Genomic DNA, 230,686 nt, shown 5'->3' on the forward strand with positions numbered 1-230,686 from the left:
TCGGCGACCGAGAGCTGGGCGAACGTCGCGAAGCCGTCGGTCAAGGGCGGCACCGCCTCGGCGAACCTGCCGGCCCGGTCCATCACGACGTACGTCCTCGACCAGAAGGGCCAGGGCACGTCGGCGGTCACGGGCGCGCTCCAGGGCAAGCAGTCCGGCAAGTGCCTGACCGCGAACGCCTCGGGCGCGGCGATCAGCAGCTGCACGGGCGGACCCGAGCAGGTGTGGTCGTACGACGCGAAGGGCCGTCTGAAGGGCGTGAACGGCTATCTGACGGCGGGGAGTTCGGGGCTCACGACGAGCCCGGAGACGACCCGTGACGGCAGCCAGCAATGGCTGCTGAACTCCAACGGCCAAGTCGTCAGCGAGGCGTCGGGCACCTGCCTGGACGTCGGCGGACAGGCGACGGCCGAGGGCAGCAAGGTCGGCCTGTGGACCTGCAACGGCGGGACCAACCAGACCTGGTTCAAGCAGTAACACCTCACCTCTGCAAGGGGGTTGCGGGCCGCTGGTGCGGCGGCCCGCAACCCCTGGGCGTCCGATATCCCGAACGCCGCACAACGCTTCGTGCAGACTTCGTCCAACCCCTTGCCGAAGGCTTAGCCGAAGGTTAACGTCCCGCACCGCAGGTCCATTTGAGCCACCTGGCACTGAGCCGCAGAGCCATGGCACAGAGCCGTAGCCGTATTCGAGACAAGGACGTCAGCATGTCGGCATTGAGCAACAGCAACTGGGACCGTCGAAACGTTCTGCGGGCCGCGATGGGCCTGGCCGCCGCCGGCGGGCTGGCCGCGTGCGGCGGGAACACCGGGCGGAGCAGCGGAGGATCGAGCGACGCGCTCGTCCAGTTCTTCCACGCCTACGGCGAGGCAGGCACCGAGCAGGCGATCAAGCGGTACGCGAAGGCGTACAAGGACGCCAACGTGACCACCAACTGGATCACGGGCAACAACTTCGAGGCGAAGCTCTTCGCGTCCCTGCTCACCAAGAACGCGCCCGACGTCTTCGAGTTCCACCCGCAGATCCAGATGGTCAAGAGCGGCCAGGTGGCGGACCTGAGCGACATCATCAACCCGGTCAAGGACGACTTCAACCCGGCCGACATCAAGTCGCACACGGTGGACGGGAAGATATACGGCGTCCGCATGATCGACGACCCGCAGTTCTTCTTCTACCGCAAGTCGATGCTGGAGAAGGCCAAGGTCGACGTGCCGACCACCCTCGACGAGCTGCTCGAGGCGGCGGAGAAGCTCACCACCAACAAGGTCAAGGGCGTCTTCCTCGGCAACGACCTCACCCCGGCCATCAACCCGCTCCTCTGGTCGGCCGGTGCCGACACCCTCACCGCCGACAACAAGCCCGCCTTCCACACGGACGCGGTCGTCGCCGGCATGAAGCAGCTGCGCCAGCTGTTCACCAGCGGCAACCTGCTCCTCGACGCCCCGGCCGACTACTGGGACCCGTCCGCGATCAACCAGGGCCTGTGCGCCATCCAGTTCTGCGGCATGTGGGCGATGCCCGCCATGCAAAAGGCCCTCGGCGACGACCTCGGCGTCTTCCCCTTCCCCAAGGTCGGCGACAACGGCAAGCAGTCGGTCTACAACGGCGGCTGGTCGATGTTCGTCAACGCCAAGGGCAAGAACGTCGACGCGGCCAAGGAATACGTCAAGTGGCTGTGGATCGACCAGAAGGAGTACCAGGAGGACTGGGCCACCTCGTACGGCTTCCACATCCCGCCGCGCACCTCCATCGCCCAGTCCGCCACCAAGCTCAAGTCGGGTCTGCCGGCCGAGGGCGTCAAGCTCTTCAACGAGTTCGGGCACTTCGACAACATCGGCTGGACCCAGGCGATGATCACCGCTCTCACCGACGCGTTCGCCAACAGCGTCCGTAAGAACGGCGACCCGAACGCCGCCCTCGCCGACGCGGAGAAGAAGGTCAACGCCGAGCTCAAGAAGCTCTTCGGATAGGTCGACGGAGAAACCACGACATGTCGACCACCACCACGCGCGGGGTCGCCCAGCCCGCCCCGGCCAAGGCCTCACCGGCCCGGCCGCGGCGGGGCCTACGGGGCAACCCGACCTTCAACTTCTGGCTCTTCACCGGGCCGTTCCTCATCGGCCTGGTGATCTTCGTCTTCGTGCCGATCGTCTGGAGCATCTGGCTCAGCTTCTTCGACGCGCGCTTCACCGTCACGCCGAGCAAGTTCATCGGCTTCGACAACTACAAGAGCATGCTGACGAACTCCAACTTCACCGGTTCCCTGGTGACGTTCACGGTGTTCGCCGCGCTCATCGTGCCGCTCACCTGGGCCCTGTCCCTGGGCCTGGCGATGCTGGTGCACCGGCTGCGGTTCATGCGGGCGTTCTTCCGGTCGGTGTTCTTCCTTCCGACCGCCGTGTCCTATGTCGCCGCCGCGCTGATCTGGAAGATGTCCATCTTCACCGGTGTCCGCTTCGGCCTCATGAACACGGTGCTCGGCTGGTTCGGCGTCGACAACATCGCCTACCTGTCCGACCCGAACCCGCCCTGGTACTGGCTGGTCATCGTGACCGTACGCCTGTGGCTGCAGGCCGGCTTCTACATGATCCTGTTCCTGGCCGCGCTGCAGAACATCCCGGCGGAGCTGTACGAGGCCGCCGCGATCGACGGCGCAAAGCCCGGCTGGCAGACCTTCCGGTACATCACGCTGCCCCAGCTGCGCGCCACCTCCACTGCGGTGATCCTGCTGCTGCTCGTCGCCGCCTACCAGGCGTTCGACGAGTTCTTCAACATCATCACGACCAAGGCGACCTGGGGTCAGACACCGCTCATGGTCCTGTACAAGACCGCCCTCGGCGAGAACCAGGACTACGGCGCCGGCAGCGCGGGCGCCGTCATCCTCACCCTGCTGATCTGCGCCGTCACGCTCCTCCAGGGCAAGTTCATGGGCTTCGGAAGGGGGGAGGACTCCAAGTGACCACCACCGCACCTCAGGTGGGCAAGGAGCGCCGCAAGAAGCGCGGAGGCGTCCTCGGCAACACGGGCCTGTACTTCGCCGTCGGTGTCGCCGCCCTGCTCTTCCTGCTCCCCTTCTACCTGATCCTCCGCAACTCCCTCTCCACGGACCCGGAGATCACCGGCGAGAACTGGAAGCTGCTCCCCTCCTTCCAGTGGGGCAACATCAGCGAGCTGTTCGACGACCCGACGGTCGACTTCGCCCGGTCCATGTGGAACTCGACGGTGATCGCCGTCTCCATGACCGTCGGCACCCTGCTGATCTGCTCCCTGGCCGGATACGGCCTCGCCCGTATCCCCTACAAGCACGCCAACAAGGTCTTCTACGTCGTCCTCGCGACCCTGATGGTCCCCACCGCCGTGACGTTCGTGCCGAGCTTCGTGCTGGTCTCGTCCCTCGGCTGGATCGACACCTACCGCGGTCTGATCATCCCGGGCCTGTTCAGTGGTTTCACCTGCTTCCTGTTCCGGCAGTACTTCCTCGGGTTCCCGAAGGAGCTGGAGGAGGCGGCACGCGTGGACGGGCTCGGTTACTGGGGCGCATACTGGCGCATTGTCGTACCCAACTCGCTGAACTTCTTCGCGGCGATGGCCACGATCACGTTCATCAGCGGCTGGAACGCCTTCCTGTGGCCGTTGGTCATCGGCCAGGACCCGAGCTCCTGGACCGTCCAGGTCGCCCTGTCCTCCTTCATGACCAACCAGACCGTCAACTTCCACCTGATCTTCATGGCCACCGCCATTTCCATCCTGCCCCTGGTGTTCGTGTTCCTCTTCCTCCAGCGCTGGCTGGTCCAGGGGATCGCGCAGACCGGCATCAAGGGCTGACGCCTCTCTCTCAGTACCTGGAGACCGATGTCTTTCCGCACCACCAGCGCTTTCGACTACGTCGAGGACGTCTCACCCGGCAGCGGGGCCCTCCCGCCCCGCGCCTGGTACGCCTCCTCCGACGCGAAGGCCCTGCCCCTCGACGGCGCCTGGCGCTTCCGGCTGTCGGCGACCGCCGACGCCGAGGACGACTCCTTCGCCGAGGAGGGATACGACGCCGACGGCTGGGCCGAGGTCACGGTCCCCGGGCACTGGGTCCTCCAGGGAGACGGGGCCTTCGGGCTGCCCATCTACACCAACCACCTCTACCCCTTCCCGGTGGACCCGCCGCACGTTCCGACGGAGAACCCGACCGGTGACCACCTGCGCGTCTTCGACCTCCCCGAGGACTGGCCCTCGGACGGTGGCGCCGTCATCCGGTTCGACGGTGTCGAGTCCTGCGCCCGGGTCTGGCTCAACGGCACGGACATCGGCGAGTTCAAGGGCTCCCGCCTCGCGCACGAGTTCGCCGTCGGCCAGCTGCTGAAGCCGAAGGGCAACGTCCTCGCGGTCCGCGTGCACCAGTGGTCGGCCGGGTCCTACCTGGAGGACCAGGACCAGTGGTGGCTGCCGGGCATCTTCCGCGAGGTGACCCTGCTGCACCGCCCGGCGGGCGCCGTCCTGGACTTCTTCGTGCACGCCTCCTACGACCACCTCACGGGCGAGGGCACCCTGCGTGTCGACTCCGACGTCGACGGGCGGGTGCTCGTGCCCGCCCTCGACATCGATGTCGCCACCGGTGAGGCGGCCACCACCCTGGTGGCACCGTGGAGCGCCGAGAGCCCCCGGCTCTACGACGGCGAGCTGGTCACCGAGGGCGAGCGGGTCCCTCTGCGCATCGGCTTCCGTACGGTCGTCCTCGAGGACGGTCTGATCAAGGTCAACGGCAGGGCGGTCCTGTTCAAGGGCGTCAACCGGCACGAGTGGCACCCCGAGAAGGGCCGCACCCTCGACCTGGAGACCATGCGCGAGGACGTGCTGCTGATGAAGCGGCACAACATCAACGCCGTGCGCACCTCGCACTACCCGCCGCACCCGGCCTTCCTGGACCTGTGCGACGAGTACGGCCTGTGGGTCATCGACGAGTGCGACCTGGAGACCCACGGTTTCACCGAGCAGGAGTGGCGGGACAACCCCGTCGACGACGACCGCTGGACCCCGGCCCTCCTGGACCGCGCGGCCCGCATGGTCGAGCGCGACAAGAACCACCCCTCGATCGTCTTCTGGTCGCTGGGCAACGAGGCCGGCACCGGCCGCGGCCTGACCGCGATGGCCGAGTGGATCCACGGCCGTGACTCCTCGCGCCTGGTGCACTACGAGGGCGACTGGAACTGCCGGGACACCGACGTCTATTCGCGGATGTACGCGAACCACGCCGAGGTCGAGCAGATCGGCAAGGAGCTCGACGGCGGCACCCACCAGCGCCGCGCACTCCCCTTCATCCAGTGCGAGTACGGCCACGCCATGGGCAACGGCCCCGGCGGCCTCGCCGACTACCAGGAGCTCTTCGAGAAGTACGAGCGTCTCCAGGGCGGCTTCATCTGGGAGTGGATCGACCACGGCGTCAAGCACGCCGAGCTCGGTTACGCCTACGGCGGCGACTTCGGCGAGGAGCTGCACGACGGCAACTTCGTCTGCGACGGCCTGATCTTCCCGGACCGCACGCCCTCCCCCGGTCTGATCGAGTACAAGAAGGTCATCGAGCCGGTCCGCATCGACGGCGCCGACGGCACCGTACGCATCACGAACACGTACGACTTCGCCGACCTGTCCGGGCTCGCCTTCGAGTGGTCGTACCAGGTGGACGGCGAGACGGTCGAGGCCGGCACGCTCTCGGTGCCGGCGCTGGCACCCGGCGAGTCGGCGGACCTGAAGCTGCCGGAGCCTCCCGCGCACGAGGCCGCGGAGGCGCAGTGGACAGTGCGGGCGCTGCTGGCGTCCGACACGGCCTGGGCGCCGAAGGACCACGTCGTCGCATGGGGCCAGTTCCCGGCGACCGCGCCCGTACGGCCCTCCGTCGCGCCCACCGACCGGCCGGTGCGCGGCGAGAAGCTGATCACCCTGGGTCCGGCGTCCTTCGACGGCCGTACCGGTGCGCTCAAGGCCATCGGTGACGTCACTGTAGAGGCCCCGCGGCTGGACGTGTGGCGGGCGACGACCGACAACGACGAGGGCACGGAGTGGGACTCCGGCATCCGCTACAGCACGCTGTGGCGGACCCTGGGCCTGCACCGGATGCGGCACCGGCTGGACGCGGTGGAGCTGGGCGAGGACGCGCTGACGGTCCGGACCCGGGTGGCGCCCGCGGCCCGCGAGGTGGGGCTCGCCGTCGCGTACCGCTGGACCTCGGACGGCTCGCGGCTTCGCCTGACGGTGTCCGTGGGCCCCGAGGGCGAGTGGACCCAGCCGCTGCCCCGGCTCGGCGTCCGGCTCGGACTCCCCGAGGCCGACCAGGTGAAGTGGTTCGGCGGCGGCCCCGGCGAGGCCTACCCGGACACCCGCAAGGCGTCCATGGTCGGGCGCTGGCAGGCGAGCGTGGACGAGCTGCAGACGCCGTATCTGCGCCCGCAGGAGAACGGCGCCCGCGCCGACGTCCGCTGGGTGGAGCTCGGCGGGCTGCGGATCGAGGGCGACCCGGAGTTCGCCTTCACGGCCCGGCGCTGGACGACCGAGCAGCTGGACGCGGCGGCGCATCTGACGGATCTGAAGGCCGGTGACACGGTGTGGGTGAACCTCGACCACGGCCATCACGGCATCGGGACGGCGTCCTGCGGTCCGGGCCCGCTGCCGCAGTACCACCTGCGGGCCGAGCCGGCGGAGTTCTCGTTCGTCTTCTCCGTGCTTTCCCGGTGACCTCCCGGTGATGGATTAGTCCAATTCACCAGTGGATTAATCCATTGCCAATGTGATCGAGATTCTGCGACGGTCATGGGGTACCCGCGGCCGGTCGGCCTTCCAAGCCGACCGGCCGTAACTCTTGTTCGCAACAAGGGAGTTCACAGCGTGCCCGGAAACATCGAGGTTCGCGGCCTGTCCCGCACCTTCCACACCACCGTCCGTCGCCCCGGCCTCGCCGGCACCCTTCGCTCCCTGGTCAACCCGGAGCGGGTCGCCAAGCACGCCGTCTCGGACATCACCTTCGACGTGGCGCCCGGCGAACTCCTCGCCCTGCTCGGCCCGAACGGCGCCGGCAAGTCCACCACCATCAAAGTGCTCACCGGCATCCTCACGCCCACCTCCGGCGAGGCCCGGGTGGCGGGCGTGGTGCCGTACCAGGATCGCGAACGCAACGCCCGTAACATCGGCGCGGTGTTCGGGCAGCGCACCCAGCTGTGGTGGGACCTGCCGGTGCGCGAGTCGTTCTCGATCCTCAGGGACATCTACGAGGTGCCGAAGGCGGAACACGCCGCGCGCCTCAAGGAGTTCGACGACATCCTGGAACTGTCCACGTTCTGGGACACCCGGGTCCGCCATCTCTCCCTCGGCCAACGCGTGCGCTGTGACCTCGCGGCCGCGCTGCTGCACGATCCGCCGGTCGTCTTCCTCGACGAGCCGACCATCGGCATGGACGTGGTGGTCAAGGAACAGGTGCGGGAGTTCCTGCGCCACCAGGTGGAGGAGCGCGGCCGTACGGTCCTGCTGACCACCCACGACATGACCGAGGTCGAGCGGCTCGCCGAGCGGGTCGTCCTGATCAACCACGGCAGGCTCGTCCTCGACGGCTCCCTCGACGAAATCCGCCGAAAGTTCGGCTCCACCTGGCAGGTCCGCGCGACCCTGGCCGACGCCCACACGGACGTCGTCCCGCTGCCGGGGATCGCGGTGCTGCGCAAGGAGGGCCCGCAGGTCGTGTTCGGCCCCGAGAGCCCCGACGGACCGGACTCCCCCACCGTGCACCAGGCCCTGAAGGCGGTCATCGAGCGGTACGAGGTGACGGGCGTCGCCATCGACGAGGCCGACCTCGAAGACGTGATGCGGGCGGCCTACGTCCACGCGGAACCCGCGACCGAGGCGGTCTGACATGGCCGTCCTGCACGCCTGGCGCGCCGCCCGCGTCACCCCGCTCGGCGAGCTGCACGCGCCGCCCCGGATGACGGCCGTCCTGATCCGCCTGGCCGTCCAGGTGGTCCTGGTGGCCTCCCTGTGGCACGGCCTGTACGCACACACCGGCACCACCGCGGGCCTCACCGAGGGCCAGGCCGTCACATACGCCGTGCTGGCCGTACTCGCCTCCCGCCTCAGGGAGTTGGACCAGTACGCGGGCCGGGACACCGTGCTCCAGCACATGCACTTCGGCACGATCGTCTACTGGTATCTGCGCCCCCTGCCGCCCCAGCGCTACCACGCCCTGCGTGCCCTCGGCGAGCAGGTGTACGGCTTCGCGTGGGCGCTCGGCGGCTATCTGGTCTGCCTGGCGGCCGGGGTGGTGGACCCGCCCAGGTCGGCAGCCGTGGCAGGGGTGTTCGCGCTGAGCCTGCTCCTGGGCCAGTGCGTCCTGTACTTCGTGCTGCTCACCCTGGACCAGCTGTGCTTCTGGACGGTCCGCAACAACGCGGCGATGCTGATCCTGATCTTCGCGCAGAACCTGCTGTCCGGTGTGTACGCGCCGCTGTGGTTCTTCCCGGACTGGTTCATCACGCTGAGCGGATTCCTGCCGTTCCAGGCGACGTTGAGCGTGCCGTTGTCGATCTACATCGGCCGCATCCCCCTGTCGGATGCCTTCGAGCAGCTGGCGATCCAGGCGTTCTGGGTCGTGGCGCTCTTCCTGTTCACCCGTTTCCTGTGGCGGCGGGCCGCCCGCCGCGTCATCTCCCAAGGAGGCTGAGGCCAGTGAACGGCATGCGGATCGCGTGGCGCGTCACGCGTCTCAACTTCCGTGCCCAGCTGGAGTACCGCACCGAGTTCCTGCTGATGATCGCGATCGGCGCGATCTGGCAGGTGTCGGTGATCGTGTTCGCCACGGTGCTGCTGACCCGGTTCACCGGGATGGGCGGCTGGGACAGCTCGGAGGTCCTTCTGATCCCGGCGACGAGGATGCTCGCGCACGGACTGTTCGTCCTGTTGCTGGGCCGGGTGCACGGCGCGGGCCGGCAGATCCAGGAGGGCAGGATCGACATCTACCTGACCCGCCCGATGCCGGTGTACCGCCAACTCCAGCTGGCCTTCTTCCCCACCAACGCGATCGGCGACCTGACGGTCGCGGTGGGCCTGATGGTCGGTGCTCTGAGCCGCAGCCAACTGGACTGGACACCGGGCCGCATCTCGTACCTGATCGCCGCCATCATCGGCGGCATGTTCCTGGAGGCGGCCCTCTTCACGGCGATCACCTGCGCGGCGCTGCGCTTCCCGGCCGCCGACTACTGGAGCCGCTGGCTGGAGGAACTCCTCGGCACCTTCGGCAGCTACCCCCTCAACGTCCTCCCGAAGGCCGTCGGCGGCCTCCTCACCTACGGCCTCCCCCTCGCCTTCGTCGCCTACTTCCCGGCAGCGGTCCTGACCGGCCACGGCCACGACACCGGCGTCCCGTACTGGCTGGCGGCGGTGTCGCCGTTGCTGGGCGTGGTGGCGTACCTGGGCTCGCGGGTGCTGTGGCGGTGGAGCCTTCGGCACTATGCGGGGGTCAACGGATGATGTCGGCCCCCGCCCGGCCGACGCGGTCTCAGGCCCGCCGGACGGGGGTGAACAGCGCCGTGACCGCGATGAGTACGCAGCACGCGCCGGCGGCCACGCCGACCGGGGCCGTGCCCTGGTGTTCTGCGGCCCAGGTGAGGACGGCCGCGCCGATCGGGGCCGCCGAGTAGTGCAGGGTCCAGAAGGCGGCGGTGACCCGGCCCAGGAGCGGTTCCGGGGTGACCTCCTGGCGCAGCGACATGGAGCAGGTGCCCGCCACGGCGACGCAGGCCAGGAAGGCGGCGCTCAGGGCCGCGACGACGGGCACGTCCCGCGCCCAGCCCATGCCGGCGAAGGCGAGCCCGCACACCGCGACCGCGGCCGTCCAGGTCACGCCGAAGCCGAGCCGGCGGCGGGCCCGGGCCACCAGCAGGGCGCCGGTGATCGTGCCGAGCGCGCCGACGGCCATGACGGTGCCGACCGTGTCGTCGCCGTGGCCCAGGTCGTGCTTGAGGTGGTAGATGATCAGGTCGTTCAGGCCGAACGTGAGGAAGCTGAAGACGAACAGCAGCGCGGTGAGCGTACGCAGGACGGGATGGCCGCGCAGGAAGGCCGCTCCGGTGCGCAAGTCCCGCCACAGGCCGCTGCGCTCGCCGTCCGCTCCGGCGGGCCGAGCCCGGAACCGCACGAAAACCGTGCACAGCGCCGACACCCCGAAGCTCGCGGCGTTCACCCCGACGGCGGCGGCCGGTCCGGTCCAGGCGGCCACCATGCCCGCGCACAGCGGGCCCAGTACCCCGGCCGCCGCCGCGGTCGCGTTCAACCGCCCGTTGGCCTCGGTCAGTTGCCCGGTCCCGACGAGACTCCGTACGACGGTGACATAGCCGACGGCGAACAGCGTGCCGACGGCCTCGCACAGCGGCAGGACCACGTACAGCAGCCAGACCTGCGGCCCGAACAGCCACACCACCGGGATCACGCCGTACAGCACCAGGCGCACCAGGTCACAGGCGATGAGCAGTCGGCGCCGGTCGACCCGATCCACCACGACCCCCGCGAACACCGCCGCCACGACCGCGGCCGCCCCGCCCACCGCCGTCAGCAGCCCCATCCGCGCGAGGGAGCCCGTGGCCTCCAGTACCAGCAGGGGCAGGGCGATCAGGGCGAAGGAGTCACCGAGAACGGAGAGGGTCTGGGCGGCCCAGAAGACGGCGAAGTCCCGTTGCCGCCACAGCGGGCGCGACTTGTCGTCGGACGACGGGGACGCCGTACGGCCATCGGACTCCCCGTCACGCCGCGCCTCGTACGCCATGCCCCTCCCCAGGTCCCGGACAACCTGGGCAACCTTAGAGCCGCCGACACCGGCACGGAAACGACTTTCGGCGCCCGCGTGCCGCGGCCCGGGAATCGCGGGAAGTGGTGCGACGGGAGTACCCCTGGTTGTGCCATCTCATGACATTGGTTCCCCGCGGTCAGGCTTGGCGGGCGTAGGACGCAAGGCGATCGGCGAGCGCGGTGACGAGGTCGCGCAGTTCATCGGGGCGCTCGATGACGAACGGCCGGTCGAGTGAGGCGAGTACTGGAGGCAACCAGTCGAGCCGCTCCGCCCGCAGCTCGACGCGCAGCCAGCGCTCGGTCGCCCGGTCCTGGCCTGCCGCGGGCTCGTGCTCCTCCAGGCTCGCGACGCCGGCGGGAAGGTGGGCGCGGATCTGCTCAACTGTCCCGTGGATCCGCAAGGTCACCTCATGCCGGTACTCGGCCGTGGCGAACGCTGACAACACGCGCTGTGCCGGACCGGGACCCACGGGTGCTTCGAACGAGCCGGGCAGGGTCCGCGCGTCTGCGATGCGATCGAGCCGGAAGGTTCGGTCCTCGCCGATCCGGGCGTCCTTGCCCGTGACGTACCACCGGCCCGCATGGGCGACGATCCCGTACGCGTGCAGCGTGCGTTCGCTGCGCCGTCCCTCGCGGTCGGTGTAGCGGATCGAGACCGGTCGGCGGTGGCGCACCGCATCGGCGATGGTGAGCAGGACCCCGGCGTCCGGGGTGTCGAACTCGCCGGGCTGTTCCGTGAAGGCGAGGGATTCCAGGAGTGTGTCGAGCCGACGGGCGATGTGCTTGGGCAGCACCCGCCGGATCTTCGCCGATGCCGTCTCGCTTGCCGTGTGCTCCGTCGTCGTCAGCCCTGCTCGGCGGCCGGCGACCAGGCCGAGCAGCACGGCCAGCGCCTCGTCGTCGCTGAGCATGAGCGGAGGCAAGCGGTACCCGGGAGCGAGCCGGTACCCGCCGTAGCGGCCGCGCACCGATTCCACAGGCACATCCAGGTCGATCAGCTGGTCCACATACCGCCGCACGGTGCGCCCTTCGACGCCGAGCCGGTCGGCCAGTTCGGCCACCGTTCGGGTGCCGCCCGACTGCAGCAGCTCCAGGAGTGTCAGCACGCGGGCAGTGGGTCGGGGCATGTGCACAACCTAGTGCGAATACAGGACCGATTCTGTCCACTATTTCTCCTAGCCTGCGCAGTGCACGCCTCCAGCACAGCCAAGGAGATCCCCATGGACTTCGTCTCGATCCGCATCATCACCAGCGACGTGGCACGCCTCGTCGAGTTCTATGAGCGAGCCACAGGGGCGCGGGCGACGTGGGCCACCGAAGACTTCGCCGAACTCAACACCGCGGGCGCCACCCTCGCGATCGCCGGCACCCGCACCGTCCCGCTGTTCGCCCCGGGCTCTGCCCGCCCGGCGGACAACCACAGCGTGATCACCGAGTTCCTCGTCGACGACGTGGACCGCGTTCACCAGAACCTGACCGGCTTCGTCACCGACTTCGTCAACGGGCCCACCACGATGCCCTGGGGCAACCGGTCGCTGCTGTTCCGTGACCCCGACGGCAACCTCGTCAACTTCTTCACCCCCGTCACCTCAGCGGCCATCGAAAAGTTCGCACGCTGACGCCACGCAAAGCCGCTCACGCGGGAGCCCTGAGATCCCAGGGCTCCCGATGAACGCGGCCGCCGAGTCCAGGAGCGCCACCAGCAGGGGACACCGGAACGCACCGCTGACCCCCGAAGGACGCCTGCGCCTGTGTCTGCGTGATCGACGCCGGACGTCCGATCGCGCACGTGGCCGCGGAAGCCGGAATCTCCCGCCGCTGCCTGGCCAAGTGGCACGCCCGCCGGCGCGCGCACGGCGAGAACGGACTACTCGACCACCTCTCCCGCCCCGCCCCGCACCCCCGATGACATCGCCGACCTGGTGGAGGCGCTGCGGCGGCAGACCAAGCACGGGCCGGCCCGGCTCGCCGCCGACCTACAGCGGCTGCACGACGTCACACTCGCGCCCGCGACCGTCCACCGCATCCTGGTGAGGCGAGGACGTGGGCCGGCTCCGGGACCTCGACCCTCGCGCTCGACGGCCGACCGCCCATCAGCCGGACCGCCGGGAGCAACTACCGAATCGTCTTCGACCAGCCGCCCGAACCACTCGCGGACATCCCGCAGCAGCTCACCTTCGAGGACTTCGCGTGACCAAGGTCCCGGGACACCACACCTAGTCCGTCCGGGCGGGGTGACCGGGCGAGCCAGACTCCCGTGTGGGAGAGGGCGGTTCGGGGGCTCCGTGCCACGGACCGGTCTCCAGGGACCGTATTCGGGGTATCGGGGACGGCAGCAGCCACAGCACGGACAGCACCCCTCCGACGGCGACCGTCACGAGGGTCGCCCGGAGGCCGAAGGCCGTGGCCAGTGCGCCTCCGGCGAGGGCGCCGAGGGGACGGATGCCGTAGTTGACGGTGCTGTAGGCGCCCACCACACGGCTGCGCAGGGCGTCCGGAGTCACCACCGCCTGCAGCGAGTTGAGGTTGACGTCGAACCACATGACGCCCAGGCCGACCAGGAAGTAGGCGGCACCCAGGAGCCCGGCGGCCGCCCAGTCAGGCCCACCGGCGATCGCGGCGAGGGCGAAGGGCGCCGGGAACAGTACGGCCCCGACGGTGATGGACCGCCCCACCCCGATCCGCCGCGACACCCGCGGAGCGGTCAGCGCTCCGACGAGGGAGCCGCCCGCCCCGATGCCGAGGGTCAGCCCGATGGCGCCCGGGGACAGCCCGAGCTCGCGGTCGGCGAAGAGCACGACCATGCCGGTGCCCGCGAGGAATGTGAAGAAGTTGACGGTCGTGGAACACCCGAGGCCCGCCCGCAGTACCGGCTGCCGTACGACGAAGGCCAGGCCCTCGCGGGCGTCACGCAGCAACGCGGGCAAGGCGGCGCCGGTACGGGCGGCGGGTGCGGGCTCGTCGACCGTGATCCGGTTCAGCAGCAGCGCGGAGACCAGGAAGGACACGGCGTCCGCGATCACGGCGACCGGCGCGCCCAGTGCCTGGACGAGCCCGCCGCCCGCCGCGGGACCGGCGATGAAGGAGGCCGAACGGGCCGCGCTGAACTTGCTGTTGGCGTTGACGTAGGACGAACTCGGCACCAGCCGTGCGAACAGTGGCATCCACGCGCACCCGGCCACCACGCCGGCGAACCCGGTCAGCAGCGCCACCGCGTACAGCTGACCGAGGGTGAGGGCGCCCCACAGATACGCGAGGGGCAGAGACAGCAGTACGACCGCCCGTACCAGGTCGGTGACGACGAGTAGCCGCCGCTTGTGTGTCCGGCCGTCGACCCACGCCCCCAGCACCAGGGCGAGCAGGTACGGCGCCCAGGCAAGTGCGGTGAGCCAGGCCACCTGCGCGGCCGAGGCGTCCAGCACCCCGACTGCGATCAGCGGCACCGCGACCTCTGAGACCCGGTCGCCGAACTGTGAGACGGCGCTGCTCGCCCAGCACCGGACGAAGCGCCGGTCACGCCACAAGGAGTCCTGCCCTGCTTCGCGTGTCATGAGGTCGTAGCGGCGTCACCGGTACCGTCGGCCGCCTCCGGCAAGGCGTACAGGAGCACCCGCACGCCCCTGCTCTCTTGCGGCCGCCGAGCGGGATCACGGGTGACGTAGGGCGCGAGGAGTTCCTCCATCGCGTCCTTGAGAGCGGCCAGTTCATCGGCGGTGACCACGATCCGGGTGTTGTTCGCGACAACCTTGCCGACCCACTCCTGTTCCAATGCGGGTCCGGTCTCGGTGAGCCAGCGCATCGGAAGGTCGGCGGTACGGGCGAACATCTCCCCGGCGAGCAGCTGGGCCGCGGCCCGCCCGTCCTCGTCCTCGGGCGTCTCGAACCGGAACCCGCGCGCCACTGCCTCCCAGCGTCGCTCCCGCCGGTCCGCCCCGCCGTCGACGGCGTCCCGGACCAGCCCGAAGCCCGCGAGATGCCGTAGATGCCAACTCGCCACCGATGGTGTCGCCCCGACGTGCGGAGACAACTGAGTAGCGGTGGCCGGACCATGCCGCTGGAGGCGTTCCAGGATGGCGAGCCGTACGGGGTGTGCGAGCGCCCGCATGGCCTTCGGATCAGTGATCTCCATGTCGCCGAAGCGATTGTCGGACTGCATATTATGAGAGTGTCCTCTCACATATTGTGAGAGTCAACTCTCAGATTCCACAGGGGTGTTCAACGCCCGGTACGCGGCGGCCGCACACGGCCCGCCACCCTGCGGCCCCAGGCCTGGCTCGGCGCTTCGACCCAACGGTGGGTCAGCAGGCAGATGGGCAACAGCGCCGCAAAGAAGGCCACTTCGAGCACGAGACTGTCCTGCCGTCGCCGCCCGACCGTGCCGTCGATCACCGCCAGCAGGACCGGATGCACCAGGTAGAGCGAGTAGCTGATCGTTCCCAGTCCGGTCAGCATCGGCGGTACGCGTCGACCGCGCGACGCCAGTCCGACGGCGAAGGTGAGCACAGCCAGCAGGAACGAGACGATCCAGCCGCGCCGTGCGAAGTGGTCGTCGGGGCCGGACCAGTACGCGCTCCCCACGGCACAGACGACGACCAGGACAGCGGCGCCGGCCGTCCGGCGCCAGGTGCCCTGACCGTTCTCGGCACGGTGAACGGCGGTGCCGAGGAACATCACGGCGAGGATCACCAGGCCCTCCCACAGCGGGACCGTGCCGTTGAACGGGACCAGGAGAAGCGCCAGCACCCCGCCCAGCACACCCCCGAACACCCGGAGCACAGGTGAGCCGGCACTCGCACAGCAGATGGCGAGCCCCATGGCGATCGAAGCGCACACGATCAGCGGGCCGGTGCCGACCAGGCCCGACAGGGCGGAGGCGGGCAGTGCGGCGCCCGCCGTCACGCTCGCGGCGGAGAGCACCGCCAGGGTGACCGCGATCGCCGCGGACTGCCGGTGCAGGCGAACCGTGAACAGGGCGACGACCAGCAGGTAGAAGGACATCTCGTAGGAGAGCGTCCACAGGACCAGCAGGACATTGGGCGTTCCCAGTAATTCCTGCAGCATCGTGGCGTGGGCGACCACCACGGTGACAGCGCTCTGCCCGCCGAAGTCGTGCAGCTCCGCGACACCCAGGAGGTGGACGGCGACGAACACCACGACGACCACCGCCCACAGCGGGTACACACGGAAGATCCGCCCGATCCAGAACGTCCGGACGCAGCCCCGGCGCTCCAGCGACGCGGGGATGATGTAGCCGCTCACCAGAAAGAACACCATGATGCCGTAGCGGCTGGTGTTGAACTGCGGCATCAACTCCCGCCGGAAGTCCGCCATGAAGGTGTACGAGGAGTGGTCGAACACCACGACGAGTGCGGCGATACCGCGCAACGCGTCCAGCCACCCCAGCTTCGCTGAGGGGAGGACGAGGGGTGGGGATTCCATGCGTGAGCGGAGTCCTCTTCGATCAGGCAGACCCCGGTCGGGGTGCGCTGATCACCGAGTTCACCGGCCGGCGCATTGTTCGGCAGTACCGTTCTGGCGGCCGAACATTGAACGGGGTGAAGGTGTGGCGGGGCGTCGTGAGGTGCCGTTGGATCCGGCGGCAGGACCGGTACAGCGGTTCGCGTTCGAGTTACGCAAGCTGCGGCTGGAGGCGGGCGGGATCACCTACCGGTCGCTGGCGCGGCGGGCGGGCTATTCGGTGACCACGCTGTCGCAGGCCGCGGCGGGTGAGCAGTTGCCGACGCTCCCGGTGGTGCTGGCCTATGCGGGGGCGTGCGGTGCGGACCCGGCGGAATGGGAGGCCCGCTGGAAGGCAGCGGTGGAGGAGTCCTCCGATGACGGCTCCCGCAACGACAACGGAGCACACGCGCCGTATCGGGGTCTCGCACGGTTCGAGACCGGGGACAGCGACCTGTTCTTCGGCAGGGAACAGCTCACCGCTGACCTGGTCGACCTGTTGCGCCGCCGACGGTTCGCCGCGGTCTTCGGACCCTCCGGCAGCGGCAAGTCCTCCCTGCTGCGGGCCGGCCTGATACCCGTCCTCCGGCGCGCTCAGGAGCCGGGCCCGCGCCCGGCCGCGATCCGGATCCTGACACCGGGCGAACGCCCCTCCCGCAGCCACGCACCGCTTCTCACACCCGCGATTCCCCGCGACGAGAGCGACGGCAACGCCGGGGCGGACACGGTCGTGATCGTCGACCAGTTCGAGGAAGTCTTCACCCTCTGCCACGACGCGGCGGAACGCGCTCGCTTCATCGATCTGCTGCTGACGGCCCGGCAGCCCGAGAGCCATCTGCGAGTGCTGCTGGCGGTGCGCGGCGACTTCTACGGCCGCTGCGCCGAGCACCGTGAGCTGGCCGACGCCCTGCGCGACGCCAACCTCCTGACCGGAGCGATGAGCCGGACGGAACTGCGCGACGCCGTGGTCAAGCCGGCCACGGCCGCCGGACTGACCGTGGAACGCGCCCTCACCACCCGGCTGGTCGACGAGGTCGCCGACGCGCCGGGCGGGCTGCCGCTGCTGTCCCACGCGCTGCTGGAGACCTGGCGCCGCCGCCGCGGCAAGACACTGACATTGGCGGGGTACGAGGCGGCGGGATGCCTGGACGGCGCGATCGCCAAGACCGCCGAGAAGATCTACGGACGGTTCACCGAGGACCAGGCGGCCGCCGCCCGCCGGGTGTTGTTGCGCATGGTCGCCCCCGGGGACGGCACGCCCGACACCCGCCGTCCCGTCGAGCGCGAGGAACTTGGCGACACCGACCGGGTGGTGGAGGCGCTCGCCGGGGCGCGGCTGCTCACCCTGGACGGGGACACGGTCGAGATCACCCACGAGGCACTGCTGACGGCCTGGCCCCGGCTGCGCGGGTGGATCGAGGAGGACCGCGAACGCCTGCGTGTGCACCGGAACCTGACCGAAGCGGCCCACGCCTGGAAGGAACTCGGCCGTGAGGAGGGCGCGTTGTACCGGGGAAGCCGGCTCGCCGCCGCCCGGGAACACTTCGGCGGCACACCGCGCGAGGACCTGACCGACCTGGAGCACGCCTACCTCGACGCCAGCCGCGACCACGAGCACAAGGGCCGTCGCCGGTCCCGGCTGGTGCTCACCGCGGTCACGGCCGCCCTGTGCCTCGCCCTCGTCGCCGCCGGCCTCGCCGTGGGGCAGTGGCAGAGCGCGGTCACCGCCCAGCATCTGGCCCAGTCCCGGCAACTGGCCGCCGAGTCGGGCGCGTTGATGGACTCCGACCCCGACCTCGCCGCACTGCTGGCCGTGCACGCCTACCGGACCAGCCCGACCCGGGAGGCCGCCGCCGCCCTGTATGCCGCCGCGGCGCTGCCGCTGCGTGAGCGCCTGGTCGGCGGCACCGAACCGGTGGATTCCGTCGCCCTCAGCCCGGACGGGCACACCGTCGCCGACCAAACCAGGGACGGAAAAGTAAGGATCTGGGATTTGCCAGGAGGCCAGCTCCGACAGACGTTCACCGGCCCGGACGAAAGCGGCCAAGTCGCGGCGTTCAGTCCCGACGGACGCACCCTCGCCGTAGCCACCGGCGGCGTCATCCGCAGGTGGGATCCGCTCGCAGGCAGGCAACTCGGAACCCTCACCCTCCCCGGCGGTTCGATACGCGGGATCGCCTTCAGCCCTGACGGTCGTACCGTGGCCGCCGCCTCAGCGACGACCGTACGGGTGTGGGACGTGGCCACCGGCCGCAAGCGGCGCGGCTTCACCGGGCACCCCGACCCGGAGGCGGTCACCTTCGGCCCTGACGGACGGACCGTCGCCGCGGTGGGCCTCGACGGACTCGTGCGGGTGTGGGACGTGGCCACCGGCCGTACTCGGACCGTCGGCGGCGGCCGAATCGACGGCAGGGCGGTGGTTTTCAGCCCTGACGGACGGACGTACGCGGTGGCCCGCGGCGACGGTTCGGTGCAACTGCTGGAAGCGGCCACCGGCATCGTGCGGCACACCTTCAAGGACGTGCCCGTCGGGTTGAGCCAGATGGCCTTTTCCCCCGACGGGCGGACAATCGCCATCCCCAGCGTCGACGACACGGTGCGACTGTGGGACACCGTCTCCGGCACGGCACGGGCCACCATGACCGCCGGGCACCACAGACGAGGAACCATGAAAGTGGCCCTCGGTACGGACGGCCGAACCCTGGTCACCAGCAACAACGGGGACCCCGACGTCCGTGTCCACCGCCTGCCCGCCGATCTCCCGCAGACCACTCTGCCCGGCTCCGCCGGCACCTCCATCGACGACATCGTCTTCAGCCCGGACGGACACGCGGTGGCCACGGTCCGCCAAGGGCCGGTCGGCCGTGGGGAAGTGCAACTCTGGGATGCCGGGACCGGCGACCGCGAAGCCTCACTGCCGCTCGACAAGGACTCGGCTCCCGGAAGAAAGCAGCCGCGCTTCCCGGTTAGCCGCCTCGCGGCCGTGGCGTTCGACCCGACTGGCCGTGCCCTGGCTGCCAGGTCCGTCAAGAAGGGGGCGATCGAGGTCCGGGATGTCGCCACGGGCCGACTTCGCCTGAGCCGTGCCCTGGGCGCCGGCGGCACGGCGGTCTTCAGCCTCGACGGGACATGGCTCGCCGTCGTCGGCCGGTTGGGGGCGGTACACCTCTTGAACCTCTCCACCGGAGTACGGCACACCACGGCTCAGCCCGGCAGCCAGAGAATGGTGTTCACCCCGGACGGACGCAGACTCGCCGCAGTGGGCACCGAGGCCGACGGTGACCAAGTCAGGCTGCTCGACACCGCGACGGGACGCACCCGGCGCACCATCAAGCAGGGCACCCAGACCCTGTCGTCCTTGGCGTTCAGCCCGGACGGCCGCACCCTGGCCACCGTGAGCGGCACTCGCGGATCGGTGACGATGTGGGACGCGCGCACCGGCCGACTCCAGGACAGCTTCTCTGTCGGCGGTGCAGTGGCATCGCTGGCTTTCAGCCCCGATGCACGCACCCTGGCCGCGAGCAGCACAAGAGGCGTCCAGTTGTGGGACCTCGCCACCGGCCAGACCAGACTCACCCTTCCGACGCACTCACCCGAAGCGGTGGCGTTCAGCCCCGACGGACGCACGCTGGCCATCGGCACTGACGGCTCCGTCGAGCTGTGGAACGTCGACCTGCCCGACCCGGCCCGCGCGATCCACGACATCTGCGCGGCCGTCGACACCGACCTCACCCCTCTGGAGCAGTCCCGCTACCTGCACGACCGGTCCACGGAAACCGGCTGTCGGCGGGCCGCGCCGTAGGAGGAGACAGTCGTACGCGGAACCCGCGCCCGCTCACCCGGCCGTGCCGTAAGGCGTTCGCTCTCAGCGTCGACCACAAGGGCGCGCCACACCTCTGTGACCTCCGGACCGACGGCCGCGTGTCTCACGTCATGCCGGGGCGTCGGGATCAGTGGTCGGCGCAGCACGGTGTCGGGTCCTGCACCTCGAAGGGGACGAGGGTGCCGTACGCGGCGGGCATCGCCGTCAGCACCAGGGCGCCGTCCTGCCATTGGGGCCGTACGTGACTCCTCGTCATCATCCGGGTGGTGGGGACCGGTTGGCCGGTGCCGCCCAGGACCGCCACACGGTCGATCGCCGAGCGGGCGAGCAGTTCCGCGATCGTCAGTGTGCCGGTGAGGGACTCGACACCGGGGTAGATCACCGCGCGGCCGATCGCGTCCGGGGCGCCGTCGGACACCTCGTGCCCTCGTGCCGTCAGCCGCTCCCGGGCGGTGCGCAGGAGCGGCGACGACGGCAGGGCGAGGGAGACGGCCACCCGCGGACGGTCGCCGCGCACGAGGTGCGTGCAGCCGAACGCGCCCTTGGGGAGGGCGAGTTCGGCAGCCAGCTCGTGGAGCAGGTGATCGGCCGCGCGCAGGTCGCGGATGCCCGCGTCCACGGTGAGGACGTACGGAGTCACGAGGGCAGGACCCACACCGGGTTGGAGTAGAACCACAGATCGCGCCACGGGTCGGCATCGCCGACGACGTCGATGGCCGGGCCCGCCGGGTCGACCGCCGCGCCCATCGCACCGACGCCGGACCGGTTGCCGTCGCTGCCGCGCAGACGGACGTACAACGGGCGGTCCACACGGCCGAGTTCGTATGTCAGGCGTACCGTGCCGGTCGTCTTGTCGATGTCGTACGACTTCACGACCTTCGCCGTCGGAGCGGTGAACGTGTCCTGGTCGGAGACCGGGCCGGTCACCTCGCCCCGGATGACGTCCACGCGGGCCAACCTGGGGGTGAACCCCGCCCAGTTGGGGCCGCCGGCGAGGGCCACGTCGACACTGAGCGTGACAGCCGCTCCCTTCTTGACGTGCAGCGCGCCGCCGAGCGTGGCCCAGCGGCCGCCGCCCGCGACGCGTGCGTCGAGGCCACTGATCAGCTGACCGTGGTCGACCCAGACACGGCCGGCGCGCATGCCGTCCATGACGGCGGCGTACGAGAAGCCGTCCGCGCCGACGTGTGTACGGCTGTACTGGCCGGGCCAGTAGTCGCCCTGGGTGATGTCGATCCGCCCGCCGTAGACCGGGTCCTGGTAGCGGCCGTCGGTGGTGAAGTCGCCGCCGGGACCGCGTACCGCGGTGTCCGCATACACCTGGTGCGAGTCGGAGTTGGCGGTGATCCACCAGGGCTTGCCCTCGGCGAGAAGGCTGTCCCACAGGCCGCCGACCGTGGCGGTCATCCAGTCGAAGCCGCCCCAGGTGCGGTAGCTCTCCAGCGGGTAGCCCGCGAAGGAGTTGGCGCCGGGACTGTTGTCGTAGATGCCGCGGGCACGGGCCATGCCGAGCGGGGCGGGCAGGCCGGCGGCCTGGTGCCCGGGGGCGCCCTCGAAGCCGACGGCGATCTGCCGCGACGGGCTCGCGTCGCGCCAGGCGCGGATCTCGTGCGGGGAGTCGACACCGCGCCGCGCCGGGTGGTTGGCCAGCATCAGCGCGTCCTTGACCTTGCGGCGGCGGACCTGCTCGCCGAGGAAGGCCAGGCCCGCTACGGCGAGGGCCTCGTTGGCGGGGGTCGAGTCGGAGGCTCCCTTCACGCTGCCGTCGTAGTCGGTCTCGAACTGCTTGAGGACGGACACCTCGTTCCTGCCGGGGTGCACGAAGACGGTGCCGTGCTCGGCACCCGGGATGTTCCACTCCAGGCCCTGGAAGACGAGGGTGTCCTCGTACGCGTCCCGGGCCGCCCTGATGTCCGGGTTCACCTTGTCCACACCGATCTTGGCGTGCGTCGTGCTCCCGTGGTCGGTGATGACCAGCCAGTCCATGCCGTGTCGGGCGCCCTGGCGGACCTGGTCGACGACGCGGTACTTTCCGTCGCTGCTGTACTGCGTGTGGATGTGATGGTCACCGGCAAGCCAGAGGAAGCCGCCCGTGCGGCGGCCGTTGGTGGCCGCGTAGGCGGGCGTGGCCGCGGTCGCGCCGAGGACGCTCCCGGCGGTCAGTCCCGCACCGAGCAGTCCGGCGCGGCGCAACAGCGTGCGGCGCGACTGCTGTTCCGGGTTGAGCGCCTCGTCGGGAACGGAGGGGTCGAAGGCGGCGGGCAGGGGTGCGGTGGGCGTGTGCCCGTGGTCGTGCTCGTGGTCGTGTCTGTGGTGGTGATGCCCGTGCCCCATGAACGCCTCCTGGATGCCACTGCCTTCCGCGGCACCTCTGCGCCGCCTGTGGAGGATCGAGGCGAAACATGAACTCGGAACGACCTGAAGGTGATCGGAGCCCGACCCGGGCACGGCGGCTCACCTCGCGAGGGATCCGCGACCGCCTTACGGCACGTCCCGGTCCCGTCAACCCGCCGTCACATTGCTCGTGATCAACCGCAGCAGCTGCTTCACCACGGCATCCTGATCCGGCGTCAGCCCCATGGCGTCCCCCATCGCGGACGGCACCGCCCGAGCCCGCTCCCGCAGTGCCGCCCCCTCCTCGGTGAGCCGGATGGCCACCGAACGCTCGTCGTCCGGCCGGCGTTCGCGGCGCAGCAGTCCGGCCGCCTCCAGCCGCTTCAGCAGCGGTGAGAGCGTGCTGGACTCCAGCTGGAGGGCCGTGCCCAGATCGCGTACAGAGATGGAGTCCTGTTCCCAGAGCACCAGCATGACCAGGTACTGCGGGTAGGTCAGCCCGAGTTCGTCGAGGAGCGGGCGATAGCGCGCGGTGACGGCTCTCGACGCGGCGTAGAGAGCGAAGCAGACCTGGTCGTCCAGGAGCTGGGAGTGCTCGACCTGCCTGTCTGCGGACGTACTCACGGAACCGCTCCCTTCGATGGGCCCTCACCATACGTGTTCGAGTCCCCTCGATTCTATCGACCCCTAATAAGTTGTGCACGACTGAATAGCGCGCTACCGTTCTCGACATGCCGCCACTCGGCCGAACCCGCAGACTGAGCGCGTCCCCGGCACCCGATCCGAGGAGATCGTCATGACCGACAACACCCCCCGCCCCGTGCTCGAACCCGCCGCCCAGGCCTTCGCAGAGGCCACCGCGAACCCGCCGTACCTCTTCGACCTGGGCCCCGTCGAGGGCCGCAAGACGGTCGACGAGGTGCAGTCGGGTGAGATCGCCAAGCCCGCCGTCGACGAGGAGTGGGTGACCGTCCAGGGCGGCCCGACCGGCAGCGTCCGGACGCGGATCGTGAAGCCCGCGGGCGCCACCGGCACCCTCCCCGTGGTGATCTACCTCCATGGCGCGGGCTGGGTCTTCGGCAACGCCCACACCCACGACCGGCTGGTCAGGGAACTCGCCGTCGGCACCGGCGCCGCGGTCGTCTTCCCGGAGTACGACCTCTCCCCCGAGGCGCGCTACCCGGTCGCCGTCGAGCAGAACTACGCGGTCGCCCGGTGGGTCGTGGAGCAGGGCGCGGCCAAGGGTCTGGACGCCACGCGCATCGCCGTGGCCGGGGACTCCATCGGCGGCAACATGGCCGCCGCGCTGACCCTGATGGCCAAGGACCGCGGGGACGTCCCGCTCGTCCAGCAGGTCCTCTTCTACCCGGTCACCGACGCGGGCTTCGACACCGGCTCCTACCACCAGTTCGCCGAGGGGTACTTCCTGCGCCGCGATGCCATGCGGTGGTTCTGGGACCAGTACACGACCGACGAGAAGCAGCGCGCCGAGATCACCGCGAGCCCCCTGCGCGCCTCCGTCGACCAGCTGCGCGACCTGCCCCCGGCCCTGGTGATCACCGCCGAGGCCGACGTCCTGCGCGACGAGGGCGAGGCGTACGCGAACAAGCTGCGCGAGGCCGGAGTCCCGGTCACCGCGGTCCGTTACCAGGGCATCATCCACGACTTCGTGATGCTCAACGCCCTGCGCGAGACGCACGCCGCCGAGGCCGCCATCGCCCAGGCGGTCCGCACGCTCCGCACGGCGCTCGCGACCGCCTGACCCTACGGCTCACCTCCTCAAGGCCCCGGACTGGAAAATCCGGGGCCTTTTCCTGTGCCTTCACGTATCTTCCTAGGAACCCTAGGTTTACGGAGCACGCATGGTCCCCCGCGCAGGCCTCACCGCCGACCGCCTCACCGAGGCCGCCGCCGACCTCGCCGACGAGGTCGGCTTCGAGAACCTCACCCTGGCCGCCCTGGCAAAGCGCTTCGGCGTGAAGGACGCGAGCCTGTACGCGCATGTCAGGAGCCTGCAGGATCTGCGCACCCGGCTCGCCCTGCTGGCCGGCGGCGAGTTGATCGACCGGATCGCCGCCGCGGTGGCGGGGCGGGCCGGGAAGGGCGCGCTGACCGCCTTCGCCGGCGCCTACCGGGCGTACGCGCTGGAGCGGCCGGGTCGGTACGCGGCCACGCAGATCCGGATCGACCAGTCGCTGATCGCCGGCACCCCCGCGCTCCGCCGTACCGCCGAGATCACCTACGGCATGGTCCGGACCTACGGCCTTACCGAACCCGATCTCACCGACGCGGTACGCCTGTTGCGCGCCACCTTCCACGGTTACTGCGCCCTGGAATCGGCGGGCGGCTTCGGCGCCCCCCGCGACGTACAGAAGTCCTGGGACAGGGTGGTCGACGCCCTGCACGTGGCACTCGAGAACTGGCCCCAAAAGGAGAACACCGATGACTGACCCGCACTACGACATCACCGGCCACAGCCCCTTACTGCTGCTGCTCCCCGGCGGTGCCGGACACCCGATGGGCCTCGGTCCGATGACCGAATCGCTCGCCGGGCACTTCACCGTCGTCACCTACGACCACCTCGGTCTCGCCCACGGCCGCCTCGGCGAACCCGTCGAGGACCAGCGGGTCCAGGACTGGAGCGACGGGGCGCGGCGGGTGCTCGACGAGACGCTCCCGGAGGGCGGGGCGGCGTACGTCCTCGGCACCAGCGCCGGGGCCATCGCCGCGCTCGATCTGCTCGCCCGGCACCCGGACCGGCTGCGGCACGTCGTCGCGCACGAGCCGCCGTGTGTGGGGGTACTTCCGGACGGGGCGCGGCATCAGGCCGCGTTCCGGGAGATCTGCGAGGTCTACCGGGCCAAGGGACTCGCGGCGGCGGGCGCCCTGATGACCGCCGTACTGGAGGAGCAGGCCGCGGGGGAGCTTCCCGAGGGCCAACCCCTGAGTCGTGAGGAGGAGTTGGTGAATCCGATGGCGCTCTCCCTCGCACATGTCCTCGGGCCCTTCACGGCGTACGTCCCCGAGGCGGGCCCCTCGCAGGCCCGCCTCACCGTCGCCGCGGGGACCGACTCCCGCGGTCAACTCCTGTACCGAACCGCCGAGTTCCTCGCGAAGGCGCAACAGGCCGACTTCGTCGAGTTTCCCGGCGGTCATCTCGGCATCCTCCAGCACCCGGAGGACTTCGCCCACCGGCTCACACGGACGCTGCTCGGGACCGGGGCACGCTAGACGTGTGTTGTGTCGGTGCCGGCCGAAGCGTGCTCCCCCCGAGGGGCCGGGCGTGGCTCAGTATTCGCGTTCCGCCGCACTCCGCTCCACGCAGAACTCGTTGCCCTCCGGGTCGGCCAGGACCACCCAGCCCATGCCGTCGCCCGTGCGCTGGTCGTCGATGAGCGTGGCGCCCAGGGTGAGGAGGCGGGACACCTCCTCGTCGCGGGTGCGGTCCTGGGGCTGGAGGTCGAAGTGGAGCCGGTTCTTGACGGTCTTGGTCTCCGGGACGGTCACGAAGAGCAGGCCCGCGTCCTCGATCAGCGCCTCCTCGTCGCCCGGCCGGTCCTCCTCCTGCAGCGGCCGGCCGAGGACCTGGGACCAGAAGTGAGCGACCGCGTAGGCGTCGGCGCAGTCGATGGTCACATGGCGGATGGTGGAGGTCATGCGGGGATTGTCGGGGGTCCGGTCGACCACCGCAAGATCGGCGGCGACGTTCGCACCCTCTGCGGCGACATGGGGGGTTGACTTCCGCAGGACGCTCATCGCGCGACGCCGACACCCCCGGGGCACCGTTCGCGGCACGGCTCGCGACACCCCTCGCGTCGGCCACCGCCGGGTCCGCGCCGCCGGAAGCCCGTCATCCGAGCCGCTCGACCATGCGCCGCATGACCTCCACCGGCAGGGCCGGGTTCCGGGCGGCGGTCTCCGCGGAGCCGGTTCCCTGCCGCAGCAGCCGGACCAGGATGCGGGCCGGCAGGTGGGGGTGGCGAGCGGCCGCACTGCGGATGTGTTCGTGCGGGTCCTCCAGCAGTCGTGCCGCGGCCGCCGGAGAGAGCCGCGGGTCGGTGACGGCCCGGCGGCGGACCTCTTCGCTCCTGTCCCGGCTGAGCCGTTCGACCAGCGCGGGCGTGGACTCCGGGTCGTCGAGGGCCAGTCGGCGCATACGCGGGTTCGGGTCGTCGGCGTAGCGCAGGAGGTCGTGGCGGGGGAAGTTGGGGTGGCCGAGCGGCCGGTCGGGGCTGGTGAGGCTGCCGTCCCACCACTGCCACACCCGCAGGAGCATGTCGGCGGGCGCGTCGTCGCAGGACTCGGCGAGGAAGAGCTGGACGACGCGGTCCTCGTCGTCGGCGAGAAGGGCCACGGCTTCCGGCGGGAGGTGCCGTGCGCGGGCGACGCTTCTGCGGACCAGGGGGTGGGAGGAGGCCGCAAGGCGGCGCATGGCGGCCGGGTCGTCGTGCAGGGCGACGACCCAGTCGAGCGGGAAGTAGTGACCGCCCGGGTCGAAGTCGTAAAGGATTCCGGCGCGTTGTTCCTCGGTGAGGTCGGCCCGCGTCGAGATCTCGAACCGTACGCCGGCGTCGGGATCCTCGCCGAGGAGAGCGATCAGGTCGTGCGCGAGTCCCGGGTTGCGGGCCAGGGAGCGGCGCTCCGCCGACTCACCGTGCCGTGCCACGTGCTCGGCGAGTTCGCGCTCCAGAAGGCAGGTCTCCAGGGCGTCCGTCTTGACGTCCAGTGTTTCGAACACCGGCAAGGGCATCGGGTGCTCCCGGTGGTGCAACAGCAGCGCCCGCGCCCGCACCAGGTCGTGGGAGTCGGTCAGGAGCGCGTCTCGCGCCGGGGCGTCGAGGTGCGGCCAGGCCGCCGTGCAGGCCGCGTACCGCACACCGCCGTCGGGGTCGGCGGCCAGGGCGACCGACAGGGAGGCGGGTAGGCCCTTGAGGCGGGCCGTCTCGGAGCGGACGCGCGGGGACGGGTTGGCAGCGAGTCCCCGGCAGGCGTCCTCGGGAAGTTCTGCCCAGCGGTCGGCGGCCAGCATGGTGAGGATCCACCGCTGTCGCTCATCCTGCTCCGCGAGGATCGCGCGGCCCCACTGCTCGGGCGTGATGTTCGGCTGAAGCTCGAGCGCCCGCATCCGCAGCTTCCGGTCCGGGTGGGCCAGGAGGGCGTCCACGACATCCGTCGGCAGCGCACGGTACAGCGCGTACGACGACCGTTCGACGAGGAGCGGCCACAGATCCCTCGGGGTTTCGGGGTTGAGCGAGAGTCCGTCCGCCCACGCGTCCAACAGCTTCCCGAGGGGCTTCGGCCCTTCGAACAAGGACACCCACGCGGCCGCCCGCTCCTCCGGTGTCTCGGCTCCGGCCGCCCGTGCGGCCTCCTCATGCCGCTCCCCGAGCCGGTCGACGGCGACGAGCCAGACCGCGTACTCCTCGGTCGTGGCGCCCACCATCGCGTCCCCGTCCAGGGACAGCGTGAGGAACTCCGGCTGCCCGGGTCGCGGCCCCAGGACTCCCGCGAGATCCCAGCCGTCGGTGAGCCGGACCCGCACCCAACTCCGGTCCTGGTTACCGGAGAAGTCGATGAGGAAAACCCCGTCGTCGCCGAGGATCCCCGCGTCGGAGGCCAATCGGTGCCACTGAGCGTTGAGTTCGCCGACCGGATCCGGCCGGTCGTCCGCGACCGCCACGGTCGGCTCGGTCTGCCACCCGATGACATGCCGCCACACGACCGGAGGCGGCAGCACCTCCTCGACCCGCCGCTCCCCCACGACCTCCAGCCCGGCCCGGCCCAGCAGTTCGACCAGTTCGCCTCCGCCACTCATGATCCTCATCCTGCCCGAGGCGGCTCAGTCCCCGGCGGTGATTTCCACCCCGGAGCCGTGCAGACGAACCCGCACCTCCGGGCCCCCGCTCCACGCCACCGTCAACTCCCCCGCTCCTACGGCCCGTACGATCACCGTCTCCCTCAACGGCACGGCATCCGCGTCACCGGTGAGCCGGGCCAGCGCGACGAACAGCGTGTCCCCCTCCCCCGTCACCCCGCTCAACTCGTCGTCGAGGCCCACGGCGGGCAGCAGTTCGGCCCCCACACCATCCCGCACACCCTCCCGCGGGGACCACCCGGTCACCCGCACCGACGTCCCGGGCTCGGCCTCGGCCACGAGGAAGGCGCGTACCTCGACGGCTCCCTGCGCGAGCACGACACTGGTGACCCGCGTGCCCCCGGCCGCCGTGTGCCGCGAGGCCGCCCAGCCCTCCCCCACCCCCAACGGCACGATCTCGGTACGGCTCGGATCGCCGTCCACGATCACGCTGTTGTCGTACGACGTCGAGGGCTCGGTCGCCGTGGAGTAGGCGAGGCGGGTGTAGTACGGGTCGTAGCGGACGTCCTCGCTGCCGTGGTTGTGGAGGCGGACGAGACCGTCGGAACGCGTGGACTGCAGGAGCCAGTTGGGGGCGGTGATCGGGGTGAGCGCGTCGACGCGCTCCGTCGGGCCCGGCTCCTCCACCGCCGTCCACACCTCGTGGTCGGCCGGGAGGAGCAGGCCGAGGAAGCCCTTGCTCGCCCAGTACGGGGACGCCGGTCCCGAATAGCCCTGCAGGACAGCGGAGTCGGGGCCGTGCCAGCCGAGGGTGAGCAGGCCGCGGGAGTCCACCGCGCCCCGGTCCAGGAAGTACTTGAGGGCTCCGGAGGCCAGCCGCCGGGTCTCGCCCGGGGGAAGCGGGGTGTGGCCCGTCAGCGCGCCCAGCCACAGCGGAGCCGTCGTCGCGAAGCGGTACGTCAGGGAGCGGCCCTGGTGCATCGGGGCGCCGTCCGCGTCGAACAGGCGGGCGTAGTCCTCGAGATGGCGGGAGAGGCGGCCGCCGTACAGGTCCAGCAATGGGTCGTCCTGGGCCAGCCAGGCGTGCAGCACCGGGTAGAGGTGCATGGCCCAGCCGTTGTAGTAGTCGAACTTGCGGCCGTCGCCGTCCGTGTACCAGCCCTCGCCGACGTACCACTGCTCGATGCGCTCCAGGCCGCGGTCGATCGCCTTGCGGGAGGCGTCCGGCTCATACCCGGCCGACGCCAGGAAGCCGGCGACCGTGACCGGGAAGAGCTCCCAGTTGCAGGGCCAGGCCTCGGCGGTGAGCGCGTCGCCGAGCCAGGCCGCGGTGCGCTGCCGTACGGCGTCGTCCAGCCGGTCCCAGAGCAGCGGCTTCGTGATCCGCAGGGCGAACGCGATCGACGCCGCCTCCACCAACGGCTGGCCGCGGTCCTCGATACGGGGCCAGACCCCCGAGACTCCGGCGGCGAGCCCGTCCGCGTACCGCTCCAGCGCGGTCCCGTCCTGACGGAGGGCCGCCAGCAGGAGCGTACGGGCGTAGCCCTCCAGTCCGTCGGAGAGACGGCCGGACCAGCTCTGCCGGTCGCCGGGGAGGTGGTAGAGGGCGCGGTCCTCGGTGGCGTACGGCTCCACGGCGGCGAGCAGGGAGTCGGCCGCGGCCTCCCAATGGGCGCGCGTGTAGCCGGTGTACGGGCTGAGGGTGCGGTCCTCGGGGGGCAACTGCATCGGTTCTCTTTCTTCGACTCGCAGGCTCGCAGACCCGCAGGCGGGAAGGCTCGCGGCTCACATCACAGACCTGGGGCGCCCCGGTTCCGGTCGGGACGCCCCAGGCGTCTATCCCACCCGCACCAGCCCTGCGGGCACCAGCCCCTGTGCGACCAGTTCGTCGCGGACCAGGCCCGCGTACACGGTGGCGCCGTGTACGGAGGTGTGGGTGTTGTCCCTTTTCTCGTTGTAGAGGTAGATCGCCTTCGAGCCCTCCACTCCCAAGGACTCCACCAGCGTCTTCGTCTTCGCCGTCAGGTCGATCAGCGGGACGTCCTCTGCTGCGGCCACCGAGCGGATCACCGCGGGATGGTCCACCCCGAGGCCGTTGACCAGCAGGGCCGTCCCGTTGTTCAGTGTGCCGTCCGAGTTGAACCAGCGTCGCACGATGGGCGTCACGAGGACAGGGTTCCCGCCTTTCTCCCTCACACCCGCGACCAGAGTCTCCAGGTTCGCCCGGTACGTCGCCTCGTCGGTCGTCTTGTCGTTGTGGGCGAGCTGGACGAGGACGAGGTCGCCGGGACGGATCAGCGGCTGGACCGTGGCCCACAGGCGCGGCTCGGACAGATAGGTCACCGTGCTCTCGCCGGAGTCGGCGTAGTTGGCCACGGACACGCCCTTGCGCAGGTACTGAGGCAGTTGCTGGCCCCAGCCGGAGTAGGGGTCGCCGGGCTGGTCGCAGACCGTGGAGTCGCCGACCAGGAGGATCTGGTGGGTGTGCCGGGCGGGGATGACCTTGATGCCGGCGAGCGCGGGGGCCGAGCCGCCCAGCGCGAGGTCCAGGCCGGGCGTGCCGTCGGGGCCGGTGGGCTCGCCCTCGGGGGTGCGGACGTTCACGGTGAAACTGCGGGAGGCCCGTTCGCCGGGTGCGACCGCCGTCTCCGGCAGCAGGGAACGCCGGGTCTCGCCGCTGATCGCGGTGTGCGACTCCGCGTCACCACCGAGAAGGACCTTCACGTCGTACGTGCCCGGCGGGACGTCGAAGTGGCAGCCGCTCGCGGTGCAGTTCTCGAGGCCCGGCGGACGTCCGGTGTGCGCCTGCGCCGGTACGGCCGCCAGGCCCAACGTCAGCGCCATCGCCGCCGGTACGGCGAGGTTGAAACGTCTCATTCGTGGTTCCTCCGTCAGGGGGACAACACCTGGCGCCGGACCGTACCGCTATCCGCAAGCGCTTTCTAGACTCTGGACCGATTTCACAAGATTGCCAACCTCCAGCGAGCGAAAGCCCTTTCGCGAAATCGATTCAACTGTCACTCTCCAAAGCACCCGCACCACCCCCACACCTCCCGGAGGAGGCACCCCCACATGTCCGAATCCACCGTGCACAGACCGGTCGGCCGCCGTACCTTCGTCCTCGGCACCGCTGCCGCCGCAGGGACGGCCGCGCTCGCCGGACCGCTCGCCGAGACCGCGTCCGCCGCGACCTTCGGCTGGAGCGACGACGGCTCCAACTACGTCGTCGACACCGGCGCGAGCCTCGTCTTCAAGGTCAGCAAGACCAACGGCGACCTGACCTCGCTGGTCTACAAGGGCACCCAGTACCAGGGCTACGGCGGCAAGAACTCGCACATCGAGTCCGGGCTCGGCACGTCCACCGTGAGCATCAAGCAGTCCGGTACGACGATCCTGATCTCGGTCGCGTACGGCACGCTGAAGCACTACTACGCGGCCCGCAGCGGCGAGAACAACGTCTATCTGTGGACCAACAAGGCCGACGACTCGGTCTCGGCGACCCGCTACATCCTGCGCGTCAACGCGGGCAAGTTCCTCAACGACGAGCCCGACTCGTACACCTACGCGCCCACCACCATCGAGGCCTCCGACGTCTTCGAGAAGTCCGACGGCCAGACCCGCTCCAAGCACTACGCGAAGGCGCGGGTCATCGACTACAACTACGTCGGCTGGACCACCGGCAGCGTCGGCCTGTACATCGTGCGCTCCAACCACGAGAAGGCATCCGGCGGCCCGTTCTACCGCTCCCTCCTGCGCCACCAGAGCGCGGACGGCGGCGGCCTGTACGAGATCCTGTACTACGGCGAGAACCAGACGGAGGCCCAGCGCTTCGGCCTCCAGGGCCCCTACGTCATCGCCTTCACCGACGGCGGCGCCCCCTCCTCCTCGCTGTACCCGGGAACCCTCACCACCTCGTGGGCGGACTCGCTCGGCATCTCCGGCTACGTCCCCGCGAGCGGCCGGGGCAAGGTCGCGGGGGTCGGCATCACCGGGCGGAACACGTCGTACGCCTACACGGTCGGGCTCGCCAACTCCGCCGCCCAGTACTGGGGTTCGGCGCGGTCGTCGGACGGCTACTTCTCCATCGGGGGTGTGCTGCCGGGGACGTACACGCTGACCGTCTTCAAGGGTGAACTCGCCGTCCACACCGGGTCGGTGAGCGTCAGCGCGGGCGGCACGACCACCCTCAACAGCATCGCGATCCCGTCCTCGAACGATCCGGGCAACGCGAGCGCGATCTGGCGCATCAACAACTGGGACGGCACACCCGGCGGCTTCAAGAACGCCGACCTGATGACGTACGCCCACCCGTCCGACACCCGGGCCGCGTCCTGGACCGGCAACGTCGTCATCGGCAGCGGCACCGAGACCTCGGCCTTCCCCTGCTACCTGTGGAAGGACGTCAACAGCGGGATCATCGTCTACTTCAAGCTGACGGCCGCCCAGGCCGCCGCCGCGCACACCTTGCGCATCGGGGTGACGACGGCCTACGCCAACGGCCGCCCGCAGGTCGTCGTCAACGACACCTGGACCTCCGCCGTCCCCTCCCCGCCCACCCAGCCGAGCACCCGGTCGCTGACCGTGGGCTCGTACCGGGGCAACAACTACACGTTCACCTACAGCGTGCCGGCGTCCGCCTGGCTGACGGACACCAGCGCCTACAACACGCTGAAGATCTACGTGGCGAGCGGTTCGGGGTCGACGTCCTTCCTCAGTGCGGGCACCTCGATCGACGCGATCGACCTGCTGGCCTGACGTCAGGTACCGCGCGTCCACTGCTGGTTAGTTGCTCCGTTGCACGCGTACGTGATGATCGCGGCGGAGTTGGCGGTGGACGCGCCGTTCACGTCCAGGCACTCCCCGGAGGCCCTGGCCTTGATGTTCACGTACGAGCCCGACGTGACCACCGACCACTGCTGGCTGGTCGCGCTGCCGCAGTTCTCCTGGGTGACGTTGGTGGCGTTCTCCTGGAGGCACAGGGAGCTGCCGCGGCCGACCAACTGGTAGTAGCCGGTGCCGAGGTCCTTGAACCACCACTTCTGGTTGGCACCGCTGTTGCAGGTGTACTGGCTGATCGCGACGCCCTGCCACAGCGACTGACTGGCCACGTCCGCGCACTTGCCGCTGTTGCGGGAGACCAGCGTGTTGTACGTGGCACTGGTGCCGCTGATCGTCCCGGCCGCCGCGTCGATCGTGATCTGGGGGGACCAGGACATGGACATCGTGGTGGAGGAGGGGAAGGTCAACGGCAGCCACACGTACCGCGAGTCGTTGACGGTCCCGCCGAAGGAGTTGCCCCAGCGGTCGCCCATGTAGAGGTACGAGGTGCCCGAAGTCCCCTGCACCGGAAGGACGTAGGCGGTCTGCGAGTTGTAGGTCGTGGAGTCACCGACGTTCGCCATCGAGGTCCACGGTCCGGCGAGGGAGGTGGCGGTGGCGTACTGCTGCTGGTTGGCGCTCCAGCCGGTGGCGCCCGAAGTGAGCATGAAGTAGACGCTGCCCCGCTTGAACAGGGCCGGGGCCTCGCGGTGTCCGCCGACCCACGGGTTGGCGACCAGGCTCGCGATGCCGGTGTAGTCGGCGGTGAGCTTGTAGATGTGCAGGTCGTAGTTCTCGTTGGCCGCCGAGACCATGTAGCCGGTGCCGTCGGTGTCGACGAACGTCGTGATGTCGCGGGACATGTTGTCGCCCAGCGGGCGGAAGCTGCCCTGGTAGGTGTAGCTCCCGTCGACCGTGGAGGAGACGGCGACCGCCGCGCGGGCCTCGCTGTAGTCGGTGCCGTTCTCCTTGTGCATCCACATCACGAACTTGCCGGTGGACGCGTTGTAGATGACCTTGGGCCGCTCGATGTAGGCGGTGGCGAGCTCCGAGGCGCTGGACTGGGTCAGGACGTGGTTCCTGAACTCCCAGTTCTTCAGGTCGGTGGAGCGGTAGGCGTCCACGTACCGGAAGGTGTTGTCGGCGTTGCGGTCCTCGCCGAACCAGTAGTAGTAGGAGCCGACCTTGATGACCCCGCCGCCGTGGGCGTGCAGGGCGTTGCCCGAGGTGTCCGTGAACTGGACGCCGTTGGGGATGGTCAGCGGGGCGGCCTGGGCCGGTCCGGCGGTCACCAGGGCGGCGGCCAGGGCCAGACACAGGGCGAGCAGTACGGCGTATGCACGTCTCATGACGCGACCTCCGTGTCCGTGGCGGTGTCCGCCACCGGTATGCCGAAGTTCGGGGTGCCGTCCGCGTGCCAGCCGAGCTTCTGGACGCGGGTGTGGCGGTTGGGGTCGTTCAGCGGGTCGCCGACGATCTCCTTGTACTGGCGGGCGTGGTAGACGAGGACGTCACTGCGACCGTCCTCGGCGACGGTGAAGCAGTTGTGGCCGGGGCCGTACTGCCTGGTGGTGTCGTTGCTCGTGAAGACGGGGGTCGGTGACTTTGACCAGCTCGCCGGGTTCATGAGGTCGGCGTCCGCGTCGACCGTGAGCAGGCCCATGCAGTAGTGCCAGTCGGTCGCGCTGGCCGAGTAGGACATGAAGAGCCGGCCGTTGCGGGCGATGACCGAGGGGCCCTCGTTGACCTTGTAGCCGATGCACTCCCAGTCGTACTCCGGGGTGGAGAGCCGGATCTGAGGGCCTGTCAGGGTCCAGGGGTTCGCCATCCTGGACAGGAAGATGCCGGTGTTGTTGTCCAGGCCGGGCTCGTGCTGGGCCCAGGCGAGGTAGCGGCTGCCGCGGTGGGTGAAGGTGGTGGCGTCCAGGGAGAAGGTCTCCCAGGCGGTTTTCACCTGGCCCTTCTCCACCCAAGTCCCCTTGAACGGATTGGGGTTGGCGTTCTCCAGGACCCAGATACGGATGTCCCACACGCTCTCGGCGGGCGCGGAGGCGAAGTAGATGTACCACTTGCCGCCGATGCGGTGGATCTCGGGCGCCCAGATGTGGGCGCCCATGACACCGGTCGGGTGCTTGCGCCAGATGACGGACTCGTCAGCGGTCGCGAGGCCGTTGATGGTGCGGGAGCGGCGCAGGATGATGCGGTCGTACTCGGGGGCGGTGGCCGTGAAGTAGTAGTAGCCGTCGGAGTGACGGTGGATGTACGGGTCCGCGCGGTTGCGGACGAGCGGGTTCACGAAGGGGGCGGCCTTCTTCGGTCGCGGTGCGGCTTGGGCGACTGTGGGGGTCGCGGCCAGGGCGCCCGCGGCCAGGGCACCTTTCAGCAGCAGTCGTCGGTGGGGGACGTCGGGGGCGCGGCTCATACGGACTGCCTCTCGGAGGGGGGTGTCCTGAGAGAGATGTTCGATATTGAGAACATCTGTTGTTATTGCGAACAGCCGAAAGGTAAGGCTGGGGAACCGGGAGGTCAACGGGTCCGACGGGATCAGAAGAAGGCGCTTTCTGTTTTCGGTTTTCTGTTATCGGCCCGCGCCTCGCCCGTCTCCGGTCATGTGCGCAGCCATTTCCACAAGACAGCAGCCGCGGCCGGAGCCCTGGCGGCGGCCGCCCTCCTGGTCACCGCTCCCCCGGCGGCGGCCGCCGGTTCCCGTGACGTCACGGCCGACGTCCTCGCGGACCGGGACGTCACCCTGACCGGCGACACCGTCGTCACCGTGCCCGCGGGGACGACGACGTACGACGGGGTGTTCCGCGGCGAGGGCACGCTCACCGTGCGCGGCAGCGGGACGCTGATCCTGACCAGGGACAGCGACTTCACGCTGCCCGGGTCCCGGCAACGGCAGTCCGTGCGGACACTGGGCGGCAACCACCCGTACGTCACCACGACCCGCCCGGACCCGCCCGCGGTCACGGTCGAGCGCGGGGCGACCCTCCAGTACGGCAACGGCGGCACGACGGGCCTGATCGGCCACTTCCCGTACAACACCCCGGCGTTCCGGCTGAACCAGGACAACATCCGGGTCGACGGCACCCTGCGGCTGTCCCTGAAGAGCGCCTACAACCTGGGCACCGTCAGCGGCTCCGGCCTGATCACCCAGCCACGCTTCCTCTGGGGCACCTGGGACCTGACGTCAGGACCGTTCTCCGGGGTCATCGACAACGGCACGCAGGCCAACGCCGGGCGGCCCGAGTACGCGACCTCGCTGCCGAGCGTACGCAAGGTGCTCAACCAGGGCACCTGGACCGTGGACACCCCGCTGGGCCAGACCGTCACCCAGCGGATGGACTTCTACCAGCGCGAGTACGGCAGCGACATCAACGTCCAGTCCCGGCCGGGCGGCAAGGTGGTCCTCACCGGCCAGTACAGCTGGTCCGACCAGGGCGGCGACACCAGTCCCTCGCTGAGCGATCCCGCCCTGAACTGGACGCCGGCCACCAAGAACGTCAACAAGCGCGGCACCAACATCAAGGGTGCGAACGTCCAGTGGGGAGACGGGACGACCAGCAGGATCTTCATGCCGGGCACGGCGAAGACGGTGTACATCAACCTGCTGGCGGCGCGCTCCCGTTCCCTGCTGACCTTCGACTACAAGGGGCCGGTCACCCTGGGCGCCCCCATCGGCGGTGGCCGCTTCCACGACACCCTGTCCGCGCCCGGCGCGGGTGACATCGTCATCAAGGGGACGAAGGGCAACGACGTCACCTTCGCGGCCGTCCAGTACTACGACGGCTCCACGACCGTCGAGAAGGGCGCCGTGCTCCGCCTCGGCAGCGGCAGACCGGGGGGCGACGGCGGGCTCTACACCGGGGGCGATCTCTACAAGGTCGTGAACAACGGCTCGCTGATCCTCGACAACACGGCCAAGTCCCTGACTCTGCCCCGGATCAGCGGCAGCGGCTCCCTCACCCAGGCGGGCCGGGCGACGACGACACTCACCGGAACCGCGGTGACGTACACGGGGACGACGACGGTCCGCAAGGGCACGCTCGCCCTGCGGGGCGGAGCAACTCTCGCCCGCAGCAAGGGGATCCGGCTCACCTCGACGGCCGCACGGCTGGACGCGGGCACGGCCGGCCTGCGTGTGGTCTCCTCGCTGTCCGGCAAGGGCGCGGTGAAGGGCACGGTCACCAACGAGGGTGTGGTCACGGGCGGACTCACCGTCTCCGGCGGCTACACGCAGACCGCGAAGGGCGAACTGGTCCTGAGAAACGGCCCGTTGACGGTGACGGGCCCGGTACGGCTGGCCGGTGAGCTCGACTTCTCGGCAGTCGGCACCCACCCCGCCCGCCGGATCACCGTGCTGGACAACAAGGGCACCTCGAAGACCACGGGCGCCTTCAAGGGCCTGAAAGAGGGCACACGGCTCAAGCTCGCCGACACGACGTACCGGATCACCTATCGGGGCGGCGACGGCAACGACGTCACTCTGACCGCGGCCACGGCGAGCGCCTCACCGAGCGTCCGTGCCGACACCGCGTCGAAGGCAGCGGCATCGGCACCTCGCACGACGGCAGCGGAGACGGAGGGGCTGGGCTGGTGGCCGTACATTCTGGCGCTGGGCCTGCTGGGCGGGTTGGTGGTCCCACCGACCGTACGCAGGCGCGGCAAGCGGCGTGCGGGCGGACGGCACGCGGCCCACTGAGCGGCGCCGGGGCATTGCGGCGCCCTTCAGTAGGCCCCACATGCCGGCCCCGGTGTTCGCGTACCGGACGGCTGCGGCCCTCACCCGTCCCTTCGGCTAGCGTCGAGGCATGACCAGCGACACCCCCGAAGTCCCCGACGCCCTCTCCCGCCCCCTCGCCGACACCCTCGCGGCGGGCCCTGTCGTCCTCGACGGCGGGATGTCCAACCAGCTGGAATCCGCCGGGCACGATCTGAGCGACGAGCTGTGGTCGGCGCGGCTGCTCGCGGAGCGGCCCGAGGCGATCACCGAGGCGCATCTCGCCTACTACGAGGCGGGCGCGGACGTGGCGATCACGTCCAGCTACCAGGCCACCTTCGAGGGGTTCGCCAAGCGCGGGATCGCGCGCGAGCGGGCGGCGGAACTGCTCGCCCTGAGCGTCGGGCTGGCGCGCGAGGCGGCGCGGCAAGCGTGGACGAAGGGCGTCCGACGGCCGCTGTACGTGGCGGCCTCGGTCGGGCCGTACGGCGCGATGCTCGCGGACGGTTCGGAGTACCGGGGCCGGTACGGCCTCAGCGTGGCCGAGCTGGAGGCCTTCCACCGGCCCCGCCTCGAGGTGCTCGCGGTGGCCGAGCCCGACGTCCTGGCCCTGGAGACGATCCCCGACAGCGACGAGGCACAGGCGCTGCTGCGCGCGATCCGTGGTCTCGGTGTCCCGGCCTGGCTCTCCTACTCCGTCGCCGGCGACCGCACCCGGGCCGGCCAGCCCCTGGACGAGGCGTTCGCGCTGGCCGCCGACGTGGAGGAGGTCATCGCGGTCGGCGTCAACTGCTGTGTCCCGGAGGACGTGGACGCAGCGATCGAGGTCGCCGCGCGGGTCACCGGCAAGCCGGTCGTGGTCTATCCCAACAGTGGCGAGTCCTGGAATGCGGGCACGCGGGCGTGGGAGGGCAGCTCGTCGTTCGCGCCGGAGGAGGTGCGCGGTTGGCAGGCGGCCGGGGCACGGCTGGTCGGAGGGTGTTGCCGGGTGGGGCCGGGGGCGATCTCTGGGATCGCGGAGGCTCTGCGTTAGCGGGAGCGGTGCGCCTGCTCGCCGTGGGGCTTCTGTAGTGTCGCGGCTGCCGCGTTCGCTGTGGTTGCTCGCGCAGTTCCCCGCGCCCCTTGAGGGCGCTTCGCGCCCGACCCTTAACCCCGTCCCTCTCCCCCTGCTAGCCTCCGCTCGGGAACCGGTTTCCGTCGGTGTTGCCGCTGTTCCCAGGGGGCGAGGCAGGGATGACCAGGAAGAGTGAGGACGCGAGCCGGAGCACGATCCGGGATGTCGCCGCGCGGGCCGGGGTGTCCGCGTCGACCGTGTCACGGGTGCTCGGCGGGGAGTATCCGGTGAGCGCGGCGACACGCACGCGTGTGATGCGGGCCGTGCGCGAGATGGACTACGTCGCCGACGCGCGCGCGAAGGCCATCGCGGGCGTCGGCACTCCCACGCTCGCGTTCGTGCTCGAGGACATCACCGGCCCGTCGTTCGCCCTGATGGCCCACGGCGTGGAACGCGAGGCGAACCGGCTGGGCCATCTGTGTCTGGTGTGCAGCACGGAGGGCGACGTCGAGCACGAACTGGAGTTCGTGGAGATGATGCGGGCCCAGCGCGCCGCCGCCGTGATCCTGGTGGGCGGCGCCGCCGACACCGTCGAGTACCGCGAGCGCACCCGCCGGATGGCCGACTCCCTGGCGTCGGCGGGCTCCCGGCTCGTGCTGTGCGGCCGGCCGCCGCTCGGCCCCGGGGCCCCGGTCACGGTCATCGAGTACGACAACGAGGGCGGCGCCTACGCGCTCGTCGCCCACGTCCTGTCCCAGGGCCACCGACGGGTCCTGTTCCTCGGCGGCAAGGCGGACCACACCACCGCGCAGGGCCGTGAGCGCGGCTATCTCGCCGCCCACCGCGCGCGCGGCATGGATCCCGATCCCGCGCTGGTCCTGAACGGCGACTTCACCCGCGACTCCGGTCACCGTCTGATGCGCCGGGCCCTGAAGGAGGGCCTGGAGTTCACGGCCGTGGTCGCGGCGACGGACATGGTCGCGGCGGGCGCCCTGACCGCCCTGCACGAGGCCGGCCTCGACGTCCCCGGTGACGTCTCCCTGGCCGGCTACGACGACATCCCCTTCGCCCGGGACCTCCACCCGGCGCTCACCACCGTCCATGTCCCCTACGAGGAACTGGGCCGACTCGCCGTACGCACCGCGCTCGGCCGTACGGCGGAGGACCCGGCCGAGCACCTCCTGCTGGGCACCCACGTGGTGGTCCGGGACTCGGTCACGGCGACCGGCACCTGAGAGACCGGGGCCCGCGCGCTCAGTGCCGCCGCGCCAGTCCGGTGCGTCGCAGCCGCCGTACGACCGACCGGAGCTCCGCGGTCCGGGCGGGCCAGCCCTCCGCCGGTTCCTTCACGGGCGCCGTCTCCGGAGTGGTCGTGTCCGCCGTCCACACCGCGAAATCCTGGTCCCGAGGGCCGGACTCCACGTACGGATCGCCCTTGCCGAAGATCTGGACGGGGTGGGTGGCGTCCCAGGGCCGCCAGCCGGGGTCGCCGTCGGCGGCGAAGCGCACCCACGCCCCGTGCATGGCGTCGGCGAGCTCGGTCGGGGCGCCCTCGCCTGCGAGCTTGGCGGACTCGGGGGTGTCGCCGGTGTCGAAGACGAAGCCCAGTTCCAGGGCGTGGCAGGCACCGAGGTCCGGGCGGTAGGAGGGCCAGGCGAACTCGTAGACGTACGACGACCCGGGGCGGGACTCGGCGAGGCGGTGCAGGGGAATGCGCAGCAGGTGGTCGGTGACCATCTGGCCGACGATGTCGGCGGTACCGGCGTCGGGATGCAGCGCGCGGTAGCCGCGGACCACCTCGGAGCCGCAGTGGCAGCGGGCCATGGCACCGGCGAGGGCGACCGGACCGAGCCGGTCGACGCGCTCCAGGAGGCCGCCGGGGACGAGCCAGAGGCGGTACTCGTCGCTGGTCCAGCCCAGCATCAGCTCGACCCCGCGGGCCGCCGAGCCCTCGACGAGCGCCTCCAGCGGGTCACGGGGCACGAGGTCGCCGTCGACCACGATCCCGAAGGCGGGGCCGCCCAGGACCGGGCTGCTCAGGCGGCCCACCTCGGCCTGGGTGCGCAGCAGCAGCTCGCGGTCGACCTCGGCGAAGGCCGCGGCGGTGGCGGGGATCTTCAGCCGGGTGGCCATCCGGCGCACCATCCGCCGTACCTTGTCGCGGTCGCTCGCCTCGGGCGGCCCGCTCTGCAGGACCGCGCGCCGGAACAGGCCCTGGGCCTGCGGGGCGGCGAGGAGCGCGCCGATGCTGATGGCGCCGGCCGACTGGCCCGCCACGGTGACACGGTCGGGGTCGCCGCCGAAGGCCCCGATCGACTCGTGCACCCACTGCAGGGCGGCGAGCTGGTCGCGCAGGCCGGGGTTGGCGGGGGCGTCCGGGAAGAGGCCGTAGCCCTCGACGCCGAGCCGGTAGTTGACCGAGACGAACACGACGCCGTCCCGGGCGAAGGCGTGCCCGTCATACACGGGCACCGCGGAAGATCCCCTGGTCAGGGCTCCGCCGTGCAGCCACACCAGGACCGGGAGCCGGGCTCCCTGGCCGGGCTCCGGTGTCCACACGTTGAGGTTGAGGCAGTCGTCGCCGGGCACGAACGGGTCGGACAGGTACTGCGCGAAGGCGTCGGAGTACGGCGGTTTCGGTGCCGTCGGCCCGAAGTCGGCCGCCTCGCGCACACCGTCCCAGGGCTCGGGCGGCACGGGTGGCCGGAAGCGGCGGGGGCCGAAGGGCGGGGCCGCGTAGGGGATGCCCCGAAAGACCGCGACCCCGCGGTCGTACCGCCCCCGTACGGCTCCGTACGGCGTGCTGACCACGGGGTCTGTCCGGACTGCTGTCATATGTCCACCAGCCTCCTCACCGCGCTACTGCACCGTGAACAACAGAGCACCACATTTCCGCTCCGTATTCCGGTGCAGAGCGCGATGGGGCCGCTACTTGGCGTACATCAGCGTGCCGAAGCCCAGCTGGTCGAAGCCGCCGCTGGTGGTGCCGTAGTCGCCGCCTCCCCCCTCGGGGGCGACGAGGTCGTAGTACATCTGCGAGATGTACTTGTCGTCGAGGCCCAGGCGCCGGTTGTAGTGGAAGTGGAGCATCGCCCAGACGGGGCGGATCTGGCCCCGGGAGGCGGAGGAGATCACGGTCTGGGACGAGGCGGCGCAGTTCTGCCCGGTGCCCCAGTTGTAGGTGGTGTAGGGGACGTCCTGGCCGAGGTTGTACTTCGCGACGTACTGGGCCGCCTTCATGAAGCGGCGGCTGTCGTACGAGTAGAGGTCGTCGCCCTGGTTCCAGGCCATCTCGCAGACGGCGCCCATCTGGCCCATGCCCATGACGGTGTGCCCCTGGTCGCGGCCTGACTCCTGCCACTGGCCCAGCGCGTAGCCGGCCGAGTCGGTGTACAGGTACGGCACCGCGTGGGCGATCGAGCCGTTGCCCGCGCCGGACTTGAAGTAGGCGATCGCCTGGTCGTACTTGGCGCCGTCCTCGTTGAGAATTCCGATGGCCAGGATCGAGGCCATGTTGCACAGGTCCCAGTTGGCCCAGTAGTTGGTGATGCAGGCGTCGTTGTGGTTGGTCAGGAAGCTGTTGTTGAGCGGGTAGAAGACCTTGGCGAGCATGTTCTGGGCGGCGGCGAGGTCGAAGCCGCTGTAGCCGCGCATGAGTTCGCAGGCGTTGGCGAACTGCCAGCCGTAGATGCCGGCCGCGAGGAACCGGTCCGCGTTGCCGGTGACCGACGTGAGCGTCCTGGACCAGGCGTTGAGGATGTTCGCGGCACAGGCGGCGTTGGCCTCGGTGCCGCCGACCTGCCAGCGCAGGGCGTTCTGGTAGGCGGCCGCGATGTCGTTGAAGAGCAGGGAGTAGTTCTCCCCTGTGCCGCCGCGGATGATGGTCGCGGTGGCCCGGTTGGTCCAGGTGGACTGGGAGTGGGAGTTGGCGACCAGCTTGTTCCAGCCGGACAGCCAGGGGTCGGTGCCCGCGGCGACCCTGACCTTGGCCCGGTTGATGTCGCCGGCGTTGTGCAGCATGCCGGGGTGGGTCCAGGTCGAGGGTGCCGCGTCGGCCGTGGTGGCCATGCCGGTGGCGAGGGCGCCGCCGCCCAGGGCGAGGGCGGCGCCGAGACCGCCCGCGGTCCTCAACAGACCGCGGCGGCTCAACTCGGTGTGCGGGAGGTGCTGGTGGGGGGAAGTGCGGCTCATGCGGTGCATCTCCGTTCCGTGGGGGGAATCAGATGGGGATGATGCTCACCTCGTCGAACTCGGAGGTGACGAGGGCCAGCGGACTGCGGGAGCAGGCCACCAGGCCGACGTGGAAGGGGGCGTCGCCGAAGCCGGGGATCTCGCCGGAGGCGAGGTCGGTCCAGGTGGCGCCGTCGTCGGTGGACATGGACGCGGTGAAGGCGGTCCCGGTGCGCTTCAGCCGCAGCAGTGTGGGGAGTCGGACGGCGCCGCTGCCGGAGAAGGCGGAGGCGCCGGCGACGGTTTTGCGCAGCATCAGCTGAGCGGTGGTGCCGCCGGTGACGATCACCCCGGCCGCCTGGTCGAACGGTGACAAGGACTTCGCCATCAGCAGCCCGACGCGGTCGGCGGTGACTCCGGTGCGGGAGACCAGCCGGGCGGTGACCAGGCAGTCACCGGTGACGGGCCGCCGTACGAACTGCGCTGTCATTCCCTGGTTGTTGACGGTCAGATCCACACCCGCGCCCCGCACCACGAAGGTCCCGTCCTCGTGGGAGGTGCTGCCGGGGGTGAGGATCGCGGCCACGCCCAGCGTCCCGAAGGCGCGGTCGTCGAAGACCACGTCGCCGAGGTCGCCGTACGTCCAGGGGGCCGGCGGGGGTGTGCCGACCGTGAGGGTGAGGGTTCCGGTGCCGTCGCCCGCCGCGTTCCCTGCGGTGGTGGTGACGGTGAACTCGCCGGTCTCGCGCGGGGTTCCGTGGATCACGCCGGTGCGCCTGTCGACGCGGAGGCCGTCGGGCAGACCGGTGGCGGTGAACCGTACGGGCTCGTGGGAGGCCCGCAGAACGTGTCGGAAAGGGACTCCTTTGTTCGTGAACGCCTTGGGCGGGGAGGTGAGTTCGGGCCGGGAGGGGGTCGGCATCACCGCGGAGGAGGGTTCCGAGAGCGGGCCGCGCCCGGCCGTGTTCGTCTTCGCGACGGCGTAGTGGTACGCCGTCCCCGGTGTGCCGGTGGCGTCCGCGTACTGGATGCGGGTGCCGGAGCCGACCGGGCCGACGCCGGTCGCGAGGGTGACGTACGGGCCGTCGGGGTCCGTGGCGCGCAGGACCTTGTAGCGGGCGGAGAGGTCCGGGTCGGTCCAGGCCAGTTCGACGGCGTCGGCGCCGGTCGTCGCCCTCAGGTCCCCTGCCGTGCGGGCGGGCTTGGGGACGGTCCAGACCTCGCCGGCGGAGGCGGAGACCACGGTGACGTTGTCGAAGGCGCCGGTGCCGGTCTCGGCGTAGTCCGCGTCGACGCCGAGGCAGGAGGTGAGAAGGAGGCCCGCGTACGCGGTGCGGCCCAACTCGACCTCGGTGGAGCCGACTTCGGTCCAGCGGATGCCGTCCGGGGAGATCGCCCCGGTGCAGCGGCGGCCCTTGCGGGTCACCCGCACCCAGTAGGGCATGCGCAGCCGGTAGCCGTCGCCCGCGCCCTCGACGTACGGAGCCTCCAGCGGGGTCGCGGACTCGGGCAGGGTGCCGAGACCGGAGATCGGGAAGGAGGCGCTCGTGGTGATCGCCGTCTGCTGCGAGGGCGGGACCGGTGTGCTTCCGGTCGCGGAGACCTCCGCTCCCCGGGCGGGCCGTACGGTCCACACGCCGCTCCAGGTGTGCAGCGGCAGCCCCTGGATCACCATGGCCGCGTGGGCCGCGTCCGCGTCGAGGGAGTCCCGGAGGCTGACGCCGATCTTGGAGTACTGCGAGCTCAGCGGCCACACGATCCGCGCGGTGACCGAGCCGTCGCCGCGCAGCGGCAGATGGACGAGCCGGTGCGTGTCGGCGGTACCGCTCGCCTCGAGTACGAACCGCTCGCCATCGAAGACGGCCGAACCGGGGATCCTGACCTCCCCGATGTCCTGGGTCGACCAGGGCTCGGGAAGACCGGCGGTGGCGGAGGCGGGGGCCGAATCACCGCTGCTGCCCAGGGAGTTGGTGGCGCTGACGGTGTAGTGGTACGTCCGTCCCGCGCGCACCCGGTCGTCGGTGTACGTCGGCTTGTCGATGCCGGTGGCGAGCGTCTGGTACGGCCCTTCGGGGCGTGTGGCGCGCAGGACGGTGTAGCCGGTCGCCCAGGTGGACGGCAGCCAGTTCACGGTGACGTGGGTGCGGTCGCCCGCCGCCGTGACCCCCGCGGGTGCGGCCGGCACGGTCCCCGAGGGTGCCGTGGCTCCCGCGTAGGCGAAGGTCCCCCAGCTCGGCAGGTCGTCGTTGCTGCCCTCGACGACCCGGGCGCCGCCGGTACCGCGGAAGACGGCCGCCTTGGTGTACGGGGTGTCGAGGCCGCGGACACCGGCGTAGTGGGCGTAGGCCATCTCGTAGACCGGCGGGAGGGTGCCGCGGCCGATCGCGGAGACGGTCGTCTTGATGTACTTGCCGGTGCGGTCGAGGTCGGGGGCGAAGGGGACGTCGCCCCCGAGGTTGTAGCGCGCCGCGTACTCGAAGTTCGCGAGGATCCGGTTGTCGTCGTGGCCCCACAGGTCGACGCCCTGGTTCCAGGCGACCTGGGCGATGTCCCCGGTCAGGCCGACCGCGAGCTGTTCGTGGCCCTGGTCGCGGCCGGCCTCCTGGCCCTGGCCGGCGTCGGTGACGATGCGGTGGGCGAGGGAGCCGTTGCCGGCGCCGGCCGCGGCGAAGCGCAGGGCGTCCTCGAAGAGAGTGGGCTCCTCGCAGAACACGCCTATGGCCAGGATCGTCTGAAGGGCCGTCAGGTCCCAGTTGCCGTTGGCGTAGAGCATGTAGCCGGAGACGGCCGGATACCAGACGTCCAGGAAGGACCGCTCGCAGCGGGCGATGTCCGTCTCCGCCCAGCCGTCGTAGCCGGTGTGGCGCAGCAGTTCGGCCGCGTTGACGAACTTGAAGGCCTGGAGCCCGGCACCGAGCGGGCCGTCGGCGCCCGTGATCATGGCGAGCGAGGCCGACCAGGCGTTGAGGAGGTCGCGGGCCTTGTCGGCGTTGGCGCGGTTGCCCGTGACCGCCCACATGAGGGCGTTCTGGTAGGCGGCGGCCGAGTCGGCGACGGCCTGGTTCTGGAAGTTGGTGGGGCCGCGGCCCCAGGAGGTGATCTGCCCGGTGTTCTGGATGGTGTACGTCGACTGGGAGCGCGCGTGGGCGGCGAACGCGAGGTAACCGTCGTAGACCGGGGACTGCTTGGCGGCGACCGCGGCCTTCATACGGGCGAGGTCGTCGGCGGTGTGCAGGAGGCCGGGGTGTGTGAAGGCGCGGGAGCCAGTGGTGCGCGTGGCGGCCCGGGCGGTGCCGGGTGCGAGCAGTCCGCCCGCGCCCGCCACCAGCAGCAGGGCGGCCGTGCCGCCGAGGAAGCCCCGGCGGCTCGGAGCGAGGTCGGTTCTCAGGGGGCTGGCGCTCATGACGCGGCGGCCGCCTCGGCCTCGGCGGTGGTGATGAACTTGAGGTTGGTCACGTGCTCGTTGGAGAACCACTGGATCGTGTCCGTGGTGTAGTACCAGCTCGGCTTCTTCATCGAGTCGGCGACGACGAGTCCGTTGATCACCAGGTTCTCGAAGGTGACGTCCTTGATGGCGTGGTGGGCGTCGTAGCCGAGGAAGAGCGACGGCTTGGCGTTGGTGCCCGTGTAGCTGAGGTTCTTGACGTAGACGTTCTCGATGCCGCGGCCGACCGAGGTGTTGTACTTCGTGTTGTACATGACCTTCATGTAGATGACCTGGCCCCAGCGGAAGTCCTCGATCCGCACGTCCTCGATGCGGACGTTCTTGATCAGGTTGGAGTCGCCGGGGTTGAGGGCGATGCAGCCCTGGTAGTTCATCTGCGGTTCGCGGTGGTCGAGGATGTCGAGGTTCTTGAAGCGCAGGTTCTTCAGTGCCTCGGGGTTGTCGGTGTTGCCGTGGGTGCCGACGTTGATGGGGTGGGCGACGTCCGCCCAGAGCGTGGAGTTGCGGACGGTGACGTCGGTGGTGTCGCCGTAGTAGTCCCAGCGGTGGGTGTAGATGGCGATGCAGTCGTCGGAGTTGCGCATGAAGACGCCGTCGACGACGACGTTGCTGGAGCAGAACACGTCGATGCCGTCGCCCCAGCCCTTGGAGCTGAAGGAGCCGAGACCCTTGATGGTGACGCCGGTGGCCTCGCCCAGCTGGACGGCGTAGCCGTTCGGGTTGAGGACGGTGACGGCACCGATGGAGATGTTCCGCGAACTCTCCACGAGGGCCCCGCCGCCCGCGGTCCCGGCGAGCACGCCACGGCCGGCGATCCCGGCGTGCTCCACGCCACGGAAGATCACGGTCGCCTTGAGGACGGCGCCGCCGTCGAGGTACACGGTCTTGCCGGACGGGACGAGCAGGGTGCCGTCGGCGGTGGTGTGGACGCCGGGGCCGTAGTAGAGGACGTCCGGGTCGTCCTGCGCGGGCTTGTTCTTCTCGATCGCGCGGGCGAACAGGTGGAGACAGTCGAAGATGTCGTCGTTGATCTGGACGACGAGGTTGCGCGGCTGGTCGAGTGTGAAGCGCAGGGTGTCACCGAGCACCTCGGGCTTGATGCCGTAGGAGTCCGGCCGCACCCGGACCTTGGTGGTGCCGCCCTTGAGGTAGGTGACCTCGACCTCGACGGACCCCTGGAAGTCGAAGTACGCCAGCGAGGAGTTGTAGGTCTTGCTCGACCCGGTGGTGGGGTTGATCTCGCCCAGCTGGGGCCGCCAGATGTCGAGGGTCTGCCACTCGCCGTCGGGGGCGGTACGGACCCGCACCTTGAAGCTGGTGTTGGTCGGCATGGCGGACGGGCGGGGGTAGGTGACCAGCTTCGGGGTGACGGGGGCGGTGTCGTCGGCCCGGGCCGCGGTGGCCGTGAGGTGGGTGAGGCCGGCGGCGAGCGCGGTGGCGCCGGCCGCCTGGAGAGCCGTACGGCGGGACAACGGCGTGTTCATTCGGAACTCCTTGCGAACAGGGGTACGAACAGGGGTGCTGGGACGGCTACTTGAGGCCGGTCGTCGACATACCGGCGACGAAACCGCGCTGGGCGACGAGGAAGATCAGCAGGATCGGCACGACGTACATCACCGAGGCCGCGGCCTGGAGGTTGGTGACCGGGGTGCCGGCCGAGGTGACGTAGGTGGACATGACGGCGACCGCGAGGGTGGTGCGGTCCGTGGACAGCAGGAGCTGGGGGGCGATGTAGTCGCCCCAGGTCCAGGTGAAGGCGATCACGAAGCTCGCGGAGAGGACCGGCCAGGACTGCGGGAGGAAGATCCGCCAGAAGATGGCCGAGTAGCCGCAGCCGTCGACGATCGCGGCCTCCTCCAGTTCCCGGGGCAGCCCCGCGAAGAACTGCCGGAAGAGGAAGACCAGATAGGGGGCGGAGGACAGGCCCCACAGCACCCACGGCCAGTACGTGTCGACCATGCCGAGCTTGGCGAAGATCAGGTAGGTCGGCAGCAAGGTGATCATCTGAGGCAGCATCATCGAGCCGAGCAGAATGCCGAACAGCGTCTTCTTGCCGGGGGCTTCGAGGCGGGCGAAGCCGAAGCCGACCCAGGCGGAGCTGAGGGTGACGAGGGTGGCGTAGATGAGCGCGATGATCAGGGAGTTGCGGGCGTAGCCGAGGAAGTCGATGAGATTGAAGGCATCGGCGATGTTGTGCCACTGGACGTGGTCCGGCAGCCAGTGCACGGGCGAGGCCGCCAGCTCGGCCGGGGTCTTCAGGCCGGAGATGACCAGCCAGCCGAAGGGGCCCAGGAACAGGCCGGTGATCGCGACGAGAACCGTGTACAGGACGAGGCGGTTGACGCGCAGGCGCGGGCCGCGCTTCGGGGTGAGGCTGGTGGCGGTCACTTCTTCGCCTCCGGGTCGACGTTGTAGAACACCACGCCGGACGTGGCCTTGAAGATCAGTCCGGTCGCGACGAGGATCAGGACGAAGAGCACCCACAGCAGCGCGGAGGCGTAGCCGTAGCGGCCGAACGCGAAGTACTCCGCGAACACGTGCATCATGTAGAGGTAGGTGGACTGCGGGAGCGCGGTGATGCCGGCCGGGGTCGGGTCGGGGGCCAGCAGCAGCGGCATGATGGTCTGCACCGAGGCGATGACCCCGGTCACGGTCTGGAAGAGCAGCACCGGCGACAGCAGCGGCACCGTGATGCTGCGGAAGCTCCGCCAGGCGCTCGCGCCGTCGATACGGGCCGCTTCGAGGAGCTCGCGGGGGATGTCCTGGAGCCCGGCCAGCGAGATGATCATGATGTTTCCGGCGGTCCAGAGCACCGTCATGATCAGTACGTAGCGGGCGTAGGGGTCGGCGAGCCAGCCGAGGGCGTCGATACCGAAGAGGTTCAACACCCCGTTGGCGGCACCGGAGTTCTGATCGAAGAGCTGCTTGAACGCGATGCCCGCGCCCACCGGAGGCACCACCGCCGGCAGATAGAGCAGGGTGCGGAACAGCCCACGTGCCTTGAGCGGCCGGTTCACCAGTACGGCGAGCCCGAGTCCGGCGATGATCGACAGGGGCACCGAGGTGATCGCGAACAGGCCCGTGCGGCCCAGCGACTTCCAGGTCTGCGCGTCGGAGAACAGCTCGCGGTAGTTGCCGAATCCGACGTAGCGCCAGTGCGGCGAGATGCCGTCGAAGGTGGTGAAGCTCAGCCACAGCGCGTACACCATCGGGGCGATGGTCAGCAGCGCGAAGCCGATGATCCAGGGCGAGGCGAACAGGTAGAACGCCCGGTGCCTGCGGGTGGCGATGGAGGTGCGCGGCCGGGTGGTGACCGGGCCCGCCACCGGGGCGGAACCGCGCCGGTCAGTGACCGACGTAATCTGATCAACCGTCATCCCACCTGCTCCTTACCGCGTTTGAGCTGCTCGTTCATGGCCGAGTTCAGGCGTCCGGCGAGGGTGTCGACGGAGATGCCGCCGTTCATGGCGGCCGGGGCGATCTGGTTGAAGAGGGCGAGGAGCGAGTCCGCGGTGGCGTACGGCGTGAAGGCGATCACCGAGTAGTGCTTCAGCTCGGCCTCCTGCACCGCCAAAACCCGCTTCTGGTAGTCCTCCTGAGCGGGCATCAGCGGCCGGAGCGACTTCAGGGTCGGGATGCCCCAGCCGCCGGAGGCGCGCGCCTTGGCCGGTCCCTCGCCGAAGAACCACTCGAACACCCGCCAGGCGGCGTCCTTGTGGCGGGACTTGCTCGGGATCCAGAAGCCGGTGCCGGCCTGGCAGGGACTGACCCGTCGGCCGCCCTCGAAGTACGGCGCGGGAGCGAGCCGGGAGAGCGGCGCGAGCTTCTTGTCCGCGTTGATCAGACCGCCGAGCCAGTAGCCCGAGTTCGACATGGCGAGCCGGTTCGCCTGGAAGGTGGGCCCGTCCCAGGAGTTGGGGTCCGGCTGGATGATGCTGGGCCCGACCTTCGTCCGGCAGTAGTCGATGTACCAGCCGAGCGCCTTGCGGGCCTCGGGGGTGGTGAAGTCGACCCGGGAGTAGTCGTCGGTGAAGAGGTTCCCGCCCGCGGCCACGGTGAGACTCGCCAGAAGGTTGGGGGTGAGCACGCCGTTGTAGCTGCCGCCGAACACGGTGGTCTGGCCGTTCTTGCGGCGGGTCAGCCGCTTGGCCTTGTCCAGCCACTCCTCGTACGTGACCGGGTCCAGCTCGGGCGGGTAGTCGACGTCCGCCTGGTCGAACAGGGCGGTGTTGTACCAGAACATCGAGTCCTGGGAGAAGTCCTTCGCCATGCCGTAACGCGGGCCCTTGCCCTGGGTACGGCCGTCGTAGCGCCACAGGTCGTTGACCGGGTCCAGGTCGGCCGGCCTGAGGACGCCGCTCTTCGCGAAGTACGGGTCCAGGTCCTCCATCACGCCACGGGCCGCGTAGTACGGGGCGTCCACGGCGCCGACACCGCGTACCAGGTCCGGCGGGTTGCCGTTGGTCATCATCGCGATCAGCTTGCTGGTGCTGTACAGCACCGTGTTGATCCTGACGCCGATGTCCTTCTGGGCCTGCTGGAGCAGCTCCGGCGAGATGTCGTCGGGCTTGGCCATGATCGTGACGGTCTCGCCGGAGCCCCCGACGGCGCTCGACACCCGCATCGCACAGCCGCTCAGCGCTGCCGCCCCCACCACGGCACCGCCTGCGGAAAGGGAGAGAAAACGGCGGCGGCTCACCGCGGCACCGGCATGTGGGCGCACGGCGCACCACCTCCTGATCTGTCCGTTCATGGGAGTCATGGGGTCCGTTCATGGGACGCGGCCGTCCGTGGACAACCGGTTGCTGCGCTGGGGCAGAGCTTCAGCCCTGGCTGGAAACGGCGTCAAGAGGCTTGACGGACTTTCGAAAAGACTGCGTAACCTCGTCGACATGGCTATGGCGCAAGAAACCGGTTGTCATCCAGGCCACTTCAGTGATTGACCACCCCTGGAAGCCAGACCTACGGTAGATCTGCTGTAGAAGGCGTTTTCAGAAACTGTTTCCGCTCAGTGCGTCAGGAGTGACATGCCCAGCCCGCAGCCACCCAGGGCCGTGTTCGCGATGGATCCCGTGCACCTCCCCCTTCTCTTCCCCCCACCCCTGATGACCCGGCTGAGCGAGGCCGCCGGCCTCGACCCCGCGCTCGTCGTCCGGGACTTCACCGACCCGGTCGCGGCGGACGCCCTGGCCCGGGCCGATGTGCTGATCACCGGCTGGGGCTGCCCCCACCTCGACGCCGGCGTCCTCACCGCCGCGCCCCGGCTGCGGACCGTCCTGCACGCCGCGGGCTCCGTCCGCTCCCTCGTCGGCGACGCCGTGTGGGAACGCGGGATCACCGTCTCCAGCGCGGTCACCGGCAACGCGCTGCCGGTCGCGGAGTACACGCTCGCGATGATCCTGCTGTGCGGGAAGGAGGCCTTCGAACACCGGGAGCGATTCCGGGCCACCCATGCGTATCCGGCGCCCGTAGAGACCGCGGGCGTGGGGAACGTGGGGCGGCGGGTGGGGGTCATCGGGGCGTCCCGGGTGGGGCGGCGGTTGCTGGAGCTGCTGCGGCCGTTCGACTTCACGGTCCTGTTGCACGACCCGTACGTGAGTCCCGCCGAGGCCGCCGCGCTGGGGGCCGAACTCCTTTCGTTGGACGACCTGTTGAGGCACAGCGACATCGTCTCGTTGCATGCGCCCGACATTCCGGAGACCTATCGGATGCTCGACAGAGCCCGGCTCGGGTTGATCCGGGACGGGGGTGTGCTCATCAACACCTCCCGGGGAGCGCTGGTCGATCCCGACGCGCTGACCGACGAACTGGTCTCCGGGCGGCTGCGTGCGGTGCTCGACGTCACCGAGCCCGAGCCGCTGCCCGCGGGGTCGCCGCTGTACCGGCTGCCCAACGTGTTTCTCACACCGCACATCGCCGGGTCGCTCGGGAACGAGCTGGAGCGGCTGGGGCGGATCGTGGTGGAGGAGCTGGAACGGGTGGTGGCGGGGGTGGGGTTGGAGCATGAGGTGCGGTATGCGGATATGGGTCGGGTGGCTTGAGGTGGGGGTGGGGCGGTGTGGTCAGCCCGGCATTGTCACCTGCCCCCGGGTCGCTGCAGGCACCCCGGCTTTATCACCTGCCCCCGGGGCACTGCAGGCACCCCGGCTTTATCACCTGCCCCCGGGTCGCTGCACTTGCCCGCACCACCTTGGTTCGGTCGCCTCCGGGGGCGCCTCAGTCGGTGTCGAGCGACCGATCGTGCTCGGCGCTGCGCGCCTCCGCGCTCCCCCACTCTCGACTTCGCTCGAGCGGGAGGTGCCCCCATGGCCTCTCGACACCGACGCGCCCCCTCCGGCTCCCTCACGGCCGGTGTCCGGGGTGCAGTGCGCGTTGGTGGGCACTTGCCGCCCGTTGGTACCTACGCCGCCGGAATCGTGCCGGAGTAACAATGGGATACGGTTTCCGGGCCCTGGGTCCGGGCCACTACCGTTAAGGGAGCCGCAAGGGTGAGTCAGCGCAAGGCGTCCGGGGACGTCGGACGGGCCACCATCCGGGACGTGGCCGAGCGGGCCGGGGTGTCCGTGGCCAGTGTGTCGCGCGTGTTGTCCGGGAACTATCCGGTCTCCGAGGACCTGCGCCGCAAGGTGATGAAGGTCGTGCGCGACCTGGACTACGTCACCAACGCGCACGCCCGGTCGCTCGCCGGGGGCGGCACACCCACCGTCGCGATCCTCATCAACAACATCACCGGTGCCGCGTTCGCCCACGTGGCCAAGGGAGTCGAGGGCGCCGCCACGCTGCGCGGCTGGCTCTCCCTGGTGGGGACCACCGGGGACGATCCCGAGCGGGAGCTCGCCCTCGTCAACCTCATGCGCCAGCAGGGGGTCGCGGCGGTGGTGCTGCTCGGCGGCGCCTACGACTACGACGAGTACCAGCTGCGCATGGCCCGGTTCGCCCGTTCCCTGGACGCCGCCGGGTCGCATCTCGTGCTGGTGGGACGGCCTCCGCTGGAAGGTGCCGTGCCGGCCACGACCGTCGACTACGACAACGAGGGCGGCGCCTACGCCATGGCCAGCCATCTGCTGTCGGCCGGGCACCGGAAGGTGCTCGTACTGCCGGGGCATGCCGAACTCACCACCGCTCAGGGGCGGTTGAACGGGGCCCGGCGCGCCTTCGAGGCGTACGGCGTGCCGTTCGAGGCCGGCATGGTGCGGCACGGACCCTACGACTACGAGCACGGGTACGCGGCCGTCGAGGAATGCCTGCGCGACGGACTCGACTTCACCGCCGTCCTCGCCGGGACCGATGTCGTCGCCGCCGGTGCCATGCAGGCCTTGCGCGCGGCCGGGCTGCGGGTGCCCGAGGACGTGTCGATCGTCGGGTACGACGACATCCCGCTCGCCTCCCAGCTCACCCCGCAACTCACCACCGTCCACGTGCCCTACGAGGAGATGGGACGGGTCGCCCTGCGGGCCGTCGCCGATCGGCGTGAGGGGGGCGGAGCGCGACGCAAGGGGGCCGACGGGGACCATCTGGTGCTGGGCACCCATGTCGTCGTACGGCACTCCGTACGACCGCCCGCACAACCCCGCCAGCAACAGAAGAAAGAGATCGTTTCGTAAACGGTTTCCACAGATCATCAGGGCCTGGCCAGGCTGCCGCGTCGGGCCGCCGGGTCTCGCGTTCGTCGCGTCCATAGGCCTCTGAACTGGCGGTATGGCAGGTGCAGTGCGGACGCGGAATGCGCACACGGGCCTAACCCCACGGACAAACCGGCGTAACAAATTGCCGTCTGCCTCTTGCTAACCACCGGGCCGTCGGCCTACCGTCCCAGCAACCGGTTACTACAGCTTCTGCTGGGCCGACCCCCCGCAACCGCGAGCCGATGGAACTTCCGGCCGCCGTTTCCGGCCGACACCGAGCCGCCGATCCCCTCTCTCCTCTCCGAGACGCCCTACTTCCCGAAGGAACACGGTCAGATGAACTTCAGCAGCCCCCGGAGAAGGTTCGCCCGCGTCGCCGTTGCGGGACTCGCGTTGTCAGGTCTGCTCACCGCGTGCGGCGGGTCGGACGATTCCGGCGACTCGCAGTCGTCGGGGCCTGTCACCCTCCCCTTCTGGGGCTGGGCCAACGGCCAGGACGCCGTCGTCAAGGCGTTCAACGCCTCGCACAAGGACATCCAGCTGAAGTACACGAAGGTCACCGACCAGCTGACCATGCAGAAGCAGCTGACCAACGCGGTGAAGGCGGGCAACGCGCCTTGTCTCGTGCAGAACACCGCCGAGTACGTCACCAGTTGGGTCGCGCAGGGCGCGCTCGCCGACATCACCCAGTACGTCGAGGGCGAGAAGGGCAAGTTCAACACCGGATCGTGGGCGAGTGCCCAGGTGCAGGGGAAGTCGTACGGCGTGCCGACCAGTTCGTCGCCGAACTTCACCATCTACCGCACCGACATCTTCAAGAAGTACGGCATCAAGGCCCCGACGACCTGGGACGAGTTCATCGCCGCGGGCAAGGAGCTGAAGAAGCACGGCATCAAGATCACCAACTACGCCGGTGAGGACCCGAGCACGCTCGAGGTGCTGGCCATGCAGGCCGGGGCGCACTGGTACTCCATCGACGGCAATTCCTGGAAGGTGGACTTCCAGGACGCGGGCACGCTGAAGGCCGCCAAGGTGATCCAGGAGATCATCGACAACGACCTCAACAGCAAGTTGTCGTTCGCCGACTACGCGGCCGTGCAGCGCAACTACGACAACGGCGGGACCGCCACCCGGCAGATCTCCACCTGGCAGATGGCCGGCATGGTGCAGAACTTCACCAAGTCCTTCGGGGACTGGGGGCTGTCGCCCTGGCCGGCGTTCACCGGTGAGGCCGCCAAGACCCCGGCGGGCACCAACCTGACCGGCAGTGTGACGCTGGTGACCAAGGGGTGCAAGAACCAGAAGCAGGCCGCCGAGGCCGCGCTGTGGATGTCCACGAACACCGGCGCGGTCAAGACGATGGCGAACCCCGAGACGGGCAACGGCGTGATGCCGGCGCTGGCCGACAGTGACGCGTACGTGCCCGAGGCGGTCTCCCAGAAGCTGCTCGGCTCCCATTACCAGGCGGGTCAGCAGGTCGTGAAGGACAGCCTGAAGACCGTCACCACCGACTGGACCTTCGGGCCGAACTGGACCGCGATGTTCACCGAGATGCAGGCCGGCTGGGCCAAGGTGGTCAGCAAGGAGCAGACGGTGACCCAGCTCCTCGCCCACATGCAGGAGTGGACGGTCAACGACCTGAAGTCCCGCGGCATCAGCGTCAAGGGCTAGAGGCTGAGGGCTGCTACTGATGATTCGCTCTCTGCGCTGGAAGGGTGCCGCCTTCACGGTGCCCTTCCAGCTCGGCTTCGTCTTCCTGTACCTGCTGCCGATCGGGTACGCCGTCTACCAGTCGCTGTACCGGTCGCAGTCCTCCGGGCTGGGGCTCGGTGGCACGACCGACGAGTTCTCCGGTCTGGACAACTACCAACAAGGGCTGACCGACTCGGCGTTCATGGGCTCCGTGCTGCGGGTGGTCCTCTTCGCCTGCGTGCAGATCCCGATCATGCTGCTGGTCAGCCTGGTGCTGGCGCTGTTCCTGGACGCGCTCAGCTCCAGGATGGCCGGGCGGTTCCGGATCCTGCTGCTGGTGCCGTACATGATCCCCGGTGTGGTCGCCGCGATCGTGTGGCTGAACCTCTACAGCCCGGACGTGGGCCCGCTCACCCCGCTCGGCGAGATCTTCGGGTTCTCCTGGAACTTCTTCGCGCCCTCGATGGTGTGGCCGTCCATCGGCAACCTGCTGACCTGGCACGGCATCGGCTACAACATGGTCATCATCTACTCGGCGCTCCAAGGCGTGCCCCGCGACCTGTTCGAGGCGGCGCGGCTCGACGGGGCCTCCGAGCTGCGGATCGCCCGCAGCATCAAGATCCCGTTCGTGCGGGGGGCGTTGGTGCTGACGGGGATGCTCTCCATCATCCAGATGCTCCAGATCTTCAACGAGCCCGCGCTCTTCCGGAACGTCACCCCGCAGACGGTCAGCGACTCCTTCACCCCGATCATGATCATCTACAACCAGGCGTTCAACGCCGGCAACTACCACTACGCGGCGGCCCTTTCGGTGCTGCTCGCCCTGATCCTCGGCGTCGCCTCCTTCCTGTTCTACCGGTTCACCTCGAAGGAGGCCGACTGATGACCCTCATCGAGGAACCCACGAAGACCACGCCCGTCCGGCGGCTCAACGAGCCTGATCCTGCGGGCCGTTCGCGGGGCGGGCAACGGTTCCTGCTCGTCGGACTGTCCCTCGCGAGCGTCTACAGCCTCTTTCCGGTGTGGTGGCTGGTCGTCGCCGCCACCAAGGACCGCACCGGGCTCTACCAGACCAACGGACTGTGGTTCTCCGGCTGGCACCTGTGGGACAACCTGCGTCAGCTGTTCACCTACGAGCACGGCATCTTCCTGCGCTGGACGGCGAATTCCTTTCTCTACGCCGGTGTCGGCTCGCTGGGTGGCACGTTGCTGGCGCTGGCAACCGGTTACGGCCTCGCCCGCTTCGACTTCCCGGGCCGCAACCTCGTCTTCGCGTGCGTGGTCGGTTCCTTCCTGATCCCGATCGCGCTGCTGACGCTGCCGCTGTATCTGCTGTTCTCGGAGATCGGCATGGTGGACACGCCCTGGGCGATGCTGATCCCCTGTCTGATCAACCCGTTCAGCGTGTACCTCGCCAAGGTGTACACCGAGGCCACGATCCCCTTCGAGCTCCTGGAGGCGGCTCGTATCGACGGTGCCGGAGAGCTCAGGATCTTCTTCAGCATCGTGCTGCGGATGATGACCACCGGGGGCGCGACGGTGTTCCTGCTGGCCTTCGTGAACACCTGGAACGCCTTCTTCCTGCCGCTGACCGTGCTGCGCGGCGAGAACAACTGGACGCTCAACATCGGTCTCTACAACTGGTCCGGCAAGCGCCTGGAGTCCGGCGTCGACCTCACCAGTCTGGTCCTCACCGGCGCCCTGCTGTCCATCGTCCCGATGGCGATCATGATGGTCGCGATGCGCCGCTACTGGCGTTCCGGAGTCACCCTCGGAGCCCTCAAGTGACCCTGCTGCGCAACCCGGTGATCCGCGGCTTCGCCCCCGACCCGTCGATGGTGCGCGTCGGCGACCGGTACTACGTGGCGACCAGCTCCTTCGAGTGGTTCCCGACGATCCCGCTGCACCGCTCGCGCGACCTCGCGCACTGGGAGTACGCGGGCCATGTCGAGGGTGCCGTCCCGGGCAACTCGCTTGCGGGCGTCCCCGATTCGGGCGGCATCTGGGCACCCTCGCTGAGCTGGGACGGCGAGCGGTTCTGGGTGGTCTACTCGATCGTCCGCTCGGTCGGAACGCCGTACTTCGACACGGACACGTACGTCTCTACGGCGGCTTTCTCTACGGCGACGGAGGCGACCGGCGCGTGGACGGCTCCGCGGCGGATCGCGAGCCATGGCTTCGACCCCGCGCTCTTCCACGACGGGGGCCGGCTGTGGCTGCTCAACCTCCAGAACGACCACCGCCCCGGCGGACGGCGTTTCGCGGGGATCGTGCTGACCGAGCTGGACCGGGAGACGCTGGCGCCCGTCGGCGGAACCCACCTGCTGCTCCAGCACGAACGGCTCGTCGAAGGACCGAAGTTGGTCCACAAGGACGGCTGGTACTACCTCGTCGTCGCCGAGGGCGGCACCGGTTTCGAGCACGGGGTACTGGTGGCCCGCAGCCGGGAGATCACCGGCCCGTACGAACTGGACGACCGACCGCTGCTGACGTCCCGGGACGACCCTTCGCTGCCCTTGCAGAAGGCCGGCCATGGCGAACTGGTCCAACTCCCCGACGGAAGCTGGGTGCTGAGTCACCTGGCGGCCCGCCCCCTTCACACGCCGGACGGCCCGCGCTGCCCACTCGGCCGTGAGACGGCGATCCAGGCCGTGACGTGGGACGCGGAGGGCTGGCCGAGGCTGCGGCACGGGGGTCCGCACCCTGCGCTCGATATCGAGGTATCGACCCACCCGCGACGGGAAGACGGCGGGGCCGCTGCCCCGAGGCCTTCCGGGCCAGAGGCCCAGACCGGCACCCCGCCCCAACCGCACCCGGCGGTCCAGACCGCCGTATCCACGCACCCGCAGCCGTCGGAGCAACCCGCACTCTCGGACGATCCGTTGGGCTGGCCCTGGAGCACTCTCCGGGCCGCGCCCGAGCCCTCCTGGGCGGACGTCGCCGCGCGGCCTGGCTGGATTCGGCTGCGTGGGCGGCACGGGCCCGAGTCGTGGTGGGCGCACAGTCTGCTGGCCCAGCGGATCACCGAGCACCGGGCGGAGGCCCAGGTCACCGTGGAGGCCCGGCCGACGACGTTCACCCAGGCCGCCGGTCTGGTGCTCTGGTACAACACCGAGTCCTATCTGGCCCTCGACCTGACCTGGGCGGAGCCCGAGGGCGAGGAGCAGCGCGGCCAGCAGTGGCGGAGCGGCGGCGGACGGACCGTGCTCAGCCTGATCGAGCGGGACGAGGGCAGCACCCGGCAGGTGGCCGTGGTCGACGTTCACACGGAAAGCGCCTTCACGCTCGGGGTCACTGTGGAGGACGGGCTGGCTCGCTTCTGGTCCATGGGCGCCGACGGCACACGGACACCCGTCGGCCCGGAACTGGACTTCACCCGCCTCTCCGACGACCACGGGTCCAAGCTCCGGTTCACGGGCGCGATGGCCGGAATCCACGCCGTGGACCTGGTCGGCGCGGCCTTCACGGCCGACTTCACCGGGTTCCGCCTGAGCTGCGGGTAGCGTTCGACGTTTCGAAAGCCAGGGGAACACCAAGACCCGCGAAGCCCGACCTCTTCCCGACTTCATCGGGCGAACCTAGGGTAGGAAGCGCTTACTGTTTCCGCGCTGGTCGAAAACTTTCATGGCCCTCGGGCGGGCCGGAGAGGTGGTTCCCGATGGTCCGCACGGGGAGTGCGAGCGTGGCGGCCGGTCCCACGCTGGCGGTCGTGGCCCGGGAGGCGGGCGTGTCGGTACCGACCGCCTCCAAGGTGGTCAACGGGCGGGAGGACGTGGCCCCCGAGACCCGCCGCCGGGTCACCGAGGCGCTGGACCGGCTCGGCTACGTCCGCAGACCGAGGTTCGACGCGGCGAAGGCGTCGGGTCTTGTCGACCTGGTCGTGCACTCGCTGGAGACCTCCTGGTCGGGAGCGGTGCTGCACGGCGTGGAGGCGGCCGCCCACGACGCGGGTCTCGAGGTGGTCGTCTCGGCCGGGCCGAACCGCACCCGGGCCGGGCGCCCGGAGCGCGGCTGGCTGGACAAGCTCACCGCGCGCGGCTCCTCCGGGGTGCTGTTCAACCTGACCGAGCTGACGTCGTCCCAGTACGGCTGGCTGGACCAGCACCGCATCCCGTACGTCCTGATCGACCCGGTCCTGGACCCGCCGCCGGGCGTCGTCTCGGTGGGCGCGGCGAACTGGCAGGGCGGAGTGACGGCGACCGAGCACCTGCTGGCGCTGGGGCACGAACGCATCGCGGTCGTCGCCGGCCACCAGCGCAAGATGTGCAGCAGCGCGCGCGTGGCGGGCTACCGCTCCGCGCTCGCGGCGGCGGGGATACGGCAGCGGCCCGAGTACGTCCGCCACGCCGGCTTCGACGAGAGCGCGGCCCACCGCCGCACGCGGGAACTCCTGGACCTGCCCGAACCGCCCACCGCGGTCTTCGCCTGCTCCGACCGCATGGCCCTCGGCGTGTACGAGGCCCTGGCCGAACGGGGCCTGCGCGTCCCGGACGACATCAGCGTCGTGGGCTTCGACGACCTGCCCGAGGCCCGCTGGACCACCCCGGCCCTCACCACGGTCCGCCAGCCCCTGTCGGAGATGGCGGCGACGGCCCTGCGCCTGCTGGTCCGCATGATGGAGGGCGACCGCCCGGAGAGCACCCGGACCGAGCTGTCGACGCGGTTGGTGGAGCGGGCGAGCACGGCCCCACCGGCCGGCTGAATCGCGTCGACGCGTCCCGTGCCCCGGCGTACGCCTCCCCCGGTCGGCCCCTACCTCCTCGTATCGGCTGCATGTGCCACTGACCACCGGTTTCGTTCATCTTCGGTCATCTGTGGGCGGCGGGAACTGGCCGGGGCGGACGGGCGTCGAACGATGCGGCGGGGAGGGGGGCCGCTGCCCCTGCCGGGGCCGCGGCGAGCACTTGGGGGACAACCATGACGCGCTGGCGGCCGCTGCCGGACTCGCTTCCGAGGGAGGCGCGGCATCTCGTCGAGCAACTGCGGCACCTCAAGGACCGTACGGATCTGAGCCTCGCCGAGCTGGCCCGGCGCACCGCGTACAGCAAGTCGTCCTGGCAGCGGTATCTCAGCGGGGCCAAGCAGCCGCCGCGCGGGGCGGTGGAGGCGCTGTGCCGGGTGGCGGGCGCGGATCAGGCGCGGCTGCTGGCGCTGTGGGACCTGGCCTCCCCGGTCTGGCCGTACGGCACGGTGGTGGCCGCGGTGGCGCCGGAGGTGGTGCCCGAGGGGGCGGTGCCGGCGGGTCCCGGTCTCGAGTACCGGCGATGGCGTACGGCGGCGCTGGCCGCGTTCGCCGTCATCGTGCTGCTGGTGGCGGGGGTGCTGTGGGCGTGGCCGTCGAGGGGCGGGTGACCGCAGGGCCGCCCGCTCCCCCGTCGGCGGACGTCAGCCGACCTGGTCGTAGTACGCGATCCGCCAGGGGCCGGTGCCCTTGAGCTTCACCCGGTACTTGCCGCTGACCCGCTTGTAGTCGACGTCCCGCTTGTCGCCGTCGTAGCGGACACCGCCGCCCGGGACGGGGCCGTGGAGCCACTGCTGGGCGAACTCCCAGCTCTGGTCGGTGACCACGCCGTCGTTGTCGGTGAGGCCGTAGTGCTCCTGCCACCACTGCGTGGCCGACTCGGTCTCCGGGCCGAACGAGCCGTCGATCTGGCTCTTGGAGTAGTTGTGCCAGTCCCCGTCCTCGTCCTGCCACTTGGCACCGTCCGCGTACAGGACGGATTGCCACAGGGCTGTGGCGTTGCTGTCGGCGTGGTCGTCGACGCCCAGGTTCTCCTCGTCCTGCCAGTCGTCGCTGACCACACCGTTGCCGTCGATGCCGTGGTACGAGGCCGCACTGGCCGTCGGCGCCACGGCGAGGCCGAGGGTGCCGGCGCCCAGCAACGCTGCCGTCACCATCGCGACGGCCCGTTTGCGCATGATCATGGAAGTCTCCTTTTCCGAACCGCCGTGGTTCCCCCCGTGGTTCCCCCTGGGGCGGCTCGTTTCGCTTGGCACGGCACAGCCTCACAGCCTGAGGTGCGCACGGCGAGACCTGCCGAAGTCCCCGGACCGGCGGGGGACGGCCCGTCCCGCGTACGGCGGTGTGGTCCGGGAGCGCGGGTCGTACGGGGACCTGCTGGGACGGAACGGGACGGGCGACGGGGCCTGTTCAGAAGTCGCCGTACAGGTGTTCCATCGGGCGCGTCGCTGTGCGTAGCCTCGGGGCGGTGAACGTGATTCCCGCACGGCTGGACCATCTCGTCCTCGCGACCCCGGACCTGGCGGCGACGGTCGCCGACTTCACCCGGCGCACCGGCGTGACCCCCGCGCCCGGCGGTGTGCACGTCGGCCTCGGCACCCGCAACCACCTCGTGTCGCTCGGCGGTACCGCCTATCTGGAGATCATCGGCCCGGACCCGGAGCAGCCGGAGCCGACGGGGCCACGCCCCTTCGCCGTCGACACGCTCGCCACCGCCCGCACGGTGACCTGGGCGATCGGCCCGCCCGACCTGGACGCGGCGGTCGCGACCGCCCGGGTCCGCGGTTACGACCCCGGTGAGATCCGCCCGATGAGCCGCCGCACACCCGACGGAACCCTGCTGACATGGCGCCTCACGGACGGTGACACCCAACATCCCTCCGGCCTGGTCCCCTTCCTCATCGACTGGGGCCGCTCCCCCCATCCGACCGCTTCGGGCCTTCCCGCCACTCCCCTGCTGTCCCTGACCGCGACCGCCCCGGTCCCGGGCGAGATCCGGCCCCTCCTCACCGCCCTCGACGCCGACCTCCCCCTCACCGAGGGCCCGGTGGGTCTCTCCTTCACGCTGGACACTCCGCGGGGGCCGGTGGTCTTCGGCTGACGTGTCCGATTCCTTCAAGACCGGGCGTCCGGGCGCTGCCTACGGTGGCGGCATGACTCCACGATTCGATGCCATCGGGTTGGTGGCCTCCGACATGGCCGCCTCCGTCGCCTTCTACCGGCGGCTCGGATTCCCGTTCCCCGAAGGGGCCGAGACGCAGCCGCACGCGGAGACCGAACTGCCGGGCGGTGTGCGGCTGATGCTCGACACCGAGGAGACGATCCGCTCCTTCCACCCCGGATGGCGGGCACCGGCGGGCGGCAGTCGCACCGGGCTCGCGCTGCGGTGCGACAGCCCGGCCGAGGTCGACGCGGTGTACGAGGAGCTGGTGGGCGAGGGGTTCCACGGTGAGCTCAAGCCGTGGAACGCCCAGTGGGGGCAGCGGTACGCCTCGCTGCACGACCCCGACGGCAACGGCGTCGACCTGTACGCCCCGCTAGCCGGCGGCGAGTAGCCGCCCGAGCGGGACGCCCGCCAACTCCTTCACGTCCCGCGCGAGATGGGCCTGGTCCGCGAACCCGCTCCGCACCGCCGTCTCCGCGAACGGCACCCCGGCCCCGGCCAGCGCGAGAGCCCGCCCCAGCCGCAGGATCCGGGCCAGTGTCTTGGGCCCGTACCCGAAGGCCGCGAGCGACCTTCGGTGCAACTGCCGTGCTCCCAGACCAAGTTCATCGGCGGTTACGGCGACGGGGCGGCCCGCGTCGAGGGCGGTCACGAGGGCGTGCAGGGCGGGGTCAGTAGGGGCGGCACGCTCCAGGGCGATCTCTTCGAGTGCCGTGGCGGGGTCGGGGGCCTTCTCGACACGGCTGCGCAGCCGCCGTACCTCTGGAGCCGGCCAGAGATCGGCCAACTCGACGCGGCGGTCCCGCAGTGCATGGGCGGGCACACCCAGGAAGGCGGGCGCTGTCCCCGGGTAGAAGCGCACGCCTGCCCAGGCGCTCGGGGCGCCGCCGGTGATGTACGCACGCGTGTCGGGCCCGGCGACGAGCAGCCGCCCTTCGTTCCAGAGCAGATCCATGCACCCGTCGGGCAGCACACGTCCGGTGCCGTCACCGGTCCAGATGACGGCACCGGCAAGCCGGGACGCCCGTTCCGTGTACACAACCCCAGGCTACGATCAGCCGCCGCCGACCCGCATCCGAAACTCCTGCGGGCTGACCCCGTACCCCCTCTTGAACGCACTGGACAGCGCGAACGCGCTTCCGTACCCCACCTGTCGGGCGATCGCCTCGAGCGTCGAAGGACTCCCCCGCAGCAGATCCGCCGCCAGCGCCAGCCGCCATCCGGTCAGATACGTCATCACCGGCTCCCCCACCAGATCGGTGAACCGCCGAGCGAGCGCGGCCCGCGAGACGCCGGCCTTGGCCGCCAGGGACGCCACCGTCCACGGATGCGCGGGATCGTCCTGCACCAGCCGCAGCACCCGCCCCACGACAGGATCCGCCAGCGCCGCGTACCAGGCGGGCGCCTCCGCCTCGGGCCGGGAGAACCAAGCCCGGAGCGCCGCGATGACCAGCAGGTCCAGCATCCGGTCCAGGACGACCTCCTGCCCCGGCTCGTCGCGCACGATCTCCTCCATGAGGAGTGGGGTCAGCGGGCACTCCCACACGTCGGTTGTGAGCGACAGCAGCGGTGGCAGCGCGTCCAGGAGCCGGTTGCTGATCTCGCCGTCCATCAGATACGTCCCGATGAGGATCACCGTCTCGCCGTCGAGCCGGTCGCCCCAGGTGCGCACCCCGAGGTCCATGGAACCGTTCAGGGCCCGCCCGTCGGGGTAGCTGCACTCCGCGCCGGGCAGGATCAGTGCCTGCGGGGCCGTTCCGGGGTCGTCGGCGCAGGTGTAGGGGTCGGGGCCGCGGGCGATGGCGAGGTCGCCGGGGTGCAGCCGGATCCGCTCGCCCGAGTCGGGCACGATCCAGGCGTCACCCCGGACCATCAGCATGACCGTCAACGGCGCCCGGTCCTCCACCCGCACCGCCCACGGCGGGTCGAAACACGCACGGATCATGAAGGCGCCACGCGCCCGCGGTCCTTCCAGCAGGCCTGCCAGAGCGTCCATGCGGCCAGCGTAGACGCGCGCGCATGGGAATGAGCCGTTCAGCGATGGTCCCTTGCGGCGGACGGCAGTTGACTCGACGGCATGACACAGAACGCGCGGAACATGACGGTGGTGGTGACCGGTGCCTCGGGTCGTACGGGCAGCCGGGTGGCGCGGTCCGCGGAGGCGGCGGGGCTGACGGTCCGGGCGGCGTCGCGGGCGCAGGGGTTCGACTGGCAGGACCGGTCGACGTGGGCGCGGGTGTTGCGGGGCGCGGACGCGGCGTACCTCGTGTACCCGTCGGACATCGGCGCTCCGGGCGCCGCCGAGGTGATCGGGGCGGTCGCGCGGGAGGCGGTGGGGATCGGCGTACGGCGGCTGGTGCTGCTGTCGTCGCGGGGGCAGGAGCGGGCGCGGGACGCGGAGGAGGCGCTGCACGCGTCGGGGGCCGACTGGACGGTCGTACGGGCCGCGTGGTTCGCGCAGAACTTCAGCGAGGGGCCGTTGGTGGAGGGGCTTCGGCTGAGCGGGGAGTTGGTGTTTCCGGCGGGTGAGGTGCGGGAGCCGTTCGTGGATGTGCGGGACATCGGGGACGTGGTGGCGGCCGTGCTGGTGGCGCCGGACCGCTATGTCGGAGAGACGGTCACCGTCTCGGGAGCCCGGCTGCTGACCTTCGGCGAGGCGGTCGCGGAGATCGCGAAGGCGACGGGGCGGGAACTGACGTACCGGGCGGTGTCGCCGCAGCAGTACGGCGAGAACCTGGTCGGGTTCGGGGTGCCGGCCAAGGAGGCGGAGGCGCTGGTGGAGGCGTTCGCGCAGCTGCTGGACGGGCGCAACGCGTATCTGTCGGACGGGGTGCGGGAGGTTCTCGGCCGTGCGCCGCGGGACTTCGCCGACTTCGCGAGGGAGGCGGCGGCTGCGGGGACCTGGAAGGTCTGACCCCGGCCCCGGTCAGTGGAACCGCCCCCCTCAGGAGTCCTCCGGCTTCTGCGGGGGGTGCGTCGTCTTCGCGTGCGTCCGCAGCCGCGAGGTCACGTCCTCCGGCGGCAGGAAGCGGGACCACCTCTCGGGGAACTCCGAGGGCATGTCGGGGTCCTCGGGGTCGGTGTCGGTGTCGTGGTGTGCGGCCGCCCGGGCGACGTACTGCGCGACCTGCGCCTCCCGCATCCGCTCGTTCGCCGCGCGCGCCGCCGCCGTCGACGCGGCAGGCCACACGCGGTCGATCGCGGCGTTCACCGCGGCGCCCACCAGGACCGCGAAGGCCGACACCCCGATCCACAGGAGCACCGCCACGGCCGCGGCCAGCGAGCCGTAGATCGTCGCGCCCTCGATCGTGCTCTGGAGGTAGATCCTCAGCAGGAAGCTGCCCAGCACCCACATGGCCAGCGCCACCAGCGCGCCGGGGACGTCCTCGATCCACGGTGAGCGCACCGGTACCGACAGGTGGTACAGCGTGGTCAGGAAGGCGATGGACAGGATGATCACCACGGGCCAGTACAGGACCTGCACCACCGTCGCCGACCAGGGCACGATCCGTACCACCGCGTCCGGCCCCGCCACCATCAGGGGCAGTGCCACCGAGCCGATCAGCAGGGCGGCGATGAACAGCGCGAACGCCACGAGCCGGGTCTTGACGATGCCGCGGACCCCGTCGAGGCCGTACATGACGGTGATGGTGTCGATGAAGACGTTCACCGCGCGGGACCCGGACCACAGGGCGAACAGGAAGCCGACGGAGATGACGTCGGGCCTGCCGCCCTTCATCACGTCGTCGAGGATCGGCTGCGCGATCTGCCGTACGCCCTTGTCGGACAGGACCGTGCGCGCGGCGTCCAGGATGTTGGCCTCGAGGCTGCTGATGCTGTCGGTGCCGGTCCAGTCGTCGACGTAGCCGAGCAGTCCGATGAGGCTGAGCAGCAGCGGCGGCACGGACAGCAGCGAGAAGAACGCGGCCTCGGCGGCGAGCCCCAGGATGCGGTACTCGATGCACGAGTTGACGGTGTCCTTGAGCAGCAGCCAGGCGGTCCTGCGCTTCGAGACGTTCCGGTAGAGGGCACGGGCCCGGTGGAGCCGGCCGGAGGGCCGCTGAGGGGATTCGCTTGCTGCCTGCACGACCTAAAGGTATCCGCCAGGGCAGCGTGCACTCATCCCCCGGTCGGGGTCCGGGGCACGTCCGTGCGGGGAACGCCCGCTCGTGTTCGGTTCCGTCATACCTCGGAAAACGCCGGGCAACCCCGAGGAAATCGTCAAGGAAATCGAACTCCTTTTCTGTCATGAACCCGTTGGCCGGATTTCGAGGCCTGGAAAACGGAATGCCGGACGGCATATGCACCGCTCATCGGGTGAGTTCCCCGGTGACGCCACCGGACGACATGAACAGGGCATACCGCCGACGAACGGTCGACCAGCAAGAAACCGCCATTGACCGAAACGCGCTTGACCCGTTCATGAGCCCGTCGAAACAATTCGGATTGCATTCTCAGGGCCCTGACCAAGGCTCGAGCAGGCCACCCCGTCCCCGCCGTGTGGCCACTTCAGGCACATACCGAACCGCTCCTTCTCTTATTTCATTCCGTGCCTCGCGGCACTTCTCTTTCTTCCGGCACACCGGAACCACGGGGGTTATTCTTCATGATTTTCCGCTGTGTGGTGAACAGCGGGCGATATTCCGCCGTATCCCTCTCTGGAGAATTTCCATGCCTGTTCCGTACGCACCGAAGCGTGCCGTGCCGCGCATCGTGGGGGTCGATGTGGCACGGGGTCTCGCCCTGCTCGGTATGTTCTCCGTTCACGTGTTCGGCGCGTTCGACGCGGCCGGCTCGGTCACACCCGCCTGGATGTTCGCGGGCGGCCGTTCCTCGGCGACGTTCGCCGTGACGGCCGGGATCGGCCTGGCCTTCACGACCGGCGGACGACGGCCGGCGACCGGGCGGCCCGCGGCCGCCGCGGTGGCGGCCCGGGCCGGCGTCATCGCGCTGATCGGGCTGCTGCTCGGCTACGCCTCGCGCGCGGCGGACCTGGACGTGGACGTGATCCTGGCGTTCTACGCCCTGCTGTTCCTGATCGCGATTCCGCTGCTGGGCCTCGGTCCGCGCACTCTGGCGTGCCTGTCCCTGGCCCTGGCCCTGGGCGCCCCGTTCGCCGTGCACGCGCTGCGGGGCGTGCTGCCGGCGCCCGCCTTCGACGGCGACCCGACCCTCCAGGACGTGGTCACCGACCCGCTCGGCCTGGTGTCGGACCTGCTGGTCCACGGCGACTACCCGGTGCTCGCCTGGACCGCCTATCTGTGCGCCGGACTCGCCCTCGGCCGGATGGACCTGACGTCACGCACGGCCGCACCCCGGCTCTTCGGCGGCGGTCTCGCGCTGGTGGCGGGTGTCTGGCTGGTGTCGTCCCTGGTGCTGTTCCGGTACGACGGGCTCCGGCACCTGTGGCGAGCGGAGTTCCCGGGCGCCTCCCGCACCGAGGCCCTGTGGGACAGCCCCGACAGCGCGACCTGGTGGGCGTTGCTCTCCCGCGCGCCGCACGCGACCACGCCCTTCGACATGCTCCTCACCCTGGGCTCGGCGACGGCGATCCTCGGCGGCGCCCTGCTGCTGACCAGGAGCGCCCTCCTCACCCGGGCGCTCACGCCGCTCGCGGCGGCGGGCAGCATGCCGCTGACCCTCTACGTCGCTCACGTGCTCCTTCTCGCCACCGGCGCACTCTCCGGCTCCCCCGGGCTCCTCTACGCCGTCATGACGACCGGAGCGCTCCTCTTCGCCCTCTCGTGGCGGCACGTCGGGCGTGGCCCGCTGGAAACGGTCGTCGCAGGCGCGGCCCGGCGGTGTCGCGAGGCCGTAACACCGGCGCCGTCCCAGGAACCGGTGGAGAGCCCGGTCCGACTTAGCAAGCACATCGAATAGCCCAAAAGACCAAAAGTAATGATCTAGGAGCTCAAGTGGTGGTAAATCCTGGCGAGATCACGACAGTCGCCCCGGTGGACGGCACCGCCCAGGTCTTCGCCGAGGTGCTGGCCGGGGTCGTGAAGACGGATCAAGTGCCCCTCGACAGCCATTTCTTCGACGATCTGGGCGCCAACTCGCTGGTCATGGCGCAGTTCTGTGCCCGGGTCAGGAAGCGGGACGATCTGCCGCCGGTGTCGATGCGGGACATCTACGGCCACCCGACGATCCGCAGTCTCGCCACGGCTCTCGCCGAGGTCCCGGACGCCGGACCGGCTCCCGCACGGACGGCCGAACCGCCTCCGCCGCCGGGTAGCACCGCCCGCTATGTCCTGTGCGGGGTCCTGCAGTTCCTCGTCTTTGCCGGGTACTGCCTCGCCGCGGGCCTCGCCACCGCCCAGGGGTACTCCTGGATATCCGGCGGCGACGGTGTGCTCTCCGTCTACCTGCGCTCGCTGGTCTTCGGCGGCGCGCTGTTCCTGGCCGTCTGCACCCTGCCCGTGGTGGCGAAGTGGGTGCTGGTGGGCCGGTGGAAGGAGACGGAGTTCCCGGTGTGGGGCCTTACCTACGTCCGCTTCTGGACCGTCAGGGCACTGCTGCACGCCAACCCGATGATCCTGTTCACCGGCAACCCGCTGTACGTCCTCTACCTGCGGGCCCTCGGCGCCCGTATCGGCCCGGGCGTCACGATCCTGTCCCACTCGGTGCCGGTCTGCACCGACCTGCTGACGGTCGGCGCCGGCACGGTGATCCGCAAGGACGCCCTGTTCCTCGGCTACCGGGCGCACGCGGGCCGGATCCGCACCGGCCCTGTCACCCTGGGCCGGGACGTCTTCGTCGGCGAGAAGACGGTCCTCGACATCGGCACGTCCATCGGCGACGGCGGCCAGCTGGGCCACTCCTCCGCGCTGTACGACGGCGCGGCCGTCCCCGCCGGGCAGCGCTGGCACGGCTCCCCGGGCCGCCCCACCGACGTCGACCACGTCCGTGTCCCGGCCACCCGCTGCGGCACCGCGCGCCGGGCCGGCTACGCCGTCGCGACCCTGCTCCAGACACTGCTGGTGTACGTCCCGCTCGGCCTCGGCGGCGCCTTCCTGGTGATGGACCTCGTGCCGGCCCTGGACCCGCTGCTCGAACCGAACGCGAAGGACCTGGCGTCGGCGGCCTTCTACGCCGAGGCGCTGGCCCTGTCCGTCGCCCTCTTCGCCGGTTTCGTGGTCCTCGGCCTCGTCACCGTGACGGTGCTGCCGCGGCTGCTGAACCTGACCCTGAGGGCGGACCGGGTCTATCCGCTGTACGGCTTCCACTACTCGGTGCAGCGCGCGATCGCGCGCATGACCAACATCAAGTTCTTCAAGTGGCTGTGCGGCGACAGCTCGTACATCGTCCCCTACCTGCGGTCCATCGGCTACGACCTCTCGCACGTCGAGCAGACCGGCTCGAACTTCGGCACCGAGGTCTCGCACGAGACGCCGTACCTGGCCACCGTCGGCAGCGGCACGATGGTCGCCGACGGGCTCTCGATCCTCAACGCCGAGTACTCCAGCACGTCGTTCCGCCTCTCGCGGGTGGCGATCGGGCCGCGCAACTTCCTCGGCAACCACATCGCCTACCCGGTCGGCGGCCGTACCGGCGACAACTGCCTGCTCGCCACCAAGGTCCTGGTCCCGCTCGACGGTGAACTGCGCGAGGGCGTGGGCCTGCTGGGCTCACCGCCGTTCGAGATCCCGCGCACGGTGGAGCGCGACACCCGCTTCGACCACTTCCGCGAGGGCGACGAACTGCGCCGCCGGCTGTCCGGCAAGAACCGCTTCAACGCCCGCTCGATGGCCCTGTTCCTGTTCCTGCGCTGGCTGCACTGGTTCCTGCTGACACTGCTCGGCTTCGCGGCCGTCGATCTCTACGGCGGTCACAGCGCCCGCGGCGGCCTGCTCATCGGCGGCTACCTGATGGCCGGCCTCGCGGTGACCGTCGGCTACTGGGCGCTGGTGGAGCGCGTGATCACCCGGTTCCGGCCGCTGAAGCCGCGGCTGTGCTCCATCTACGACCCGTACTTCTGGTGGCACGAGCGGCTGTGGAAGGTGCCGGACGAGCATCTCGCCGTGTTCAACGGCACCCCGTTCAAGAGCCTGATCTGGCGGCTGCTGGGCGTGCGGATCGGCCGGCGCGTCTTCGACGACGGCTGCTACATCACCGAGCGGACGCTGGTCGCGATCGGCACCGACACCACGCTCGGCCACCACTCCAAGGTGCAGGCCCACTCCCAGGAGGACGGCACCTTCAAGTCCGACCACATCGTCATCGGCGACGGCTGCACCCTCGGGGCGGGCGCACTGGTCCACTACGGCGTCGCGATGGGCGAGGGCGCCGTGCTCGGCGCCGACGCCTTCCTGATGAAGGGCGAGGAGATGCCGGCGGGGGCGCACTGGGGCGGGAATCCGGCGGTGGCGCTGCGCCGCACCTGAACCGCCCGCACGAAGCAAACAGGGGGAAGAAAGTCATGGAAACAGTTCCGCACCCGACGCCCGGTCCGATACCGGACGTCACCGAGTACGCGGTCCCGCTGCCCGAGGGCACGCCGACCGATCCGGCCGCGCTGCTGACGGCCCACGCCAGGGTGCTGGCCGCCCTCTCGGGCGAGACGGAGGGCACTCCCGGCGACGAGCTGCGGGTCACCGTCACCGACGGCACGCTGCGGCTGAGCTACCGCACCGGCGCCTTCGACGCCGACGCGGCCGCCCGCATCGCCGGCTACCACCTCACCGCGCTCGCCGACCCGGACCGCGGGAGCCTGCTGTCCGAGGAGGAACTCCGCTTCCAGCTCGAGGAGTTGGCGGGCCCGGTCCGTGAACTCCCGGACCGGCGGGTGCACGAGCTCTTCGAGGAGCGGGCCCGCAAGCACCCGGACGCCGTGGCCGCCGTAATGGGCGAGCGGCAGTGGACGTACGCCGAGCTCAACTCCCGGGCCAACCAGGTCGGCCGGGCACTGCTGGCCCGCGGTCTTGAGGCCGAGGGGGTCGTCGCCGTCGTCATGGAGCGCGACCTGGACTGGATGGCGGCCGTGCTCGGCGTGCTCAAGGCCGGCGGGGTGTACCTGCCCGTCGAACCGCACTTCCCGGCCGAGCGGGTGTCCAGGACACTCTCCCGGGCGGGCTGCGAACTCGTCGTCACCGAGCGGGGCAGCACCGGCTCGCTCTCCGGGACGACGGCCACGACCCTGTTCGTGGACACCTCGTACGCCGAGGGCCACGCGGACGACGATCTCGGGATCCCGGTCGCGGCGGACCAGCTGGCCTACATCTACTTCACGTCCGGCTCCACAGGTGAGCCCAAGGGCGCGATGTGCGAGCACGCCGGCTTCGTCAACCACGTGCTCGCCAAGGTCGAGGACCTCGGGATCGGCGAGGACGACGTGGTCGCGCAGACCGCGCCGCAGTGCTTCGACATCTCCCTGTGGCAGCTGCTCGCCGGGCCGGTCGTCGGCGGGCGGACGCTGGTCGTCGACCAGGAGACCGTCCTGGACGTGCCGCGGTTCGTGGACACGGTGGTCCGGGAGCGGGTCAACGTGCTCCAGGTCGTGCCGTCGTATCTGGAGGCGGTGCTCGCGGAGTTGGGGCGGCGGCCGCGCGAACTGGCCGACCTGCGCTGTGTGTCGGTGACCGGCGAGGCGGTGAAGCGGGAGCTGGTGCAGCGCTGGTTCGCCACCGCGCCCGGCATCCGCCTCGCCAACGCCTACGGGCTCACCGAGACCTCCGACGACACCAACCACGAGGTCATGGACCGGGTGCCGGACGGCGACCGGGTCCCGCTCGGGCGGCCGCTGCGCAATGTGCGCGTGTACGTCGTCGACGAGGACCTGGTGCCCGTGCCGCTGGGCGCGCCGGGCGAGATCGTCTTCTCCGGGGTGTGCGTGGGGCGCGGGTACGTCAACGACCCCGAGCGCACCGCGGCCGCCTTCATGGAGGACCCGTACCGGCCCGGTGAGCGGCTCTACCGCAGCGGTGACGTGGGGCGCTGGCGGTCCGACGGCCGGCTTGAGTTCCTCGGCCGCCGGGACACCCAGATCAAGATCCGCGGGTTCCGCGTGGAGATCGGCGAGATCGAGAACGCGCTGCTGCGGGTGGCCGGGGTGCGTGACGGGGCCGTCGTGGTGGTACGGGGGACGCAGCTCGCCGCGTTCTGCGCCGGGCCCGAGCCGGTGGGCGCGGACGCGGTGCGGGAACGGCTGGCCGCGTCGCTGCCGTCGTACATGGTCCCGGCCGTCGTGCACTGGCGTCCTCGGTTGCCACTGACGGCCAACGGCAAGACCGACCGCCGGACGCTCACCGCGCTCGCCGAGGACCTCGACGCCGCGGCGGCGGGCGAGCCGGTGACGGCCGGCGAGCGGCGGCTCGCGGATGCCTGGGCCGAGGTGCTCGGTGTCCCCGCCGACCGGATCGGCCGCCTCGACCACTTCTTCGACCGCGGCGGCACCTCGCTGTCCGCCGTGCGTCTCGCGATCGCCCTGGACCGGGCGATCACCCTCAAGGACGTCGTCCGCCACCCGGTCCTCGCGGACCTGGCGGGCCTGCTCGACCGGCAGCACTGAAAGGAACCCCGAGATGTCATCCATGAATCTCCTCCCGAACCTGGACCTGGCACCGGACAGTCCGCCGATCCTGCACGCCAAGCCCGGCGACGACCCGGCGAGTTGGGCCGCCGAGCACCACGACCCGCTGCGTGCCCTCGTCCTCGAACACGGCTGTGTCCTGGTGCGCGGACTGGGCCTTTCGGACCCCGCGACCACCGAGGCCGTCTTCCGGCGGCTGACCAGCGGTCTGATGCCCGACCGCGAGCCCTTCGCGCCGCGGCGCAGCTACGGGGACGGCGTGTACTCGACGACCAAGTGGCCGCCGAACCAGCAGATGTGCATGCACCACGAGGTCAGCTACGGCCTGGAGTTCCCGGGTCTGCTCCTGTTCGCCTGTCTGGAGGCGCCCGCGGCCGGGGGCGCGACCGCGCTCGCCGACGCGTCGGCGGTGCTGCGGGACCTGCCCCGCGAGCTGGTCTCCCGCTTCGAGCGCGAGGGCTGGCTGCTGACCCGCTCGTACCACGAGGAGATCGGCGCGTCGGTCGAGGAGGCGTTCGGCACGGACGACCGCGCCGCCGTCGAGCGCTACTGCCGCCGTAACGCCATCGAGTTCGCCTGGCAGAGCGACGGCTCCCTGCACACCCGCCAGCGGCGCGGCTCGGTGCTCCGGCACCCGGACTCCGGTCTGCCCTGCTGGTTCAACCAGATCGCGTTCCTCAACGAGTGGACCATGGAGCCGGAAGTGCACGAATACCTGGTGGACATGTACGGCGCCAACGGGCTGCCCTTCAACACCCGTTTCGGCGACGGCGGTCCGATCGACGCGGACGTCGTGCGGACGATCAACGAGGTGTACGACGCCCACACCGTGCGCGAGCCGTGGCAGGACGGCGATCTGCTGCTCGTCGACAACATCCGTACGGCACACAGCCGTGAGCCCTTCGAGGGACCGCGCGAGGTGCTGGCCGCGCTCGGCAACCCGGTGGCGCGCACCGACGGCGAGGTGAGCGGCGTATGAGCACCGTCGGCGCACCGACCTTCGCCCTCGTCACCGGCGCACAGGTCCAACAGGCCCTGCACGGAAAGGAGCCTGAGATCGCGGACCTCGTCGAGGCCGTCTACCGGCTGCACGGCGCGGGCGACTCGGTGAACCCTCCGTCGTACTTCCTGCGGTTCCCGGACCGCCCGTCGTCCCGGATCATCGCACTGCCCGCCTCACTGGGCGGACCGCTGCGGGTGGACGGCCTGAAGTGGGTCTCCAGTTTCCCGGAGAACATCAAGTCCGGGCTGCCGCGCGCGTCGGCCGTGCTGATCCTCAACGACCCGGAGACCGGTTACCCGTTCGCCTGCCTGGAGAGCTCGGTGATCAGCGCCACGCGCACCGCGTCGTCGGCGGCGCTGGCGGCCGGGAAGCTCAGCGCGGGCCGGAGCCGCCCCACCCGGGTCGGCTTCATCGGCACCGGGCTGATCGCCCGCTACATCCACACCCATCTCACCGCCACCGGCTGGGAGTTCGAGGAGACGGGCGTGCACGACCTGTCCGCCGAGAGCGCCGCCGGGTTCCGCGGCTATCTGGAGCGGTCCGGCGCACCGGGCAAGGCCGTCGTGCACGACACGGCCGAATCCCTCATCCGCTCCAGCGACCTGGTCGTGTTCGCCACCGTCGCCGGCACACCGCACGTCCACGACCCGTCGTGGTTCGGCCATCACCCCCTGGTCCTGCATGTCTCCCTGCGCGATCTCGACCCGGAGATCCTGCTCGCGTCCGCCAACTTCGTCGACGACGTCGAGCACTGCCTCAAGGCCGAGACCTCCCCGCATCTGGCCGAACGGCTCACGGGGAGCAGGGACTTCATCGACGGCACGCTCGACGACGTGCTGACCGGACGGGTGACCGTCCCGACGGACCGGACGGTGGTGTTCTCCCCCTTCGGCCTGGGGGTGCTCGACCTCGCCGTCGGCCGGTACGTCCACGACGAACTGGCCCGGCGCGGCGAACTGCACGTCGTCGACGGGTTCTTCAACGAGCTGCGCCGGTACGGCTGAACGAGCTGCGCGCATGAGGAGGGGGGCGTCATGCCCGTCATATCCGATCCTTCGGAGTACAACGAGTCCGACCTCTACGTCGACCTGCGGGCGGCGCTGGAGCTGCCGCTGTTCCTGAAGTGCGAGGGGTTCAACTTCGCCGGGTCCATCAAGCTGAAGGCGGCCCGCGAGATGGTGAACGCCGCCGAGCGCGACGGCACCCTGCGGCCCGGGTCGATCCTGGTCGAGTCGTCGTCGGGGAACCTGGGGGTGGCCCTGAGCGTGATCGCGGCGAGCCGGGGCTACCGGTTCCTGTGCGTGACCGACTCACGGTGCAACCTGGTGACGATCCGGCTGATGGAGGCGCTCGGCACCCGGGTGCACGTGGTCAGGGAGCCGGACCTGCACGACGGTTATCTGGGCGCCCGGCTCGCCTACGTGCGGGCGCTGTGCGCCTCGGACGAGCGATACGTGTGGCTCAACCAGTACAGCAACGAGGGGAACTGGCGGGCGCACTACCGCACCACCGCGCCGGACATCGCGCGCCGCTTCCCCGACCTGGACGTCCTGTTCGTCGGGGCCGGCACCACCGGGACCCTGATGGGCTGCGCCCGCTGGTTCTGGCAGTGGCGGCGCCCGGTGCGGATCGTCGCCGTCGACAGTGTCGGCTCGATCACCTTCGGCGGGCCGCCCGGCGTGCGGATGATCCCGGGGCTCGGCACCAGTGTGCCGCCGCAGCTGCTCGACAAGTCGTACATCGACGACGTGGTGCTCGTCGAGGAACCGGACACCCTCCAGGTCTGCCGCCGGCTGGCCGCCCGGGGTTTCCTGTTCGGCGGCTCCACCGGCACGGTCGTCGCCGGCGCCGACCAGTGGCTGTCCGCGCACGGCCGCCGCGGCCTCACCGCGGTGGCGATCGCCCCGGACCTCGGCGAACGCTACCTGGACACGGTGTACCGCCCCGGCTGGCCGCACGGCCTGCCCGAGGCGGACCCGGTCCACCACACGGCGGAGGCGATGGCCCACCTGGCCTGACCGCCTCTCCCCCCCACGGCACCCGGCCCGCATACCTGCGGCGACCGGGTGCCGAGCCGATCCCACGAGCGGCCGGCACGTGCCGTATCGACGAGGTGCCCGTACGCCCCGCCGCAGCGACCAGAGGCCCTTCCCGCAAGGCGCCCGCAGCGCCCCGGCTGCGTGACCGTGAGGCGCCGGCACCCAGCAGCGACCCGCTGCCGTACCGGCGAGATCCCGCCACACACGCCCACCCCGCACGGTCCCGCAACACGCCCGCACCGACCCGGCGACCCGTCCACGACGGCCGCCCCGCGGAGCGCCCGGCACTCCCGGTCCCCGTGCTGTGTCCGTGAGGTGACCGGTGCCGTACCCCGGGGTACGTTCGCATAATGGCAGGCAGTACGCACACCGTGACCAACCAGCCCCCACCGCTGATCGGCTACGACGCCTACAGCGCCGACCGGGCCCTGCGCGCGGCCGTGGAACGGCATCTCGACCCGGCCCTGCTCGACGAGGTGCACGGTGAGCTGGCCGCGCTCGGCCGGGCCTGCGGCTCGGCGCAGGTGCAGGAGTGGGGCCTGCAGGCCAACGAGAACCCGCCCCGGCTGCGCACCCACGACCGGCACGGCCACCGCATCGACGAGGTGGAGTTCCATCCGGCCTGGCACCGGGTGCTCGGCAAGGGCGTCTCAGCGGGCCTGACGGCCGCCTGGGCCCGCCCCGGTGGCCATGTACGGCGAGCAGCCGCCTTCCTCCTGTGGACGCAGGTCGACGCGGGCAACTGCTGTCCGCTGTCGATGACCCACGCGGCGGTCCCCGCCCTGCGCACCGACCCGGACCTGGCCGCCGAGTGGGAGCCCCGCCTCACGTCCATGGTCTACGACCGCGAGCTGCGGCCCGCCCACCTCAAGGCGGGGGCGCTGTTCGGGATGGGCATGACGGAGAAGCAGGGCGGCAGCGACGTGCGGGCGAACACCACGTCCGCACGGCCCCTGCCCGACGGCGGGACGTACGAGCTGACCGGCCACAAGTGGTTCTGCTCCGCGCCGATGTCGGACGGCTTCCTGGTCCTCGCCCAGGCCCCGGGCGGGCTCACCTGCTTCCTCGTGCCGCGCGTCCTGGAGGACGGCACCCGCAACACGTTTCTCCTCCAGCGCCTCAAGGACAAGCTCGGCAACCGTTCCAACGCCTCCGCCGAGGTCGAGTTCGACCGGACCTGGGCCCGCCGCGTCGGCGACGAGGGGCGCGGGGTCCGCACCATCATCGAGATGGTCGCGGCGACCCGGCTCGACTGCGTGCTGGGCTCGGCGGGCCTGATGCGCCAGGCCGTCGCCCAGGCGATCCACCACTGCACCCACCGCGAGGCCTTCGGCGGCAAGCTCGTCGACAAGCCGCTGATGCGCAACGTCCTGGCCGACCTGGCACTGGAGTCCGAGGCGGCGACCACCCTCGCCCTGCGTCTGGCGGCCGGCTACGACAAGGGCGACGAGCAGGAGCGGGCCTTCCTCAGGATCGCGGTGCCGGCGGCCAAGTACTGGGTCACCAAGCGCTGCGCCCCGCTGACGGTGGAGGCCGCCGAGTGCCTGGGCGGCAACGGCTACGTGGAGGAGTCGGGCCTGCCCCGCCTGGTCCGCGAATCACCGCTGAACTCCATCTGGGAGGGTGCGGGCAATGTCCAGGCCCTGGACGTCCTGAGGGTCCTCCGGCGGGAACCCCAGGCGCTGAACGCGTATCTCCTGGAGATCGGCGAGACCCGGGGCGCCGATCACCGCCTGGACGCGGCCACGAAGAACCTCTTCACCGAACTGGCCGATCTGGAGGGCATCGAGGGCCGGGCCCGGCACCTGACGGAACGGCTCGCGCTCGTCCTTCAGGGCTCCCTGCTCGTCCGTCACGCCCCCGCGGAGGTGGCCGACGCGTTCTGCGCGTCCCGCCTGGGCGGCGACGCGGGGTCAGCCTTCGGCACGTTGCCCCCCAGCCTGGATCTGGCGTCGGTGGTGGACCGCGCCCGTCCGGTGGACTGACCTGTTCGCAAGAGAACGGGGGTGGTGCTGCGCCGACACGGCACCACCCCCGTTGCGGCCCTCGGAGGCCGGAGAACGCCGCTGCGAGACGGCGTTCGCCCAAGTTTCAAACAAGCCGGAGCACACCACCAGGGTTGCAGGGGGTTGCAACTTCCTGGCGTCTGTGGGCGGACTGTGTTCCTGCCCGAGACACGACCGGCACTATTGGACGGACAGTCAATGGACCCGGGACCGGGAGGACCAGTGCCGCTCTCGCCGACGCATGTGACCCACCTAGCCACCGCGGACACGGCACGTGCGGCGCGGGTACTGAACGACATCCGGTCGGCCACCCTGTCCGGTCGGCCGGCGCCCATCGCTCCGCGCCCCGTGATCGAGGAGTCCTGGACCCGTATGCTGCGCGGCGGCGTCGACCCGGACCACGACTTCCGGACGGGGCTGCTGGCGCCCGAGGAGGTGCAGCGGCGCCGGGAGAGCACCCCGCTCCGGCATGTCCTGCCGGTCCTGCGGGAGGGGTTGCTGTCGGTCGCGGACGTCGCCCACCACATCATGGTGGTCGCCGACGAGGACGGCCGGGTGCTGTGGCGGGAGGGCAGTTCCCCCGTGCTGCGCAAGGCGGACGGCACCGGCTTCGAACTCGGCGCGGACTGGCGGGAGGACGTCGTCGGCACGAACGGCATCGGCACCCCGGTGGTGGTGCGCCGCCCCGTGCAGGTCTTCGCCTCCGAGCACTTCGTCCGCTCCCAGACCTCCTGGACCTGCACGGGCGCCCCCATCAAGGACCCACGGGACGGCCGGCTCATCGGCGTGGTCGATGTGAGCGGGCCGCTGGACACCATGCACCCGGCGACGCTCGCCTGGGTCGACTCGGTGGCCAAGCTCGCCGAGTCACGGCTGCGCGAGCTGCATGTGACCGCTCTGGAGCGACTGCGGGCGGTGGCGGCGCCGGTGCTCGCCCGGCTCAGCGGCCGGGCCCTGGTGGTGGACCGGGACGGCTGGACGGCGGCCGTGACCGGAATGCCGTATGCGCAGCGGATCGCGCTGCCCAAGTCCCTCTCGCCGGGCCGAAGGTGGCTGCCGGCGCTCGGTCTGTGCGCGCTGGAGCCGCTGGCGGGCGGCTGGTTGATCCGCGCCGCCGACGAACCGGAGCCGCAGGGCGTCACCCGGATCGTCCTCGACCTCGCGCAGCCGCGCCGCTGGACGGTGACGGTGTCGGGCGGCGCGGGCACCTGGAGTCACGAACTGAGCCCCCGGCACGCCGAGTTGCTCTACCTGCTGGCCCTGCACCGCTCGGGCCGCAGTGCGGCGGGCCTGGCCGAGGACATGTTCGGCGATCCGGGCCGTACGGTGACGGTGCGCGCGGAGATGTCCCGGGTACGGCGCTATCTCGGGGCGTTTCTGGAACACCGGCCGTATCGTTTCAGCGAGGACGCCGAGGTCGAGGTGGTGCTGCCGGGCCGTCCGGGCGACCTGCTGCCGCACTCGACCGCCCCCGCCGTGCTCGGGGCCCGGGCCGGCGCCGAGACCGAGTGAAAACCCTCGATCTGGGCGCATCTTCCGCATAATTGCACGGTCTTCGTCCCCCGCGGCGCTTTACTGCCGTAGCATCCCCTACGGGCCACCCCACCTGCTCCTCGATCAACGTACGGATCATCAGGCGCAGTTGGCCCGCCTCGGGAGGACGGTATGAAGCAACGTGGCAGACACCGCAGGCGCAAGCGGGGCCAAGCGCTGCGCGCCTTCCTGGCCGGGACCGCCCTCGCACTGACCGCCGCCGCCACCATGATCAGCGCCTCCCAGGCCACGGTCGCCGCCAATCCCGGGCCACTGAAGCCGCTCACCTCGGCCGCCGAGACCGACCCGCTGCGCCTGAAGGAATCCCGGATACCGCAGGGCGACCTCGACCGGCTCTCCTCCGCGATGGGGCGTCCGGCCGGCGTCTCCGCCGTCCTCGGCTCCGCCGACCGGAGCCTGCGCGACGCGATCGACTGCACGGCCGGCGAGCGCAGGGCGCTGCCCGTGGCCCCGGAGGCCACCGCCGCGTACTGCTGGGACACCGCCGACACCCGCTCCTGGCGGGCCGGGGCGGTCACCACCTCCGGAGACGCAGACGACGACGGCCTGTGGGGCGCCCATCGCGTGATCCTCTCCGCGTGGAGCCGCACCGGCACCGCGGCGCACGACGGGGGCCTGGCCCGGGTCGCGTTCGTCGACGCGGACGACCTGAACCGGCCCACCTACTCCTGGGTCCTCCTCGCCGTCCCGGTCGACGGCGGGCGCGACTACCGGGGCCTCGTCTCCCAGGTCTCCGGCATGGTCTGGTACCAGAACAAGCTGCTGGTCACCGCGAGCGGCGACGGCGGCGACGGCGGCGAGGCGCTGTACGTCTACGACATGAACCGCGTCCAGCGGGCCACCGTCGACAGCGACGCGGTCGGCAGGGTACGCGGCGGCTGGTCGGCGCACGGCGCCCAGTGGGTCCTGCCCGCGGTCGCCTCCTACCGCCCGACCGCCGGAACCGGCGCCGCCCGCCCCGACTACCTCTCCCTGGACCGCAGCACCGCCCCGGACAGCCTGGTCGCGAGCGAGTGGGTCTCCGGGGACGGCGACGCCGGGACCCGGCTGTGGCGCTACGACTTCAGCACCTCCCCCGCCCGCTCCGGCCTCCTGGCCACGGACACCGGCGGCTCCGCGCGCGCGGCGGAGGCGTACGTCACGAAGGCGTCCGGCTCCGGCCCCGTCCTGTCGTACGACTCCCAGTGGTACCTGGGCCGCGCGGCCCGCACCGAGAGCGACCACGGCACCTTGTGGCGGCAGAACGCGAAGGACCCCGCGAAGGCCGCCCGGTGCGGTGCGGACGAGACCCGCAGCTGCTGGAGCGGGGAGGCGGAGTCCCTGTCGTACTGGGAACAGACGGGTGACGTGTGGTCCCAGTCGGGCCGGGTGCTGTTCGCGCTGCCGCTGGCCTCGATCGACAGATCTCTGGGATAGATGATTCCCTGACCGGCATGCCGAACATCCCCGTGACCACCTGGTCCCTGGAACAGACCGCTCCGACCGATCTCCTCCCGGCGGAACCCCCGGAGGGCGACGTCCGGATCCGCCGCGCGGACGTCCCCTCCCCGGAGTTCAGCCGCTTCCTCTACGCCTCCGTGGGCGGCGACATCCACTGGATCGACCGGCTCTCGTGGACGTACGCACGGTGGCAGGAGCACCTGGAGCGCCCCGGCGTGGAGACGTGGGTTGCATACGACCACGGCACCCCGGCCGGCTACGTCGAACTCGCCCCGCAGGACGACGGGGTCGTGGAGATCGCGTATTTCGGCCTGATCCCGGCGTTCCGCGGCCGGCGGATCGGTGGCCACCTCCTCTCCTACGGCGCCGCTCGCGCCTGGGACCTCGCGGACCGCTGGCCGGGGCTGACCGGCACCAAGCGGGTCTGGCTGCACACCTGCTCCAAGGACGGCGAGCACGCGATGGACAACTACCGGCGCCGTGGCTTCCAGCTCTTCGACACCAAGGTCGAGGAGGAGGCCGAGGCGCCCACACCCGGCCCCTGGCCCGGGGCCTACCCGGCCTGACCTGCGGGAACAAGAGTCCCCGCGATCTTTGTGACCAACGACACCCTGGTCTCGCCTGTCGAGACCAGGGTGTCCACATGGTGGATAAAGCTGGACTGTGTCCAGATCGCCGTGACACGCTTCCGTCATGTCTGGAACTGGAATTGCCTTGGTGAGTCGGCGGCACGTCGATCTCGGCCGCATGTCCAGCGCCATCTGTCCGGTGCGCTGACGAGCCGCGGCGTCACCCGACACATCCTCTCGTTCTCCTCCCCGCGCAATGACGCGCAGGTATTCCCATGCGCCCGTACGCGCAGGTAAGAGCCTCCCGCCCGCCGCCCGACCGCCGCCCCTCATCGACGGCGCTACGCGCCGACACCTTCCCGTCGCTGTCCCGAAGGACGTAGAACACATGGCCGCCACCCCGCAGAACCCTGCCGCCGCAGCGCCCCGCCGCAAGGTGAGCCGTCACCGCGGCGAGGGTCAGTGGGCCGCGGGGCACCACACCCCGCTGAACGGCAACGAGCAGTTCAAGAAGGACGACGACGGTCTCAATGTGCGGACACGCATTGAGACGATCTACTCGAAGCGCGGCTTCGACTCGATCGACCCCAACGACCTGCGCGGCCGGATGCGCTGGTGGGGCCTCTACACCCAGCGCAAGCCCGGGATCGACGGCGGCAAGACCGCGATCCTGGAGCCGGAGGAGCTGGACGACAAGTACTTCATGCTGCGGGTGCGGATCGACGGCGGACGCCTCACCACCCAGCAGCTGCGGGTGATCGGCGAGATCTCCGAGGAGTTCGCGCGCGGCAGCGCGGACGTCACCGACCGGCAGAACATCCAGCTGCACTGGATCCGCATCGAGGACGTCCCGGAGATCTGGAACCGCCTCGAGGCGGTCGGACTCTCCACCACCGAGGCCTGCGGTGACACCCCGCGCGTGATCATCGGCTCGCCGGTCGCCGGCATCGCCGAGGACGAGATCATCGACGGCTCCTCGGCGATCGACGAGATCCACGAGCGGTACATCGGCAGCAAGGAATTCTCCAACCTGCCCCGCAAGTTCAAGACGGCGATCTCCGGCTCCCCGCTCCTCGACGTGGTCCACGAGATCAACGACATCGCCTTCGTCGGCGTCGAGCACCCCGAGCACGGCCCCGGTTTCGACCTGTGGGTCGGCGGCGGTCTGTCCACCAACCCCAAGCTCGGTGTCCGGCTCGGCGCGTGGGTTCCGCTGGACGAGGTGCCCGAGGTGTGGGCCGGTGTGGTCGGCATCTTCCGCGACTGGGGCTACCGCCGCCTGCGCACCCGCGCGCGTCTGAAGTTCCTCGTCGCCGACTGGGGCCCGGAGAAGTTCCGCCAGGTCCTGGAGGACGACTACCTGAAGCACAAGCTGGTCGACGGCCCCGCGCCCGCCGAGCCCTCGGGCCGCTGGCGCGACCACGTCGGCGTGCACCGCCAGAAGGACGGCCTGTTCTACGTCGGCTTCGCCCCGCGCGTCGGCCGCATCGACGGCGCCACGCTGACGAAGATCGCCGAGCTCGCGGAGGCGCACGGCTCGGGCCGGGTGCGGACCACCGTCGAGCAGAAGATGATCATCCTCGATGTCGAGGAGGCGCAGGTCCAGCCGCTGGTCGAGGCCCTGGAGGCGCTCGACCTCACCGCCAAGCCCTCCCCGTTCCGGCGCGGCACCATGGCCTGCACCGGCATCGAGTACTGCAAGCTCGCCATCGTCGAGACCAAGCAGCGCGGTTCCTCGCTGATCGACGAACTGGAGCGCCGCATCCCGGACTTCGACGAGCCGCTCACCATCAACCTCAACGGCTGCCCGAACGCCTGCGCCCGTATCCAGGTGGCGGACATCGGTCTCAAGGGCCAGCTGGTCCTCAACGACCAGGGCGAGCAGGTCGAGGGCTACCAGGTGCACCTGGGCGGCGCCCTCGGCCTGGAGGCCGCCTTCGGCCGCAAGGTGCGTGGCCTGAAGGTCACCGCCGAGGAACTGCCCGACTACGTCGAGCGCGTCCTGAAGCGGTTCCAGGCCGAGCGCGAGGACGGCGAGCGCTTCGCCGCCTGGGCCTCGCGTGCCAGCGAGGAGGCCCTCTCGTGAGCGAGCGCGCCGCCCCCTTCTACTGCCCCTACTGCGGCGACGAGGACCTCCGTCCGAGCGAGGAGTCGCACGGCGCGTGGGAATGCGCGGCATGCAACCGCGCATTCCAGTTGAAGTTCCTCGGGCTGCTCGCCCGGGGCCTTCGGCACACCGACGCAGGGGGAGATCAGATATGACGGCGATTCAGGAAGAGCGCACGACCGAGGATCTCAAGGCGCTCGCCGAGCAGGCGGGCCGCGACCTGGAGGACGCCTCGGCGCTGGAGATCCTCCAGTGGGCGGTCGACACCTTCGGGGCACGCTTCTGCGTGACCTCCTCGATGGAGGACGCGGTGGTCGCCCACCTCGCCTCCCGCGCGAGGAAGGGCGTCGACGTCGTCTTCCTCGACACCGGCTACCACTTCGAGGAGACCATCGGCACCCGGGACGCGGTCGAGGCCGTGATGGACGTGAACGTCATCACGCTGTCGCCGACGCGGACGGTCGCCGAGCAGGACGCCGAGTTCGGCCCGAAGCTGCACGACCGCGACCCCGACCTGTGCTGCAAGATGCGCAAGGTCGAGCCGCTGGAGCGGGGCCTCAAGAACTACCTGGCCTGGGCGACCGGGCTGCGCCGCGACGAGTCCCCGACCCGGGCGAACACCCCGGTGGTCGGCTGGGACGAGAAGCGGCAGAAGGTCAAGGTCTCCCCGATCGCCCGCTGGACCCAGGACGACGTGGACGCGTACGTCGCGGAACACGGCGTCCTCACCAACCCACTGCTCATGGACGGCTACGCCTCCGTCGGCTGCGCCCCCTGCACCCGCCGTGTCCTCGAGGGCGAGGACGCGCGCGCCGGCCGCTGGGCGGGCAGCGCGAAGACCGAGTGCGGGCTGCACGGATGACGACATCTACCAAGGAGTTGCACGTGACGACCGGAGCCACCGTCTGGCTCACGGGTCTGCCGAGTGCCGGCAAGACCACCATCGCGTACGAGCTGGCCGGCCGGCTGCGCGAGGAGGGCCACCTCGTCGAGGTGCTCGACGGCGACGAGATCCGCGAGTTCATCTCGGCGGGCCTCGGTTTCAGCCGCGAGGACCGGCACACCAACGTGCAGCGCATCGGCTTCCTCGCCGAACTGCTCGCCCGTAACGGCGTGAAGGCGCTGGTCCCGGTCATCGCGCCCTACACCGACAGCCGTGACGCGGTGCGCAAGCGCCACCAGGAGAGCGGCGCGGCCTACCTCGAGATCCATGTGGCGACTCCGGTCGAGGTGTGCTCCGTACGCGATGTGAAGGGCCTGTACGCCAAGCAGGCCGCGGGTGAGCTGTCCGGGCTGACCGGGGTCGACGACCCCTACGAGGAGCCCGAGTCGCCCGATCTGCGCATCGAGTCGCAGAACCAGACCGTCCAGGAGTCCGCGGCGGCGGTCCACGCGCTGCTCACCGAGAGGGGACTGGCATGACGACGACCGTTGCCAAGGTGGACGAGGGCACGGAGGCTCCGTACGCCCTGTCCCACCTGGACGCGCTGGAGTCGGAGGCGGTGCACATCTTCCGTGAGGTGGCGGGTGAGTTCGAGCGGCCGGTGATCCTGTTCTCCGGCGGCAAGGACTCCATCGTCATGCTGCATCTGGCGCTGAAGGCGTTCGCCCCCGCGGCGGTCCCCTTCTCGCTGCTGCACGTCGACACCGGGCACAACTTCCCCGAGGTGCTCGAGTACCGGGACCGTACGGTCGACCGGCACGGTCTGCGGCTGCATGTCGCCTCCGTGCAGGACTACATCGACCGGGGTGTCCTCAAGGAGCGCCCGGACGGCACCCGCAACCCGCTGCAGACGCTGCCGCTGACCGAGAAGATCCAGGCGGAGAAGTTCGACGCCGTCTTCGGCGGCGGCCGCAGGGACGAGGAGAAGGCCCGGGCCAAGGAGCGGGTGTTCTCGCTGCGGGACGAGTTCTCCCAGTGGGACCCGCGCCGCCAGCGCCCCGAACTGTGGAACCTGTACAACGGCCGCCACGCACCCGGCGAGCACGTCCGCGTCTTCCCGCTGTCCAACTGGACCGAGCTGGACGTCTGGCAGTACATCGCCCGCGAGGGCATCGAGCTCCCGGAGATCTACTTCGCCCACGAGCGTGAGGTGTTCTCGCGCGGCGGCATGTGGCTGACGGCGGGCGAGTGGGGCGGCCCCAAGGACGGCGAGAGGGTCGAGAAGCGCCTCGTGCGCTACCGGACCGTCGGCGACATGTCCTGCACGGGTGCCGTGGACTCCGACGCCGTGACGCTGGAGCAGGTCATCACAGAGATCGCCGCCTCCCGGCTCACCGAGCGCGGCGCCACCCGCGCCGACGACAAGATGTCCGAGGCCGCGATGGAAGACCGTAAGCGCGAGGGGTACTTCTAAGCATGACCACCACCACGGAACTCACCGAGACGACCCTTCTGCGGTTCGCGACCGCCGGTTCGGTCGACGACGGCAAGTCCACGCTCGTCGGCCGGCTGCTGCACGACTCCAAGTCGATCCTCACGGATCAGCTGGAGGCCGTGGAGCGCGCGTCGGCGAGCCGGGGCGCCGAGGGCCCGGACCTCGCGCTGCTGACGGACGGCCTGCGCGCCGAACGCGAGCAGGGCATCACCATCGACGTCGCGTACCGCTACTTCGCCACGCCGAAGCGCCGGTTCATCCTCGCCGACACCCCCGGCCACGTGCAGTACACCCGCAACATGGTGACGGGTGCCTCCACCGCCGAGCTGACGGTGATCCTCATCGACGCCCGCAACGGCGTCGTCGAGCAGACCCGCCGGCACGCCGCCCTCGCGGCCCTGCTGCGGGTGCCGCACGTGGTGCTCGCCGTCAACAAGATGGACCTCGTCGACTACGCCGAGCCCATCTTCGCCGCGATCGCCGAGGAGTTCACGGCGTACGCCCTCGAACTGGGCGTCCCCGAGGTCACCGCGATCCCGATCTCGGCGCTCGCCGGCGACAACGTGGTGGAGCCGTCCGCGAACATGGACTGGTACGGCGGCCCGACCGTCCTTGAGCACCTGGAGACGGTCCCGGTCACCCACGACCTGAGCCACTGCCACGCCCGCCTTCCCGTGCAGTACGTGATCCGGCCGCAGACCGCCGAGCACCCCGACTACCGGGGCTACGCCGGTCAGATCGCCGCCGGTTCCTTCCACGTCGGTGAGCAGATCACCGTGCTGCCGTCGGGGCGTTCCACGAAGATCGCCGGCATCGACCTGCTGGGTGAGCCGGTCGACGTGGCCTGGACGACCCAGTCGGTGACGATCCTCCTGGAGGACGACATCGACATCTCGCGCGGCGACCTGCTGGTGCCCAGCAAGGACGCCCCGCCGACCACCCAGGACATCGAGGCGACCGTGTGCCACGTCGCCGACGCCCCGCTGACCGTGGGCCACCGGGTGCTGCTCAAGCACGGCACCCGCACGGTCAAGGCGATCGTCAAGGACATCCCGTCACGGCTCACGCTCGCCGATCTGTCCCTGCACCCGCACCCGGGCCAGCTCGTCGCCAACGACATCGGCCGGGTGAAGATCCGTACCGCCGAGCCGCTGCCCGTCGACGCCTACTCCGACTCGCGGCGCACCGGCTCGTTCATCCTCATCGACCCGAACGACGGCACCACGCTCACCGCGGGCATGGTCGGCGAGTCGTTCGCGTCCCCGGAGCCCGTCAAGGACGAGTCCGAGGGCGACGGGTGGGACTTCTGACATGAACTCCACCGACTACTACTCCACGTTCGCGAAGGAGGGCGGCCGCGTAGGCAGCGGCGCGCTCGGCAGCGGGCAGGGCGGAGTGGCGCGATGTGTGCGCTGACGTACGCGCACCGCTTGCGCGCCCCGTCCCCCCACAGCCGTAGACGCAGACCTGCCGACCTCCCGGCCACGACCTGAAAGACCGTGACCCGCCGGGCCTCCGAGAGGAACACCTCCCGTGCCTGCTTCATCCGCTCTTCGCCGCGGTCTCGCGGTCATCGCCGCGCTCCCACTGCTCACCCTCGCCGCCTGCGGTTACGGCTCCGAGGCGAAGGACGACGGCACCGCCAAGGTCGCCGCCGGGGCCAAGAAGATCGACGGGCTCGACTCCGTCAAGATCGGCTACTTCGGCAACCTGACACACGGCACCGCGCTCGTCGGGGTGAACAAGGGCTTCTTCCAGAAGGAGCTCGGGGCCACCAAGGCCTCGTACGCGACCTTCAACGCCGGCCCTTCCGAGATCGAGGCGCTCAACTCCAAGTCGATCGACATCGGCTGGATCGGCCCCTCCCCGTCGATCAACGGCTATGTCAAGTCGGACGGCAAGAGCCTGAAGATCATCGGGGGTTCGGCCTCCGGCGGTGTGAAGCTGGTCGTCAATCCGGACAAGATCAAGTCCCTCAAGGACGTCAAGGGCAAGAAGATCGCCACCCCGCAGCTCGGCAACACGCAGGACGTGGCGTTCCTCAACTGGATCGCCGACCAGGGCTGGAAGGTCGACGCGCAGAGCGGCAAGGGTGACGTCACCGTCGTCCGCACGGACAACAAGATCACGCCGGACGCCTACAAGGCCGGTTCCATCGACGGCGCCTGGGTGCCGGAGCCGACCGCGTCGAAGCTGGTCGCCGAGGGCGGCAAGGTGCTGCTCGACGAGGCGTCGCTGTGGCCGGACAAGCAGTTCGTGATCACGAACATCATCGTGCGGCAGGACTTCCTCAAGGAGCACCCGAAGGCGGTCGAGGCCGTCCTGAAGGCGTCGGTGGAAGCCAACAAGTGGATCAACGCCAACCCTGACGCGGCGAAGGCGGCGGCGAACAAGCAGCTGGAGGCGGACTCCGGCAAGGCGCTCAAGCCCGAGGTCCTGGACCCGGCCTGGAAGTCGATCCAGTTCACCAACGACCCGCTGGCCGCCACCCTCAACACCGAGGCGGAGCACGCGGTCAAGGCCGGTCTGCTGAAGAAGCCCGACCTGAACGGGATCTACGACCTGACCATCCTCAACAAGGTCCTCAAGGCCGACGGCGAGTCCCCGGTCGACGCCGCCGGTCTCGGCACCAGCTGATCCGGTCCCCGAAGAGTTCCCAGGAGGTGACGACCATGGCCACGACCACGACGCTCGCCAAGGCCGACGAGTCCGTCGAGTACGCCGCACGCCTCGACCACGTCTCGAAGTCCTTCGCGGGACCGGGTGGACAGCAGCTCGTCCTGGACGACATCAGCATCGATGTCGCACCGGGCGAGTTCGTCACCCTCCTGGGGGCCTCGGGGTGCGGCAAGTCCACGCTGCTGAACCTGGTGGCCGGGCTCGACGGCCCGACCGCCGGGTCCATCACGACCGACGGCCGCCCCGCCCTGATGTTCCAGGAGCACGCCCTCTTCCCGTGGCTGACCGCGGGCAAGAACATCGAACTCGCCCTGAAACTCAGGGGAGTTGCCAAGCCCGAGCGGCGCGACAAGGCCGAGGAGCTGCTCGAACTGGTCCGGCTGAAGGGCGCGTACGGCAAGCGCGTCCACGAACTGTCCGGCGGTATGCGCCAGCGCGTGGCACTGGCCCGCGCGCTGGCGCAGGAGAGCAACCTGCTGCTGATGGACGAGCCGTTCGCGGCCCTCGACGCCATCACGCGGGACGTGCTGCACGACGAGATCACCCGGATCTGGACGGAGACCGGGATCTCCGTCCTGTTCGTCACGCACAACGTGCGCGAGGCGGTACGGCTCGCGCAGCGCGTGATCCTGCTGTCCTCCCGCCCCGGCCGGATCGCGCGCGAGTGGACGGTCGACATCCCGCAGCCGCGCCGCATCGAGGACGCGCCCGTGGCCGAACTGGCCCGTGAGATCACCGAAGAACTGCGTGGGGAGATCCGCCGTCATGGCCAGCACTGACACGACACCGGCCCAGGACGCCGGGAGCGTAGAGGCGGGTCTCGACGCGCTGGAGACCCAGGCCACCGGCCGCCCGACCCTCCGGCAGACCCTCGTCAACAAGATCCTGCCGCCGGTCATCGCCCTCGCGGTGGTCCTCGCGGTCTGGGCGCTCCTCTACCCGGTGGTCGACGACCCGTCGAAGCTGCCGTCGCCTGCGGCCGTGGGCTCCACGTTCAAGGAGGCCTGGCTCCAGGGCGATCTGCTCGGCTACATCTGGACCAGCGTCTCGCGCGGTCTGCTGGGCTTCTTCTTCGCCCTGCTCATCGGCACCCCGCTGGGCCTGATCGTGGCCCGGGTGAAGTTCATCCGCGCGGCCATCGGCCCGATCCTGTCCGGCCTCCAGTCGCTGCCGTCGGTGGCGTGGGTGCCGCCGGCCGTGATCTGGCTGGGCCTGAACAACTCCATGATGTACGCCGTGATCCTGCTCGGCGCGGTCCCCTCCATCGCCAACGGTCTGGTGTCCGGAGTCGACCAAGTGCCGCCGCTGTTCCTGCGGGCCGGCCGCACGATGGGGGCGACGGGCATCAAGGGCATCTGGCACGTCACGCTGCCTGCCGCGCTGCCCGGCTATGTGGCGGGCCTCAAGCAGGGCTGGGCGTTCTCCTGGCGCTCGCTGATGGCCGCGGAGATCATCGCGCAGTTCCCCGACCTGGGTGTGGGTCTCGGCCAGTTGCTGGAGAACGGCCGCACCAACAGCGACATGGCCATGGTGTTCGAGGCGATCCTGCTCATCCTGTTCGTCGGCATCGCGATCGACCTGCTGATCTTCAGCCCGCTGGAGCGGTGGGTGCTGCGCAGCCGCGGTCTGCTGGTGAAGAGCTGAGTCCATGAAGCCCGTTCTCCTGGTCATCGCCCACGGCAGCCGCGACCCGCGGCATGCCGCGACGGTGCACGCTCTCGTCCGCCGGGTGCGCTCACTGCGCCCGGACGTACGGGTGGAGACGGGCTTCCTGGACTTCAACATCCCCTCCGTGCAGGGGGTGTTGGAGTCCCTGGCGGCGGAGGGCGTCCGTGACGTCGTAGCGCTGCCCCTGCTGTTGACGCGGGCGTTCCATGCGAAGGCGGACATCCCCGCGGTGCTGCGGGACGCGCCGCCGCAGCTGCGGATCCGGCAGGCGGAGGTGCTCGGCCCGTCGCCGCTGCTGCTGTCGGCGCTCGAACGGCGGCTGTACGAGGCGGGGTTGACGCCCGCCGACAAGTCCTCGACCGGGGTCGTGCTGGCCTCGGCGGGGTCCACCGACCCGGAGGCGATCGCAGTGATCGCTGACATCGCGCGGGAGTGGCGGCACACCGGTTGGTGCGCCGTGCGGCCTGCGTTCGCCTCCGCGGCCCTGCCCCGCACCGAGGACGCGGTGCGGGAGCTGCGGGCTCTCGGCTGCGCGAAGGTGGCCGTCGCGCCGTACGTGCTCGCCCCGGGGTTCCTGCCCGACCGCATCGCGCGGGGCGCGGCCGAGGCGGACGTCCTGGCCGCGGTGCTGGGGCCCGCGCCGGAGGTGGCGCGGGTGCTGCTGCGGCGGTACGACACCGCGTCGGTGCGGGTGCTGCTGCGGGTGAGCGCGTGAGGCGGCGCTACTCTCCGGAGGGCTGATTCTCTACGGCTGTGACGGCCTCGTCGGCCAGCCGTACCAGCTCTCCCACCGGCATCGACCCGGCCTCCCTGCGTTCGCGGGCGTAGGTGTTGGCGAGCCGCTGGAGGAGGTCGTTCAGCGGGGTCGGGACGCCGTGCAGGCGGCCGAGGAGGGCGATCTCGCCGTTGAGGTAGTCGGCCTCGATGGTGCCGGTGCCGCGGGTGAGGGACTGCCAGGAGGAGCCGCCGCCGCGCGGGGCGTCGTCGAGCGGCAGCAGGGTGATCTTGTCGCGGCGGACCTCGCGCTGTTCCTCGGGACTCGTGTACGCGATTCCGGCGGCCTCCAGGACGGCCACGCCCTCGGCCTGTACCCGCTCGACGAGCGCCACGGCCGCTCCGTCCTCGAGGGGACCGGCGACCGCCTCGACGGCGTTGGCGAGGTTGGACAGCAGCTTGGCGTACTGCCAGCGGGCGAGGTCCGGCACGACCGGTGCCTCGAACCTCGACTTCTCCAGGTCGGCGGCGATCCGCCGGGCGGTCTCGTCCGTGCCGTGCGGGTACACACCCAGGTGCAGGATGCCGGTGAGCGGGCTGCCCGCGGCGGAGACCAGCCCGGGTTCCACGAAAGTCGCCGGCAGCCAGACGCAGACGCCGTACACATGCCGGAATCGCCGCAGGGCCACGCGCTGCCCCTCCACGCCGTTCTGCGCGCACAGCAGCGGCAGCCGCTCGGCCGCCGTGCCGCCGCCCTCGACCGGGGCCGGACCCCACGCGTCCAGGGCGCCTTCCGTATCCTGGGTCTTCACGGCGAGGACGAGCACGTCGTCGGCGCGCAGTACGCCGAGTCCAGCCGGCCCCTCCACGACCGGGAGCCGGTACGTGAACTCGCCCTCCGGCACCCTCAGCCGCAGTCCCCCGTCTCTCAGCGCCGCGTACTGCGCGCCCCGCGCGACCAGAACGACCTCGTGCCCGGCCCCCGCGAGCCGCCCACCGACGGCCCCGCCGACCGCCCCTGCCCCGATGATGATGTAGCGCATGGGACGAGCCTCGCACAGCGGTGTCGACCGCGGTGCGTCCGGAGGGTCATCCCGCGAACGGCGTCGCCTGGTGGAAGTACAGCAGCCACCCGCTCGGCGTGCGCCGCCACAGTGAACTGCGGTGTGCCCGGCCGCCGTTGTGCTCCGTGTCGAAGGTGAGATGAACGACGTCCGGCGCGAGACGGACCCCCCTCATCCCGGACGCCGCGATCGGCCCGGCCTCCTGATCCGAGGCCCCGGCGAGGGCGGCGATGATCGACAGGCGGTCCCAGTGCCGCCCGGACGCGCCGAACTCGTGGAACTCGGGGTGCAGCAGCGCGCCCACCAGCTCGGGCGAGGCGCGTACCTCGGGGTCGAGGAGCCGCAACTCGCCCTGGACGGCGGCCTCCACGGCGGGATCACGGTCACTCACCGGTCATCTCCACCAGCTTGACGACGGTGTTCCAGTTGCGGCTGGTGGCGATCACGCCCTTGTTCAGCCTCGGCTTGGACAGGTGCTCGGCGAGCTTGGAGCGGCCGAGACCGTTCGGGGCGTACAGGTACAGGGCCCGGTCGCCGAGGCGGAACTCCTCCGGGAGGTAGGCGGCCTGGTCGATCTCCGCGAAGCGGTCCGCGTCGACGGGCGCGGAGAAGTAGGTGACGTGGAGCTGTTTGGCCTCCATCTCGGCGGCCGGGAAGGGGCAGGCGTCGGCGACGGCCTTCAGGTAGGCGTGGTCGCGGACGATCACGTCGACCGGGAAGCCGAACCGCTTCTCGATCGCGTCCGTGAGTTCGGCGGCCAGGGACTCCTCGTCGCCGTGGTCGGCGGTGAACACGGCCTGCCCGCTCTGGAGGTAGCTGCGTACCCCGCCGTGTCCGAGGTCTTCCATCAGCGTGCGCAGGTCGGCCATGGGGACCTTCCTGTTGCCGCCGACGTTGATTCCGCGCAGCAGCGCCGCATACGTGGTCGTCATGAGCACACCCTAGGACGGCCTTCGCTCGGACCCTGATCATCGCCCCGCACAAGGGCCGTTAGATGTAAGGGTCACGGTCCTCCCCAGTACGGAGGGCGCGCGGTCCCTTGGGAGGAGCGGGCGGTGCCCGCACTTCACCGGACAGCACGACGAGACGGGTTTATCCAGCTCATACCTTCTAAGTGAAAGGTGGCGGCAGGGGGCTGCCACCGCTCACAAGGGGGCAAGCCCGTCATGGGGAACGGAGACACAAGGGTGCGGGGCCTGGCCGCCCGGGCCGGCGGCTGGAGCGCACGGCACCGATGGGCTGCCGTCGGTATCTGGGTGCTGTTCGTCGTCCTGGCGATGGGACTCGGCTCGGCTGCGGGCCGGGTCGACGTCAAGGAGAGCGACCAGCTCAAGGGGGAGACGCACACCGCCGCGAAGATCATCGAGGACGCCGGGATCGACGAGCCGGCCAGTGAGACGGTGCTGATCCAGGCCAAGGACGCCGGCGGCAAGGCGACCGACGCCGACTTCAGGGCCGCTGTCTCCGCGGTGATGAAGGCGGTCGAGGGTACCGGCAAGGCCACGGACGTGACCTCGCCGTACGACACGGACACGATCTCGAAGGACGGCCGCAGCGCGCTCGTGCAGTTCGACATGCGCGGCGAGGCGGACACCGCCGGGGACCGGGTCGAGCCGGTGCTGAAGGCCGTCGAGGGAGTGCAGAAGGAGCACGGGTCGCTGCGGATCGAGGAGATCGGCGGCGCCAGCATGAACAAGACGTTCTCCGACGCGTTCGGCGACGACTTCGAGAAGGCCGAGCTCTCCGCGGTGCCGGTGGCCCTCGGCATCCTGCTCATCGCGTTCGGCGCGTTGGTCGCGGCCCTGCTGCCGGTGCTTCTGGCCGTCAGCGCCATCATGGCGACCATGGGTCTGATGGGCATCGTCAGCCATGTGATGCCCATGAGCGACACCGCCAACTCCGTGATGCTGCTGGTCGGTCTGGCCGTCGGAGTCGACTACTGCCTGTTCTATCTGCGCCGTGAGCGCGAGGAGCGGCAGGCCGGCCGGGACGCGCAGACCGCTCTGCGGATCGCCGCCGCCACCAGCGGCCGCGCGATCATCGTCTCGGGTGTCACGGTGTGCGTGGCGATGGCGGGCATGCTGTTCACCGGGCTCGCCGAGTTCGAGGCGATGGGCCTAGCCTCGCTGATGGTCGTGGCGGTCGCCATGGTCGGTTCCGTGACCGTGCTGCCCGCGCTGCTCTCGCTGCTGGGCGGACGGGTCGAGAAGGGCAAGATCCCCTTCCTGCACCCGGAGAGCCGGCTGCGCCGCAAGCGGGGCGGCAACCGGGAGAGCCGGTTCTGGACGGCCGTGCTGAAGGGCGTTCTCGCGAGGCCCGTCGTCTCGGTCGTGGTCGCGGCCGGCGCGCTGCTCGCCATCGCGGCACCCGCGCTCGGCATGAAGACCCAGAACCTCACCCTGGACCAGGAGTTCGGCGACTCGCTGCCGATCGTGCAGACGTACAACCGGGTCAACGACGCCTTCCCCGGCGGTTCGGACCCGGCCGAGGTGGTCGTCAAGGCGGCCGACATCAACGCACCCGAAGTCACCGGCGCGCTGGCCGACTTCAAGGAGCGGGCGATCTCCTCGGGAGCCTCGCGGGGCCCGGTCGAGATCAAGCTGCACGACGCGCAGAACCTCGCCTTCGTGTACGTCCCGCTGGTGGGCGGCTCCGACTTCGACAAGGCCGGACAGAGCCTGGACACGCTGCGCGACGAGGTACGTCCGGCCACGCTCGGCAAGGTCGACGGTCTCCAGGCACCGATCACCGGACAGGTGGCGGGTTCCAAGGACTTCAACGACCAGCTGACCGGAGCGGTCGTCCCGGTCTTCGCGTTCGTGGTGGTCTTCGCGTTCGTCCTGATGCTGCTGTCGTTCCGCTCGCTGACGGTCGCGATCACCTCGATCGTGCTCAACCTGCTGTCGGTGGGCGCCGCTTACGGCATCCTCGTCGCCGTCTTCCAGCACGGCTGGGGTGCCTCGCTGGTGGGCGCGGAGGGCGTCGGCGCCATCATCACCTGGCTGCCGCTGTTCCTCTTCGTGATCCTGTTCGGCCTGTCGATGGACTACCACGTGTTCGTGGTCTCACGGATCCGCGAGGCCCGCCTGCGGGGCCGTACGACGAGGGACGCGATCCAGCACGGCGTGGTCACCACGGCCGGTGTCGTCACCAGCGCCGCCGTCATCATGGTCGCCGTGTTCGCGATCTTCGGGACGCTGTCCATGCAGTCCATGAAGCAGATGGGCGTGGGCCTCGCGGCCGCGGTGCTGATCGACGCGACGATCATCCGGGGCGTGCTGCTCCCGGCGGTGATGGCGCTGCTCGGCGAGCGCAACTGGTACCTGCCGAAGTGGCTGAACCGGCTGCCCGACCTCACCCACGACGAGGCCGCGGACGCCGTGGCGGCGCCCGCGGCGCGGGACGACGAGGGTGAGCCTGTGAGGGTCTGAGCCTTCTTCCGCGAAGGCTGAACCCCCTTGTACTGAGGGCCCGTTGGTGACCGGGGTACCAACGGGCCCTCACTCATGCGGGCAGTTCCGCCTCGATGAGGTCGGCCGCCCTGCGGGTGCCGCCCTCCTGCGCCATCTCTGCCTGGATCTCCTTCAGTTTCCGGGCGACTCCGGGGTCGTCGACGAGCGCGAGGGCGGCCTCTTTCAGGGCTTCGGCGGTCGCCTCCCCGGTGTCGATCCGGCGGGCGACACCGAGGCTCTGGAGCATGTCCGCGTTGCCGAACTGGTCCACGGCCTGCGGTACGGCGATCATGGGCGTGGCGGTCGCGAGTCCCTCCTGGCTCCCGCCCGCGCCGACGTGCGTGACGAACAGGTCGGCCTGCTTGAGGATCGCCAACTGCGGTACCCAGGACCGTACTTCGACGTTGTCCGGCACGGTGCCGAGTTCGGCCGGGTCCACGTGTTTGCCGATCTGGAGCACGAGGTGCCAGCCGGGGAGGTCACCGAAGGCCCGGACGCATTCCTTGTAGAAATCGGGCCGCCGGGTGAACGAGGAGCCGAGCGAGACCAGCGCCACCTTCTCCGCCGCGGCCGGCCGCTGCCACTCCCCCTCGGCACCACGGTCGCCCTGGCAGGCGCCGACGAAGGTGTACACGCTCTCGTCGACCCGGTCGGCGTTCGGCTGCAGAGCCTTCGGGATCAGCACGAGAGAGCGGTCGGGACGGCCGACGAAGGTGTCCGGGTGCAGGGCGATGCCGTTCTCCTCAAGCCAGCTTTGGAACCGGGCGTAGTAGGCCTGCCCGCGCTCGGACTTCTTCGGCTCGGCCCACATCGGCTCGGCGACCTCCTCCTCGTAGCCCCGCCAGGCGACGAGGTTCGGTGAGAGGGAGATCGCCGGCACGCCCCAGCGATGGGCGAGGATACGGGCCGGGTAGGCGGTGATGTCGTGCAGGACGAGATCCGGTTCGTCACCGTCGTACGCCTCGGCCTGCTGCGGCAGGGCCTGGATCGCGTCGGCGAGGAAGAGCTCCACATGGTCGAGCAGTTCGGTGCCCCAGGCCGCCGGGTCGTCGTCGGGGCCGGGAAGGGTCGAGTTCCAGGGCTTCACCTCGGCACCGGTCCCGGCGACCTTCTCGGCGAACAGGAGCGGGACGGCGTACGTGACCCGATGCCCGCGCGCCACGAGTTCGCGGATCACCTCGAGGCTGGGGTTCACGTGACCGTGGGCGGCGATGGAGAACATGGCGATGTGCGAGCGAGTGGTCATGGCAGCGAGACTAGGCGAGACGAGACGTATCGTGCAATGTGATGGCGTAGCTGCACGGCGACCGTTGCCCGCGGCACCGTCGTGGCCGGTCGCGCAGTTCCCCGCGCCCCTGGGCGCGCTCACGGCGCCAGCACCTCGTACAGCCGCAGCCAGTTCACCGGCGCCACCTCACCCACCAACGACCTCCGGTCGAGCCGCGCGGAGCGAAACGCCGCGTCCACCCGCCGCCGGGGGTGGGCCCGGCACAGGGACGCATGCAGCGACCCGCCGACTCCCGAGAAGCCGAGCTCGACCAGGTGCCGCCAGCCGTGCAGCGCTGCGGGCCCGAGCAACGGGGTACGCCGGCGCTCGATCCGGAGGATCCCCGCGTCCACCCGTGGCGCGGGCCGGAAACTGTGCCGACCGACACGGCCCACCAGCCGCCATTCATGACGCGGCCAGCTCAGAACCGTCAGCTGCGTCCACCTCCCGTAGTCCCCGGTGCGCTTACGGGCGTACTCGAGCTGGGTGAGGAGGGTCGCGTCGGTGAGTGCGGGAGCCCGCAGACACCAGTCGACGATGTCCGCGGTCCGCGAGAAGGGCACGTTGCCGGCGACGGCGAACGGAGTGCGGGGCGGTCGGGCGACGAGGAAATCCCCCTCCAGCACCTGCACTTGGGGGGTGTCCGAGAAGCGCTCCCGGAGTACGGGAACGAGCCGCGAGTCGATCTCGTACGCGAGCAGCCGGCGGCAGCGCGGGGCGAGCAACTCGGTCAACGCGCCCTTTCCCGCGCCGACTTCGAGCAGCAGCGGGGTCGGTCGGGGTACGGCGAGTCCGGCGAGGCGCGCGGCGGCACCGCGGTCGGTGAGGAAGTTCTGCGAGAGCGCGCGGGAAGCGCGGGTGGGGCGGCCCATGGCCAGTGGTCCTTGTCTTCCGTGACGGGAAACGGGCAGACGAAGGCCCCGACCGGAAGACTGGGAAAGAGAAGCGGGGACGCGCAGACGTCAGAGGGTGTCGCGCCCCGGGCCGGTCAGGGCTCCGGGGCCGCGGCGCATCCGGATGGAGTGCGTGCAGCCCCGGCCGAGACCGGAGATGTTCATCGCGTTGAAGGCTCCCACGGAGGGCACGCTAGGCGCGGGCCCTCGACGCCGACAACCGAATTACCTCAGCGCTGGTAGCGGGCCAGCACCAGATTGCCATCGTCCTCCAGACGTTTACGCAGCTCACCGAGGCCGATGGCACCGCTGTAGTACTCCTGGAAGGCGGGGGTGGCGACCTTGTCCTTCCACTCCGGGTAGCCGCGGACGGACTGCGCGGGAGCCGTGGTGAGGTGGGAGGCGAGGGCGGTGCCGGTGGCCCAGCCGTCCTTGGTGGTGCGCAGGGCGGGGTCCTTCAGGGCCTCGGTTCCGGTGGGCAGCATCCAGTCCCCCAGCGCCAGCCGGACCATGTTCTTGGGCCGGAGCAGGAAGTCGATGAACTCGGCGGCCGCCTTCTTGTGGGGGCTGTCCTCGGCGACGGACAGGGTCTGCGGGCTGACGCCCTGGGTGAGCCCGTCGGCGCCGGCCGGGGCGGGCAGTACCTGCCACTGGAAGCCCTTCGGCGCTTGCTGCGCGATCTGCTGGCGGTAGGAGAACCCGAGCGGGACCATCGCGTACTTGCCGCCGAAGAAGCCGGGCAGGGTGTCGGAGCCGCCGCTGCCGAGCGTGGTGGGTGAGGCGCTGTGGTCGGTGTTCGCCTGGTCGTGGATCGTGCGGGGCACGGTCTCGTCGGCCTTCTCGAAGCGGATGGTGACCTTTCCGTCGGCGCCCCGGTGGAAGAGCTGCCCGCCCGCCGACAGTGACAGGTTGAGGGTCGCGGAGACGGGTTCCTTGAGCGGCCAGGCCACGCCGTACCTGCCGTCATCGCTGAGCCGCTCGGTGATCCGTCGGAACTCCGCCCAGCTCCACGGGTGTTCGGGGGTGGGGATCCGGACGCCGGACTCCTTCAGCCACTCGGCGTTGGCGACGAGGACACGGGGCTCCTGGAGGAAGGGCACGCCGTAGACGCCGTCGCCGAAGGTGGCGGTCTCCCAACTCCGCTGCGGGATGTCCGACTTCAGCCGCTCGGGCAGCAGGTCCGCCAGATCCGCGAGGTAGCCGCCGTAGGCGAAGTCCGCGAGGTCGTCGGAGGCGTCGTGGATGATGTCGGGCGCCTCGCCGCCCTCGAACGAGGTGAGCAACTGGTCGTGGACACTGTCCCAACTCCCCTGCACATACTCGACCTTCACTCTGGGATGGGTCGCGTTCCACTCCTTCACGAGTGCCTTGTTGGCCGCGACGGACTCCTCCTGCCAGGCGAGGGACTGGAAGCGGAGGGTGATACGACCGTCCTCGGGCGTGCTCGTGCCGGTACACCCGGCCAGGAGCAGAAGGAGGACTCCGATGAACCAGCGAGCCCGCATCAGCTCTTCACCGCCCCGGCCAACATGCCTCCCGTGATACGGCGTTGGATGATCGCGAAGATGATCAGCGAGGGAAGAGTGGCGAGGAAGGCGGCCGCCGCCAGTGGGCCGAGGTCGGCGACGCCCTCCGCGCCGATGAAGTGGGTGAGGACGACCGGCAGGGTCTGTTTGTCGGAGGTCTTCAGCAGCACCAGCGCGAAGAAGAACTCGTTCCACGCGGTGATGAACGCGAACAGCGCCGTCGCCACGATCCCCGGCGCGAGCAGCGGCGCCGTCACCGACACCAGGGTCCTGAGGCGCCCGGCTCCGTCGACGGCCGCCGCCTCCTCAAGTTCGGTCGGCACGGCACGGACGTATCCGACGAGCATCCACAGCGCGAACGGCAGCGCCCACACGACGTACACCAGCACCAGGCCCGCAAGGGAGTTGATCAGCCGGAGGTTCTTCAGCACCAGGAACAGCGGGATGATCACCAGCACGAGCGGGAAGGCCTGGCTGACCACCACCCAGCCCGTGGCGGCCTTCGCGAGCCGGGTGCGGTGGCGTGCCATGACGTACGCCAGCGGGGTCGCGATCAGTACGGCGATCACCGCGGCGGCGGACGCGGCGAGCAGGGAGTTTCCTGCGGCGCGCAACAGGGGCTGTTCGTCGAAGGCCTGGCGGAAGTTGTCGAGGGTGGGGTTCCGCGGGATCCAGGTGGGGTGCAGACTGCCCAGTTCTCGCGGGGACTTGAAGGCGGTGGAGACCAGCCAGAGGAAGGGGAAGGCGAGGAAGAGGAGATAGACGAAGAGGGCGGCGTACTGGCCGACGCGGCCGGTGGTACTGGTTTTCACGCGTCGTCACCCCCCTTGAGCCGGCCCATGAGGAAGAGGGCGAGGAGGACGGAGACGACGGCGACCATCACACAGCCCATCGCGGCCGCGTAGCCGAACTGGCCGTACCGGAAGGCCTCTTCGTAGGCGAAGAGCATCGGGAGGCGGGTACGGCCGCCGGGTCCACCGCTGGTGAGGACGTAGACGAGCGCGAACGAGTTGAAGTTCCAGATGAAGTTGAGGGCGGTGATCGCGAACGCGACCGGCCGCAGGGCGGGCCAGGTGACCGTACGGAATCGGCGCCAGGCGCCCGCGCCGTCCATCGCGGCCGCCTCGTGGAGTTCGCGCGGGGTGTTCTGGAGGCCGGCGAGCAGGGTGACCGTCGTCTGGGGCATCCCGGCCCAGACGCCTACGACGATCACTGCGGGGAGAGCGGTGGACAGGCCGCTGAGCCAGTCACGTCCGTCGCCCAGGCCGAGGGTGCGGAGGGTCTCGTTGAGGACACCGGCGTCCGGGTTGTAGACCAGGCGCCACATGACACCGACGACCACCTCGGGCATGGCCCAGGGGATGATCGCGAGGGCACGGGCGAGCCAGCGCAGCTTGAGGTCCTGGTCCAGCAGCAGGGCGAGGCCGAGCGCCAGCAGGAACTGCGGCACGGTCACGCCGACCGCCCACACCAGGCCGATCCGGAACGACTCCCAGAAAAGGGTGTCGTGCAGCAGGTCCTGGAAGTTGAGGCCGCCGATCCACTGGGTGGCCCGGGTCCGGCCCGACTGGGCGTCGGTGAAGGCCAGCAGGATCCCGTACAGCAGGGGTCCCACGCTCAGCACCAGGATCGGGATCAGCGCGGGCAGCACCAGGAACCAGGCCCCGCGGTCGGGAGGCCGGCGGTCCCCCTCGGCGCGCGGTGCGCCCTGCGCCGACCGCTCCGTCGCGGTCACCAAGGTCACGTCATCGGCTCCTTCGCACGGTTCGTGACGTTCCGGCCCTCCTGGCCTGGGCCTCCGTCATGGTCGTGAAGGGGGTATGCGCCGTCAAGGCGGCGTGCACACGGGCCCACCTGTGGGAATGCGAGACTGGCCGGGCGATGGCGTGATCTCGACGCCGTTCGCGGTGGCCATGCACAGGCATGCGTGACATGTCAGGACCGGGAGGGCCGGACGATGGACGAGACACGGGCGCGGGACGTACTGGCCGCGGCGGGGGTGCCGCCCGGGGCCCGGCTGCTCGCCCTGGGCGAGAACGCCGTGTTCGCCGCCGGTGACCTGGTCGTCAAGGTGGGCCGCGACGCCGAGCTCCTCGACCGGGCACGCCGTGAACTGGACATCGCCGTGTGGCTCGCGGAGGCGGGGGTGCCCGCGGTGCGGGCGGCCGAGCCGGAGGCGCGGTTGGTGGAGGGGCATCCGGTGACCCTGTGGCACCGGCTTCCCGACGCCGTACGGCCCGCCGAGCCACGGGATTTGGCCGAACTGCTACGGGACGTGCACGCGCTGCCGAAGCCGTCCTTCGACTTGCCGCCGCGTGAGCTGCTGGGGGGTGTGGAGCGGTGGCTGAGGCTTGCGGGGGACGCGATCGACCCCGCTGACGCGGCGTACCTCCGGGAGCGGCGGGACGGTTTCGCGGCGGCCGCGGCCGCGGTGACGCCTCGTCTGGAGCCGGGGCCGATTCATGGGGACGCGCTGCCCCGCAATGTGCACGTGGGGCCCGACGGGCCGGTTCTCGTCGATCTGGAGACCTTCTCCTCGGATCTGCGTGAGCATGATCTGGTGGTCATGGCGCTGTCCCGGGACCGGTACGGGGTGCCCGCGGAGGCCTATGACGCGTTCACCGCCGCGTACGGGTGGGACGTCCGGGAGTGGGAGGGGTGTTCGGTGCTGCGCGGGGCCCGGGAGACGGCCAGCTGTGCGTGGGCGGCTCAGCATGCGCCGTCGAACCCCAAGGCGTTGGCCGAGTTCGAGCGCAGGGTGGCGTCTTTGCGGGACGGTGACGAGACGGTGCGGTGGTACTCGTTCTGACCGGTGGGCGAGTGCGGGTCGTAGGTGGCTGGTCGCGCGGTTCCCCGCGCCCCTGGGTCAGTCCCCTGGTCGTCGGATTGTCTGTGCCGCCCTCCTGAGCTCCGTCAACACCGTGTGCACCGCCCTTCTTGCCGTCCTCTCCGGGCGGTACAGGGCGTCGATGTGGCGTCGTGCCCGGACGCCGCTCAGGGGTCTGAGCGCGAGGGCCGGGTGACGGCGCGTCGTCCAGCGGGGCATCAGTGCCAGGCCGCCGCCCGCGGCCACCACCTCCGCGGCCACCGAGAACTCGTTGATGCGGTGGGCGAGGTGGACGCGTCGGCCCGCCGCCGCCGCGACCGCCTCAATGGTGGCCATGACCGGGAAACCGTCGTGGACGGTGATCCACGGCTCGCCGGCCACCTCTTCCGGGGTCACCCGGTCTCCGGCCGCCAGGGGGTGGTCGGCGGGCATCGCCACGTCCAGAGGTTCGTGCAGGAGCGTGGTCACCGCGACCGTGCGCGGCCAGGGCGGGGCATGGTCGAGGCGGTGGGCCAGGACGATGTCGTACTCCCGGGTGAGGCGGGGGAAGTCCTCCTGCGGAACGTCCTCGTCGGCCAGCCTCGGGACGGGGGCGCCGGGGTCGGCGAGGGCGCGCAGCAGCAGGGGGAAGAAGGCCGCGCCGGCGCTGTGGAAGGCCGCCACCGAGACCTCGCCCTCGGGCCGGTCCACGAACTCCTCGACCGTGTGCCGCGCGCGTGCCAGCGCCGTCTCCACCTCGATGGCCGCGGCCGCCAGGGCCTGCCCGGCGTCCGTGAGCACCAGCCGCCTGCCGTCGCGCTCGGTCAGCGGGACCCTGACCGAACGCTGCAGCAGCCGCAGTTGCTGTGAGATCGCCGACGGGGTCACCAGCAACGCCTCGGCGACCGCGGTGACACTGCCCAGTTCGCCGAGCTCCCGCAGGATCCGCAGCTGTCGTTCGTCCATCACGACAGTGTAGGAGTACTAAAAGATCGTTGAAGAAGGTGGATCTGGGCTTCAGCGGGCTCCTGGTGGACCGTAGGGACATGTCCGACGCCCGCCGTACCGACGCGGTACTCCTGCTGGTCGCGATCGTCTGGGGTTCGAGTTATCTCTCCGCCCAGACAGCGACGTCCGCTCTCCCCGTCCTGCTGGTGCTCTTCGCCCGCTACGCCCTGTCCGCGCTCGCCTGCCTGGGAGTCGTCGCCGCCCCCCGTCGAGGGCCGCGCCGGTGGACCCGCGAGGAGCTGCGGGCGGGGGTGCCCCTGGGCCTCACCCAGGCCGCCGTCCTCGTCGTCGAGACCTACGGCGTCGCCCACACCAGCGCCGCCAACGCCGGGCTCATCATCAGCCTGACCATCGTCCTCACCCCCCTTCTCGACCGCACCGGTCACCGGGGCGGTCTGCCGCCCGCCTTCTACGCCGCCGCCGGTGTGTCCGTCCTGGCCGTCGCGCTCCTCATGGCGGGCAACGGCTTCCACGCGCCCCGCCTCGGGGACCTGCTGATGCTCGCCGCCGCGGTCGTACGGGCCGGGCACGTGGCGCTGGTCGGCCGGCTCACCGCGGGCCGGGCGATACGGCCGCTGCACCTCACGACCGTGCAGACCCTCGTCGGCACGGCCCTGTTCCTCGGCCCGGCCGCACGCGAGCTTCCGACCCTGGCCCACGCCGGCCCGGCCACCTGGGCGCAGCTGCTCTATCTCGCCCTGTTCTGCAGTGTGTTCGCCTTCCTCGCCCAGACCTGGGCGGTGCAGCGCACCTCGGCCAGCCGGGCCAGCCTGTTGCTCGGCACCGAACCGATCTGGGCCGCCGCGGTGGGGGTCGCCCTGGGCGGTGAGCACTTCACCCTGCTGACCGGGCTCGGCGCGGTCATGATGCTCACCGGCACCTACTGGGGGCAGTCCGTGGAACGCGCCCACCGCACAAAGACTCCACCCCGCACCGCAGTTCACCCCACCGAAGAGGACACCCGATGCCCGGCACCGACGCCTACGACACCCACGACACCCACGACCGTCTGATCTCCCTGCTCGACTCCTCCTCCGTCGACTACAAACTGATCGACCACGCGCCCGAGGGCACCACCGACGCCGTGTGCGCGCTGCGTGGACACCCCTCCTCAGAGGCCGCGAAGTGCATCGTCCTGCGGGTCAAGGTGGACCGCCGGACCACCCGGAACGTCCTGGCGGTCGTCCCCGGGGACCGGCGCGTGGACCTGGACGCGATCCGGAAGCTGTACGCCGCGCGCTATGTCGGGTTCAGCGATGCGGAGACCGCCGAGCGGCTGGCCCGCGCGATCCCCGGCACGGTGCTGCCGTTCAGCTTCGACCCCGAACTGGAGGTCGTCGCCGATCCGGACGTCGTGGCCCAGCCCCGGCTGTACTTCAACGCCGCCCGGCTCGACCGGTCGCTGTGCCTGTCGGGGGCCGACTACGAGCGGCTGGCGCAGCCGCGGGTGGAGCCCATCGCGGGTCCCGCGCCGGAGTGACGCTCTCTCACACCGTCTCGTCGGCCGCCTCGCGCAGCGGCCAGGTGCCGTCGATCACCGCCGTCGCGTCGCCCTTGCGGCGCAGGAAGCTCTGGAAGTCCGCCGCCCATTCCGCGTACCACTCGATCTGGCGGCGGTGCAGCTCCGCCGGGCCGAGGGCGGCGACCTTGGGGTGGCGCGCGGCTATCGCACAGGCGAGCCGGGCCGCGGCGAGGGCGTCGGCTGAGGCGTCGTGGGCGGCGTCGAGTGCGACGCCGTACTCCGTGCAGACCGCTTCGAGGTTGCGCTTGCCGCGCCGGTAGCGGTCCACCGAGCGGTCGATGGTGTACGGGTCGATGACCGGGGCGGGGTCGAGGCCGGCCAGGCGCTCGCGCAGGGACGGCAGGGCGTACCGGCGCAGTTCGGCGGAGAGCAGGCTCAGGTCGAAGGCGGCGTTGTACGCGACGACCGGGACGCCGGTCTTCCAGTAGGTCGCGAGGACGTCCGCGATGGCGTCGGCGACCTGGTCGGCGGGGCGGCCCTCGGCGGCCGCCCGTTCGTTGCTGATGCCGTGCACCGCCACGGCGTCCGCCGGGATCTGCACGCCCGGGTCCGCCAGCCACTCCCGGCGCCCCAGGGGCTGCCCGTCCCTGACCTCGATCACGGCGCCCGTGACGATGCGCGCCTCGCGCGGATCGGTGCCGGTGGTTTCCAGGTCGAAGCCGATCAGCAGCTCTCGGTGCCAGCCCATGGGCCGTCCCCCTTCTTGGTGGTGCTTTCCCCCAGTGGTCTCCACCTTCCCATGCGCCACTGACAATCAGAGGACCGCATTCCGCTTACCGATACGGACACTTGGGGAGGGCGGGATGATTCGGGTGACCAGGACTCTTCAGAACACCGGACCACTTCAGGACACCGGCCGCGAATCCGCCCAGTTCGTCTCGAACTCCTCGCGGTAGGTGGGGAAGAGGCCGCTGTCGTCCACATCGCCCGGCTTGACCACCCGATGACCGTTGCGCAGCACGAGGACCGGCGCCTCCATGCCTCTGGCCCGGCGCAGATAGGACTGCACGACCGCGATGCCGTCCGAGCCGTCGCCGTCCACGAGGTAGGCCGTGAAGCGCGGGGTGTCGTCGTAGACCTGGATCTCGAAGGCGCCGGGGTCGCGCAGTCTCGACCGCACCCGGCGCATGTGCAGGATGTTCATCTCGACCGCGCGGCTCAACTCACCGCGCTTCATGCCGAGTTCCCGCTCGCGCCGCTTGACCGCGCTGGAGGCCGGGTTCAGGAACAGCAGCCGCACCCGGCAGCCGGCCTCGGCCAGCCGGACCAGACGGCGGCCGGAGAAGTTCTGCACGAGGAGGTTGAGGCCGATGCCGACGGCGTCCAGGCGGCGGGCTCCGCCGAAGATGTCCTCGGCGGGGAACTGCCTCAGCAGCCGAACCCGGTCGGTGTGTACGGCGACCACGTCGGCGTACCGGTCGCCGACCAGGTCCTCGACCGCGTCGACGGGCAGCCGGCGGGCGGACGGCACGTCGCCACCTGCGCCGAGTATCTCAAGGAGCTTGGCGGAGGCGCGCTCGGCCTGGCCGAGGACCGCCTCGGACAGGGCCCGGTTGCGGGAGACGACGTTGCGCGTCACCTCCAGCTCGTCCAGAGCCAGTTCGACATCGCGTCGGTCGTCGAAGTAGGGCTCGAAGCAGGGCCAGTGCTGCACCATCAGCTCGCGCAGCTGCGGCAGGGTGAGGAAGCTGAGGACGTTGTCGTCGGCCGGGTCGAGCAAGTAGCCCTTGCGGCGGCTGACTTCGCGGACGGCGACCGCGCGCTGCACCCACTCCTGCCCGGCGGGCCCGGCAGCGGCCACCACCCAGTCGTCGTGGCCGTGGACGGGTTCGTAGATGGGGCGCAGAACAGCGGCCACCACGGCCCGCAGCCGCTGTTCGACGAGGTTCAGCCAGATGTAGGCCCGGCCGGCCCGCTGTGCGCGCGTACGCACCTCGCGCCAGGCGTCGGCGTCCCAGTCCAGTTCCGGCCCGATGGTCGCTCCCGCGTCCATCGGCCGCGCCAGGGACACCGTGCCGGGCGGGACGTCTGCGGAGTTCCCCTCGTGACCCTCGTCACCAGGGGGCAACTCCAGCCCTCCCGAGCCCACCCGCGCACCGCCTTCCGCTCCCCCGAGCACTCCCGGGGGCATGGCCCCACCCAACGATCAAGGAAGGGTACTCCGGGAGCGGTCGGCGGTGCAGCCGGATGGACAGGGTCAATCTCAACTACCGGGCTCCCAGTGGCCGTTCTGTCCGGCGAGCTCGGCGGGAGTGAGCGGATTCATAGCCGTGACGTCCCTGGGGGCGATGGAGAAACCCTGCCAGTGGACCGGCATGGGCTGCTGGTCCTCGTCCCGGGCGATGTGGTGGAAGCCCACGTTCATCCAGACCACCGGGTGGGTGAGGGTCTGGCCGTTGACCCACTTGTCGACGGACTTGCCCGCTCCGGCGCCGCAGTTGCCGATGTTGTTGCTGGCGAACTGCTCGCACTGGTTGTACTCGGTGACGTAGATGTCGTGCTTGGTGAAGCTGCGGCCCGGGTACTTGGTGGTCGGGCCGGGGACGATCTCGTACGACCGCTGATGCCAGTCCTTGTTCTTGCCGGCCGCGCTGACCATGCGCCACCAGCGGTAGCTCTTGGAGTCGCCGGCGAGTTCCTTGGTGACCGGGGTGCGGGTGGTCTTGACGGTCGCGGCCTGCTGGCCCTGGGCGGCCGCGGTGACCGTCGAGTCGTACTGCTCGACCCGGTTCTTGGAGGAGCCGTCGAGGGCGAAGTCGAGGCGCCAGAAGGCGTTGTGGCTGTGGCTGGTGGCCTGGGCGCGGGGCCCCTTGCCGATGGGCCAGCCGCGGCCGTCCCCGGCGTCGTAGTCCTCGTAGGACAGGCTGCCGGTCGCACCGAGGTTCATGGTGACGGTGCCGTCGTCCTGGAAGCGCCACTCGGTCATGTACTCGTACCAGCCGACCTGGTTGACCGAGTAGACGAGCAGGTCCTTGCCCTGGGCCTGGTAGACCTTGTTCGCGCTGTCGCCCTGCATGCGGTAGGCGTGGCCGCGGGAGCGGGTGGTGGTGCACAGGCCGTTGACGTTCGGGTGGTCCGGGTCCCAGGAGTCCGGGACCTTGACGCTCTTGATGGTGCCGCCGGGACACTCGCCCGGGTCCAGGTTCATCAGGCCCTGCGCGAAGCCGAAGCCCGTCAGGTCGTCGTACTCGACGCTGCCGTCGTCGTAGGGGACGTGGATCTGGCCGAGCCGGGCACTGTTGAGGACCTTGATCGGCGCGGCCTCGCCCTTGGGCTGGTAGGAGATGTCCTCCAGGACGAGCCCGGCCTTGCTGTCGTAGCGCCAGCACATCCGCCAGGTCGTGCCGCTGGAGAGCTTCTGCTCGATCTTGTAGGCGGAGCTGCACTCCGCGGCGGCCTCCGCGGCGGCCTTCGGCTGGGCGGCCGCCGGTCCCGCACCGGTCGTGACACCGGCGGCCAGCGCGGCCACGGACACACCGAGGGCCGCGTGCCTGCGGGCACGGCTGATTCTGTTGACACGCATGAAGAAATGACTCCCCTGCGGAAGTAGCGGGTTGGAAAAGTGGACGGGAGGGAGGCGGGTCAGCTCTCGAGCTTGGCGACCTTGCGGGCGCTCAGGTCGATCACGAAGGCCCTGGCGTCGATCCAGGGGCCGTTCTTCACCTTCGGGAACAGCCGCACGCAGCGGTGCTCGCCGCACTGGTCGAGCGCGGCGGGCTGCCCGCCGGGAACGGCCCGGTACACGGCGCCGGTCAGCAGCAGCTGGTTCGGGTCGGTGAGTTCCTTGTCGGTGGCGTCCTTGTAGTCGGCCTTCAGGTCCGCGCCCAGCGGGTCGGCGATCAGAAGGCTCGCGGCCTCGGCGTACTCGGCGCTGCTCAGCGGCGGCTGGACGCCGTGCTGGCTGCCGGTCGCGACGACCTTGCCGGTGTCGAGGTCGACGGTCTTGGTGACGAGGGTGTCGTCCCGGTAGTCGTAGAGCGTCACGTCGGCGCGCCGGGGCGCGTCCGGGTCGTCCAGTTCGCCGGCCTTCGGGTCGGCGAGGTCGACGGTGAGCCGTTCGGGGCCGCGCTCGCCCTCGACGTCCTCACTGGCGTTGAGCATCTGCCGGTTCACGGCGATCTGCTCGACCCGCTGGATCTCGTCGTCGGTGAGCGGGTCGCGGCCCTTGCCCTTCTGGCCCTCGGCGGCCGGCGCCTGTTCCACGACCCCGGGCGCGACGGCCCCGTCCGCGCCGCCCTGTCCCGGCTGCGCCGCGGACTGCCCCGCGGCCGCCTTGCCGCCCCCCGTGTCGTCCGCCCCCGCCGTGCCCGGCAGGGTGATCCCGATCATCACGGCGGTCCCGGCAACCGCGACGGCCGCACCTGCCACCACCTTCCCGAGGTGGCGGTGCACTATCTTGCGCACATCTTCCCCCTACTCCCCGGGCAACTCCGGGAGTACGTGTATGCCCCAATTGTTCGGCCCAGAGCGATTCTGTGATCGCCCTGTGGCACTGGTCGATCGGTAAGAGGGACGTAAGTCATAGGTGGTTCCATCACTTTCGTGGACACTCGAGGCCAAGGCGCCCCACGCGGCGCGGGACACCTGAAAGAGTCGTTCCATGCAGGTCTGGCCTGGAGAGGCGTATCCACTCGGTGCCACGTACGACGGCGCCGGCACCAACTTCGCGGTCTTCACCGAAGCCGCGGACCGAGTAGAGCTGTGTCTGTTGCACGACGACGGCTCGGAAACGGCGGTGGAACTGCGCGAGAGCGACGCGTTCGTCCGACACGCGTATCTGCCCGGCGTGATGCCCGGACAGCGCTACGGCTTCCGCGCGCACGGTCCGTACGCACCCGAGCGCGGCCTGCGCTGCAACTCGTCGAAGCTGCTGCTCGACCCGTACGCGCGTGCGATCAGCGGCTCCATCCGCTGGGGCGAGGAGGTGTACGGCTATCACTTCGACTCGCCCGACAAGCGCAACGATCTCGACTCGGCGCCGCACACCATGACGTCGGTCGTGGTCAACCCGTACTTCGACTGGGGCGACGACCGGCGGCCCCGGATCGGGTACCACGAGACGGTGATCTACGAGGCGCACGTCAAGGGCCTCACCATGCGGCACCCGGGGCTGCCGGAGGAGCTGCGCGGCACCTACGCCGCCCTCGCGCATCCCGCGATCATCGAGCATCTGGTGGAGCTCGGCGTCACCACGCTGGAGCTGATGCCCGTCCACCAGTTCGTGAACGACCACCGTCTGGTCGACATGGGCCTGAACAATTACTGGGGCTACAACACCATCGGTTTCTTCGCCCCGCACAACGCCTACGCCTCCTGGGGCGACCGCGGCCAGCAGGTCCTGGAGTTCAAGTCGGCGGTCAGGGCGCTGCACGAGGCCGGGATCGAGGTGATCCTGGATGTCGTCTACAACCACACGGCCGAGGGCAACCATCTGGGCCCGACGCTGTCCTTCAAGGGCCTCGACAACCCGCAGTACTACCGCCTGACCGAGGACCAGCGGTACTACATGGACACCACGGGCACCGGGAACTCGCTGCTCATGCGGTCCCCGCACGTGCTCCAGCTGATCATGGACTCGCTGCGGTACTGGGTCACCGAGATGCATGTCGACGGCTTCCGCTTCGACCTGGCGGCGACCCTGGCCCGGCAGTTCCACGAGGTGGACCGGCTGTCGTCGTTCTTCGACCTGGTGCAGCAGGACCCGGTGGTCTCGCAGGTGAAGCTGATCGCCGAACCGTGGGACGTCGGCGAGGGCGGCTACCAGGTGGGCAACTTCCCGCCGCTGTGGACCGAGTGGAACGGCAAGTACCGCGACACCGTACGGGACCTGTGGCGGGGCGAGCCGCGCGCGCTGGCGGAGTTCGCGTCCCGGCTGACCGGTTCCTCCGATCTCTACCAGGACGACGGACGGCGTCCACTGGCCTCCATCAACTTCGTGACCTGCCACGACGGGTTCACCCTGCACGACCTCGTCTCGTACAACGACAAGCACAACGAGGCCAACGGCGAGGGCAACCGGGACGGCGAGAGCCACAACCGGTCCTGGAACTGCGGGGCGGAGGGCGAGACGAACGACCCCGCGGTGCGGGAGCTGCGCGCCCGGCAGATGCGCAACTTCATCGCCACGCTGATGCTGTCCCAGGGCGTGCCGATGATCAGCCACGGCGACGAGGTGGCGCGCACGCAGCGCGGCAACAACAACGCCTACTGCCAGGACAGCGAGCTGGCCTGGGTGCGGTGGCCGGAGGACGCCGGGGACGGGGCGGGGCCCGGCGCCGAGTTGCTCGCCTTCACGCGCGCGATGGTGTGGCTGCGCAAGGACCACCCGGTCTTCCGCCGTCGCCGGTTCTTCCACGGGCGGCCGGTGGAGGGCACCCACGACGAGCTGTCGGACATCGCCTGGTTCACACCCGAGGGCAAGGAGATGATCCAGCGGGACTGGGACCGCGCGCAGGCCTCGGCGCTGACGGTCTTCCTCAACGGCAACGCGATCTCGGAGCCCGGCCCCCGTGGGGAGCGGATCACCGACGACTCGTTCCTGCTGATGTTCAACGCCTCGCCCAAGGCGCTGGACTTCGTGGTGCCGGTCAACCACGGCCGGCAGTGGCAGGTCGTGGTCGACACCGGCCGCCCGGACGGGGTGCCGCCGGGCACGGGGGCGAAGGTGCAGGCCGGGGATCGGCTGACGCTGGTGGACCGCAGCATGGTGGTGCTGCAACGGCCCGTCTAGCAGGGTGGTTCGTGTGCCGGTCACCGGGTACGCGTGTGGGGAGCGTTTTCGGCGCGTCCGGGGTACGAGGTCGGATGCGCCGTTTGCGTGGGGACGGGACCGTACCGTCGGGCCGCCGGACGTCGGAACGGGACGGTACCGTCGTTGCGTCGGCGTCGGCGTCGTCGTCGGGACGGCACCGTCCCGTCGCGCCCCCCGGTGTCACGACGGGACCGTTCCGTTCCGACGTCCGCGTCCCACGCACATGGGCCACGCGATGACACGAAAGGCCGCAGGGCGGGTACGTAGGTCTGCATGACATCTGAGCGACCCGACCCGTCGGTGCCGACGGCCACGTACCGGTTGCAGCTGCAGCCCGAGTTCCCGTTCGCGGCCGCCGCGGCGGCGGTGCCGTACCTGGCCTCGCTCGGCGTCTCGCACCTGCACCTGTCCCCCGTCCTGGAGTCCGTCCCCGGTTCGACGCACGGCTATGACGTCGTGGACCACGCGCGCGTGCGTGAGGAACTGGGCGGCGAGGACGGGCTGCGGACGCTGTCGCGCACCGCGCGGGAACACGGGCTCGGTCTGGTGATGGACATCGTGCCGAACCACATGGCGATGGCCCCGCGCCACAACCGCGCGCTGTGGGAGGTGCTGCGGGAGGGCCCGAAGTCGTCGTACGCGCGATGGTTCGACATCGACTGGGAGGCACAGGGCGGTCAGCTGCTGCTGCCGGTGCTGGGACATCCGGTCGGCGCGGAGCTCGGCAACCTCGCGGTGGACGGTGGGGTGCTGCGCTACTACGACCACGTGTTCCCGCTCCGCGAGGGCACCGAGGACCTCCCGCTGCCCCAGCTCCTGGACGCGCAGTGGTACCGGCCGGTCTGGTGGCGGCTGGCCCGTACGGAGCTCAACTACCGGCGTTTCTTCAGCATCTCGGAGCTGATCGGGGTGCGGGTCGAGGATCCGGAGGTTTTCGAGGCGACCCACGCCAAGATCCTCCAGCTGCTGCACGAGGGAGTGGTCGACGGGCTGCGGGTCGACCACCCCGACGGCCTCGCCGACCCCGACGCCTATCTCCAGCGGCTGCACGAGGCGACCGGCGGGCGCTGGACGGTCGTGGAGAAGATCCTTGCGGACGGGGAGCAGCTGCCGGCCTCCTGGCCGATCGCGGGGACCACGGGCTACGACGCCCTGCGGCACATCGACGGGCTGTTCACGGACCCGGCGGGGTTCGGGGAACTCCTCGGCCAGTACCGGCGGTTCGCGGCCCCGCAGACCGACCGCGGCGGCGACTGGGCCGCGACGGCACGGCGGGCGGCGTACAAGGTGATCACCCACGAGCTGGCAGCCGAGACCGACCGGCTGACCCGGGTGGCGACACGCGTGTGTGCCGCGTCCCCGGAACCCGCGCTGCGCGACCGCGCGCCCTGGGCGCTGCGCACCGCGCTGCAGGAACTCCTGGTGCGGATGGAGGTCTACCGTCCCTACGGCTCCTCGGACGCCGCCGCCGTCGTCACCGAGGAGGCCGCGGCCGAGGCCCGGCTGGCCTTCGTGATCCCCGAGGAGGCGGGCGCCGTCGACGTCGTACGTGATCTGGTGCTGGGGCGGGCCGGTGACGGGCCGGACCACGTGGAGTTCCGGACCCGGTTCGCGCAGACGGCGTCGGCGCTGCGGGCCAAGTCCGTGGAGGACACGGCGTTCTACCGGTACGTGCCGCTGCTGTCGGCGACCGAGGTGGGCGGGAATCCCGGGAGCCCGGCGGTCTCGCCCGAGGAGTTCCACGATTACTGCACGCGCGTGCAGCGCGACTGGCCCCTGACGGGGACGGTGGTGTCGACGCACGACACCAAGCGCAGTGCCGATGTGCGTGCGGCCCTGGCCGTGCTCACCGAGTGCCCCGAGTGGTGGGCGGACACGCTGGCCGAGGTGACCCGCACCGGCGACGGCGTGCCGGACGCACAGCTGGCGTGGGCGGCCTGGCAGACGGTGTTCGGGCTCGGCCCCGCGGCCCCGGAGCGGGTCGGGGAGGCGCTGTTGAAGCATGTGCGCGAGGCGGGACTGTACACGAGCTGGACGGAGCAGGAGCCGGCGTACGAGGAGGCGGTGGCGGCGTTCGTCGCGGCCGGGCCGTGCGGGCCGCAGGGCGAGCAGGTGGCCGGGCTGCGGAGCCGGCTGGAGCCGCACGTCCGGGCGAACGTGCTGGGCACGGCTCTGGTGCAGCTGACGATGCCCGGGGTGCCCGACGTGTATCAGGGCACGGAGGGCACGTATCTGGCGCTGGTGGACCCGGACAACCGGCGGCCGGTGCGGTTCCCGCCGGAGGACTCCGGCGACAAGGGCGCGCTCACGGCTGCGGCGCTGCGGCTGCGCCGACGCCGTCCGGATGCCTTCGGTGACGCGGCGACGTACACGCCGCTGGTCGCGGAGGGGCCCTCGGCGGCGCACTGCGTGGCGTTCGTGCGCTCCGGGGAGGTGGTGACCGCGGTGACCAGGCTGTCGCTGCGGCTGGCGGAGGCGGGCGGCTGGCGGGAGACGGTGCTGCGGCTGGCGGAGGCGGGCGGCTGGCGGGAGACGGTGCTGCCGCTGCCGCCGGGCGTGTGGCGCGATGTGCTGGTACCGGAGCGGGAGTTCTCCGGGCACGCGCGCGTGGCGGAGCTCTTGGGCGAGTCGCCGGTGGCGCTGCTGGAGCGGGTCGCCACGGATTGACCAGGTCGGCGTGCGGGCGGCCGGTGCGGCCAGGTCTTCGGCTGCCGCGGGTCGGGGGCGCGGGCAACACCGTTGTGGCACATACGGCTCTACCGGCTGCCGGTACATGCACCTGGGCGCCCCCTGGAGGCTCCCCCATGGCGTGCTTGACAGCTCAACGAGACCGTGGGGTACTGCGAATGCGAGACCGGTCGGACGTGTCGGGGGTGAGTCTCCTGCCGGACCTGCGCTACCCCACGGTGACCGAACTGGTCGGGTCCGCGAGGGCGTTGGCCGCACAGCGCCCCGACGTCTGCCGACTGAGGCAGGTGGGTGTCTCGCGAGCGGGCAGGCCCCTCCATGTGCTGTCGATCGGCCATGCCCGCCGGGCCGTCCTGGTGGTCGCGGGCGCCCACTCCAACGAACCGACCGGCGGCCCCGCGGCCCTGGCGGTGGCCGCACGGGTACTGGCCGAGCGGGAGTTGAGATCGGGCACGTCCTGGCACTTCCTGCTGTGCGCCGATCCGGACGGGGCGAGTCTCCATGTCACCCCGGCTCCGCGCACTCTCTTCGACTACCACCTCGGCTTCTTCCGGCCCGCCGGAGAGGAGCAGCCGGAATGGGCGCCCGCGATGCTGCCGCCCGATCGGCTGCCGCCCGAGACCCGCACCCTGACCGGGCTGATCGACGAACTGCGCCCTTACCTCCAGGTGACCCTGCACGGCACCGATCTGGGCGGCAGCTGGGTGCAGCTGACGAAGGACGTGCCGGGCCTGGCCGAGCCGTTCTCGAAGTCCGCGGCGGAGTTGCACATCCCGGTGGAGACCGGTGCCTCGGACGCGGCGGGCTGGCCGGCGTCCGGGCCCGGGGTGCATGTGATGCCGGCGCCGGGCGCGGGGGCGGCGTACCCGAGCATGCCGGACGACGCGCGGCGCAGCACCTGGTACCACGCACACCGCTACGGCGGTCTGACCGCGGTGGTGGAGGTGCCGATGTGGGCGAGCGACCTGGTGGACGATCCGGCGCCGCATCCGGCGCCGGCGGCGGCGATGGGGCGGCTGGCGGGCCGGCTGCTGCGCCAGTCGCGGGCGGTGGACCGGGTGCTGGCGGATGCGCTGCCGCGTCTGGAGGGCGCCGACGGGCCGCTGCTGCGGGCCGCCACCTGGAGCCTGGAGCTGGTTCCGGGACTGGCCGCGGACTGGATCCACACCCGGCCCGCCGACGACACGAGGGCGTACATCGGCAGTGTCGACGCGTTCTCCCGCCGGCTGCCGCTGCGGGCGGCGGCCATGTTGCTGCGGGTCCTCCGGGAGGCCGACGACCGCGCGGCACCGCGTCTCGAAGGGCTCGTCAAGGCCTGGAGCGACGCCTTCGCGGACCGTTTCCGGGCCCGCTGGGTGCCGTTGGAGCACCAGGTGGAGCACCAGGCCCGCACGGTCGTGGCGGTGGCGCTGCACGCGCGCGTACGGGCCGACTGAGCCGACGCGGCTCCACGCGCGCGTGCGTCACCGCGCCACGCCTCAGCTCTCCAGTGCGAAGACCGCCCCGGTCCGCGCCCTCATCACACACCCGTTCGGGAAGGTCTGCCGGTACTCGACCGGTCGGCCGTTCCACTCTCCGTCGGCCCGGGCGGTGACCGGTGCGTAGAGCATCGTGCAGTAGACGTCCGCGGGCGGAAGTGCGCCGATGTCGCCGTCGACGGCGGCGAGTTGGGCGCACGCCTCGGCCGCCTGGCGGTGGCCCTGGGGCGGGTCGCACAGCAGGAGGGTGCCGCGGGTGTCGCCGGAGCGGCCGTCGCCGTTGGTCACCATGAGGAAGAGGTGGTCCCCCGTGGAGGGCCCGGCCGGCGCGGGAGCCGCGGCGGCGAGGAGCAGGACGGCCGCCACCGTCAGACCCGCGCGTGCCGCTCGCCGTACCGCCGTCGCTGTGATGATGTACGTCATTCCCGATGCATCGGCACGGCGGCCTCGGAACCCCACCCCGGCTCACCCGAACGGGAGCATGCGGGCGCGTGCCGCGCGGCGAGCTCGAAGGCGGCGAGGACCACCCGCGACTGGTACTCGATCTGGCGCGGGACCGGGATCCAGCGCGCCCCACAGCCGTCGCGGTAGTCGGCGCACCAGAGGTCGATGAGCCGGTCCAGCTCCGGCAGGGCACCGGCCGGGTCGGCGCCCGCGCGGGTCACGAGCTGGTGCAGGAGCCCGGCCGTGCGCAGGGCCAGGCGCCGCCCGGCGATGCGCAGCGCGGCCAGGTGGCCGGTGCTGAGCGGGGGCAGCGGGCGGCCGCCGTCGGTGACGTCGGGGTCCCAGGCGTCGGCGAGTCCGGGGCAGACCAGTAAATAGTCCTCGACCGGGGCGAGCAGGCGGGCCGCGTCCGGGGTGTCCGACACCTGCGGGCGGATCCGGGCCAGGACGCCCTCCAGGAGCCGCGCGTCGCGGCGCAGCGTGTGGCTGACGGTGCGCAGCACGGCGGCCGCGTCGGCGGGTGTGCTGCCGTCCTCGACGGCGGCCACGCCCCACATGGGCGCCTCGACGACGGCGGTCACGGTGCCGTGCCGGTGCGGGTGGTACCAGGTCGACTCGACGGCGGCCTCGGTGATGGCGGCGGCCAGGTCACCGCGGCGGGGCGGCGGGATCCGGTAGACGGCGGGGCCCAGGCACGGCCAGTACAGGGTGTCGTACGGGCCGAGCTCGCGGGGGATGCGCAGCCGGGCCGCCGTGTGGGCGACGCGCCGGGCGAGGCCGGGCAGGTCGCGGGTGAGTTCGACGAAGCCGCCGCCGACGTCGACGCCGTGCAGGGAGCACTGGAGGAAGGGCCGCAGTTCGTCCTGGAGGGCGAGCAGGGTGCGGGTCTCCGGGAGGGCGGCGGCCTCCGCGCCGTCGGGCAGCCATTCCGGCTGTTCGCCGAAGCCGGGCCGGAAGAAGTTCCGGAAGTAGCGGTCGAGGGAGTACGGGCCGCGCAGCCAGCCCTCGTTGCGGCGCAGGCCGTCGGGGTCGAGGCAGAGCAGGAGGTTCCAGGTGGCGTCGGCCCCGACGGTGAGCCGGGGATCGGCCAGGGCCTGCTCGGCCAGCCTGAGAACGGTCCCGCCGCCCACGGGCTCGTTGGCGTGCGGACCGGCGACGACGAGGGCCTGGCGGCTGCCGTGGCCGACGGAGAGCAGCCACAGGGGGTTGCCCGCGCGGGAGGTGCCGGCGCGGCGCAGTCGGGCGTCTGCGGGGTGGCGGGCGACGAGCGCTGCGGCCCGTACACCGAGCTCGTCGACGGTCGGGTAGCGGAGGAGGGGCGGCAGGGCACACCTCCACAATGTGGTGCCGTCGGTTCACCTGGTGTGCATGGTGTACGCACAGTCAGTCACGACTTGAGGGGTACGTCAACACCGCGCGACGGACAGGGTTGTGGGTCGCGACGGCACGTAAATCCCAGGCCAGAGGTGAGGTAGGGCTCAGTTGACCGCGAGCCGGAAGGCCATCCGGCCGAACCCCACCTGGTCGCCCTCACGGACGACGGCGGCGCCGATGACCCGTCGGCCGTTGACCGTGGTGCCGTTGGTGGAACCGAGATCCCGCAGGACCCACATGCCGCCCTGCCGGCTGAGTTCGGCGTGGACCCGGGAGACCGTCTCGTGGGTCAGCCGCAGGCCGTTCGCAGGATCGCGCCCTATGCGCAGCGCGTGGCGGCTGCCGGGGTGCGGCAGCAGCAGCTTGGGCAGGCGCTCGGCCTGCCACGCCCTGCGCAGCCGTACGGTGAAGCCGGAGACGGCCTCCACGGTGCCGAACACCAGTCGGGAGATGCGGCTCTCCTGGGGCAGGTCCGCGGTGAGCGCGGCGAGTTCGTCGGACCTGCGCGCGATGAGGGCCAGCTCCATGCGGCGCACGAACGTGTCGTGCGACAGACGGCCCATGGCGACGCCGTCACGGAGCACCTTCAGCACCTGGTCGCGCTCCGCGTCGGACAGCCGCGCGGGGTACGTGTTGAACTCGAAGGACGACGTCACGTTGGTGATTGTCGGGCAGTGAACCCCGGGTGTCCAGAAAACGAGACAACGCCCGCCACGCGCGCGTACCCGACGACACCTGTCGCAAAGGGAAAGATTCAAAGGCGGATTGATCGCGTTTGACGCACCATGGACGGGCTACATCACGGTGAGCAGACGAAGGGGACCGTCCGTGCAGTTCGAGGTGTGGGCACCGCAGGCCGGCCGTGTGACGCTCCATTGCGAGGGCGCCACACGCGCCATGGAGCGCGATCCGGAACGCCCGGGATGGTGGCGGGGCGAGGCGGAGGCCGAAGACGGCACTCGCTACGGCTTCGCGCCGGACGACGGCCCGGTCCGTCCCGATCCCCGCTCGCGCCGTCAGCCGGACGGCCCGGACGGGCTCAGCGCGGTCGTCGAGCACGAGCGCTACACATGGCGTACGCGGTGGGCGGGCCGTCCGCTGCCGGGGGCGGTCCTCTACGAACTGCACGTGGGCACCTACACACCCGAAGGCACCCTGGACGCGGCCGCCGCCCGCCTCGACCACCTCGTCGAACTCGGTATCACCCACGTCGAGTTGATGCCGCTGTGCCCCTTCCCGGGGCGACACGGCTGGGGCTACGAGGGCGTCTCGCTGTGGGCCGTCCACGAGCCCTACGGCGGTCCCGAGGCCCTGAAGCGTTTCGTCGACCGGGCGCATGAGCTGGGCCTGGGCGTCGTCCTGGATGTGGTGCACAACCATCTGGGCCCGTCGGGCAACTATCTGCCCGTCTTCGGGCCGTACTTCACGGACACGCACCACACGCCCTGGGGTTCCGCGGTCAATCTGGACGCGCCCGGATCCGACGAGGTGCGCGCCTATCTACTGGGCAGCGCGCTCTCCTGGCTGCGCGACTACCGGATCGACGGGCTGCGCCTGGACGCCGTGCACGCGCTCGTCGACACGCGCGCGTGCCACTTCCTGGAGGAGCTGTCGACAGCTGTCGACGCCCTCGCCGCCGAGCTGGGGCGTCCGCTGTTCCTGATCGCCGAGTCCGACCTGAACGACCCGCGGCTCATCACGGCCCGCACGGAGGGCGGTCTCGGACTGCACGCGCAGTGGAACGACGACTTCCACCACGCCCTGCACACCGCGCTGACCGGTGAGTCCCAGGGCTACTACGCCGACTTCGCCCGCGCGCCCCTGGCCGCGCTCGCCAAGACCCTCACCGGCGGCTACTTCCACGACGGCACCTACTCCAGCTTCCGTGGCCGCAGCCACGGCCGTCCACTGGACCGTACGCGCACGGCGGCGCACCGGCTGCTCGGCTACTCCCAGACCCACGACCAGGTCGGCAACCGCGCCGTGGGCGACCGGCTGGCGGCGTCACTCTCCCCCGGCCTGGTGGCCTGTGCGGCGGCGCTCACCCTGACCGCGCCCTTCACGCCCATGCTGTTCATGGGTGAGGAGTGGGCGGCGGGCACACCCTGGCAGTTCTTCACCGACCACACCGATCCCGAACTCGCCGAGGCCGTACGGCGGGGCAGGCGGCGGGAGTTCGCGGAGCACGGCTGGGCCGAGGAGGACGTGCCCGACCCGCAGGACCCGGCGACCCGGGACCGCTCCTGCCTCGACTGGTCCGAGCCCGCACGCGAGCCTCACGCGCGCGTACTCGCGTGGTACCGCCGGCTCCTCGCGCTGCGGCACGAACAGCCGGACCTCACCGACCCCGACCTCGCCGACACCAAGGTCGCCTACGACGCGGACCAGCGCTGGCTCGCCTTCCGCCGCGGGGACGTCCGGGTGGCCGTGAACCTCGCGAAGTCGCCGGCGGCGATCCCCCTGGGCCCCCGAGAGGCCGCCGTCCTCGCGGCCTGGGAGCCCGTGGAGGCGCCGGGCACGGACGGGGTGCTGCAGGTGCCCGGGGAGTCGTGCGTGGTGCTGCTGCAGGCGTGAACGAGGACGTGCGGAGCGTCCCCCTACAGCTCCGCGTCGTCCGTCTCCTCGTCCCGCAGCTCGGTGACGCGTTCCAGCAGGATCGCCTCCCAGGCCCGCCGCAGCCGGGTCCGCAGGAGGGGCAGGGGCTCGGCGGCGCGCCCGTCCAAACCTGCCGCGAGGCGGATCACGGTGTCGCAGCGGGCGAGCCAGAGGCCGCGCAGGCAGGGCCGGGCGCCGTAGCCGGCGAGGGTGGCGGCGCGCACGGCGGCGGGCGAGCCGACGGCGAGGGCGAGGCCCGCGATGTCCTCGGCGGGGTCGCCGACCACCGCCGCGGTCCAGTCGAGGACGCCGCGCACCCGGCCGTCGGCGCTGATCACGAGGTGTTCGCCGGTCAGGGCGTGGTGCACGAGGACCGCGCTGCCGGGCTGCGCGGCGAGCTGGACCGCGGCCGGCGAGGTGAGCTGCTGGAGCCGGGCCGGATCGAACTCGTCGGCCGCGCGCAGAAGTTCGGCGGCCCGGCCGGCCTCCCGGCGCAGTGCCTCCAGCGAGCGCGGGGCGACGCGTGGCACGCCGAGCGCCTCGGCCTGCCGTACCGGCACCTCGCGCAGCCCGGTGAGCAGCCCGGCAAGGTCGGCCTCACCGACGGCGGAGACGTCGTGGTCCTCGGCCGAACCGCCGGGCACCTTGGTGTCGAGCGTGTAGGCCAGCCCGGGCGCCCACTCGCCCTGGGCCACGCTGGTCGGCACCGCGACCGGGACGTGCGGGCGGACCAGGTCGCGCAGCCGCAGTTCGCGGCGTCTGCGGGTGGAGGCCGCACGGTCCCCCGCGAGGTGCAGCACATGGCGGGTGCCGACCCACCAGGTGGAGTGCCCGCCGCCCTCGGCGACGAGCCGGAGCTCGGGCCCGCCGGCCTCGCCCGCGCCGGGCGTGCTGTCCTTGAGCAGGGAACGGACCAGCCGGCGGACCGTGTCCGCGGTGGGTGTCGGTGCCTGGGTCATGGTCGCGCCGTAGTCGCTCGGGGGTGGAGGGGCTCCTGGGGCTCGGTCACTCCACTATGACCATCTCGCGGGTGGTGTCGTTGAGCCTGCGGCCGCCGTCCTCGGTGACCGTGACGATGTCCTCGATGCGTACCCCGAAGCGGCCCGGCAGATAGACGCCGGGCTCCACGGAGAAGCACATGCCCGGGACGAGGGGCTGTTCCTCGCCCTCGATCATGTACGGCGGTTCGTGTGTGGTGACGCCGATGCCGTGCCCGGTGCGGTGGATGAAGTACTCGCCGTACCCGGCGTCGGCGATGACCGCGCGGGCGGCCCGGTCGACCTCCTGGCAGGGCACGCCGGGCCGTACCGCACGGAAGCCCGCCTCCTGCGCCGCGCGCACGAGATCGTGCACCCGACGCTCCTCGTCGGTGGGTTCACCGACGTGGACCGTACGGGAGGTGTCGGATCCGTAGCCGTCCTTGAGGCCGCCGAAGTCGAGGACCACCATGTCGCCGCGTTCGATGACCCGGTCCCCCACTTCGTGGTGCGGGTTGGCGCCGTTCGGTCCTGAGGCGACGATGGTGAAGTCGACCTGGGAGTGACCGAACCGGCGCAGCAGGCCGGCGAGGTCGGCGGCCACCTCGGACTCCCTGCGGCCTCCGAAGGGAACCTTCCGGATCTCCTCGAACGTGGCGTCGGCGGCCGCTCCCGCGGCCGCCAGCAGCTCCAGCTCCGCCGTGTCCTTGACGGCCCGCAGCATCGGCAGGGCCTCGGTGAGCGAGGCGTACGACGTGCCGGGCAGTGCCTTCTGCAGGGCCAGCAGATGCATGGCCCAGGCGTTGTCACTGATGCCGAACCGGCCGCCGGCGTCCAGGAGGGCGGCGGTGGCGGCGTAGGGGTCCTTGCCGTCGGTCCAGTCCCGCAGGGTCAGGGCGCTCGCGCCGGGCGCCTTGCCGGCGTCCGGGGCCTCCAGGGTGGGCACGACGAGGACGGGGTCCTGTCCGGGGGCGAGGACCAGCAGGGTGAGCCGTTCGGTGACGGCGGTGGGGGCGTAGCCGGTGAGCCACACCAGGTCCGGGCCGGGGGCCACGAGGAGACCGGCGAGCCCGGCCTCGGCGGCCGACCGTGCCGCGCGCTCCATGCGCGCCCTGTAGTCGTCGGCGGCGAAGGGCGCTGCGGTGCCGGTCATCGGGGGCCTCCCTGGGCGGGTGCGGGTCTTAGGGCAGCATCCTGCCCGGACGGCGAGGGGGACGCGAGCCGATCGACACGTCTTTCGGACGGGCCGTACGGAGTGCCGGCCCCCGCGTCAGCTCTCCAGGGCCATGCGGACGCCGAGGAGCAGCAGTACGCCTCCGGACACCTGCTCCAGACGCCGGCGCACGCCCGCGCGGGACAGCACGGCCCGCAACCGGCCGACGAACCACACGTAGAGGCCGTAGTAGCCGACCTCGTAGACCGCCCAGAGCGCGGCGAGCCCCACCATGGTGAGCAGGTGCGGGGCACCCTCGGGGACGAACTGCGGCAGGAAGGACAGGGCGAAGACGGCCGCCTTGGGGTTGGCGAGGTTGAGCAGCAGTCCCGCGCGGTAGGCGGCCCAGCCGGTCCTGCCGGTGCTCTCCCAGCCGCCGTCGGCCGCGGCCCCCTTGGTGCGGCGCGCCTGCCGCAGTGCCTGGAGGCCGAAGGCGACGAGCACGACGGCGCCACCGATGCGCATCACGTCGTAGGCGATCTCGGAGGCGGTCAGCAGCGCGGTCAGGCCCAGCGCGGCGACGACGCCCCAGATGAACACCCCGGTCTCGTTGCCGAGCACGGTCAGGAAGCCGGAGCGTCTGCTGTGCAGCGACTGCTTGATGATCAGCACGGTGCTCGGCCCGGGTGACGCGGCGATGAGGGTGCAGGCACCGAGGAAGGCGATGAGCGTGGTCGGCATGGGCTCATCGTGACGCCGACGGCTGGATTCGGACCAGTGGTTTTCCACCTTGCTGGACGGGGGCTTGATCAGACATTGGCGCTAATGCTTGGATCATCCCAAGCCATTAGAAGAGGGGGAACGGTCGTGTTGGTACTCGCGCACATCAGCGATCTGCATCTCGACGGGAGTGCGCGGGCGACCGAGCGCGCCGAGCGGGTGCGGGACCGGCTGTGGCGGTTGCCGGGGCGGGTGGACGCGCTGCTGGTGACCGGTGACATCGCGGACCACGGCGCCGAGGCGGAGTACGAGGAGGCCGCGCGGATTCTGGGACTGCACGAGGGCGACGCGCCGTTCCCGGTGCTCACCTGCCCGGGCAACCACGACAGCAGGGCCCCGTATCGCAAGGCCCTGCTGCGGCGGCCCGCGGACGACGGGCCGGTGAACAGCGTGCAGGTGTTCGACGGCGGCGCGGTGCTCATGTGCGACTCCAGCATCCCGGGCAGTGACGAAGGAGCGCTGGACGAGGAGACGTACGCCTGGATCGAGGCCACCCTCGACGAACTCGACGGGAGGCTTCCGGCACTGTTGGCCTTCCACCATCCGCCGGTGGCGCTGCACCACCCGCTCCCCGACTCCTACCAACTGGACGGGCCGGGGAAGCTGGCCGCGCTGCTGGAGCGGCGGCCCGAGGTCGCCGGACTGATCACCGGTCACGCGCACACACCCGCGGCGACCGTGTTCGCCGGACGGCCGCTGGTCGTCGGGCCCGGGGTGACCTGGACGCTGCGGCTGCCCTGGGAGGGCGAACAGGTCGCGGACCGGGACGCGCCGGTCGGCCTGGCCTTCCATGTGCTGGACGACGACGGACGGCTCACCACGCACTTCCGGGTGGTCACTTGAGAGCGGGGCACGTGAGCACGGGACGAGCGTTCACCTGACGACGGTTCACGTGACGACGCCCGGTACGGCCGTCAACTGCTGGTAGCCGCCGCTGCGGTGGCGGACCGTGAGCACGACCTCTCGGCCGGGTCGGGCGCCGGCGACGGCTCGCGCCAGGTCGTCGGCCGTGTCGATCCGGGTACGGCCGACGACGAGGAGTACGTCGCCGCGGACCAGGCCCGCCGTGAAGCCCGGGCCCGGGACGTGGACGCCGACCACCAGCGCGCCCGACTTCTCGGCGTCCACGGCCTCCACCCCAAGCGTCGCGGTGACGGGGGCCGGCCGACGGGCCGGGGTCGGCGGGGAGGAGGTCGCGGACTCCGAGACGGACGGATCCGTCTGGGTGCGCTGCCCGTCCTGGCCTGGTGCGCCGCGGCCGGAGGCAGCCTGCCCCGGCACTCCGGGCCCGCCCGCCTGCCGTTGCAGTTCGGCCAGTCTGCTCATGCCGATCACCGTGACGCCCACCGTCCCGAGGCCCACCCCCGTCAGCACCAGGACGGCCGCGACGAACAGGCCGAACAGCAGGGTCGTCAGCCGGCGTCCGCGCCGGCGCGCGGCGTGCGGGCGCCGGGCGGGCCCGGACTTCCTGCCTCCGCCCGGTTCCTGACCGGGCATCGGCTTGGGGCGCAACGCAGTCTGTTCCATGGATCGCCTCCGGCTGGATCACCACCGGATGGTGCCTACCCGGCGAACCGGCGCGCGACGAGCCACGAACGAGTGAGACTGACGGGGGGTCAGGAATGGGAAGAGACCCGAACCAGCAGGTCGGCGAGGTCCGCCGCGGTTCCGCCTGGTGCACCCGCACACACCGCCGGCCGCCGGTCGGAGCAGCAGGACACGGTCCCGGCCGACCGTGCGGCGAGGGCGATCAGGACGCTCACCTCGAGGAGCACGCCGGGCGCGCGGAGCGCGTCAGCCCGTGTGCCCCTCGCCGTGGCCGCCGTGGGCCCCGCCATGGTCGAACTTCAGTGCCTCCGGGGGCATGACGACGAAGGGCCGCATCATGCCCATGTCCTCGTGCTCCAGGAAGTGGCAGTGGTACATGAAGCGGCCGTACGCCCCGTCGAACTTTCCCATGATGCGCAACATCTGGTTCCCCGGAACCCGGTAGACGTCCTTGTAGCCCAGCTCGTTGGGCGCCAGTGGGATCGTCCTGGAGGGGTCGTAGGTGATCGGGGTGCGGGTGCCGCCGACCGTCGCGTCGAAGCCCGTCACCACGTACGGGTCCCGGCCCATCGCCTGGAAGTCGGCGAGGTGGATGTGCATCGGGTGCTGGATGGGCGCGAGGTTGAGGAAGCTCCACTGTTCGTGGCTGCCCTCGGCGATGGTGAAGCCCAGGCCGTCGTTGAACGTCCGTGCCGTGCGCCGGTACGTCTTGGTGGTGCCGTCCGCCCCGGTGACCTGGATGATGCCGTCGGCCGGAAACTCGATGCCGCTCGCGTCCGTGATCTCGGTCATCTCCCAGATCTCCGGATGTCCCCCGGAGCCCTTGGTGCCGGGCGGGGTGAGGACGATCAGGCGGTGGCCGTGCGGGATGTCGTGCGTGTAGCGGCGGAAGGAGCCGGAGAGCACCTCGGGCAGCTCGAAGGTGTCGGCCTCGCAGTCCGGTTGGACCCGGAACTCCATGACCGCCGGGTAGCGCACCCCGCCCGCCGGGTCCGGTATGCCCGCCGGCTGGTTCGGGCCCTTGTTGACCAGGCGGAGCCGGCGGCCCGCGAAGGCACGGAAGTCGACGAGCAGGTCGAAGCGCTCGGCGGGGGCCGCGGTCAGGGTGGGCAGCGCGCCGTCGAAGTCGATCGGCACCGGGCGTGGCAGCAGCCCGCCGTCGCTGCCGATCTGGTGGACGATCCCCGGCACCGGGTTGTCGTCCTCGTCGAGGAGGACCAGGTCGTAGATGCGCGCGTTCGACGCGTTGACCAGCCGGAAGCGGTACCAGCCGGCCGCCACGTCGGCGTACGGCCAGATGCGGCCGTTGACCGTGGTGTACGGGCCGGCGAAGGGGATCGTGACCGGCTTGCCGGTCTCCGGGTTCTTCTGCTGGACGATGAGCGTCTTGTGCAGCAGCCGTCCGTTGAGCCGGCCGTCCTCGTCGGTGTCGAGGTTGCGGTCGGCGAGCAGCAGCGGGATCTCCCGGTCGCCGCACGGCAACTGGAGGGCATCCTCCTCGTCGTCGCGGACCAGGTAGGTGCCGTACAGGCCCGCCATCACGTTCCACCGGGTGATGTTCATGGCGTGGTCGTGGTACCACCACTGCACCGCCTGGTGGTCGTTCGGGTACTCGGAGAGCTGGGCGTCGCCGAAGCCGACCGCGTTGTCCGCCCAGCCGTCGTTGCCGCCGCCCGTCTGGGCGCCGTGCAGGTGGGTCACCGTCCAGGCGGGCAGGGCGGCGACGTCCTTGTTGGGTTCCGCGCCCTCGCGGCCCGGGTTGACGGTGGTGGCCGGTGGCAGCACCTCGACGGAGGTGACCGGGTATTCGCTGCCCTTCGGGATGCGGTTGGTCCAGGCGATGCGGACGCGCTGTCCGCGCCGCACCTCGATGGTGGGGCCCGGCACCCGGCCGTCGTAGCCCCACATCAGGGTCGGCGGCAGCTGCGGGTGCAGGCGCACCCAGGTCGGGCGCAGGGCGATCTCCGTCTCGCGCAGCACGTCGCCGGAGGCGGGGCGCAGGACGGGCGGGACGGGCAGCGGTGCGACGTACGGCGTCAGCTCGCCCGGCGCCGCTAACTCCCCTTCCTGCCGGTTCTGGTCGCTCTCGGTGATCCTGTCGATGATCTCGGTCAAGGTCCGAACTCCCCCGTGTGTTCTGTTGACTGTTTCCCGTACCTCGTCAGACTCCTGGCAACCCGGTGAAGTTCCCTGAATGCCCCATTCCGGACGGGAAAGTTCGGAAACCGCATGCGGAGCGACGAACTCCCGTTGTCAGGGGGGGTGTTACGTTCTGTGACGAGACCTGCTACATGGACTCCGGCTGTCAGCCCGCCAAGGGGAACGCCGGCGGCTGGTCCGGGAGGAAGCCGTGGGTGCGGCGGGCCAGGTGATCCGCCTTGTAGCGGTCGACCGTGCGGTGCCAGTTCAGGATGCCCGCCATCCAGTGCTGGAGGTCGGCGACATAGCCCCGCATGACCTCCCGCGCTTCCTCCGAGAGACCGAAGTCGTCGTACACGACAGGCAGTTCGTGCGCGGCGACATGCTGGAACTGCTGCATGCGCTGGGTCATCAGGTCGTGGACGACGCGCAGCGCGGTCGGGTAGTCGATGCCGAAGAAGTTCTGCACGACAAGGATCGCGTTGTGGACCTCGCCCTCGTACTCGATCTCCTTCTGGTAGGAGAAGACGTCGTTGACCAGGCATGCGTAGTCGACGGCGGCGTTCTCCAGGGAGCGCACCGGTCCGCTGCGGTAGACCTCCGGCGGGACGGCGGGGCCGTGGCCCATCCGGCACAGGCTCATGGTGAGGTCGGCGCCGAAGGTGGCGCGGCGCATCTCCAGGTAGTCGACCGGGTCGGGGACGCGGTGCTGGATCTGGTTGGCCAGCTCCCAGACCCAGCTCTCGGTCATGACGTTCACGGCGTCCTTGAGGGTGCGCCGCTGGTCTGGGGTCATCTCGGCCGTGGTGCGGGCCCACAGGTCGATCAGGCCGCGTTCCATGGCGTTGGCGGGGACCAGGACCTGCTCGCCGTCGAGGGGCATGCAGTCCGACAGACGCTGGGTGGTCAGGCGGGCGGCAGCGAGGTCGCGGCGGCCGCCGTAGACGAGCGGGTAGTAGTCGTCGCCGTAGGTTCCCCAGGCGAGCCAGTGCGAGCTGAGGTCGAGGGCCTCGGGGCTCGCGTCCGGGTCGATGCCCGCCGCGCACAGGGGGAGGTCGGCCGCGGCGAGCTTGTCCTCGTCCCACACGCCCTCCTGGAGCATGCCCATGCGGTGCGTCCACTCGGTGAGGCGGGGGCGGGCGCCGGGCAGGTGCGGGCTGAGTTCGTTCTGGAAGGGCATGTAGAAGTCGGGCAGCAGGGACGGCCCGACCTTCTGGAAGGGCACATGCGTGTGGGCGCGCAGCCGCTCGGCGCCGGCCGCGGCGAGCAGGGCGCCGATGTCGGCGGCCGAGGTGCCGGGGCCGGTCAGGGTCTGCCAGGGGGAGGTGGTCTCGGCGCGGGCGTTCATGTAGCGGCTGGAGCGCATGTGCCATTCGTGGCCGCCGGACTGCCAGTCCTGGAGGCCCTGCGTGTAGGCGGCGACGGCGGTCAGCTCGCCCGGTGAGAGGCCTTTCTCCAGGGCGATCGCGGGGACCTCGGTGAGGGCGGTGTGCTCGAACTGGTGGAGGCGGGAGGTGAGGACGTCGTTGACGGTGTCGGCGGCCTCCTGGGTGGTGCAGCCGAAGAAGGTCTCCAGGACGAGGACGCCGTTGCTCAGCTCGCCCTCGTCCTCGACCTCGCGCTGGTAGGAGAACAGGTCGTTGCGCAGGTGGACGCCGTCCGAGAAGGTCTCCATCAGCACGCGCAGGGGTCGGGTCCCGGCGACGGACGGCGGTACCTCGGCCGTCGCGTACTCCACGAGACCGGCCGACCAGGGGGCGCCACCGACCTTGCGGCGCATCTCGATGTACTCGACGGGGTTGGCGATCCGCCCCTCGTTGATGTTGGACAGCTCCCACAGCGACTCGTTGAGCAGGTGCTCGGTGGCGACGGCGAAGCGGCGGCGCCAGTCGGCGGACATCGACGGCACGGTCCGCGTCCACAGGTCGGCTAGGCCGGCCTCGACCGGGTTCTCCGGCGCCGGCATCGGGGTCGACAGGTCCATCGGCATGAACAGCGGCAGCCGGTCCAGGTATGCCTTGCCGCCGGCGCGGTCCTGGGTGCGCTTGAAGATCTCCAGGAAGTGGTCGTCGAAGAAGAACACCCACACGTACCAGTCGGTGATGAGCGAGAGGGCGGGGCCGTCGCAGTCTGGGTGTGTGTAGGCGCAGAGCAGGCCGTAGTCATGCGCGTCGAGGTCGGACTGCTCCCAGATCCCGGACCCCTCCAGCATGCCCATCTCGCGCGCCCACACGGTCGAGTGGGCACGGGCCTCGTCGACGTGCGGGTTCAGCCGCGCGGGGTACGGCATGTAGAAGTGCGGGAGTTCGAAGGGCTGCTGCGTCATGAGCCGGGCCCTACCCAGGGCGCTCCGGAGGCATCCGCCGCGCCACACATGATCACACCATCGCGTGAATCCGGACCGAACTCGGGAGTTCTCAGAGGGACTTGTGGCGTTGATCTCCACGCGCGCAGGTTTCACCTGTTTCTTGCGAGGAGGATTCAATCCGTCTCCCTGCTGCGCACCGACCGCCCCACCTCCGCCCGCAGTGCGACGAACTCGGGCAGTCCCCGGGTGGCGATCTGGTCCCGCCGTCCGGGGAGCCGGACCGGCAGGTCCCGGACGATCCTCGAGCCGGGGCCCGGGGAGAGGACGACGACGCGGTCGCCGACGTAGACGCTCTCGTCGATGTCGTGGGTGACGAACACGATGGTCGTGCCGTCGGTGCGGTGGACCTCGAGGAGCAGGTCCTCCAGGTCCTCCCGGGTCTGGGCGTCCAGGGAGCCGAAGGGTTCGTCCATGAGGAGGAGGGTGGGACGGCAGACGAGGGCACGGGCGATGGCGACGCGCTGCTGCATTCCGCCGGAGAGCTGCCAGGGGTGGCGGCGGGCGGCGCCGGACAGACCGACGCGGTCGAGGATGCGGTCCGCCTCGGCACGGCGTTCGGCCCGGGCGTGGCCGCGGCGGCGCAGCGGCAGGGCGACGTTGTCGCGGACCGTGAGCCAGGGGAAGAGGGAGCGGCCGTAGTCCTGGAAGACGACGGCCAGGCTGTCGGGGACGCCGGTGACCGGTGCGCCGTCGATGGTGACCGTGCCCTCGCGGGCGGGGAGCAGACCGGCGATGGTGCGCAGCAGGGTGGACTTGCCGCAGCCGGACGGGCCGACGACGCACAGGAGTTGGCCCGCGGGGACGGTGAGGGTGATGTCGTGCAGCACGCGGTGGTCGCCGTAGTGCTGGCCGACCGCGGTGAGCTGGAGCGTGCGGTCGGTCCCCTGTTCCTGGGTGCGCGTCGCGTGGCTCATGTGGCCCTCCCCCTGCCGATCAGTCGTTTCTCGACGGCCAGCAGTCCGGTGTTGAGCAGATAGCCGAGGGCGCCGAGCAGGACCAGCGCCGCCCATACGGTGAGCAGGTCGGAGCGGGTCTGGGCTTCGGTGAGCGTGAATCCGATGCCGTTCGCGGTGCCGGGCAGCAGTTCCGAGAACACCATGAGGATGAGGGAGAGCGAAAGGCTCAGGCGCAGTCCGGCGAAGATGCGGGGCAGGGCGGAGGGCAGGACGAGGAACCACAGGCGTTCGGCGGTGTTCAGGCGCAGCACCGCGGCGACGTCGAGGCGCAGCGGGTCGGTGTTGCGGACGCCGGCCGCGGTGTTGACCAGCACCGGCCAGACGGCGCTGAAGGCGATCGAGGCGATCTGCATCGGGGTGCCGAACGCGAAGACCACGACGAAGACGGGGACCAGGGCGGGCGGCGGGACGGCCCGGGCGAACTGTAGGACGGGGTTGGCCAGCGCGTACGCCCGCCGCGAGCGCCCGACCGCGACACCCAGCACGATCCCGGCGACGGCCGCCAGAGCGTACCCGGCGGCCATCCGGCCGAGGCTGGGCAGGATGTCGTCCACCGCGGCCGAACTGAGGAAGAGATGCCGGGCGGGCCCGTCGAACCACAGCTCGTGGACGTGGCGGGCGATGCGGTCAGGGGGCGGGAAGTAGACGCTGCCGTGCGCACGGGCGGCCGACTCCCATACGCCGACGGCCAGGACGAGGACCAGCCACCGGAGGAGGGCGGGGTGGGCGGCGGCGCGGGAGCGGGGCGCTAGCGATGCCGCCGGGTTCCCCTGCGGCGCGGTGTCTGCTTCCCCGCTCACACCCGGGCCCCTCTCCCGGCGGCCTCCCGGTGTTCCGGTGTCCAGGGAAAGAGCCGTCGCTCGCCCCACACCAGCACTCCGTTGATGACCAGCCCCAGCGTTCCCGCCCACACCACACCCGCCAGGACGTCCCTGGTGCCGTCCGTGGCCAGGCCCGCCTGGGCGATGAAGATGCCGAGGCCTTCGCCGAAGCCGGAGAGGATCTCCGTGGCGACGGCGAGGATGAGGGCGACGGCGGCGGAGATGCGGATGCCTGCGGCGATGAAGGGGGCCGTGGCCGGGAGTTCGGCGCGCAGCAGGACCGCGAGACGGCCGAAGCCGAAGGCGCGCAGGGTGTCCTTGGCGAGGGGGTCGGTCTCGCCCAGGCCGTAGACGGTGTTGAAGAGGATCGGCCACACCGAGGCGTAGGTGATCAGCGCGACCTCGGTCTCGGTTCCGGAGCCGAGGAGCAGGGAGACCAGGGGGATCAGGGCGACGGACGGCAGGGGCCGCAGCAACTCCACGATCGCCCGGGTGGCGGTGTCGACGAGCGGCACGCTGCCCAGCAGCAGGCCGAGGGGTACGGCGATCGCGCAGGCGAGGCCGAGGCCGAGCGCCCAGGCCCGCAGGGTCACCCCGATCCCGTCGAGGAAGACCGGGTCCCCCGCCAACTCCAGGGCGCGGTCGAGGACTTCGGTGGCGGGCGGCAGATAGCTGCGGCGGACGAGGCCGGCCCGGCTCACCGCCTCGCACACGCCGAACGCGAGCAGCACACCGAGGAGCCCGAGCCACAGCTCCTGACGCCCCCTCAGCCGGCGCACGTACACCGCCCCTTCATGTCCCGCGCCGACGGCGCCCTCTCATGCCCCGCACCGGGGACCTCCGGGTCGGCAGGGCGGTACCGGCGAACGCCCCTCACTTCACCAGCAGCGTGGTGGGATCGATCGGTTTCTTCAGCATCTTCTGTTTCTCCATGAGCTCGGTGACCCGGGCGATCTGTGTTCCGTCCATGGTGGCCGGGTACACAGGCAGGTCGATCTGCTGCGCCTGTTCCTTGGTGACCTTGGTGTACGTCGGCAGTACCTCCCGCACCAGGGACGGATCCGCGTCAGCGAGCTCGACGGCCGCCTTCAGGGCCCGTTGGAACCGGGCGAGGGCGTCGGCGTTCTTCCCGGCGAACCTCTCCGTCGTGATGTAACCACTGAGCGGGATCGACTCGACGGGGGCGGACGACCCGTCCACCAGCACCCTGGCCCCCGACTCGTCCTGGATGGAGCTGTCGAAGGGCTCGACCGCGTGGACGGCGTCGACCTGTCCCTTGTCCAGGGCGGCACCCATCTGCGGGAAGGGGATCTGCCGGTAGACGGGGCGGCCGACGCCCTGTTTCGCCAGGATCTCGTTGAAGGTCAGCGACTGGACGTTGTTGAGGACGTTGACGGCGAGCTTCTTGCCCGCGAGATCGGCGAGGGTCTTGATGTCCGAGTCCTTCGGCACCAGGACGTCCATCATGCGCGGCGCGGCCCTGATCGCCTCGGCGACGATGCGGATGTCGAGGGTGCCCTGGTCCTGGGCCTGGAAGTAGGTGACGTAGTTCGCGCTCGCGACCATGTCGATCTGGCCCTTGGACAGGGCGGGCAGCGCCTGGAGGCTCTGCTGGATCTGCTGGACGCGGACGTCGAGCCCTTCCTTCTTGAACAGCCCCCGGTTCTGGGCGATGTAGAGCATGGCGCAGTCGCTCAGGGGCAGCGCGGCCACCCTGACCGTCGTGCGCCCGCCGTCCGAGGACGTGGAGTCCCCGTCACCGCCGCAGGCCGTGAGCACCAGTGCGAGGGCGGCCGCGGCGGCCGCTGCCTTCCCGCTTCCCGAACGCCAAGGTCGTAACGTGAGTCCCCGCTTCATCCGGGCATGATGGCCGATCGATTGACATGATCACTACATCAAGGTCAGCCGAATTGTCACTCTTCGGAGAACGCCGGAAGGATCTCCTGCGCGACCCAGCCGAGCGCGTCGGGCAGCGCCTCGGTGGCCACCGGCAGCCACAGCGAGCAGGCGGTGAGCCCCGCTTCGGCCAGCTGCCCGAGCTCCTCGCGCACCTGCTCGGCGGTGGGATGCGCTCCGCCCAACGGACGCCGCCCGGGCGGTTGTACGGCGGCCTCGAACCCCGGCGGTACGAGCATCAGACCTTCCGTGAGCTCCAGGACCTTGGCCGGATCCCGCCCCGCCTTCTCCCCGAGCTCCGCCAACCGGCCCCGCACCTCGGCGACTCCGGCCGCGTCCAGCCCGGAGCCGTGCCACGCGTCGCCGTACCGCAGTGCCCGCCTGAGGGCCGCGTCGCTGTGGCCGCCGACCCACACGGGCGGCCCACCGGGTGTGCGCGGCCGCACTCCGAGCCGCATTTCGGCCTCGTCGCGCCACAACGTCCGTACGGTGTCCAGCTGTTCGTCGGCGCGCCTGCCCCGCCCGGTGAACGGCACCCCGGCGGCGGCGAACTCCGCGGTGTCCCAGCCGGTGCCGACGCCGAGCGTGAACCGGCCGCCGGACAGCCGGTCGAGCGTGGCCGTCTGGTGGGCGAGGACGACCGGCTGGTACAGGGGCAGGATCAGGACGCTGGTCACCAGCCGGATCCGGGTGGTCGCCCCGGCCACGGCGGACAGCAGGACCAGCGGATCCGGGGTCACTCCCACCGCTCCCGCCAGCAGATGACTGCTCGCGATGAGATGGTCGAAGCCCAACTCCTCGGCGGTACGGGCGGTTTCGAGGACACCGTCGAGCTCGTCCTCGTGTGCGGGCCACAGGCGGTGCGGTGCGACTCCCAGACGCATGGGGTGCGACTCCCTTGGGGTGAGGGGGCAGAGGGCGGTGCACCTGGGCCAACAAGGCGACGGTCTCCCCTCATCCCGCTGTGGACAGGCCCGAACGGCTCGTGTCGGACTTCATCAATCGGATCAAGTCCCTACGGGTCCGCGGGACATGAGAACCTGAAGACGGGAGAGGGGTTCGGACGTAGCCGTCGAGGTGTGTGCCGACAGGGGGTCCTCGGTGTTCGGGGCAGAGTTGTTCACCCAGACCGCTGCCGCCGCAGCGGGCACGATGGTCGGGCTGATGACCACGGATGCCTGGCAGGCGGCCAGGCATCGGCTCGCGCGGATCCTGCGACGGGAGGACGTGGAGCGGCTGGAGCGGGCGCGGGCGGAACTGGATGCCGCGCCGCCGGGGCGGCAGCAGATCATCCTGCGGGAGCAGCGGGACGATCTGGACACCACCCTGCGTGCTCTGCTGACCAGGGACCCCGCACTGTCCGGTCTGCTGACCGAGTTCGTCCAGGAGTTCTCCGGCTTCGCGCGCCCGGTCTTCATCCAGGTCCAGCAGCCACCGGCCCCGGTGGAGCCCGTCCGGGCCCCGGGTGCGCTGACCGTCGCGCCGCCGCTGGGCCGGCTCGACCGCCGGGTGCGGGGCCGTGAGCCGCTCCTGGACACGCTCAAACAGCTGGTGGGCAAGCCGACTTCGGGTGTGCGGGTGCTGCACGGCATGGGCGGGAGCGGGAAGACGACGGTCGCCCTGGAGATCGCCGCCCACGCCGCCGCGCTGAACGTCGACGTGTGGTGGGTGACGGCGAAGAACCCCGCCACGCTGAGTGCGGGGATGCGCGAGGTGGTGGCCGCGCTGGGCACGCCCGCGGACCTCATCGACCGTGCCTGGTCGGGGCGTTCGAGCGCGACCGACCTGCTGTGGCGGCGGCTGTGCGACACCGCGAGCCCCTGGCTGCTGGTGGTGGACAACGCCGACGAGCCCGAACACCTGGCGCCATACGGCCGGTTGGCCGAGGGCACGGGCTGGATCCGGCCCGCCGCGGAGCTGCCAGGGCTGGTGCTGATCACCAGCCGGGACAGCAGCCCGACGACCTGGGGGCCGTGGGCGACGCTGCACTCGGTGGACGCCCTGGAGGAGGACGACGCCACCGAGGTGCTGTGGGACCTCGCCGGGGAGCGGGCCGGTTCCCGTGAGGACGCCCGGCTGCTGACCCGGCGGCTCGGCGGGCTGCCGCTGGCGCTGCGCATCGCGGGCTCGCATCTCGCGGCGGCCTCGGCGTTCCCCGCGTGGCCGGGCACGACGACCGTGCGGACGTACGCCGACTACCGCGTGGCCCTCGACGAGCGCTTCACCGAACTCCTCGACGAGCGCCCGCCCGGGCGGCAGGGCAGCAACTACTCCGTCCCGGTGACCGGCACCTGGGAGCTGTCACTGGACCTCCTCGAGCGGCGGGGCATCGCCCAGGCCCGGCCGCTGATGCGGCTGCTGTGCTGTCTGGGCGAGGCGCCGGTGCCGCTGCTCGCCTTGTTACGCCCGGACCGGCTCGCGGACTCGTCGCTGCTGCCCGGCATCACACCTCAGGAGCTGTACACCGCGCTCACCTCGCTCGCCGACTTCGGTCTGGTCGAGCTGCACACCCCGCCCGGCGGGGACGACCACACCCGCACCCTGCTGATGCATCCGCTCGTCCGGGACGCCGGCCGGCTCCAGCGCGACCTCGCCGAGCACATGACGGAGTACGCGGCGGTCGTCGCCGACCTGGTCGTGTGCGCCACCGCCGAGCTGAGCGAGGACGACCCGCGCGACTGGCCGCGCTGGCGGCTGCTGCAGCCGCACTGCGACGCCCCGCTGGCCCTGATCGGCGACCCGTACGAGGCGGACGACGACCTCGTCTCGAAGGCGCTGCGGGCGGCGGCGGCCGGGGCCCGGCATCTGATCAAGAGAGGCTGGCTGGACAGGGCGGAGGAGGTACTGGGGGCGTGCGAGCCGGTGGTGCTCGCGTGCGGTCCGCGGGACCCCGACGCGCTCGAAGTACGGTCCGCCGCCGCCCACCTGCTCCATCTGCGCGGCCGGCTGCCGGCGGCCGAGTCGCTGCTGCGCACGGTCCTTGAGGACACCCGGGCCCTGTTCGGCGACGACGCCGGCGAGACCGCCGACGCCCGGTACGCCCTCGCGAACCTGCTCAACGGCCGGGGCCGTCCGGTCGAGGCGGCGACCGAGTACCGCGCGGTCCACGCCACGCGCCGGACCCTGCTGGGCGAGCGCGACCCCCGGACCCTCGCGGCCCGCAAGGGCGTGGCCTGGATGGCGCGCTACCGGGGGTTGCTCGCGGAGGCCGAGGAGGACTACCGCCTGCTCCTGGACGCCTATCGGGAGACGCTCGGCGCGAACCACCCCGACACCCTGGTCACCCGGCACGAGATGGCCCAGGTGCTGCACGAGCGCGGGATGTTCCGGCAGGCGGAGCAGGAACTGCGGGAGACGCTCCAGGTGTGCGCGGACGTCCTGGGCGAGCGTCACCCCAGCACCCTCGCCGTGCGCCACGACCTCGCGGACGTCCTGCGCGACCGCGGCCTGCTCGCGGAGGCCGAGCACGAGTTCCGTACGGTGCTCGGGCTGCGCGCCGACGCCTACGGCGAGGACCATCCGGAGACCGTGGCCGCCCGGCACGGCCTGGCCACCGTGCTGCGCGACCGGGGCTGGCCCACCGACGCGGAGACCGAGTTCCGGGAGGTCTTCGAGGTGCAGCGCAGGCTGCTCGGTGACATGCACCCGCACACCCTGGAGGTCCGCCACAACCTGGCCGACCTGCTGATGGAACGCGGTCAACTGCAGGCGGCCGAGGCGGAGTTCAGGGAGGTGTACGCGGCGCGCCGCGAGGTGCTCGGCGAGCAGCACCTGCTCACCCTCTCGGTCCGGCACGGCGCTGCGCACGTCCTGCATCTGCGGGGCCGTACCGAGAGGGCCGAGACCGAGTACCGCACAGTCCTGGCGGACTGCGTGGACACCCTCGGCCCCCGCCACCCGGGCACGCTCGCGGTCCGGCACAACCTGGCCGACCTGCTCAAGGACCAGGGCCGGTTCGCGGCGGCGGAACAGGAGTTCAGGGAGGTCTACGAGGCCCGGCGGACCGTACTGGGCGAACAGCACCTGCTGACCCTGTCCGTCCGGCACGGCGCGGCACACGTCCTGCATCTGCGCGGGCACGTCGAGCAGGCAGAGGCCGAGTACCGGACGGTGCTCGCGGACTGCGTGCGGACGCTGGGGCCACGGCATCCGGGGACCCTGGCGGTCCGGCACAACCTGGCCGACCTGCTCTGCCTCAAGGGTGAACTCACGGCGGCCCAGGCGGAGTTCACGGCGGTGCGGGAGACCTGTGAGGAGGTGCTGGGGCCACGGCACCCGCGGACCCTGGCCGCCCGGGACGCCCTCGCCCGGCTGCGTTCCAGGGAGGAGGATCAGGCGCCGAGCGATCCCGACTCGGCGACCGCCGGCTCGTAGCCCGGGAAACGGGCGGGGATCTGCCGCAGGTCCCACAGCGCGAGCGCCTTGTCGTCGTAGAAGTCGTCGGACTCGTCGTCGCCGATGACACGCAGTGGTTCGGGCAGGCCGAAGGGTTCCTTGCACAGGTCGATGGGGCGCCACCAGCCGGTGACGATGTCGGTGTTGGCAGGCGTCCGGGAGAAGGTCGTGGTGAGCAGATAGCGCGAACCGCTCTCCCGGAAACGGGTCAGCGCCTCCACCACATGCTGGTAGGAGAAGTGCACGAGGGCGTCCCGGCACACGATGAGATCGACGCACGGCACCGGCTGGGCCGTGAAGTCGAGCAGCTGGAACTCGCGCCCCGGACCGGGGTGGTCGGCGCGGTTGGCCGTGATGAGCTCCGTGACGACGTCCCCGCCGAGATAGGAGGCGCCGTGCAGGTCGACGTACTGCATCCAGTTGAAGTCCCCGCACGGCGCGTCCAGTACCGAGCGAACGCCCAAGTCCTTGATGAGGGCGCCGAGTTGACCGATGACCCGCTTCATGCGCTGCAGCTCGGAGCCCGGTCCGGAGCGGGTCTCGTCGGAACCCCAGCGGTTGGTGCGGTAGATGTCCGTGAACACGTCGTGCAGGTCGGCCTCGGCACCGGCGTCCGTGACGTCGACATAGCGCCGTGCGTCCACGTCGTAGACGGGCTCCCCAGGATTGCTCAGGTACCGCGGGGTCAATGACGTCCTCTTTCGCTGCCCGTCGGCGGGACGTATGGCAGCCCACCTGTACAGGTCGGCAGCATAACGCTCCTCACGTCCGGACCTGGATGAGCGCATGGGTCCCGCTGGTCCGCCAGCGCCGCCCCTCCGCGTCGACCAACGCGGCCTCCGTACGGCCGTCGAGCCCGGTGATCACATCGGACTTCAGGGTGCGCAGGGCGGCGACCGGACCCGGGAAGTACGCGGTCACGTCGGCGAAGGACGTGGTCGGCGCCCACCATCGGTCCCCCACCAGGCGCCGGTAGTTGAGGTCTCCCTTCAGGACCGTCAGCGCGGCCCCGCCGATCTCCGCACGGAGGTCGTCCGGCATGTCCGCGTACGGCAGCGGAGCGCAGGAGAAGGCATGCGCTCGAACAGTCAGCCGTCCGTCGGCCATGGCGTCCCACAACCGGCGCCCGTACTCCGCCGCCCGCCCGGGTGCCCGCACGAGCCGGCGCAGCGCGTCGACGACGTCGGCGGTGGTCGCGTCGGAGACGTAGTAGGGGGAGGGCTTCACGTGGAGAAGGACGCGCTCGATACGACCGTGTTCCAGGAGGTGAGCCAGCAGCAGCAGGTCGGGGATCAGCTCGCGTCCGGCGTTGTCGGCGATCAGGCACAGGGTGCCGGAACCGTCGAGCAGCGACCAGAGCCGGTCGCTGTCGTCGGCGACCAGATCCGGTACGGCGTCCCGCCTCTCGGCCTCTCCGTCGGAGAGCCGGAACCCGAGGTCGGCCCGGTTCCCCCACAACGATCCGTGCAGCAGGGCCGCCCCCTGCTCCTCGGCCGTCCGGGAGGCGAGCTCGTCCAGAGCGGCCAGCTCCTGGCCGGTCTCCTGGGAGTCGAGTTCGGCGAGCTTGGAGGGCCGGAAGGGGTCGATGCCACGCCAGGGCCCGTTTCCGAAGTAGCCCACGGCATCAAGGAGCCGCCGGTAGAAGTAGCTCTCGGACCACAGCCACGGCACGTCGAACCAGGACTGCCCGATGTAGTTGTCGATTCCCCACTCGCCCCACGCCCCGTCGGGGAGCGGTTCGATCACCCCTTCGGTGCAGTTGTCGAGCAGTGCGTCAAGTGCCCGGTGCTGCTCGGGACCGTAGGGAAAGGCCTCCCGCACCTGCCCGATGATGGCGGGGTGCCGCTCGGCGAGCACGCTGTACGGAAAGGACTCGGGGGCACTGCCGAGGATGACAGCCGCGCTGGGAGACATGCCCCGACTGTAGTCACCTGGGGGCGTGGGGCTGAGGCCCCCCACCGGCACCTGCCGGAACCGGGCTCATCCGCCCCGGGACTCCTGCTCCAGCTGGCTGACAAGAGCCAGATACCGCGCCCGCCGAGGCACCGGCACCAGCCCCCGGATCAGGACGTGCCACATCTCCGCGAGCCGCCGCGGCTGCCGCCCCACCGGCTCCAGATGCCGTCCCACCACCCGCGTCCCGACGAAGAAGGAGACAACGGAGTGCGCCACCGCGTCCACGTCGGTGTCCGGATGGAGGTCGGACTCCTTGACCGCGCCCAGCAGCTTCCCGGTGGCCAGGTCGAGCCACTCCGTGAACGGGTGCCGAAGCGGCGGCCGCACCTCGACCCCGCCCGTGGCCAGCCGGAGTCCGGCGCGGAGCACCGGCCCGTCGACCGACAACCGCGCTATCCCGAAGGTGATGCGGACCAGGGCCTCCATCGAGCTGTACCCGCGGGCGTCCACGTCCCCCGCCATCTGCCGCGACGTCCGTGACTGGATCTCCATGATCGCGTGCGCGAGATCGTCCTTCGCCGCGAAGTGGAAGTACAGCGCGCCCTTGGTGACTCGGGCGTGCTCGACGATGTCGCTGAGACTGGTCGATTCATAGCCACGACGGTCGAACAGATCGGCGGCGGCGGTGAGGATCGTCGCTCGGGTCTGTTCAGCGCGTAACTGCCTCGGCATCGACTGCACACTCCTGGTACGGAAAAGAACGGGTCATGCCGTTTGTTTCTGACTCCCTGTACAAGATAACTCACCCTGCGACGGCACCCACTCGGCACTCGAAGACCACCGATTCGCCTTGCAGCGCGACGACTTGTACGTCGTCGTCGCCCTCTGCGCTCACTTCCATCCAGACCGGCCGGTCGAGCTCCGCGTACTGGTGAAACGCGGCGTGGAAGGACACCGGCGCCCGGCCCTCGTCACCCCCGTGCGCCCGTACGGCCTGGCGGGCGGCCTCCAGGAGGAGCATGCCGGGGATGTGGTCCAGCGGGTGATCGAAGAAAACAGGATGTGCGGTATCGACATGGAGCCGCCAGCGCCCCGGGCGGGCCGCGGGTGACAGGAGGACGTCGGCGCGCAGGGCCCGCCCCACCGTGTCGGCCGGCAACAGCGTGGGGGGCGGCTGGGGCAGCCGCAGGGCGCCGACGTCGGCGGTCCGTCCCCCGCGCAGCCGGCGGTAGACGGACTCGTTCGTCCAGGTCACAGCGATACCGCCGGTCGCTATCCGTTCGCCGCCCAGGCGTACGACGGCGTCGTAGCGCAGTGCGGCCGGGCGGCCGGCGCGGCGGCGGACCTCTCCGACCGTGATGTCGACGACGGGCTCGGCGGGGGCGGCGCCGACCGCCAGGTGCTCGGGGCGGGTGTCGACACGCAGTTCCCGCAGGACGAACTGATGACCCAGCGGGACCTCGTACGCCGCGTGGGCGAGCAGCGCCCCGCACTGGCGGACCGTTTCTGCAACCAACAGCGGTTCATACGCCGAGCGATCCGGGGACACGTGTAACTGGTGGGTGCGCGGCCACTGGGCGGTGAGGGTGAACCGGTCGGCGTCCGTCCTGGTCCAGCCGGTGAGGAGGACCTCCGCGACGGCCACGCGGTGCACGAGTTCACGGGGGACGGTCGCCGTCAGCACCCCTGGTCCGGCCGGGATCCGCGTGAACTGCCGCAACTCTGGCATGTCTCCCCCTCGTTCCTCCGAAGCGATGACGGACGGCGAGGTGCCCGTGCCGGTGAGCGATAGAGTACGAGGGACTCCGGTCTGTTTTCAATGTGACCTGATCGAGACCGGACAGAATCCGAACTCGGCGCATGGGAGGGGTTCTTATGGCGAGACAGGAGCGCGCCATCAGGACACGCAGGACGATCGTGGAGGCCGCGGGCGCCGTCTTCGACGAGCACGGGTACGCCGCGAGCACCATCGCGATGGTGCTGGAGCGGGCCGAAGTCACCAAGGGTGCCCTGTATTTTCACTTCCCCTCCAAGGAGTCCCTGGCCCAGGCGGTGCTCGACGAGCAGTTGTCGCTGGGGGCCGTACCGCCGCATCCGTGCAAGGTGCAGGAGATCGTCGACATGACGTTCGTCTTCGGGCAGCGGCTGCGGACCAACTCCCTGCTGAAGGGGAGCGTCCGGCTGACCGTGGACCAGTGCGCCCCGCCCGGTGTCGATCACACGGGACCGTTCCGGCAGTGGAGCGAGCATCTGCTGACGATGCTGCAACAGGCCCGGGACCATGGGGAGTTGCTGCCGACGGTGCAGCCGCGGGACACGGCGGACCTGCTGGTGGGGGCGTTCGCCGGGGTTCAGCTGATGTCACGGGCACTTCACGGGCGGGAGGACCTCGGGCACCGGATCTCCGTCATGTGGGCTCACCTGCTGCCCAGCATCGCGGTGCCGGCACTGCTGATCGGTCTCGACAGCCGGCCCGACCGCGGGGCCCGTGTGCTGGCGTCGGTGGAGAGCGGTGAACTGGTGGGCGCCGAGGCGTGATCCCGGGTGCGGACCTGGCACGGACACCACGCAAGAGGGGCCGGCCGGTGCCCCATCCGCACCGGCCGGCCCATCCGTTCAGGGGCGTTCGCTCAGAAGGTCAGCTTCCAGCCGTTGAGCGTGCCCGTGTCCTGCGCCGCCGTGTCCTGGACGCGGAGCTTCCAGGTGCCGTTCGCCGTCTCGGAGGAGGCGTTCACGGTGTAGGTGGTGTTGACGTTGTCCGCGGAGTCCGAGGAGCTCGCCGGCTTCAGGCTGTACACCGTGCCGTCCGGGGCGACGAGGCTGATCGCCAGGTCACCGCGGTAGGTGTGAGTGATGTCGACGCCGACCTGGAGGGCCGAGGGGGCGTTGCCGCTGCGGCCGGTGACGGCGATGGAGGACTCGATCGCCGAGCCGTTGTCCGGGATGGCGACGGCGGTGGTGCTGGAGAAGGTCGTCCCCGTCGTCGTACCGCCGCCGCTCACGGCCGCGACCGTCTTCGCCGCGTCCGCCAGGCCCGCGCCGCAACCGCCCGAGCAGGCGCCCGGCAGCGGACGGGCGTTGTTCTTGATGGCGGTCTCGATCTGCGCCGGGGTCAGCGAGGAGTTCGCCGACTTCACCAACGCGACCAGGCCCGCGATGTGCGGGGTGGCCATGCTGGTGCCCTGGTAGTAGGCGTACGACTCCGAAGCGGGCGTGGACGCACCGGAGTTGAGGGTGGACAGGATGCCGTTGGCGGTGCCGGTGCTGGTCTGGCCGCCGGGCGCCGAGATGTCCACGAGGGAGCCGTAGTTGGAGTAGGAGGCCTTGGCGCCGGCGCGGTTGGTGGCGGCGACCGAGATGATGTTGTTGCAGTTGCCCGGCGAGTGGCCGGAGACGTTCTCGTTGTCGTTGCCGGCGGCCACGACGACGGTCGTGCCGCGCCCGACGGCGTTGTTGATGGCGGTCTGGGTCGCCGAGGTGCAGGCGCCGTCGCCGCCGAGGCTCATGTTGATGACCTTGGCGACATTGGTGTTGGCGGGCACGCCGGAGACGGTGCCGCCGGACGCCCAGGTGATGGCGTCGATGATGTCGGAGTCGTAGCCGCCGCACTTGCCGAGGACGCGCACCGGGGAGATCTTCGCGCCGTACGCGATGCCCGCGACACCCTTGCCGTTGCCCGTGACCGCCGCGATCGTGCCGGCGACGTGCGTGCCGTGCCAGGAGGAGCTGGAGGCGGGGATGCCCGAGCCGCACTCGTTGGCCGCGTAGTAGTCGCCGGGGTCGGCCGGGTTGCTGTCGCGGCCGTTGCCGTCGACGGAGACCGCGGTGTCGGAGATGAAGTCGTAGCCGGCGACGATGTTCGCGGCGAGGTCGGAGTGGGTGACGTAGCCCGTGTCGATGACGGCGACGGTGACGCCGCTGCCGGTCGACGTGGGCCAGGCACCCGGCACGTTCATACCGGCGGTGGACTCGTACAGGTCCCACTGCTTGGCGTACTCGGTGTCGTTCGGGTCGGCCTGCGGCGTGTTCAGGCGGTCCGGTACGACGTAGGCGACCTGCGGGTCCGCCGTGAACTCGGCGACGGCGTCGGCGACTTCGGCCTTGCCGGCGTCGGCGCCCAGATCGACGAGAGCGGCCCCGGTGCCGAGTCTGCGCTGGAAGTCGGCGTCCTTGGCGGCGGCGTCGGCCTCGGCGGCCTTGTTCGACGTGGCCTCGGCGGCACCGGTCTTGTAGCCGACGATGAGGCGCTCGGCCTGGACGCCGGGGGCGGCCTCGGTGAGCGCGGCCGGGACGGCGGCTTCCCGGGCGGGGGTGTCCTGGGCGACGGCGACGGCGACGGAGGCCGTGCCGACCGAGAGCAGGGCCGCGGAGACGGCGGCGGCGGATATCAGCTTCCGCCGGAGGTTGGGGGAGGTACGCAAGGGCTTGCCTTTCGTGGCCGTGCTCCGGGCAGCGCGGAGCGGCAGTCGAATCGCTTCGTCGGTGAAGCGGCGGGGGGTGAAGCCAGGAGCGCGGCGGCCGGCCACAGAGAGGCGCATGACCCGTTCGGGGTTACCTGTGGGTCAGCTGTGGTCGAACGATAGGCAAAGAGCTGGTCATGCGGATACAGGGGAAACCCTTGATCCGGACGAGAACGCACCCTCTACGGTGGCCGGTTGACCGACGGTGGCCACTTTGCCCGCCTCTGAGCCGAGGGGACGACCCGGCACCGATGAACACCTGAGGCCCGTTTCCCGTACTGCACGGAAGCCCGTAGTTCCCGCGCCGCCCGAGGAGGCGTTCCGGATGGCCCGGATGCCCTGGACCACCGCCCGTCGCACGAGTGCGGCGGTCGCCGCCCTGTCCCCGTTCCTGCTGACCGTGTTCGCGGCGGCGCCCGCGCAGGCCCACGGCGCTCCCACGGACCCGGTCAGCCGGGTCTTCGCCTGCTCCCCCGACGGCGACTCCTCGGGCACGGCCGCGTGCCGGGCCGCCGTGACGGCGAACGGCTCGCCCTTCACGGCGTGGGACAACCTGCGGGTCGCGAACGTGAACGGCCGGGACCGGCAGACGATCCCCGACGGCAAGCTGTGCAGCGGCGGCCTGCCCGCCTACCAGGGCCTCGACCTGGCCCGCTCCGACTGGCCGTCGACCCGCCTGTCCCCCGGCGCGACGCTGACCATGAAGTACGTCTCGACGATCCCGCACACCGGCACGTTCCGGATGTATCTCACCGAGCCCGGCTACGATCCGTCGAAGCCGCTGAAGTGGGCCGATCTGCCCGAGCAGCCGTTCGCTCAGGTGAAGGACCCGGCGCTGACGGACGGCGCGTACCGGATCAGGATGACGCTGCCGAAGGACCGGACGGGCCGACAGGTGCTGTACACGATCTGGCAGAACAGCAGTACGGCGGACACGTACTACTCGTGCTCGGACGTGGTGTTCCCGGCAGCCGCACCGAAGAACGAGGGCGGGGCGAGCGCCGCCGCGTCGCCGACCCGGTCGAAGGCGGCCGAGAAGCAGCCCGCGAAGAGTCCGGCGCCGACCACCGCCTCACCCACGCCGACACCTTCCGTGGCCCGTTCGGCGGGCGGTGTCGTCCCCGACTCCACTCCGGTGGCCGCCGACGCCGACCCGACCTCCGGGCCTTCCGCGCCCATGCTGGCGGGCGGCGCCGCCGCGGTGCTGGTGCTCACCGGGGGCGCCGCCCTGGCGCTTCGTCTGCGCCGACGCTGAACTACGCGGTTACGGAGCTCAGTTGACGTAGACCGCCTCGCCGCCCGCGGTCACCGGGCTGTACTTCGCGGTCCAGAAACCGCTGGCGGGGCACAGCGAGGAACCGGACGTCCGGGTGAACTGCTGGTTGGCGAACTTGATGCTGTTGTCGGTGTTGTCGGCCGTGCCGGACAGGCCGGACGCCGCCTGGTAGACACAGCTGACGCTGCCCAGCAGGGTGCGCAGCACGACGGTGGTCTGGATGGTGGAACCGCTCGCCGGGGTCACGGCGACGGAACCGTCGGAGGACACGGCGGTGGTGTACGGCAGGTTGTTCACCGTGATGCTGGTGACGCCCAGGACGCCGACCACGTTCGAGGTGCAGTTGCTGAAGGTCTGCCCGGTCAGGGACTCGGTGGCGGTGCCCGGGGCGGTCGGGTTGCCGTCGACCGTGGCGGTGAACGTGGAGGCCGTGCAGCTGATCCCGCTGGTGCCCGTCGAGCTGGAGTAGAGGGTCGCGGTGGTCCCCTCGGCCAGGGACGCGCTGATGGTGGTGCCCTCGGCGACGTTGGTGCCGCCGAGGCCGCCGGTGGTGAGCACCGCGATGTCGGCCGCGGCGGCGGGGGCGGACGCGGCCACGGCCACGGGAAGCGCGAAGGCGGCGGCAGCGGCGGTGAGGGAGAGCAGAGAACGCATACGCATGCGGGGTTGCCTCTTTCCTGAGGTGAGGGTGGGTGTGGGGGGCGCGGACGCAGGTCGGCGTCCGCCGTCGCCGACCCGTCACGCCTTCTCCGTACGTGACGGACCGGCAACGGCAGCCGGCCGGTGACCGGCCGGACACCCCATGGGGGAGGGCTCCGGACGGGCCGGGCGAGAGGTGGCGAGCCCGTACGGCCCAGGGGGGAAGCGGCCGTTTCGGGTGCCGTGGAGGGTCGGACTCGGACGGTGAAGAGCCCGTGAGGACAGATGGTCCGGGAATGCGGGCAGGTGCCGCCCGACGGCTTGGATCCGGCGCCACGGATCCTGGGGAAGCCAGGGAGAGTTGTAGACCTGATCATCCGTCAACGTCAAGGTGTGACAAGGGAGTTGATCATCGTTCCTCGATTTTTCCTGCCGGCGGGAACGTTGTTGATCACGACTGCCACATAATCAACACCCTTTACTCACAAGTTGCTTGACCCATGACCGTAACCGCCGGTAACTTCCGTGTCGCTACTGCGGAGTACTGAAAGCCCTTGCCGCCGCCGGGGGTTGGGAGGAGATGTGCGCCGCAGCCGCTGTCCGCGCCAGGACAACACGCCACTGAAGCCGTACATCCGCACGTGAGCCCCACTTGCGTTGACTATGTCCCTGGGAGCAGCACATGGCCTCGTCCGTCGGCACCATCTCCGAGACCCCCGAAAGCGGTTCCACCCCCGAAGCCTCCGACAGCCCCGTCAGACGCGGGCGGGTCCGGGCACGCCGGGCCGCGATCATGGCCGTGCCGGCCGTAGCGATCACCGCGGGTCTCGCGATCCTGACAGCCCAGGGTGCTCTGGGTGTCCAGTTCGCCATCTCCGGCATGCGCTTCACGGTCACCGCGACAGAGCTCAACGGCACCGGCTTCGAGCAGTTCGGCGGCCTCGACAACATGGCGGACAACAGCCCGAACGCCGGCGACACCGGCGGCCAGGTGCTGGTCGTGACCTCCGCCATCAAGAACGCGACGCTCACCAAGCTGTGCCAGAGCGTCGACCTCGGCGGCACCAACCTGCTCATCAAGGCGGGCGCCGGGGCGAAGAAGGTCGAGGCCACCGACCTGACCACGGACTCGACCGAGATGTCCGGTAACGCCTCCTTCGACAACATCGAGATCGGCAACGACGCCAGCACCCTCACCAAGGCGGGCGTGAAGGGCCCCATCGGCGTCTTCAGCCAGCAGGCCGACACCGTGCACATCGACGACCTGCGGCAGACCAACTACGCCACCACGGCAGGTGTGTTCAAGCTGCCCGGCCTCAAGCTCAGCTTCAGCGACACGGGTTGCTGATGGAGAGCCGGGAGCCGGTGAGCGGACACGAGCTCACGGTCGTCCAGCAGGACGCGTTCACCCGCTGGGTGTACGGACGCCCCTTCTTCGGCGGACTGTGGCTCACCCTGGGCGGGGCATGGACCCTGCTCACCATGAAGGCCTCGATGAAGGTCGTCCTGCATGTGGGGATGCAGGGGGTGGCGGGCTACCTCCTGCCGACCCTGATGGTGCTGCTGGGGCTGCTGATCCTCTTCAGTCCCGATCAGCGCCTGTTCTACTCGATCACCGGCGTCCTGATCTCCCTGGGCAGCTGGGTCACGTCGAACATGGGCGGCTTCATGGTCGGCCTCCTGCTGGGGGTCGCGGGGAGCGTCCTGACCTTCGGCTGGCTGCCCGACCAGGACCCGCGGGCGAGCCGCCACGAACGGCGCGGGCAGGCCCGGGAGGCGGAGCGGCCCGGTACGGATACCGACCCGGGGCAGCCCGCTCCCGCGGCCGACACGGCGCAGGCCGGGATGGCCTCCGGTACACCGCAGGCCGCCCAGTAGCCGGGCCCGCACCGACCGCACCCGTCCGTGGGTTCACGCACCGCCGCAGGAAACGCGCGCCCGCCCTCCCGGGGCCCGGACCGCGCAGGCACCGCCCGTCAGACGCCGGGCAGCCTGCGCGGTTCGACGCGTTCCTCGACCGCCGTCCCGCCGTCGCGCGTGACGACGTAGGCGCCCTTTCCCGGCACCTCGGTGACGGCCTCGACGAGTTCGGTGCCGCGGTAGACCAGTCCCACGCCGTCGTCCGTGCAGTGAGTGGCGGGCAGGGTGCCGTCCGCGACGAGCCGGTGGACCAGGGGGCGGCGGCCCGGGTCACTGTCGTAGTGCACGCCGTTGCCGTACGGCAGGAAGCCCAACGCGTCGGTGAGCGGCCGGAGTTCGGGGCCGTACGAGTCGGTCGTGCCGCCCTCGAACCAGCACAGGGAGCCCGCGCTGACCCCGCTGAGCACCACCCCGGCCTCCCAGGCCCTGCGCATCACGCGGTCGAGGCCGTGCACCCGCCACACGGCGAGCAGGTTCACCACCGAGCCGCCCATGACCCACACCACGTCCTGCTCCAGAACGGTGCCCTCGACGTCGTCCAGGTTGGGCATGGGGAAGAGCTGGAGCGGGGTGAGGTCGAAGCCGGCCACCCGGGCCGCCTCGTGCATCCGTGCCGTGAAGTGTTCGGCGTCCCCGATGGCCGTGCCGACGTACATCACGCGCGGCCTGCGGCCGTGCACGCCCGACAGGTCCACGGCGTGGTGCACCAGCGCGTGGAACGACACCATGGTGCGCCCACCGGTGCGGTGTCCTCCGGAGGTGGCGACGATGGTCGGTTCCGATCCCATTCACGTGATCCTAGCCAGCGGCCGCGCGAGCACAGGGCGAGGATCCCGGTGCTGAGCGGGAGGATCGTCGGCTGCGGGCCGGTGGGGGCTGGTCGCGCAGTTCCCCGCGCCCCTGGGTGGGTACGGTCGCCGTCGGTCATCTGCCGCAGCGGCGTACGCGAGCCGCCCCCGCCCTCAGGGCCGGACTCGCCGCCTTGAGATTCCCCCTCGCCCTCGTCCCGCATGGCCCTGCGAGCCGTGACGCGGGGGACGACGCGGGGCCATGAACACCACCCCGCTACCGCCACCTTGCCCTGCCCGCAGACGTGAAGATCATTACGATGCGGAACCGAGAAGTCGCTACAAGGGGCTGATCACTTGACTACCGGCGGTCACACGCGGTTGGCTCCTGGCCAGTGAAGGTTAAACCGGCCGACGCACCCGCGTTCGGCCACCCTTTCGCGTTCCGCCTGCTCGGCCGCACAGCGAGGTGCCGCACCCATGAACATTCCTCCCCCACCTCGGACTCCCAAGAGATCCCTGCGCGTGGCCGCCCTCGCCTCCGTAGCCCTCCTGCTGCTCGCCGGCTGCTCCGGCGTCGGCGGCGACTCCGCACTCGAGTCGGGCAGGGGCGCGGCGGCAGGGGCGGACGCCGCGGGGCTGAAGGTCGCCCTGATCACCCACGGCGGCGAGGGGGACGCCTACTGGGAGCTCGTGCAGAAGGGGGCCCAGGCCGCCGCCGCGAAGGATGATGTCGATCTGACGTACGCGAACGACTCCGACCCGGCCGGCCAGGCCCAGCTGGTGCGCGACGCGATCAGCGACCGGGTCGACGGCATCGCCGTCACCCTGGCCAAGCCGGCCGCGATGAAGGCACCGGTGGCCGCGGCGCGGGCGGCGGGCATCCCGGTCGTGGGCCTCAACTCCGGTATCGACGCCTGGAAGTCACAGGGGCTGCTGGAGTACTTCGGCCAGGACGAGAGCGTGGCCGGCGCCGCCGTCGGGGACAAGCTGAACGGCCTGAAGGTCAAGCACGCGCTGTGCGTCATCCACGAGCGGGGCAACGTCGCCCTGGAGGCACGGTGCGCCGGTGTGAAGAAGACGTTCCGCGGCGAGACCGAGAACCTGTACGTGGAGGGCACCGACCCCGAGGCCGTGGACACCGTGCTCACCGCCCGGCTGCGGCAGGACCCCGGCATCGACGAGGTCGTCACCCTCGGCGCGCAGTTCGCCCTGGACGCCGTGGGATCGGTGAAGTCGGCCGGCAGCAAAGCCCAGGTCGCCACCTTCGACCTCAACAACGACCTGGTCAAGGCGATCCGCGCCGGGAACGTACAGTTCGCGGTGGACCAGCAGCCGTATCTGCAGGGCTACCTCGCGGTGGACTCCCTGTGGCTGTACCGGACCAACGGCAACATCAGCGGGGGCGGCGTGGCTCCCGTCCTCACCGGGCCCGCGTTCGTCACCCGGACGAACGTCGCCGCGGTCGCGAGGTTCGCCGCGGCCGGCACGAGGTGACCTCCCTTCGGAACGACGACTCGCCTCCGAACACCCCACTCCGCTCTCCCTGACCGCCCAAGGACGACCATGCCCGACCGGACAGGTGCCCGGCGCCGCCTCGGCTCCATACGTCTCTCCCTCATCATGCTGGCGCTGGTGCCCAGCGTCACCCTCGCCGCCATGTGGGGCGTGACGACCACGCAGTTGTTCTCGGAGGGCCTACGACTGCGCTCGCAGACCGAGCTCAGCCGGTCGACCGGCGCGATGGGCACCGAGGCCACGCTCGCGCTGCAGGGGGAACGGGCGTTGTCCGCCGCGTGGCTGGCCAAGGTGCCCGGTTCCCGGGCCGCCCTGGACGAGAAACGCGCGGCCACCGACGCGGCGGTCGCCAAGCTCGTCCGGCAGTCCGACGAGATCCAGCAGGCGCCCGCGCGCATCGCCGACCAGCTGTACTCGGTCCTCGGCTCGGTGGGCAGCCTCGAGTACTACCGCGACCAGGTGGACCACCCCACCGACATCACCGCGCAGCAGGCCCTCGACCAGTACACGTCGATCATCGACGACCAGATACACGCCTTCCAGCAGCTCTCGCAGGTCGACGACGGCGACCTCACCTCACAGGCCGGGCCGCTCGTCGCCATCGAACACGCGGCGGAGCTGACCTCGCAGGAGGATGTGACGCTCACCCTGGCCTGGTCGTCCGGGCAGCTCGACGAGAAGGCCTGGGAGCAGTTCGTCCAGCTGGTGAACACGCGCCGGTGGCTCGTCGAGGACCAGATCGTGCCCGCGCTGAGCGGCACCGCGAAGACGCAGACCGAGCAGATCCTGGCGAGCCCGGACTGGCGGACCCTGACGGCCGTCGAGGACCAGGTGCTCGCCGCGCGTCCGGCCGCCGGGACGGGCCGGGTGGCCCTGCCGGACGTGCGGAAGCGGTGGACGCCGGCCATGGACAAGGTGTCCGTCCGCTACACCGCGCTGATCCGGCAGCAGACGTCCGGGCTGCTCTCGCGCAGCGCGGACAAGGCGCACGAGCAGGTGCTGACGGCGGCCTCGCTCAGTGCCGGCGGGCTCATCGCGCTGCTGCTGTGCCTCGTCATGTCCTGGCGGATCACCCGTTCGCTGTCCCGGCGGCTGCGCGGCCTGCGGGAGGCCACCCTGAGCCTGGCCCAGGAGCGGCTGCCGGACGTGGTCGCACGGCTGGACCGGGGCGAGAAGGTCGATGTGGATCGGGCCGCACCGGAGTTGGACTACGGCCCGGACGAACTGGGGCAGGTGGCCAAGGCGTTCAACGCCGCTCAGCGCACGGCTGTGATGACCGCCGTCGAACTCGCCGACACCCGGCGGGGATTCCAGAAGGTGATCCTCGGGATCGCGCGGCAGAGCCAGAACCTGGTCAACCTCCAGCTCAGCCGGCTGGACACGCTGGAGCGCGAGCACCAGGACCCGGACGTGCTGTCGGGGCTGTACGAACTGGACTCCACGGCCAGCCAGTTGCGGCGGTACGAGGAGAACCTGGTCATCATCAGCGGCGGGCAGCCGCGGCGCAGCTGGACCGAGCCGGTCGCGCTGATCGACATCCTGCGCAGTGCGGTGGGTGAGGTCGCCGAGTACCAGCGGGTGGAGGTGCACACGGAGGAGGAGGTCTGCCTGGCCCCGCCCGCGGTCGCGGACGTGATCCACCTCCTGGCCGAGCTCATCGAGAACGCCACGCTGTACTCCCCCGCGCCGAGTCCCGTCTCGGTACGGGCGGGCCTGGTCGCCAAGGGTCTTGCCGTCGAGGTCGAGGACCGGGGCCTTGGCATGTCGGAGGACGAGTACGCCTCCTTCAACGCCCACTTGGCCCAGGCCCCCAAGTTCGACGTCGTCGCCCTCGCCGACGACCTCCGCCTGGGCATGTTCGTCATCGCCCGCCTCGCCAACCGCCACGGCGTCCAGGTGACGCTGCGGTCCTCGCCGTACGGCGGAACGACGGCGATCGTCCTCCTCCCGCACGAGATCGTCGTACGGGAGGAGGACGCGCCGCAGGACCTGGTCGGAGCCGTCGCCCCGGCGGCTTCGGGGAGATCGGCCGGTGTGGGGGCGACGCCGGGGCCGGGACGTGTGGAGAGTACGTCCGACGGGGACCGCTCGGCGGACTCCGGGAGCACAAGCCCCTTGGCACGTACGGCGCTTGGTGCGGATGCAAGGGGGCCGGCGAGCACGGCCCGCGCGACGGGGTCCGCGGAGGCGGCAGACCCGACCGGTGCGTCGGCCACCGCCGACTCGGGCCACCCGACCGGCGTGCCGGGGGCCACGGACGCCGCCCGCCCGGACGGGCTCACGCCTCTGCCCCGGCGGGTGCCGCAGACCAGTCTGGCCGTCGAGCTGAGGGAGGACGCCCCGGCCGTCGGCGAGGAGGAGGACGCCGCCGAGTTCACCGCGGACCACGCTGCCTCCTCGCTCGCCGGATTCCAGCTCGGTACGCTCCGCGCCCGGGACGAGGAAGACCTCCTCGACACCCCGGAGAACGCCACCCCGGCGGCCGGCACCGAGACCGACCCGCTCGGCACCCCCGAGGACGGGTTGCCCGACGCCCCGGCGAACTCTGCCCTCGCCGGGGAAACCCCGCCCGGCACCCTCGGGGACACGCCCTCCGCCGACCGGAACAGTCCGCCCCGTGCTCCGGGCAACCCGGACGCTGCCAAGGACACTCCCGCCGTCGAACCCCTGCGTGGCACCCCGGAAGAAACGGCCCCCGCCGACGACCACCCGCCCGGCACCCCCGAAAAAGAAGCCGCCCCCGCCGACCGGGAAGAGCCGGCCGGTGCCGCCGCGCAGCCGGACCCCGCCGAGGCCGCACCCCCCGGTGCCCCGCAGGACGCGGCCGTCACCGCCCGTAGTCCCCGTATCGATCGCTCATGAAGGACACGCCATGACACGCCCCACCCCCGCCACGCACACCCAGCTGGACCAGCTGCTGACCGGACTCGTGGAGCGGGTCGCCGACGTGACGCAGGCTGTCGTGCTCTCGGAGGACGGGCTGGTCGTCAGCAAGTCCACCGGGTTCCTGCGCGACGACGCCGAGCGGCTGGCGGCGACCGCGTCCGGGCTGATGAGCCTGAGCAAGGGCGTCAGCATGGACTTCCGGGGCGGCCCGGTGCGCCAGGCGCTCATCGAGATGGCCAACAGCTTCCTGATCCTCACCTCCGCGGGGCCCGGCGCCCACCTCGTCGTGCTCACCGGGCCGAACGCCGACGTCGGCGTCGTGGCGTACCAGATGAACATGCTGGTGAAGAAGATCGGCGAGCACCTCAGCGCGGCACCACGGGCCGGCATCGGCCCCACCGGCGGGTGAGGTGACCGACAGCGACGCGGCGGCCAGACTGGTGCGACCGTTCGCCCTGACCGGCGGAAGGACGCGGCCCAGCCGTGCCGATTTCACCCTCATCACGACGGTGACCGCGGTGGATCCGCCACCGGAACTCGCCCCTCGCCCGCAGGCCGAGCAGACCCGCATCCTGCGCCGGTGCGCCCGCCCGGTCGCCGTGGCGGAGCTGGCCGCGCTGCTCGACCTCCCGGTCAGTGTGGTCGTGATCATGCTCTGCGATCTGCTGGAGGCGGGCCTCATCACCGCGCACCCGCCACGTCCCGTCTCGCCCCGCACCCCGGACCTGGACCTGTTGCAGAAAGTGAGGGAAGGCCTTGGCCGGCTCTGACCCGCTCGCCACCGAGACAGCCGGTACTCCCACCGCACCGGACACCGTCAAGATCCTCATCGCCGGGGGCTTCGGGGTCGGCAAGACCACCATGGTCGGGTCGGTCAGCGAGATCACCCCGCTGCGCACGGAGGAACCCCTCACCGTCGCCGGCCTGGGCGTCGACGACCTCGCCGGGATCGAGCAGAAGCGGGCCACCACCGTGGCCATGGACTTCGGCCGGATCACCATCAACGACGAACTCGTGCTCTACCTCTTCGGCACGCCGGGCCAGCAGCGGTTCTGGTTCATGTGGAACGACCTCGCCGTCGGCGCCCTGGGCGCGGTCGTCCTCATCGACGTCCGGCGCCCGGAGTCGAGCTTCGCCGCGGTGGACTTCTTCGAACGCCGCCGCATCCCCTTCGTCGTCGCCGTGAACGGCTTCGACGGCCGGCACCCGTACCCGGCCGAGGACATCAGGGAGTCCCTCGCCCTCCCGGAGGGCGTCCCGGTGCTGCTGTGCGACGCACGGCGACGCGAGTCGTCCCGGGACGTGCTGATCGCCCTCCTTGACCTGCTGATCGCCGCGGCGGTCGACTAGGGCCTGTCGCTCCTCACTCGTCCGGCCCGGTCAACTCCTCGTCCGAGGACGGGATCAGCCGGGCCCCGAGGTCCGGGTCGGGCATCTCGCGGTCGAAGGGGAACATCGGCCGGCGGATACGCCGGTGGCCGAGGCGCGGCAGGTCCTGGTCGACGCCGCCCGGGGTGAGGGCCATCTTCCAGTCGGCGGCCATCGCGAACAGCTCGGGCTCCAGATACCCGATCTTGACGAGAACGAGATCCGCCTCGCGCGGCGCCAACGCCAGGTCGGTGAAGTCGTGTTCACAGTGGTACGGCTTTCTCAGCCGCGTCAGGATCACGTACACGCTTCCCACCCGCAGCACCGCCTCGGTCACCGCGTGCCGGTCACCGTGCCGGATCGCGTGGACCACACCGGTCAGCGTGAGCGGGCCCGCGTGACGGTCGTCGACCTCGGCACCCGCGGTCACGGTGACCGTGGCACCGACGCCGGCCCGTACGGCCGTGTCGACGGCGGCCGGGCCCGGGAGCGAGGCGTAGATGACCACCGGGCCCGAGGGATCCATGAACTCCGGCCGGGCCAGCACCTGTTGGAGGCCCCAGGTGACATCACCGGCGCCGCCGGCTGTCGGGTTGTCGCCGGTGTCGCTGATGAAGTACGGCCGTTTACGCGAGGCCAGCGCCGCGTCCAGGCACTCCTCGAGCGTGCCGGTCGGGGCGACGAAGCCGAAGTCGTGGCGGGCCTTCCAGAAGCCGCGGGCGAGCCGTTCGGCACCGGTCGTCACCGCGTCCGCGGAGGAGCCCGTGACGACGACCGCGGCCCGGTTGCGGGGCTCGTCCGCCCACGCGTAGCCGACCCAGATCGCCGCGTCCGTCACTCCGTCGGTCGCCTCCACCTCCGCCACGGCGGCGTAGACGCTCTTCGCCGGCTCGATCCGGGTGGAGGTCTGCTCACCGGCCAGGAGTACGGGGACCGGGATCCAGGCCTTGACCGGGCGGGTGGCGCCGCTGGTGAGGTGGTTCACGAGGTTGCGGGCGGCCCGCTCCTTCGTCTCCATCGCGTCCTCGTGCGGGGCCATGCGGTAACAGGTGATCAGGTCGGTGCGGTGGGCGAGTTCCCGCGAGACGTTGCCGTGCAGGTCCATGGAGGCGGAGATGATCGTGTCGGGGCCGGTGATCTCCCTTATGCGGTGCAGGAGTTCGGCTTCGGCGTCGTCCAGGCCCTCTACGGTCATCGCGCCGTGGATGTCGTACCAGAGGCCGTCTACGGGGCCCAGTCCCCGGAGACGGTCGAGTAGTTCACGGGTCAGTTCGGCGTAGGCGGCCGCCGTCACCGTACCGCCGGGCAGTGCCTTGCCGACGAGGGCGCCTCGCCAGTCCGCGGCCTCGCGCAACGGCTGACCCGGGGCCAGGAAGGGGTAGCGGGTGAGGACGTCGTCGCCGCGCAGGGGGTGGAAGGCGAGGGCATCCGTGCGTGCCGGGGAGAAGGTCGAGGATTCGATGCCGAGGCCTGCGACGGCGATTACGGGGCGGGATGAAGGCACGGTTGCTCCAGGTCCGTTGTTGTCTGCGAGTTCGTCGTGGCTGGTCGCGCGCCTACAAGCCTCCAGTGACCGTCTGCATCGCCTGCGCCAGCGCCCGCTGCAGCGCGAACTGGCCCGCCCCCGCCAACCCGGCATCGGCGCCCAACGACGTCCGCTCGATCACCAGGTGCTGGGTCACCAGCGGATGGCAGCCCTCGTACAGCTGGCTTCGCACCGCCGCGACGAACGGCTCCAGCGTGGAGAGGATGCCGCCCAGGTACACGGCGTCGGGGTTGAAGAAGTTGACGTTGGCGGCGAGGACCTGGCCGAGGTAGCGGCCGGCCTGGCGGACCGCGCGGGTCGCTTCGGGGTCGGCGTCAAGGGCGAGGCGTACGACGTCCTCGGTGTTCGCCACCGGCAGGCCCCGCTCGCGCAGGATCCTGACCAGTGCCGCGCCCGAGGCCACCGTCTCCAGGCAGCCCGTGTTGCCGCACGAGCACGGGGTGTCCTGGGCGGCCTCGACGCGAACGTGGGTGATCTCCCCCGCCCCTCCGGTCGCGCCCCGGTACAGCCGCCCGTCCGCGATGACGCCGGCCCCGATCCCGGAGCCCACCTTGACCATGATCGACTGCCGGTGCTCGACGGGCCGGACACTGTGCTCGCCCACGGCCATGCAGTTGGCGTCGTTCTCGACGGCCACCGGGACGGCGAAGCGCTCCTCGAACCAGTCCCGTACCGGGAAGCGGTTCCAGCCGGGCATGCGCGCCGGAAGGGTGACGAGGCCCGGCTCGACGTCGACCGGGCCCGGCAGGCACAGACCGACGCCCCGCAGCTGCTCCCGGCCGTGCCGGTCGATCAGCGTCTGGAGGGTGTCCGCCAGGCCGGGCAGCGCGGCCTCGGGCCCCTCCGCCGTGGCGAACGGCACGGTCGACACGTCGGTGAGTCCGCCCCCGGGGTGCACGACCCCGACATGCGCGTGCTTTCCGCCGAGGTCGGCCGCGACCGCGTATCCGTCGCTGCCGCCGAGCCGCAGCACCTTGCGCGGCCGCCCGCCGGTGGAGGAGCGGGTGCCCTCCTCGGCGACCAGGCCGTGCGCCAGCAGCTGGCCGACCGCGAAGGACACGGTCGAGGGTGCGGCGCCGAGCAGGGCGGCGAGTTCCGTACGAGTCGACGCCTGCCCGGAGGCGAGGAGTTCGAGGACGCCCTCGGCGAGCGAGGAGAAGCCGGAGCCGTGCCGTCGATGCGGTGGCGGACTTTTTTCAAGCATGGTCGAAGTTACTCCCGAATTCGACGGCCCAGGCGTCGAGCGTAGGCCCGAAACACCTCTCTGCGCTTTTTCCAGAACAGCAGAAACAGGCTTTTTACAGCGGCATGCCTATTTCTTCCAACAGAGGGAGCGTTCACTTGCTCCACCCCGCTTCCCTCTCCCTGGTCCCAGGAGCACGCCATGCCCCCTGTCCGCCCGAGACTCCTCGCCGGTGCCGCCGCCCTCAGCGCGGGCACCCTGCTGCTCACCGCCTGTTCGGGGTCGAGCGGCACGTCGTCGTCCTCGCACGACACGATCAACTACGCGCTGCCCGCGAACTTCACCCCGAACTGGATCCTGCCGATCGGCACCGCGGCGCACCTCAACACCAACAACATCTCCATCGCGAACACGCTGTGGGAGCCGCTCATCGCCTACGACGGCTCGACGGGCAAGATCGGCTGGAACAAAGCCGGTTCGGTCGCCACGGACGCCACGTTCGCCGCGGACAACAAGAGCGTGACGATCGCCCTGGGCGACCGGCACTGGAGCGACGGGAAGCCGATCACCTCGGCGGACGTGAAGTTCTGGTTCGACCTCATCAAGGCGAACAAGGCAGCGTGGGCGGGCTACAACCCCGGCAAGGCGCCGGACAACTGGACGTCCTTCAAGACGGTCGACACCCGCCACTTCACGATCACTTTCGACAAGGCCTACAACCCGCAGTGGATGCTCGCCAACGAGCTGAACTCCATCACCCCGCTCCCCCAGCACGTCTGGGCCGGCGGCCGGGATGCCAAGCAGGCCTGGACATACCTCAACGACGCGGCGAAGAACATCTCCGGCTACGCCTCGAACCCGCTGTGGAAGACCATCAGCGGCCCCTACTCCGTCAAGTCCTTCTCCACGGCAGGCAAGGTGGTCCTCGCCGCCAACAAGAAGTACGACGGCGGCGAGAAGGCGAACATCCCCACGGTGAACCTGCTCCCCTTCACCACGGCCGACGCCGAGAAGAACGCCCTGCGGTCCGGCAGCGTCGACTACGGCTACATCGAGGCGACCGACCTCGACCAGAAGGACAGCTTCACCGCGCAGGGCTTCAAGGTGGAGCCGTGGTCGGGCTGGGCGATCACCTACATGCCGTACAACTTCAACAACCCGGCGATGGGCGCCGTGTTCAAGCAGCTCTACGCCCGTCAGGCCATCCAGCACTCCATCGACCAGGCGAGTCTCGCGAAGGTTGTCCTCAACGGGACGGCGGTGCCCGGCTACGGTCCCATCCCGCAGGGACAGGCCTCGGACTTCCTGTCGTCGGTGCAGAAGGACAACCCGTACCCGTTCTCGAACGACACCGCCAAGTCCCTGCTGACCAGCCACGGCTGGACCGAACAGGGCGGGGTCATGACCTGCTCCGAGCCGGCGAAGTGCGGTGAAGGCGTCGCCAAGGGCACGAAGTTCGAGATGCAGGTGCTCTCGCAGTCCGGCTCCGCGGTCACCGACAACATGATGAGCGCGATCCAGTCCTCGCTCGCGAAGACCGGCATCAAGTTCTCCATCAAGACCGCTCCGGTCAACTCGGTGCTCTCGCAGACCCCGCAGTGCACGTCGAAGCAGTCGATCTGCAAGTGGCAGCTGAGTTTCTTCGGCACGGCGGGCAGCTGGTACTTCAACGCCTTCCCGACCGGTGACTCGCTGTTCCAGACCGGCGGCGGGTCCAACTTCGGCAACTACTCGAACCCGGACGTCGACAAGCTCGTCTCCGCCACCACGACGTCGAGTTCGAACCAGGCCATCCAGGACTACAGCGCGGCCCTCGCCAAGGACCTGCCCGTGATCTGGCTGCCGGAGCCGGACTACCAGATCTCCGTCGTCAAGAACGGGCTCGGCGGCTTCTCCCAGGACTCGCTGGCCAACTTCCATCCGGCGCAGTGGAAGTGGATCGGCTAGTGGACACGGTCCTCTATCTCGTCCGCCGGCTTCTCCAGGCCCTCGCCGTGATCCTGATCGTCACCATCGTGGTCTTCTGCCTGCTGCACGCGCTTCCCGGGGGTCCCGCGCGCGGGATCCTCGGGCCGCAGGCGACGGCCGGGCAGATCGCCGCGTTCAATCACGAGCAGGGGCTCGACCGGTCCCTGCCCGTGCAGTACGTCCTGTATCTGCGTGAGTTGGTGCAGGGGGATCTCGGGACGTCGTACACCCTGAACGAAGCGGTGTCCCGGCTGATCGAGCAACGGTTGCCGAAAACACTGGTGTTGACCGTGCTGTCCGCGATGGTCGGGCTGGTGCTGGCCGTGCCGCTGGGCATGTGGCAGGCCGTGCGGCGGAACAAGCCGACCGACTATGTCATCACCACGCTGAGCTTCGTGGCGTATTCGACGCCGGTGTACTTCCTGGGGCTGCTGCTGATTCTGCTGTTCACGCAGACGCTTCGGTGGTTTCCGTCGCAGGCGCCGCAGGGGGACACGTTGGGGCAGGTGTTGGCCGATCCTGCCGGGCTGGTGCTGCCCGTGGTCACCGGGGCCGCGTCCATGGTGGCCGTGTTCAGCCGCTATATGCGGGGCGCGACGCTGGAGAACCTTTCCGAGGACTATGTGCGGACCGCGCGGGCGGGGGGTGCGTCGCAGTACGCGGTGCTCTTCCGGCATGTGTTCCGTAACTCGCTGACGCCGGTGGTGGCGATGCTCGGGTACTACGTGCCGGTGCTGTTCGGGGGCGCGCTGGTGGTGGAGCAGTTGTTCAACTATCCGGGGATGGGGCTGCTGTTCTGGTCCGCCGCGCAGTCGTCGGACTATCCGGTGCTGCTCGGGTGTGTGCTGGTGATCTCGGTGGCGACTGTTGTGGGGACGTTGCTTGCGGATGTCGTGCAGCGGGTTGTCGATCCTCGGGTGAAGGAGGGGCGGGCGTGAGTGTTCAAAGCGCGGGCCGGTGGGGGCTGGTCGCGCAGTTCCCCGCGCCCCTAAGGGCGCGCTTCGCGCGCAATCGGCTTGCTGTGGCCGGGCTCGCGGTCGTCATCCTGTTCGTGATGTTCTGCTTCATCGGGCCGCTGGTGTACTCCACCGACCAGACCCATACCGATCTCACGCAGGTCAATCTGGCGCCGAATTCAGCCCATTGGCTCGGTACCGACGCCGTCGGGCACGATCAGCTCGGGCGGCTCATGTACGGCGGGCAGGTCTCGCTGCTCGTCGGGCTCGCCGCCGGTGTCCTCGCCACCGTGATCGGGACGCTGTGGGGTGCGGTCGCGGGGTACGCGGGCGGGTGGGTGGACGCCGTGATGATGCGGGTCGTCGACGCGGGCATCGCCATCCCCGCGCTGTTCATCCTGCTGGTCGTGTCCGCCATCACCAGTCCCGGCACGCTCGGGCTCGTCGTCGTGCTCGGGCTGGTGTCCTGGCTCGTGCCGTCCCGGCTCGTGCGGGCCGAGACGCTCACGCTGAAGAACCGGGACTATGTGCTGACCCTGCGCGCCACCGGGGGGACGCACGGGCGGGCCATCCGCCGGCACATCCTGCCGAACTCGGTGTCCACGATCGTCGTCGCGGCCACCTTCCAGATCGCCGACGCGATCCTGCTCATCGCCTACGTGTCGTATCTCGGGCTCGGTGTGCAACCGCCGAAGACCGACTGGGGCGGCATGCTGTCGGCCGGGCTGACGGCCGCGTACTCGGGACGCTGGTGGCTGATCGTTCCGCCGGGCCTCGCGATCATCCTCGTCGTGTGCGCGTTCAACGCGATCGGCGACGGGCTGCGGGACGCCTTCGACGTGAGGGGACGCGCGTGAACATCCTGACCATCGAGGACCTCGGGGTGACCTTCTCCACGGAGACGGGTGACGTGCCCGCCGTCCGTGGCGTGTCGCTGCACGTCCGGCCGGGCGAGACACTCGCCCTCGTCGGCGAGTCCGGGTCCGGGAAGTCGACGGTGGCGCTCGCTGCGATGGGGCTGCTGCCGGGCACGGCGCGTGCCTCGGGGCGGGTCGTGGTCGACGGTACGGAGATCGTCGGGGCCTCGGAGGCCTCGCTCGCCCGGCTGCGCGGGCGCACCGCCTCCATGGTCTTCCAGGAACCGGCCACCGCCCTCGATCCGCTGACCCGGGTCGGCGCCCAGATCGCGGAGGTCGTACGGAACCACCGGGACGTCTCCCGGTCGGAAGCCGCCCGTGAGGCGGTCGACCTCCTGCGCCGCGTCGGGATTCCGGAGCCGGAGCGGCGGGCCTCGGCGTTCCCGTTCCAGTTGTCGGGCGGGCAGCGGCAGCGGGTCGTCATCGCCATGGCGATCGCCAACTCGCCCGGTCTGCTGATCGCGGACGAGCCGACCACCGCGCTCGACGTCACCGTGCAGGCCGAGATCCTTGACCTGCTGCGGCGGTTGGCGGCCGACTCGGGCACCGGCGTCCTGCTCGTCACGCACAACATGGGCGTGGTCGCGGACTTCGCGGACCGGGTCGCCGTGATGCTGGGGGGCGAGGTCGTGGAGACGGGACCCGTGGAGGACGTGCTGGTGCGGCCCGAGCACGCGTACACGCGTGGGCTCCTTGCGGCGGTGCCGCGGCTGAGGTTCAGCGGCGAGGACGCACCCCCGGCCGAGGAGCCCCCGGTGGTGCGACTCCGGGACGTGTCCGTGCGGTTCGGGCGGGTCCAGGCCCTGGACGGTGTCTCTCTCGACGTCCGTCCCGGAGAAACCGTCGGGCTCGTGGGCGAGTCCGGGTCGGGAAAGTCGACCGCGGCCAGGGTCGCACTCGGGCTCGTCGCGCCCGCCTCCGGCTCGGTGTCCCTGTTCGGGGCCGACCTGGGCCGGGTACGCGGCCGGAAGCGGCGGGCGCTCCTGTCCGGCGTGGGTGTGGTGCTCCAGGACCCGGTGGCCTCGCTGGACGCGCGGATGAGTGTGGCCGAGTGCGTGGCGGAGCCGCTCAGGGTGCACCGCAGGGGCATGTCGGGGGCCGAGCGGCGGGACCGGGTCGCCGCGGTGCTCGAACTCGTGCGGCTTCCGAGGGAGTTGGCCGGCCGGGGCCCTCGTGAGCTGTCCGGTGGTCAGCGGCAGCGGGTGAGTCTCGCCCGGGCGCTGGTCCTCGAACCCCGGCTGCTGGTCGCGGACGAGCCGACGAGCGCGCTGGATGTGAGCGTGCAGCGGACCGTGCTGGAGGTGATCGCCGAGCTGCAGCGGGAGTTGGGGTTCGCCTGTCTCTTCGTCTCCCACGACCTGGCGGTCGTGCAGGAGTTCGCGCAGCGGGTCGTCGTCATGCGGGACGGGCGGGTCGAGGAGCAGGGCCCGACCATGTCGACGCTGCTGCGCCCGGAGACCGAGTACACCCGGCGGCTCATCGCGGCCGTCCCCGTGCCGGATCCGGTGGTGCAGCGGCGGCGGCGCGCCGAGCAGCGGGCCGAGGTCACCGCGTGAAGGCGGTCGCCGGGGTCGACATCGGCGGTACGAGCACACAAGTGGCCCTTTTCGCCGATGACTTGACGGTCGTCGACCGACTGGAGGTGCCCACGCCCGCGGCCGCCGGCGGGGGCGCTATGGTCGGCGCCGCGCTGTCCGCCGTACGCCTGCTGCTCGACCGTTCGGACGCACGGCTGCTCGGGGTCGGGGTCGGGGCGGCGGGTGTGGTGGACGCGCTGGACGGGCGGATCCTGGTCGCCAGCGATTCCTTCCGGGACTGGGCCGGGTTCGCGGTGACGGCGGCGTTCGAGGAGGCGCTCGGGGTGCCGGCGTTCCTCGACAACGACGTCAACGCGTTCCTGCGCGGCGAGGCGACGGCCGGCGCGGTGGCGGGTGAGCCGCATGTGCTCGGGATGACCCTCGGCACCGGGGTCGGCGGGGCGCTGTGGCTGGACGGCGCGCTCTACGGCGGGCCGCACGGCGCGGCGGGCGAGATCGGGCACATCCCGGGCTTCGGCGACCTGCCGTGCACCTGCGGCGGGCGCGGCCATCTGGAGACGCTGGCGTCGGGGCGGGCGATCGCGGTCCGGTACGGGGAGCGGACCGGGCGGGAGCTGAGCGCGCGCGAAGTGGCGGAGGCCTCCGACCCGGACGCGCTCGCCGTGTACGAGGACGCGGGCGCCGGCGTCGCTCGCGCGCTCCTCGTCACGGTGGGCCTGCTGGATGTCACCACCGTCGTGATCGGCGGGGGCGTCAGCCGCGCCTGGACGCTCCTCGAACCGTCGATCCTGCGGACTCTGGCCACCGAACCGCCGGTCAGCGGGCACCCGGTACGAGTGGTGCCCTCACTGCTCGGCGGGGACGCGGTGGCGGTGGGTGCCGCGGCCCGGGCCCGGGCGGAACTCGGAATCTGACCTGCGAGCCGGCCGGGACGGACGGAGAACCGAGTCCCGGCGCGGGTCCCCTGTGGAGAAGGCATCCCCTGCAGGGGAGACCACCCGCGCCGGTTCTCGACGAAGGTCAGCCCAGGCCGTTCGTCTTCAGCCAGGCCTTCGCCACGTCCAGCGGGTCCTTGCTCTCCAGCTGGACCTGGGAGTCCATGTCGAGGAGCGCCTTGGTGTCCAGCTTGGCCGAGACCGCGTTGAGCGCGGCGACGCCCTCCGAGGAGAGACCGGACTTGTAGACCAGCGGAGTCACGTTCGCGAAGCCGAAGAGGTTCTTCGGGTCCTGGAGGACGACGAACTTCTCCTTGGTGATGGTCGGGTCGGTCGTGAAGATGTCCGCGGCCTGCACGGTGTTCTTCTTCAGCGCCGCCTGGGTCAACGGACCGCCCGCGTCGAGCGCCTTGAAGGACTTGAACTTCAGGCCGTACTGGGACTCAAGACCCAGCAGACCCTGCTGCCGGGTCTGGAACTCCGGCGAACCGCCGATGACCAGGTCCGGGGCGATGTCCTTGAGGTCGGCGAGTGTGGACTCGGTGGTCAGGTTGTACTTCTTCGCGGTGTCCGCGTTGACCGTGACCGAGTCCTTGTCCTCCGCCGGTGCCGACTCCAGCAGCGTCAGCTTGGAGTCGAGCTTGGCCGTGGCCGCGGCGTTCACGGCCTGCGCCGACTCCTGCTTGGCGTCCTTGTCCAGGTAGGCCAGCAGCGAGCCGTTGTATTCGGGCAGGACCGTGATGGAGCCGTTCTTCAGCAGGCCGTACGTGGTCTCGCGGCTGCCGATGTTGGGCTTGTAGGTGACCTTGACGCCCTTGGCCTTCAGGGCCTCGCCGTAGATGTCGGCGAGCAGGATGCTCTCGGCGAAGTTGTTCGAGCCGACGACCACGGTGTCGCCGGAGGCGGCGCCCCCCGTGTCCTCGCTCAGCGGGTCGGAGCTGTCGTCGGAGGACCCGCATCCCGCCAGCAGGACCGTGGCGGCGGCGAGCGCGACAGCGGCCACGCCGGGGTTCTTCCTGAGGGACCTGCGGTGTGCGGCGGTAGAAGTCACGATTCCCGTTCCGGAACTCAGGGGATGCAAGGGGGTTCAAGGACGTTCAAGGGGGGAAGCCCTCGCACTGATCCAATCCAGCCTGTTCTCACTCAGTCAAGACCGGCCTGGTCACAATTGGCACCCACCCGTGATCGGTTGTGAAGGAAGAGCGAAACCGGCACGCGGAGTGCGGCGCGGGTTGTAACGGATTCTTGACTCAGGGCGGCGGCAAGCGCTGTCCGAAGAGGCTGTAGTCTCGCCGAAGTTGGCGCCGGTCACACAGGCGTGCAGGAGCCACTCAGGTGTCCTATGCACCGTCCCGTAGCGATCAGTATCGGTCATGTGCGTTCTCGCGCCGCCGAGACACCCACGAAGGAGGGCTGGTGTCCACGAACGAGGTGGGCGCGTCCACCCGGTCGGCACCGCCGCCGTCCCGGGACGGCACCCGTGGCAGCGGTAGCCGGGGCATACGGGACTTCGCCGAGCGCTGGCCGTTCCGGCGCAAGCTGAACATCCTGGTCGGTGTGCCTCTCGCGGTGGTCGCCGTGCTGCTGACCTATCTCTTCGCCGACCAGGTCGGCCAGTCCCAGGACGCGTCGGACGCGGCCCAGCTGGTGCGGGACAGCGCCGAGGTGGCCAAGCTCGTCGGGCAGTTGGAGGCCGAGCACCAGCAGGCCGTCCTGCTCTCCGTGCGCCACCAAACCACCTGGGACGGCGCCACCCCCTCGCAGTCCGCCTACCGCGAGGCCCAGATCCGCGTGGACAACCAGGTCGAGAAGGTCCAAGCGACCTTCGGCGGCCGGCTGCCGGACGAGGAGGCCCAGGCCCTGCGCGAGGTCAACGGCCTTGAGGACCTGCGCAACACGATCGAGAAGTCCTATCTGCCGGCCGACAACATCGACCCGGCGTACAGCGACGCGGCCAAGGGCCTGATCGACGGTCTCGGACTCGACCGCAACCCGGCCCTGGCCGCCACCTTCACCGGCAACCTGCTCGACTCGCTGCTGCGCGCCGACGCCGCGCACGGTTCCTTCGAGACCGGTGTGTTCTCCGCGACGACCGGCGACTCGAATGCCCTCATCGAGCTGATCGGCGCGATCGGCTCCTACGACGAGTACACCCACCAGGTCGAGCGCTTCGGCCGGTTCGCCACGGCGACGCAGGCCGAGGAACTCGGCGACATCGAGCACAACACGGCCCAGGCGGCGATCGCCCGGCAGTACGCCGAGCTGCAGATCGACCCGGGCTCGCTCCAGGCGGACACCCCGTCCGAGATCAGGAACTCCTTCCAGACGGCCCTCGACTCCTACCCGGACTACCGCGCCCAGGCCCGGACCCGGCTGACGACCACCACCTCGCTCATCGACCAGATCGCCGACCGCGCCGACACCGCCTCCCGGGACGCGCGGGCGAACGCCGCCTGGCTGCTCGGGTCGGCTCTCCTCGGCTTTGTGCTCTGGCTCGCCTTCTCGGTCGCCGTACGACGCTCGGTGGTGCGCCCGGTGCAGGCGCTCACCGGCGCCGCCAAGCAGGTCGCCGAGGTGGCGGGCCGTGAGCTCGCCCGTGTGGCCGACGACGACACCGAGGACACCGGGACGCCACGGCTCCAGGAGATGCCGGTCACCGCGAAGGACGAGATCGGTGATCTCGCCGACGTGTTCAACCAGGTGCAGACCACTGCGGTCGCGCTCCTGGAACGCCAGGTGCTCAGCCGCCGCAACGTCGCCGAGATGTTCGGCAACGTGGGCCGCCGGGTCAGCAACCTGACCACCCGGCAGCTGGCCCTGATCGACGCGGTCGAGCGCGGCGAGACCGACCCGGCGCTCCTGGAACGCCTCTACAGCATCGACCACATCGCGGTCCGCCTGCGCCGCAACGCCGACAGCCTGATGCTGCTGGCCGGCATCCGCGAGACCGTCCTCGACTCCGGGCCGCTCGCCCTCACCAACGTCGTCCGCGCCGCGCTCGGCCAGATCGAGGGCTTCCAGCGGGTCTCCCTCCAGGTCGGCACGGAGGCCATGGTCGAGCCCGACATCATCGGCGACCTCACCCTGATGGTGGCCGAACTCGTCGAGAACGCCGTGTCCTTCTCGCCCGCCGGCAGCCCTGTCGAGGTGATCGTCAAGGACAGTCACGAGGGTGCGCTGGTCGTGATCTCCGACCACGGTCTCGGCATGAGCGCCGAGCGCCTGGAGGAGGAGAACGCCCGCCTCATCCGCCGCGAACGCCTCGACCTCGTCCCGACGAAGGTGCTCGGCCTGTTCGTGGTCGGCACGCTGGCGCGCCGCTGGGAGGTGGGCGTGGTCCTCACCCGCACACCGGGAGGCGGTGTGACGGCCGAGGTGACGATCCCGTCGTCCCTGCTGCTGACGATGAGCCCGGTGACGGTTGCCTCCGGCGGTTCGGCGGCGGGTGCGGACTCCGGTGCGACGGCGGGTACGGCGGCGGAGTCCCGTACGGCGCCAGTGGCGGGCGCGTCCGCCACGACCACCGGACAGCTGCCGGGCTCGGCCGTAGCCGCCGTAGGCCACTCCGGCGCGACCCCGCACACGGTGCAGGATCCCCGTACGACCTCATCCGCGGGTGCGGTAGCGGCAGCCACCGTGGGCGGGACGGCGGACGCCGGTGCCGCGAGGTCCGCCGAAGCCGGTGTCCGGGGAGCCGGACCCAGCGCGTCGAACGGGTCCCCCGCTTCCGCCGCCGGCGAGCCCACCCCCCTCCCCCGGCGTATCCCCCACCGCGACACCTCCTCCGACACCGCCCCGTTCATCCCGCAGGCCCGTACCGCTGAGGCGACAGCCGCCGAGGCGACCGGGACCGGCGGCGGAGGCGACGGCGCCCGCCCCCTGCGTCGCCGCGTCCGTGGCGCCACGCTGCGCACCACCCTCGGCGCCGACGCCGTGTCCCAGACGGCCCCGCCGCGGCCCGCGGACGCCGAGGCCGTGCGTGACGCGCTCGACGAGTTCGAGGCGGCCGTGGAGCGCGCCCACCGGGACAGCGAGACCGGCAACCACACCAGACCGGTGTTCGAGAACGACAAGGCCGCCGTGGAAACCCGCGAGACCGCATCCAACCCCCCGCACGACCAGAACCACTCCCCGGAAGGAGCGGAGCAGTGAGCACGTCCACAGGTGACACGCCTACGGAAGGCACCACGCCCGCCGACCTGCAGGCCGCCGCAGCCGACTTCACCTGGCTGCTGAACCGTTTCGCGACGGAGACGGCGGGTGTCGTCGACGCCATCGCCGTGTCCTCGGACGGGCTGCTCATCGCGGTGTCGGAACTACGCGAGCACGCGGATTCCGAACGCCTCGCCGCGATCGTCTCCGGCATCACGAGCCTGGCCGCCGGGGCCTCCGGCAACTACGGCCTCGGCGCTCTCAACAAGGTCATCATCGACCTGGCGGGCGGCCATGTCCTGGTCTCCGCGATCGGCAGCGGCGCCGTGCTCGGCGTCGTCACCGACAAGGAGGCCAAGCTCGGCAACATCGCGTACGAGATGACGCTGTTCGCCAACCGTGCCGGCAGCGCGCTCAGCCCCCAGCTCGTGCTCGAGCTGAAGAACAGCGTCGGCGCGGCGTCGAAGCGCTGACCGAGGAGGAAGCGCAGTCATGGCGGACGGCAGCACGCCTCCGAGACCGGAGCCGGGCGGCCCCGTGCCCGCCGTACGGCCGTTCCTCGTCACCGCCGGCCGGGTGGCACCCGATCCGTCCGGCCGGACGATGCCCGTCGAGACCCAGGTGGTGGCAACCGCCGAAGGACTCGCCGTGCTCGACCGGCTCTCCTTCGAACAGCACGACATCGTCGCCGCGTGCCGGATACCGCAGTCCATCGCGGAGATCGCGGCCCGGCTGCGGCTGCACCTGAACGTGGTGCGGATCCTCGCCGAGGACCTGCGCACGGCGGGGCAACTGACGGTGCACGTGCCCGACACCGACATCACCCACGACGCCTCCGTTCTGCGCAGGCTCATCGACGGCCTGCGCGCCATCCCCGACTCCCGAGGGGTACTCCGTGACACCGACTGAACCGGCCGCCCGGCCCTCGGCCGCGCCCTCCGCCGCCGTACGACCGCCGCTGCCGGTCAAAATGGTGATCGCGGGTGGCTTCGGGGTGGGCAAGACGACCGCGGTCGGCTCGATCTCCGAGATCGAGCCGCTGACCACCGAGGCCGCCATCACGGAGGTCGCCGCGGGTGTGGACGACCTCAGCCACACTCCGCGCAAGACCACGACCACGGTCGCGATGGACTTCGGCTGCATCACCGTCGACCCGACCCTGAAGCTGTACCTGTTCGGCACGCCGGGGCAGGAGCGCTTCGGCTTCATGTGGGACGACATCGTCGAGGGCGCGCTGGGCGGCCTGGTCATCGTCGACACCCGCCGCCTCGACGACTGCTACGCCGCGGTCGACTACTTCGAGCACCGGCAGATCCCGTTCGCGGTCGCCGTCAACGCCTTCGACGGCAGGGTCGAACACACGCTGGACGAGGTCCGCTGGGCCCTGGACGTCAACGACCGCGTCCCGGTGATCGTCTTCGACGCGAGGGAGCGCGGTTCGGTCCGCGACGCGCTGCTGGTCGTCCTGGAACAGGCGTTGGCGCGCACGGAGGTTTGACGGGGCCGGGGGATCGCAACTCCCCCGGCACTTCGCCTAGTTGCTCCTGAGCACCCCGCGCGAGACCGTGAGCCGGGTGATCCCCCAGAACAGCGCCAGCGTCGCCAGCGCCATCAGGGCGACCAGCGTGGCGCCGCCCACGACCTTCTCGTAGTTGCGCTGGTACAGGCCGTCGACGATGTACCGTCCGAGGCCGCCCAGGGAGACGTACGCGGCGATGGTGGCCGTCGACACGATCTGGATGGCCGCCGAGCGCAGTCCGCCGAGAATGAGCGGGAGGGCGACCGGGAGCTCGACCCGGAAGAGCACCTCGATCTGGTGCATGCCCATCCCCCGGGCCGCGTCCACCGGGGCGGGATCCACCGACCGCATCGCCTCGTAGGTGGTGACCAGGATCGGCGGCACGGCGAGCACGACCAGCGGGATCATCACGTTGATCAGCCCGAAGCCGAGCGACAGGGTCATCAGGACCAGCAGGCCGAAGGTGGGCACGGCCCGCCCGGCGACGGCGATGAAGGCCAGCGCGTTGCCGCCCCGCCCGTAGTGCCCGGTGACGAGTCCCACCGGCAGCCCGATCGCCGCGGCGATGGCGAGCGCCTCCAGGGTGTACTGGACGTGCTCCCCCAGCCTGGCGGGAATCCCGTCGTAGCCGTGCCAGTGTGCGCTGTCGCTGAAGAAGGCGTTGATGAAGTTGAGGACGTTCACCGGGCGGCGACCTCCGGTTCGGGCCGCTGCGCGCGCCGCGCACGCGCGCCGCTCGGCATCCACGGCGTCAGAAGAAGTCGTACGACGACCAGCAGCCCGTCGGCGAGGATCGCGAGGACCGCCATGGTCAGCACGGCGTTCACGGCGAGTTCGGGCCGGTTGTAGATGTTCGCGTCGTTGATGAGGTTGCCGAGCGCCCCCTGGTTGCCGATGAGCGCCCCGATACTGACGAGGGAGATGCTCGACACGGTCGCCACCCGCAGCCCCGCGATGATGGCGGGCACGGCGATCGGCAACTGGACCTGGAGGTAACGGCGTACGGGCCCGAAGCCCATCGCCGTCGCGGCGGCGATGGTCTCCTGCGGCACCGAACGCACGCCGTCGACGATCGCCGGGACCAGGATGACGAGCGTGTAGACGGTGAGCGGGATCATCACCGTGAGTTCGGTCTGGCCGGTGTAGTCGATGAGGACCACGAAGAAGGCCAGTGACGGGATCGCGTACAGCACGGTCGTCACCCACAGCACGGGCGGGTACAGCCACCGGAAGCGCACGCACAGCTGGGCGATCGGCAGGGAGAGCAGCAGGCCGGCGAGGACCGGCAGCAGGGCTTCCCTGAGGTGCAGCCCGATCAGCCCGAGCCAGCTGTGCTGGAGGTCGCTCGGGATGTCGAAGAACCCGTTCACCGGGCGACCTCGGCGTCCGTACGGCCCTCCGCGTGCGCCCCGCGGATCGCCTCGCCGATGGCCTGCTGGGAGACCACCCCGGCCACCCGCCCCTCGGCGTCGACACCGACGGCCCACCCGGTGGGCGAGAGCACGGCACAGTCCAGCGCGGCCCGCAGCGAGTCGGTGCCTGCGACGAACGGCCGCCCGTACGGCAGGAGCCGGGCCGTGTCGACACTGCCCGCGGTCAGGTCGCGCGGCTCGCTCCAGCCGAGGGGCTTGCCGTCCACGTCCGTGACCAGGAGGTAGGGCGCGTCGGCCGTGTCGCGGGCGGCGATCTGCTCGGCGGTGGCGTCGACCGCGACGACCGGTCCGGTGAGCAGTCGCAGGCCCGCGGAGGGGAAGAAGGAGAGCCGCCGGATGCCTCGGTCGGTGCCGAGGAAGTCCTCGACGAACGCGTCGGCGGGGCTGGAGAGCAGTTCGGCGGGCGGCGCGTACTGGGCGAGCTTGCCGCCGGTGCGCATCACGGCGACCATCGTGCCGATCTTGACGGCCTCGTCGATGTCATGGGTGACGAAGACAATCGTCTTGCCCAACTCGTCCTGGATGCGCAGGAGTTCGTCCTGGAGCCCCTTGCGGACGACGGGGTCGACGGCCGAGAACGGCTCGTCCATCAGCAGGACCGGCGGATCGGCGGCGAGCGCCCGCGCCACACCGACGCGCTGCTGCTGTCCGCCGGACAGCTGGTAGGGGTACCGCTTGGCGAGGGAGCCGTCGAGCCCGACCCGCTCCATCAGCTCCCGGGCCCGCGCCCGCGCCTTCTCCTTGCCCCAGCCCAGCATCCGGGGCACGGTGGCGATGTTGTCGACGATCGTGCGGTGCTGGAAGAGACCGGCGTTCTGGATGACGTACCCCATGGACCGGCGCAGCGTGTTGACGGGCTGCTGCCGGCTGTCCTTGCCGTCGATCAGGATGGTCCCCTCGCTGGGTTCGACCATCCGGTTGATCATGCGCAGGGTCGTCGTCTTGCCGCAGCCCGAGGGACCGACGAGGACGGTGATCGAACGGTCGGGAATCTCCAACGAGAGGCGGTCGACCGCCACCGTGCCGTCCGGGTACCGCTTGGTGACTGAATCTATCCGTATCAAAGCGCCGAATACCCTTCGGGTCTGGCAGAGGTTGTCCGCGTTCGGCCGGTCCAGCAGGCCGTCCGGCAGAGTCTAGACCGCTTGTGTTGCAGACATTCGAACAGTGGCGCCGATCGCCCCCTGTACGCGACCTGTGAGTTCCCTGATTCTCATCCTCCGTTCAGCGGAGCCACAGGGATCACCCAGCCCCGGGCCCGAGGGTCGTCACCACCACCGCTCGCAGACCTGGAGTAGCTGCCATGACGACCCTCGCCCCACCGCCCCCGCCGACCACCAAGGACGGCCGGCACCGGGCCGCGCCGCCCGCCGCGAGCAGCCGGCTGCGCGGACTGTTCACCGGTCCCCCGGAGGATCCGCGCTGGGCCCGCCCCGCCCTGTGGGCGATCCTCGTTCTGGCCACGGCGCTGTACGCCTGGAACATGTCGTCCATCAGCGGCAACACCTTCTACAACGCGGCCGTCTACTCCGGCACCAAGAGCTGGAAGGCGTTTTTCTTCGGCGCCCTGGACGCGGGCAGCTTCATCACGGTCGACAAACCGCCGTTCGCGCTGTGGGTGATGGGGCTCTCCGCCCGGGTCTTCGGGTACGGCACCTGGCAGCTGATGCTGCCGATGGTCGCGCTCGGCACCGGCTCGGTGGCCCTGCTGTACCGCATGGTCAAGCGGGACTTCGGTGCCGTCGCGGCCACGATCGCGGCGCTCGCGCTCACCCTCACGCCGATCACTGTCGCCCTCACCCGGGACACCAACCCGGACCCGGTCCTGGTCTTCCTGATGCTGCTCGGCGCGGCCGCGCTGATGAAGGCCGTGCGCACCGGGCGGCTGCTGCCGCTGGTGTGGTCCGGGGTGGCGATCGGCTTCGCGTTCAACACCAAGATGATGCAGGCGTACGTCGTCCTGCCTGTCTTCTTCCTCGTCTACCTGTGGGCCGCTCAGCTCGGTCTGGGCAGGCGGATCCGCAATCTCGCCGTCGGCACCGTCGCGCTGGTCGTCTCCAGCGCCTGGTGGATGGTGGTCGTCGACCTCATTCCGGCGTCCTCTCGGCCTTACATCGGCGGCTCCACAGACAACACGGTGTGGGACCTGGTCATCGGCTACAACGGCTTCGGCCGGATCTTCGGGGCGAGTTCCTCGGTGGGCTCGCAGGGCAACGGCGCCAGTTTCGGCGGTGAGGCGGGTCTGTACCGGCTGTTCAACAGCATCATGGGCGGTCAGATCTCGTGGCTGATCCCCTTCGCGCTCGTCGCCCTGATCGGCGGTCTGGTGCTGCGCGGCCGGGCCCCTCGTACGGACGCCAAGCGGGCGGCACTGCTGCTGTGGGGCGGCTGGTTCGTCCTGCACTACCTGACCTTCGCGCTCGCCGAGGGCACCTTCCACCCCTACTACGTCACCGCCATGGCACCCGGCATCGCGGCTCTGGCCGGTATCGGCGGAGTGATGCTGTACCGGGCCTTCCGTGAGCGAGCGGCCGGGAAGTGGGGCTGGGTGCTGCCTGCGGCCGTCGCGGGCAGCACGGTGTGGGCGGTGGTCCTGCTCCATCGGGTCTCCGGCTCCGGGGCGCTGTACACGGTCGCCGAGGTCGTGGCCGGGGTCGCGGGTGCGGTCGCGGTGATCGGGCTGCTGCTCGGCCGGTTCACCGGGCGGCAGCGGCTGACGGGCATCGCGGCCCTCGCGGCGGTCGTCGCCCTGCTCGCCGGTCCCGCCGCGTACTCGGCGTCGGCGGCCGGTTCCAGCACCAACGGCACCAACCCGACGGCCGGTCCGAGCACCGGCGGCATGGGCGGGGGCGGCGGCATGGGCGGGGGCCAGCGGCCCAGTGGGAGCGGCGGTCCGAGCGGCGGCACCGGCACGAGCAACAGCGGCAGCGCACCGAGCGGCTCCAGCAGCTCCAGCAGCTCCAGCAGCTCCAGCAGCCAGTCCACGGGCCAGTCCGCGTCCGGCCGTACCGCCGGAGGCATGGGCGACACCCAGGTCTCCTCCGCGATGATCACGTATCTGAAGAAGCACCAGGACGGCGCCACCTGGCTGGTCGCGGTCGCCACCGACCAGACCGCCTCCTCGATCATCCTGGAGTCCGGTGAGCCGGTGATCTCCATGGGCGGCTGGTCCGGCTCCGACAACGCCATGACCCTCGCCAAGCTGAAGAGCCTCGTGAAGTCCGGAAAGCTGCACTACATCGTCGTCAGCGACAGCGGCCAGGGCTCCTCGAACTCCGAGATCTCCACCTGGGTCAAGAAGAACGGCACGGCGGTCTCCGCCTACAGCGGCCTGTACCGCCTCGGCTGACGAGCAGGCGGACACACGGAGAGCGGCTGCTGTCAGGGGACGGCCGGGAAGCCGGGCGTACGCAGCACCCGTCGCTCCGCGTCCACGGCGAACACCTCGCAGCCGTCCAGGGAGGCCGCCCAGTCGACGCCCCCGGGGCCCATGGCGAAGGCCGCCGTGGCGACCGAGTCGGCCTCTGTGAGGGTCGGGGCCACGACGGTGAGGCTGAGGAGGCCCGTCGCCGCACGTCCGGTCCGGCCGTCGATGATGTGGTCGCCCCGCTCGTAACGCGCGGACGTCGCGACCGCCCCGCCGTCGAGCGAGAGGACCGTGCACAGTTTGTCGGCGTGTTCGGGGTGCCGTACGCCCACCCGCCAGGGGCCGCCGGCGGCGACCACGTCACCGCCGGCGTTGAGGACGAACCGCGTCGCGCCGGCCGCTGTCAGCAGCTGCGCCGCCCGCTGCACCGACCAGCCCTTGACCACCGCGCAGGGGTCGAGACGGCGACCGGGCAGTCGTACGTCGAAGGCGCCGCCGGTGGCGACCCGGTAGTGCTCGCACAGGTCGAGGATCTCGTGCAGGTCCGCGCTCAGCCCGTCCGCGGACAGCTCGCCCCGGTCGTACCGCGACACCTCGCTGTCGTCCTTGAACGGGCTGAAGCGGGCGTCGACCTCGCGCAGCCACACGAAGACCGCGTCCGCCGCCGACTCGGGGACGTCCTCGTCGTCGACCCGCAGCGAGACCGGGAACCCCATGACGTGTTCGACGCGGTGCAGCATGGTCGGTACCTCAGCCCCTCGCGTCGATCGCGGCCTGGAGGGACTCCTTGTAGGCGTCACTGGTGATGGTCGCACCGGAGACGGTGTCGATGTCCGCGCTCTGCGCCTCGAGTGTCTCGGCCACCAGCACCGGCACGGCGGCCGTGGTCTGCGGGTGGTTCGGCTGCTGGAGCATCTTCACGGCGGTGATCTTCGTACCGGCGAAGGTCACCTGGACCTGTACGGGGCCCTTCTCCGTGCTGAGGGCCGAACCGTCGACGGTCTGGGAAGACGCCTCCGAAGCGGACGCCGAGGGCGAGGCCGACGCCGTCTTGGCGTTGTCGTCGATCGCGGCCTGCAGGGACTCCTTGTAGGCGTCACTGGTGATGGTCGCACCGGAGACGGTGTCGATGTCCGCGCTCTGCGCCTCGAGTGTCTCCGCGATCAGCTTCGGCACGGCGGCCGTGGTCTGCGGGTGGTTCGGCTGCTGGAGCATCTTCACCGCGGTGATCTTCGTACCGGCGAAGGTCACCTGGAGCTGCACGGGGCCCTTCTCCGTGTCGATCGTGGTGGTCTTGACCACGTTCGTACCGGAGGTGCCGGAGGAGGACGTCGAGGGTGCGGGCGTGGTGGCCTGGACGGTGGAGGTGGCGGCCGACGGCTGGTACAGCCAGACGGGGACCAGGCCCGCGATGCTCAGGACGACGACAGGTATGGCTCGTTTCACGGTCTGTTCCTCATCCCGCCAGGCTGAAGCGCTCGAAGTGGATCTGCGGTTTGGGCACGTCCAGCTCGCGCAGGCTGCCCAGGACCGCGTTCATCATCGGGGGCGGTCCGCACAGGAAGACGTCCCGCTCGGCGATGTCGGGCACGAGACGCGCCAGCTCGCCCGCCGCCAGTTTGTCGGGCACCGGCGGGCCGGTGACCAGGTGGAGTTCGGCGCCCTTGGCGGTCGCGAGCTCGCGCAGCTCGTCGTAGAGGACGGCGTCCCGGTCGGAGCCGACCCGGTAGATGACGACGGCGTGGCCCTGCACCTCCTCCAGGAGGGCCCGGATCGGGGTGACGCCGACACCGCCGGCGATGAGCACGGACTCGGGCCGCGTGCGGTGCAGGGCGGTGAAGGCACCGTAGGGGCCCTCGGCGAAGACGCGGGTGCCGACCTTGACGTGCCTCAGGGCGGCGCTGCCCTCGCCGGCCGCCTTGGCGGTCAGGCGCAGTGTCCTGCCGTCGGGGGCGGCGGAGAGGGAGAAGGGGTTGGCCTGCCACCAGCGGTCGGCGGTCAGGAAGCGCCACAGGAAGAACTGGCCTGCCCTGGCGGGGAGTTGGTCGAGGTCCTTGCCGCTGATGTAGATCGAGACGACGTTGTCGCTCTCGGGGACGACGGCCGTGACGCGGAACTGGTGGCGCCAGTTGCGCCACAGCGGGAGCACCGCGCGGCCCAGGACGACCGAGCCGAGGGCGACGCCCCAGACGCCGTACCAGTACCCGGTGGCGACCGAGGAGGACGTGAAGGTGGTGCCGACGGCGACCTGGTGGGTGAAGGCCAGCACCACGGCGACGTACGTGTACAGGTGGATGAAGTGCCAGGTCTCGTAGGCGAGACGGCGCCGGGCGTACCGGGCGGAGACCGCGCCGACCACGATGATCAGGCAGAACGCGACGACCGCGCGCAGGACGCCCTCGGTGGTCTCGGCGAGGTCGACGATCTCGCCGATCGGGCCCACGTCGGTGCCGTCGGCGTAGCCGAAGCTGATGAAGGTGACGTGCGCGAGGAGCGTCCACAGGATGCCGAAGCCGGTCCAGCGGTGCCAGGAGGTCAGCCGGTCCATGCCGATGCGGCGGTCGAGCCAGGGCAGCCGGGCCACCAGGACCAGCTGGAAGGCCATGACGAGCGCGGCGTACAGGCCGGTGAGGCGGCCGAGCACGATGAGCGCGTTGGAGGCGAAGCCGGCCTGGGCGAAGAACCAGGCGACCACCGCCGCGTTGGCGGCCAGCACGGCGTAGAGCCCGGTGCGGGCCACCACCCTGGGGCGTTGTATCGCCGTGGGGGGCGCAGGGGGCGATTGGACGGTCGTCACGGGTCGTAGCTCCTTGATCGGGGCCTCTGGATTACCGAGCTTCTCCGGCGGGAGCTGTCGATTCGCTGTCGTACAACTTTCAAGAGGTTATCGATGTGGCCGGGGTTCCGACCCGGCCATGGCTTTCCGGCCGCTGTGCAGCACTATGAGCAGGTGGAAAAAGTACGACTCCTCGTCGTGGACGACGACCCGCCGATCGCCGATCTCGTGGCGACGGTCGCCCGCTACGAGGGCTGGGAGGCGGTCACCGCGAACTCCGGTGAGGAGGCGCTGAGCCGCGCCGCGGAGTTCCGTCCCGACATCGTGGTGCTCGACCTCATGCTGCCCGACATCGACGGCTTCGGCGTCCTGGAGCGGCTGCGGCGCTCGGGGACGATGGTGCCCGTGGTGTTCCTCACGGCACGGGACGCGGTCGCCGACCGGGTGGCCGGGCTGACCCGGGGCGGGGACGACTACCTGGTCAAGCCGTTCGCGGTGGAGGAGCTGATGGCCCGGCTGCGGACCGTGCTGCGGCGCAGCTCCGGTCCCGGCTTCCAGCGCTCGGTGCTCTCGGTCGCGGACCTCACGATGGACGAGGACACCCGTGAAGTGCGGCGCGGCGACAAGCTGCTCACCCTCACCCCGACCGAGTACGAGGTCCTCAGGTATCTGATGCGCAAGTCGCCGACCGTGCTGACCAAGGCGCAGATCCTCGACCATGTGTGGGAGTACGGCTTCGGCGGCCGTTCCAACGTCGTGGAGCTGGTCGTCAGCCGGCTGCGCCGCAAGCTGGACGACACGGGCGAGCCCCTGATCCACACCGTGCGGGGCTTCGGGTACGTCATCCGGCAGGCGGCCGAATGAGATCCTTTGTCGGCCGCCTGCGTTCGGCGTACCGGAGGATGCGGCTCGGTACCCGCCTCGCGCTGGGGCTCGGGGCGCTGGCCCTGGTGGTGTTCGCGGTGGTGGGCACCGCGCTGACCACGTACATGCGGGACTATCTGTCGGCCCAGCTCAACGAGCAGCTGTCGCTCGCCCAGGTCGCCCAGTCGAAGAGCCTCGCCGAGTCCGGCACGCTCGCGGGCAAGAAGTACTGGAGCTGGTACTACGCGGTGTACGACGTCAAGGACGGCACCCCGCGGCTGCGCACGCCCGAGGACCCCTCCGACCTGCCGGAGGACGTCGACGAGTTCACCGCCGTCGCGAAGTCGCAGACCGTCGCGCACACCGAGGTCCTGGCCACCGAGCACCTGAGGGGCCAGGGCGAGTACCGGCTGCGGGCCTGCGAGGTCGAGCCCGGTGTGATCCTGGTGAGCGCGGCTCCCATGGCCGACATCGACGCCACGGTACGGCGGCTGATCACGGTCCAGGTCGTCGCCTTCGGGCTGGCGCTGCTGGCGCTCGTGGTGGTCGGCCGCAAGCTGCTGCGCCGGGGGATGAAGCCGCTGAGCGACATGGCGCACACCGCGCACGGCATCGCCCTGCACGATCTGACCGAGTCGGCGGCCCGGCTGCCACTGCGTGCCGACAAGCGGGGCGGCGGTCCGGAGGTCGAGGAGCTGCGGACGGCGTTCAACACCATGCTGGAGCACATCGACGACTCGCTCGCGGTCCGCGCGCAGGCCGAGCAGCGGCTGCGCCGGTTCGTCGCGGACGCCTCGCACGAGCTGCGCACCCCTTTGATGTCCGTACGGGGGTACGCGGACCTCTTCCAGTACGCCGCCGCGAACGCCCCCGAGGAGCGCGACAAGCACCTGGCCCGGCTGCGCGCCGAGGCCGCCCGCATGGGGTTCCTCCTGGACGACCTGCTGCTGCTGGCCCGCCTGGACGCGGCGGAGGTGGAGACGCCGCTCAGGCCCGTCGAGACGGACCTGGTGGAGCTGGTGGAGTTCGCGGCCGACGCCTTCCGCGCGAGCCACCCGGACCATCCGCTGACCCTGACGCCGGGTCCCCTGGCCCTGAAGCTGCGGCTCGATCCGCAGCGCGTCCGCCAGGTCCTCGACAACCTCCTCACCAACGCGGCCATGCACACTCCGCCGGGCACCGCGGTCTCCGTCGGGGTGCGTGTCCGGGACGGCCGGGCGCAGGTGCGGATCGCGGACGCGGGTCCCGGCATTCCGGCCGCCGACCAGGAGCGGGTCTTCGACCGCTTCTACCGCGTCGACAAGGCCCGCAGCCGGGACCGGGGCGGCAGCGGTCTCGGCCTCGCGGTGGCGAGCTCCCTGGTCCGGGCGCACGGCGGCACGATCGAGCTGGCCGCCGAGCCCGGCTCGACGGTGTTCACGGTGTCGCTCCCGCTGAGCCTCACGCGGCCGTGAGTCTTACGAAGCCGTGACGTGACGGGCGCGGTCCGGCCGTCCGGGCAGCTCACGGCCCTACGTTGAGGGCATGCGCGTACTGGTCACCGGCGGTGCCGGTTTCATCGGGTCCCAGATCGTCGAGACGCTCGTGGCACACGGTCACGAGCCCGTCCTGTACGACGTCCGGGCCGACCCGGCGTCCGACGTCCGGGACCCCGACGCCGTCCGCCGCGCCCTGACCGGGGTGGACGCGGTGTGTCATCAGGCGGCGATGGTCGGCCTGGGCGTGGACTTCGCCGACGCCCCGGACTATGTCTCCCACAACGACCACGGCACGGCCGTCCTGCTCGCCGCGATGGCCGAAGCGGGAGTACGGCGGCTCGTGCTGGCCGGGTCGATGGTGGTGTACGGCGAGGGCCGCTACACCTGCGCCCGGCACGGGACCGTACGGCCGGGCCCGCGCGCCGTCGCCGACCTCGACGCGGGGCGCTTCGAGCCGCCGTGCCCGGAGTGCGGCGCGGACCTCTCCCCCGGCCTGGTCGGCGAGGACGCCCCGGTCGATCCGCGGAACGTGTACGCGACGACCAAGCTCACCCAGGAACACCTGGCGGCGTCCTGGGCACGGGCCACGGGCGGGTCGGCGGTGGCGCTGCGCTACCACAACGTCTACGGACCGGGCATGCCCCGCGACACCCCGTACGCCGGCGTCGCCTCCTTCTTCCGCTCCGCGCTCGCCCGCGGCGAGGCCCCGCGCGTCTTCGAGGACGGCGGTCAGCGCCGGGACTTCGTGCACGTGCGGGACGTGGCCGCGGCCAACGTGGCGGCGCTGGAGGGCAGTTCGAGGGACGGCGCGCTCACCTCGTACAACACCGGAAGCGGCGAGCCGCACACGGTGGGCGAGATGGCCCGCGCGCTGGCCGGGGCCCACGGCGGGCCCGAGCCCGTGGTCACCGGGGAGTACCGCCTCGGGGACGTACGGCACATCACGGCGGACTCGGCGCGGCTGCGGGCGGAGCTGGGGTGGAAGGCGGAGGTCGGATTCGCCGAGGGGATGCGGGAGTTCGCGGGCGCGGGGATGCGGGGCGCGTAGCCCGCGGTGGACCGGTGGTGCCGCCCGCGAAAGAAAGCGGCCGCGGGCGGCACCGCCTCTTTTTCAAGAGGCCGCTTCTCAAGAGGCCTCTTTCCAAGTTCCGGCTTTTCAAGAGACGGCCGACGGCAGCACCACCTCGAAGCGACAGCCGCCCGGCACATTGCGTACGGTGGCCCGGCCCGCGTGGGCCTCCACGATGCCGCGGACGATCGCGAGGCCGAGTCCCGCGCCTGCGGGCGGTGTCCGGGCGTGCGTGCCGCGCCAGCCGGTGTCGAAGACGCGGGGCAGGTCCTCCTCGGGGATGCCGCCGCAGCCGTCCGTGACGGACAGGACGACACCCTCGGAGCGGTGTTCGGCGGCCACCGCGACCGTTCCGTCGGCGGGTGTGCGGCGGATGGCGTTGACGAGGAGGTTGCCCAGCACGCGGCTCATCTCCTTGCCGTCCACCTCGACCGGCACGGCCGCCACCCGGTCGCCGACCAGCCGTACTCCGTGCTCGCGCGCCAGGGGGTCGGCGCCCGCGAGGGCGTCCGAGACGAGGTCGTACAGGGAGATCCGGCTCGGGCTCAGCGCCAGTGTCCCCGCGTGGATGCGGGAGAGTTCGAAGAGGTCGCCGACCATGCCGTTGAGGCGTTCGACCTCGGTGCGGATCTGCCTCAGGTAGCGGGCGGGGTCGGCGGCGACCCCGTCCTCCAGGGCCTCGGACATCGCGCGCAGGCCGGCCAGCGGGGTGCGCAGGTCGTGGGAGATCCAGGCGACGAGTTCACGCCGGGAGGACTCCAGGGCACGTTCCCGCTCCCGGGACTCGGCGAGCTTGGCGCTGGTGGCCTCCAACTCCCGGCTGAGTTCGGTGAGTTCGGCGGTCGTGGGCCCGCCGGGTGAGGTGAAGTCACCGCCGTCGCCGAAGGAGCGGGCGGCGAGCGCGAGGGCCCGGCTGCGGGCGGCGACCCAGCGGCCCAGCAGCAGGGCGGTGGCCAGGGAGACCACGGCGGCCATCAGGACGACGGTCGTGACGACGCTCAGGTCGTGCCCGGACAGGAACATGGCCTGGGCGACCGCGAGGGTGCCGGCCAGCATCGCGGTGATGCCGACGGCGGCGACCACGGTGAGGTGCAGGGAGAGGGAGCGCTGCCGGATCAGCAGCAGCACGCACGCGCCGAGGAGTCCGGCGGTGGCGGCGCCGAGGAAGGCGTAAAGGGCGATGAGGAGTGTGTCGCTCACGGGTCACACCTCCGCCGGTGAGCCGTCGAAGCGGTAGCCGACGCCCCACACGGTCTGGATCAGGCGGGGCCTGGCCGGGTCGTCCTCGACCTTGCCCCTGAGCCGGCGCACATGGACGGTGACGGTCGACAGGTCGCCGAAGTCCCAGCCCCACACCTCGCGCATCAGGTCCTCGCGGCTGAAGACCCGGCCGGGGTGGCGCAGGAAGAAGGCGAGGAGGTCGAACTCCCGGATCGTGAGGGCGAGTTCGGTGCCGTTCTTGAGGGCGCGGCGGGCCGCCGGGTCCATCGAGAGGCCGGCGGCGCCCAGGTGGCCCGACGGCTGGGAGGGCTGGGAGCGGCGCAGCACGGACTCGACGCGCAGGACCAGTTCGCGGGGGCTGAAGGGCTTGGTGACGTAGTCGTCGGCGCCGACCTCCAGGCCCAGGATCCGGTCGTCCTCGTCGCCGCGCGCGGTGAGCATGATGACCGGGACGGGTCCACGTCCCCGCATCCGGCGGCACACCTCCAGGCCGTCCATGCCGGGCAGCATCAGGTCGAGGACCACGAGGTCCGGGCGGTGGGCGGCGGCGCGGGCGAGTGCGTCGGGGCCGTCGGCGGCCCGGTCCACGAGGTATCCGGCCCGGTCCAGATAGCCGGCGACCACCTCGGCGACGGTGGGGTCGTCGTCGACGACGAGGACCCGGGGCCGGGTCTGTGCGTACTGCTGCTGCTCCATGCCGCAAGCCTCGCACCACGCGTGCGCATGTGCCGCCGACGGACGCCGACGTCCTTGTTTCGTAAGGAGCCGGAGTCGGGTTCGTCCGTTTTGCGCTCGTAGGGTGAACGTCGTGACGACCCCTTCCGCAAACGAACCGGCGACGTCCGTGGACGTCGTGCTGCCCTGTCTCGACGAGGCCCGGGCCCTGCCGTGGGTGCTGGAACGCATCCCGCCCGGCTGGCGCGCGCTCGTCGTCGACAACGGCTCCTCGGACGGCTCGGCCCGCATCGCCCAGGCCCTCGGCGCGACCGTCGTCCGTGAGGAGCGGCGCGGCTTCGGCGCCGCCTGCCATGCGGGGCTGACCGCGGCCACGGCCGACATCGTGTGCTTCTGCGACTGCGACGCCTCGCTCGACCCTTCGGACCTCGTGCCGTTCGTGGCCGAGGTGCTGGCCGGCGAGGCGGACCTCGTGCTCGGCCGGCGCCGTCCGCAGGCCCGTGGTGCCTGGCCGCCGCACGCCCGGGCGGGCAACCTCGCGCTCGCCCGGCTGCTGCGCCGCCGCACCGGTCTGCGCCTGCACGACCTGGGCCCGCTGCGCGCCGCCCGGCGCGAGCCGCTGCTCGCCCTCGGCCTCACGGACCGGCGCAGCGGCTACCCCCTGCAGATGGTGGTGCGGGCGGCCGACGCGGGCTGGCGGATCGCCGAGCACGACGTCCCGTACCGGCCGCGCACCGGCGCCTCCAAGGTGACGGGTACCTGGCGGGGCACGTGGCAGGCGGTGCGGGACATGAGCCAGGTCCTCGCCGAGTCGGAGACGGGGGTGCGGGCGTGACCACGCTGCTCGTCATCGCCAAGGAGCCGCGGCCGGGGCGGGTCAAGACCCGGCTCACCCCGCCGTTCACCCCCGAGGAGGCGGCCGCGCTGGCCGAGGCGTCCCTCGCGGACACCCTCGACGTCGTGGCCCGCACCCCGGCCCGCCGCCGGGTCCTGGTCCTGGAGGGCGCGCCGGGCCCCTGGCTGCCGCCGGGTTTCGATGTCGTACGGCAGTGCGCGGGCGGCCTCGACGAACGGCTCGCCGCCGCCTTCGCGGGCTGCGAAGGACCGGCCCTCCTCATCGGCATGGACACGCCCCAGGTGACCCCGGAACTGCTCACGGTGGACTTCGCCGACTGCGACGCGTACTTCGGGCCGGCCGAGGACGGTGGCTTCTGGGCACTGGGGCTGGCACAACCGGATCCGTTCCTGCTGCGCGGGGTGCCGATGTCGACACCCCACACCGGAGCGGCCCAGCGCGCCCGCCTGACCGGCCTGCGGGTACGGCAGCTGCCGCCGCTGCGGGACGTGGACACGGCGTACGACGCGAAGCTGGTGGCGAGGGCGGCACCGGGCGGACGGTTCGCGGCGGAGCTGGGACGACTCGCGGGGGTGGGGCGGTGAGGGGGCGGGGGGTCGACGTCGCGGCACGGATCGCGGAGGCGGGGCCCCTGCGGGCGGACGGCGAGAGCGGGATCGGCCGGCAGCGAGACGCCGACCGGGCGCCACGTGAACCGAACCTGACCTCCCCGCCCGACACCCGGCCCGGAGCCCGGCCGCCCGCCACCGGCGACCCGCGGCCGCAGGCCACGGACGCCCCCTCCCACGACGACACCTGGTCCGCCGACCCCTATGCCCGGGCCCTCCGCACCGGTCAGGGTCCCCTGTTCCTGCGTCGCTCCGACGGATGGCTGCTCCTGCTCGAACTGGAGCGGTGGTGTGCGGCCGCGGATGCCGCGGACCTGGAGGTGTTGCGGCGCTGCGAGGGCGCCGTGCTGGACGTCGGCTGTGGTCCGGGACGGCTCGTCGCCGCGCTCGGTGCCCGCGGCCGGCGGGTGCTCGGCATCGACGTGAGCGAGGCGGCCGTCGCACGGACAGTGGCGCACGGCGGGCAGGCCCTTCGGCGGTCCGTCTTCGAGTCCTTGCCGGGCGAGGGCCGCTGGGGCACCGCGCTGCTGATCGACGGCAACGTCGGCATCGGCGGCGACCCACCGGCCCTGCTCGACCGGATGTCCCAACTCCTCTCCCCCGACGGCCTGTTGATCGCGGAGACGGTCACCGACCCGGACATCGACGAGCGGGTCCAGGTGCGGGTCACCGATGCCAGGGGAGCCACCGGCAACCCGTTCCCGTGGGCCCGGCTCGGCAGCCCGGCCCTGCTGCGGCACGCGGCCCGCACCGGCTGGGCGCCCGTGGATCAGTGGACGGCGGGCGGCCGTTCCTTCGTGTCCCTGCGCCGCCGTACGACGAAGACCACCGCCGAGCCACCGAACAGCACGGCCGTCACCAGCAGCCAGCGGGCCAGGAAGCCGTCCGGGGACAGGCCGGTCGCGGAGGCGTAACGGTCCGAGACCTGCCCGCTGATCAGCGGGAACCACACGAGCAGGAGCAGGAGGGAGAGGGCGGCGGGGACCCGCACGTACAGCACGTGCCGCCCCGCCGTCTTCACGAGCGCCCGGTCCGCCGCCGCGTACAGCGGCAGCAGCACCACGTCGTGCACCACGGCCGCCCCCACGAACCACAGCGCGACCCCGAACCAGTCCCCCGCGAGCAGCCGCACCCCCGCGTACCCCGCGAGGGCGAACGAGCAGACGAGCAGAAGGAGTTGGAGAGGGTTGCCGAGAGGGATCCGCATCACAGGTCTCCGAACGTCAGCCGGGCCACCCACTTGGTGTTGAGCACACCGGGCGCCGCGGGCACGATGATCCGGGCCGGGTGGCCGTGGTCGGGGGTCAGGTCCTCGCCGTTGACGGACAGGGCCAGCAGGGACCGCGGATCGGCGACCTGGTTGGCCCGCAGGGCGGCCCGCCGGAAGGCACCGTGCCGTTGCAGCGACTCCACGAACACGTCCGGCGGATCGTCCTCGTACCCGACGAGTGCCGCGAGGTCCCGCAGCCGCACGCCGCGCCACCACTGGTCGGAGGTGGACCAGCCCTCCACGCAGGCGATGGGCAACGCCGAGCTGTGGAGCGGCAGTCGGAGGAGGTCGGCGCGGCTGAGGCGGACCGTGCGGCCGTCGCGCCCTTTCAGGACCAGCCGCCAGGCCTCCTCACCCGTCTCCACCGGGTCGATCCCCGCGTACGCCGCCGTCTTGTTGATCTGGAAGCCGCCCGGCCCCGATCCCGGCTCCGCGCCCCCGTGCGGGGCGAGCAGGGCGGTTCTGCGGAGCACGCCGTCGAAGCTCTGCCCGGCCGTGGTGAGGAACAGCAGCAGTGAGCCGCTCCCGACGAACCAGAGGGCGCCGCGCCGGGACACGGTCGGCGGGGCGGGGTCCGGCGACGCCAACTCGGTTTTCTCCTCACGGAGTTGGCGCAGATTCCGCCAGGCGAGCGGCATCTTCAGGACGGCATGGGCGACGAACGCGGTGAAGAACACCCACGCCCCGTAGAAGTGCAGGGGATAGAAAGAGCCAGGGAAGACGTAGTCCAACTGGACGTTGAGGAGCCCGGTCACGAACTCGAAGAGCGCGCCACCGACCAGGAACAGCAGCGAGATCCGTTCCAGGGCGTGCGCGAGCGACCGCGCGGGCGGCAGCGTGAACAGCTTCGGTACGACCGACCACAGCTTGGCCAGCAGGACGGGGATCAGGGTGATGCCGAGGGTGACGTGGACGCCCTGGTTCAGCCGGTACAGCCAGTGCGGGTCGGTCGGCCAGGAGAAGAGGTAGAAGCCGAGGACGCCCTTGTCCGGGGTCTTGTCGTTCACCGCCGCGAGGTCCGGGTTGTAGGCGGCGTACGACAGCAGCCCCGTCACGAACAGCAGCGTGATACCGCCGAGGAGCACGACCCCGAGGACCGAGGTGAGCCAGGGGCCGCGCAGCGGACTGCGCCAGAAGGAGGGTGCGAAGGGAGACCGTGCCATGCCCCGACGGTAGGCCCGCGCACGGTGGAATCGGGTCCGCGAACCATGACGAAACTCTGACGTCCTACCATGTCAGCCGTCCGGGGGAGGCCCTGCGGCCTAGCGTCGTCCGCGTGAACCGGGACCTTGTTCGTGACCTGTACGCGGCCGTGTGCGCCGCGCTCCTCGTGCTGACCGCCGCACTGGTCGGCACGGCGATCCAGCATCGGAACGGCTCGCTGCGTGTCGGCTGGCCGCCCCTGCTGGCGACCTGGGACCCGCACGTCGGCCCCGGCACCCCGGCCGCGGTCGTCGTCGCGGCGGCCGTGGTGGCATACGGCCCCTCGCTTGCGGCCCGCCTCCCCTGGCGCCCGCTGCTGTTCGCCGTCTGGGGCGCGGGGATGGCGTGGACGTGGTCCCTGGCCCTCGTGGACGGCTGGCACCGGGGCGTCGCCGAGCAGCTGACCACCAGGAACGAGTACCTCCGGGCCGTCGGCCGGTTCCACGACATCCCGGCGGCCCTGCGGGACTTCACCCGGCACATCCTGATCGACTCCCCGGACAACTGGGGCGCCCATGTCGCCGGGCATCCCCCGGGCGCCACCCTCACCTTCGTGCTGCTCGACCGGATCGGTCTTGGCGGCGGGGGCTGGGCGGGGACCTGGTGCATCACCGTCGGCACGACCGCGGCGGTCGCGGTCCTGGTCGCCGTACGGACGCTCGCCGACGAGTCGCTCGCCCGCCGCGCCGCGCCCTTCCTGGTCCTGGCCCCGGCCGCGGTCTGGGTGGGCACGTCGGCCGACGGGTACTTCGCGGCGGTCGCCGCGTGGGCGGTGGCGCTGCTCGCGCTTGCGGTACGGGGGGTCCGGCCGGGGCTGAACGGCTTCTGCTCGGGGCTGCTGTTCGGGGTGACCGTCTATCTGTCGTACGGCCTGACGCTGATGGCCGTCGTCGCGGGGGCGGTGGTGTGGCTGGGGTCCTCCCGCCGGCCGCTGCTGTTCGCCCTGGCAGGCTTCGCGGTCGTGCCGGTCGTCTTCACCGCGCTGGGGTTCGAGTGGTGGGAGGGGTATCGGATCCTCGTCACCCGCTACTACCAGGGGGCGGGCGGGGTGCGGCCGTACGGGTACTGGGTGTGGGCGAATCTGGCGTGCACGGTGCTGATCGTGGGGCCGGCGACGGTGGCGGGGGTGCGGCGGGTCGTCGTTCGGCTGCGGCCGGGCGGGGGCCGGCCGCGCAGTTCCCCGCGCCCCTTGGCGGTGTTGGTGCTCGCCGCCCTGCTGGCCCTGCTCGTCGCCGATCTCTCCGGGATGAGCAAGGCGGAGACGGAACGTATCTGGTTGCCGTTCGCCGTGTGGCTGTTGCCCGCGTGTGCGTTTCTGACGGGGGTACGGGGCTGGCTGGCCGGGCAGGCCGTCCTCGCGCTGCTCCTGAACCATCTGCTGCTCACGGGGTGGTGAGCCTTCCCGGCAGCGGAAGTTCGGTCCAGATGATCTTTCCGTCGGGGGTGTAGCGGGTCCCCCAGCGCTCGGTGAGCTGGGCGACGAGGAAGAGGCCGCGGCCGCCCTCGTCCTCGGTGCGGGCGCGGCGCAGCCGGGGCGAGGTGCCGCTGCCGTCGGAGACCTCGCAGATCAGGGCGCGGTCGCGGAGCAGCCGTAGCTGGACCGGGCCCGTGGCGTGGCGGATGGCGTTGGTGACCAGTTCGCTGGCGACGAGTTCGACGGTGAACGACAGCTCGTCCAGGCCCCAGGCGGCGAGCTGTTCGGTGACCGCGGCGCGGGAGCGGGAGACGACCGCCGGGTCGCTCGGCAGCTCCCACTGGGCGACCCGATCGGGGCCGAGGGCGCGGGTGCGGGCGACGAGGAGGGCCACGTCGTCGCTGGGGCGGGCCGGGAGCAGCGCGTCAAGCACGGCCTCGCAGGTCTCCTCCGGTGACCGGTCGGCACGGGCCAGGACCGTACCCAGCCGCTCCAGCCCGGCGTCGATGTCCTGGTGCCGGTCCTCGATCAACCCGTCGGTGTAGAGCACCAGTTGGCTGCCCTCGGCGAGTTCCAGCTCCACCGTCTCGAAGGGCATGCCGCCGAGCCCGAGGGGCTGTCCCGAGGGCAGGTCGACGAACTCGACGGTGCCGTCGGGGCCGACGACCGCCGGCAGGGGGTGTCCGGCCCGGGTGAGGGCGCAGTGCCGGGACACCGGGTCGTAGACGGCGTACAGGCAGGTGGCCCCGACGATGCCGGAGTCCGCCTGACTGCTGTCCACCGCCCAGCCCTCGCCGCGGTCGAGCCGGCCCACCAGGTCGTCGAGATGCGTGAGGAGTTCGTCGGGCGGCAGGTCCAGGGAGCAGAAGTTGTGCACGGCGGTACGCAGCCGGCCCATGGTGGCGGCCGCGTGCAGGCCATGGCCGACGACATCGCCGACGACCAGCGCCACCCGCGCCCCGGACAGCGGGATGACGTCGAACCAGTCGCCGCCGACACCGGCCTGCGCGGGCAGATAGCGGTAGGCGACCTCGACGGCGCTCTGCTCGGGGCGGCCCTTCGGCAGCAGGCTCCGCTGGAGGGCGAGTGCGGTGTTGTGCTCGCGGGTGTAGCGGCGTGCGTTGTCGATGCAGATCGCCGCGCGTCCGGCCAGCTCCTGGGCGAGGGACAGGTCGTCCTCCTCGAACGGGGCGGGGTGCCCCGAGCGGTAGAAGCTGACCACGCCGAGGGTCGTGCCGCGCGCCCGCAGCGGCACGGTGATCAGGGAGTGGATACCGGCGGTGAGCACCCGGGCGAGCCGCGCCGGGTCCTGGGCGAGCCAGCCGCCCGCCTCCGCGAGGACCGGTTCGAGCACCGCCCGCCCGGTCTCCAGACTGCGGGACTGCGGAGTGGAGGGCACGTAACCGACCTGGTCACCGACGCCGTACAGGTCGGGCTCCTCGCGCACGCTGCCCACGGCGACCCGGCGCAGCGGGGTGTCCGCGCCGAGCGGTCCCGGCTCCTCGCCGTGCAGCACCGGGTCCGGCAGATCCACGGCCGCGAAGTCGGCGAACCGCGGTACGGCCACCTCCGCGAGCTCCTCCGCGGTCCGTGCGACGTCCAGCGTGGTGCCGATCCTGACCCCGGCCTCGTGCAGCAACTCCAGGCGCCTGCGCGCGAGTACCGCGAGCCGGCCCACGCCGGGGTCGCCGAGGAGGAGCAGGCGGTCGTCCATCACGGGCTCGGGGGCGGAGGGCTGCGGGGAGGGGAGGACAAGCGTGGGGAGGGGCGGTGACGTGGGCGAACCGGGCAGACCGGTGGCCGCCGCCCGTGTCTTCGGCGGCGCGGCGATCCTGGAGATCGGCACCACGACGGCGGCCTCCGTGGCGGTTGCGGACACCGGCACCACGACGGCGGCTTCCGTGGCGGTTGCGGGCACCGGCACCACCCCGGCCACGGTGGCCGGACCGTCGACCGTCCCCGGCCCCGCGAGCCCGACCGGCCCCACACCCGTCCCGCCGAGAATCCGCGCCTCGACCACGACCCCCGTCTCCCCCGCCGCTCCCCGCACCTGGCGGCGCAGCAACAGGGCGCTGCGGCCGCCCGACAGCATCACCTCGTCGAGGGTCCGGTGCGGCGCGGCGATGAGCTCCTCGGCCTTCTCCCGCAGTACGGCCAGATCGATCCGACCGAGGCGAGCGCCCGCTCCCTCGCCGTACCGCTCCGGCCGCGTGCTCGCGGGCTGCGGCGGCCACCCGTCGGCGGCCCGCCCGGCGCGCCGGTATGCGGCGAGCAGCGCCCGCTCCCGCTGCGTGGCCTGTTCCAGCAGCCGCGCCTCGATGTCACGGGCGGCCTCGCGGACCAGCCGCAGCATGACGGGGTCGCCGTCGTCCCGCAGACAGGTGAGATCCAGTACGGCCTCGATGTGCCCGCTGAGCGGGTTGCGCACCGGCGTGCCCGCACAGGCGAAGGGCTGCAGGCAGTCCGCGAAGTGCTCACGCCCGACGACGTAGACCGGTCCGCGCTCGGCCAGCGCGGTGCCGACACCGTTGGTGCCGACGACCTGCTCGGAGGCGTCGAAGCCCGGGGCGAACCGTACGTCGTCCAGTCGCCCCCGCAACAGCCGGTCGCCGCCCAGCCGCTGGACCATCCGGCCGTGGCTGTCGCAGAGCGCGATGGTCATGCCTACCTCGGACAGCGAGCCGGTGAGCCGTTGCAGCACCGGCTCGGCGGCCCGCAGGAAGGTGTCGTCCAGGGCCAGATCGGGTGCGTACGGCACCAGCAGCCGGTCCGGCTCGAGACCGACGGACCTGCACCGCTTCCAGGAGTCGAGCACCGCGCCCCGGACGTCCGCGTCCACGCGGGCACCGGTCAGGAATCGTTCGTGGGCATCGACCAGCCCGCCGATGTCGTCCCAGGTGACGGACAACGGAATCACTTCCCTCACCCGGAGGCGGCCCGGTCGCTCGCCGCCACTCGGCTCGCCCCCCGGCGCCCTCCAAGCCCTTACACCGTAGACCCCTTGTGACGCGCATCACAACACCTGTCGGGCGCGGACACATGCCCCTCGACACCGGGTCAGCAGGTGGCCACGCCGTCCAGCCAGGCCGGGCCCTTGATGTAGATGTTGGTCATCCAGGAGCCGTCGGTCAGCTTCGACCAGGCGTCGTTGGTGTAGCCCTCGGCCGTCACCTCCTGGGCGTGCTTCTGGCAGACCACGTTGACCGTGGTCGGCTGCGCGAAGTAGTCGACGACGCCGGCGTTGACGTTCGGCTCGCTGTGGGTGCGCACGCCCGTGCCCCAGGTCTGGAAGGCCTTGCTGCCACCGGACGGCGGCGGGGTGCTGCTGCCGCCGCAGTCCGGGATGCCGGGCAGCCACGCCGGGCCCTTGATGTAGATGTTGGTCACCCACGAGCCGTCGGCGAGCTTGGCCCAGGCGTCGTTGGTGTAGCCCTCGGCGGTCACGGTCTCCGCGTGCTGCTGGCACTGGACCGACACCTGGGTCGGTCCGGCGAAGGTGTCGACGACGGCGGAGCCCACGCTCGGCGACCGGTGCGTGCGCACGCCGGTGCCCCAGGTCTCGAAGACCGTGCCGCCGTTCGCGGGCGGCGGGACCGGGGTGCCGGAGCCGTTGATCCGGATCGCGCCCGCGTAGTCGCCGCCGGTGCGCACGGACGTGACCCTGATGTGGGTGCCCGACTCGTACGCCTCGACCATCTGGCCGCCGCCCAGGTACATGGCGACGTGGTGGATGTGCCCGTTGCCCCAGAACATCAGGTCGCCCGGCAGCAGCGGGGCGGTGCCCTGCCCGGCGGAGAACCGGGCGGAGGCCTGCGAGCTGTGGAACTGGTCGTCGGCCGTGCCGTTGAGCAGGTCCTTGCCGGTCGCCCGGTAGTACGCGTACCGCATCAGACCCGAGCAGTCGAAGCCCTTGCGCTCGCCGTCGTGGAGGCTGTCCGGGTCGGAACCGTCGTAGAAGCCGTAGCTGGCGCCGGGGGTGGCCGCGTGGCCGCCGCCCCAGCTGTACCAGACGCCGATCTGCGAACAGGCCGCGTCGACGGCGGCCTGCGCGGTGACCGAGGCGCCGGGCGCGAGGACACCGCAGGTGGCGTCCTGGGCGGCGTGCGCCGGGGCGGAGAAGAACGCGGTGAGTGCCAGCGCCGAGGCGCCCAGGAGCGCGCCGCTGGTCCGACGGCGCGTACTGATGGTCTTCAAGGGACTCTTCCTTAAGTCGCGGCTTCGAGGTGACGAGGTGAACGAGGTGGTGGAGAGGCGGGTGGCACACCCCACCCCCGTGGAGGTGTGCCACCCGGGCTAGTTGTGGAGGGCGGCACGCATCTTGGCGAGGCCGCGCAGGCGGTTGCGCTGGACCGTGCCGCGGTGGGCGCCGAGGCGCTCCCCGGCCGTGTCGTGGGTGAGTCCCTCCAGGTCCACGAGGATCACCGCGGCGGCCTCCTTCTCGGAGAGCATGCCGAGCAGCGCGAGCGCCGTTACGGAGGCCTCGTAGGAGGCGAGTCCGCCGTCCCAGCCGGCTTCCGGCAGTTGATCGGTGGTGCGCTCGCGGCGGGAGGGGTGCTGCCAGGAGTCGCGCAGCAGGTTGAGGGCGACGGCGCAGGTGTAGGCGTACGGATGCTGCTGCCGCGTCAGGCTCTGGGAGCGGGCCCGCCGGGAGAGCCGCAGATAGGTCTCCTGGAGCAGGTCGTCGGCGTCGTGCGGATTGCCCGTCAGTGCCAGCAGCCGTCTTCGCAGACGGGGCATGTCGGCCGTGAAGGAGGCGTCGAAGTCTCCCGGGGTCATCCGGTTGTCCGGGCTCGTCCGGTTGTCCGGGCCCGTCCGGTTGTCCGGGCCCGTCCGGCCGTCGGCCTCGCGCGGCGGTGGCGGACAGGTGGCGTGGCTGTGCATTTCTTTCCCCCTTGCGGTGATCCTCGCGGTGAACCCGTGCGGTGATCCCTTGCGGTGATCCCCTCGTGGTGTGCTTCGTGCGCTGTCCCGCTCCGGTGGTCAGGCCGGAGGGCGGGGCGGGGCGGCGGGGCCGTAGCGGGCGGCCGGCACGCGGCGCAGCAGGGCCCAGTACCGGTCGCCGTACGACCAGTGCCACCACTCGGTCGGGTAGTTGACGAACCCGGTCGTGGTGAGCACCCGGCGCAGCAGGGCCCGGTACTCGCGGGCCTCGGCGTCGATGCCGGGCGCGTCGGTGCGACAGGCGCCCGCGCTCTCCTCCGGGGTGGCGTTGACCTCCGTGCCGAGCGGCAGTTCCCGGCCCGTGTGGTCGCACAGGGTCAGGTCGACCGCGCCGCCGCTGACGTGCGGGGCGACCTCCGGCGGCGAGATGTACGCGCTCGCCAGTTCACGGATCCGCTCGGGAGCCGCGTCCGGGTGAGCCCGCCGCATGGTGGCCGCGTACTGCTCGAAGTACCGGCGCTGGAGGTCCGGCGGCCGGTACCCCTCCACCACCAGGAACCGGATCCCCGCCGGCAGCAGCCGCTGCGCCCGCACGAGCCGCCGCAGCGCGCCGACCCGCAGATGGGCGTAGCTGCCCTCGTCGTCGGCCTGCCGGGCATCGAGCCGCAACTGGCCGTCCTCCCGCAGATCGACGAGCGGTTCCCCGCACTCGTCGTGCGTCACCGCGGCAACCCTGGGATCCGCGAGCGTGATGATGTCTGTCACGAGAAGAGCGTCGCGGGGTCCTCTGCAAATGCTCTGCAGATCGCCTGCAAGCGGTGGACCAAGGTCCTGCAGCGGCATCGCCGCACCCACTTCGATCGCGGGGCGCCCCCTTCGCCCCTACGCCCGCTCCCGCGCCTCCCGAGCCCCCAACTCCCGGAAAACCCCCATCGCTTCGGCACGGGCCCCCGAAGCAGCCCCCGCCTCCCCGTCGGCCTCCCACACCTCGGCCAGGTCCCAGAGGGTCCGCGCCCGCCACAGCGGCAGCCGCAACGTCTCCCAGAGCGACAGCGCCCGCTCCAGCGGCCCCCGCGCACTCCCGGCGTCACCGGAGGCCAGACACCACTCCCCCAGCGTCCGCAGCACCAGCGCCTCGCCGAACCGGTCCTGCCGCTCCCGCGCCAGCTCCAGACACCGCCCGAGCCGCTCGCGCGACGCGTCCAGAAGGCCCAGCCGCAGCTCCACCTTCGCCAGCGACTGCTCCGTGTACATCACGCCGAACGTGTCGTGGAGGCCGACGAAGACCCGCAGCACGCCCCGCAGCAACCGTTCGGCGTCCTCGTACTCCCCCTCGGCCCGGTGGCAGAGGGCCAGCGCGCGCAGGATCAGCGCCTCCCCGTGCCGGTCGTGCTCCGCGCGGTGCAGCTCCAGGGCCTGCGCGAAGGCCTCACGGGCCGCGGGGCCGTCGCCCTGTTCCCGGTACACGTAACCGAGGCCGTACAGCACCCGGGCCCGGGCACCGCGGTCGTCGAGCCGCCCGTACCGCTCCAGCGCCGCGCCGAGCAGCTCCAACGCCTCGGAGTACCGGGCCTGTTCACGCCGGGACGTGGCCATGCCGAGCAGGGCCTGGGCCGTCCCCTGCGGCCCGCCGTCCTGTGTCTCGAACAGCCGCAGGGCGTCGCGGTAGTAGGCGTACGACTCCTCGAACTCGTCCTGTTCGTAGCGCAGTTGACCGAGCCCGGTGAGGAGCCACGCCTCACCCTCGCCGTCGCCGCTGCGCCGCACCGCCGCCATCGCCGTGGTGTGCGAGCGGGACCAGGCGTCGAACTGGTTGTACAGCGCGACCGAGCTCGCGATCAGCGCACCGGCGAGGTCCCGGGCGGCGCGGTCCATCCCGTGGTCGGCGCAGTACTCCACCGCGGCCAGCAGACCGGCCTGTTCGGCGGCGAACCAGGCCGCGGGGCGGCTGAGCAGATCCTCCTCGGCCTGCGGATCGAGCGGGTCGACGGGCCGTACGGCGGCCGGTTCGGGGAAGTAGCGTGCCGTACCGCCGGGGCCCCGCGCGGCGGCCTTCTCGGCCAGCCCGAGCCAGCACTCCACCAGGCGCCGTACGGCCGCCGCCCGTTCCTCGGCGCTCTCCTCCGACAGACAGCGCTCGCGGGCGTGCTCCCGGGCCAGGTCGTGGATGCGGTAACGGCTGCGGCCGGTGCCGTCCACCCCGATCACGTCGATGAAGTGGCAGTCCACCAGCCGCTCGACGGCCTCCTCGGCCTCCTCCGTGCCGATGTCCAGCAGGGGCGCGGCGATCCAGGCCGCGAAGTCGGGCAGGTCGAGCAGGGCCAGCCGGCGCAGGGCGCGCCGCTCCTGCGGATCGAGGTCGGCGTAGCCCAGTTCGAGGCTGGTGCGCAACTCCAGGTCCCCGGCGCGCAGTTCGTTGAGCCGCAGGCGCTCGTCCCGCAGGCGGGTGGCGAGCCGGCCGGGCACCCAGTGCGGCCGGGCCGCGAGCCGCGCTCCGGCGATACGCACGGCGAGCGGCAGCCGCCCGCACAGGGCGACGATCTCGGCGGTCTGTTCCGGCTCGGAGCGGACCCGGTCCGCTCCGGCGACCCGTCCGAGGAGTTCGAGTGCCTCCTCCTCGTCCGGGACGGTCAGATCGAGATGGGCCGCACCCTCCAGCGCCACCAGTCGGCGCCGGCTCGTGACGAGCACCGCGGAGCCGGGGCCGGGCGGCAACAGCGGCCGTACGTGCGCCTCGCCGGCGGCGTTGTCGAGGATCAGCAGAATGCGGCGGTGGCCGGTGTACGTGCGGTACAGCCCCGTCAGTTCCTCGACGGAGCTCGGCAGCGTCGCCGGTTCGGCGCCCATGGCCCGCAGCAGCCGGGCGAGCGCGTCGGCCGGTTGCAGCGGGGCGGTGTCGGCGGCCCGCAGGTCCACGAACAGGCGGCCGTCCGGGAAGAGTTCCGCGGTGCGATGGCCGACGTGGACGGCGAGGGCGGTCTTGCCCGTTCCGGAGCGTCCGGAGATCACCCCGATCGGCGGGGCGGTGCGGCCGGGGTCGTCGACCCGGCCCAGCAGCGAGACGGCCCAGTCGATCTGGTCGGACCGGCCGACGAAGTCGGCTATGTCCGGGGGGAGATGGGACGGCGCGGGCCGCGCGTGCGTGCCCGGGCCGGTGCCGCGGGCGGCGGCCGCTGCCGGGTCCGCGGCCCACCGCCGGTCCTGCGAGAGCCCGTCCGCGTCCTGGGCCGCCGGCAGGGAGCCGGTGCCGTGCGATGTGGCGGCGTGGGGGCCGGTGCCGTGCACCGGAGAGGCTTGGGGGCGGGTGCCGTGCGGTGCGGCGGGCTGGGACCCGGGGCCGGTGCCGTGTGGCACAGCGGAGTGACGCCCGGGGCCGGTGCCGTGCGGCACAGCAGAGTGAGGCCCGGGGCCGGTGCCGTGCGGCACAGCGGAGTGAGGCCCGGGGCCGTGCGCCGGGGACGCTTGAGGGCCGGGGCCGTGTGGCACAGCGGCGTTGGGCCCGGGGCGAGTGCCGTGCGGCGCAGAGGCGTGGGACCCGGAGTCGGTGGCGAGCAGCGACGAGCCATGGGGCCCGGGGCCGGGACCGAGCAGCGAGGGGTCGCTGGTCAGTACGGCCTTGTGCAGCGCCCGCAGTTCCGGCCCGGCGTCGATGCCCAGCTCCTCGCGCAGGACCTCGCGGCCCTCCTGGTAGGTGCGCAGGGCGTCGGAGACCCGTCCGGTGCGGAACAGTGCGGTCATCAGCTGGCCGCGCGGCCGTTCCCGGAGGGGGTGGGCGGCGACGTGCGCGAGCAGGGGCGCGATCGTGCGGTCCGCGCGGCCGAGCTCCAGTTGGAGGCCGAAGGACTCCTCCTGGGCGACCAGTCGCAGTTCGCCCAGCCGGGCCGCCTCGATCCGGGCGAACGACTGGCCCAGTCCTTCCATGGCCTCCTGCCCCCGCCACAGCCCCAAGGCCTCGGACAGCAGCTCGGCGGCCTCGTCCGGACGGCCCCGGGCGGCCTCGGCCCGGCCCGACGTGAGCAGTTCCTCGAAGCGGCGGGCGTCGACCTGGGAGAGGTCGAGGTCGGCGACGTATCCCGGCGGCCGGGTGCGGATCACCGCCGCCTCACCGACGCGGGCGAGCGCGCGGCGTACCGCGGAGACATGGGTGGCGACGAGAGCGTTGGCGGTGGCGGGCGCCTGCTCGTCCCAGACACAGTCCACGAGCCGTTCCGTGGAGAGCACCTCGCCCAGATGGACGACGAGTGCGGACAGCACCGCCAGGGGTCTGACCCCGCCGAGCGGGGCCCGTCGGTTCCCGTCCCACACCTCCACCGGACCGAGAAGACGTACCTGGAGCATCGTTCCCCGATCGCCGTACCGCCCGCCCCACGGATGCGTGTTCGACGATATCGACGGGCGGTGCCGGTGGACGACGAGATCGCGGCGGACCTGGCCGGATCCGGCCGGCCGGCCGCAGGGCGACGGCCCCGGAACAGCGGGTTGCGCCCGGCGCACAGAAGCGGGGCGCCCGGCTTCCCCCCGGGCGGCGGTTGGCTGGTTTTCGGCGGTGTCCAGAGATCCCCCTCACCTGAGGGACGGCTGATCGGGGGCGCTCGTATGAGGGCTCTCCGATATTTCTCGCGCCGGAAATTCCTGTGCGTCAGGTGTCATACGGGCGGGGTGCGAGAGGCGTCAACGGCCTGAAAGCACAAGCCGTTTCCACCGCGCCCTGGGAGTCGCCCGATGCCACGCCGGACCTTGCTCCTTCTGACCGCCGCTCTGCTGGCGGCGACGATCACGGGGTGCGCGGACGGTACGACGTCGTCGCAGGCCGCCGCCCACGGGTCCGCCTCCGGTACCGGCCGTCACGTCTCGGACGACCCGGAGCAGACCCTGTACCTCGCCGAACAGCTCCTGATCAAGAAGTGCATGGAGAAGCGCGGATACGAGTACTGGGTCGAGGAGCGGCCGGCGGCCGACGGGGCGAACCGGTTCCCCTATGTCGTCGACGACCCGGCCTGGGCCGCCCGGCACGGATACGGCACCGACCTGTACCGCGAGCGACAGCGGGAGGCCCTGCGCGATCCGAACCAGCGGTACTACCGGTCCATGCCCGCCGACCGGGCCCCCGAGCTGGTGAGTGCCCTCAACGGACCACAGGCACAAGGGCTTTCCGCCCGCCTTCCGAACGGTATCCAGGTCACGCACAGCGACCAGGGCTGCGTCGCCGAGGCGGAGCGGACGCTGTACAAGGACCTGCCGGCCTGGTTCCGGGCCACCAGGATCACCGACAGCCTCGGCGGCATGCGCGTGACCATGGTGCTCACCGACAAGCGCTACCGGGCGGCCGTCAAGCCCTGGGCGCGCTGCATGAAGGCGAAGGGGCACGCGTATCCGACCCCCGCCGAGGCCCGCGCCGCGGCCACCCGGCCCGACAGGGAGTGGCCGCACGCGAAGGAAGTGCGACTGGCATCGGCCGAGGCGGCCTGTGCCGCCTCCGGATCCGATTCCGACTCCGATTCCGACTCCGGCTCAGCCTCCGGCGGCCTGTCGGCCGTGGCGAAGTCCCTCGACACCGCGTACCGGGCCGAGTTGCGGCGCCGGTACCCCGGGCCGACGGCCGATCTCGACCGCCTCAGGCGTGCGGCGTTGCCCCGCGCCCGGTCGATCGTCGCACGCGGCGACTGAGCCACGGCCGGCCCTCCACAGACCACCACGGCACCGTCCGTGGTCGCACCGCACCGCACCACCATCACCACACCACCATCACCCACTCATCAAGAACGAAGGACCCCCCATGTCCATCAAGCGTGTCCTCACCCTCGCCGCCTCGGCCGCGGCCGTCGCCGTCCTCGTCTCCCCGGTCACCAGCGCCAGCGCCCTGGAGTCGGGCTCGCAGGGAACGAAGTCGGTGCAGCTGGCCTCCGCCGACGGCTACCTGCACGTGTACACCCAGCCGTACGGCGGTGGCCGCGAGTGCAAGTGGCAGGGCAACTCCAACGACTGGGGTTCCTGCCGCAACCTGACCTCCGACATCTGGAACAACGGCTACGCGGGCGGCCTCGACGCCGTGGACCTCTACACGGCCCCCAACGCCGGCGGCGCGCACGCCTGCATCAGCCAGGGCGACCGCTGGTGGGACACCACCGGCGGCACGTACCGCTTCACCTACGGCGAGGGCCTGGAGCAGTTCGGGAAGAGCGTCAACAACAACATCTCCTCGCACCGCTGGGTCGACTACTGCAGCCAGAGCGGCTGACCTGCCCACAGGTCCGCCCCGGTACCCGCCACGGGTGCCGGGGCGGACCCGTTTTCCGCACCGCCGCCCCACCCCGTTTCGCCCACCCGCCCGCGCGCCTTCGACTGCCGGACATTTGAACGTCACACCGAGCGGGAACGTTTCCCTCGTCCCCTCTGCATCGCCTTGCCTCCGTCATGCCCCGTGTCCCGCACGGGGCATGACGCGAAAGGACGACGTGCCCCGTGTCCCTGCTTCCGCTCGAAGGTCCCCCGGGGCCGCTCCCCGCCCCCGCCCCTGCCCCGCTCCCGATCAGTGTTCCGGCTCCCGCTCCCGCCGGTTCCCGCCGTCCCCTGACCCGTCTCACCCGCCGCCTGCTCACCCTGCTCCCCGTCCTGCTCATCGGCACCTGGGCGGCGCTGGACTGGCGTGCCCTGTACGACGGCACCGCGCGGCTGGCCACCGCCGACCCCTGGTGGCTGCTCATCGGGCTCTTCTACACCTGCCTGGGCTGGGTGTCCGCCTCCGTCGTCCGGCAGGGCGCCCTGCCCGAGCGGCTGCCGTCGGGGCTGCTGGTCGCCTCGCAGTTCGCGGCCGGCGCGGCCAACCATGTGCTGCCGGCGAGCCTCGGTGCGCACGCCGTCACCCTGCGCTTCCTGCAGGGCCAGGGCATCCCGCTGGGCCGCGCCACCGCCTCGCTCGCCCTGTACGCGCTGGTCAGGCCGATCGCCAAGACGCTCGTCCTGATCGGCTTCCTGGTCGCCCTGCCCGGTCTGCTGCGGCTCGGTGAGCTCGTCCCGGACCGGCGCATGCTGTTCCTGCCCCTGGTGGCCGCGGGCCTCGGGCTCACCGGCACGCTCCTGGTGCTGACCCTCGTCCGCCCGCTGCGCCGCCCTGCGGTCACGTTCGTGCGCACCGCCCTGACCGACGCCCGCCGGCTGCACACCATGCCCAGCCGGATCCTCGCCCTGTGGGGCGGCGCGGCCGCCGCGCCCCTGCTGCAGGCGAGCGTGATCCACGCGGTCGGCGCCTCGCTCGGAGTGACACTGTCCTGGGCGCAGGTCGCGTTCGCGTACCTCGCCGCGAGCAGCGCGGTCGGGTCCGTGCCCGCGCCCGGCGGCATCGGTCCGGTGGACGCGGCCATGGTCTTCACCCTCGCCGTCTACGGCGTCCCCGTGAGCCTCGGCACGGCGACCCTCATCGGCTACCGCGTCCTGACGGTGTGGCTGCCCCTGCTGCCGGGTGTGCTGTGCATGTCGGCCCTCGTGCACCGCAAGGCGCTCTGAACCACCCACGCACCATTGAATGATGCATTCAACACTCCTAGCATTCTCAGGTGGATTCATTCATCAATCTCAGATGTATGGCCGCCGCCCTGCTGCTGGCCCTTGGCCTCGCGGCGCCGGCGGCCCCCGCCTCGGCCGACCCCAGGCAGACGGTGCCGGAGGTATGGCCGAACCCTCAGAAGATCACCGTCGGACACGGCCGACTCCCCGTTCCCGACCGGGTCGTCGAGGTCGTCGGCCCCGGTACCGATCCCTCGGCCCGAAGGGTCGTCGAGGCGGCTCTCAAGGCCGCCGGAGCCGACCGCGTCACGAAGGTCGACGCCGGCGACCGGCCGCCCCCGTCCGGACTGACCGTCTACCTCGGCGGCCCCGGAGAGAACAGCGCCACCGCCCGGACGCTGAAGAAACTCGACGCCGCCTCCCCGTCCGGTCTCCCCTCCGGCGGTTACGTCCTGGCCTCCGGCCGCAGCCACGGCCAGGCCCTCCTCGCCCTCTCCGGTGTCGACACCACCGGCACCTTCTACGCCGCCCAGACCCTGCGCCAACTCCTGGACAACAAGCGCCAGTTGCCCGCTGTCAAGGTCCGCGACTGGCCCACCGCCGCCCTCCGCGGAGTCATCGAGGGCTTCTACGGCACACCCTGGACACACGCCGAGCGACTCGCCCAACTCGACTTCTACGGCCGGACGAAGCAGAACGTCTACGTCTACTCCCCCAAGGACGACGACTATCTGCGCGCCCGCTGGCGGGACGAGTACCCGGCCGCGGCGCTGGACCTGCTGAAGGAACTGGTCGACCGGGCCGACGCCGACCACGTCCGCTTCACCTACGCCCTCTCCCCCGGCCTGTCGGTCTGTTACTCGTCGGACGCCGACATCAAGGCGCTCACCGCCAAGTTCGACTCGCTGTACGCCATCGGCGTCCGCTCCTTCGCGATACCGCTGGACGACATCAGCTACACCAAGTGGAACTGTCCCGAGGACGAGCAGGAGTTCGGCACGGGCGGAGGTGCGGCGGGTGCCGCGCAGGCGCATCTGCTGAACACCGCGTGGCAGCGGTTCTCCGCCGACCACACCGGACTTCAGCCCCTGGAAATGGTCCCCACCGAGTACTCCGACCTCGCCGACTCCCCGTACAAGAAGGCCCTCAGGGAGCAGCTCGATCCGTCCGTGGTCGTCGAGTGGACCGGCGTCGGTGTCATCGCGCCCACCATCAGCACCGAGCAGCTGAAGCAGGCCCGCGAGGTCTACGGCCACCCGATCCTGGTCTGGGACAACTACCCGGTCAACGACTACGTCACCGGCCGTCTCCTCCTCGGCCCCTACACGGGCCGGGAACCGGGCGTGGCGAGCGTCGCCACCGGCGTGACCGCCAACCCGATGGTCCAGGGCGAGGCGAGCCGGATCTCCCTGTTCACCTCGGCCGCCTATCTGTGGAACCCGACCGCCTACGACCCGCGCAAGGCGTTCGCCGCCTCGGTCCAGGACCTGGCGGGACCGCAGGCCGCCAAGTGGCTGCGGATCTTCGCCGAGAACAACTACTCCTCCCAGCTCGACCCGACCGAGTCTCCGACCCTCACCCGGCTGATCGCCGCCTTCCGCAGGGCCTACGAGCAGGACAGCGGACTCGGCCGAGCGGCAACCCGGCTGAAGGCCTACTTCTCCGACATGGCCGCCACCCCCGCCCAGTTGCGCGCCCGGCTCGACAACCCCGGGTTCCTCGACGAGACCTCCGCCTGGCTCGACAAGCTCGGCCGCTACGGCGGCGCGGGCGGGACGGCCGTGGATCTGCTGCTGGCCCACAAGCGCGGTGACGCGGAGGCGGTCTCCGCCTACTGGAAGCAACTCCAGCAAGAGCGCAAGGAGTTGGATGCCATTCCGCAGCAGGTCTCGCCGGGTGTGATGGACCAGTTCCTCTACACCACGATGCTGGACAACGCCCCCGATCCCGGCGTGGACGCCGCCTTCTCGCCCAGCTCCCTGTCGGTCCGGCCCGGAGCCTCCGCCACCGTCACCCTCGACTTCTCCGACGCGCAGGCCAGGACCGTGAGCTGGAAGCTCGACGTGCCCGACGGCGTCACCGCCTCGCCCTCCGAGGGCACGGCCACGACCCCGGACGCCAAGGTCACCGTCACTCTCACCGGGAAGACGGAGGGCGTCCACTCCGTCGTCGTGTCGGGCACCGGCATCCTGGACCGGGCGCTCCCGGTACGGGTCACCGACGGCACCGGCACTCCCCGTGCCCTGACGGCGAACTTCAGTGGCGCGTCGGTGAGTTCGATCAACCTCGCCTCCGGCACGACAACGAACATCGCCGTCGGCGACAACCCCGGCGAGGTCGTCGTGAGCGCGGACGGGCGTACCGCGTACGCCGCCAACCAGGGCTCCGACACGGTCAGCGTGATCGACGTGTCGAGCGGCGCGGTCACCGCCACGGTCGCCGTCGGCAAGGTCCCCGCCGGACTCGCGCTCACCCCGGACGACGGCACACTCTGGGTCGCCAACTACACGGACGGCACGGTGCAGTCGATCGACACGGGCACACTGAGGACCGGCACGCCGGTCCCGGTCGGCGACGGCCCCGAGAACATGGCGATCACGCCCGACGGCAGAACCCTGTACGTGGCCGACATCCACGACAACACGGTCAGCCCCGTCGACCTCACCACCGGCAAAGCGGGCGCGGCGATCCCGGTCGGCCCCAGCCCCTTCAACGTGGTGGCGGCCCCCGACGGCAGGACGGTCTACGTCTCCAACTCCGGCGGCTCGACGGTCACCCCGATCGACACGGCGACGAACGAGACCGAACCGACCTTCCTGGTCTCCGGCCAGGCGTACGGCCTGGGCCTGTCACCGGACGGCCGGACCCTGTGGGTCAGTCCCAGCAACGGGGACACGATCACCCCGATCGACACGGTGACCGGCGCCCCGGGCAAGCAGGTGACCGTCGGAAAGTCGGCGTTCGACGTGGCCCTGAACTGGAACGGCAGCACGGCGTACGTGACGACGGCCGACGAAAACGCCTTGGTCCCGATCGACGTCACCTCGGGGACAGCAGGGTCCCCCTTCGGCACCGGCGCCTATCCACTGGCGGTGGCATTGACTCCCTGAAGGGGCGCGGGGCTGAGTCGAATCTGCGGCTACCGCCGCGCGGGCGCGACCAGCCCCCACCGGCCCGCAGCTTCCCCGCAAACCGCCGCCCAAGCACTAACTCGCCGTACGCCGAACCCGCCCCGCATACCGCTTCTCAAGCTCCAGGTTGCCCTCGAACCCACCGGGCACGTTGGCCGAGACATACACCGGCGGCCGCTCACCGGAGGCAAGCAGCAACCCAGAAGCCTCCGCAACAGCCATCTGCACCAGCATCACACCGGTCAGCGTGGACAGCGCCCCCACCGCCCCGCCCCCCGGCAACGCCAGCAACGCGTCCCCGACCGGCGCCGCGTTGTCCAGCACCACATCCGCCAGGTCCACGAGCTTCTTCCCGCTCGCGTGCCCGGCCGGCACGGCCGCCGTGTGGGTGAGGGAGGTGATCGCGAGGATCTTGTGCCCCTGCTGCCTGGCATGCAGGGCCATCTCCACGATGACGCTGTTGACGCCGGAGTTGGAGATGATGACGAACAGGTCCCGGGGGTGCGGCGCGGCCAGGTCGTAGAGGCGGACGGCCACCCCCGGCTGCCGCTCAAGGAGCGGATCGTCGAGGACGCTCGGGTCGTCACCGCCGTAGAGGACGAGGTCGGAGATCTGCAGCCGGTTCGTGGGCACGAGCCCGCCCGCGCGGCCCGCGATCTCCAGGACCATCGCCTGGGAGTGACCGGTGCCGAAGGCGTGGATCACACCGTCGGCGCGGATGCAGTCGGCGATCAGCTCGGCGGCTCGGCGCACGTCCTCGCGGGCGGACTCGCTGACGTGACGGAGGACGTCCAGACTCTGTTCGGCGAAGCCCTGGGCGCTGACTGACTCGACGGACACGCGACACTCCCCACTGATGGATTGAACCACCATACAATCACCCATCGGTGAATCAATAAACCGCAACGCGGTCCTGGTATTCAATCAATGGTCCCAAGGGTGGCTGATACCTTCTTTCCATGCCTCCGACCGACGTCACCACCCTGATCCGCACCGAGCTGCCCCGGCTGGCCGGTTCGCTGCGGAAGGTCGGCGAGCTGATCCTGGAGGATCCGGCCGCCGTCACCCACTGCTCGGCCGCCGAACTGGGCCGCCGCACCGGGACCTCGCAGGCCACGGTGACCCGGTTCTGCCGCGCCATCGGACTCGACTCCTACCAGCATCTGCTGATCGAACTGGCCCAGGAGCGCGGCCGCGGCGAGGTCTCCGACTGGGGTTCGGCCGAGATCGGTCCCGACATCTCCCCGGACGACAGCCTGGAGCGGGTCGTCCAGGTGGTCGGCAGCTCGGATCTGCGCGCGATCCAGCAGACCATCGAGCGTATCGACCTCGACGCCCTGGAGCGCGCCGCCCAGGCCCTGGCCAAGGCCCGCCGCATCGACGTGTACGGCGTCGGCGGCAGCGGCGCGGTCGCCCAGGAGACCGAGACCCGGCTGTTCCGCATCGGCTGCCAGGTCCGCGGCTGGACCGAGGTGCACGGCGCGGCCACCTCCGCGGCCCTGCTCACCCCCGCCGACGTGGCCATCGGCATCTCCCACTCCGGTGCCACGCGCGAGACCCTCGAGCCCTTCGAGATGGCCAAGGAGCGGGGCGCGACCACCATCGCCATCACCACCGACCCGCGCTCCCCGCTGGCCAAGGCCGCCGACATCCGGCTCATCTCCGCGACCTCGGAGACCAGTTTCCGCACCGGCAGCATCGGCGGCCGGCACTCCGTCCTGATGATCATCGACTGCCTCTACGTCCGCGTCGGCCAGGTCGGCTACCAGCGGGCCAGCGCCTCCCTCGCGCTCACCGAGCACATCAGCCCGCAGCACGCGGTGAAGGCTCGCCGTACGCGTTGACCGTGGCGGATCTTGCATGGATGAACCACCGAGATAACTCAAAGATGGTTGTTTGAATCATCCCCTCAGTGCCAGGATGGGGCTCCCCCGAGTCATCTCGTAGGAGCCCCATGCGTGTCACGGCTGTTGAGTCGACCGAGTTGTTCGTCGGTACACCCGAGCGGCCGCTCCAGGTGGTGGCCGCCGACATCGAGCACCTTCCGGGTCGCTCGATCCAGGTCACCGTCGTGGGACGCGGCGTCGGAGAGACGGTCGTCACCGTCGGCGAGAACGGCACCGTGCGCGCCGAGATACCCGTGACCGGCGACGGCGGGCCCATCACGGTCACGGCGACCGACGGCGACGAGAGCGCGCAGGGCACCGGGGAGTTCACGGTCGCCGAGCCCGGCTGGACCATGTTCATGGTCAGCCACTTCCACTACGACCCCGTCTGGTGGAACACCCAGGGCGCCTACACCGAGACCTGGGACGTCGTCGACGACCCCGCCGCCACCGGACTGCCCGCCCGCCCCTTCGGCTACCGCGGCGACTCCGGGATGAGCCTGGTGCGGGCGCACAGCGATCTGGCCCGGCGCGACCCGGCGTACACCTTCGTGCTCGCCGAGGTCGACTACCTCAAGCCCTACTGGGGCGCCTTCCCTGAGGAGCGCGCCTTCCTGCGCGAACTGATCCGCACCGGGCGCGTCGAGGTCATGGGCGGCACCTACAACGAGCCGAACACCAACCTCACCGGCGCCGAGGCGACCGTACGCAACGCGCTGTACGGCGACGGGTTCCAGCGCGGGATCATGGGGGCGTCCCCGCAGACCGCCTGGCAGTTGGACGCGTTCGGGCACGATCCGCAGTTCCCGGGGCTGATGGCGGACGCGGGGGTGACCTCCAGTTCGTGGGCGCGCGGGCCGCACCACCAGTGGGGGCCGACGATGTCCGTGTTCGGGGAGGAGCCGCGCGATCCCGGGCGGATGCAGTTCCCGGCCGAGTTCGAGTGGATCGCCCCCTCGGGGCGCGGGCTGCTGACCGCGTACATGGTCAACCACTACGCCGCCGGCTGGGCGATCGACAGCGCGCCCGCCCTGCCCGAGGCGGAGGCCGCCGCCCTCAAGCTGTTCAAGGGGCTCAAGAAGGTCGCCCTCACCCGCAATGTGCTGCTCCCGGTCGGCGGGGACTACGCGCCGCCGTGCCGCTGGGTGATGGACATCCACCGGGACTGGAACGCCCGGTACGTCTGGCCGCGGTTCGTCAGTGCCGTCCCCCGGGACTTCTTCGCCGCCGTGCGCGCGGAGCTGGACGCCGAGGGCCGCAGGGCCTCGCCGCAGACCCGGGACATGAACCCGATCTACACCGGCAAGGACGTCTCCTACATCGACACCAAGCAGGCCCAGCGGTACGGCGAGACGCTCCTCGCCGACGCGGAGGCCTGGGCGACCCTCGCCTCCCTCGTCACCGGGCACGCCTATCCGGACGCGGCCCTCGACAAGGCCTGGCGGCAACTCGTCTACGGCGCCCACCACGACGCCATCACCGGCTCCGAGTCGGACCAGGTGTACATCGATCTCCTCACCGGCTGGCGGGAGTTGGCCGAGCTCGCCGAGACCGTGCACGCGGACGCCACCAGGGCGCTGGCCGACCGGGTCGAGCCGGGCACCGGCCCGGACCTGGTGGTCTTCAACCCGGCGACCTGGGAACGCCAGGACGTGCTGACCGTCGACGACCCGGGTCTGGTGCCCGTCGGCGACGACTTCCAGCCGCTGCCGGCCGTGCGCGAGCAGGACGGCACCCTGCGGGTCGTCGTCCCGCAGGTGCCCGGCATGGGCCTCAAGACCCTGCCCCTGGCGGCCGGTTCCCTCCCCGGATGGACCTCCGGCGAGGGGACGACCATCCGCAACGAGTTCTACGAGGTGACGGTCGACGCGGCGCGCGGCGGTGCCGTGAGCAGTCTGCGGGCGCTGGCCGAGGGCGGCCGGGAGCTCCTGCCCGCCGGGGAGATCGGCAACGAGCTCGTCGTCCAGGAGGAGTTCCCGAGGCACCCGCGCTTCGGCGAGGGCCCCTGGCACCTCACCCCGACCGGCACGACCACCGCGCGCGGCCGTGACGTGACCGCCGACATCGAGGTCGATCACTCCCCGGCCGGATCCCGGATCACCGTCCGCGCCGACCTCGGCCTCTTCACGTACACCCAGCGGCTGACCCTCTGGGCGGGCGTCGACCGGCTCGACGTCTCCACGACGATCGACGGCTACGACGGCGCCGACCGTCTGATCCGGGTCCGCTGGCCGTCCGACGTGCGGGGCGGACTGCCCGTGCACGAGGTCGCCGACGCGGTGATCGGGCGCGGCTTCGGCTTCGTGGAGGTGGACAGCGAGCAGTTCCCGTGGACGCTGGACAACCCGGCCAACACCTGGTTCGCCCTGGGGTCCACGGCCCGGGTGCTCCTGCACGACGACTCCGGCGCGCCGCTCGGCAGTCGGGCCATCGGTGTCGCGGAGCTGGTGTACGCCGACTGGGAGGAGGCCGGTGAGCTGGGCACCCCGCTCGCGGCGGCCCTCGTCCGCGCGGGTGTCACCGCCACCTCGACCATCGCGGGCGGCCCCCGCTACGGAGACCTGGAGGTGGACTCCAACCTCCCCGACATCCGGATCGCCGTCGGCGGCCCGGAGCGCAACTCCCTGGTCGCCGAGGCGCTCGCCATGGACCCGGCCGCCGGCCGCGAGCTGCGCCGCCAGGTCGCCGAGCGGGGCGTGGCGGCCGTGTGGGTCGCCCCGCGCGCCTCGCTGCGCGAGGAGTGGGTGCCGGGCGCGGACCTGCGCGACCTGGAACGCCTGCCACTGCTCGTCATCGCGGGCGCGGACCCTTCGGGTGACGCGAAAGCGGTCGGCGCGCTGGTCGCCGACCTGGAGGACTTCACCGTCACGGCCACGGCGCCGGGCGGCGGCGAGGCCCTGCCGCCGGGCGACGCCTGGGACGGGCGCGGCTTCGCCGTCCTGAACCGCGGCACACCGGGCTGTGTGGTCACCTCCTCCGGCGACCTCTACATGTCCCTCATGCGCTCCTGCACCGGCTGGCCCTCCGGCATCTGGATCGACCCGCCCCGCCGCACCACCCCCGACGGGTCGGGCTTCCAGCTCCAGCGCTGGTCGCACACCTTCGAGTACGCGGTCGTGGCGGGCGAGGGTGACTGGCGGGACCTCCGACTCCCCGCCCGCGGCCATGAGTTCAACCATCCGCTCACGGCACGGGTGCGCGGTGCGGGCACGTCCCCGCTCCTGCCCAGGAAGACCTCCCTGCTGGCGGTCGAGCCCGCCGGCGAGGTACTCCTCGACGCCCTCAAGCCGCTGGGCTCCCCGCTGGCCCGGGGCGGCACCACGCCGGCGGACCCGGGGCGCGGGGTCGTCGTCCGCGTGCACGAGGTGAACGGACGGCCGGTGCGGGCCCGGGTGCGCGGGCCGGTCGCCTGGACGGAGGGCGCCCGGGCGGACGTACTGGAACGGCCCGGGGAGTCGCTGATCCCGGACGGCGAGGGGGCTCTGGAGGCGGAGCTGACCGGCTTCGAGGTGGCCACCGTCCTGGCGACGCCCCCACTGGCTCCCGAGCCGACGGCCGACCCCGGTGTCGCCGCCCACGAGCCCGCCCAGCCCGTCCACACCCGCTACTGGCTGCACAACTCCGGGCCCGCCCCACGCGGCAACATGCCCGTCTCCGTCTACCTCTCCCCCACGGCTCTGACCGCCTCCGGCCCCGTCACGGCGACGGTCCGGGTGAGCTCGGAACTCACCGACACCTCGACGAACGGCACGGTGGTCTTCGAGGTACCGCCCGGCTGGTCCGCGGAGCCCGCCGAACTGCCGTACACGCTCGGCCCCGGCGGCTTCTCGCTGGCCGAGGTGACGGTGACACCACCAACGGACGCCGAACCCGGCCGCCACTGGCTCACGGCCCGGCTGTCGTACGGCGGTCAGCACTACGAGGACGTCGTCGGCCTCGACGTGCCCGGCGGTCCGCCCGCCGGCCAGGGGCTGACGTGCGAGTTGAACGCCGACCGGGTCACCGTGCGCAGGGGTGAGCGGGCTCAGGTTCCGGTGAGCCTGCACAACACCACACGGGGCCCGGTCGGCGGCCAGCTGTGGGCGGTGTCGTCGTGGGGCACGTGGCGGGGCGTGGGCCCCGGCCTGCGGGGCTTCACGGTGCCGGGCGGCGAGCAGGTGGAGTACGCGATCGAGGTGAACGGTTCGGCGATCCCCCTGGGCTCGTACTGGCTGCTGGCGAAGGCGGCGTGGAACGGCCACGTGGCCTACACGAGGGCGATAGCCCTGGAGGTGACCCCGTGACACCGGAACACGCGGCACTGATAGACGGTGAACCACTACCAAGAGAACGGGTCGACTCGTTCCTGGAAGCGCCCCTAAGGGGCGCGGGGAACGGCGCGACCAGCCACGACGCACCCGCACCCGCCCGCCGACGAACAGAGGCACCCTCTGCCGCGAGACAACGCCGCCGCTGGGCCACTCAAGTCGTGGTCACGGACGAACTCGCCCGCCGAGCCTGTGCAGACCGGGGTCTGAAACCACCCCCCGAGGTGTCACCGGCCCACATGCTCACGATCGCCGAGACAGACGTCGCAGACATGGGCAGCATCGTCGCCGCAGCCCTCGCCCACTCCCCCGCCACCCGCACCCTCCTCGCCGCCCTGGAGTCCGAACAGACGGTCCCGGAAACCTCCGTACGGGACTACTACGACCGCAACCGGGACCGCTTCCTCACCCCGGACGCCCTCAGACGCGGCGTCGATCCCTTCGACGAGCCCGCGGCCGGCGACACGCTGCCGTACGACGAGGTCCGCGAAGGCATCGCACACGAGCTCCGCAAAGCAGCGGGCCGCAAGGCCTTCTTCGGTTGGCTGGACCAGGCACGCGCAGGTGTGACCTACGCCCACGGGCACGAACACCCCGGCGATCCCTCGCACCCGGACCACGAACACCGCCACTGATCTCGCACGGAACCTAAACGCAACACGGGAAACCATTGACCTCCGATGAATTCTGGTCCACCTTTTCATCAATCGGAGTCGGAGTTGGTTCATTGAACCAGCCGTGGAGGGGCATCACATGCGTGCAAAGAGACTGACCCGCACCCTGACCTGTTTCGCCGTCCTGTCGCTGACGGCCGCCGGCTGCGGCCTGTCCGGCGGAGGATCCGACAGCGGTGACGCCACCGCCGGCGGCTGCAAGGTCGACAAGGGAAACGTCGGGTCGGGCAAGCTCACCGGCGAGGTCAAGGGCGACATCACCTTCCAGACCACCAACCTGAAGAAGGACTTCGGGAACTTCTTCAACGGAGTGATCAAGGACTTCGAGACGGCCCACCCGGGCACCAAGGTCAAGTGGATCGACGACCCGGGCGACTCGACGTTCGGCCAGCGCACGGTCGCCGACGCCCAGGCCTGCACCCTGCCGGACGTCCTCAACGTCGACTCCCCCACCGCGACCTCCCTCACCAAGGCCGGTTACCTGCTGAACGTGGGGGTCAAGGACCCCGACGCCGCGAAGCCCTTCGTCCCGGCCTTCTGGAAGTCCAGCGTCATGAAGGACCCCTCCGGCGCGTCGGTCCACACGGTCCTGCCCTGGTACACCGGCGGCATCGTCCTGACGTACAACACCGATCTGCTGAAGCAGGCCGGTGTCGACCCGGCGAAGCCGCCGACCACGATCTTCGGGCTGTTCGCCGACTACGAGAAGGTCGCCAAGGCGGCCAAGGGCAAGTTCTACGCGACGATGGCCAACCCGGTGTGGCGGATCCCGGCCGACTGGGACCAGATGAACATCAAGACGCTCTCCGCCGACGGCAAGTCCGCCGTCTTCGCGGACGACCCGCGCACGGTCCAGTGGGTCGAGTGGATGACCAAGCTGTACAAGGAGGGCGCGATGCCGAAGGACTCGCTGTCCTCCAGCAACGACCCCTCGACCCTCTACAGCCAGGGCAAGGTCGCCTACGGCTCGACCAACCCGAGCTTCGTGCGCTTCGTGCAGCAGAACAGCCCCTCGGTCTACGACAAGACCGCGGTCGGCCAGCAGCCCTTCGACGCGCTCGGCCACACCACCGGCGCCCCGCAGTACATCGCGACCGCGGCGACCAGCAAGAACGCTCCCACGGCGCTGGCGTTCTCCGAGTTCCTCACCAACGCCGAGAACCAGACGGCCTGGTGCAAGGACCCGAAGGTGGTGATCTTCCCGACGACCTCGGCCTCGCTGGACGACCCGTTCTTCCAGAAGGTCACCGGTGACGACCCGTTCGCGCAGGCCCGCAAGCTGGTCGCCGAGCAGCTGAAGACAGCCACCGCCTACCAGACCAACATCTCCTCGGCCATGCAGAACGCCATCGTCGCCCAGGTGCAGCTGGCCATGCAGGGCAAGAAGAGCGCGGCGGACGCCGTGAAGGACGCCCAGGCGAAGGCCAATGAGATGCTGAAGCAGAGCAGCTGATGGCGGCGACGCACACCACGAACCCGGTGTCCGTGCCCGGTGCGGAGGCGAAGGTCTCCGCACCGGGCCCGGCCCCGTCCCGCGCCCGCCGACTCGCCAGGGCCGTCCTGCCGGGACCCGCTCCCGGCGCCAACGGGGCGGCCATGTACCGCCGTTGGTGGTTGCCGTGGCTGTGGACCGCGCCCGCGATCGCCTGTGCGGTGATCTTCGGCGTGTTCCCGTTCCTCAACACCATGCTGCTGTCGTTCACCAACGCCAAGCCGCTGGGCGGCGCGTACAGGTTCGTCGGGCTCGACAACTACACGCGGATGCTGGACGACTCGGACTTCTGGCTGGCGACCCGCAACAGCATCCTGTACGCACTGATCGTCGTACCGCTGATGGTGCTGCTGCCGCTGCTGCTCGCCGTGCTGGTGGAGAAGAACCTGCCGGGCATCGGCTTCTTCCGGTCCGCCTTCTACACCCCGGTACTGGCCTCCAGCGTGGTCGTCGGACTGAGCTGGCAGTGGCTGCTGGCCGACGACGGGCTGGTCAACACCTGGCTGCAGAAAGCCCACTTGATCAGGTCGGCCATCCCATTCCTGTCGGACTCCTGGCTGATCCTGCTGTCCGCGATGGGCCTGACCCTGTGGAAGGGCCTCGGCTGGTACATGGTCTTCTACCTGGCCGCCCTCGGGAACGTCCCCAAGGAGCTCCACGAGGCCGCCGCCATGGACGGCGCCGGAGCGGCCCGCCGCTTCTGGCACATCACCGTGCCCGGCGTACGGCAGGCCATGATGCTCGTCGGCACCCTCACCGGCATCGGATCGCTCAGGGTCTTCACCGAGATCTACATGCTCGGCAGCGCCACCGGCGGCCCCGGCGGTGCCGACCGCACCCTGCCGTTCTACATCCGGGACGTCGGCCTGGACCCGATCACCGGCAACGCGGGATACGGCTCGGCCGTCAGCGTGGCCCTGTTCCTGCTGACGCTGGGACTGACCCTGCTGGCGCAGCGCCTGACGAAGGAGGACGAGGCATGACGACCGCTGTCGCACCCAAGCGCCGCCGCCTGATGCCGCGTTGGCGGGACTACGGCCGCCCCCGCGAACTCGTCGTCCGCTATCTGCTGCTCCTCCTGGTCCTCGGCCTCACCGTCGGCCCGCTGCTCTGGCAGCTCCTCGCCTCCCTGAAGAGCACCGGCGAGGACGTCTTCGGCGCCAACGCCACCCTGCTGCCCCACCACCCGACCCTGCGGGCCTACAAGACCATCTTCGACCAGGTGCCGGTGGGCACGTACATCAGGAACAGCCTGATCGTGGTCGCCCTGTCGGTCACCAGCCAGCTGGTCTTCTCCACCACCGCCGGCTACATGCTCTCCAAGCCCGGCTGGAAGGGCCGCAAGGCGGTCTGGGTGGTCCTGATCGCCTCGATGATGTTCCCCTTCGAGTCGATCATGGTGTCGCTGTTCCTGAGCATCCGGGACATGGGCCTGGTCGACCACCTGGCCGGCGTGTGGCTGCCCGGGTTCGTCGGCGCCATCAACGTCCTCCTCATGCGCGGCGCGTTCCTCGCGGTCCCGCGCGAGATCGAGGACTCGGCCATGCTCGACGGCGCGAACGAATGGCAGCGCTTCCGGCACCTGTATCTGCCGTCCGCGTGGGGCGCGATCCTGGTGGTCGTCATCAACACCTTCATCAGCGCCTGGGACGACTTCCTGTGGCCGCTGATCGTGCTGCGCTCCGAGAGCAACATGACGCTGACACTGGGACTTTCCCGCCTGCAGAACTCGTCGTTCGGCTACGACCAGCGGATGGTCATGGCCGGCTCGGTGATCTCCGTGGTCCCGGTGCTGGTGCTGTTCGTGATCACCCAGCGGTGGTTCTACAAGGGTGTCTCATCAGGGGCCGTCAAGCTGTGACCCTGAGCGCCGAGCGCCTCCCCGGCTGATGCGGCGACCCGGATCTCGACCGTCCTGGAAGGGGCGAGCTGCTCGGGGTCCAGGGTCAGCGAGACCGTACGGCACTCACCCGGAGCCAGGCCCACACCCTCGAACGCGCACAGTTCGAGGGTGCGCGGCCAGGTGGGGGTGAGCAGGCGGCGCAGATAGACCTGGACCACCGAACGACCGTACCGCTGACCGGCGTTGGTGACATCGACCTCGACCGTGAGACCCGTGAGCCGTGGCGTGCCGTACGCGAAACGCGTGTACGACAGCCCGTGCCCGAAGGAGTACCGCGGCTGCGCGCTCTCGTCCACGTATCCGCCGTACTCGGTGTCCTTGTGGTTGTAGTAGACGGGGAGTTGGGCCGCCGAGCGCGGGACGGAGATGGGCAGTCGGCCCGTCGGCTCCGTGAGTCCGAGCAGTACTTCGGCGATCGCCTCGCCGCCCCACGGGCCCGGATAGCAGGCGGTGAGCACCGCGTTGGCGGTGTCGGGGACGAGGTGCGGGCGGCCCTGGACCAGGACGACCGCCGTAGGTGTGCCGGTCGCGACGACGGCGTCCAGGAGCGCGTACTGGGCCCTGCCGAGCCGCAGTCCGGCCAGGTCGACGCCCTCGCCGCAGGTCATCTCGGACACGGCTGTACGCGCGGCCCCGTTGGTGTCGAACTCGGTCCCGGGGGTACGGGCGCTGCTGCCGCCCAGCACCAGGACGGCCAGGTCGGACGCGGCGGCCTGGGCGATGGCCTCGGGGATCCCGGAGAGGCCGTCGCCGGTGAGGGCGCAGCCGGGGGCGTGGCGGATCTCCAGGCCGGGCGGGGCGAGGCGGCGCAGGGCGTCGAGGACGCTGCTGCCGGTGCCGGGGCGCTGCGGGGCGGTGTAGTCGCCCAACTGGTGTGCGGTGGTGGCGGCTTGAGGCCCGAGCACGGCGATCCGTGAGACCTTCGCGGCGATGGGCAGCACGCCGTCGTTGCGCAGGAGCGTGACGGCCCCCTGGGCGGCCTCCCTGCTGATCGCCGCACCGTCGGCCGGCGGGCGGGTCGTCACGTCCTGCTGGTCGAAGAGCCCCAGCCGGAACTTGAGCCGCAGCACGCGGGCGACGGCCGTGTCGAGGGTCTCCTCGCTCACCAGACCACGCTCGACGGCCTCCTCCAGATGGGTGAAGCCCTCGTCCCAAAGGCTCAGATCCACACCGGAGTCGAGAGCGAGAGCTCCCGCGGAGACCTTGTCCCCCGTGATCCGCGCCAGCCGGTCGACGGCCAGGCCGTCCGCCATGACGAGCCCGTCGAAGCCCCAGTCCTCGCGCAACAGCCCGGTGAGCAGGGCGCGGTTGCCGGAGCAGGGCATCCCGTCGACCTCGTTGTACGCGGCCATGACGGCGGCGGCGCCCGCGCGGACACCGGCCCGGGCGGCGGGGAGGTGGATCTCGTGGAGTTCGCGCAGGCCGAGTTCCGACTCGGCGGAGTTGCGGCCGCCGACGGTGGCACCCTGGCCGGCGAAGTGCTTGAGGACGACAGGAGCCTTGTCGTCGGCGAAGACGTCGTCGTCCGGGAAGCCCTGCATTCCCCGGACCAGCGCCTCCGTCAGCTGGGCCGCCAGGTACGGGTCCTCGCCGAAGCACTCCTCCGTACGGCCCCAGCGCGGGTCGCGGACGATGTCCAGCGCCGAGACGAGGGCCACGTGACCGCCGCGGGCACGGAGTTCGGCGGCGGCGTGCGCGGCGGCGCGCTCGTGGAGGTCGGGGTCCCAGGTGGCGCCGACCGCCAGGTTGACCGGGAGGACCGTGCCGTCGAGGGCCATCAGGCCGTGCGGGACCTCCTCGACGAAGAGCGCGGGGATGCCGAGCCGGCTGCGGCCCACGACATGCCGCTGCACCAGCTCGGCGAGAGCGGCTCCGTCCTGCGCGCCGGGTCCGCTCCCGTGATCCACGCCGGACCAGGCGTCGGCGCGCTGGAGGCCGTACAGGGCACCGAGTCCCTCGAAACGGTCGGTCTCGGCGTGCAGGGCCTCGGTGAGTTCGAAGCCGCCGTCCGAGGTGCGGCGGTAGGCGTCCCAGCCGTACATGCGCTGATTGAGCTGGCCGACCTTCTCGCGCAGGGTCATCCGGGACAGGAGGTCGCGGACGCGGGCGTCGATGGGTGCGGTCGGGTCGCGGTAGACGGCATCACTCATGACGGGTGCGCCAGCCGTGCGAGGGCGACCGCTCCGGCACAGCCGTCGGCCACCCAGTCGAGGCTCAGGCCGTGGGCGTGGAGCCGTTCGGCCAGCGGGGCCGTGAGCGGACCCCGGGGGCCGAGCAGGCCGCCCGTGGCGACGATCCGCTCGCCGGGGCGCGGCTCCAGCGCCCGTACGGTCTCCAGCAGGTGGTCCGCCGCCTCGCTCAGGATCGTCTCGGCCACTGCGTCCTGCTCGGCGGCCGCGTCGGCGACCAGCGGGGCGAAGCGGGCCAGCCGGATCGGCGGATCGGCCATGACGGCGGGCAGCAGATGGCGGCGGAAGTCCTCACGCCGGGCGCGTGACCAGCCGGGGACGCCGGTCAGGTGGGCTCCGGTACCGGGCGGGAGGGCGGTGCCGCCATGGTCGTAGGAAGGGATTGAGCCCTTGGGGAGGACGTCGACCGGCAGGCCCAGGGTGCGGCCGACCCAGCCGGCGAGGACGGTCGGACGGCCGCGGCCGTCGGCCATGCGCAGGGCCGCGCGGACCGCGCTGCGGCCGATCCAGAAGCCGCTGCCCTCGTCGCCGAGGAGCCAGCCGTCGCCGTCGACCGTGGTCATGGCGTGACGGTCGGTGATGCGTATGGCGACCGCGCCTGTGCCCGCTACCAGGGCGAGGCCGTCGGAGGGCGTGCCGGGCGCGGCGGCGAAGGCGGCCTCGATGTCGCTGCAGACGCCCACCCGGCCGGCCGGGATGCCGAGGCGGCCCAACGCCTCGGTGAGGGCCGCGCGGGCCCTGGAGGAGCCGGGGTCCTCCTCGGCGGCCGCCGTGGCGCCCGCGAAACCGCCGGTCACGGCCACGACCCGGGCGCGCGCACCCTCGGGCACCACCCGGGCCAGCGCCTCGGCGAGGTGGTCGGTGAGCTGCGGGACCGGCACGGTCATGGCGTTGCCCGGGCCGCCGGTGCTCTCGCCCAGCACGCGACCGTCGTCGGCGTCGGCGAGGACCGCGCGGGTGCGGGTGCCCCCGGCGTCGAGGCCGACGACCAAACTTTGGTTCAAATCATTACCCATCGACGACTATGGTGATTGATACATTCGCGCAGGACAAGAGCAGAACAAGAGCCGGACCGAGGTCGGACCGGGCCGAACCCGAGGAGGATCCCATTCCCACGCTCCGCTTCGGCGTCAACTACACGCCCCGCCACGGCTGGTTCCACGCCTGGCACGACTTCGATCCGGCCCGCACCCGCGAGGATCTGGACCAAATAGCGGGACTCGGCCTCGATCACGTCCGGGTCTTCCACCTCTGGCCGCTCCTGCAGCCCAACCGCACACTGATCCGCACCGCCGCCGTGGACCAGCTGGCGGAGTTGGTCGACCTGGCGGCCGAGGCGGGCCTCGACGTCCTGGTGGACGGCGTGCAGGGCCATCTGTCGAGCTTCGACTTCTACCCGGAGTGGACCCGCAGCTGGCACCACCGCAACGTCTTCACCGACCCCGAGGCGATCGACGCCCAGGCGGACCTGCTCCGCACCCTCGGCCGCGCCCTCGCCGGCCGCCCCAACCTCATCGGCCTCCAGCTGGGCAACGAGCTCAACAACCTGATCGAGCACAACCCGGCGACGGTGGCGGAGGTCGACCACTATCTGGACTCGCTGCTGGCGGCCGCCCGCGAGGGCCTCGGTCCGGACGGCGGCCTGGTCACGCACTCCGCGTACGACGCGGCCTGGTACGGCGACGACCACCCCTTCACCCCGGAGGCCTCGGCCCGCAAGGGAGACCTCACCACGGTCCACCCCTGGGTCTTCTCCGGCGGCTGCGCGAGCCTCTACGGCCCCCGCTCCCCCCAGGTCCTGCACCTCGCGGAATACGGCACGGAACTGGCCAAGGCCTACGCCGAGGACCCGGCCCGCCCGGTCTGGGTCCAGGAAACCGGCGCCCCGGAACCCCACATCCCGTCCGCCGACGCCCCGCACTTCGCCCGCGAGACGATCCTGAACGCGTCGGGTTGCGAGAACCTGTGGGGCGTGACCTGGTGGTGCTCCCACGACGTGGACCGCTCCCTGGCGGACTTCCCGGAGCTGGAGTACACGCTGGGGTTGTTCGACGCGGAGGGGCGCCCCAAGCCGATCGCGGAGGCCGTGGCGGCAACGGTGGCGGAACTTCGGGCCAAGCCGTTGATCGCGGAACCCCGGGCCACGGCTCTGGTCCTGGGCTGCACTCCGTCAACGCGCTCGATTTCCGGCCCAGGCGGGGTCTACTTCGACGAGTGGATGCGACTGCGCCAGCAGGGCGTCCGCCCAGCGGTGATCCTGGCGGCGCAGGCAGAGGACGCAAGCCACCTGGCGGCGAGGGGCATCAGGGAGCTCATACGAATCCCGTGAAGGTGAGGGCTTTTAGGGGCGCGGGGAACTGCGCGACCAGCCCCCACCGGCCCGCAGCTACCGCGCAGCGCTCAGCACTTCAGCCACGGCCCGCAAATTGACCTTCCCTCGCCCGTAAGAACAAACCGCCCCCTCCTCCGGCAGCCCCGTGGCGACCCGCACCGCCCCCGGCCGCCGGGCCACCAGCTCGTCCCGCATGCGGGCCTGCCACGGATGCAGGTCGGCATCGGACGTGGCCACCACCAGCGGCGCTTCCCCGGCCTTGGCCAGAATCACGTCGACGAGCGCGGCGGGATCGGCCGGCTCCCCGGCGACCGCCGTTCCCGTAGCCGTCGGATCAACGGCCAGCACCTCGGTGAGCAAATCCTCTCCACCCCAGTTCAGCGCGGGGTGCGGCGCCGGAAACAGGTCCACGACATGGGCCCCCCGCACACCCACCGGAGGTACCCGCAGGGCCCGCCGAGCCGCCTCCAGCCCCGCCCCTTCGTCCCATACGGCGATCTCGGCGGCCGGCGTCGCATACCGCTCGACCAGCCGCTGAACCCGCCCCGCGGCCTCCCGGACCCGTTCCTCGCCCAGCACCCCGTCCCGCAGCGCCTCGAGCACAGCGTCCCGGCACTCCAGAGTCACTGCCAGATCCGCGACGGCGACGATGACCTGGTCCGCTCCGGAGGCGAGGGCGATGCGCGCCCCCGCGGCCTCCCCGTACAGGTCCGCGATCGACTTCATCTCCAGCGCGTCGCTGACCAGCACTCCGTCGAAGTCGAGCTCGTGCCGCAGCAGATCCCCCAGGATGCGCCGGCTGAGCGTGGCCGGCCGGTGGGGATCCAGTGCCGGGAAGACGACATGCGCGCTCATCAGCATCGGCACGCCCGCGGCGATCGCGGCCCGGAAGGGGCCGAGGTCGAGTTCGTCGTACGGGCGCGGGTCGACGGCGAGTTCGTGGTGGCTGTCGGTGAGGGTGCCGCCGTGCCCGGGGAAGTGCTTGGCGCAGGAGGCGATGCCGCGTGCCTCGGTGGCCGCGATCCAGGCGCCCAGGTGCCGGGAGACCAGCTCGGGCTCGGTACCGAAGGCCCGGGTGCGCACGATCGGGTTGCCGGCCTGTCGCTGGATGTCGGCGACGGGGGCGTAGGAGGCGGTGATGCCCAGCGTGGCCAGATGCCCGGCGAGGGCGTCGGCGCAGCGGGCGGTGAGGTCCGGGTCGTCGACGACGCCGAGGGCGTAGGAGCCGGGGACCTCCGGGGCGCCCGCGGCGACCAGGTGCCCGATGCCGCCGCCCTCGTTGTCGATGGCGACCAGCAGGTCCGGCCTCAGCGCCCGCAGCGTGTCGGTGAGCCGGCGCACCTGTTCCGCGTCGCGCACGTTGCGGGTGAACAGGATGACTCCGCCGAGGCCGCGGTCGATGAGCCGCTTCAGGGTGTCGGGGACGGTTGTGGTGCCTTCGAACCCGGCGACGAGACAGCGGTGTGCGGCCTCGTCGAGGTCGACGGGCAGGGCGGTGCGGGCAGGCTGGCGCTCGGTGTGGGTCACTCCCGGAATCCTCTGGCTCGTCAAGCCGAAAGTCAACATACCAATGGTTCGGTCATTCATCGGCCCCGCGCGCCGGCCGTTGCTCAAGCCATGTCCCAGCCCAGCCCGTCCGCGGAGGCGACGAGGTGACCCGGGCCCGCCGGACCCGTGTCGTCCAGAGGGCCACCGTAGAGCGCCTGCTCCTGGAGATCGTTGCCGGTCCGGAAGGTCTCGCCGACGACCCGCGTCGACAACAGCGGGTTCACCCGGTCGTCGGCGGTCGCCAACCGGCCCACCGCGCCGTCCAGTTCGGCCGCCGCGGCACTCCAGTGGTCCCCGAGCCGCTCCGGTCCAAGGACCGCCGAGTCACCCGAGACCAGTCCGCCCGCCAGCTCGGCGAAGGCCGCCACCTCGGTGCTGTCGACCTTCGTGACCTTCTTCGCGGACCAGAAGTAGGACTGGTCGTTGCGCTCCATGTCGTAGAAGGCGATGAGGAACTCGTAGAACACCCCGTACTCACGGCGGTACCGCGCCTCGAACTCGGTGAAGCCGCGCTCCTCGGGCACACTGCCGTCGAGTGCCGAGTTGACCGCGCGGGCCGCCAACAGGGCGCCGTAGGTGGCCAGATGGACGCCGGACGACAGCACCGGGTCCACGAAGCAGGCGGCGTCTCCGACGAGCGCCATGCCAGGCGTCCAGAAGAACGCCTTCCAGTACGACCAGTCCTTGCGCACCCGCACCCGGTCGTACGGCGGCTCGGTCGCGGCCGGCACCCCGTCGAGCAGCTCGGCGACCTCCGGGCAGGCCCGGATCATGTCCTGCCAGGCGGAGCGCGGATCCCGCTGGACGGCGGCGGTGTGCTCGGGCGAGATCACGGCGCCGACGCTGGTCAGGTCGTCGCGCAGCGGGATGTACCAGAGCCAGCCGGCGTCGAACGCGGCACAGAAGATGTTGCCCCTGTTCGGCTCGGGGAGCCGGCGTCCGCCCGCGAAGTACCCGAAGACGGCGAGGTTGCGGAAGAAGTCCGAGTACACCCGCTGCCCGCCCACCCCGGAGTGCAACCGGCTGGTGTTGCCGGATGCGTCGATGACGTAACGGCCGTACACGGTATGGGCGTAGCCGTCACCGTCGGTGTACTCGACCCCGCGCACCCGCTCGTCGTCGGCGACGGCCCGGCGTACCGTGCTGCCCTCCCGCACCTCGGCGCCGGCGCGGGCGGCGTTGCGCAGCAGGATCTCGTCGAACCGGGAGCGCTCGACCTGGAAGGCGGTCGCCGTGGGTTCGGGCAGCCGGGGCGTCATGGAGAAGGAGAACTGCCACGGCTTCGGGTCGCGCCCCCAGCGCAGTGTGCCGCCGCGCTTGAGGGTGAACCCGGCCGCGGCGACCTCCTCGGCGACACCGAGGATGCCGCACAGGCCGTGCACGGTCGCCGGCAGCAGCGACTCGCCGATCTGGTACCTCGGGAAGGTCTCCCGCTCCAGCAGCAGCACCCGGTGCCCGCGCATCGCCACGGCGGCCGCGGCGGTCGAGCCGGCCGGCCCGCCACCGACGACGATCAGGTCGTACTCGGGGTCCATCGGGGAACTCCCCTTCGTTCGTGGGACGGTCAGTCGGTCAGCCAGGCGCGGATCGCCGCGGCCGTGGAGTCGGCGTCCTGGTGGACGACGGAATAGTGGTCGCCGGGGACGTCCGCGGTGTCGTGGGGCAGCGGCCAGTGCGGCAGCCAGTCCCCCTCGGGGTCGATCCTCCGCATCTCTGCGGTCGGCCGGCCGCGCAGCAGTAGCGTCGGCACGGGGGACGACCCGGGGGCCGGCTCGGGGTGCCATCCCTCGAGAACGCGCGCATAGCCACCGCCCGCGATCAGCAACGAGTCGTCGAACTCCGCGATCACGTCCTCCGGCAGGGCGGCACCGGCCGCCATCAGGGCGAGGGCGCGCGCGTCACCGCGCTGGAGCACGCCCGCGTGGGAGTCGATCAGGACGACGCCGGCCGGCGGTTCTCCGGCGGTCGCCAGCCGGCGTGCCACCTCGTGCGCGATCACCCCGCCGGCGCAATAGCCGACCAGAACCACAGGGCCGCCCCGGGCGATCTCCCGCACCGCGTCAGCGTGCGTTCGCGCCAGCGTCTCCATCGAGTCCGGCACCGCCCTGCCGGCCCCGAAGCCGGGGTGCTCCAGCAGGTACAGGTCCCGCTCCCCGTCGAACTGCCGGGCCAGTCCGGCCGGGACGCGCTGGAAGGGTGCGAGGTAGTCGGGGATGTAGGCGAGCGCGGCGGCGCTTTCTCCGGTGCCGCCTCGGGCGAGCCGGACGGGCCCGACGGCGTGCCGGGCGCGGTCGGCCGCGGTGAAGGACGGCAGGGCGTACGAGGCGACGTACCGCAGGGTCATCGCCTCCAGCGGGCCCCGCTCGCCCAGGACGCGGTGGTAGAGGGTGCTGAACCGGTAGGCGGACGGCGGTGGTTGAGCCGCCGTCTCCGTCACCGGGGTGCCCTCCGGCTGCTCCGGCTCCTCCGGCCCCTTCGGTTCCGGCAACGCGCCCGCCCCTCCCAACGCGTCGAGGAGGTGCGCCGACAGCCCCTCCAGCGTCGGATGGTCGAGGACGACCGTCGGGGCCAGCCGCACCCGCGTGAACGCGCTGAGCCGGTTGCGGAACTGAAGGGCCGTCAGCGAGTCGAAGCCGAGCTGTCCGAACTCCCGGTCGGCGGGGAACGCGTCCGCGTCCGGGAAGCCGAGCACCGCGGCCAGTTCGGCGCGGAGCAGGCCCGCCAGCACACCGGCGCGGTCCGCCTCGGGAGTCGCCGCGAGCCTCTTGCGCCAGGCACCGGGAGCCTGGTCGGCCGCCGGTGCCACGGTGACCGGTGCCGGGCGCGCCGGAAGCAGGTCGGCGAGCACCGGCGGCAGGGTCGAGCCGCTCGCCGTGGCACGGGCGAACGGGACGGGCACCAGCACCGGTTCCGCCGTGCGCAGCGCGGAGTCCAGCAGTTCGACACCTTCGTGTTCGGTGACCGCGGGCACCCCGTCCTCGGCCGGCAGGTGCGGCGCGACCCGGCCCGCCATGCCCTCGCCGTGCACGGTGGTCCAAGGGCCCCACGCGAGGGACTGCGCGGGCAGCCCTCGGGCGGACCGGTACGCGGCGAGCGCGTCGAGGAAGCCGTTGGCGGCCGCGTAGTTGGACTGTCCCGGCCGGCCCAGCACACCGGCGGCCGAGGAGTACAGCACGAACGCGGACAGTTCCAGGTCCTCGGTCGCCTCGTGCAGATGCCAGGCGGCGTCCGCCTTGGGCGCCAGCACCTCGGCCAGCCGCTCGGGCGTCATGCCGTCCACCACCCCGTCTGCGACCACTCCGGCCAGATGGAACACGCCGGTCAGGGGCGGCCCGCAGGACGCGACCAGCGCGTCGACGGCCGCCCGGTCGCTCACATCACAGGCCACCACCCTGACGTCCGCGGGCAGTTCGGCCGCCCAGTCGGGAGTTCGGCCGCTTCGGTTCGCCAACAGCAGGTGCCGTACCCCGTGTTCGGCCACGAGGTACCGGGCGAGGCTCGCGCCGAGCGCACCCGTGCCGCCGGTGATCAGCACGGTGCCGTCGGGGTCGAGGGCGGGTGGCGGGGCGCTCGCGGGACCGGCGGTGACCAGCCTGGGCACCAGGACCGTGCCTTCGTGCAGGACGAGTTGGGGTTCGCCGGTGCGCAGGGCCGCTTCCAGTGCCGCGGGTGTGGCGGTGCCGCCGCGGAGGTCGACCTGCACGATGCGGCCGGGGTGCTCGGACTGGGCGCTGCGCAGGAACCCGGCCACCGCGGCCTGCGCCGGATCCGGGTCGTCCCCGGTGGCGTGGTGGGTGAGCACCAGCAGACGGCCCGGACGGGGGTCGGCGATCCAGTCGCGTACGCGGGCGAGGACGGCCGTGACGAGGTCCCGGGCCCGGCCCGGCATGTCCTCGCCGGAGAGGGCCGACAGGTGCGCCGCATCGAGCAGTTCGTACGCGGTGCCGGCGTGTCCGGCTTCCGTGGCGGGCCGCCAGGCCGGCTTGTACAGCTCGGTGGGCTGGGCCTTCACCACCCGGGTGACGAGGGATTCGACGGTGGCCAGGGGCCGCCCGTCCACGCCGGTCAGCGTCACCCGTACCTCGTCGGGTCCGAGCCGCTCCAGACGCGCCCGCGCCGCGGTGGCGCCGGTCGCGTGCACGGTCATTCCGGTGCAGGCGAGCGGGACCCGCGCCTCGCCCGGCCCGTCGGCCAGCAGCGCGGCGTGCAGGGCCGCGTCGAACAGCGCGGGATGCAGGGTGTACGCGCCGGCCTCCGCCGCCTCCTGCGGCTGCAGTGCCAGCTCCGCGAACGTCTCGGCGCCGCGCCGCCAGAGCCGGGTGACCGCGCGGAAGGCCCGGCCGTAGTGGTGGCCGTACGCGGCGAGCCGTGCGTAGTCGACGGCGAGCTCATCGGCGCCGACGGGCGGCCAGGGCGCGTCCTGAGCGGCGGCGGGCGGCCAGGGCGCGTCCTGAGCGGCGGCGGGCGGCCAGGCCGTGTCCTGAGCGGCAGCGGGTGGCCTACCGGCCGCGGCGACCGACGCTTCGGCATGGCGGGTCCATGTCGTGCCCGTGCGTGCCCACACGGTGACCGGGCGGTTCCCCTCCTGATCGGGGGTGTCGGCGACCACCTGGATCGTCACCTGCTCCGCCGCGGGCAGCACCAGCGGCTCGTGGAGGACCAGCTCGGACAGCCGTGGCGAGCCCTCCGCCGCGTCTGCCCCGGCCGCCCGGAACGCCAGCTCGGCGAAGACCGTCGCGGGCACCAGCACCCGGTCGCCGATCACATGGTCCGCGAGCCAGGGCTGCCGCGCGGTGGACAGCACACCGCTGTACCGGGTCCGGGGCCCGTCGGCGTCCGGCTGCGCCGGTCCGACCAGCTTCCGGTCACCGCCGCTGTCGTCGCCCCGCACGTCGAGCCAGTAGCGCTGCCGCTGGAAGGGATACGTCGGCAACGGCCGCCGCCGGGCGCCGGTCCCCGCGTACACGGACCGCCAGTCCACCGGCACGCCGTGGACGTGCAGCTCCGCCAGAGCTACGGCCGTCTCGGCGCCGGACGTGAACAGGGCCCCGGAGCCCGGCTCGACGCACTCCTCGGCCGCCGCGCTCAGCGCCGCCGACGGTCCGGCCTCCACGTATGCCGTCACCCCCGCCCGCGCCAGCCACCGCACCGCGTCGGCGAACCGCACGGTCTCGCGTGCCTGCCGTACCCAGTACGCGGCGGTCCGGATCGCGTCCGGCTCCGGGCGACCGGTCAGCGTCGACACCACCGGCAGGGTGGGCCGGTGGTAGGTGACCGACTCGGCCACCTCCCGGAACTCCTCCAGCATCGGATCGAGCAGCGGCGAGTGGAAGGCATGGCTGACCTTCAACCTGGTTGCCGTACGCCCGAACCGAGCCGCGAGCGCGGACACCGCCTCCTCGGCACCGGACAGCACCACGGACTCGGGACCGTTGACCGCCGCGACGGCGACCGGGGCACCAGGAGCCTCGTCGAGCAGTTTCATCACGTCCGTCAGGGGCGCCCGTACGGCGAACATCGCGCCGCCCGTGGGGAGTCCGGCCATCAGCCGGCCCCGCGCGGCCACCAGCCGTACCGCGTCGGACCGCGAGAAGACGCCCGCGATGTGCGCGGCGGCCAGTTCGCCGATCGAGTGGCCGACCAGGTAGTCCGGGCGTACCCCGCAGTCGGCCAGGAGGGCGTGCAGCGCGACCTCGTAGGCGAACAGGGCGGGCTGGGCGTAGTCGGTGTGGTGCAGGAGGCCGCTGTCGGGGTCGTCGATCACCTCGCGCAGGGGTCGGTCGAGCAACGGGGTGAAGGCGTCGCACAGTTCGGTGAACGCCTTGGCGAACGCGGGGAAGGCGGCGGCTGGTTCATGACCCATGCCGGTCCGCTGGGCGCCCTGGCCCGCGCAGAGCAGCGCCACCTTGGAGGTGCCGCGCGCGGTGCCCTTGCGCAGTGCGGGGCTGTCGGCGCCGTCGGCCAACTCCCGGAGCCCGGCGAGGAGTCCGCCGGCGTCGGTGGCCAGCACGGCGGCGCGGCGCTGGAGCGGAGTCCGGGTGGTGGCGAGCGAGTACGCGACATCCAGGACGGACGCGTCACCCTCCACGTCGGCAAGGGCTGCCGCCAACTCCCTGGCGTGGGCCCGGAGTCCGGCCTCGTCGCTGCCGCTGACGAGCCAGGGGACGGCGGTGCGCGGGCCGCCGGAGCGAACGTTGCGGGGTTCCTCCTCGGCTTCCTCCGGTTCCTCGATGATCACGTGCGCGTTGGTCCCGCCGATCCCGAACGAGGAGACCGCCGCCCGGCGCGGCCGGTCCCGCTGCGGCCAGGGCCGGGCCCGGTCGAGCAGCCGTACCGCCCCGTCGGACCAGTCGACATGCGGCGACGGCTGCTCCGCGTACAGCGACCTGGGCAGTTCGCCGTGGCGCATCGCCTCGATCATCTTGATGACACCGGCCACCCCGGCCGCGGCCTGGGTGTGTCCGAAGTTCGACTTGACCGAGCCCAGCCAGAGGGGGTCGTCCGGATCGCGGTCCCGGCCGTAGGTGGCCAGCAGGGCGCCCGCCTCGACGGGGTCGCCGAGCGCCGTCCCGGTGCCGTGGCCCTCGACGGCGTCGACGTCGGCCGTGCGGAGTCCGGCGTCGGCCAACGCCAGCCGGATCAGCTCCCGTTGGGCCTCGCCGTTCGGGGCGGTGAGGCCGTTGGACGCGCCGTCCTGGTTGACGGCGGAGCCCCGCAGCACCGCCAGGACCGGGTGACCGTTGCGCCGGGCGTCGGACAGCTTCTCCAGCAGCACCAGGCCGACCCCCTCGGCCCACGCGGTGCCGTCCGCGCCGTCCGCGAAGGACCGGCAGCGGCCGTCCGCCGACAGCCCGCGCTGCCGGCTGAACACCACGAACGGCTTGGGACTGGCCAGGACGGTCACCCCGCCGGCCAGCGCGAGGGTGCACTCGCCCGCGCGCAGCGCCGCGGCGGCCAGGTCCATGGCGACGAGGGAGGACGAGCAGGCCGTGTCGACGGTCAGGGCCGGGCCGCGCAGGCCCAGCACGTAGGAGATCCGTCCCGAGGCCACGCTGCCCGCCGACCCGACGCCGAGGTGCGCCTCCAGCGGGTGCTGCGACGCCCCGCCGCCGTATCCGCCGTGCATCAGACCGACGTAGACGCCGGTGGCACTGCCCCGCAGCGAGGGCGCGGGGATGCCCGCACGTTCCAGCGTCTCCCAGGCGACCTCCAGCAGCAGCCGGTGCTGCGGGTCCGTGGCGGTGGCCTCGCGCGGTGAGATACCGAAGAACAGCGGGTCGAAGTCGGCCGCGTCGGTGAGGAAACCGCCGCGTCGGGTGTACGTCGTCCCGAGCCGGTCGGGGTCGGGGTGGTACAGGGCGTCGACGTCCCAGCCCCGGTCGCCCGGGAACTCGCCGGTGGCGTCCACACCGTCGGACACCAGCCGCCAGAGATCCTCGGGCGAGCGCACCCCGCCCGGGTAACGGCAGCCGACGGCCACGATCGCGATCGGCTCCGCGGCGGGGCCGCGGCGCGGCTGTGCCGTCTCGCGGGAGCCGCCGTGCAGGCGCTCGTCCAGGTGGGCGGCGAGCGCGGCGGGGGTGGGGTGGTCCCAGACCAGGGTGGCGGGCAGCCGCAGTCCGGTGCGGAGGCTGAGCCGGTGCCACAGGTTCATCGCGCCCATGGAGGTGAGGCCGAGGTCGGCGAAGGCGGTGTGGGGGTCGATCGCCGCGGCATCGGTGACGGGCGCCTCAGGGCCACCGGCCGCCGGGGCGAACACGAACGCCTCACGCCCGCCCGCCGCCGAGGCAAACACGGACGCCTCACGGCCGTCGACCGCCGGGACGACCACAGACGCCTCACGGTCGCCCGCCGCCGAGGCAAACACGGACACCTCACGGTCGTCGACCGCCGGGACGACCACAGACGCCTCACGGTCGTCGACCGCCGGGACGACCACAGACGCCTCACGGTCGTCGGCCGCCGAGGCGACCACAAACCCCTCACCACCACCCGCCCCCGAGGCGAGCGCTGCCGCGCCACCGACCGCAGACCCGTCAGAAGCGACCGGCTCGCCGACGGCCTCCGAACCACCAGCCGCCCCCGCCCCGCCGAACGTCGACCCCCCGCGGATCTCCACCTCCCCGCGGACCCCCGCCTCACCCCGAGCCGGCGCATCCCCGTCGACAGCCGCCCCACCGACAGCCACCGCCCCACCGACCGCCACCGCCCCGCCGATCGCCGCCGTCTCCGCGCACACCAGCTCGGTCAGTGCCGCCCGCCGTTCTGTCGGGGTGCGCTCGGCGAGGCTCGCGAGGGTCTCCTCGGCCGGGCGGGCGGCGAGGCCCTCCCTGAGGACGGCCCGCCGTGGCTTGCCGGCCGCGGTGCGCGGGATGGCCGGGGTGAACAGGACGTCGTCGGGCACCTTGTGCGCGGAGAGCACCTCGGCGCACGCCCGCAGCAGGGCGCCCGTGTCCAGGCCACGCTCCCCCGGTACGACGAACGCGACCGGGACCTCTCCGAGCAGCGGGTGCGGCCGCGCCACCACGGCCGCGTCCAGCACTCCGGGCAGTCCGCGCAGCACCTGCTCGACCTCGACGGGGTCGACGTTCTCGCCGCCGCGGACGATCCGGTCGTTCACGCGTCCGGTGACGGTCAGGTATCCGTGCTCGCCTAACCGCCCCAGGTCACCGGTGCGGTACCAGCCCTCCCCGGCCACCGCGCCGCCGTCGTGGTAGCCGAGCATGACGCCGGGCCCGCGCACCCAGATCTCGCCCTCGGCGCCGACGGCCTCCTCCCCGGTCCCGGGGTCGGTGAGCCGCACCTCCATGCCGGGCAGCACCGCCCCGCTGCTCCCCCGTACCCGCGGCCCCGCCAGCGACTCCATCGCGATCTTGCCGCAGGTCTCGGTGCTGCCGTACCCGTCGAGCAGGGGCGCCCCGAGCCGCCCCTCGACCCGCTCCCGCAGCTCCGGCTCGCTCGGCGCCCCGGCGGTGACGCACACCCGCAGCGAGGGCACCTCGCCGAGTCCGGCGTCGAGCAACTGCTGGTAGGTGAGCGGCACTCCGCCCAGAACCGTCGGAGCGAACTCACCGATGAGCCGTAACAGCGCGGCCGGTTCCCGCACCGCGGTGATCCGCGCGCTGCCGCCCGCCACGGTCGTACCGAGGACACAGAGCGAGTGGGCGTAGGTGTGCGCGAGCGGCAACGGCCACAGCAGCCGGTCGTCCGCAGCCAGCCCCAGCCGGGGCACATAGCAGGCGACCGGCGACCAGAGCGCGGACCGCTGACTGGCGACGGCGGCCCGGGGAGTGCCCGAGGTTCCGGAGGTGTAGAGCAGCCAGGCGGGCTCGTCCAGACCGAGATCGTCGCGCGGTTCGGGTGAACGGCCATCCGCCACGAGGTCGTCGAAGTGCACGACCCCGTCCGGCACCGGTCCTTCCCCGGTCACCACCAGTCGCGGCGACCGCTCCCCGACCACACTGGCGATCCGGGCCAACTGCCGCCGGTCGACGACCAGTACCTCGGGATCACAGTCCGCGAGCAGCGCCGCGAGTTCGGCGTGGGTCCCGCGCGGGCTCAACGGCACACCCACGGCGGCGGCTCGGACCGTCGCGAGCAACCCCTCGACCAGTTCCACGCTGTTGTCGAGACAGAACGCCACCCTGGCCCCGCGACCGACGTCCAGCGCACCCGCCAACCGCCTTGTACGAAGTTCCAGTTCGGCCCAGCTCACCGACCGCCGGTCGTCGGCGAACGCGAGCTTCCCGCCGTATCGCGAGGAATTCCCGACCAGCAACTCCGCCACGGGCCGGACCTCGGCCACTGTCCCGACACGCATCGGGCCTCCCTCCGGATCACCGAGTCCGCACCGTATCCCGCCCGCGCGCCCGGCACCGCATCACAAAGAAGCCCCGTGTGGCCGGAGTTGATCGGTCGGCGTCCGGAGGAAACGTGACCGGAACCGCTCCGTCAGCCCTCGTCCGGCGTCAACCGCAACGAGATCGAGTTGATGCAGTACCGCTGGTCCGTCGGCGTCGGATACCCCTCACCCTCGAACACGTGCCCGAGATGCGAGCCGCAGCGGGCGCAGCGGACCTCGGTGCGGGCCATGCCGTGGGAGCGGTCCTCGATCAGTTCGACCGCGTCGGTGTCCTTCGGGTCGTAGAAGGACGGCCAGCCGCAGTGGGACTCGAACTTCGTGGTGGAGGTGAAGAGCTCGGCCCCGCAGGCGCGACAGGAGTACACGCCGGTGGTCTTGCTGTTGGTGTACTCGCCGGTGAAGGCGGGCTCCGTCCCGGCCTGGCGGAGTACGGCGTACTCGGCCGGGGTCAGCTCCGCACGCCACTGCTCGTCCGGCTTTTCGACGTCGTACGACATGAAGCTCAGCCCCTTACTTGGCGAGACGGTCCAGAATCAGCGGGCCGAGGTCCGTCACGTCACCCGCGCCCATGGTGAGAACGAGATCACCGGCCTTCGCCATTCCCGCGACCACCGACGCCACGTCCGCCTTGTCGTGGACCGGCGTCACGTCCGCGCCCGCGGCCCGCGCCGCATCGATGATCAGCTCGCTCGTCACCCCGGGGATCGGGTCCTCGCGGGCCGGGTAGATGTCCAGGACCAGCGAGCCGTCCGCCGCCGCGAGCGCCTCGCCCATCTCCTTGCCGAGTTCCTGCGTCCGCGAGAACAGGTGGGGCTGGAAGACGACCAGGATGCGGGCGTCACCGGCCGCCGCCCGCATGGCCTCCAGGTCCGCCGTCATCTCGGTGGGGTGGTGGGCGTAGGAGTCGATGACCTGCACCCCGGCCGCCTCGCCCTTGAGCTGCAGGCGCCGCTTGACGCCCGTGTACGCGGCCAGGGCGGGAGCCAGCTCGGCGGCCGGGACACCCAGCGCGACGCCGGCCGCCAGCGCGGCCACCGCGTTGTGCGCGTAGTGGCGGCCGGGCACGGACACGGTGAAGGTGAGCGGCGAGCCGTCCAGCTCCACGGTGACCTCGCTCTTCAGCCCCTGCGGGACGACCGACAGCACGCGCAGGCCGGCGTCCTCGGCGTCGCCGTAGGTCACCACCGTCACGTCGCACGCGGTGACGCGCCGGGTCAGCTCCCGCGCGCCCTCGTGATCCGCCGAGATCACCAGCGTGCCGCCCTCGGCGATGCGGTCCACGAAGGTCTCGAAGGACTCGTAGATCTCGTCCATGGAGGCGTAGTTCGCGTGGTGGTCGAGCTCGACGTTGAGGACGATCGCGACCTCGGGGGCGTACTTGTGGAAGCTGCGGTCGGATTCGTCCGCCTCGGCGACGAAGATCTCGCCCTCGCCGTGCAGGGCGTTCGAGCCGGGGGCGTCCAGGTCGCCGCCGATCGCGTACGACGGCTTCAGGCCCAGCTCGGACAGGGAGACGGCCAGCATCGAGGTCGTGGTCGTCTTGCCGTGCGTCCCCGCGACCGCGATCGGCCGCAGGCCGTCCATCAGCGAGGCGAGGGCGTCGGACCGGTGCACCACGGGGATGCCGAGCTCGGCCGCCCGCGCCAGCTCCGGGTTGTCGGCCCGGATCGCCGACGACACGACCACACAGGTGGCGTCGGAGGCCAGGTGCTCCGCCGCGTGCCCGATGTGCACGGTCACGCCCAGCGCCCGCAGCGCCTCGGCGGTCGCGGACTCCTTGGCGTCACTGCCGGCCACCTTTGCCCCACGCTGCGCGAGGATCTTCGCGATCCCCGACATCCCGGCCCCACCGATCCCGATGAAGTGCGGTCGGTCCATGGCGGTAGGAAGGCCGGGGGCCATGTGGTGTCTCCCTGTGCGTACGGCTACGGCGAAGGCCCCAGCTTATTGCCTACGGCGACCGCGCCCGGCCCCTACTCCTTGCTGTGCGAGAACAGCTTCAGCACCGGTACGCCCACCTTGTGCC

At 71.2% G+C, this 230,686-nt stretch carries 181 protein-coding genes and 1 pseudogene (2 of these 182 running past the window's edge); 97 read left to right on the top strand and 85 right to left on the bottom strand.

Annotated features, from left to right (window positions below):
• The 8 genes from ACIBJB_RS08395 to ACIBJB_RS08430 all read left to right on the top strand — a co-directional run.
• Positions 1–477: the 3' portion of a glycoside hydrolase gene (locus ACIBJB_RS08395; RefSeq protein WP_398928427.1), read on the top strand. Its footprint begins 1,368 nt before the window's first position; the window shows 477 of its 1,845 coding nt (coding positions 1,369–1,845); its start codon lies beyond the left edge, outside the window; it ends in the stop codon at positions 475–477.
• Between the two features lie 230 nt (positions 478–707).
• On the top strand, positions 708–1,970 hold the full coding sequence (locus ACIBJB_RS08400) for an ABC transporter substrate-binding protein (protein WP_398927819.1): 1,263 nt from the start codon (positions 708–710) through the stop codon (positions 1,968–1,970).
• A 20-nt stretch (positions 1,971–1,990) separates the two neighbouring features.
• On the top strand, positions 1,991–2,959 hold the full coding sequence (locus tag ACIBJB_RS08405; RefSeq protein WP_398927821.1) for a carbohydrate ABC transporter permease: 969 nt from the start codon (positions 1,991–1,993) through the stop codon (positions 2,957–2,959).
• Complete coding sequence (locus ACIBJB_RS08410; protein ID WP_398927823.1) at positions 2,956–3,825, top strand: carbohydrate ABC transporter permease; 870 nt, start codon at positions 2,956–2,958, stop codon at positions 3,823–3,825. Before ACIBJB_RS08405 ends, ACIBJB_RS08410 begins: the two co-directional genes overlap by 4 nt.
• A gap of 27 nt (positions 3,826–3,852) precedes the next feature.
• Positions 3,853–6,717: a glycoside hydrolase family 2 TIM barrel-domain containing protein gene (locus tag ACIBJB_RS08415; protein ID WP_398927825.1), complete on the top strand. Its 2,865-nt coding sequence runs from the start codon at positions 3,853–3,855 to the stop codon at positions 6,715–6,717.
• Positions 6,718–6,867: 150 nt separating this feature from the next.
• On the top strand, positions 6,868–7,884 hold the full coding sequence (locus ACIBJB_RS08420) for an ATP-binding cassette domain-containing protein (RefSeq protein ID WP_398927827.1): 1,017 nt from the start codon (positions 6,868–6,870) through the stop codon (positions 7,882–7,884).
• A 1-nt stretch (position 7,885) separates the two neighbouring features.
• Positions 7,886–8,689, top strand: coding sequence for an ABC transporter permease (locus ACIBJB_RS08425; RefSeq protein ID WP_398927829.1), 804 nt, complete (start codon positions 7,886–7,888; stop codon positions 8,687–8,689).
• A 5-nt stretch (positions 8,690–8,694) separates the two neighbouring features.
• Entirely contained in the window at positions 8,695–9,495 is an 801-nt protein-coding gene (locus ACIBJB_RS08430) for an ABC transporter permease (protein WP_266557794.1), read from the top strand.
• A gap of 28 nt (positions 9,496–9,523) precedes the next feature.
• On the opposite strand, the gene ACIBJB_RS08435 is transcribed toward ACIBJB_RS08430, so the two are convergent.
• Entirely contained in the window at positions 9,524–10,786 is a 1,263-nt protein-coding gene (locus ACIBJB_RS08435; RefSeq protein WP_398927832.1) for an MFS transporter, read from the bottom strand.
• Between the two features lie 160 nt (positions 10,787–10,946).
• Positions 10,947–11,936, bottom strand: coding sequence for a helix-turn-helix transcriptional regulator (locus ACIBJB_RS08440; RefSeq protein ID WP_398927834.1), 990 nt, complete (start codon positions 11,934–11,936; stop codon positions 10,947–10,949).
• 93 nt (positions 11,937–12,029) lie between these two features.
• On the opposite strand from ACIBJB_RS08440, the gene ACIBJB_RS08445 reads away from it, so the two are divergent.
• Together ACIBJB_RS08445 and ACIBJB_RS08450 are read left to right on the top strand one after the other, a co-directional pair.
• Positions 12,030–12,428 (top strand): VOC family protein, encoded by a 399-nt coding sequence (locus tag ACIBJB_RS08445; RefSeq protein ID WP_398927836.1) that lies wholly within the window; start codon positions 12,030–12,032, stop codon positions 12,426–12,428.
• A gap of 140 nt (positions 12,429–12,568) precedes the next feature.
• Entirely contained in the window at positions 12,569–12,718 is a 150-nt protein-coding gene (locus tag ACIBJB_RS08450) for a helix-turn-helix domain-containing protein (RefSeq protein WP_398927838.1), read from the top strand.
• Positions 12,719–13,025: 307 nt separating this feature from the next.
• Here the strand turns inward: ACIBJB_RS08450 and ACIBJB_RS08455 are convergent, their stop codons facing one another.
• Genes ACIBJB_RS08455 through ACIBJB_RS08465 form a run of 3 tightly spaced genes read right to left on the bottom strand, consistent with a single transcriptional unit; the run spans position 13,026 to position 16,248 of the window.
• Positions 13,026–14,360, bottom strand: coding sequence for an MFS transporter (locus tag ACIBJB_RS08455; protein ID WP_398927840.1), 1,335 nt, complete (start codon positions 14,358–14,360; stop codon positions 13,026–13,028).
• The gene (locus ACIBJB_RS08460; protein ID WP_398927842.1) at positions 14,357–14,965 is read right to left on the bottom strand and encodes an ArsR/SmtB family transcription factor; all 609 of its coding nucleotides are present in this window, start codon (positions 14,963–14,965) and stop codon (positions 14,357–14,359) included. The genes ACIBJB_RS08455 and ACIBJB_RS08460 overlap by 4 nt, the downstream gene beginning before the upstream one ends.
• A 59-nt stretch (positions 14,966–15,024) precedes the next feature.
• Entirely contained in the window at positions 15,025–16,248 is a 1,224-nt protein-coding gene (locus ACIBJB_RS08465; RefSeq protein WP_398927844.1) for an acyltransferase family protein, read from the bottom strand.
• 124 nt (positions 16,249–16,372) lie between these two features.
• Between ACIBJB_RS08465 and ACIBJB_RS08470 the strand changes: the two genes are divergently transcribed.
• A complete protein-coding gene (locus tag ACIBJB_RS08470; protein ID WP_398927846.1) occupies positions 16,373–20,068 on the top strand; it encodes a helix-turn-helix domain-containing protein in 3,696 nt (1,231 codons plus the stop codon).
• 148 nt (positions 20,069–20,216) lie between these two features.
• Here the strand turns inward: ACIBJB_RS08470 and ACIBJB_RS08475 are convergent, their stop codons facing one another.
• The 3 genes from ACIBJB_RS08475 to ACIBJB_RS08485 form a co-directional block, all read right to left on the bottom strand.
• Positions 20,217–20,729 carry a hypothetical protein gene (locus tag ACIBJB_RS08475; RefSeq protein WP_398927848.1) on the bottom strand — a complete coding sequence of 171 codons (513 nt, stop codon included), beginning with the start codon at positions 20,727–20,729 and terminating at the stop codon, positions 20,217–20,219.
• Positions 20,726–22,423: a PHP domain-containing protein gene (locus tag ACIBJB_RS08480; RefSeq protein WP_398927850.1), complete on the bottom strand. Its 1,698-nt coding sequence runs from the start codon at positions 22,421–22,423 to the stop codon at positions 20,726–20,728. The genes ACIBJB_RS08475 and ACIBJB_RS08480 overlap by 4 nt, the downstream gene beginning before the upstream one ends.
• A 168-nt stretch (positions 22,424–22,591) precedes the next feature.
• Positions 22,592–23,047: a MarR family winged helix-turn-helix transcriptional regulator gene (locus tag ACIBJB_RS08485; RefSeq protein WP_398927852.1), complete on the bottom strand. Its 456-nt coding sequence runs from the start codon at positions 23,045–23,047 to the stop codon at positions 22,592–22,594.
• Positions 23,048–23,219: 172 nt separating this feature from the next.
• On the opposite strand from ACIBJB_RS08485, the gene ACIBJB_RS08490 reads away from it, so the two are divergent.
• From ACIBJB_RS08490 to ACIBJB_RS08500, 3 genes are all read left to right on the top strand, one after another.
• On the top strand, positions 23,220–24,185 hold the full coding sequence (locus tag ACIBJB_RS08490; RefSeq protein ID WP_398927854.1) for an alpha/beta hydrolase: 966 nt from the start codon (positions 23,220–23,222) through the stop codon (positions 24,183–24,185).
• A 100-nt stretch (positions 24,186–24,285) separates the two neighbouring features.
• Positions 24,286–24,873, top strand: a complete 588-nt coding sequence (locus ACIBJB_RS08495; RefSeq protein WP_398927856.1) for a TetR/AcrR family transcriptional regulator — start codon at positions 24,286–24,288, stop codon at positions 24,871–24,873.
• The gene (locus ACIBJB_RS08500) at positions 24,866–25,654 is read left to right on the top strand and encodes an alpha/beta fold hydrolase (protein ID WP_398927858.1); all 789 of its coding nucleotides are present in this window, start codon (positions 24,866–24,868) and stop codon (positions 25,652–25,654) included. The genes ACIBJB_RS08495 and ACIBJB_RS08500 overlap by 8 nt, the downstream gene beginning before the upstream one ends.
• A 57-nt stretch (positions 25,655–25,711) precedes the next feature.
• Here the strand turns inward: ACIBJB_RS08500 and ACIBJB_RS08505 are convergent, their stop codons facing one another.
• The 4 genes from ACIBJB_RS08505 to ACIBJB_RS08520 form a co-directional block, all read right to left on the bottom strand.
• The gene (locus ACIBJB_RS08505) at positions 25,712–26,080 is read right to left on the bottom strand and encodes a VOC family protein (RefSeq protein ID WP_398927860.1); all 369 of its coding nucleotides are present in this window, start codon (positions 26,078–26,080) and stop codon (positions 25,712–25,714) included.
• A 193-nt stretch (positions 26,081–26,273) separates the two neighbouring features.
• On the bottom strand, positions 26,274–28,238 hold the full coding sequence (locus ACIBJB_RS08510) for a HEAT repeat domain-containing protein (protein WP_398927862.1): 1,965 nt from the start codon (positions 28,236–28,238) through the stop codon (positions 26,274–26,276).
• Between the two features lie 24 nt (positions 28,239–28,262).
• Complete coding sequence (locus tag ACIBJB_RS08515) at positions 28,263–29,966, bottom strand: DUF2264 domain-containing protein (RefSeq protein WP_398927864.1); 1,704 nt, start codon at positions 29,964–29,966, stop codon at positions 28,263–28,265.
• A gap of 108 nt (positions 29,967–30,074) precedes the next feature.
• Positions 30,075–31,115, bottom strand: a complete 1,041-nt coding sequence (locus tag ACIBJB_RS08520; protein ID WP_398927866.1) for a rhamnogalacturonan acetylesterase — start codon at positions 31,113–31,115, stop codon at positions 30,075–30,077.
• A 195-nt stretch (positions 31,116–31,310) separates the two neighbouring features.
• Between ACIBJB_RS08520 and ACIBJB_RS08525 the strand changes: the two genes are divergently transcribed.
• Positions 31,311–32,993, top strand: coding sequence for a rhamnogalacturonan lyase B N-terminal domain-containing protein (locus ACIBJB_RS08525; RefSeq protein WP_398927868.1), 1,683 nt, complete (start codon positions 31,311–31,313; stop codon positions 32,991–32,993).
• A 2-nt stretch (positions 32,994–32,995) separates the two neighbouring features.
• On the opposite strand, the gene ACIBJB_RS08530 is transcribed toward ACIBJB_RS08525, so the two are convergent.
• Positions 32,996–34,405, bottom strand: a complete 1,410-nt coding sequence (locus tag ACIBJB_RS08530; RefSeq protein WP_398927870.1) for an RICIN domain-containing protein — start codon at positions 34,403–34,405, stop codon at positions 32,996–32,998.
• The gene (locus tag ACIBJB_RS08535) at positions 34,402–35,478 is read right to left on the bottom strand and encodes a family 43 glycosylhydrolase (protein WP_398927872.1); all 1,077 of its coding nucleotides are present in this window, start codon (positions 35,476–35,478) and stop codon (positions 34,402–34,404) included. The genes ACIBJB_RS08530 and ACIBJB_RS08535 overlap by 4 nt, the downstream gene beginning before the upstream one ends.
• 189 nt (positions 35,479–35,667) lie before the next feature.
• On the opposite strand from ACIBJB_RS08535, the gene ACIBJB_RS08540 reads away from it, so the two are divergent.
• From ACIBJB_RS08540 to ACIBJB_RS08550, 3 genes are all read left to right on the top strand, one after another.
• Positions 35,668–37,758, top strand: coding sequence for an autotransporter (locus ACIBJB_RS08540; RefSeq protein ID WP_398927874.1), 2,091 nt, complete (start codon positions 35,668–35,670; stop codon positions 37,756–37,758).
• 109 nt (positions 37,759–37,867) lie between these two features.
• Positions 37,868–38,809, top strand: a complete 942-nt coding sequence (gene mmuM, locus ACIBJB_RS08545) for a homocysteine S-methyltransferase (protein WP_398927876.1) — start codon at positions 37,868–37,870, stop codon at positions 38,807–38,809.
• Positions 38,810–39,009: 200 nt separating this feature from the next.
• Positions 39,010–40,065 carry a LacI family DNA-binding transcriptional regulator gene (locus ACIBJB_RS08550; RefSeq protein ID WP_398927878.1) on the top strand — a complete coding sequence of 352 codons (1,056 nt, stop codon included), beginning with the start codon at positions 39,010–39,012 and terminating at the stop codon, positions 40,063–40,065.
• Positions 40,066–40,084: 19 nt separating this feature from the next.
• Here ACIBJB_RS08550 and ACIBJB_RS08555 read toward each other — a convergent pair whose 3' ends face one another.
• From ACIBJB_RS08555 to ACIBJB_RS08585, 7 genes are all read right to left on the bottom strand, one after another.
• A complete protein-coding gene (locus tag ACIBJB_RS08555; protein WP_398927880.1) occupies positions 40,085–41,665 on the bottom strand; it encodes a carboxylesterase/lipase family protein in 1,581 nt (526 codons plus the stop codon).
• 93 nt (positions 41,666–41,758) lie between these two features.
• Positions 41,759–43,021 carry an alginate lyase family protein gene (locus ACIBJB_RS08560; RefSeq protein WP_398927882.1) on the bottom strand — a complete coding sequence of 421 codons (1,263 nt, stop codon included), beginning with the start codon at positions 43,019–43,021 and terminating at the stop codon, positions 41,759–41,761.
• A gap of 28 nt (positions 43,022–43,049) precedes the next feature.
• The gene (locus tag ACIBJB_RS08565; RefSeq protein WP_398927884.1) at positions 43,050–46,403 is read right to left on the bottom strand and encodes a putative Ig domain-containing protein; all 3,354 of its coding nucleotides are present in this window, start codon (positions 46,401–46,403) and stop codon (positions 43,050–43,052) included.
• A complete protein-coding gene (locus ACIBJB_RS08570) occupies positions 46,400–47,929 on the bottom strand; it encodes a glycosyl hydrolase family 28 protein (protein ID WP_398927886.1) in 1,530 nt (509 codons plus the stop codon). Before ACIBJB_RS08570 ends, ACIBJB_RS08565 begins: the two co-directional genes overlap by 4 nt.
• Before the next feature lie 46 nt (positions 47,930–47,975).
• Positions 47,976–48,833, bottom strand: coding sequence for a carbohydrate ABC transporter permease (locus ACIBJB_RS08575; protein WP_266509609.1), 858 nt, complete (start codon positions 48,831–48,833; stop codon positions 47,976–47,978).
• A complete protein-coding gene (locus ACIBJB_RS08580; RefSeq protein ID WP_398927889.1) occupies positions 48,830–49,822 on the bottom strand; it encodes a carbohydrate ABC transporter permease in 993 nt (330 codons plus the stop codon). The genes ACIBJB_RS08575 and ACIBJB_RS08580 overlap by 4 nt, the downstream gene beginning before the upstream one ends.
• Positions 49,819–51,168, bottom strand: a complete 1,350-nt coding sequence (locus tag ACIBJB_RS08585; protein WP_398927891.1) for an extracellular solute-binding protein — start codon at positions 51,166–51,168, stop codon at positions 49,819–49,821. The genes ACIBJB_RS08580 and ACIBJB_RS08585 overlap by 4 nt, the downstream gene beginning before the upstream one ends.
• Before the next feature lie 304 nt (positions 51,169–51,472).
• Here ACIBJB_RS08585 and ACIBJB_RS08590 point away from each other — a divergent pair, with 304 nt between their 5' ends.
• The 8 genes from ACIBJB_RS08590 to ACIBJB_RS08625 all read left to right on the top strand — a co-directional run bounded on the left by ACIBJB_RS08590 (position 51,473) and on the right by ACIBJB_RS08625 (position 61,114).
• Positions 51,473–52,486 carry a hydroxyacid dehydrogenase gene (locus ACIBJB_RS08590; protein WP_398927893.1) on the top strand — a complete coding sequence of 338 codons (1,014 nt, stop codon included), beginning with the start codon at positions 51,473–51,475 and terminating at the stop codon, positions 52,484–52,486.
• A 447-nt stretch (positions 52,487–52,933) separates the two neighbouring features.
• Positions 52,934–54,049: a LacI family DNA-binding transcriptional regulator gene (locus ACIBJB_RS08595; protein ID WP_398927895.1), complete on the top strand. Its 1,116-nt coding sequence runs from the start codon at positions 52,934–52,936 to the stop codon at positions 54,047–54,049.
• A gap of 357 nt (positions 54,050–54,406) precedes the next feature.
• Positions 54,407–55,741 (top strand): ABC transporter substrate-binding protein, encoded by a 1,335-nt coding sequence (locus tag ACIBJB_RS08600; RefSeq protein WP_398927897.1) that lies wholly within the window; start codon positions 54,407–54,409, stop codon positions 55,739–55,741.
• Between the two features lie 19 nt (positions 55,742–55,760).
• Positions 55,761–56,645: a carbohydrate ABC transporter permease gene (locus tag ACIBJB_RS08605; protein ID WP_069763690.1), complete on the top strand. Its 885-nt coding sequence runs from the start codon at positions 55,761–55,763 to the stop codon at positions 56,643–56,645.
• The gene (locus ACIBJB_RS08610; RefSeq protein ID WP_398927900.1) at positions 56,645–57,550 is read left to right on the top strand and encodes a carbohydrate ABC transporter permease; all 906 of its coding nucleotides are present in this window, start codon (positions 56,645–56,647) and stop codon (positions 57,548–57,550) included. Before ACIBJB_RS08605 ends, ACIBJB_RS08610 begins: the two co-directional genes overlap by 1 nt.
• Positions 57,547–59,265, top strand: coding sequence for a family 43 glycosylhydrolase (locus ACIBJB_RS08615; RefSeq protein WP_398927902.1), 1,719 nt, complete (start codon positions 57,547–57,549; stop codon positions 59,263–59,265). Before ACIBJB_RS08610 ends, ACIBJB_RS08615 begins: the two co-directional genes overlap by 4 nt.
• Positions 59,266–59,420: 155 nt before the next feature.
• The gene (locus tag ACIBJB_RS08620) at positions 59,421–60,464 is read left to right on the top strand and encodes a LacI family DNA-binding transcriptional regulator (protein WP_398927904.1); all 1,044 of its coding nucleotides are present in this window, start codon (positions 59,421–59,423) and stop codon (positions 60,462–60,464) included.
• 215 nt (positions 60,465–60,679) lie between these two features.
• Complete coding sequence (locus ACIBJB_RS08625; RefSeq protein ID WP_398927906.1) at positions 60,680–61,114, top strand: helix-turn-helix domain-containing protein; 435 nt, start codon at positions 60,680–60,682, stop codon at positions 61,112–61,114.
• 33 nt (positions 61,115–61,147) lie between these two features.
• Here the strand turns inward: ACIBJB_RS08625 and ACIBJB_RS08630 are convergent, their stop codons facing one another.
• Positions 61,148–61,687: a peptidoglycan-binding protein gene (locus ACIBJB_RS08630; RefSeq protein ID WP_398927908.1), complete on the bottom strand. Its 540-nt coding sequence runs from the start codon at positions 61,685–61,687 to the stop codon at positions 61,148–61,150.
• 284 nt (positions 61,688–61,971) lie between these two features.
• Between ACIBJB_RS08630 and ACIBJB_RS08635 the strand changes: the two genes are divergently transcribed.
• Positions 61,972–62,604: a VOC family protein gene (locus tag ACIBJB_RS08635; protein WP_398927910.1), complete on the top strand. Its 633-nt coding sequence runs from the start codon at positions 61,972–61,974 to the stop codon at positions 62,602–62,604.
• Between the two features lie 52 nt (positions 62,605–62,656).
• Positions 62,657–63,058: a VOC family protein gene (locus ACIBJB_RS08640; RefSeq protein WP_398927912.1), complete on the top strand. Its 402-nt coding sequence runs from the start codon at positions 62,657–62,659 to the stop codon at positions 63,056–63,058.
• Here the strand turns inward: ACIBJB_RS08640 and ACIBJB_RS08645 are convergent.
• Complete coding sequence (locus ACIBJB_RS08645; protein WP_398927914.1) at positions 63,041–63,706, bottom strand: helix-turn-helix domain-containing protein; 666 nt, start codon at positions 63,704–63,706, stop codon at positions 63,041–63,043. The two genes, ACIBJB_RS08640 and ACIBJB_RS08645, sit on opposite strands and share 18 nt — an antisense overlap.
• 15 nt (positions 63,707–63,721) lie before the next feature.
• Positions 63,722–64,663, bottom strand: coding sequence for an AraC family transcriptional regulator (locus ACIBJB_RS08650; RefSeq protein ID WP_398927917.1), 942 nt, complete (start codon positions 64,661–64,663; stop codon positions 63,722–63,724).
• A gap of 81 nt (positions 64,664–64,744) precedes the next feature.
• Here ACIBJB_RS08650 and ACIBJB_RS08655 point away from each other — a divergent pair, with 81 nt between their 5' ends.
• A complete protein-coding gene (locus ACIBJB_RS08655) occupies positions 64,745–65,581 on the top strand; it encodes an NmrA family NAD(P)-binding protein (protein WP_398927920.1) in 837 nt (278 codons plus the stop codon).
• A 30-nt stretch (positions 65,582–65,611) separates the two neighbouring features.
• Here the strand turns inward: ACIBJB_RS08655 and ACIBJB_RS08660 are convergent, their stop codons facing one another.
• Positions 65,612–66,754, bottom strand: coding sequence for a YihY/virulence factor BrkB family protein (locus tag ACIBJB_RS08660; protein ID WP_398927922.1), 1,143 nt, complete (start codon positions 66,752–66,754; stop codon positions 65,612–65,614).
• A 584-nt stretch (positions 66,755–67,338) separates the two neighbouring features.
• Here ACIBJB_RS08660 and ACIBJB_RS08665 point away from each other — a divergent pair.
• The 21 genes from ACIBJB_RS08665 to ACIBJB_RS08765 all read left to right on the top strand — a co-directional run bounded on the left by ACIBJB_RS08665 (position 67,339) and on the right by ACIBJB_RS08765 (position 91,353).
• The gene (locus ACIBJB_RS08665) at positions 67,339–68,547 is read left to right on the top strand and encodes a heparan-alpha-glucosaminide N-acetyltransferase domain-containing protein (protein ID WP_398927924.1); all 1,209 of its coding nucleotides are present in this window, start codon (positions 67,339–67,341) and stop codon (positions 68,545–68,547) included.
• A 35-nt stretch (positions 68,548–68,582) separates the two neighbouring features.
• Positions 68,583–71,051 carry a Pls/PosA family non-ribosomal peptide synthetase gene (locus ACIBJB_RS08670; protein WP_398927926.1) on the top strand — a complete coding sequence of 823 codons (2,469 nt, stop codon included), beginning with the start codon at positions 68,583–68,585 and terminating at the stop codon, positions 71,049–71,051.
• 35 nt (positions 71,052–71,086) lie between these two features.
• Positions 71,087–73,174, top strand: a complete 2,088-nt coding sequence (locus ACIBJB_RS08675) for an amino acid adenylation domain-containing protein (protein WP_398927928.1) — start codon at positions 71,087–71,089, stop codon at positions 73,172–73,174.
• Between the two features lie 13 nt (positions 73,175–73,187).
• Positions 73,188–74,174 (top strand): TauD/TfdA family dioxygenase, encoded by a 987-nt coding sequence (locus ACIBJB_RS08680; RefSeq protein WP_398927930.1) that lies wholly within the window; start codon positions 73,188–73,190, stop codon positions 74,172–74,174.
• Entirely contained in the window at positions 74,171–75,202 is a 1,032-nt protein-coding gene (gene sbnB, locus ACIBJB_RS08685) for a 2,3-diaminopropionate biosynthesis protein SbnB (RefSeq protein ID WP_398927933.1), read from the top strand. Before ACIBJB_RS08680 ends, sbnB begins: the two co-directional genes overlap by 4 nt.
• 30 nt (positions 75,203–75,232) lie before the next feature.
• Positions 75,233–76,216, top strand: coding sequence for a 2,3-diaminopropionate biosynthesis protein SbnA (gene sbnA / locus ACIBJB_RS08690; protein ID WP_398927935.1), 984 nt, complete (start codon positions 75,233–75,235; stop codon positions 76,214–76,216).
• Between the two features lie 371 nt (positions 76,217–76,587).
• Positions 76,588–78,222: an acyl-CoA dehydrogenase family protein gene (locus ACIBJB_RS08695; RefSeq protein WP_398927937.1), complete on the top strand. Its 1,635-nt coding sequence runs from the start codon at positions 76,588–76,590 to the stop codon at positions 78,220–78,222.
• 219 nt (positions 78,223–78,441) lie between these two features.
• A complete protein-coding gene (locus ACIBJB_RS08700; protein ID WP_398927939.1) occupies positions 78,442–79,755 on the top strand; it encodes a GAF domain-containing protein in 1,314 nt (437 codons plus the stop codon).
• A gap of 153 nt (positions 79,756–79,908) precedes the next feature.
• Positions 79,909–81,213 carry a hypothetical protein gene (locus tag ACIBJB_RS08705; RefSeq protein ID WP_398927941.1) on the top strand — a complete coding sequence of 435 codons (1,305 nt, stop codon included), beginning with the start codon at positions 79,909–79,911 and terminating at the stop codon, positions 81,211–81,213.
• Between the two features lie 17 nt (positions 81,214–81,230).
• Positions 81,231–81,803 carry a GNAT family N-acetyltransferase gene (locus ACIBJB_RS08710; protein WP_398927944.1) on the top strand — a complete coding sequence of 191 codons (573 nt, stop codon included), beginning with the start codon at positions 81,231–81,233 and terminating at the stop codon, positions 81,801–81,803.
• A 127-nt stretch (positions 81,804–81,930) separates the two neighbouring features.
• Positions 81,931–82,014 carry a putative leader peptide gene (locus ACIBJB_RS08715; protein ID WP_349817346.1) on the top strand — a complete coding sequence of 28 codons (84 nt, stop codon included), beginning with the start codon at positions 81,931–81,933 and terminating at the stop codon, positions 82,012–82,014.
• Between the two features lie 180 nt (positions 82,015–82,194).
• Complete coding sequence (locus ACIBJB_RS08720; protein WP_398927946.1) at positions 82,195–83,892, top strand: nitrite/sulfite reductase; 1,698 nt, start codon at positions 82,195–82,197, stop codon at positions 83,890–83,892.
• Positions 83,889–84,068, top strand: a complete 180-nt coding sequence (locus ACIBJB_RS08725) for a hypothetical protein (RefSeq protein WP_057611043.1) — start codon at positions 83,889–83,891, stop codon at positions 84,066–84,068. The genes ACIBJB_RS08720 and ACIBJB_RS08725 overlap by 4 nt, the downstream gene beginning before the upstream one ends.
• Complete coding sequence (locus ACIBJB_RS08730; RefSeq protein WP_398927948.1) at positions 84,065–84,775, top strand: phosphoadenylyl-sulfate reductase; 711 nt, start codon at positions 84,065–84,067, stop codon at positions 84,773–84,775. Before ACIBJB_RS08725 ends, ACIBJB_RS08730 begins: the two co-directional genes overlap by 4 nt.
• Entirely contained in the window at positions 84,772–85,335 is a 564-nt protein-coding gene (gene cysC / locus ACIBJB_RS08735) for an adenylyl-sulfate kinase (protein WP_326662805.1), read from the top strand. Before ACIBJB_RS08730 ends, cysC begins: the two co-directional genes overlap by 4 nt.
• Positions 85,332–86,270, top strand: coding sequence for a sulfate adenylyltransferase subunit CysD (cysD, locus tag ACIBJB_RS08740; protein ID WP_398927950.1), 939 nt, complete (start codon positions 85,332–85,334; stop codon positions 86,268–86,270). Before cysC ends, cysD begins: the two co-directional genes overlap by 4 nt.
• A gap of 2 nt (positions 86,271–86,272) precedes the next feature.
• On the top strand, positions 86,273–87,601 hold the full coding sequence (locus ACIBJB_RS08745; RefSeq protein ID WP_398927952.1) for a sulfate adenylyltransferase subunit 1: 1,329 nt from the start codon (positions 86,273–86,275) through the stop codon (positions 87,599–87,601).
• Between the two features lie 223 nt (positions 87,602–87,824).
• Positions 87,825–88,928: an aliphatic sulfonate ABC transporter substrate-binding protein gene (locus ACIBJB_RS08750; protein ID WP_398927954.1), complete on the top strand. Its 1,104-nt coding sequence runs from the start codon at positions 87,825–87,827 to the stop codon at positions 88,926–88,928.
• Positions 88,929–88,963: 35 nt separating this feature from the next.
• The gene (locus ACIBJB_RS08755; RefSeq protein ID WP_398927956.1) at positions 88,964–89,749 is read left to right on the top strand and encodes an ABC transporter ATP-binding protein; all 786 of its coding nucleotides are present in this window, start codon (positions 88,964–88,966) and stop codon (positions 89,747–89,749) included.
• A complete protein-coding gene (locus tag ACIBJB_RS08760) occupies positions 89,736–90,614 on the top strand; it encodes an ABC transporter permease (RefSeq protein WP_398927958.1) in 879 nt (292 codons plus the stop codon). The genes ACIBJB_RS08755 and ACIBJB_RS08760 overlap by 14 nt, the downstream gene beginning before the upstream one ends.
• Before the next feature lie 4 nt (positions 90,615–90,618).
• Positions 90,619–91,353: a sirohydrochlorin chelatase gene (locus ACIBJB_RS08765; protein ID WP_398927960.1), complete on the top strand. Its 735-nt coding sequence runs from the start codon at positions 90,619–90,621 to the stop codon at positions 91,351–91,353.
• Between the two features lie 7 nt (positions 91,354–91,360).
• On the opposite strand, the gene ACIBJB_RS08770 is transcribed toward ACIBJB_RS08765, so the two are convergent.
• Genes ACIBJB_RS08770 through ACIBJB_RS08780 form a run of 3 tightly spaced genes read right to left on the bottom strand, consistent with a single transcriptional unit; the run spans position 91,361 to position 93,348 of the window.
• Positions 91,361–92,395, bottom strand: a complete 1,035-nt coding sequence (locus ACIBJB_RS08770; protein ID WP_398927962.1) for a ketopantoate reductase family protein — start codon at positions 92,393–92,395, stop codon at positions 91,361–91,363.
• A gap of 46 nt (positions 92,396–92,441) precedes the next feature.
• Entirely contained in the window at positions 92,442–92,807 is a 366-nt protein-coding gene (locus ACIBJB_RS08775) for a DUF4440 domain-containing protein (RefSeq protein ID WP_398927964.1), read from the bottom strand.
• Complete coding sequence (locus tag ACIBJB_RS08780; protein ID WP_398927967.1) at positions 92,800–93,348, bottom strand: DUF1697 domain-containing protein; 549 nt, start codon at positions 93,346–93,348, stop codon at positions 92,800–92,802. Before ACIBJB_RS08780 ends, ACIBJB_RS08775 begins: the two co-directional genes overlap by 8 nt.
• Positions 93,349–93,582: 234 nt before the next feature.
• Here ACIBJB_RS08780 and ACIBJB_RS08785 point away from each other — a divergent pair, with 234 nt between their 5' ends.
• Positions 93,583–95,847, top strand: a complete 2,265-nt coding sequence (locus ACIBJB_RS08785; protein WP_398927970.1) for an MMPL family transporter — start codon at positions 93,583–93,585, stop codon at positions 95,845–95,847.
• Positions 95,848–95,920: 73 nt separating this feature from the next.
• On the opposite strand, the pseudogene mgt reads toward ACIBJB_RS08785, so the two are convergent.
• From mgt to ACIBJB_RS08810, 5 genes and pseudogenes are all read right to left on the bottom strand, one after another.
• Positions 95,921–97,157, bottom strand: a pseudogene (gene mgt, locus ACIBJB_RS08790) (macrolide-inactivating glycosyltransferase).
• A 76-nt stretch (positions 97,158–97,233) separates the two neighbouring features.
• Positions 97,234–98,007 carry an ErmE/ErmH/ErmO/ErmR family 23S rRNA (adenine(2058)-N(6))-methyltransferase gene (gene erm, locus ACIBJB_RS08795; protein WP_398927972.1) on the bottom strand — a complete coding sequence of 258 codons (774 nt, stop codon included), beginning with the start codon at positions 98,005–98,007 and terminating at the stop codon, positions 97,234–97,236.
• 251 nt (positions 98,008–98,258) lie between these two features.
• Positions 98,259–99,533 (bottom strand): ABC transporter substrate-binding protein, encoded by a 1,275-nt coding sequence (locus ACIBJB_RS08800; RefSeq protein ID WP_398927974.1) that lies wholly within the window; start codon positions 99,531–99,533, stop codon positions 98,259–98,261.
• Positions 99,533–100,366, bottom strand: a complete 834-nt coding sequence (locus tag ACIBJB_RS08805; RefSeq protein ID WP_398927976.1) for a carbohydrate ABC transporter permease — start codon at positions 100,364–100,366, stop codon at positions 99,533–99,535. Before ACIBJB_RS08805 ends, ACIBJB_RS08800 begins: the two co-directional genes overlap by 1 nt.
• Entirely contained in the window at positions 100,363–101,298 is a 936-nt protein-coding gene (locus tag ACIBJB_RS08810) for a carbohydrate ABC transporter permease (protein WP_398927979.1), read from the bottom strand. The genes ACIBJB_RS08805 and ACIBJB_RS08810 overlap by 4 nt, the downstream gene beginning before the upstream one ends.
• 213 nt (positions 101,299–101,511) lie before the next feature.
• On the opposite strand from ACIBJB_RS08810, the gene ACIBJB_RS08815 reads away from it, so the two are divergent.
• Positions 101,512–102,363 carry a phosphotransferase enzyme family protein gene (locus ACIBJB_RS08815; RefSeq protein WP_398927981.1) on the top strand — a complete coding sequence of 284 codons (852 nt, stop codon included), beginning with the start codon at positions 101,512–101,514 and terminating at the stop codon, positions 102,361–102,363.
• A gap of 57 nt (positions 102,364–102,420) precedes the next feature.
• Here the strand turns inward: ACIBJB_RS08815 and ACIBJB_RS08820 are convergent, their stop codons facing one another.
• Positions 102,421–103,326, bottom strand: coding sequence for a LysR family transcriptional regulator (locus ACIBJB_RS08820; protein WP_398927983.1), 906 nt, complete (start codon positions 103,324–103,326; stop codon positions 102,421–102,423).
• Positions 103,327–103,406: 80 nt separating this feature from the next.
• Between ACIBJB_RS08820 and ACIBJB_RS08825 the strand changes: the two genes are divergently transcribed.
• Complete coding sequence (locus ACIBJB_RS08825; RefSeq protein ID WP_398928429.1) at positions 103,407–104,381, top strand: DMT family transporter; 975 nt, start codon at positions 103,407–103,409, stop codon at positions 104,379–104,381.
• Positions 104,333–104,848, top strand: a complete 516-nt coding sequence (locus ACIBJB_RS08830; protein WP_398927985.1) for a YbaK/EbsC family protein — start codon at positions 104,333–104,335, stop codon at positions 104,846–104,848. The genes ACIBJB_RS08825 and ACIBJB_RS08830 overlap by 49 nt, the downstream gene beginning before the upstream one ends.
• 7 nt (positions 104,849–104,855) lie before the next feature.
• Here ACIBJB_RS08830 and ACIBJB_RS08835 read toward each other — a convergent pair whose 3' ends face one another.
• The 4 genes from ACIBJB_RS08835 to ACIBJB_RS08850 form a co-directional block, all read right to left on the bottom strand.
• Positions 104,856–105,578: a 3'-5' exonuclease gene (locus tag ACIBJB_RS08835; RefSeq protein ID WP_398927987.1), complete on the bottom strand. Its 723-nt coding sequence runs from the start codon at positions 105,576–105,578 to the stop codon at positions 104,856–104,858.
• Positions 105,579–105,734: 156 nt separating this feature from the next.
• Positions 105,735–107,021 (bottom strand): SAV2148 family HEPN domain-containing protein, encoded by a 1,287-nt coding sequence (locus ACIBJB_RS08840; RefSeq protein WP_398927989.1) that lies wholly within the window; start codon positions 107,019–107,021, stop codon positions 105,735–105,737.
• 72 nt (positions 107,022–107,093) lie between these two features.
• Positions 107,094–108,413, bottom strand: coding sequence for a copper amine oxidase (locus ACIBJB_RS08845; protein ID WP_398927991.1), 1,320 nt, complete (start codon positions 108,411–108,413; stop codon positions 107,094–107,096).
• A gap of 59 nt (positions 108,414–108,472) precedes the next feature.
• Positions 108,473–109,294 carry a Tat pathway signal sequence domain protein gene (locus ACIBJB_RS08850; protein WP_398927993.1) on the bottom strand — a complete coding sequence of 274 codons (822 nt, stop codon included), beginning with the start codon at positions 109,292–109,294 and terminating at the stop codon, positions 108,473–108,475.
• Positions 109,295–109,490: 196 nt separating this feature from the next.
• Here ACIBJB_RS08850 and glgX point away from each other — a divergent pair, with 196 nt between their 5' ends.
• From glgX to ACIBJB_RS08865, 3 genes are all read left to right on the top strand, one after another.
• The gene (glgX, locus tag ACIBJB_RS08855; RefSeq protein WP_398927995.1) at positions 109,491–111,620 is read left to right on the top strand and encodes a glycogen debranching protein GlgX; all 2,130 of its coding nucleotides are present in this window, start codon (positions 109,491–109,493) and stop codon (positions 111,618–111,620) included.
• 294 nt (positions 111,621–111,914) lie between these two features.
• Complete coding sequence (gene treY / locus ACIBJB_RS08860; RefSeq protein ID WP_398927997.1) at positions 111,915–114,308, top strand: malto-oligosyltrehalose synthase; 2,394 nt, start codon at positions 111,915–111,917, stop codon at positions 114,306–114,308.
• A 206-nt stretch (positions 114,309–114,514) separates the two neighbouring features.
• Entirely contained in the window at positions 114,515–115,765 is a 1,251-nt protein-coding gene (locus ACIBJB_RS08865) for a M14 family zinc carboxypeptidase (protein WP_398928431.1), read from the top strand.
• Positions 115,766–115,807: 42 nt separating this feature from the next.
• Here ACIBJB_RS08865 and ACIBJB_RS08870 read toward each other — a convergent pair whose 3' ends face one another.
• The 3 genes from ACIBJB_RS08870 to ACIBJB_RS08880 all read right to left on the bottom strand — a co-directional run bounded on the left by ACIBJB_RS08870 (position 115,808) and on the right by ACIBJB_RS08880 (position 118,281).
• On the bottom strand, positions 115,808–116,230 hold the full coding sequence (locus tag ACIBJB_RS08870; RefSeq protein ID WP_398928000.1) for an SSI family serine proteinase inhibitor: 423 nt from the start codon (positions 116,228–116,230) through the stop codon (positions 115,808–115,810).
• A complete protein-coding gene (locus ACIBJB_RS08875) occupies positions 116,227–117,591 on the bottom strand; it encodes a M14 family zinc carboxypeptidase (protein ID WP_398928002.1) in 1,365 nt (454 codons plus the stop codon). The genes ACIBJB_RS08870 and ACIBJB_RS08875 overlap by 4 nt, the downstream gene beginning before the upstream one ends.
• A 138-nt stretch (positions 117,592–117,729) precedes the next feature.
• A complete protein-coding gene (locus ACIBJB_RS08880) occupies positions 117,730–118,281 on the bottom strand; it encodes an FHA domain-containing protein (RefSeq protein ID WP_398928004.1) in 552 nt (183 codons plus the stop codon).
• 172 nt (positions 118,282–118,453) lie between these two features.
• Here ACIBJB_RS08880 and treZ point away from each other — a divergent pair, with 172 nt between their 5' ends.
• Positions 118,454–120,199, top strand: coding sequence for a malto-oligosyltrehalose trehalohydrolase (gene treZ, locus ACIBJB_RS08885; RefSeq protein ID WP_398928006.1), 1,746 nt, complete (start codon positions 118,454–118,456; stop codon positions 120,197–120,199).
• Positions 120,200–120,222: 23 nt separating this feature from the next.
• Here the strand turns inward: treZ and ACIBJB_RS08890 are convergent, their stop codons facing one another.
• The 3 genes from ACIBJB_RS08890 to ACIBJB_RS08900 all read right to left on the bottom strand — a co-directional run bounded on the left by ACIBJB_RS08890 (position 120,223) and on the right by ACIBJB_RS08900 (position 123,091).
• Entirely contained in the window at positions 120,223–121,179 is a 957-nt protein-coding gene (locus tag ACIBJB_RS08890; protein WP_398928008.1) for a phosphotransferase, read from the bottom strand.
• A gap of 46 nt (positions 121,180–121,225) precedes the next feature.
• Positions 121,226–122,350, bottom strand: coding sequence for an aminopeptidase P family protein (locus tag ACIBJB_RS08895; RefSeq protein ID WP_398928010.1), 1,125 nt, complete (start codon positions 122,348–122,350; stop codon positions 121,226–121,228).
• Positions 122,351–122,467: 117 nt separating this feature from the next.
• Positions 122,468–123,091 (bottom strand): LysE family translocator, encoded by a 624-nt coding sequence (locus tag ACIBJB_RS08900; RefSeq protein WP_398928012.1) that lies wholly within the window; start codon positions 123,089–123,091, stop codon positions 122,468–122,470.
• Positions 123,092–123,217: 126 nt separating this feature from the next.
• On the opposite strand from ACIBJB_RS08900, the gene ACIBJB_RS08905 reads away from it, so the two are divergent.
• Positions 123,218–123,973, top strand: coding sequence for a metallophosphoesterase (locus ACIBJB_RS08905; RefSeq protein ID WP_398928014.1), 756 nt, complete (start codon positions 123,218–123,220; stop codon positions 123,971–123,973).
• Between the two features lie 45 nt (positions 123,974–124,018).
• Here the strand turns inward: ACIBJB_RS08905 and ACIBJB_RS08910 are convergent, their stop codons facing one another.
• From ACIBJB_RS08910 to ACIBJB_RS08945, 8 genes are all read right to left on the bottom strand, one after another.
• Positions 124,019–124,657: a PDZ domain-containing protein gene (locus ACIBJB_RS08910; RefSeq protein WP_398928016.1), complete on the bottom strand. Its 639-nt coding sequence runs from the start codon at positions 124,655–124,657 to the stop codon at positions 124,019–124,021.
• A 267-nt stretch (positions 124,658–124,924) separates the two neighbouring features.
• On the bottom strand, positions 124,925–126,793 hold the full coding sequence (gene phsA / locus ACIBJB_RS08915; protein ID WP_398928018.1) for an O-aminophenol oxidase PhsA: 1,869 nt from the start codon (positions 126,791–126,793) through the stop codon (positions 124,925–124,927).
• A gap of 190 nt (positions 126,794–126,983) precedes the next feature.
• Complete coding sequence (gene cyc2, locus ACIBJB_RS08920; protein WP_398928020.1) at positions 126,984–129,143, bottom strand: germacradienol/geosmin synthase Cyc2; 2,160 nt, start codon at positions 129,141–129,143, stop codon at positions 126,984–126,986.
• Between the two features lie 155 nt (positions 129,144–129,298).
• Positions 129,299–130,099 carry an ABC transporter ATP-binding protein gene (locus ACIBJB_RS08925; RefSeq protein WP_398928022.1) on the bottom strand — a complete coding sequence of 267 codons (801 nt, stop codon included), beginning with the start codon at positions 130,097–130,099 and terminating at the stop codon, positions 129,299–129,301.
• Complete coding sequence (locus tag ACIBJB_RS08930) at positions 130,096–130,941, bottom strand: ABC transporter permease (protein ID WP_398928024.1); 846 nt, start codon at positions 130,939–130,941, stop codon at positions 130,096–130,098. Before ACIBJB_RS08930 ends, ACIBJB_RS08925 begins: the two co-directional genes overlap by 4 nt.
• Positions 130,938–131,741 (bottom strand): ABC transporter permease, encoded by an 804-nt coding sequence (locus ACIBJB_RS08935; protein ID WP_398928026.1) that lies wholly within the window; start codon positions 131,739–131,741, stop codon positions 130,938–130,940. The genes ACIBJB_RS08930 and ACIBJB_RS08935 overlap by 4 nt, the downstream gene beginning before the upstream one ends.
• A 94-nt stretch (positions 131,742–131,835) precedes the next feature.
• Entirely contained in the window at positions 131,836–132,819 is a 984-nt protein-coding gene (locus tag ACIBJB_RS08940; RefSeq protein ID WP_398928028.1) for an ABC transporter substrate-binding protein, read from the bottom strand.
• A gap of 56 nt (positions 132,820–132,875) precedes the next feature.
• Positions 132,876–133,742: a TIGR03619 family F420-dependent LLM class oxidoreductase gene (locus ACIBJB_RS08945; RefSeq protein ID WP_398928030.1), complete on the bottom strand. Its 867-nt coding sequence runs from the start codon at positions 133,740–133,742 to the stop codon at positions 132,876–132,878.
• A 280-nt stretch (positions 133,743–134,022) separates the two neighbouring features.
• Between ACIBJB_RS08945 and ACIBJB_RS08950 the strand changes: the two genes are divergently transcribed.
• Positions 134,023–137,232: a tetratricopeptide repeat protein gene (locus tag ACIBJB_RS08950; RefSeq protein ID WP_398928032.1), complete on the top strand. Its 3,210-nt coding sequence runs from the start codon at positions 134,023–134,025 to the stop codon at positions 137,230–137,232.
• On the opposite strand, the gene ACIBJB_RS08955 is transcribed toward ACIBJB_RS08950, so the two are convergent.
• The 4 genes from ACIBJB_RS08955 to ACIBJB_RS08970 form a co-directional block, all read right to left on the bottom strand.
• Positions 137,190–137,942, bottom strand: coding sequence for a class I SAM-dependent methyltransferase (locus tag ACIBJB_RS08955; protein ID WP_398928034.1), 753 nt, complete (start codon positions 137,940–137,942; stop codon positions 137,190–137,192). The two genes, ACIBJB_RS08950 and ACIBJB_RS08955, sit on opposite strands and share 43 nt — an antisense overlap.
• Positions 137,943–138,015: 73 nt before the next feature.
• On the bottom strand, positions 138,016–139,167 hold the full coding sequence (locus ACIBJB_RS08960; protein WP_398928036.1) for a damage-control phosphatase ARMT1 family protein: 1,152 nt from the start codon (positions 139,165–139,167) through the stop codon (positions 138,016–138,018).
• 66 nt (positions 139,168–139,233) lie between these two features.
• Positions 139,234–139,881: a ScbR family autoregulator-binding transcription factor gene (locus tag ACIBJB_RS08965; protein WP_398928039.1), complete on the bottom strand. Its 648-nt coding sequence runs from the start codon at positions 139,879–139,881 to the stop codon at positions 139,234–139,236.
• Positions 139,882–139,951: 70 nt separating this feature from the next.
• The gene (locus ACIBJB_RS08970; protein WP_398928041.1) at positions 139,952–140,878 is read right to left on the bottom strand and encodes a ScbA/BarX family gamma-butyrolactone biosynthesis protein; all 927 of its coding nucleotides are present in this window, start codon (positions 140,876–140,878) and stop codon (positions 139,952–139,954) included.
• Between the two features lie 146 nt (positions 140,879–141,024).
• Here ACIBJB_RS08970 and ACIBJB_RS08975 point away from each other — a divergent pair, with 146 nt between their 5' ends.
• Complete coding sequence (locus ACIBJB_RS08975; RefSeq protein ID WP_398928043.1) at positions 141,025–141,687, top strand: ScbR family autoregulator-binding transcription factor; 663 nt, start codon at positions 141,025–141,027, stop codon at positions 141,685–141,687.
• Positions 141,688–141,779: 92 nt separating this feature from the next.
• Here the strand turns inward: ACIBJB_RS08975 and ACIBJB_RS08980 are convergent, their stop codons facing one another.
• On the bottom strand, positions 141,780–143,570 hold the full coding sequence (locus tag ACIBJB_RS08980; protein WP_398928045.1) for a S8 family peptidase: 1,791 nt from the start codon (positions 143,568–143,570) through the stop codon (positions 141,780–141,782).
• Positions 143,571–143,934: 364 nt separating this feature from the next.
• Here ACIBJB_RS08980 and ACIBJB_RS08985 point away from each other — a divergent pair, with 364 nt between their 5' ends.
• Positions 143,935–144,864, top strand: a complete 930-nt coding sequence (locus ACIBJB_RS08985) for a lytic polysaccharide monooxygenase (protein ID WP_398928047.1) — start codon at positions 143,935–143,937, stop codon at positions 144,862–144,864.
• Between the two features lie 18 nt (positions 144,865–144,882).
• On the opposite strand, the gene ACIBJB_RS08990 is transcribed toward ACIBJB_RS08985, so the two are convergent.
• Positions 144,883–145,545 carry a Tat pathway signal sequence domain protein gene (locus tag ACIBJB_RS08990; protein WP_398928049.1) on the bottom strand — a complete coding sequence of 221 codons (663 nt, stop codon included), beginning with the start codon at positions 145,543–145,545 and terminating at the stop codon, positions 144,883–144,885.
• 661 nt (positions 145,546–146,206) lie between these two features.
• Here ACIBJB_RS08990 and ACIBJB_RS08995 point away from each other — a divergent pair.
• Positions 146,207–146,872 (top strand): DUF6230 family protein, encoded by a 666-nt coding sequence (locus ACIBJB_RS08995; RefSeq protein ID WP_398928051.1) that lies wholly within the window; start codon positions 146,207–146,209, stop codon positions 146,870–146,872.
• Positions 146,872–147,402: a DUF6114 domain-containing protein gene (locus tag ACIBJB_RS09000; RefSeq protein WP_398928053.1), complete on the top strand. Its 531-nt coding sequence runs from the start codon at positions 146,872–146,874 to the stop codon at positions 147,400–147,402. Before ACIBJB_RS08995 ends, ACIBJB_RS09000 begins: the two co-directional genes overlap by 1 nt.
• Positions 147,403–147,500: 98 nt before the next feature.
• On the opposite strand, the gene ACIBJB_RS09005 is transcribed toward ACIBJB_RS09000, so the two are convergent.
• A complete protein-coding gene (locus tag ACIBJB_RS09005) occupies positions 147,501–148,232 on the bottom strand; it encodes a Type 1 glutamine amidotransferase-like domain-containing protein (protein ID WP_398928055.1) in 732 nt (243 codons plus the stop codon).
• Positions 148,233–148,712: 480 nt separating this feature from the next.
• On the opposite strand from ACIBJB_RS09005, the gene ACIBJB_RS09010 reads away from it, so the two are divergent.
• From ACIBJB_RS09010 to ACIBJB_RS09030, 5 genes are all read left to right on the top strand, one after another.
• On the top strand, positions 148,713–149,729 hold the full coding sequence (locus ACIBJB_RS09010) for a substrate-binding domain-containing protein (protein ID WP_398928057.1): 1,017 nt from the start codon (positions 148,713–148,715) through the stop codon (positions 149,727–149,729).
• A 69-nt stretch (positions 149,730–149,798) separates the two neighbouring features.
• Entirely contained in the window at positions 149,799–152,612 is a 2,814-nt protein-coding gene (locus ACIBJB_RS09015; RefSeq protein WP_398928059.1) for a nitrate- and nitrite sensing domain-containing protein, read from the top strand.
• A gap of 10 nt (positions 152,613–152,622) precedes the next feature.
• Complete coding sequence (locus tag ACIBJB_RS09020; RefSeq protein ID WP_030313681.1) at positions 152,623–153,045, top strand: roadblock/LC7 domain-containing protein; 423 nt, start codon at positions 152,623–152,625, stop codon at positions 153,043–153,045.
• A 1-nt stretch (position 153,046) separates the two neighbouring features.
• Positions 153,047–153,406, top strand: coding sequence for a DUF742 domain-containing protein (locus ACIBJB_RS09025; protein ID WP_266558003.1), 360 nt, complete (start codon positions 153,047–153,049; stop codon positions 153,404–153,406).
• A complete protein-coding gene (locus ACIBJB_RS09030; RefSeq protein WP_398928062.1) occupies positions 153,393–153,986 on the top strand; it encodes a GTP-binding protein in 594 nt (197 codons plus the stop codon). Before ACIBJB_RS09025 ends, ACIBJB_RS09030 begins: the two co-directional genes overlap by 14 nt.
• A 13-nt stretch (positions 153,987–153,999) precedes the next feature.
• Here ACIBJB_RS09030 and ACIBJB_RS09035 read toward each other — a convergent pair whose 3' ends face one another.
• Both ACIBJB_RS09035 and ACIBJB_RS09040 read right to left on the bottom strand, forming a co-directional pair.
• The gene (locus ACIBJB_RS09035) at positions 154,000–155,508 is read right to left on the bottom strand and encodes a M81 family metallopeptidase (RefSeq protein WP_398928064.1); all 1,509 of its coding nucleotides are present in this window, start codon (positions 155,506–155,508) and stop codon (positions 154,000–154,002) included.
• 52 nt (positions 155,509–155,560) lie between these two features.
• Positions 155,561–156,754, bottom strand: coding sequence for an ROK family protein (locus tag ACIBJB_RS09040; RefSeq protein ID WP_398928066.1), 1,194 nt, complete (start codon positions 156,752–156,754; stop codon positions 155,561–155,563).
• A gap of 180 nt (positions 156,755–156,934) precedes the next feature.
• On the opposite strand from ACIBJB_RS09040, the gene ACIBJB_RS09045 reads away from it, so the two are divergent.
• From ACIBJB_RS09045 to ACIBJB_RS09065, 5 genes are read left to right on the top strand one after another with little or no spacing between them, the layout of a single operon-like run.
• Positions 156,935–158,680, top strand: coding sequence for a peptide ABC transporter substrate-binding protein (locus tag ACIBJB_RS09045; RefSeq protein ID WP_398928068.1), 1,746 nt, complete (start codon positions 156,935–156,937; stop codon positions 158,678–158,680).
• The gene (locus ACIBJB_RS09050) at positions 158,680–159,639 is read left to right on the top strand and encodes an ABC transporter permease (RefSeq protein WP_359376918.1); all 960 of its coding nucleotides are present in this window, start codon (positions 158,680–158,682) and stop codon (positions 159,637–159,639) included. Before ACIBJB_RS09045 ends, ACIBJB_RS09050 begins: the two co-directional genes overlap by 1 nt.
• 26 nt (positions 159,640–159,665) lie before the next feature.
• Entirely contained in the window at positions 159,666–160,514 is an 849-nt protein-coding gene (locus ACIBJB_RS09055) for an ABC transporter permease (RefSeq protein ID WP_398928433.1), read from the top strand.
• Positions 160,511–162,130 carry a dipeptide ABC transporter ATP-binding protein gene (locus tag ACIBJB_RS09060; protein WP_398928070.1) on the top strand — a complete coding sequence of 540 codons (1,620 nt, stop codon included), beginning with the start codon at positions 160,511–160,513 and terminating at the stop codon, positions 162,128–162,130. The genes ACIBJB_RS09055 and ACIBJB_RS09060 overlap by 4 nt, the downstream gene beginning before the upstream one ends.
• Positions 162,127–163,026, top strand: a complete 900-nt coding sequence (locus ACIBJB_RS09065) for an ROK family protein (protein WP_398928073.1) — start codon at positions 162,127–162,129, stop codon at positions 163,024–163,026. Before ACIBJB_RS09060 ends, ACIBJB_RS09065 begins: the two co-directional genes overlap by 4 nt.
• A 106-nt stretch (positions 163,027–163,132) precedes the next feature.
• Here the strand turns inward: ACIBJB_RS09065 and ACIBJB_RS09070 are convergent, their stop codons facing one another.
• Positions 163,133–164,098: an ABC transporter substrate-binding protein gene (locus ACIBJB_RS09070; RefSeq protein ID WP_398928075.1), complete on the bottom strand. Its 966-nt coding sequence runs from the start codon at positions 164,096–164,098 to the stop codon at positions 163,133–163,135.
• Between the two features lie 365 nt (positions 164,099–164,463).
• Between ACIBJB_RS09070 and ACIBJB_RS09075 the strand changes: the two genes are divergently transcribed.
• From ACIBJB_RS09075 to ACIBJB_RS09090, 4 genes are read left to right on the top strand one after another with little or no spacing between them, the layout of a single operon-like run.
• Positions 164,464–167,199, top strand: coding sequence for an ATP-binding protein (locus ACIBJB_RS09075; RefSeq protein ID WP_398928076.1), 2,736 nt, complete (start codon positions 164,464–164,466; stop codon positions 167,197–167,199).
• Positions 167,196–167,672, top strand: coding sequence for a roadblock/LC7 domain-containing protein (locus ACIBJB_RS09080; RefSeq protein WP_398928078.1), 477 nt, complete (start codon positions 167,196–167,198; stop codon positions 167,670–167,672). The genes ACIBJB_RS09075 and ACIBJB_RS09080 overlap by 4 nt, the downstream gene beginning before the upstream one ends.
• A 19-nt stretch (positions 167,673–167,691) precedes the next feature.
• Entirely contained in the window at positions 167,692–168,108 is a 417-nt protein-coding gene (locus ACIBJB_RS09085) for a DUF742 domain-containing protein (protein WP_069763607.1), read from the top strand.
• Positions 168,095–168,697 (top strand): GTP-binding protein, encoded by a 603-nt coding sequence (locus ACIBJB_RS09090; protein ID WP_398928080.1) that lies wholly within the window; start codon positions 168,095–168,097, stop codon positions 168,695–168,697. The genes ACIBJB_RS09085 and ACIBJB_RS09090 overlap by 14 nt, the downstream gene beginning before the upstream one ends.
• A 36-nt stretch (positions 168,698–168,733) precedes the next feature.
• Here the strand turns inward: ACIBJB_RS09090 and ACIBJB_RS09095 are convergent, their stop codons facing one another.
• The 3 genes from ACIBJB_RS09095 to ACIBJB_RS09105 are packed head-to-tail and all read right to left on the bottom strand — an operon-like array spanning position 168,734 to position 171,215.
• On the bottom strand, positions 168,734–169,402 hold the full coding sequence (locus ACIBJB_RS09095) for an ABC transporter permease (RefSeq protein WP_398928082.1): 669 nt from the start codon (positions 169,400–169,402) through the stop codon (positions 168,734–168,736).
• Positions 169,399–170,088, bottom strand: a complete 690-nt coding sequence (locus tag ACIBJB_RS09100; protein WP_398928084.1) for an ABC transporter permease — start codon at positions 170,086–170,088, stop codon at positions 169,399–169,401. Before ACIBJB_RS09100 ends, ACIBJB_RS09095 begins: the two co-directional genes overlap by 4 nt.
• The gene (locus ACIBJB_RS09105; RefSeq protein WP_398928086.1) at positions 170,085–171,215 is read right to left on the bottom strand and encodes an ABC transporter ATP-binding protein; all 1,131 of its coding nucleotides are present in this window, start codon (positions 171,213–171,215) and stop codon (positions 170,085–170,087) included. The genes ACIBJB_RS09100 and ACIBJB_RS09105 overlap by 4 nt, the downstream gene beginning before the upstream one ends.
• A 239-nt stretch (positions 171,216–171,454) precedes the next feature.
• On the opposite strand from ACIBJB_RS09105, the gene ACIBJB_RS09110 reads away from it, so the two are divergent.
• Entirely contained in the window at positions 171,455–173,500 is a 2,046-nt protein-coding gene (locus tag ACIBJB_RS09110) for an ArnT family glycosyltransferase (RefSeq protein WP_398928088.1), read from the top strand.
• Positions 173,501–173,532: 32 nt separating this feature from the next.
• Here the strand turns inward: ACIBJB_RS09110 and ACIBJB_RS09115 are convergent, their stop codons facing one another.
• Genes ACIBJB_RS09115 through ACIBJB_RS09125 form a run of 3 tightly spaced genes read right to left on the bottom strand, consistent with a single transcriptional unit; the run spans position 173,533 to position 176,315 of the window.
• Positions 173,533–174,258 carry an FAD:protein FMN transferase gene (locus ACIBJB_RS09115; protein WP_398928091.1) on the bottom strand — a complete coding sequence of 242 codons (726 nt, stop codon included), beginning with the start codon at positions 174,256–174,258 and terminating at the stop codon, positions 173,533–173,535.
• A 10-nt stretch (positions 174,259–174,268) separates the two neighbouring features.
• Positions 174,269–174,964 carry an FMN-binding protein gene (locus tag ACIBJB_RS09120; RefSeq protein ID WP_398928093.1) on the bottom strand — a complete coding sequence of 232 codons (696 nt, stop codon included), beginning with the start codon at positions 174,962–174,964 and terminating at the stop codon, positions 174,269–174,271.
• 10 nt (positions 174,965–174,974) lie between these two features.
• Positions 174,975–176,315 carry a ferric reductase-like transmembrane domain-containing protein gene (locus ACIBJB_RS09125; protein WP_398928095.1) on the bottom strand — a complete coding sequence of 447 codons (1,341 nt, stop codon included), beginning with the start codon at positions 176,313–176,315 and terminating at the stop codon, positions 174,975–174,977.
• 153 nt (positions 176,316–176,468) lie between these two features.
• On the opposite strand from ACIBJB_RS09125, the gene ACIBJB_RS09130 reads away from it, so the two are divergent.
• The 3 genes from ACIBJB_RS09130 (at position 176,469) to ACIBJB_RS09140 (ending at position 179,684) form a co-directional block, all read left to right on the top strand.
• Positions 176,469–177,158 carry a response regulator transcription factor gene (locus ACIBJB_RS09130; RefSeq protein WP_167368218.1) on the top strand — a complete coding sequence of 230 codons (690 nt, stop codon included), beginning with the start codon at positions 176,469–176,471 and terminating at the stop codon, positions 177,156–177,158.
• A complete protein-coding gene (locus ACIBJB_RS09135) occupies positions 177,155–178,612 on the top strand; it encodes a sensor histidine kinase (RefSeq protein WP_398928098.1) in 1,458 nt (485 codons plus the stop codon). Before ACIBJB_RS09130 ends, ACIBJB_RS09135 begins: the two co-directional genes overlap by 4 nt.
• Before the next feature lie 70 nt (positions 178,613–178,682).
• Complete coding sequence (locus ACIBJB_RS09140; protein ID WP_398928100.1) at positions 178,683–179,684, top strand: NAD-dependent epimerase/dehydratase family protein; 1,002 nt, start codon at positions 178,683–178,685, stop codon at positions 179,682–179,684.
• A 108-nt stretch (positions 179,685–179,792) separates the two neighbouring features.
• On the opposite strand, the gene ACIBJB_RS09145 is transcribed toward ACIBJB_RS09140, so the two are convergent.
• Both ACIBJB_RS09145 and ACIBJB_RS09150 read right to left on the bottom strand, forming a co-directional pair.
• Complete coding sequence (locus ACIBJB_RS09145) at positions 179,793–180,905, bottom strand: sensor histidine kinase (protein WP_398928102.1); 1,113 nt, start codon at positions 180,903–180,905, stop codon at positions 179,793–179,795.
• Positions 180,906–180,908: 3 nt separating this feature from the next.
• Positions 180,909–181,622 (bottom strand): response regulator transcription factor, encoded by a 714-nt coding sequence (locus tag ACIBJB_RS09150; RefSeq protein ID WP_398928104.1) that lies wholly within the window; start codon positions 181,620–181,622, stop codon positions 180,909–180,911.
• 103 nt (positions 181,623–181,725) lie between these two features.
• Between ACIBJB_RS09150 and ACIBJB_RS09155 the strand changes: the two genes are divergently transcribed.
• The 3 genes from ACIBJB_RS09155 to ACIBJB_RS09165 are packed head-to-tail and all read left to right on the top strand — an operon-like array spanning position 181,726 to position 183,979.
• Entirely contained in the window at positions 181,726–182,436 is a 711-nt protein-coding gene (locus ACIBJB_RS09155; protein WP_398928106.1) for a glycosyltransferase family 2 protein, read from the top strand.
• Positions 182,433–183,041, top strand: a complete 609-nt coding sequence (locus tag ACIBJB_RS09160) for a DUF2064 domain-containing protein (protein WP_398928108.1) — start codon at positions 182,433–182,435, stop codon at positions 183,039–183,041. The genes ACIBJB_RS09155 and ACIBJB_RS09160 overlap by 4 nt, the downstream gene beginning before the upstream one ends.
• Positions 183,038–183,979 (top strand): class I SAM-dependent methyltransferase, encoded by a 942-nt coding sequence (locus ACIBJB_RS09165; protein ID WP_398928110.1) that lies wholly within the window; start codon positions 183,038–183,040, stop codon positions 183,977–183,979. The genes ACIBJB_RS09160 and ACIBJB_RS09165 overlap by 4 nt, the downstream gene beginning before the upstream one ends.
• A 292-nt stretch (positions 183,980–184,271) precedes the next feature.
• On the opposite strand, the gene ACIBJB_RS09170 is transcribed toward ACIBJB_RS09165, so the two are convergent.
• Positions 184,272–185,498 carry a molybdopterin-dependent oxidoreductase gene (locus ACIBJB_RS09170; RefSeq protein WP_398928112.1) on the bottom strand — a complete coding sequence of 409 codons (1,227 nt, stop codon included), beginning with the start codon at positions 185,496–185,498 and terminating at the stop codon, positions 184,272–184,274.
• 113 nt (positions 185,499–185,611) lie between these two features.
• Here ACIBJB_RS09170 and ACIBJB_RS09175 point away from each other — a divergent pair, with 113 nt between their 5' ends.
• Positions 185,612–186,934: a hypothetical protein gene (locus tag ACIBJB_RS09175; protein WP_398928114.1), complete on the top strand. Its 1,323-nt coding sequence runs from the start codon at positions 185,612–185,614 to the stop codon at positions 186,932–186,934.
• On the opposite strand, the gene ACIBJB_RS09180 is transcribed toward ACIBJB_RS09175, so the two are convergent.
• The 5 genes from ACIBJB_RS09180 to ACIBJB_RS09200 all read right to left on the bottom strand — a co-directional run bounded on the left by ACIBJB_RS09180 (position 186,921) and on the right by ACIBJB_RS09200 (position 196,171).
• Entirely contained in the window at positions 186,921–189,860 is a 2,940-nt protein-coding gene (locus tag ACIBJB_RS09180; RefSeq protein ID WP_398928116.1) for a SpoIIE family protein phosphatase, read from the bottom strand. The genes ACIBJB_RS09175 and ACIBJB_RS09180 overlap by 14 nt on opposite strands.
• 149 nt (positions 189,861–190,009) lie before the next feature.
• Positions 190,010–191,146 (bottom strand): C40 family peptidase, encoded by a 1,137-nt coding sequence (locus tag ACIBJB_RS09185; protein ID WP_398928118.1) that lies wholly within the window; start codon positions 191,144–191,146, stop codon positions 190,010–190,012.
• 99 nt (positions 191,147–191,245) lie between these two features.
• On the bottom strand, positions 191,246–191,833 hold the full coding sequence (locus tag ACIBJB_RS09190; protein ID WP_398928120.1) for an RNA polymerase sigma factor: 588 nt from the start codon (positions 191,831–191,833) through the stop codon (positions 191,246–191,248).
• Positions 191,834–191,932: 99 nt separating this feature from the next.
• The gene (locus tag ACIBJB_RS09195) at positions 191,933–192,598 is read right to left on the bottom strand and encodes a M15 family metallopeptidase (RefSeq protein ID WP_398928122.1); all 666 of its coding nucleotides are present in this window, start codon (positions 192,596–192,598) and stop codon (positions 191,933–191,935) included.
• Positions 192,599–192,715: 117 nt separating this feature from the next.
• A complete protein-coding gene (locus tag ACIBJB_RS09200; protein WP_398928124.1) occupies positions 192,716–196,171 on the bottom strand; it encodes an AfsR/SARP family transcriptional regulator in 3,456 nt (1,151 codons plus the stop codon).
• Positions 196,172–196,555: 384 nt separating this feature from the next.
• Between ACIBJB_RS09200 and ACIBJB_RS09205 the strand changes: the two genes are divergently transcribed.
• The 4 genes from ACIBJB_RS09205 (at position 196,556) to ACIBJB_RS09220 (ending at position 202,446) form a co-directional block, all read left to right on the top strand.
• A complete protein-coding gene (locus tag ACIBJB_RS09205) occupies positions 196,556–197,500 on the top strand; it encodes a hypothetical protein (protein WP_398928126.1) in 945 nt (314 codons plus the stop codon).
• 109 nt (positions 197,501–197,609) lie between these two features.
• Positions 197,610–198,071 (top strand): hypothetical protein, encoded by a 462-nt coding sequence (locus ACIBJB_RS09210; RefSeq protein WP_392659794.1) that lies wholly within the window; start codon positions 197,610–197,612, stop codon positions 198,069–198,071.
• A 224-nt stretch (positions 198,072–198,295) separates the two neighbouring features.
• Positions 198,296–199,336: a YbhN family protein gene (locus ACIBJB_RS09215; protein WP_398928128.1), complete on the top strand. Its 1,041-nt coding sequence runs from the start codon at positions 198,296–198,298 to the stop codon at positions 199,334–199,336.
• 50 nt (positions 199,337–199,386) lie between these two features.
• Positions 199,387–202,446, top strand: a complete 3,060-nt coding sequence (locus ACIBJB_RS09220) for a beta-N-acetylglucosaminidase domain-containing protein (protein WP_398928130.1) — start codon at positions 199,387–199,389, stop codon at positions 202,444–202,446.
• Positions 202,447–202,542: 96 nt separating this feature from the next.
• Here ACIBJB_RS09220 and ACIBJB_RS09225 read toward each other — a convergent pair whose 3' ends face one another.
• A complete protein-coding gene (locus tag ACIBJB_RS09225; protein WP_398928132.1) occupies positions 202,543–203,307 on the bottom strand; it encodes a sugar isomerase domain-containing protein in 765 nt (254 codons plus the stop codon).
• Positions 203,308–203,426: 119 nt separating this feature from the next.
• Here ACIBJB_RS09225 and ACIBJB_RS09230 point away from each other — a divergent pair, with 119 nt between their 5' ends.
• The 6 genes from ACIBJB_RS09230 to ACIBJB_RS09255 all read left to right on the top strand — a co-directional run bounded on the left by ACIBJB_RS09230 (position 203,427) and on the right by ACIBJB_RS09255 (position 212,687).
• Entirely contained in the window at positions 203,427–204,311 is an 885-nt protein-coding gene (locus tag ACIBJB_RS09230) for a MurR/RpiR family transcriptional regulator (protein WP_398928134.1), read from the top strand.
• A gap of 110 nt (positions 204,312–204,421) precedes the next feature.
• Positions 204,422–208,636 carry an NEW3 domain-containing protein gene (locus ACIBJB_RS09235; protein WP_398928136.1) on the top strand — a complete coding sequence of 1,405 codons (4,215 nt, stop codon included), beginning with the start codon at positions 204,422–204,424 and terminating at the stop codon, positions 208,634–208,636.
• Positions 208,633–209,295 (top strand): peptidyl-prolyl cis-trans isomerase, encoded by a 663-nt coding sequence (locus ACIBJB_RS09240; RefSeq protein WP_398928138.1) that lies wholly within the window; start codon positions 208,633–208,635, stop codon positions 209,293–209,295. The genes ACIBJB_RS09235 and ACIBJB_RS09240 overlap by 4 nt, the downstream gene beginning before the upstream one ends.
• 118 nt (positions 209,296–209,413) lie before the next feature.
• A complete protein-coding gene (locus ACIBJB_RS09245) occupies positions 209,414–210,787 on the top strand; it encodes an extracellular solute-binding protein (protein ID WP_398928140.1) in 1,374 nt (457 codons plus the stop codon).
• Positions 210,787–211,809, top strand: coding sequence for a carbohydrate ABC transporter permease (locus tag ACIBJB_RS09250; protein WP_059207096.1), 1,023 nt, complete (start codon positions 210,787–210,789; stop codon positions 211,807–211,809). Before ACIBJB_RS09245 ends, ACIBJB_RS09250 begins: the two co-directional genes overlap by 1 nt.
• Entirely contained in the window at positions 211,806–212,687 is an 882-nt protein-coding gene (locus ACIBJB_RS09255) for a carbohydrate ABC transporter permease (RefSeq protein WP_326662978.1), read from the top strand. The genes ACIBJB_RS09250 and ACIBJB_RS09255 overlap by 4 nt, the downstream gene beginning before the upstream one ends.
• On the opposite strand, the gene ACIBJB_RS09260 is transcribed toward ACIBJB_RS09255, so the two are convergent.
• Both ACIBJB_RS09260 and ACIBJB_RS09265 read right to left on the bottom strand, forming a co-directional pair.
• A complete protein-coding gene (locus ACIBJB_RS09260) occupies positions 212,651–214,879 on the bottom strand; it encodes a glycoside hydrolase family 3 N-terminal domain-containing protein (protein WP_398928143.1) in 2,229 nt (742 codons plus the stop codon). The genes ACIBJB_RS09255 and ACIBJB_RS09260 overlap by 37 nt on opposite strands.
• Complete coding sequence (locus tag ACIBJB_RS09265) at positions 214,876–215,934, bottom strand: N-acetylglucosamine kinase (RefSeq protein ID WP_398928145.1); 1,059 nt, start codon at positions 215,932–215,934, stop codon at positions 214,876–214,878. The genes ACIBJB_RS09260 and ACIBJB_RS09265 overlap by 4 nt, the downstream gene beginning before the upstream one ends.
• Positions 215,935–215,942: 8 nt before the next feature.
• Between ACIBJB_RS09265 and ACIBJB_RS09270 the strand changes: the two genes are divergently transcribed.
• Positions 215,943–217,247: a glycosyl hydrolase gene (locus ACIBJB_RS09270; protein WP_398928147.1), complete on the top strand. Its 1,305-nt coding sequence runs from the start codon at positions 215,943–215,945 to the stop codon at positions 217,245–217,247.
• 57 nt (positions 217,248–217,304) lie between these two features.
• Here the strand turns inward: ACIBJB_RS09270 and ACIBJB_RS09275 are convergent, their stop codons facing one another.
• The 6 genes from ACIBJB_RS09275 to ACIBJB_RS09300 form a co-directional block, all read right to left on the bottom strand.
• Positions 217,305–218,777 (bottom strand): glycoside hydrolase family 3 N-terminal domain-containing protein, encoded by a 1,473-nt coding sequence (locus tag ACIBJB_RS09275; protein ID WP_398928149.1) that lies wholly within the window; start codon positions 218,775–218,777, stop codon positions 217,305–217,307.
• An 83-nt stretch (positions 218,778–218,860) separates the two neighbouring features.
• Positions 218,861–220,333, bottom strand: a complete 1,473-nt coding sequence (locus tag ACIBJB_RS09280; protein ID WP_398928151.1) for a tryptophan 7-halogenase — start codon at positions 220,331–220,333, stop codon at positions 218,861–218,863.
• Between the two features lie 29 nt (positions 220,334–220,362).
• Entirely contained in the window at positions 220,363–228,618 is an 8,256-nt protein-coding gene (locus ACIBJB_RS09285) for an SDR family NAD(P)-dependent oxidoreductase (RefSeq protein WP_398928153.1), read from the bottom strand.
• Positions 228,619–228,749: 131 nt separating this feature from the next.
• A complete protein-coding gene (msrB, locus tag ACIBJB_RS09290; RefSeq protein ID WP_398928155.1) occupies positions 228,750–229,157 on the bottom strand; it encodes a peptide-methionine (R)-S-oxide reductase MsrB in 408 nt (135 codons plus the stop codon).
• 13 nt (positions 229,158–229,170) lie between these two features.
• Positions 229,171–230,562, bottom strand: coding sequence for a UDP-N-acetylmuramate--L-alanine ligase (murC, locus tag ACIBJB_RS09295; RefSeq protein WP_398928157.1), 1,392 nt, complete (start codon positions 230,560–230,562; stop codon positions 229,171–229,173).
• A 71-nt stretch (positions 230,563–230,633) separates the two neighbouring features.
• Positions 230,634–230,686, bottom strand: the final stretch of a protein-coding gene (locus ACIBJB_RS09300; protein ID WP_176742660.1) for an indole-3-glycerol phosphate synthase. It continues 421 nt past the right edge of the window; 53 of the gene's 474 nt are visible here — the last part of the coding sequence; its start codon lies beyond the right edge, outside the window — the gene reads right to left on this strand; it ends in the stop codon at positions 230,634–230,636.

The sequence above is a fragment of the Streptomyces sp. NPDC050759 genome, assembly GCF_044456945.1.
Lineage (GTDB): Bacteria > Actinomycetota > Actinomycetes > Streptomycetales > Streptomycetaceae > Streptomyces.

What these genes read in the sequence shown, in the direction of transcription:
- ACIBJB_RS08655 (WP_398927920.1), top strand. Translation starts at nt 64,745, where the DNA reads ATGACACAGAACGCGCGGAACATGACGGTGGTGGTGACCGGTGCCTCG.
- ACIBJB_RS08665 (WP_398927924.1), top strand. Translation starts at nt 67,339, where the DNA reads ATGCCTGTTCCGTACGCACCGAAGCGTGCCGTGCCGCGCATCGTGGGG.
- ACIBJB_RS08825 (WP_398928429.1), top strand. Translation starts at nt 103,407, where the DNA reads ATGTCCGACGCCCGCCGTACCGACGCGGTACTCCTGCTGGTCGCGATC.
- ACIBJB_RS08975 (WP_398928043.1), top strand. Translation starts at nt 141,025, where the DNA reads ATGGCGAGACAGGAGCGCGCCATCAGGACACGCAGGACGATCGTGGAG.
- ACIBJB_RS08965 (WP_398928039.1), bottom strand. Translation starts at nt 139,881, where the DNA reads ATGCCGAGGCAGTTACGCGCTGAACAGACCCGAGCGACGATCCTCACC.
- ACIBJB_RS08555 (WP_398927880.1), bottom strand. Translation starts at nt 41,665, where the DNA reads ATGACAGCAGTCCGGACAGACCCCGTGGTCAGCACGCCGTACGGAGCC.
- ACIBJB_RS08705 (WP_398927941.1), top strand. Translation starts at nt 79,909, where the DNA reads ATGAAGCAACGTGGCAGACACCGCAGGCGCAAGCGGGGCCAAGCGCTG.
- ACIBJB_RS08590 (WP_398927893.1), top strand. Translation starts at nt 51,473, where the DNA reads ATGCCCAGCCCGCAGCCACCCAGGGCCGTGTTCGCGATGGATCCCGTG.
- ACIBJB_RS08610 (WP_398927900.1), top strand. Translation starts at nt 56,645, where the DNA reads ATGACCCTCATCGAGGAACCCACGAAGACCACGCCCGTCCGGCGGCTC.
- ACIBJB_RS08765 (WP_398927960.1), top strand. Translation starts at nt 90,619, where the DNA reads ATGAAGCCCGTTCTCCTGGTCATCGCCCACGGCAGCCGCGACCCGCGG.
- ACIBJB_RS08440 (WP_398927834.1), bottom strand. Translation starts at nt 11,936, where the DNA reads ATGCCCCGACCCACTGCCCGCGTGCTGACACTCCTGGAGCTGCTGCAG.
- ACIBJB_RS08760 (WP_398927958.1), top strand. Translation starts at nt 89,736, where the DNA reads ATGGCCAGCACTGACACGACACCGGCCCAGGACGCCGGGAGCGTAGAG.
- ACIBJB_RS08445 (WP_398927836.1), top strand. Translation starts at nt 12,030, where the DNA reads ATGGACTTCGTCTCGATCCGCATCATCACCAGCGACGTGGCACGCCTC.
- ACIBJB_RS08630 (WP_398927908.1), bottom strand. Translation starts at nt 61,687, where the DNA reads ATGATCATGCGCAAACGGGCCGTCGCGATGGTGACGGCAGCGTTGCTG.
- ACIBJB_RS08925 (WP_398928022.1), bottom strand. Translation starts at nt 130,099, where the DNA reads ATGAGCCACGCGACGCGCACCCAGGAACAGGGGACCGACCGCACGCTC.
- ACIBJB_RS08415 (WP_398927825.1), top strand. Translation starts at nt 3,853, where the DNA reads ATGTCTTTCCGCACCACCAGCGCTTTCGACTACGTCGAGGACGTCTCA.
- cyc2 (WP_398928020.1), bottom strand. Translation starts at nt 129,143, where the DNA reads ATGACGCAGCAGCCCTTCGAACTCCCGCACTTCTACATGCCGTACCCC.
- ACIBJB_RS08505 (WP_398927860.1), bottom strand. Translation starts at nt 26,080, where the DNA reads ATGACCTCCACCATCCGCCATGTGACCATCGACTGCGCCGACGCCTAC.
- ACIBJB_RS08815 (WP_398927981.1), top strand. Translation starts at nt 101,512, where the DNA reads ATGGACGAGACACGGGCGCGGGACGTACTGGCCGCGGCGGGGGTGCCG.
- ACIBJB_RS08700 (WP_398927939.1), top strand. Translation starts at nt 78,442, where the DNA reads ATGGACCCGGGACCGGGAGGACCAGTGCCGCTCTCGCCGACGCATGTG.
- ACIBJB_RS08995 (WP_398928051.1), top strand. Translation starts at nt 146,207, where the DNA reads ATGGCCTCGTCCGTCGGCACCATCTCCGAGACCCCCGAAAGCGGTTCC.
- ACIBJB_RS08820 (WP_398927983.1), bottom strand. Translation starts at nt 103,326, where the DNA reads ATGGACGAACGACAGCTGCGGATCCTGCGGGAGCTCGGCGAACTGGGC.
- ACIBJB_RS08605 (WP_069763690.1), top strand. Translation starts at nt 55,761, where the DNA reads ATGATTCGCTCTCTGCGCTGGAAGGGTGCCGCCTTCACGGTGCCCTTC.
- ACIBJB_RS08405 (WP_398927821.1), top strand. Translation starts at nt 1,991, where the DNA reads ATGTCGACCACCACCACGCGCGGGGTCGCCCAGCCCGCCCCGGCCAAG.
- ACIBJB_RS09020 (WP_030313681.1), top strand. Translation starts at nt 152,623, where the DNA reads ATGACACGCCCCACCCCCGCCACGCACACCCAGCTGGACCAGCTGCTG.
- ACIBJB_RS08580 (WP_398927889.1), bottom strand. Translation starts at nt 49,822, where the DNA reads ATGACGGTTGATCAGATTACGTCGGTCACTGACCGGCGCGGTTCCGCC.
- ACIBJB_RS08480 (WP_398927850.1), bottom strand. Translation starts at nt 22,423, where the DNA reads ATGGGGCACGGGCATCACCACCACAGACACGACCACGAGCACGACCAC.
- ACIBJB_RS09115 (WP_398928091.1), bottom strand. Translation starts at nt 174,258, where the DNA reads ATGCTGCACCGCGTCGAACACGTCATGGGGTTCCCGGTCTCGCTGCGG.
- ACIBJB_RS08460 (WP_398927842.1), bottom strand. Translation starts at nt 14,965, where the DNA reads ATGCAGTCCGACAATCGCTTCGGCGACATGGAGATCACTGATCCGAAG.
- ACIBJB_RS08695 (WP_398927937.1), top strand. Translation starts at nt 76,588, where the DNA reads ATGGCAGGCAGTACGCACACCGTGACCAACCAGCCCCCACCGCTGATC.
- ACIBJB_RS08745 (WP_398927952.1), top strand. Translation starts at nt 86,273, where the DNA reads ATGACCACCACCACGGAACTCACCGAGACGACCCTTCTGCGGTTCGCG.
- ACIBJB_RS08895 (WP_398928010.1), bottom strand. Translation starts at nt 122,350, where the DNA reads ATGACCGGCACCGCAGCGCCCTTCGCCGCCGACGACTACAGGGCGCGC.
- ACIBJB_RS08990 (WP_398928049.1), bottom strand. Translation starts at nt 145,545, where the DNA reads ATGCGTATGCGTTCTCTGCTCTCCCTCACCGCCGCTGCCGCCGCCTTC.
- ACIBJB_RS08960 (WP_398928036.1), bottom strand. Translation starts at nt 139,167, where the DNA reads ATGTCTCCCAGCGCGGCTGTCATCCTCGGCAGTGCCCCCGAGTCCTTT.
- ACIBJB_RS09015 (WP_398928059.1), top strand. Translation starts at nt 149,799, where the DNA reads ATGCCCGACCGGACAGGTGCCCGGCGCCGCCTCGGCTCCATACGTCTC.
- ACIBJB_RS09045 (WP_398928068.1), top strand. Translation starts at nt 156,935, where the DNA reads ATGCCCCCTGTCCGCCCGAGACTCCTCGCCGGTGCCGCCGCCCTCAGC.
- ACIBJB_RS08500 (WP_398927858.1), top strand. Translation starts at nt 24,866, where the DNA reads ATGACTGACCCGCACTACGACATCACCGGCCACAGCCCCTTACTGCTG.
- ACIBJB_RS08715 (WP_349817346.1), top strand. Translation starts at nt 81,931, where the DNA reads ATGTCTGGAACTGGAATTGCCTTGGTGAGTCGGCGGCACGTCGATCTC.
- ACIBJB_RS09140 (WP_398928100.1), top strand. Translation starts at nt 178,683, where the DNA reads ATGCGCGTACTGGTCACCGGCGGTGCCGGTTTCATCGGGTCCCAGATC.
- ACIBJB_RS08465 (WP_398927844.1), bottom strand. Translation starts at nt 16,248, where the DNA reads ATGGAATCCCCACCCCTCGTCCTCCCCTCAGCGAAGCTGGGGTGGCTG.
- ACIBJB_RS08600 (WP_398927897.1), top strand. Translation starts at nt 54,407, where the DNA reads ATGAACTTCAGCAGCCCCCGGAGAAGGTTCGCCCGCGTCGCCGTTGCG.
- ACIBJB_RS08970 (WP_398928041.1), bottom strand. Translation starts at nt 140,878, where the DNA reads ATGCCAGAGTTGCGGCAGTTCACGCGGATCCCGGCCGGACCAGGGGTG.
- ACIBJB_RS08710 (WP_398927944.1), top strand. Translation starts at nt 81,231, where the DNA reads ATGCCGAACATCCCCGTGACCACCTGGTCCCTGGAACAGACCGCTCCG.
- ACIBJB_RS08910 (WP_398928016.1), bottom strand. Translation starts at nt 124,657, where the DNA reads ATGGAACAGACTGCGTTGCGCCCCAAGCCGATGCCCGGTCAGGAACCG.
- ACIBJB_RS09150 (WP_398928104.1), bottom strand. Translation starts at nt 181,622, where the DNA reads ATGGAGCAGCAGCAGTACGCACAGACCCGGCCCCGGGTCCTCGTCGTC.
- ACIBJB_RS08985 (WP_398928047.1), top strand. Translation starts at nt 143,935, where the DNA reads ATGGCCCGGATGCCCTGGACCACCGCCCGTCGCACGAGTGCGGCGGTC.
- erm (WP_398927972.1), bottom strand. Translation starts at nt 98,007, where the DNA reads ATGGGCCGCCCCACCCGCGCTTCCCGCGCGCTCTCGCAGAACTTCCTC.
- ACIBJB_RS08950 (WP_398928032.1), top strand. Translation starts at nt 134,023, where the DNA reads ATGACCACGGATGCCTGGCAGGCGGCCAGGCATCGGCTCGCGCGGATC.
- ACIBJB_RS08800 (WP_398927974.1), bottom strand. Translation starts at nt 99,533, where the DNA reads ATGCGGGCTCGCTGGTTCATCGGAGTCCTCCTTCTGCTCCTGGCCGGG.
- ACIBJB_RS08730 (WP_398927948.1), top strand. Translation starts at nt 84,065, where the DNA reads ATGACGGCGATTCAGGAAGAGCGCACGACCGAGGATCTCAAGGCGCTC.
- ACIBJB_RS08620 (WP_398927904.1), top strand. Translation starts at nt 59,421, where the DNA reads ATGGTCCGCACGGGGAGTGCGAGCGTGGCGGCCGGTCCCACGCTGGCG.
- ACIBJB_RS08830 (WP_398927985.1), top strand. Translation starts at nt 104,333, where the DNA reads ATGCCCGGCACCGACGCCTACGACACCCACGACACCCACGACCGTCTG.
- ACIBJB_RS08890 (WP_398928008.1), bottom strand. Translation starts at nt 121,179, where the DNA reads ATGACCCAGGCACCGACACCCACCGCGGACACGGTCCGCCGGCTGGTC.
- ACIBJB_RS09260 (WP_398928143.1), bottom strand. Translation starts at nt 214,879, where the DNA reads ATGAGTGATGCCGTCTACCGCGACCCGACCGCACCCATCGACGCCCGC.
- sbnA (WP_398927935.1), top strand. Translation starts at nt 75,233, where the DNA reads ATGCCCGTCATATCCGATCCTTCGGAGTACAACGAGTCCGACCTCTAC.
- ACIBJB_RS08780 (WP_398927967.1), bottom strand. Translation starts at nt 93,348, where the DNA reads ATGACGACCACGTATGCGGCGCTGCTGCGCGGAATCAACGTCGGCGGC.
- ACIBJB_RS09280 (WP_398928151.1), bottom strand. Translation starts at nt 220,333, where the DNA reads ATGGACCCCGAGTACGACCTGATCGTCGTCGGTGGCGGGCCGGCCGGC.
- ACIBJB_RS09200 (WP_398928124.1), bottom strand. Translation starts at nt 196,171, where the DNA reads ATGCTCCAGGTACGTCTTCTCGGTCCGGTGGAGGTGTGGGACGGGAAC.
- ACIBJB_RS08565 (WP_398927884.1), bottom strand. Translation starts at nt 46,403, where the DNA reads ATGAGCGCCAGCCCCCTGAGAACCGACCTCGCTCCGAGCCGCCGGGGC.
- cysC (WP_326662805.1), top strand. Translation starts at nt 84,772, where the DNA reads ATGACGACATCTACCAAGGAGTTGCACGTGACGACCGGAGCCACCGTC.
- ACIBJB_RS08770 (WP_398927962.1), bottom strand. Translation starts at nt 92,395, where the DNA reads ATGCGCTACATCATCATCGGGGCAGGGGCGGTCGGCGGGGCCGTCGGT.
- ACIBJB_RS09285 (WP_398928153.1), bottom strand. Translation starts at nt 228,618, where the DNA reads ATGCGTGTCGGGACAGTGGCCGAGGTCCGGCCCGTGGCGGAGTTGCTG.
- ACIBJB_RS09005 (WP_398928055.1), bottom strand. Translation starts at nt 148,232, where the DNA reads ATGGGATCGGAACCGACCATCGTCGCCACCTCCGGAGGACACCGCACC.
- ACIBJB_RS08845 (WP_398927991.1), bottom strand. Translation starts at nt 108,413, where the DNA reads ATGCGTGTCAACAGAATCAGCCGTGCCCGCAGGCACGCGGCCCTCGGT.
- ACIBJB_RS08425 (WP_398927829.1), top strand. Translation starts at nt 7,886, where the DNA reads ATGGCCGTCCTGCACGCCTGGCGCGCCGCCCGCGTCACCCCGCTCGGC.
- ACIBJB_RS08900 (WP_398928012.1), bottom strand. Translation starts at nt 123,091, where the DNA reads ATGCCGACCACGCTCATCGCCTTCCTCGGTGCCTGCACCCTCATCGCC.
- ACIBJB_RS09205 (WP_398928126.1), top strand. Translation starts at nt 196,556, where the DNA reads ATGCCACGCCGGACCTTGCTCCTTCTGACCGCCGCTCTGCTGGCGGCG.
- ACIBJB_RS08835 (WP_398927987.1), bottom strand. Translation starts at nt 105,578, where the DNA reads ATGGGCTGGCACCGAGAGCTGCTGATCGGCTTCGACCTGGAAACCACC.
- ACIBJB_RS08570 (WP_398927886.1), bottom strand. Translation starts at nt 47,929, where the DNA reads ATGAACACGCCGTTGTCCCGCCGTACGGCTCTCCAGGCGGCCGGCGCC.
- ACIBJB_RS08640 (WP_398927912.1), top strand. Translation starts at nt 62,657, where the DNA reads ATGACTCCACGATTCGATGCCATCGGGTTGGTGGCCTCCGACATGGCC.
- ACIBJB_RS09245 (WP_398928140.1), top strand. Translation starts at nt 209,414, where the DNA reads ATGCGTGCAAAGAGACTGACCCGCACCCTGACCTGTTTCGCCGTCCTG.
- ACIBJB_RS08840 (WP_398927989.1), bottom strand. Translation starts at nt 107,021, where the DNA reads ATGCCCCCGGGAGTGCTCGGGGGAGCGGAAGGCGGTGCGCGGGTGGGC.
- ACIBJB_RS08495 (WP_398927856.1), top strand. Translation starts at nt 24,286, where the DNA reads ATGGTCCCCCGCGCAGGCCTCACCGCCGACCGCCTCACCGAGGCCGCC.
- msrB (WP_398928155.1), bottom strand. Translation starts at nt 229,157, where the DNA reads ATGTCGTACGACGTCGAAAAGCCGGACGAGCAGTGGCGTGCGGAGCTG.
- ACIBJB_RS09270 (WP_398928147.1), top strand. Translation starts at nt 215,943, where the DNA reads ATGGTGATTGATACATTCGCGCAGGACAAGAGCAGAACAAGAGCCGGA.
- ACIBJB_RS09000 (WP_398928053.1), top strand. Translation starts at nt 146,872, where the DNA reads ATGGAGAGCCGGGAGCCGGTGAGCGGACACGAGCTCACGGTCGTCCAG.
- ACIBJB_RS08515 (WP_398927864.1), bottom strand. Translation starts at nt 29,966, where the DNA reads ATGCAGTTGCCCCCCGAGGACCGCACCCTCAGCCCGTACACCGGCTAC.
- ACIBJB_RS08675 (WP_398927928.1), top strand. Translation starts at nt 71,087, where the DNA reads ATGGAAACAGTTCCGCACCCGACGCCCGGTCCGATACCGGACGTCACC.
- ACIBJB_RS09135 (WP_398928098.1), top strand. Translation starts at nt 177,155, where the DNA reads ATGAGATCCTTTGTCGGCCGCCTGCGTTCGGCGTACCGGAGGATGCGG.
- ACIBJB_RS09190 (WP_398928120.1), bottom strand. Translation starts at nt 191,833, where the DNA reads ATGCACAGCCACGCCACCTGTCCGCCACCGCCGCGCGAGGCCGACGGC.
- ACIBJB_RS08945 (WP_398928030.1), bottom strand. Translation starts at nt 133,742, where the DNA reads ATGCGTCTGGGAGTCGCACCGCACCGCCTGTGGCCCGCACACGAGGAC.
- ACIBJB_RS08525 (WP_398927868.1), top strand. Translation starts at nt 31,311, where the DNA reads ATGTCCGAATCCACCGTGCACAGACCGGTCGGCCGCCGTACCTTCGTC.
- treY (WP_398927997.1), top strand. Translation starts at nt 111,915, where the DNA reads ATGACATCTGAGCGACCCGACCCGTCGGTGCCGACGGCCACGTACCGG.
- ACIBJB_RS09110 (WP_398928088.1), top strand. Translation starts at nt 171,455, where the DNA reads ATGACGACCCTCGCCCCACCGCCCCCGCCGACCACCAAGGACGGCCGG.
- ACIBJB_RS08680 (WP_398927930.1), top strand. Translation starts at nt 73,188, where the DNA reads ATGTCATCCATGAATCTCCTCCCGAACCTGGACCTGGCACCGGACAGT.
- ACIBJB_RS08455 (WP_398927840.1), bottom strand. Translation starts at nt 14,360, where the DNA reads ATGACACGCGAAGCAGGGCAGGACTCCTTGTGGCGTGACCGGCGCTTC.
- glgX (WP_398927995.1), top strand. Translation starts at nt 109,491, where the DNA reads ATGCAGGTCTGGCCTGGAGAGGCGTATCCACTCGGTGCCACGTACGAC.
- ACIBJB_RS08940 (WP_398928028.1), bottom strand. Translation starts at nt 132,819, where the DNA reads ATGAAGCGGGGACTCACGTTACGACCTTGGCGTTCGGGAAGCGGGAAG.
- ACIBJB_RS09255 (WP_326662978.1), top strand. Translation starts at nt 211,806, where the DNA reads ATGACGACCGCTGTCGCACCCAAGCGCCGCCGCCTGATGCCGCGTTGG.
- ACIBJB_RS08535 (WP_398927872.1), bottom strand. Translation starts at nt 35,478, where the DNA reads ATGAGCCGCGCCCCCGACGTCCCCCACCGACGACTGCTGCTGAAAGGT.
- ACIBJB_RS09230 (WP_398928134.1), top strand. Translation starts at nt 203,427, where the DNA reads ATGCCTCCGACCGACGTCACCACCCTGATCCGCACCGAGCTGCCCCGG.
- ACIBJB_RS09250 (WP_059207096.1), top strand. Translation starts at nt 210,787, where the DNA reads ATGGCGGCGACGCACACCACGAACCCGGTGTCCGTGCCCGGTGCGGAG.
- ACIBJB_RS08520 (WP_398927866.1), bottom strand. Translation starts at nt 31,115, where the DNA reads ATGAGACGTTTCAACCTCGCCGTACCGGCGGCGATGGCGCTGACGTTG.
- ACIBJB_RS09085 (WP_069763607.1), top strand. Translation starts at nt 167,692, where the DNA reads ATGGCGGACGGCAGCACGCCTCCGAGACCGGAGCCGGGCGGCCCCGTG.
- ACIBJB_RS08625 (WP_398927906.1), top strand. Translation starts at nt 60,680, where the DNA reads ATGACGCGCTGGCGGCCGCTGCCGGACTCGCTTCCGAGGGAGGCGCGG.
- ACIBJB_RS08510 (WP_398927862.1), bottom strand. Translation starts at nt 28,238, where the DNA reads ATGAGTGGCGGAGGCGAACTGGTCGAACTGCTGGGCCGGGCCGGGCTG.
- ACIBJB_RS08400 (WP_398927819.1), top strand. Translation starts at nt 708, where the DNA reads ATGTCGGCATTGAGCAACAGCAACTGGGACCGTCGAAACGTTCTGCGG.
- ACIBJB_RS08550 (WP_398927878.1), top strand. Translation starts at nt 39,010, where the DNA reads ATGACCAGGAAGAGTGAGGACGCGAGCCGGAGCACGATCCGGGATGTC.
- ACIBJB_RS08720 (WP_398927946.1), top strand. Translation starts at nt 82,195, where the DNA reads ATGGCCGCCACCCCGCAGAACCCTGCCGCCGCAGCGCCCCGCCGCAAG.
- murC (WP_398928157.1), bottom strand. Translation starts at nt 230,562, where the DNA reads ATGGCCCCCGGCCTTCCTACCGCCATGGACCGACCGCACTTCATCGGG.
- ACIBJB_RS08650 (WP_398927917.1), bottom strand. Translation starts at nt 64,663, where the DNA reads ATGGACGCTCTGGCAGGCCTGCTGGAAGGACCGCGGGCGCGTGGCGCC.
- ACIBJB_RS08435 (WP_398927832.1), bottom strand. Translation starts at nt 10,786, where the DNA reads ATGGCGTACGAGGCGCGGCGTGACGGGGAGTCCGATGGCCGTACGGCG.
- mmuM (WP_398927876.1), top strand. Translation starts at nt 37,868, where the DNA reads ATGACCAGCGACACCCCCGAAGTCCCCGACGCCCTCTCCCGCCCCCTC.
- ACIBJB_RS08755 (WP_398927956.1), top strand. Translation starts at nt 88,964, where the DNA reads ATGGCCACGACCACGACGCTCGCCAAGGCCGACGAGTCCGTCGAGTAC.
- ACIBJB_RS08870 (WP_398928000.1), bottom strand. Translation starts at nt 116,230, where the DNA reads ATGACGTACATCATCACAGCGACGGCGGTACGGCGAGCGGCACGCGCG.
- ACIBJB_RS09010 (WP_398928057.1), top strand. Translation starts at nt 148,713, where the DNA reads ATGAACATTCCTCCCCCACCTCGGACTCCCAAGAGATCCCTGCGCGTG.
- ACIBJB_RS08530 (WP_398927870.1), bottom strand. Translation starts at nt 34,405, where the DNA reads ATGAGACGTGCATACGCCGTACTGCTCGCCCTGTGTCTGGCCCTGGCC.
- ACIBJB_RS09040 (WP_398928066.1), bottom strand. Translation starts at nt 156,754, where the DNA reads ATGCTTGAAAAAAGTCCGCCACCGCATCGACGGCACGGCTCCGGCTTC.
- ACIBJB_RS08490 (WP_398927854.1), top strand. Translation starts at nt 23,220, where the DNA reads ATGACCGACAACACCCCCCGCCCCGTGCTCGAACCCGCCGCCCAGGCC.
- sbnB (WP_398927933.1), top strand. Translation starts at nt 74,171, where the DNA reads ATGAGCACCGTCGGCGCACCGACCTTCGCCCTCGTCACCGGCGCACAG.
- cysD (WP_398927950.1), top strand. Translation starts at nt 85,332, where the DNA reads ATGACGACGACCGTTGCCAAGGTGGACGAGGGCACGGAGGCTCCGTAC.
- ACIBJB_RS09265 (WP_398928145.1), bottom strand. Translation starts at nt 215,934, where the DNA reads ATGGGTAATGATTTGAACCAAAGTTTGGTCGTCGGCCTCGACGCCGGG.
- ACIBJB_RS08785 (WP_398927970.1), top strand. Translation starts at nt 93,583, where the DNA reads ATGGGGAACGGAGACACAAGGGTGCGGGGCCTGGCCGCCCGGGCCGGC.
- ACIBJB_RS09235 (WP_398928136.1), top strand. Translation starts at nt 204,422, where the DNA reads ATGCGTGTCACGGCTGTTGAGTCGACCGAGTTGTTCGTCGGTACACCC.
- ACIBJB_RS09170 (WP_398928112.1), bottom strand. Translation starts at nt 185,498, where the DNA reads ATGGCACGGTCTCCCTTCGCACCCTCCTTCTGGCGCAGTCCGCTGCGC.
- ACIBJB_RS08560 (WP_398927882.1), bottom strand. Translation starts at nt 43,021, where the DNA reads ATGAGCCGCACTTCCCCCCACCAGCACCTCCCGCACACCGAGTTGAGC.
- ACIBJB_RS09210 (WP_392659794.1), top strand. Translation starts at nt 197,610, where the DNA reads ATGTCCATCAAGCGTGTCCTCACCCTCGCCGCCTCGGCCGCGGCCGTC.